This window comes from Helicobacter pylori (genome assembly GCF_017594925.1).
Lineage (GTDB): Bacteria > Campylobacterota > Campylobacteria > Campylobacterales > Helicobacteraceae > Helicobacter > Helicobacter pylori_DP.
In genome coordinates, this window is record NZ_JAALNT010000001.1 from 1 (window position 1) to 185697 (window position 185697).

Here is a 185697-nt window from a genome sequence, read left to right on the forward strand (position 1 = left end):
CCAATACTTATAGCTTTTAGCCCCCGGGCTATAGTATCGTTTAGCCTTATCCATTTGGCGCTCAAAAGAAAACAGCACGTCTTTAGCGCTAAACTCTACTTTTTTATTCCAATATTTCGTCTGGTGGAAATAAACCCCTTTGCGTAAATGAAAGGTATATACAAGACCATCTGGGGATATTTCCCAACTCGTCGCTAAGGCTGGTTCAATTTCTGTGGTGCCGTATTTGAATTGCACGAGCGTGTCATAAATATTGCCCGTCGCCACATAGCTTTCGCCATCAGTCACTAAGGCCGGATCCATGCTCGAGCCATCAGCGCCTCTTGCAAAAACCAAAACGCCTCCAAAACGCTTTTGTTCTTCAACAGAAATATTGGACGGATTAAGAGTGGCGTTTGGGCTTTCTGAAGCTTTCAAAAAAGACCCAAACAATAAAAGAAAAAAAAACAAACCCTTAACAAAAACATTATTCATAAGCCAATCTCCACAACAAATTCTATAAAAGGATAGAGATCTAAATTATAAATATTTTATGGTGTTTATAGGCGTTTAACAAACACCCAAAGGTTTAATTAACCTTTAAAGGTTACCCTACTCCCCAAAATTTTGACTAACCACAGAAACCTTTTTGCGGCTTCTGTCTTTATGCTCAAACTTCACAACGCCATCTATGAGCGCGTATAAGGTATGGTCTTTCCCCATGCCTACATTATTACCGGGATGGATTTTAGTGCCTCTTTGGCGCACGATAATATTCCCTGCTCTCACAAATTCTGAGCCAAATTTTTTCACGCCTAAGCGTCTTCCTGCAGAATCTCTGTTATTCTGCGTACTCCCTTGACCTTTCTTGTGTGCCATTGTTTAATACTCCTTTATGCTACAATTTTAGTGATTCTCACACGAGTGAAATCTCTTCTAAAACCACGCTTGGTTTTGCTGTCTTTTCGGCGGCGTTTTTTGAAAGTGATGACTTTTTTGCCACGCCCTTCATTGATCACTTCCGCTTCAATTTTAGCCCCATTCACAAAGGGTTTCCCAAAAGAGAGTTTGCCCTCTTTGGATACGGCTAACACTTCCACTAATTCCACTAAAGCCTTAGGCTCTTTATTCATTTTATCCAGTAAAACAATATCGCCTTCAACGACTTTATATTGCTTACCGCCATGCTTGAATATTGCGTATGACATTTCTATTCCTTAAAAATTGAACGCTCTTTTTAAAATAAACGCTTATTATAGTGAGTATTTGCTAAAATTTAACTTTAAATTTAGTTTAAATTCACATTAAAAGAATTTTTTTACTCAAAAACACCCCATTTAACCCGCCATTATTCCTCCGCATTGCCCCACTCAAACCACTCATGAATTGTTATTGACTTGTTTTGGAATACTTTTAGCTTGTTTATTAAAAAACCAATAAGGATTTGATCATGCGCGTTACCTTTGGCTCTAAATACAACCAAATGAATCACTACCAAAACGCTTTACAAAATAAAATCAATGACGCTAACACGCAGATCGCTTCAGGGCTAAAAATCCGTTATGGTTATCAAAACAGCGACATTAACAACCAGAATTTAAAATTCCAATACGAAGAAAACACCTTGGATCAAGGCATTGATGTGGCTCAAAACGCTTACACTTCAACGCTCAATACCGACAAAGCTTTGCAAGAATTTTCTAAAACGATGGAGGCGTTTAAAACCAAACTCATCCAATCCGCTAACGATGTGCATTCAGAAACTTCTCGCGCCGCTATCGCTAACGATTTAGAACGCTTGAGGGAGCATATGATAAATGTTGCTAACACTTCTATAGGGGGGGAATTTTTATTTGGGGGCAGTAAGGTGGATAGACCTCCCATTGATAGCGAGGGGAAATACCATGGCAATGGCGAAGATTTAAACGCGCTTATTAGCTCTGATAACCTTGTGCCTTATAATATCAGCGGGCAAGATTTGTTTTTAGGCGCGGATAAAGACAAACACAAACTCATCACCACCAACATTAAATTACTCAATCAAAACAAGCTCCACCCTGATGTGATGGACGCTTTAGAGCATTCTTCATTGCCTGAAGAAGTTTTTATTAAACCCAGCGATACCTTGCGAGAACTCATCGGCGATAACGATAAAGATCCCACCAACGACCCTAAAGAGTTTTTTTATTTGCAGGGCGTTAGGCCTGATGGTTCTAGTTTTAAAGAAAAATTCGTGCTCTCTAAAGCCTACCAAAACAAAGAAAGCGCGACTAAAGTGAGCGATTTGTTGGATAAAATCGCTCACGCTTATGGGAACACTTCGCAAAATAAAGTCGTGGATGTGAGTTTGAATAATTGGGGGCAAATTGAGATCAAAAACCTAACGCCTGGCAGTGAAAATTTGGATTTTCATTTGATTTCTAGCGATGGGGATTTTGATGATTTAGACGCTTTGCGTTCGAGCGGCAAAAGGGTTACTGAATATGTCAAAAGCGCGTTTGTAACGGATAGGAGTTTGAGCCAAGTTAAAGCGGTGCCTAACATGTATAATCCTAAAACGCTTGAAATCCCTAGCGTGTTTGTAACTAAAGACAATGTTTTAGCCAACAAAAACACTAAATTGAGTGAGATTTTTGGCGATAGCGTGAAAACTTTAAAAATCAACGCCAGCCGTTTGGACGATGAAAGCCTTATTAAAATCCCAAACCTCCCTGTTTATTTGGACATTCCCATTCTTTTAGACGTGAAAAATTCTACGATTAAAGATTTGAAAGATGCGATTAAAGAACGCTTTAATAATGAAGTGGATGTGGAAATTGAAACAAACGGGCGTTTGAGGATTATTGACAATTCTTCTAAAGAATCGCCTATTTCTTTGGCTTTAAGCACCCTAGATCAAAAAGGGCTGGAAGTGGCCGGCATTCCTACCAATAACGCGAGCGAATACCAAAAAACCTATTTCAATAAAGAAGGGGCAAAATTAGAAAGTAATGTCGCTCAAATCGCTCAAAATGGTGCGGCTAATGGCTCTACTAAACTGAGTGAGGTCGCTAAGGGGAGTTTAGAAAATAGCGTTTTTAACATGAAATTAAACGATGTGAATGGTTCGTTTTTAGAAGCGCAAATGATCTTGGATAATAATGGGGCTTTTTTGAGTTTGCCTAATGGCATTAAAATCCCGCTTTATGACCCCACAAGCGCTGATATTCAAGCTTCTAAACCCAATGAAGTAACTTACAGGCAGCTTATGGATGCGATGAGTATCGCGCTCAATTACAGCAATACTGACCCTGCAATCTACCAACAAATCAGCGATAACCCCACTTCCAAAGAAAGCAAGGAGTGCTTTATTGGATTGTTAAAACAAGCTAAAGACAACCTTTCTATTAATTTGAATGAAGAGGGAAAAGTCATTATCCAAGACAACATGCATTCAAACACCAAAATGCAGTTCATGCTTTTTGATAAAGACGCGAATGATTTTTCTCAAAACGCCTTGCACAGCGACAAACCAAGCCTTAAATTAAACGCTAATAACGCTCTCATTATTGACAAGCCCAGCGTGAATTTTTTTAATCAATTAGAAAATACCATCGCTTCTGTAAGAAAAGGGATTTATCGCCCGGACGCTTTAGGGGATACTTACTCTAGCGATATGCGTAATTTAGGCATTCAAAACGGCATCACCCTTATAGATCACTTGAGCGATCACATAGAAAAAATGATCGCTAAAAACGGCTCTCATGGTAAAGCGTTTGAAAACATTATCAGGCGTAATGAAGTTTTAAAAACGCAAGTTCAAAGCATTCGTGGGGAAACGACCGGCACAGATATGGCAGAAACTTACAACAAATTTTCCAATCTCACTAACAATTATAACGCTGTTCTGGCTTCCACGAACAAAATCAATAATTTGTCTTTAACGAAATATTTGTAACCTTTTGGTGGTTTTTAAGCGTTTTATTGAAGAGAAAAATAAATTAAAGGCTTTGTTCTATTAAGCATAAACAAGCCTTATAATGGGATTTTGGTTATTTTGCTTTAAGCTCATTTTCTTAAGGGGATAGGGGGTATTTTGAATACCTCCTCTACAGCTCCCAACTAAAGCTCCTAGCTCCAAAAGAACGCATTACAAGAAAATACCGCCCAACTAGCGTCAAGCTTTTTTATATTTATATTGTAATAAAATATATTGTAAAAAACGCCTTTTAGTATTTTTTAAATTTTTACCCTCTTATCGCTTTAAGGCATCTGCAAAAACCCCCCTCCTTTTGCCCTTCATTTCGTGGGCAAATCGCCTACAGGACAAGCGGCCACGCCCACGCTTGGGCGAGTGAATTTTTCTACATTTTCTTGAGCTTTTTTGGGGTCATTAACCCAAGTTTTATAGAACTCAAAAGGGCATTCCGCCACACCCTTATCCCCATCGCCACTAGCAAAAACCCCACTATAACCTCTGTGTAAGAGTTTGAAGAGTTGGTTTTGGCTTTGGTCGTATTTTCTCGCATCACGGATTTGTTGCACGGAAAGTTGAGCGTATTGAAGACCATTTTCTTCTTCCCCGCATTCGCCCAAAGTATGCCCGTCAAAACCAATAATGCTAGAATGCCCGAAATAGGAATACACCCCATCAAAGCCGGTCGCATTCGCTACCGCTACATAACATTGATTAGCCCACGCCATAGCTTTCACTATCGCAATTTGTTGCTCCTTAGCCGGATACATGTAACCTTGACAGCGTACAATGAGTTCTGCCCCACGCATCGCGCAATCGCGCCAAATTTCAGGGTAGTTCCCATCATCGCAAATAATCAAAGAAACTTTCAAGCCCTTAGGCCCATCAACCACATAAGTTTTATCCCCAGGATACCAGCATTCAATAGGGCACCAAGGCAAGATTTTGCGGTATTTTTGCACGATCTCACCCTTATCATTGACAAGAATCAAAGTATTATAGGGATTCTTTTTAGCCTGCTCGTGTTTTTCCCCAGTTAAAGAGAACACTCCCCAAACCTTGTTTTTCTTACAAGCCTCAGCAAAGATCGCAGTTTCTTCTCCAGGAACGCTTGCGGCTGTGTCAAACATTTCTTGTCTGTCATACATGATCCCATGCGTGCTGTATTCGGGGAAGATAATCAGATCCAATCCGGGCAAACCTTGTTTGACCCCACCGATCACCTTAGCGATATTGCGACAATTTTCCAACACTTGTTCTTTAGTGTGGAGTCTAGGCATCTTATAATTAACTACCGCTACACCCACAGTATCGGGGCTGCTACTAATATCTCCATGTCTCATATTATGTTCCTTGTTTTTTGATGAGAGTTCCTACAAACCCTCTACTTGAATTTATAAAATAATTGTGTAAATGGATCTATAATGAATATAAAAACTTTAATCATTATGATTATTGTGGGCGAGTTTTAACTTTTTTGCTCCATTGGGTAACCTATTATTCCCACCTCCACTAAGCCGTATAAAGCATTAATGCAATAGATTTTAGCCGCTCTTTGCAAGTCTTGCAATTTTAAAGGGGCATGCTCAACAAGACCCTTTTTTAACAATCCCATAACACCCGTCCCGTTTAACGCGCCCGCGCTAAAATAAGGGGTTAAAAGCCTGTTATGGATTTCTAAAACAAGATTGCTCCTAGCGCCCTCAGTGAGTTCCAAATCCTGGTTATAAAAGATTTCATCAAACATAACGCCTTTTTTAATGAGCGCTCGAGCCTTTTGATAAAAAGGGGCGTAAGTGGTCTTATGGTATAAAAAATCATTGTGTTTATCAATGGGGGCTTCACTCAAACGGATTTCTAGGCTTTTTAAAGGCTCTAAGGTTCTGTATTCTTTAATGAGCTTGCCTTTTTTGTTGAGTAAAACCCTTAAAACCCCTTCTTTTTCCAATTCAAAGTCTAAAAGATTGTCATCGTATTTAAAGTTAAAATATTGAGCGCTACTAATAAGGCGTTCTTTATGGGCGTTTTTATTGTTAATCTCTAATTTTTGATCCCTTTTGATAATTTTCATCGTCTCTATAATCTCAAATTCTATTTTAGGCATCACAAAAAAGCTTTTTAAAAAGCTCTCTTCATATTCTTTTAGCGCTTTACTTTGATAAGTTACCCCACTCCCTACCCCCAAATGCAAAAAATCTTCGCATGCTCTTTTTTCTAAAGTGCGGATAGGCACGCTAAAAAGGGCTTTTTTTCCTTCAACCATGCCTATCGCCCCGCAATACACCCCCCTAGGGCGTTTCTCTAAATATTCAATGATTTGCATGGTTTTGATTTTAGGGCATCCGGTCACCGATCCGCAAGGGAACAACGCCTTAAAAATCTCAAACAAGCTTGTTTTTAGGGGCAATTGAGCTTCAATCTCGCTTATCATTTGATACACGCTCGGCAAGCTGATGATTTCAAACAATTGATTGACTTTCACGCTATTTTTTAAGGCCAAGCGGCTCAAATCGTTACGCAATAAATCCACGATCATCACATTTTCGCTTCTGTTTTTGTCATCATTTTGCAAAAACAATCGGTTTTTTTCATCTATTAAGGGGTTGTTTGAGCGAATGATCGTGCCTTTCATGGGTTTTGTAATAATCTTAATCGCTGTGTCCAAAAACTCTAATTCAAAAAACAATTCCGGCGAAAAGCTTAAAACACTCCCAAACTCATTTTCTATCAAAGCCTTAAAAGGCGTGTTTTGGTTGTGTATCACTTCCTTAAAAACGCGCTTTGGTTTGGCTTTAGTGTCTAAAAATAAATCCATCGTGAGATTCACTTGATAGGTATCGCCGTTTTTTAAATGTTCTTTAACGGCCTTAAACTGCTTGAAATAAGTTTCTTGATCTAAAGAGCTGTGGATTTTAGGGTAAAACGCATGCTCTTTTAAAGGCTCTAAAGAGTATTTTTTTCTTTCTAAAAATTGTTCAAAATACAAAAAAGGGGTTTGGCTTTGAAAATTTTCATCTAAAAACGCTAAACGCGCTTCATACAAAAGATACCCCACAAAATACCCCTTCCCCCTATTTTGAGAGATGAAATCCAGGGCGTTTTTAAGCTCGTTAAGATTGGTAGCTGTGAGTTTTTTAACGCTTTTTTGATATTTAAAATCCCCAAAAATCATTTAATTTCTAGCGACGGCTTCGTATTTGTCTATCAAAAACACCGGGTTATAGCTCATTTTAGACCTTCTTAAGCCCTCTAATCCCAGATCTTCTTCTCTGTTAGCGTAAGTTAGATGGCTAAATTCATTCAAAAGCAATTGCTGGTTGATGATTTGATACGCGCCTGCAATATCTGTGCGGGCTTTTTCAATGTGGATGAGCGCGCTCTCTTCGTTTAAAACTTCTCCAAAACTAAACGAGACTATTTCTCCATTAACCCTAACAAGCCCCCCTTTCACATCCAAGCTTTCATAATTTTCTAACACGCTTTGAATGCCCTTATTTTCATTGATTAGCCCTATATCATCGGTTTGGCTTTCTAAAAACCACGCTTGAGAAGCTTCTAAAACTTCCTTTTTATTTTGAGAAGAAATTTTTTCATAAACAAAATTTGTGCAATTAGTTAAAAACTGGTTTAGGTGGTTTTTTTTCTTATGGTATTTTTTCCCTTTGAGCGCGATTAGTTCTTCAATAGAATAAACATAATCGCTCCTGTCTCGGTTGTAAGTGAAATCAAACACCCCTACAAAATTGTCTTTCAAATCGTCTTTTTGCTCTAAAGTCAAAGAGTGGAATCTTAAATTTTTTTCTAATTTCAAAAGCTCTTTCACGCATTCATGCGGCCTCTTACCGATAGGATAGAAATAAAAGGGTTTTTGATTTTCATAAGTGGTTTGAATCACCAAACAATCCCTAATCACCGCCACTTGAATGAGCCTTGCGTGCTGCCATAAGAAGCAATTGGTAAAACTCACATCCGATAAAACGATTTTTTGAGTTTGTAAAAACCTTGAAAACAAGTCCTTATGCGCTAGGGTAATTTTTTCAAACATGGCAACTCTCTTTTATTTCTTTAACTCTTTTAGGGCGTTTTCTTGAAATTTTCTAGAAATCTTAAAAACCTCTGCATAAAAACCCGTAAGAATTTCTCCATTCAAATGCTTGAAATCCCTTTGGCTGAGTCGTTTTAAAATTTCTTGTTCTCTTTTAGGGCAATAAATGGGGCTTTCTTGTTTGATAAGCGCGATTTTTAAAGCGATTTCTAAGCGTTTGTCTAAAAGATCGCTTAATTCATTATCCAACGCATCAATTTCAGCCCTTAAATTTTCTAAAAGACTATCCAAATTCTTTTGCATCTGATCAAACCCCTTTTAAGCCTTCTTCTTCTAACCGCCATAAATCTTCTAAAGCCTCTCTTTTTCTTATCACTCTGATTTTGTGATCTTCTAGGGCTAATTCTAGGAGTTTGGGGCGCGAATTGTATTGACTGGCCATGCTAGAGCCATAAGCCCCAACCTTCTCAATCGCTATTTTATCGCCTGGCTCTAATTCTGGCAAATGGACATCTTTTAAAAAAGTGTCGCTGCTCTCACACACAGGCCCTACCACATCGCAAGGCGAGATCTTACGCCCATTAGAGGGCGTTATGACCCTTATGGCATGCTTAGCATGATACAAACTGGGGCGTAAAAAATCATTCATACCCGCATCTACGATTACAAAGCGCTTGTTTTGAGCCTTTTTTTCATACAAAACCTGCGTGATCAATTCCCCACTCTCAGCCACGATGGATCGGCCCGGCTCACAAATAATGGTCAAATCCAAGCCTTGAAGCGCGTTTAAAATCCCTTGCACGTAATCATAAAGCTTAATCGTTTCTTCATTTTCATAGCTCACGCCAATGCCTCCGCCCACATCAAAAAAACGCAAATCTATCCCTAGCGCGATCAAAGATTTAGCGATTTTGGCCACCTTTTGGCTCGCTTCTATAATCGGCTCTAAATCTAAGAGCTGTGAGCCGATATGAAAATGCACGCTAACAGGCTCTAAAAACGCGCTTTTTTTAGCCCAAAGAAACATTTCTAAAGCTTCTTTTTCTCCCACGCCAAACTTATTTTCTTTCAAACCGGTAGAAATATAGGGGTGCGTTTTAGCGTCAATATTAGGGTTGATTCGAATGGAAATCCTGGCCTTTATCCCTAAAGATTGAGCGATTGTTTCAATCGTTGTTAATTCCATAAAACTTTCTACATTTAAAAATAAAATGTTGAGTTTTAGGGCTTGTTCTATTTCAAATCCGCTCTTACCCACCCCGCTAAACACGATCCTATAAGGCTTGATCCCGGCTTTTAAAGCCCTATGTATCTCACCTATGGAAACGCAATCCGCTCCACTCCCTAAATGCGCCAATAAAGAGAGGATACTCAAATTGGAATTCGCCTTTAAAGCGTAGCAAATCAAAGATTTACGCCCCTTAAACGCTTCTTTATAATTCAAAAAAGCCTGTTTGATCTTGTCAAAATCATAGAGGTAAAAAGGGGTTTTATAAGTTTGAAACAGCTCTTCATAATTAAACATGGAAAAACCTAACCATAAAATTTGAACGAAGCATTATAGCAAAAAAGCTAAAACGCCACTCGCATGCCCACATTCCCGGTTATATTAATATCCTGGTATTGCAAGCCCATCTTAAGCCCCACCCCCGCATTCACATACATCAAACGCCACAAATGCATTTCGCCCCCTGTAACCACGCTCGCAAAAGTGTTAAAAATTTCCCCCTTGCGATACAATAAAGTGTTTTCGCCCACAAAACGCACCATATTATCGCCTTTAGATTTGATCAAAAGATCCCTACCTAGTCTCGCCGTTACAAAATAATAGGAATTTTGACCAAAATATTTACGGCTCTCCAACCCCATGTTGAGCGTTAAAACCGATTCGTTAGAGGGGTTTGAATGCATGAGAAATTGTTTGTAAGCGGCATCATTCATTTTGCCTTTCATCCCGCTCAAGCCTATAAAATGATAGCTCAAGCCCACTTGAGGTTTTAGCACCACGCTTTTTTGTTTGAACATGAAATCATAGCCGTAATTCCCATTCACGCTCGTTGTCCAGGTGTTGTAGTTGTAGCGTTGGTTCAACACAGAGAGCAAAGAATTAGAAGAATTGATACTAGTTGCATTGCCTCCATAAGTTTCATTCGCGCTCAAAGTGAATTCGTTTCTTTTTAAAAAAGCCCTCGCATACATCCCCACATCCACATTATTACCCAAAGAACGCATGATGTTCCCATTAAAGCCGCTATAGCCATAAGCCACATAACCCCCAAGGATCACGTTTTTAACCAACCGATCATAGCCCACATTCAAGCCATAAAGCGTGCCATTGCCCCCAGAAATAAAGCTCGCTCCCCCAATCCCTTGAACCCAAAGGTTATTTTGGTGTTTGCTAAGTTGAGAGTGTTTGATAAAAACCTCTCCAGGGTTAGGATCGCTAAAACGCTTGTTTTTAAGCTCTAACAAAGAAAAATCAGACTCTCCCTCTCTAGTCCTAAAATCAGAGAGTTTTGTCAAACGGCTGGTTTGTTGGGTGTAACTCGCCAATTCTAAAAGATTGGTAGCGTTATCCCTAAAATTAGGGTTAGAAATCAAGCTTGCGGTGTTTTGAAGATCTTTTGTTGCACCTAAGATTTCATTCAAAGAGTGGTTTTCTAAATAAATCGGCGCAAAAAGTGGGTTTTCTTTCGTGTCCATCATCAATGTTGAAAGCCACTTGATAGCGTTATTCCCCCCTATCGCTTCAATTTGATTCAATGCGCTTTGCCCTTGAATGCCCGCAATGTAATCCTGTAAGGTGGGGGAGGTAAAATCCATGATCTTGTTGCCATAAGACATTTTAATCTGGTCATGAAGAACAGAAAGGCTTAAAATGTTGTTTGGAGAAGCGTTGTTTGAGTTAGGCAACGCTACGCTTAATAATAACCCCTTATCTTGTAATAAAACCCGTTGGCCCAAATAAGTCAATACGCCGTTTTTTTCCTCTATGTGGTTTCCGTTGATATTGATTAAGGTATAGAGCTTCAAATACGATTGCAAGCTGTTAGGGTTGATATTGTAATCAATGTAACGGCTGCTTTTTAATAAAGTGTAAGCCGTGTTATTCGCCATGCTGTTATTGACATTGATAAAAGGCGTTTGGGTGGTGTTGAGGTTAATGATCCCCTCTGCTTGAATGAGCGGATTTACAGGCGTTTGAGAATTTTCTAAATTGAAATTAATCGTTCCCAAATGATTCAAAGCCCCCCCTACTTCTAACCCATAAATCCCGGTGCTTAAGGAAGCGTTTGAAGCGATCACTAAATTTTGAAGCACCTCTATTTTTTGCGTGGCGTTGTTGTTAAACGCCCCTTGAATGTTTAAATTATTCGTTACAAAGCTAGCGTTGTTCTCTAACACCGCTTGATTAGAAATCGTGAGGTTGTTGGCTTGGAATTGAGCGTTATTGTAAAGATACAGGTTTTTAATGTTTGCAGAGCCTTTAATCTTTGAAAAATCAACCACCCCGTTAGCGTAAATACTGCCTGAGAAATTGAAATCATTCGCCGTAACCATCAAGCTCTCATCGTTATTGTTCAAGGCGATTGGCGCGTTATTTGACGCGTTATTAGAAGAAGCGTTATTTGCGCTTTGGGCGCTAAGCGCACAAGGGTTTGTAGCGTTAACTGCAGTTGGATCGCTTTGTTGCGCGCAACTAGCGTTGATAAAAAGATCGCCTTGAGACACAGAAACATTGTTACTACCGGCGTTAATCTTAAGGCCGTTGCTGGCATCAAGCGTGGTAATATTAATGTTAGAAACTTGATTAGACAATAATTGAAGCGTTCCAAAATGGTTAGTGAAAGCGATATGATTGTTTCCGGCAAAAATGAGCGAATTTCCTGCGTTAAAACTAAGCGTGCCTCCATTAGCGTTAGAGAAAGTGGAATTTTGCACAAAAACATTGCCTTGCGCGTTGAAACTAAAATCCCCTTTTTGCCACACTTGACTCAAGCCATAGGGAGCGAAAAGCCCCTTTTTACCAAGATTAGGGATCAAATCCCCCAAACCTTGTTCATAAATAGGCCCTAAGCCTTTAGCCGCTAGGACTTTGTCTAAAACGCTTTTAATCTGCTGGTTTTGCAGCAAGCTTTCTAAAGAATTGAGCGTGTCTTGGCCTAAAAATTCGCCAATCATTTGTTTGCCCAAAGCCACTACATCGTTTTTTAAAGCGTCGCTCGGTTTGACAATATCTTGCAGCATCACGCTGATGACTTGCCCTATATCGTTAGCGGAAATAAAGCCAGTGATCTGATTGAATAACCCTTTTTTACTCAATAAATCATTGATGGACATGCTCCCTATAAGCTTTTCAGGGTTTTGCAAATCAATGCCCCCTAGTCCGGCTAATCCCCCCACTAGCCCGGTCCAAAAGCCTAATTTTTGTCTGATCAAATCCTTAATCGCCGTGTTCAAACCGCTATCGTTCATGAGGTTATCAAAATTATTCTGCCCCAAAAGCTGGCTTAGGGTTTGATTTTTTTGTTCAGGCGTTAAATACCCCCCAATCACGCTATTACTCCCTAGCGTATTTACTATCAAATTCCCTAATCCCCCGGCTTTATTGATGGATTGCATTGCCACTTCGCCCAAAATATTAGCGAGCCCAGCTTGATTGAAAACCTTATTGATGCCCTCTTGGCCTAGCATGCTAAAAATCCCATCGGTTTGCGAGCTTACGATATTAGCTTGGTTGAGAATGAGCGAAGTTTGGCTGTTAAAAGTTACGCTAGCGCTCCCCCCAGTCCCCCATGCGTTCCCACTCCCTAAAGTGCCGGTAAGATAAATTTCTTTAGCGTTAAAAGTCGTGTCAATATAGCCCAAATCAGCCGAGCTAGACTCCAAAAGCTGCCCTAAATAAGTGCCTCTAAATTTTTGGCACACAATATCGGTGTAATCGCAAGGCTTTTGATAGCCCAAGCCCCCAAAAACCACCGCGCTATTGGTGTCTGTTTGCCCTATTTTAGTCGCTCCTATAATCAAAGTGCTGTTATTGAAATTTTGCACGACCGAATTGTTTGCGTTATCAATAAACTCGTTAATGTTTTTCCAGTCGTCAGGCGTGATGAGTTTGGTAAGCTGGTTTAGCGCATCGCCTTTTAAATCGCTCAAACCTGAAAGCGAAAAATCATTCCCTAATATCTTTTTGATTTCAGGGTAGAGTTTGAGCGCCATTTGGCCTAACGCTTTGATATTATTGAAATTATAGCCTTTGTTATAGATGTGTAACGCGCTAATAGGGTTGCCTTGCGCGTCATAGGTTTGCGAAATAATAGAAGATTCAGAGCTTAAATTATTGTTTTTTGTGGTGTTATTACTACCACTGGCTTGATAGGATTGGTTGGGGTTGTAATAGCCTTTCACATTGCTAGTGAGGTAAAACACGCCTTGTGCATCATCGCTATAAGAATACACGCCATTAGCGTTGTTATAAACTTTTTGGTAGTTAAAGATTTCAGAGCTAATGTTATAGAGCGTGTTTTTAATGCCCGGGATTTGAGAGAGCGTAACGCTCAGTTGGTTGTCTTTAAAGCTCTCGGTGATTTTTAGGGCGTTATTAAGGGGGTTAGTGAAACTATAAGTTTGGTTTTTAGCATCATAAATCCCGTCATTGATGCGCATGCCAAAGAAGCTGATACGCTCATACCAATTACTATTCATGTCCGCTTGAATGATGTTATACACACGATTTTTATTATCGTTTAGATCGCTTAGTAAATCAATGTTAGCGATATTCAAACTCCCTTGATCGCCAAAAACAAGCTGGCTGTTTTTCAAATCCAGCACGCTGCTGTTGTTAGGGGTTAAGAGGTTGCCTCCCAAACTCAAGGGCGCTTTAACATCAAGGGCTTGATGGAAAGTGATGGGGCTTTGAGAAAAAGCGTTATCATAGAAATTAAACGCCGTGTTAGAGGTGATAGCGCTAGAGCCTTGAAAATCTAAAGAAGAGTTATTGCTTAAATTAAACTGCCCTCCTAAAGAGACCGCTCCTTTAAACACGATAGAGGAATTACTCAAACTCGTAGTAATATTCGCTGAATTGAAATTGGTTGTCCCATTAAAATTGATATGAGCGTTATTACTCGCAATCAAGCTCGCATAATCGTTGATCGTGGCGTTATTGGAAACATTAATCGTGCTTTGGTTGAGGTTGAGCGAGCTAGTGTCGTTCACATTCAAATCGCCTTGAAGCTCCAAGGTTGAATGGTTGCTCGTATTGATAGAGGCGTTTTGAGAAAGATTGATCGCACTAGCTTTAATGCTGCTTGTCCCCACTGAAACGCTTAAATTGGAATTGTCAAACGACACGCTATTAGCTGAAATTTGATACAAACCAGAGCTTAAATTAGAGCTGTTGGTGAAACTGATCGCATTAGTGGCATTGAATTTAAAAACAGATTGCGTTTGCCCCACATAGCCCCTAAAAGAGCTGTTAGAAAAATCCAGATTCAAAGCGTTGAAACTAAAATTAGGGTTGCCTTTATTTTGCGCGGTATCGTCTATAAAATAGGAGTTTTGAGCTTGAATGTTCGCGCTGTTAGAGGTAAAATTCATAGACGAGCTTTGCGTGCCAGCGGTGCGGTTATACAAAGTCGCGTTCGTTAAAAGAATGCCTTGAAGCCCGTTAAAATTAAGGTTCGCGCCCCCACCGCTAGAAATGCGATTCCCGCTTTCAATACTGCCGGTGATGTAAATCTTTTGCGCTTCATAATGCCCTGTGATAAAGCCTATGCATTGCAAATTCCAGCAATGCCCGCTCGCATCATTACTCCCTGCTCCCTTATTGTCCCCAAAGCGAATGATTGCATTAGACTGCGGCGCATCGCTTAAGCTCGTCCATATGCTTTTAGCCCCAAAAACGATCGCGCTGTTTTGCCCGGTGAACGTTTGAGAAAATTCCGCCTTAGTTAATAAAGTTTTCCCGCTCGCATAAAAATCAATGCTGTTGTCGTAATAGTAAATGGTGTTGTTTGCATTCCCTAAATTATTGTTATAGCTATTAGGCATGTAGGTCATAAAACCGAGAGCGTTTTGATAATATAAGTGATCCGATTTTTCCATATCCACATAATCAAACACCATGTTAACGCCCAAACGCCGGATAGAAATGCTGTTTTGTGAAAAAACCTCTTGGAAATTGTAGGTTTGGTTATTGAAAGAATACACCACATCATAAACGCCATTACCCACGCTAGAGACGAGCTTTTCACTGCTTGCCCCATGCCCTTGGTAGTTGATGAGCTGCCATAGATTTTTACTGAAAGCGTTGTTGTAATCAATCTCTTTAGAAGAGCTTACAAGGGTGATAGGGTTGCCATTTGTGATAGCCTGATCAATATTGATAACCGAATGAGCGCTAAAAGTAATTGTCCCATCGCCAAAAGACAAAGGAGCGTTTAAATTTTTTAAAGTGATGTTATTGAGAGTAACCTGCCCTTTCACGCTCGTGTTTGTGGGGCTATTAAAAACCACATTATCAAAGGTTGCATTCCCTGCAACATTAACAGAGCCGGTATTATTAAAATTAGCGGTATTTTGAGAGCCATTAGTAGAGTTCCCAAAAACAGCGTTCCCGGCGATTTGCAGGTTTGAATTAGCGTTAGTGAAATCCCCCACAAACGAAGTGGTCGCGCTAGAATTATTGAAATTAAAAGAAGCGCTGTTGTTAAAGTTAGCGTTATTGAACGAAGCGTTTTTTGCGCCAATCTCAAACGAACCGCTATTGAACTGGTTGTTATTTAAAAAATTCAAGCTATCGCCGCTGAATTGGTAACTCCCTCCATTAAAGTTGGTGTTTTCAAAAACCGCTTGCCCTGCATTGAAAATGAATTTCCCGTCTTTGGCTTGGTTAGTGAAAGTTGCGCCATACACTGAAAGTTTGCCATTAGCGTTTAATCCATTCAAATTCTGCGAATTGTCCATGCTTTGCGTGGAAAAAGTCATAGAGCTTGAATAGATTCCGGCGTTATGTTGCGTGATGGTAGCGTTAGCGATATTGATGCTATCTACCCCATTAAAGACCAGATTAGCTGTCCCACCCGTGCCTATACGATTGCCAGAACGCAGATTCGCTGTGATATACACATGATAAGCGCTATAAGTGCCGTTAGTCGTGCCTGTGCATTGGTAATAGGGCCAAGGCCCGCAATGCCCATTAAGAGCGCTCCCTGAAGTGTCCCCAAAAGACACCGTGTCACTAGAAGAAACGCTATTTCCAGTCCATGTTGAGTTATACCCGATCACCAGATTACTACCACTAGCGCTAAAGGTTTGTTTAAACGAGTTAGTATAGCTCCCCCATATTTGAACGCTCGGCAAGTAATAAGTCCCGCTCTCTGTAAAATTTTGGGATTTGGGGATGTAATATTTATGATCATACCAAGGCATGTCAGCATTAATATAATTTGAAGCGGATAAGTCAAATTTGGAGCCGTTAATGACAGGGGGTGGCGTGTAAGTCCCGCTCTCTAAAGCCTGGATAATGATGGAATTAGGGCCAAAAGTTTCTTGCAGTTTGTAGATAGTATCCCCTATTTTGTAGCCCACTTGATAGACTTGCGTAGAGTTTGTAGAGGATTTAGAGGGCGAAGAGTCAGCGGGTTTAGAGGTTGTAGCGTTTTCATTCAAAAGCTGTCCGGTAACCCCATTGTAAGTGATCATATCCCACAAACCTTGAGCGAAACTTTGCGGCCTTGAAGAGCTTTCGTTCGTTTTTAAGGCGCTTGTCAAGCTGTTGAGTGCATGGTTTAAAAGATGATTATAAGTGATCCCACCGCTAGAATTTAAAATCGTTACGCTCTTCTCACTGCCTAAACTTGTGAGGTTGAAAATCGTCCCTTGAGCGAGAGTGATTTTAGAACTCCCAAAATCAAGGGTTGTGCCATTTTTCAAGTCATTCTTACCGCTTAAAGTAACGCCACCACTAATGGTCATGTTGTTTGTATCAACAGGAGTGTTGAATGTCGTGTTATTAAAACTCGCACCCTCATTAATGGTGATTTTACCGGTATTGTTAAAAGTGGCGTTATCAAACGAAGCGTTTTGCATCGTCAATTGCTGGTTTGAATTGTTAAAGGCTTGCTCAAAAGTCGCAGAACCCTTAAGAGTGGTAGCGTTACCGCTAAAAGAGCTGTTTTCAAACAGAATTTGGGGGTGCTGAGCGCTGTTAGCTGGATTAGTTTGGTTGTTAAAAGTAAAAGTCCCCCCATTAAAGGAGCTGTTTTGGAAAGTGGCTTGATTCTCAAAAGTGTATGTGGCGTTACTAAACGAAGCGCCATTAAAAGAGCTTGTGCCTTTAAAATTAAAACTACCGCTATTAAAAGCGGTATTATTGGTAGTGCTAAATCCTTTATTGAAAGTGAATGCCCCCCCATTCCATTTCGCCCCGCTAAAAGTGGCGTTCTCTTCAAAAGTGAAACTGCCGCTTGCGTTACTAAAGGTCGTGTTAGTAGCGTTAGTCGTGCCTTTAAAAGAATAGCTAGGCCCAGAAGTGGAGCAATTAGCCCCTATCCCAACACTAACTGAAGAACTGCAAGTATCCCCACTTAAAGAAACCGAATTAATGGTAATGGCGCTGTTAGCATTGCCTATATTCACTTGCGAAGTTTTATACGCGTTGATATTGGAATTGACATTGACTTTATTAGCGTTCAAGTTTAAAGTGGCTGTGCCGGTGTGCGTGCCCGCTCCCGATCCCACACGATTGCCCACTTCCACGCTGTTATTCACATTGATAGTCCCAGCGCTAAAAGTAACATTAGTATGCCCATTAGGATACCAAGAAGTGAAACTATTCCCACTATTCGCACCTAGATTAAAAGTAGCGTTACTGCCTAATTCAATGTCTAAATTCCCCCCATTATTTTCCCCTCCGGTGTAGTTATACAGACCGCTTAAAAAATAAGTGCCGTTATCATTTTTTAAATTGGCTGTGATGTCTTGGTTGTTTTGAGAGTGGTAGTAGTTAGCCGCATTACCCCCTGCCCAAGTTTTTGTGATGAGTTGGTTTCCTGTGAATTGTTGGGTTTTTTCCTCCCATTTATCACAACGCCATAAAGCATACCATGGATGATGCACGCATACCTTTTGGCTTTTTTCCCCCCAACTAAGCCCCAAAATATCCGTTCCATCCGCATACGCCCCACTAGCAAACCCACTGATGAGTAAAGGCATAAGCCATAAAGGACGCTTCAAGATGATTTTTTGCGATCGTTTTATACTTTTTAATTTCTTTTTAAACTTTTTCATTAAAACGCTACCTTCTCATTTCCTAGATGGTAGCCAAAAACTCTCTCATTTGATTAAATCAAAGGGACTAAAGCGCATTTTTCCCAAACAAGCGCAAGAAAAACAAAGCGCACACCAGCACAAACAATTCCTTAAACAGCCATTCGCTTTGAGCGTGCGAGCGGGCAAATTCAGCGCTTTGAAGCACAACTTCGCCCACTTTTTGAGCGTTTAAAATATAAGGCGTGTAATAAAAAACAAAGAGCAAACACAACGCCCCTATCGCTACGCCAAGGATCAAATACACTAACGATCTTTTAGAGTAGATAAATGAAATGATTTCATAAAGTAACACCACAAAACCGATTGCGCCCAAAAGATAGTTGAAACGCACAAAGATTTGCGCCATGAGTTTCCCGCTCTCAAACAAAGTCAAATTAAACTCAGGCAAAATGCTTGGGGCTTTGAAAACAATGGGTGCGACCATCATCCCTAAAGTGATCAAAGAGCCGCCCAAAATGCCTAAAAGAAGCAAATACACCCCCAAACCAAATTTTTTCATCTTCCACCTTTTTTAAGATTTTTTTTAAGATTTTTGCAACAAATGGTTACAATCCTTAAACTGCCACACTTGAACTAAGGGAATAAAAAATTCCAAGAGAGCTTGAACGTCTGTGATTTTATCTTTTAAACCGATAAACACTTCAATCTTCACGCCCTTTTCCAATAAAAATCTAATTATAGAATCACTATACTTGTAATCCAATAAAAATTCCAATTCTTCTAAAGAACCCTCTTTCTTAAAACGCTCCAATTGGGCGTTCAAGCCCACGGCTTGATAAAAGTTGTCCATGTAGCTTTGCGGATCTTTTTGAAACGAAGAAAGTTGCAATCGTTTGAACGCCAAGCTCTTATGCGCTAGCATGCAAGGCGAAAACAACAATAAGGAATGGATGCGCCGTTGTTGCAAGACTTCATTATAGGCGTATTCTATCGCCTTAATCGCTCCCATAGAAAAGCCTGACACATCATAAACCCCTTTTAAAAGCCACTCTTCAAACAAAACGCTTTCATTGATGAACCCAAAACCACTAAAAAAACGCATTTTCACCCGTTCAACAAATCATAGAAGTTTGCATGCTCTAAACATTCTTGCTCTAATAATAAAACGCTCAACCGCTTACAAGCCGCAATTTGCGGTTTTAAAAACTCCAGTTGCTCTTCATAAAGAACGCTTAAAGACTCTTTTGTAGGGGTTAAAAGAAGCTCGCTAGCCATAAATTCATTCAAAAACTTCGCTTTTTGCAAGTCTTGTTTAGACAGACTATAACGCTCCTTATAAAGCAGCTCTAAAATAATCGTCCCGCTCAAATACACTTTAATGTAATTTTTTATCTCGCTCTCGCTATGGATTTTATTCTCATTAAAAGCGATAAATTCCCCCAATAAAGGCGCTTTATCAAATTCAATTTCTAGCCAATACGCGCTTAAGGCTTTCGCGCTTTGATACAAAGCGACTAATTCCTTTTGGTTTTCGTCTAAGGTTTGGGGCTTTTTCTTGCCATAAGCGATCTTGTCTTTCACTTCTAAAATGTCGCTCTCAGTGATTTCGTTTCGTTCGTGTTTGAGGGCGTTTAAAGCGCTTTCATTGATCAAAGTCGCCAACATCGCCCCGCTAAAACCCACGCAAATTTTAGCGATCTTAAGGTAATCCAGCGCGTGTTTTTTGTTTTCTAAAAGCTTTTCTAAAATGCTCTGCCTTTCTAATAAATCCGGTAAAGAAATGAAAATACGCCGATCAAATCGTTTGCTCCTTAATAGCGCTTCATCCATCACCTCCATTTGGTTGGTCGCTCCTATCACCACCACCTCATCGTTTTGCAAAAACCCGTCCATTTCGGTTAAAAGCTGATTGAGCGTGGCCTCTCTTTCATCGCTCCTATGCCCTCCCCTAGCCTTACCCAAGGCGTCAATTTCATCAATGAAAATAATAGAGGGGGCATGCCTTTTAGCGTGCATGAAAAGTTCATGCACTTTTTTAGCCCCAGCCCCTACATAAATTTGAGAAAACGCGCTCCCGCTTTCATAAAAAAACGGCACTTTAGCTTCACTCGCTAAGGCTTTAGCGATCATGGTTTTGCCCACTCCAGGAGGCCCCACTAATAAAACGCCTTTAGGGAGGAAAATCCCTAAATCCTGGTATTTTTTAGGGTTTTTTAAATAATCTATCACTTCTAATAATTCTTCTTTGACTTCATCCACCCCTGCAATGTCTTCAAAACGCACCCCTAGCGCATCGTATCGCTGGAATGCATTTTCTAATTCGTTTTTGTGCGCGCTTTCTAAACTCATTTTAGTGTCCAATCGTTTGGGCAAACGCCAAAAGATCCCAAAAAGCATGCTAGAAATAAAAAAAAGCAACGCTAAAAAGATTTTAGAAACCTTGTTTAAACTTTCTCGTTTTTCTATGGGCATGCTCTCTGGGATTTTATAAACCCTCAAAAAGGCTTCTTTGTTGGTTTTATAAAGACCCTTGTTAGCATAAAAATAATTTTCATCTTCTGTTAGAGTTTGTTTAGGGTGAGACTGGATCACATAAAAAAAGTCCTTACCCGATATGAGCCTAGAAACATCGCTTAAGATTAAAAAAAGCAACAAGCAAAAAGTAAGGATCAAAAACCCTAACGCCAAAACAAGCGAGCGGTTTTTGATGCGTTTAAAGGGAGCGGTGAGGTTTTCTAAAAATTTAGAAAACGGCATGGTTTTCCCTCTCCTTAATTTCATACTCTTTGATTTCTAAAAAACTAGCCCTTAAAGGCTTATCGCTTTTGATTTTAATGGGGTTAAAAAATTGATCTAAGGCTTTAAATTCGCCATCTTTTTGCGCTTCCACTAAGGCTTTTAAGGGCGTGTTGAGCTTGAGTTGCAATTGCCTGAACGCCTTATTTTTATGAAAAATCAAATCTTTAATCGCATTCAAACGCTTTTTAGAATCTTCCAAACTCACGCTATCAGTCATCAAACTAGAGGGGGTGTCTTTTCGTTTGCTGTAAATAAAAGGGTGGATATGCGTTAAAGGCAAGCTTTCTAAATTTTTAAACGCTTTTTCAAAAACGCTTTCGCTCTCGCCCGGATGCCCCACAATAAAATCCGTGCCGATTGCAAAATTCTTGGAAGCGATTACCTCTAATAATTCCCTATCGCTTTTGGTGCGGTTTCTTCTATTCATCCTCTCTAGCATGAAATCATGGCTGTGCTGTAAAGCAATATGCAAATGTTTTTCTAAAAAATCTTCTTCTAAAAGCTCTAAAAATTCATCGTTGATTTGATTAGGTTCTAAGCTCCCAATCCTTATGCGTTTTAATCCAGCAATCTGGCTTAATTTTTTAATCAATCGCGCGATATTGCTTCCTTTATCCTTCCCATAGCTCCCCACATTGGTACCGGTTAAAACCACTTCTTGAACCCCTTTAGAGCATAAAAGACCCACTTGCTCTAAAATTTTCCTCTCTTCAAAGCTCCTAGCCCTCCCTCTCACGCTTGGGATAATGCAATAATTGCAATCAAAATCACAGCCTTCTTGAATCTTGATGAACGCCCTGGTTTTTCCCACAAACTCGCTCACCATCGTGGTGTCTAAGTGCTTGTTTTCTAAATTGTCATCTATGAAAAAACGCTTTTTTTCTTGTAAAAACGCGTTAATCTTTTCTTTATTGTCATGCCCAAAAACGCCCTTTAAAAACCCTTTTTCAAAAAGCTCTTTGCCTTGGGTTTTCACCCCGCAACCAGTAAATAGCACTTCTTTATCCAATCGCGCCATTTTTTTAGCGTAGCTTCTTACCGCGCTATCGGCCCCATTGGTTACGGTGCAAGAATTGATCACAATAATATCGGCTTCTTGTTCTTCTAAGGTCGCGCTAAAATCCTTTAAATTTTCGCCCATCACTTGCGTGTCAAAAAGATTCGTCCTGCACCCAAAAGTTTTGAAATAGACTTTTTTCATTTTTGTTCCCTTTTATTCCCAAAGCCATCGCCTAAAAAATCAGCATCCACTTTAAGCAGTTTGCTAGTGGTATAAGCGATATGGATATTTTCTTCTTTCAAAAAAGCTTCAACGATTTCAGCCACAATCTTGCTCCTTAAAGACATGGTGGCATACGAATTGGTTTGATACCACACCGAGATTTTTATCCCGTTACTTTCAGGCATCAAAAAGCATCGAGGCTTGACGCTCAAACTCCTTAAAGAATACCGGTCGCGCATTTTATTGAGCTGTTTGTAGGTAATATCCGTGTATTCTTTAGACAATTCTGTAGCGATGTTGAGCGCAATTTTAGAAGCTTTTTTAAAATCAGAATCAAATGTAACGCAAAAATCCACGCCATCCCAAACCGTTTTCATCCCAAAATGGCTGTAATTAGCGAACATGGTGGTGAAAATATAATTATTAGGCACAAAAATAATCCGGCCCGCTCTCCTGTTATTCGTGTAAGTGGTAAAGGTTACGTCTTCTAAAATCGTAATGTGCAACATAGAAATATCCAACACATCGCCAATAAAAATATCCGTCCCCTTAGCGATACGCACCCTATCGCCCACATGCACGCTCCCCCCAATCAAAATGATAAACCACCCAAGCAAGCTCATGAACAAATCTTTCATCGCAATCGCTAAGCCCGCGCTCGCAAAGCCTAAAACCGTTACCAAGTAAGTAACGTTTTCCAAATAAGAAAAAAGAAAGATTAAAACGATCACGCTCACATTCACGAAATTAATGGCTTTATTCACGGTATAGACGCGCTCATTATTTTCAATGTATTTACTGGAAATGATTTTTAAAATCCACGCAAACACCACGCTCAAAAGGGCCGCTAAAAACACATAAACCAATTTAAAAAGCTGGTTTTTAACTTGAGATTTGACAATGCTTATGGCTTCATCGCTGTCTTTTTGGAAAATCCCGATCGTGGTTTTTAGAATGTTTTGAGCCCCTTGTAATTCCAGGCGTTTGGCTTGAGTTTGATAAATCTCATCGCTTAGTTTCGCGCTTTTATCCAAAGCATGCCACTGACTTAAAAGTTGGTATTTTTGATCTAAAAGCTTTAAAACTTCTTCTAAAGCGGCCTGGTTGCTTTTGAGACTTTCATGCTTTAAACGCATGCTCTTAATGAAAGAAATGCCATCAATGATCGCAATAGGGTTAGCGATATTAGGGATATTGGGGATATTAGGGCGCTCTATCAAGTCCTTAAAAGGATTGACCCCATACCTTTCAAACATTTTTTGCTGGGACTCTAAAGCCTTTAAGGTATGCTCTAAGGTGCTAATCTTTAATAAATCCTTGCTTTTTTTGTTTTTTAAACGCCTTAATTCCTGCCTCACGCTCTCTTTTTCGGTATAAATTTGATTGTAGATCTTATAGTTTTCAAATTTTTTCAACCACACGTTATCGTCTTTGGCGAGTTTTTTATCCACCAAAGCCATTTGTTTTTGTATGGACAATAGCTCCTGGCTTTTATCTTCTGCTTGCAAAAACAAAAAACAAAAGAATAATAATACCCTTAATGCCATTTTTCTAACACCTTTAAAATCGTTTCTTTAGGGATATGAGAGGCAACCTCAAACGCTCCAATGCCTTTGGGCAGAATGAATTTTAGGGTTTGGTTCTCGCTTTTTTTGTCTAAAAACAAGCGTTCGTAAAATTTTTGAAGATCAAGGATTTGGTAATTAAATATCAGATCAAATTTTTTCAATAAATTTTCTATGCGTTCGTATTCTTTTAGAGTGAGCATGCCTAAAGAAAGGGCTAAATCATTAGCCATGCGCATGCCAATAGCGATCGCTTCGCCATGCAAAAATCGCTCATAATCAGTCTCTTTTTCTATCGCATGCCCAAAGGTATGCCCGTAATTCAACCCAGCCCTGATATTTTGCTCTTTTTCATCTTGCATAACAACTTGAGCTTTGATACTGACGCTTTGAAAGATTACTTCTTCTAAACAATCTTTTAAATCCTTTGTTTCCAATCTTTCTACCAAGTTTTTACCAAAACACACCGCCATTTTAATGATTTCAGCCACCCCTGCTTGAAATTCCCTTTTTTCAAGGGTTTTTAAAAAAGCTAAATCAATATAAACCGCTTTAGGTTGGTGGAATGATCCGATTAAATTCTTGCCATAAGGCGTATTGATCCCTGTTTTCCCCCCCACGCTCGCATCCACTTGAGCGAGTAAAGTCGTAGGGATATTAATAAAATCAATCCCCCTAAAATAAATACTGCTCGCAAACCCCACCATATCGCTTATCACTCCCCCACCAAGGGCTATCATTAAAGAATGGCGGTTTAATTGCATTTCAAAGGCGTTGTTTAAAATCCGCTCTAATGAATGAAAATTCTTGTATTTTTCCCCGGACTCTATCACGCACACTCTGACTTCTAAGGCGTTCAAGCGCTCTAATAAATAGGGCAAATGCAACCCGGCCACGATGCTATCGCTAACGATGAGCGCTTTTTGTTTCAATTTTATTTCAGGCAGTTCCCCCAAAAACACTTTATAGCTTTTTTCTTTTAAAGGGATTAAAATTTCTTGCATTCTTTCACTCCGCTACAGGGATAAAAATTTGAGGGTTATCGTCGTTTAAAAACGCTAATTTTTCCACTTTAGTGGATAAAAACCACCAAAAGCGCGTGTGCGTGATGCACTCTTCAAAAGGCATGAAATGCAAAATGGGATTTCTTAAAGAATTGAGATACATGATAGGATTTCTAATATCGGTTTGAAAAATCTCAATCTTGCGGTTGAGCGCGTTGGCTAAATTTTCATAATGATTGACAATCTCGTTTTTATAGCGCCTGTTAGGGTCAAAATCATAGAGCAACAAGCCCAAATCCATCTGCATAGACACATCAAAGATCACTGAAGACATGTCCTCATTAATATCCAAGCTTTCATTCAAAACCACCACGCTTTGAGAGGTTTTAGACAAGCCGGAAGCGTTGGTTTTATAAACCGGGGTGGCTGTTTTATACAAGGCTTTTCGGTGTTTTTTAGATAAAAAAAGCTCTCTGCCCACCACAATCAAACCCATTTTTTTCTGGTGGTCTTCATGGAGTTTTTGGATAAAACTTTTCCCATAAAAATCAAAATTCACTTCAATGCTTTCGGTTTCTAGCGATAAAAATTTATGATAAAACTTAGGGCTAGTGGGGTGTAAAACCTGAATATAGAGCTTGTAGCTCTTTAAATGTTTGTGCAAGAACAAGGCTTGATACACATCGCGCATCATCGCTTTTCTGTTCTGCAAACGCATATCAATGTATAAATAAATGCTCTTACCAAAGGGGGCTGGGAACTGCCCCACATTGCTTTTGACTTGATGATACACCGCGTTTAAAATTTCCGGATTGCCCACCACTAAAAGAATGTCTCGTGGCTGGATGACTAAAGATTTAGTGGAGAGCAACAAAACATCGTTGCGATAAAGCCCTACAATCCTGTATTCTTTTTGCCTGATAGAGCCAATGTGTCTGTAAGCAAAAATGCTCCCAAAAGGCACATCAATCTCCATGATCTCGCCCTTGCCTAACCCAAACTCTCTAGGGGTGCTAGGGATATTAGGCAAACGAGAAATGAATTTATTGGCTAAAACTTCAAACTCATCAATCAAAATAAGCTTTTCATCTTTATTTTCTTCATTATTCTCTAAAGTTTTTTCACCATCTTTTTTCACGCTCAAAACCACGCGCATGCGTTTGAAATGGGTCTGAATGATTTTATGAATGATGCGCTGTTCTTTAAAATCTTGTATGATTAAAAACGCATCGCTCACCTCATCGTTTAACACTTGCAAAAGCCTAAAACTAGAAGTCGCATCAAAACAATAAAAAGCGAAAGTGCTCGGGTAGTTTTTAGGGATAAGGCTCTCATTTTTGACAACCACTATATAAAAATTATGATTAGAATAATGCCTTAGCACCAAGTCTAAAAAATTTTTTGCTACAATGCCATCTAAAATAAGGGCGATTTTTTTCAATTCCAAACTTCCTAAAAAATGATTACGCCATTATATCCAAGATTAAGGCTTAAACGATGGATTTTCAACTCCAAGCTATTGACAAACACGCGCGAGCTGGTCTTTTAAATTTAGCCCATTCTCAAGTGGCAACGCCTGTTTTTATGCCCGTAGGCACGCAAGGCTGTATCAAATCTTTAGACGCTATGGATATGCAAGAAATTTTAGGCGCTAAACTCATTCTAGCCAACACCTATCACATGTATTTACGACCGGGCGAGAAAGTGGTTGAACAATTAGGGGGCTTGCATCGTTTCGCTCAATTTCATGGGAGTTTTTTAACCGATAGCGGGGGGTTTCAAGCCTTTAGTTTGAGCGATAATGTCAAATTGCAAGAAGACGGGATCGTTTTTAAATCCCATATTGATGGGAGCAAGCATCTATTCACGCCCTCTAAAGTTTTGGACATTCAATACGCCTTAAATAGCGATATTATGATGGTTTTAGACGATTTAGTGGGCTTGCCCGCTCCCTTAAAACGCCTTGAAGAATCCATTAAAAGAAGCGCTAAATGGGCGAATCTCAGCCTAGAATACCACAAGCAAAAAAACCGCCCCAACAACAACCTTTTTGCCATTATCCAAGGCGGGACGCATTTGAAAATGCGCAGTCTTAGCGTGGAATTAACGCATAAAGGTTTTGATGGCTACGCTATAGGCGGTTTAGCGGTGGGGGAAAGCGCTGATGAAATGCTAGAAACGATCGCGCACACCGCCCCCTTGCTCCCCAAAGACAAGCCTCGCTACTTAATGGGCGTAGGCACGCCTGAAAATATCCTAGACGCTATCAGTTTAGGGGTGGATATGTTTGATTGCGTGATGCCCACCAGAAACGCCAGAAACGCCACCCTTTTCACGCATTCTGGCAAGATTTCTATCAAAAACGCACCCTATAAATTGGATGATACCCCTATTGAAGAAAATTGCGCTTGTTATGCTTGCAAACGCTACTCTAAAGCCTATTTGCACCATCTCTTTAGGGCTAAAGAACTCACTTACGCTCGTTTAGCCAGCTTGCACAATTTGCATTTTTATTTAGAGCTGGTTAAAAACGCCAGAAACGCCATTTTAGAAAAGCGGTTTTTGAGTTTTAAAAAAGAATTTTTAGAAAAATACCACTCTTGTTCGCATTGAGTGGTATAACTAAAACTTTTTAACTTTTTTAAAAAATGGGATTTTTAACTTTATTTTTATAGTAAAACTCATTTTCTTAAGGGGATAGGGGGGTATTTTGAAATAATTCTCCCCCTTAAAATCCCCCTAACCCAAGAAGACCGCCTTAAGAAATTATCGCTTGATTAAAATCAAGCTCTTTACTATTTATTTTTAAAAAATGCCTTTTAGCATTTTTTAATTTTTATCATTCCACTCAAAACCCTATCTTTGATAAATCTCAGGATGGGTGCTTTTAAAACGCCTGTGGAACCAAAAATAACTTTCCGGATGCTTTCTAATCACCTCTTCGCACAAACTCGCTTGGGCTTGCGTGCATTCTAAAATATCGTTTTGCGCGTTATCAGTGATTTGAGAGCGGATACTCGGATAATAGGTCGCTGTGTAATGCGAATAATCATCATTAAAATCAATGAATACCGGCTGGATGTCTATATTGTAACGGCGCGATAGAATAGAAGCGATCGTGGTGTGCGTAGCGTCTTTATCAAAGAATTTCACCACCACCCCATCTTTAGGCACGACATTTTGATCCACTAAAATCCCCACCAGGCCATTGCCTTGATTATACATTTTAATGAGTTCTTTCATCGCTCCTATTTTATTGACAAAACGCACCCCAAACGCCTCTCGCCTGCTCATGATCATGTGGTTGATGGGAGCGAATTTAGTCAAACGCCCCAAACACCCCCTACCATAATTCTCATAATATTGTGCTAAAGTCGTGCCTACCGCTTCCCAATAGCCAAAATGCATGCATAAAGTGATCGCTTGGCCTTCCTTGTTTAAAGACTTCCACACGTTTTCTTCATTGATGAGCGTGAAACGAGCGTCGTATTCATCTTTAGGGATAAAGATCACTCTAATGGTTTCTAAAATAATGAAAGCAAAATTTTCATAACCCTTTTTAATAATCCTTTTTTTCTCTTCTTCGCTTTTAGAATCCCCAAACACAAAATCCAAATTGGCTTTAGCGTCAAAATAACGGCGCCTATCAAAGGTTCTCATCAGCCACGCTAAAGCTTTAATGCACCTTAAAAACCACAAATGAGGCATTTTAGCCAAAATAAACCCCAAAATATTCACTAAAGATTCCACGATAAAAATGCTCAAAATGCGCAGTTCTGTTTTCAAACCCTTATCGTTTTGGTTCAATATTTTTTCGTGTATGAGTCGTTCTTTATAAGTCATTCTTTTTCCTTTAAAATGTTTAAAACGCATTCTTTAATTTTTTTAGGCTCTATATTTTGGATAGAAAAATCCTTTTTATGGTAGTTGGCGTTTGAATTACCGGTGAGCGAAACATTGATCGGGCTTTCTAATTTAAAACGCTCCATGGGCGTGTTGCCATAAAGGGTGATGCTAGCTTTTTGCAACGCCCATGCTAAATGCGTAATACCCGTATCGCCCCCAATAATCACATCCATTTTAAAAAGCAACGCCTTAACCTCGTTTAAAGTGAGTTTAGGGAGCAATAATATATCGCGCTGGTATTTTAAAGCGTGATAAAGCGTAGTGGCTTTATGTTCATCAGCATGCCATAACAAGCAAATTTGAAAATTTTCTAGCATCAAAGCCAGATCTTTAAAACGCTCTATAGGGTAAGTTTTATTGATTTTAGAAGTTTCTAAAACAAAAAGGATTTTTGGTTTATTTTGATTCAAATTTAACGCATTGATTTTTGGAGAATCTTGGTAAGAAAACACTTTAAATCTAGAGTTTAAACCCTCTGAAATTTCTTTTTTAGGCAAGTTTAGGGCTTGAGAAAGGAGCGTGAAATTGCGTTTTAAAATAGGCTCATCATAAGCGATAGAAACTTTTTGCGAGTAAAAAAACGCGCTCAAACCCTCTCTAGCCGAAGCGTAATCAAAGCCGACTTTTTTAGGGGCTTTCAACATTTGCGTAATGAGGGCGGATTTGACTAGGCCTTGCATGTCAATGATTATATCGTATTCATAAGCCCTTAAAGATTTAAAAAGTTTAAAAATCTTCAAAGGGTTCAAGGTTGTAAGCGCGCTTTTTAAAGCGATGGGGTGTAATTTATCAATATAAGGGGAATGCTCTAAAATCGCGCCAAATCTTTCATCCACGAACCATTCTATTTGGGCGTTAGGCAGACACTCTTTGATAGTCGCCAAAAACACTGCGCCAACGATAATATCCCCAAGCGCAGAAAGCCTGACAATCGCTATTTTCAAGCAAACTCTATCGTCAAAGGAATGGGCTTAACGAGTTTAGGGAGCATCTCTTTAGCCAAGTAAAGCGCATCATTAGAATGGATCACAAGCTTGTTTTTTTCTAGCGTGTATTTTAAATGGTGGCTGTCTGTCAGGCACAAATTTTCGGCTAAAGAAAGGATAAAACTCAGCCATTGTAAGGTTAAAAGGCTTGGCATCATCGCGCTCATGTGGGCGATAGCGTTGTCTTTAGGGATTTTTTTATGGCTGAATTGGGCCAATAAGCAAATGATCGCTCTATCCTGGTGGCTAAAGCCATAACTCAAAGCGTTTAAAATAAAATACGCACTGTGCTTGTGGGCTAAATAGACGCTTAAAATCTTACCCATGCTCGCTAATTCCCCCGCAATCTTTAAATGGAAGAGGTATTTTTCATCCATTTTATGCAAAGGCGATAAGGCTTCAAACAATTTCACGCATTCTTTTTTGACCTTTTGGCTGTGCTTTTCATGGGGCAAAAAGCGATCTTTTAAAGAGATAAGAGAGGGGTTGATATTGGGGGGGAATTTATGGTAATGGTGGCGCAATAAATCGCTCAAAAACACGCCTTCTCTCACCCCCACCCCACTAGTGATCATTAAAGAAGTTTTTAAATGCTCCAAAACGACTGATAGAATCAACGCCCCGCTCCTAATACTATCCAAACGCTCTTCATTCACCCCCAAAAGCCGTAATTGATCTTCTTTAAGCATGACAATCTTTTCAATAAACGCTAAATTTTTATGCGCATCTATTTCATAGCCATGCAAAGAATCAATAGGGTAATCAAAGCGTTTCATGAGTATCTTACTCAACGCTCTGATCGTCCCCCCCACCCCAAAGGCGTTTTTGTGCTTAAAGGGCAGTTTGGAAACTTCTTTTTGGATAAAGGCTTTAGCCAGTTTGACCTCTAAGTCTTTGTCTAAAAACATTTCTTTAATGCGAATCGTCCCAACATCAAGCGAGATTAAGTCCTTAATCTTGCCTTTTTCAATCAACGCGCACTCGGTGCTACCCCCTCCAATATCTATCGTGATCCCTGAATTTTTATGCAACAAATTCGCGCACGCAATCCCGCCATAGAGCGCTTCTTTTTGCCCATCAATGATTTTGATTTGCAAACCGCAAGCCTTTTTCACCCTCGCTACAAACTCTAACCGATTAGGGGCATCGCGCACCGCTGAGGTCGCCACGCACAAGATTTTTTTGCTTTTGTATTTGAGGGCAATTTCTTTAAATTCGCTCAAGGCTTTAACGGCTCTTTGCATGGGGATTTCTTGCAAGATTCCATTAAACGCATAACAGCCCTCTGAAATCCTAACCTTAGACTTAGTCTCAAAAAGCAAGTAAAACCCAAACTGGCTCGTCTTTTTAAAGACAGCCAAACGCACTGAATTAGAGCCTATATCAATCACGGTTGTGATTTTAGCCATTGCTAGCCTTTAATCTTGCTCTTTTAAGCTTTCGTATTTGTATTTCAATTCCTCTTTGCTCTCAGCATTGTTAGGATCCGGTAAAATCGCATCTACAGGGCATACGCTCACGCAACGAGGCTCATCATCATCATACCCGTAACACTCTGTGCATCTGTCTGGATCAATATTATAAATGGGATCGCCCTCTTCAATCGCCTCACTAGGGCATTCTTCTCTGCAAGCATCGCACGCAATGCATTCATCATTCACTAATAATGACATAACTAACTCCTTTTAAAAAGTTTGAATACGATTTTTACTCTAAATTAGCTTAAAATTCAATCTAAAAAGACTATTTTTTTTTGATTATAAGAATGGGGGACTTTTTCTAGCACGCCTAAAACCCCTAAATCTTTTAAATGAGTGTAATCTTGTTTGTGGGTTTCTACAAACACGCTCAAGCCCAAACGCCAAGAAAATTCTACCATGCCCTTTAAATCTTCTTTCAAAAGCTCTTCATCTAAAATGACCCCATCAGAGCCTTGAACAAGCGATTCTAAAAGCTGGTAATGGCTGATAAAAAAATCCTCATGGACTATCAAAGAGCTCGCATGGCGGCGCAATAACCCTAAGATTTCTAAATCAAACACGCTTGGCACACCTATTTCGTATAATCCTTTGAAATTGACAATGACGCAATCGGTGTGGGTGTTTTCTTTCAAAAGCTTTTCTAAAACCTCATCAGGGGTTACAAAAACACAATCTTTGGTTTGAGGAATGACTCTAGGCAAGTAAGGGTTATACGACAGGCTTTTACCTAGCATTTCATAAGAAAGCATGCCCTCTTTTAAGGCTAAGCTTTTTTGTAAATTTTCTAAAATCCCTATTTCTTGCATTCTTGAATGATTTTATTGTGTTCTTTCAATTCAGGTTCGGCTTGGATAGACTCTTTAGCGATGCTAGAAAAGATTTTTTTAGCCTCCAAGCAATTCCCCAATTTGTAATAACCCCATGCTAAAGAATCCAAATAAAGCACTGATCCAGAATCCAACGCTAAGGCTTTCCTCACAAAATCCATGCCCCTTTTAATATCCATGTCATAATCTATTAAGGAATACCCTAAAAAATTATAAAAGAAAGCGTCTTGCGCGTCTTCTTTATCTTTAGTTTTAGCAAGCCATGCTTGGCGCTCTTTGGTGGCTTGCTCTAATTTTTGAATAATGGGCAGCATCTCTTCTTTGGTGAGCTTTTTCTTATTCGCGCTCAAGCTTTCATAATGATAAATCGCCTCTAAGCCTAAGAATTTAGGGTCTTTTCTTTCTTGATAGATTAAAGAAGCCTGTTTGGAAGCTTGATCGAATTTTTTTTGCGCGGTGTATAAATCCAACAACAAACGCCTATCAAAAGGGAATAATTCTGTGATTTTCTGGGCCTTATCAAACTCTTTTAACAAGATTAATACCCCTATGTAAAATTGGGCGTTTTGAACAATAGGGTTTTTTTCATACAGACGAGCAAAAGTCGTTTTAGCCAAATCAAGCTCGTTAAATTGCGTGAAGGTGTTGAGCGCTTTTTGGCACAATTGCTCTGAGCAACCATACCTGTCTATATGAGATTGCAACAAATCCAAGCCTTCTTTTTTGCGGTTTTGCAAAAAATAGATTGTAATGAGTTTTTCTAAGCTGTCTTCATCATGCACTTGGTTATAAAACTTATTCAACAACGGGAAAGCCTTATCCAAACGCTTTTGAGTCAGATACAAAGTCCCTAACACATTGTCTGTGGCTATGGTTTTTTCTTCTTTGCGGATTTTGTGTAATAGTTCAATCGCCTTATCAATCTGCCCCATTTGCGCATAGCCATCCACTAAAATCTTATTGATAGAAACATCGTTACGATTATTGGTGATTTTTTGATAGAGCATGGCTAAATGCATAGCGGTTTTAATGTCCCCTAAACTCGCCGCTGAAATGGCCGCTTCTTTAGCATACACCACTTTATTGGTTTGCTTGTAAAGATTCATATAGCCTTTTTGAGCGGCTGCAAAATCCCCTCTATGGAAAGCGTCTGAACTCAACAGGATTTGATGATCTTCTGAAAGGGTTTCAGCCTTAAGGCAAGAAAACAGACTAAAAAGCAATATATTTGCTAAAAACCTTTTCTTTATTGGAATATCCATTATTTTATTTCCTTTTTTGTGTAACTAAAGTGAATTTTAGCACACTTTAGTTTCTTTGGTTTTTTGTGTGATGCCCGGACAGCTTTGACAAAAAGCTTCTTTTTGCTCTTTAGAGAAAGTTTTCACGCTCTCCCAAAAAGGAAAAGTTTGGCATTGCTTAGGGCGCACGCTATAAATCTGGCATTTTTTGGTTTCTAAATCCAAAAACACGCACGCCAAACCCAACTTTTTAGCGTCTTTTTCTAATAAAGAGAACTTATACCCTACCTTTTTAACGTATTTTTGACTGAATTCTTCTAATTCTAATTTTAAAAAAGCGCTAATTTGTTGCATTTCTTGGATATTCAAAAAAATATACCCGCTTTCCCCTACGCAACACTTTGCCCCACAGCCCTCGCATGCCTTAGGGTTAAAACTGAAATCAAAATCTCGCATTAAACTACCCTTAATCCTATTGGAGATCAATACTCACGCTAAATTGCACCAACAGCCCGTCGCTATCTTTAGAAATCTTTAAGGGCAATTGGCTTTGAGCGCTCGGTAAATATTTGTTGATTAAGGTGAAAAAAAGATAGGTCTTTTCTAATTCGCTCGCTCTGGCCATGATAAAAAACTGGGTTTTTTGAAGGGGGTTTTGAGAGAGCAAGGGTTTGATTTTATAGGCATCAAAACATTTTTTTAAAATCTTTTCTAAAATCCGCCTGGACTCTTCATCATTAAAAATCTTTAACAAAGATTCGCTGGTTTCTTTTTGATTGCGATAGTTTGCTAGAGCTGTTTCAAAATGCCTTTGCGCGTATTCTAAAACGCTTTTTTTACGATTTTCTTCTAAAAGGATTTTTTTTAATTCCAGCATGCTAGGCCATAGAAAATACTCGGTATTGAGCCAACCCAATAAGGAAAAAACCCCTAAAAAAACAAGGTTTTTGATGATAAACCCTACATCGCCTGATTGTTCTCTGTCCAGGTGTGAAAAATGCAATGGCTTCATTTAATAGACTCCGGGTTTTTTATCAGTAAGAAATTAGAAAAGTTGGTGGAAACAAAATTAAACCACCCATCGCTTAAAGGGAAAAATTCCGCCCTAGAATAATCAAACATGGGGTTTAGTTTGTTTTGAAACAAAAAGTAAAAGGCTTCTTTAGAAGGGGTTTTACCACTAACCACCACGCTTTGCTGGTCTATTTCAATGCTATTAATAGTGATGGAATCCGGCACAATATTCAAAAGCCCTTGCAAAACATCTCGTATATCATCGTTATAATTCAAACGCTTTTTGGCTTCTTTAATGAGTTTTAAGGTTTCATCAGTCTTAACCTGTAAGCGGCTGATTTCATGGCGGTAGAGCCTTTCTTGGATCGTCAAACTGGACGCGTTGTCTTGAGTGCTTTTAATAGCGTTATGCATAAACCACACTAACCCCCCTATCACCACAAAAGATAAAAAAATGTAAAAAACCCAAATTTTAGAAAGCTTGCTGATAAGGTATTTCGCTCTTGGCTCAATGTAACTAAAACGCATGCTTTTCATTCTCCATGCGCGCTAAAATGTTCAAGCGCTCCACTAAAGAAAAATCAAGCCTATCCACTTCTATCATCAAAGTTTCTTGCAAATGCATTAACACTTTGTGGTGGATTTGACAGCTGTCTAAAACAACCACTTTTTCTACAAAGTCTATCTCTCTAGAATGATAGACGCCACGCAACCCCTCTTGCAAAACATTTGCAATTAAGGGGATATTCGTCATGCCTTCAATCAAACTATAAGCGTCCTCATTTTTTTCTTTACTATCCTTACTGCTATCTAGCCCCATCGCTTCTTCAAGGCTGTCAATATCTTCTTGGATTTCGCTCAAAAACAAATTCACAGCTTCACTACTCATTCCCATAGAATCTTCTTCTTTGCCCTCTATAAACTCTTCAGGTTGCTCTTCTAAAAACACGGATTTGGCTAAAAAAATCTCTTTTTTATCCGCAATCAAAAAATAAAACCTTGAACGCTCTAAAAGCAGATACAACAACGGCTTGTTTTCTAAATTATCGCGCACAAAATCATAAATAAGGCTAAAAGGCGAAAACAAAAAATCCACATCCTGGATTTTAAAACGCTTGAAATCCTTTAAAAAATCCTTAGATTCCACATAAACGCAATACTTTTGATTGACTTCACAAGCCTGATAATCTTGATTTTCTTGTTTGATTTGTTCAAACGCCTGCTTTTCGCATAAAACCTCTTTAGCCTTACTCATCGCGCTAAAATAAGTGTAGGGGTATTTTTGGCTATAACTTCTGGCGATTTTTAAGGCTTGAATGGGGACTTCGCCGTTTTTTGTTTCCACTTTAGTCTCAAAAGTTTTAAAAAATTTCTCTTTAATGCGGTGGTTTTTAACCCTTAAAATTTGAGCGGATAAAAGATTGTGATCCACATTAAAAGAGATATACACTTGAGAGCAAAACCTCTCTTTAAACGCTTTTTTTAACCCTTTAAGCACCCAAACCCCTTTGAGGTTCTTCAAACCCAACAGAATCCATGCGCGTCTTTAAATATTCTTTAGCCTTTGAAAGCTCCCATTCTTTAGGGATGATTACCGATTCTAGCATGTAATAATACACTTCGCTAAAAGGCTTAGGGATTTCAAATTGATCCCAAGTGTTCAACCGCCATGCGTTTTTACAAACCACCCGACAAGCGCTAATCCCCACGCCTGATTTTTGAGCTAAAGCGATCACCCCATCCGCTATGCTGTGTCGTGGGCCTTTAGGGCCATCAGGAGTGATAGCGACATCGCAACCTTCTTTCAATCGTTTAAGCCCCTCTATCAAAACCTTAACCCCCCCTTTTTTGCTAGAGCCTCTAATGTTTTTAAAACCAAAGCTTTCAAACAAACCCGCCGCAATAGAGCCGTCAAAATGCTGGCTTGCGATCACATAAACAGAAGGTTTTTCAAGCCTTAAATACGCAAACCCAATCATGCCAAGCTCCCCATGCCAACAGCTTACAATAAAGGGTTTTTCTTTTAAATTTTGAGCTAAAAAATAGCGGTTTTTACAAGTTTTATGCAACAACCAAAGGACTCCAAACGCCAAACGAGGGACAACCTTTAAAACGATACTTTTCCTGAAAAATTTTAAGCTCAATTCTTGCCTTTAAACCCGCTCTTCATTGGTTATTTTGATTAGTTGCCTTTAATGGCCGCTATCAAGCGCCCTTTGGAATGAGAAACAATCTCCACTTTTACAAGCTCGCCCGGATTTCTTTTTTCTTTACAAGTTACTTCAATGAATTTCCCCGTATCGCTACGCCCTTCAAAACCCACGATTTGATTATCCATTTCACGCCTATTTTCCACCAACACCACATGCGTTTTACCCACTTCTAGCTTGGCTTTTTCCTCTAAAATTTCTTTGTGCCTGTTTTGCAACCTCTCTAACCTTGAAGATGAAACCTCTAATGGCACTCTTTCTTTCCAAGATCCCGCTTCAGTGAAAGGGCGTGGGGAATAAATGAAACTATAGAGCGTGTCAAAGCGCACTTTTTCTAGCACCTCCATCGTGTCTTCAAAATCCTTATCGCTCTCATTAGGAAAGCCCACGATAATATCCGTGCTGATGCCCACTTCAGGCACTAAAGCTTTTAACCTCTCCACCCGATTTAAAAACCACTCTTTACTATAACCTCTTCGCATCATCTTTAACACCGCGCTAGATCCACTCTGTAAGGGCATGTGGATACTCTTACACACTTTAGGGTTTTTGGCAAAGCGTTCTAAAAATACATCATTCATGTGCAAGGGGTGAGGCGAAGTGAATCGTATCCTTTCAATGCCTGGAATTTCGCTCAATTTATCCAACAAATCGCTAAAATCCACTTTCGCATGCTCGCTACTGAAACGAACGCCGTAATTATTCACATTCTGCCCTAAAAGCATGAGCTCTTTAGTGCCATTACTCGCCAATTTCTCAGCTTCTTTTAAAATCAAATCCATAGGGATAGAAATTTCTTTTCCCCTAGTGTGCGGGACGATGCAATAAGCGCATTTCTTATCGCAACCTATAGAGATGTTTAGTAACGATCGGATTTGAGCCTTTTTTTCAAAAAATTCAAACGCATACGCGCTTTCATCATAATCAATCGCCACTTCAACCGCTTTTTCTTTATGGATCACCTGAGAGATTTTAGACACATTCCTAGCCCCTAACACAAAGCTCACGCTTGGGGCTTTTTTCAAAATATCCGCTCCCATGTGGCTTGCAGTGCACCCGCAAACCCCGATTTTGGCGTTGGGTTTTTTGATTTTAGCGAATTGACCGATTTCTGAAAACAATTTCCTTTCAGGTTTTTCGCGTACGCTGCAAGTGTTGATTAAAATCAAATCCGCTATTTTAGGGTCATTGGTCTCTTTATAGTCTAGTTTGGATAGTTCGCTTAGTAGATGCTCGCTATCCCTAGAATTCATGGCACAACCCATGGTTTCAATATAAACTTTCAATACAAGCCTTTAAATAATGTGCAATTCATAAAGAAAATCTTTTTCATCAGTGCTGACCCTCACCTCATCTAAATAAGCCGTATGGCCTTTTTCTTTGAAAAAATCCACCGCTTTGAGCATGTCTTTGTGGGCGTTTGTGGGGGCAAAATAAAAAATAGAACGCTTGTCTTCATTGAATTTTTTATACAAATCCTCCAATTCCACGCTCTTAGCGTCTGATTTTCTCGTATTCTTGGCTAAAACTAATTTCATTGACTCTTTCCTTAATTGATTTGGATTGCTCATTTTAACGCATTCTGTCTTTAAAACAAATTAGATCACCCTTTTCCCCCCTAAAAACAAGCGCTCCACTTCTTTAGCATGCAATAAAAATTGCAAAACCGCCTGCTCTTTAGTGAATTTTTCATTAAAACCAAACACGCTCAAATCCGCCCTCTTGTTGGCTTCTATCTCGCCATTATTTAAAGCTAAAGCTTTAGCCCCATGCCTAGTCGCCCCTAAAAGGGCTATTTTAGCTAATTCTAATAACGGCATGTTATGGGTGAGCAAAAACGCTCTTAATTCGTCTAAAAGGCTCAGCGAAATGTTAGAACTCAAGCCATCAGTGGCCACGCTCACGCTCAAACCAGCCTCTTTAGTTCTTTCTAAATCCAACGCTTTCCCGCTCAATAGGCGGTTAGAAAAGGGGCATGTGATTAAAAAAGCGTTTTTGACTTGAGATTTAATCCTTTTTAACGCTTCTAAAGAAGCGAACTGGTTATGCACAAATAAAGTGTGCGTGTCTTTAAACATGTCAATGTAATCGTTCGCACCCTTATAGAGCGATTTAAAATGAGACTCTTTTAAAAAATGCTGGTAAAAATTTTCAAACCACCCTTTAGAATTTTCTACCCATTCTAATTCTTCACGCGATTCTAAAAAATGCGTAGAAAGTAAGCTTTGTGAATCTTTGGCTAATTGGATGACGCTCAAAGCCATGTCTTTTTGCACCGAATAAGGGGCATGCACAGCCAGAGCCGCTTTAAGTTTTGCATCTTCCAAATCTTTTAACTCTTTAAATTTGGCCTCAAACGCTTTTAATTTTTCTAAAGAATAACTGCTCCCTAAAAACTCTAAAAACACGACAGCATTCAAGGGGCTTTCTTTCAATAAATTAACTTCTATCAGGTGGTTAGAAATCGCTCCCACGCTCCCCACCCCGCTTTTTAATTGCGTGCTGATAGCGTTTTGAATAGCCCCTTGGCAATTTTCTAAAATCGCTCCCCCATTGTTCAACACGCTCCCTAACCAGCCAGAAAAACTCCCGTAATCAAAACTCGCCTTGTTGTTGGAAAATTCAAAATGGGTGTGCGCGTTGATAAAAGCGGGCAACAGAACGGAATTTTCAAAAAACTGCGCCTTTAAGTGGGGGTATTTAAGCGTTAAACTTTGATAATCGCCTATTTCAACAATCTTTTCATCAAAGACCACGCCATAATCTTCTAACACTTCGCATTTTTCATTACACAAAAAAACTAAAGACGCTCCTATGATTTGCATGCATTCTCCTTAATAAATGTGGTTTGCCCTTTTAAGATCATTCTTTGCACTTCGCCATACAATTCCAAACCATAAAAGGGCGAATTTTGATTACTCACTCTTGTTTGAGCGTTTAAATCTACAATCATGAGATTGGCTAATTGGCTTTCTTTAACCTCGCCTGCATTGAGTTTTAAAAACTTCGCTTGGTTAATCGCCATGACTTTAATGAGCTGTTGGAAACTGATAACCTCCTTTTGAACTAAAAAAGTGTAAGCCACGCTGAAAGCGTCCTCTATGCTCTCACACCCAAACGCGCTTTCTTCAAAAAGCTCTGCGTTAGAATTTTTAAAAGCATGAAGGCTTGTGAGCATGGCGATTTCGTTATTTTTTAGGGCTTCTTTTAGGGCGTTTTGACCTTCTTTATCCCTTAAAGGAGGAGCGATTTTAAATCGGGGTTCATAATCTTCATACACGCTCTCATCTAAGATCAAATGGCTTAAGGGCGTTTGGGCTTGTAATTTCGCTCCTAAATTGTTAAAGGCTTTGATGAGTTTGAGCGTGGTGATGCTATTCACTTTATCTAAAAGCACAGGGATTTGTAACGCTCTAGAAACTTCCATGAAACGCACCAAGCGCGTGTTTTCAAACGCATTGTCCACAAAATTCTGCCCCAATTCATAGGCTAATGCCCCACTATTTAGGGCTTCAAAAGAATTTTCTAAAGAAATTAAAAGAGGCAAGTTGTAGGATTTGGCGTAGTGGCTGATGAGTTCTAAAAAAGCGTCAGATGGCGCAATTAAAATTTCCCCCCCCCTATTTTTAAGCGTGGCGATGTCGGCTAGTTGGTTGTTTTTGAGTGCCATGATGTTTTTAATGCCGCTTTGATCGCAATCAAAAACGTTGAGTAACCCCACCCCCCCTTTAAAAGCCTTTTGTTTTAAATTTTCATAACCCTCCAAACCAGTAACGCTCAAATCAATGAAGCTTGGCAGCACGAATAAATCCCTGCACTCAATCACTTCTTCATTTTTGGTAGGGCTTAAGTTTTCTTTAATCTCTATAATGAGAGAATCTTTTAAGCGGATATCCGCTCTTTTTAAATTCTCATCATCATAAAACGAAGCGTTTTTTAACAGCATCAAACCCTCCTATTCTTGTAAAAAGTTAGTCAGGCTTTCTAAAGAATTTGTCATGATCAGTATTCCCATTAAAATAAGCACCAACCCTGAAACAATTTCAATCGCGCGGTTGTATTTCTTTAAGGATTTTAAAAATAAAAGCGCTCTTTCTAGCATTAAAGCCACTAATAAAAAAGGGATCGCCAAGCCCATTACAAACACCACCATAAGCATTAAGCCATAAGCGTCCTTACTCGCGCTCATGATCACAATAGAAGTGAATATCGGCCCGATGCATGGCGTCCAGCCCAAAGCGAAACTCATGCCCAAAAGAAAGGGGTAAAAGCGTTGCATGCTATTAGATTTGCTCGCCAAACGAACGCTTTGGGTTTTATACAAAAATGAAAAACGAAACACGCCTAAAAAATGCAAACCAAAAAGGATCACAATCCCCCCGGCGATATAATTCACCCAGGAAAACGAAAAGCTATGGATAAGCTTGGCCATAGACATGCCCACGCCCAAAAACACGAGCGAAAACCCCACCACAAACATCAAGGATTTTAAAAAAACCGAAACCCTTTTAGCCTTACCATCTTTAATATCCTCTAAAGAAATTTGAGAAATATAAGACATATACGCCGGGATCAAAGGCAACACGCAAGGGCTTAAAAAAGTTAAAATCCCAGCTAAAAGCGAAGTTAAAAGAGGCGCTGTGTCAAAGAGATTAACAAGCGTGTTATCAAACATCATTCAATCCTTTTTTAAAAATAACCATTTCTTGTCTTTTTTAGGATAACAAAAGCTCACTTAATCTTAGGCACAATCTCGTTATTTTCTACCACAAACGCCACGCTGTCATTCTCTTTAATTTTATCTTCTAAAATGAGTTCAGCGAGCTTGTCTTCTACCATTTCATAGAGCGCGCGCTTTAGGGGTCTAGCACCATAAAATCTGTCAAATCCCGCTTCGGCGATCAATTCTTTTGCCTTTTCGTCTAGGGTTATATTAATGCCCCTTTCAAGAGCTTTTTTTTGAATGTTTTCAAAGAGTATCCCCACGATATTAATGATAGCATGACTATCTAGAGCGTTAAAGGAGATGATTTCATCTAAGCGGTTTAAAAATTCCGGCTTGAAAAATTGCCTCAAGCTCTCTTTAACCGCCTTTTGTTTGTCGGCTTCACTCAAATCCTCTTCTAAAAGTGCACCGCTAGCCACATTGCTGGTTAAAATCAAAATCGTGTTTTTGAAATCCACCCTCACGCCCTTACTATCGGTTAAATGCCCCTCATCTAAAACCTGCAACAAGAGGTTAAACACATCCGGATGGGCTTTTTCCACTTCATCTAACAGCACCACGCTATAAGGCTTTCTACGCACCGCTTCGGTCAATTGCCCGCCTTCTTCATAGCCCACATACCCAGGAGAGGCCCCAATAAGACGGCTTATAGAGTGCTTTTCCAAATATTCGCTCATGTCAATTCGTATAAGATTTTTATCGCTATCAAACAAGAATTGCGCCAAGGCTTTAGCGCTCTCGGTTTTACCCACGCCTGTTGGCCCTAAAAAGAGGAAACTCCCTATAGGTTTATTGCTATCGCTAAGCCCAGCCTTATTCCTTTTAATCGCTTTAGCGATCGCTTTAATTGCTTTTTCTTGCCCCACCACTCTTTTTTGCAATTCGCTTTCAATGTTTAAAACCCTATTTTTTTCGCTTTGGAGCATTTTTTGGACTGGGATGTGCGTCCATTGGCTCACGATCTCAGCGATGTTGTTTTCGGTTAAAGCGTTTTGCAACAACGCCCCGTTTTGTTGCATCGCTTCCCATTTGTGCTGCAATTCTTTTTCTTTCTTTTCCTTTTCAGGGATTTTAGAGTATTCAATTTCAGCCGCTTGCTGGTAATCCCCATTGCGTTTAAACCTTTCAGCCTCTTTTTTCAAGCCCTCCATTTCCATTTTCAAGCGTGAAATTTCTTTGAACACTTCTTTTTCGTTTTCAAATTGCGCTTCTAATTGGATTTTTTTCTCTTTCAAATCGCTCAATTCTTTAAGGATTTCTTGCATGCGTTTGGCATTGCTCTCTTTTTTTTCCATTTCAAGGGCTTGTTTTTCCATTTCTAGTCTTTGAATGGAGCGCTTCACGCTAGAGAGTTTTGCCGGCTCTGATTCCATTTGCATTTTTAATTGGGCCGCCCCCTCATCAATCAAATCAATCGCTTTATCGGGTAAAAACCTATCGGTGATATAACGGCTAGAGAGTTTAGCGCTCGCTATGAGTGCGGAGTCGTTGATGGTGATATTATGGTGCGTTTCTAAAGTTTCTTTCAACCCCCTTAAAATCTGTAAAGCTTCATTGATGCTAGGCTCATTGAGTAAAATGGGTTGGAAACGCCTTTGTAACGCCATGTCTTTTTCAAAATACTTGCGGTATTCTTTTAGAGTGGTCGCTCCAATCGTGTGCAATTCCCCCCTAGCGAGTGCAGGCTTTAAAATATTAGCCGCATCCATGCCCCCCTCACTAGCCCCAGCCCCCACAATCGTGTGGATTTCATCAATGAATAAAATCACATTCGCGCTTTTTTTAACTTCTTCAATCACCTTCTTCAAACGCTCTTCAAACTCGCCTCTGTATTTCGCCCCAGCCACCAATAAGCTTAAATCTAAAGCGATAACCCGTTTGTTTAAAAGCGTTTTAGGCACTTCCTTATTCACAATGCGTTGGGCTAACCCTTCCACAACCGCTGTTTTCCCCACTCCAGGCTCGCCCAGTAAAATAGGGTTATTTTTTGTTTTTCTGATCAAAATTTGCATCATGCGAATGATTTCTTCATCTCTCCCGATCACGGGATCCAGCTTATTTTCTAGGGCTTTTTGCGTCAAATCAATGCCAAATTTTTCTAAACTTTCTAAATTGGAATCATCGTTTTTATCCTGGATAATCTTGCCTTTTCTTAAAGATTCTAAAGTTTTTTGCAATTCTTTAGTGTCTAAATAAGGCTTTAGAACGCTTTCAAAAAGGCTCATATTCGCCAAAAGATACACATCGGTAGCGATGAAAGAATCGCCCGTTTTAGCCATCAAGCCTTGAGCGTTTTCTAAACTTTGGATTAGAGCTTGGTTTAATTGGATATTTTGCTTGCTGATTTGTGAAACTTTAGCGAACTTGTTTAACTCGCTTTGAACGCTAAGTTTTAAAGCTTCAATATCCACAGGCATTTTTTGTAAGGCTTGAATAAGAATGCCTTGGGAGTTATTGAGCATGGCAAAAAGCATGTGCATGGGCGTTACTTCAGCGTTTTTATGGTGTAAGGCTAAAGCGAGTGCACTGTCTAAAGTCTCATGCAATTGGTCAGTCATTTTTTCAAATAAATTCATTATCAATCCTTTTTGGGTTTTAAAATTTTTACTATTTTACACTATTTTAACCCTCAAAGGTTTTTAAAACGATCACACTAACGACAAACTCTCTAAAATACGCTTTTTAGACAATTCGCAATATTCTTTTTCAATCTCTAAACCCACGCTAAAACGCCCTAAAGCATTAGCCTCTAAAATAGTCGTGCCAGATCCGCTAAAAGGATCAAAAATCGTGTCTTCTAAAAAAAACAATTTAATGCAACGCCTGGGTAATTCCCTTGGGAATGGGGCTGGGTGCTTTAAGCGCTTTTTGGATTCACCGCTAAAACTCCATAACCCATTCGTATAGAGCAAAAATTCCTCTTTACTCATCGTAGAAGTTTGTTTTTTTCGTTTGTATTCGTTTTTATAAAAAACAACGATCAACTCCACAGGAGCGATCGCATAAGGCGCACTAGCTTGCAACCAACTCCCCCAAGCGGTGCGTCTTGAAATATTGCTTTCATTCCAAATGATCGTATTTTGGTATTTCCAACCGCATTCTTTAGCCACTATAGTAATATCAGCCCCTAAACTTTGCTTGCCATGTTTATTCGTGTCTAAAGGGATATTCAAGCACAATCTCGCCTGTTCCTTACCCCAAAAATAACAATTTTTAAGCCAATTTTTACACCGATTCAAATAATCATCATAAGCCCTAAAATCATCACTCCCTTGATATTCAATACTCAAATTATAGGGCAGTGAAGTGATGCATAAATCATAAAAACCTTTTTCAAAAGTCTCTAAAACGCTCGCATCGCCATGGTATAAATCCAATTTTTCCAAACTGAAATAAGGTTTCATAAAAGCCTTTTTAAATCTTCTAACAAATTTTCTATGCCCTTAATCTTAGAGCTTTGATCAAAATGGCTTTTGGCTAAATAAAGGCCATCTCATTCATGCTCCATGACGATCCTAGCCTTTAGGCTTGTCTTTAAAACTGATCTCATCATCGTTATCTGGTGTTATCATGAAAACTTTAATGTGAGAAGTTATGGGCGATTGTAAAAGTTTTAATTTCCAATAAGGCGTTTCTGTGAAACGCTCTCTAAACGAATTTTTTACCGATAAAATCGCTAGAATTTTGATAGTATCCTTGTTGGTTTGATAAAGAATAATATCTGGCAAAACGCTATACTCTCCAAAATGCACCAATAAAGCCCGTTTGACCTTATCCAGCTCGCCATTGATGCGCTTAGCCCTTAAGATTTTATCGTTCGTCATTTTGACATTGTTTTTAATACAGAAATCTTTTAATAAAAGTTCTATGATTTTTTCTAACACCCTTCCAATTACGCTGACAAAGCCTTGTCTGGCTAAAATACTAGCCTCTTCCTTGCTTTTATTTCGCTTGATATAATCGTTCATTTTATCATTTAAAAAGCGTTCTTTTTCTTGTGCGTAAAAAACCTGTAAAAACTTGTAAGGCTCAGGCTGTTCTCTCATAAAATCTTTAAAACGCTCTAAAATAACATCGGCTAAACCCAATCCAAACACCTTAATCAACAGGAATCCATCAAATTATAATACAAAACTTTTTGATAATGGCTCGCATTTAAAACAAACTTATGATAAATAATGAAATGCAAATTTTAGATATTCTGCCTAAAAGTATTGCTAATGAATCATATATTTTCACTAAAATAATATTGACAGAGTTTAATCAAAGGGCTAGATATGCGATTTTTAAATCAATCTTTGGGATTTTTTAATAAGGGGTGCTTTGAACCCATTGACAGAAACTTCATTACAGAAAGCTATCAAGCACTAAAGCCGATTGAAGAAATTCAAAATAAATACAATAAACATGACAACGATTCATTTTTGAATGAATTGAGAGACAGTATGGTGGCTTTATATTTAGATTATGAGCTCATCAATACCCAAAAGCATGGCCTTGGTGCTAAAAGAAGTTCAAGCGATGAATTTTTAGAAATCAAACAAGTATCCTTTCAAAGTAAAACTTGGAGCGCGACTTTTAATGACACCACTTTAGAAAAAGCCAAAGTTTTTTGCGATATTAAAACGACTTTAGCCGTGGGCGTGTGGAATAATATTTCTAATCTTTTATTTATTGTTTATGGGAAGCACCCTGAAATGGGATTGTATTTAGAACAAAAAGTGAAAGAGTGTCATAACGAAAGGAGGCGTTCAACTCAAACGATAGGAATTAGTAAATTAATCAAAGAATTTGGTTTTAAAATAAAACCCATTGATTTAAAAGAACAAGAGCTTATCAATCTTTTTAATCTTAAATTTGGTCATTTTTCTTGGGAAAATTATCTTGCATAAAGTTTTTATCATGGAAGCTTTGGAGTGTTTGAAAAGAATAGAAAAAGAAAGCATCCAAACGATCTATATAGACCCCCCTTATAACACTAAGAGTTCTAACTTTGAATATGAAGACGCTCATGCTGACTATGAAAAATGGATTGAAGAACATTTGGTTTCAGCAAAAGCTGTGTTAAAACAAAGCGGTTGTATTTTTATTTCTATGGACGATAACAAAATGGCTGAAGTTAAAATCATTGCCAATGAAATTTTTGGAACGCGCAATTTTTTAGGCACTTTTATCACTAAACAAGCCACAAGGTCTAACGCTAAACACATCAATATTACCCATGAGTATGTTTTAAGCTATGCTAAAAATAAAGCGTTCGCTCCTGGTTTTAAAATCTTACGAACGCTTTTGCCCATTTATGCTAAACCTTTGAAAGATTTAATGCGAACGATTAAGAACGTTTTCAAACAAAAAGGACAAGCTCAAGCCCAACTTGTCTTAAAAGAACAAATCAAAGAATTATCTCAAAAAGAACATTTTAATTTTTTAAAAAATTATAATTTGGTGGATGAAAAAGGTGAAATTTATTTCGCTAAAGATTTATCCACGCCTTCAAACCCACGCGGTGTAGCGATACAAGAAATCAATCTTTTTTTAGAACCCTTAAAAAGCAGAGGGTGGAGCAGCGATGAAAAGCTTAAGGAGTTATATTATCAAAACAGGCTTATTTTTAAGAACAATCGCCCTTATGAAAAATACTACCTAAAAGAATCGCAAGATAATTGTTTGAGCGTGTTGGATTTTTATAGCCGACAAGGCACAAAAGATCTAGAAAAATTAGGCTTAAAGGGGCTTTTTAAGACGCCAAAACCTGTAGCATTGATTAAATATTTATTGCTATGCTCCACCCCTAAAGATTCTATTATTTTAGATTTTTTTGCAGGCAGTGGGACAACAGCGCAAGCGGTTATAGAAGTTAATAGGGATTATGATTTGAATTGGTCTTTTTATTTGTGCCAAAAAGAAGAAAAAATTAAAAATAACCCGCAAGCTGCTAGCATTTTAAAGAACAAGGGGTATCAAAACACGATTTCAAACATCATGCTATTGCGTTTAGAAAAGATCATCAAAAGAAGTGAATACGAAATTTTAAAAACAAAATCTATTGTATTTTAAATATTATTTTTCAAACCCCTACACCCTATCCACGCTCAAAATAGTAGCGCTCGCTCTGGCTTTTTCATTGTTTAATTCAATTTTATCGCCCGCTTTTAATGTCTCTAATTCTACCGCTTGATGGTTTTTACTCACAAACGCCCCGAATTGGGGCAATTTCAAATTTGCATGAGCGAGTTTGAGGGCGTTTTCTAGCCTGTTTAAGCACTCTGTTTTGGTTTGTAAAAAAGGGCTTGTTAATGTTTGAGTAGAGATTTTTTCTAAAAGCGTTTTTTTAAGGTGCAAAAATTCTAAGGTTTTATTTTCTAAAGCGATTGTTAGTTTCTCTAGTTTTAAGGTGTTTAAATGGTGCTTGTTTTCAAAACTCAATCGTTTTAAAGAAGCCGCTAAATGCTCTAAATGCGCCTTTTTTTGATGGAGCAAAATTTTAAAAGAGCGGTGCAATTTCACATTAAACCCATCAAGTTTTTGCAACCATTCATCGCTATTAGGGAGTAAAATTTCCATCGCATTTGAAGGCGTAGAAGCCCTTAAATCCGCTACTAAATCGCTCAATAAAAAATCGCTCTCATGCCCAATAGCTGACATGCTGAAAGTTTTAGCCAAATACAGAGCGTCAGCGATTTTTTCATCATTGAAAGAATACAAATCCTCCATGCTCCCCCCACCCCTAGCCATTACAATCGCATCAAAAGCGTTTTTTGTGTCATGAAAACTATCCGCATAAGCGATGCTCTCCACCACGCTTTGAACACACCCTTCCCCTTGCATTAAAGTATTGATACAGACTAATTCGCATATCGGCCATCGTTTGGAAGCGATCTTTTTCATGTCCGCCCAAGCGGCTGAATTTTGAGAAGTGATGACTGCCACTCGTTTAGGAAAATGCGGTTTGGGTAATTTATTCGCTTCATCAAAATAGCCTTTAAGGCGTAATTTTTCTTTCAATTGCTCTAAAGCTAGGGTTAATGAACCTATCTCTTTAGGCTCTATTTCAAAGCAATTGATTTGATAATCCCCCCTTGGGACATACACGCTAATACCCCCAAAAACAACCACTTCCTGCCCTCCTTTTAAAGCGAATTTGAGCCTGTTAGCGTTCCCTTTAAACAGCACGCATTTAATAACCGACTGGCTGTCTTTGAGCGAAAAATACGCATGGCCACTCACCTTATGGATAGTCAAATTACTCACTTCCCCTTGAACCCTAACTTGCAAAAAAGTCGCTTCTAAAAGGGCTTTGATTTGTGCGTTGATTTCGCTCACGCTCAATACATGCATAAACTCCCCCTTTTATAGCAAACGAGTGATGTCATTGAAAAGCCCTAAAAACATGACAAAAACCAAAAACCCCACCCCCGCTAGCCACAACGCATTTTGTATGGGTGTTGGCAAAGTGATATGAAAAATATTTTTAAAAACAACCCCTAGCATTTGCGCCCCATCTAAGGCGGGGATGGGTAATAAATTTAAAATCCCTAGATTGATAGACAAAAACGCCCCAAACAACAAAAGCATGCTCAAACTATTGGCATGGCTTAACGCTCCCACAATGCCTACCACCCCACTCAATTCCTTAACTGAAGCGCTCCCCATAATCAAACGCCTTAAAGAATCCACGATCAAAACAACGCCCTCTTTAAATCGACTCAAGGCCTGCTTGAACGCCTGAATTAAGGAATAAGAAACAACGCCCATTTTTTGCATGTCCGGTTTGATGCCTATCGCTTTATACCGGATCATTTCATTAGGATCATTAGATTCGCTTATTACCGCCACGATTTTGGGGGTCAGTCGTTTTTCTAAAATCTGATGGTTGCGCTCTATTTCTAAAACCAACTCGCCTTGAGAACGCGCCACTACGCTTCTAATCTCTCTAAAACTCGCTATTTTTTTGTGGTTGATAGAAAGGATTTTATCCCCCTTTAACAGCCCGGCTTCTAACGCGTTACTCTCTAAATCGCCAATGACGGGCAGTAAGACTTTTTCCCCGCTCAATGCCAGAAAAAAATACACTAAAATCGCAAAAAGAAAATTGAAAAACGCCCCCCCAAACAATATCCATAGCTTTTGGAAAGGGCTTTTTTGCGCATAGCTATCATTTGCTTGATGGGTTTTATTTTCTTCATTTTCTTCTTTATCCATGCCCTTTAATTTCACATAGCCCCCAAGCGGGATCAAAGACAAAGCGAATTGCGTGCCAAAAAGCTTAAAAAACCAGAGTTTTTTACCAAAACCAATGCTAAACACTTCCACTTTCACCCCACAAATCCTAGCAATAACAAAATGCCCTAATTCATGGACAAAGATTAAAAACGCCAGCATCAAAACCGCTACAATGAACATCATACCCCTGCAGGCTTTGTGTTAGGATCTTTTATCATCGGCTCTTTTAAAGGCGTGGGTGGTGTGGGGGGCGCGGATGCTGGTGTAGGCTCTGTGGTTTTTTGGTTTTCTTTATTTTCTTTTGGGGGTTTTTGCCACAACTCTGTCAAAGCCGCCGCTTTTTTAGGATCCATTTTGGCTAAAATTTTACCTAATTCTTGGGGTTTTAGCGCCATTAAAATTTCTAAGGCGTTTTGAGTGGGTAGATTTTCTAAAATCAGAGCCGATTTAGAATCTTTCATTTTAGAATAAGTCTCGCCAATCTTGCTATCTTTAGCCTGCTTGATTTCTCTTAAAATTTCTTCATTTTCTTCTATCAAATTTTTAAGGCGTTTTTTTTCTTCCGTTTGTAAGGTTTTAAAGGCTTCTTCTTTAGCGGCTAAATTTTTCAGTTTTTCTTCCACTTCTTTTTCTTTTTGGTTTAACAGATCGGTTTTTTCATCTAAAAGGCGGGCGTTTTCGGTTTGCAAGATCCTTAAAGACTGCTCTTTTTCGCTCAATCGGCGCAAATCGTCTTTCAATTCGGCTTTTTTAGATTCAAAAATCGCAGAGCATTGCAACAATTCTTGCGCGGCTTCTTCACTAAAGAGCGCTTGTAAAATCAAGCCCATTAACAAGATTTTACGCATGCAAGCCCCCTTTTTGCCAGTGTAAAATCATGGCGTTTTCATCTAAAAGAGCCTGCTCTTTTTTTTCCAGAATTTCCTTTTCTTTTTGCTTTTCATTTTCTAAAATGATTTTAGCTTTTTCTAACTCTTGGTTAGCCAAAAGGTAATCTTTTTCTAAAATCTTTAAATCCTTGTTTAAATTCTCGCCCTCTTGTTGGTAATACTCTATCTCCAATCTTAAAGCGCTTTTTAATTGCTGGGTTTGTAAAAAAAGGCTCATTCCCCCCAACTCAGGGTTTTTAAACGCGCTCAATTGGGCTTGTTTGTCCAAAATTTCTCGCTCATTTTGTTGCAATTTTAAGCGCTTGCTTTCAAGCTTTCGCTCTATTTTTTCTAACGCAAGGGTTTTTAATTGCACCAATACAGAAGCGAATTTTTTCATAGAAAAATCGTGTCTTCTCTTTCAGGGCTTGTAGAAATAAGGCGGATTTTTACCCCCACTTCTTTTTCAATAAAACGGATATACTCTCTAGCGTTTGGCTCTAAATCGTCTAATTTTCTCACGCCCGCGCTTTTTTCCCAGCCCTTAAAAGTTTGATAGACAGGCGTGCAATCTTTCAGATCGCTAGGGAAAGCCTCTAATCTTTCGCCCTTTCTTTCATAAGCCACGCACACTTTAATCGCATCAATCCCGTCTAAAACGTCTAATTTCATTAAAGCCAATTGCGTGCAACCATTCAAAGCGCAAGCGTATTTTAAAGCCACCAAATCCAGCCACCCGCAACGCCTTGGGCGCTTGGTTGTCGTGCCAAACTCCGCGCCTTTAGTCCTTAAATGATCGCCCATGGGTGTAGAATCTTCGCTAGGGAAAGGCCCATTACCCACACGAGTGGAGTAGGCTTTCGTGATGCCTATCACTTCATTGATCGCTTTAGGGTTTAAGCCGGTGCTCACGCATGCGCTAGCGCTCGTGGTGTTAGAGCTTGTTACAAAAGGGTAAGTCCCTAAATCAATGTCTAAAAGCGTGCCTTGCGCCCCTTCTAATAGGATTTTTTCACCCTTTTGGTTCGCTTCTATCAGCATGCTTGTGGTGTCTTTGATAAAGGGGCGGATTTTTGGGGTGTATTGTTTAAAATACTCCCTCAAATCTTTTTCGTAATCCTCACCCAAATCATACGCTTCTTTAAAAGGCTCAATGGCTTTGAAATGAGCGTTTAGCCTTTCTTCTAAGATTTTATCGTCTAATAAATCCCCCATTCTTATCCCGCTCCTGGCCATTTTATCCTCATAGCAAGGGCCTATGCCTTTTTTAGTCGTGCCGATGTTTTGAGATTTTTCTTTAAAAGCGTCTTTTTTGGCATGATAGGGCAAGATCACATGGGCTCTGTCGCTGATAAACAAACGATTTTCTAAATCCTCAAACGCGCTGATTTCTTCGCACAAATCCTTAACACTCACGACCACCGCGCTAGAAATGATGTTCTTGCATTTGGGGTATAAAACCCCTGAAGGCATTAAATGCAAAGAATGCTTAACCCCCTTATGCACAATGGTATGCCCGGCATTATGCCCGCCTTGATAGCGCACCACAAAGTCATAATCCCTAGCGATCCTATCAACAATTTTTCCTTTCCCCTCATCTCCCCACTGGATCCCCACAACGACATCTGCCATAAAATATTATCCTTAAAACAAAGTAGATTGGATGGTTTAAAAGCTTGTTAGAATACCAAAAAAAAGTAAAGAGCCTCTTTATAAGCCCTAAAAAGAGCTTAAAAACCTATCGTGTAATTGATATAGAACGCATACAAACGCCTGTAATCCACATCAGCCCCATTCGCTTTCAAATACCTTTGATTGATAGCCGGGATTTTCACGCCAAATTCCATACCATGCTGAATGCTTTGAGACGCGCTCAAAAACCGGCGGTGCATGGTGCTGGCAAAATGAGCCCTTAAGCCCAAATTAAATAAAAATTGGAAATTCGTGGGAGTGGGGTATTCTTTAAACGAGTTTTCAATTTGACCTCTTAAAGAGCTATCCCAAGTGTTACCCGCTATTTGAATGCCCCCAAACACCCCCACATTCAAGGACTGATCGCTAAAAACCCTCCTAAAGATATTCCACAAAAAGTCCGTGCCAGCGCCATAAGTAAAGATGTTCGCTTTAACAGCGCTGCTAAGACTGCCCAATTGCGTAAAGCCGTAATCAAAGAAAGCGTAATACCGTAAGCCTATATTCCTCTTATTCCCAAAAAATTGCTTATAGCCCACTTGAATGCCAAAGCCATTAATAACCCCATGCTGAGAGCTTTTGCCTGGCCCAAATTGGGGCAAGTAGGGCTCATCGTAATTCTTTAGCATTCCTCCTAGCTGTTTTAAATTCTCTTGATAAGTAGCGATTCGATCCGAAATGGTTTTCACATCCTTTTGGAGCATGGCCCCTGCACCACCGCTCTTATTCAAGCTTTCTGCGATCTGGCTTAGCTTTGCTGCAGAAGTGTCATTAAAAAGCTGCATTTGGGCTAATAGCCCTTTTAAAAACACCGAATTGCTATCTAAATTCACTCTTGTGAGCGCGTTTAAAAGCGCCACGCTTTCCGTGGCCAAGAGACTGAATTCACTTTGAGAACCATAGAGAACTTTTATAATCCCTACATATCCAGGAACGACTCCATTATTACTGCCATTATTACTATTATTAACCAAGTTATACAGCACATTACTCAAATACACTTGCAAGGCTTGAACGCTATAAGCGTTTTTATTCGCTTCAAAGCGTTGCTCAATTTGGGGGAGTATTTTTTTAAACTGGGTTAATTCTGCGTTATTGTTGCCAACAGTTGTATTAGTATTGATAATTTGATTGCCTATCCCTAAAAGAGCGTCCATGGTCGTGTTTGTCGCTAAAGCTAAAAGCCCATTACCCCCTGCCATACCCACGCCCACTTGGCGGAAATCATCAATGACATTATTCCTTAGAGTGCTGCCTTTATTATTGATATTTTGTTGCGCGCCACCGATTTGATAGCCCACTCCCATGTAAAAGCCATCGTCTTCAGCTAACGCCACGCTTAAAGGAAGGCTAAAAAGCAGAGCGGTTTTTAAAAGCCCCTTTTTGAGCGCGTGGTATTGACCTTTTTCCATTCTTGTATTCTTTATCTCTTTTGTATTGGTATTTTTCATCAAGAGCCTTCCTTAAAAACCGACTGAATAGCCCACATAGAAGCTAAAATTCCTCATATAGCTCGCGCTTGAGCCTTGGGTTGCAAAATATTTATGAGCGATAACAGGGATTTTCACCCCAAATTCTATCCCTTGGTCTAGCCTGTGCTTATTGAAATTGGTTTTTGCAAAGTTGGTGCGCACGCCCAAATCAAACAAGAATTGGAACGAACTAGACTTGACATCAGGCCTTTGCCCGCTCAACAAGTTCGTTACATTCGTGCTCCAAGTTTGCCCTGCAATTTGAGCGCCAAAGAAAAGACCGATTGTAGTCCTTTCCCTCCTTCTAGAGCGTTCATACACATTGTATAAAAAATCCGTTCCTACCCCATAAGTAACAAGATTCGCTCCCACTTTTAAATTCGTATCGCCAAAATTCGCATAGCCATAATCCAAAAACCCGTAATACCTTAAGCCAATATTTTTCTTATGGGTGAAAAATTGCTTATAGCCCATCTTAGCCCCAAAGCCGTTCATGCTCGCCGACTGATAATCTCTGAGCGAAAAGAGGTTAGGGATATAAGAAATCTTATAAAGAGAACTAGCCGAAGATTCAAACTGACCCAAACTCGCGTTAATAATGTTTATGACTCTATCTAGCCCTTTCTTATAGATAAGCTGACTCCCGCTAAAACAAGACGATGCACTGCTACAAATATTTTTTTCAATAAAACTCCCTAACCTCAAAGTCTCACGATCCAAAGAAATCCCGCTCTTAATCAAAGCGTTGAGTTCGCTAACCGTAGAATTAGCCCCTATCAAGCCCGTTTGCGAAGAAAAATTTTGCATGCCTGTGGCAATATCGCCCACACTCACGCCGTTATACGCTCCATTAGTCCCGCCCGCGCCTAAAAGCATGACTTTCATGATATTTTGGTATAGCTGTTCGTTATTGTTTTGTTGGATTTTGCTCAAATCCACTTGCCCTAAAGCTAAAACGATGTTTTGAGCCACTAAGAGCATGCTATCAGTGATACCGATTTGTTCTTTCCCCACATCCACCACCAAAGGCTTAATGACACCCTGATTAGCGTATTGTTGGGATAGATCTAATAGTTTTCCTAAAATCCCTAGAGATTGCTCTAAATTGACTAAGGCTTGGTTGGGTTGTCCGTTTGGTTGCGATGGTTGCACTTGTGAGCTGTTTTTCAGGCTTTCACTCAAAAGAGTTTTTGTTTTATTCCCTAAAATATCCAAGTAGTAGGATAAGGGAATGGCAGAAGTTTGCAACCTCACAGCCCCATCTCTGATTAACTGCTTTAATTCTTGCGCTTGAGTGAAGCCTGGATTTTTCAATTCCTGTCTGGCCAAACTCGTTTGGTAATCTATGACAAAAAACGCCCCATCTTCTTCAGCCCTGCACAAAGACATGCTCGCTAGCAAGGAAAGAGCGATCGTTTTTTTAAAGGAGTGGTTTTTCAAAAATATCCTTTTTGCTTTGATAAGTGATTTTACTTAATCCATAAAAGAAACTTTCTAATTTTAAAACAATCATTCTTAATTTGCTATTAAGCGTTTCAAAAAAGCATCAAATTGACATCTTTTGAGCAAAATGTTATAATGTTCTCTTAATTTTATTTGGGGTGTTAGCTCAGTTGGGAGAGCACAACGCTGGCAGCGTTGAGGTCAGGGGTTCGAACCCCCTACACTCCACCATTATTACGCTTATCCTCTTTCTTTTTTATGGATCAAACCCATTTTCTTGCTAGTATTACCCATAATTAATTATAATCTTAAGAATTGTTTTTCATCAAGGGAGTTTGAGCGTGAGCAGTTTGTTTAAAATGCGTATTCTTAGTTTTAAAAAGAATAAGCGGGCGGTGTTTTCACTCTATCTTTTTATCGCTTTATTAGCGCTTTCTCTTTTAGCCCCCTTGTGGGTCAATGATCGCCCCTTATTCATCTATAAAGACAATAAGGCGTATTTCCCCATGTTCAAAAATTATGCGGAAGTGGAGTTTGGAGGCGATTTTTTCACCCCTACGGACTATAACGATCCTTATGTGAAAAACACGCTTCTAAAAGACGCTTTCATCATCCATGCGCTCATCCCCTATAGCTACGATACGATCATTATGGATTTAGACTCGCCTGCCCCTAATCCTCCAAGCTTCAAACACCTTTTAGGCACAGACGATCAAGCCAGAGATGTGTTAGCCAGGCTGGTTTATGGCTATCGGGTTTCGTTAGTGTTTGGGATTTTACTCACCCTTTTTAGCGTTCTTATTGGCGTGAGTTTGGGAGCGTTTCAGGGGTATTATGGAGGGTTAATAGATTTATTGGGGCAAAGGTTGAGCGAGATTTGGAGTGCGATTCCTATGCTTTTTTTACTCATTGTGATTTCTAGCGCATTTAATTCTAATTTTTGGATCATCTTGTTTTTAGTCTTGCTCTTTAGCTGGATGGGGCTTTCTCAAGTCGTGCGCACGGAGTTTTTAAAAGCAAGGAATATGGACTACACCAAAGCCGCTAGAGCGCTTGGGGTGAATGATTTAAAAATCATTTTCTACCATGTTTTACCCAACGCTTTAGTAGCGACGATCACTTATGTGCCGTTTTTAATGGCGGCCAGTATTTCTACTTTAGTGTCTTTGGATTTCTTGGGTTTTGGCATGCCCATAGGGAGCGCGAGTTTGGGCGAATTGGTCAATCAAGGCAAGGATAATCTCACTACGCCCCATTTAGCCATCGTTGCGTTTGTAGCCATTAGCTTGTTGCTTTCTGTTTTGGTGTTCATTGGCGAAGGGGTGCGCGATGCTTTCAACGCTAACATGCTCAAATAAAGGGGTTACATGCTAGAAATCAAAAACTTGAACTGCGTTTTAAACGCGCATTTTTCGCTCCAAAACATCAATATTTCTTTAAGTTATGGCGAAAGGGTGGCGATCGTGGGCGAGAGCGGGAGCGGGAAAAGCTCTATCGCTAATATCATTATGCGTTTAAACCCTAGATTCAAGCCTCATAATGGCGAAGTGCTGTTTGAAACAACCAACCTTTTAAAAGAAAGCGAAGAATTTATGCAGCATTTAAGGGGGAATATTATCGCTTACATCGCCCAAGACCCCCTATCCAGCCTAAACCCCTTGCATAAAATCGGCAAGCAACTGAGTGAAGCCTATTTCTTACACCATAAAAACGCTTCTCAAACGCTCCTTAAAGAACAAGTTTTAAACGCCATGAAACAAGTCCAATTAGATGAAAAATTTTTGGATCGTTACCCTTATGAATTGAGCGGAGGGCAACGCCAAAGGGTGTGTATCGCTATGGGGATCATTAATGCGCCCAAACTGCTCATTTGCGATGAGCCTACCACCGCGCTAGATGCGCAAATCCAAAACCAGATTTTAGACTTGCTCAAGCAATTGAGCGTGGAAAAAAACATCGCCCTTTTATTCATTAGCCATGATTTAAAGGCGGTTAAACGATTGGCTGATAGGGTTTATGTGTTAAAAAAAGGCGAGATAGTAGAAACCAATTTGACTAAAGAGCTTTTTAATGACCCTAAGCACGAATATTCAAAACTCTTGATTCAAGCTTCAAACTTGCCCGCTAAAAACTTAAAAGCGCTAGATGAGACGCTTTTAGAGGTGAAAGATTTTAGCGTTTATTACTTGCAAAAACGCTTCTTTAGGCCTTCTTTAAAAAACCCCTTATCGCATCAGTCAATTTCTCCCTCAAAGCTAAAGAAAACATCGGCATCATTGGCGAAAGCGGGAGCGGGAAAAGCTCTCTAGCGTTAGGGCTTTTAAAACTCGCTTTAAATAGCGGAGAAGAAAAGATTTTAGGCCAAAGCGTGGGATCTTTAAATTCTAAGGCGTTCAAACCCTACCGCAAGATTTTGCAAATGGTGTTTCAAGACCCCTACGCTTCATTAAACCCTCGCTTAAGCATTCAAAGCATTTTAATAGAAGCTTTGCGCTTTGCTTACCCTAAAGCTTCCAAAGAAGAATGGCACCATTTAGCTGAACTTTGTTTAGAAGAAGTGTGTTTAAACCCTGAATTGCTTAACTTTTACGCTTATGAGCTCAGCGGAGGGGAACGCCAAAGAGTGGCGATCGCTAGAGCGATTGCCTTAAAACCTAAAATCATTCTTTTAGATGAGCCTACCTCTGCTTTAGACAAAAGCATTCAAAAAAGCGTGTTGGAATTATTGTTGAATTTACAAGAAAAGCAGGATTTGAGCTATTTGTTTATCAGCCATGATTTAGATGTGATCAAAGCTTTTTGCGATAGGGTGTTGGTGGTGAGTGAGGGGAAAATCGTAGAAATGGGTGCTATTGAAGAGGTGTTTGATAACCCCAAACACGCTTATACGAAGCGTTTGTTAGAATCCAGGCTTTAAAAGCTTTATTTTAAAATTTATGCCTTTAGCGTTTTTAATCGCTTTTTTCTACAAACAAAACAAAGAAACTTGATAAGGGGCTGTTTTTGAATAAGGGTAGTTGTCAATAAAGAATGAAAAAACCTTAGATCCTTTGGGCAAAATCTTTTCTTTAAAAATTTTTTCATAGCTTTTTTTGACAAACCATTTAAAAGCTCGCTCTTCTACAAAATTGTGAGGGTTTTTAAGGACTTCTAGGCGTAAAACGCATTTGTTTAGACTGAATTTGGAATGGTTTTTGACTCCCACTTGCAAAGAAAAGGCGTTGCTATAACTTAAAGGGTTAGCGTGCAAGATGCGCGTTTCTATGGGGTAAATCGCTTGAGTGAGTAAAATATTCAAAACAAAAGGCATGCTTAAAAACGTGCCAAAAAAAGCTGCTGTTGCTATATAACTAGCCCAACGGTTTCTCAAAAGCAGAGCCAAAAGGAGCAAAATCGCGCAAAAAAGGATTAAAACGCTCGCTGTTAAAACGCTAATTAAAGTCGCTTGGCTTAAAAATCCCTTAAAAGACTCTAAAAAAGCTTGAACAAAGGCAAGAGACGCCATGCGTTTTTAAGGCTCTTTACTCTCGGCAATGCTAGATTTAACCTTACTTTTAGTGTCAATCCAAATGTTAGGCACAGCCCCACCTGGAGTGAGCATGATTTGAGCGTTGTTGTTCGTTTTTAACGCTTCATTAAACTGGCCTTGAACTTCAATCTGTCGTAATCTTAAAAGCTTGTCGCTCAAGCTTTGTGAAATGCTCAAATTAGCTTGAGATTTCGCCTTAGCCTCAATCACGATCGCATCCGCCACGCCTTGAGCCTTAATCCTGTTAGCGTCCGCTTCCCCTTTAGCCAGAGCGGCTTGTTTTTGAGCTTCTTGCTTGGAGCGCTCCACCTCGTATTTCACCCTTTCTGATTCTTGGCGCGCGATTTGGACTTTTTCAATCTGCTCTTTGATCTTAGCGGGCAAGACGATTTCTCTCAATTGGATAGAGCTTAATTCCACAGGGGTGTTGGGGAGCTTAGAAACTTCTTTATTGATACCGCTATTGATAAGAGCGGCGATTTCATTGCGCTTAATAGGTAAATCTTCAGCCGGATAGCGCCCCACGACAGAGCGCACCACATCGCGCACCACAGGGTTGATGATCTTTTGCTCCCAAGACAAGCCATAAGTAGCGATCGTTTGGGGGGTGGTTTGGGGGTTTAGGCGGTATTGCACGGTGAGCTCAATAGAAACGGTCAAACCCCTACTATCCATCACGTTAATGGCGTCGTTTCTAAAAATCCCTTGGTTTTTACCCGCCACGCCCATGTCCTCGGTGCGTGAAAAATTGATATTCCTGATCCTTGTATCTACAATGAGAATGTCTTGAATGATAGGCACAAAAAAGTGGATTCCTGGCTGTAAGGGGGTGGGTTCGTATTTCCCGGCGGTGATTTTAATGCCAATTTCTCCTGAGCTAATCACTTCAAAAGGCTTGGCTAAAAAAGCGATAACGCCCAAAAGGACAATGACAATTAAAACCGATAGTTTTTTAGAATTAAAAGAGTTAGACGGCGGGATGAAGCGCCCCCCATTATTAGGCGTGTTGGGCGTTGGGTTCTCTCTTTGAGAATTTTTCTTTTTTAAATGTTCGTTCAAATCAATGGGCATGAATTTCCTTTTTAAATATTTTAACGGCGTTTGGGTTTTTTAGAATGGTGGTTCGTTTTAGAGCCTTTTTCTCTGTAATGGCCCTTTTTGAAAGAACGCGCTGGCTCATGCGGGTGCGTTTTTTTGTTAGGGGTTTTTGGCGTTTTTTCTTTAGGGTTTTGAATCGCATCAATTTCTTGCTGGTTCAAGCCGATTTTGCTGGTTTCAAACTGCAAACTCAAAAGTTTTAAAACCAATTGAGACGGCTCAAAAATTTCGGTAAGCTGTTCATAAAGGCTGATGATCCCTTCAGACACTTTAGCGTCATGCAAGGTTTTGATGATCTGATTTTCGTTAATGGTGGGGATTTCAAAAAGTTCAATCTCTGAATCAATTTCTTTTTGCATGCGTAAAAGCTCTTTGTATTCTAAAGGGGTTACTAAAGTGATCGCCATGCCTTTTTTGCCCGCTCGCCCGGTTCTTCCAATGCGGTGGATATAGCTCTCGGTGTTTAGGGGCAAATGGTAATTAAACACATGACTTACACCGCTAATATCTAGCCCACGGCTCGCCACATCCGTAGCCACCAACACATCAGCGTCATTTTTTTTAAACGCCATGATAGAAGAGCGGCGATCCCTTTGATCCATATCCCCATGCAAGGCGGTGCTTTTGTAATTTTTAGAAGCAAGGAATTGGTGCAATTCATCGGATTCTTTTTTGGTGCGCGTGAAAACAATGCTTTTTTTGGGCGCTTGGGTGTCTAAAAGGCGCATGATCGCTTCAGCCCTCTCATGCTCATTGATCACATAAAAGCGTTGGGTGATGTCGGTGTTAGTGATATTAGAAGGAGCGATATGGATTTTAATAGGGTTTTCTAAAATTTTATCCGCTAGTCTTTTAATCGGCTCTGGCATCGTGGCTGAAAAAAGTAAAATCTGCGCTTTGCTAGGAAGGTAGTCAAAAATCTCTTCAATATCGTCTAAAAACCCCATATCCAGCATTTCATCGCTTTCATCTAAAACGACCACTTTAGGCACAAATTTATGGATGCGCTCGTTCTTTAAATGATCCAACAACCTTCCTGGTGTAGCGATCATCACTTGGGGGTTTTTCTTAATGAATTCGCATTGTTTTTTAACGCTCTGGCCTCCATACACGCACACGGTTTTAGTCCTGGTGTGTTTGCCCAATTTAAAAATCTCGTCGCTAATTTGCATGGCTAATTCTCTGGTGGGCGTGATCACTAAGGCCTCTATGGTGTGGTTGTTTTTAAGGTTGTTGATAATGGGCAGAGCGAAAGCGGCGGTTTTTCCTGTGCCTGTTTGGGCTTGCGCGATGACATCTCGGCCTTGCAAAACAGCCGGAATGGCCTTTTCTTGAATGGGGCTTGGGGAAGTGAAGCCGGCTTCATAAACGGATTTTAAAACCGATTCTTTTAAGCCCAAATCATTAAAACTCGACTTATGATAAGCGTCATCATCAATTTCTGTAGAGAGTGGTGGTTGATTCAATTCCATGGGAGATTCATACCTCAATTTAATTTGAAACTTTATAAAAAGCTAATAAAAGGCTAAAATTAAAATCTTTGATTTAAAGTTTATAAGATTTTTGAGTATAGCATAAAAATGCGCTCAATTAAGTTTAAAGTTTTTATAAAAGGCTTATGCTAAAATAATTAGAATTTAAGGAATAAAGAAAGGGTTTGATTGAAACGGGTGTTTTTGTGGCTTATTTTTGTATTAGCTTTCCACAAGCTTTTGGCCGAAAAAATAGGCGATATAGCGAGCGTGGTGGGCGTAAGGGATAACCAGCTGATTGGCTATGGGCTTGTGATTGGCTTAAATGGCACAGGGGATAAATCCGGCTCAAAATTCACCATGCAATCCATTTCTAACATGCTAGAGAGCGTGAATGTCAAGATCTCTGCAGATGATATTAAATCTAAAAATGTCGCTGCCGTGATGATTACAGCCTCCTTGCCCCCCTTTGCAAGACAGGGCGATAAGATTGATATTCACATTTCTTCTATTGGCGATGCGAAATCCATTCAAGGAGGGACTTTGGTGATGACCCCTTTAAATGCGGTAGATGGGAATATTTACGCCCTCGCTCAAGGGGCTATCGTTTCGGGTAATTCTAGTAATTTGCTCTCAGCCAATATCATCAACGGGGCGACTATTGAAAGGGAAGTTTCGTATGATTTGTTCCATAAAAACGCCATGACTTTAAGCCTAAAAAACCCTAATTTTAAAAACGCTATCCAAGTGCAAAACACTTTAAATAAAGTATTTGGCAATAAAGTAGCCATAGCGCTAGATCCAAAAACCATTCAAATCACTCGCCCAGAGCGTCTTTCTATGGTGGAGTTTTTAGCTTTAGTGCAAGAAATCCCCATTAACTACAGCGCGAAAAATAAGATCATTGTAGATGAAAAATCAGGCACGATCGTTTCGGGAGTGGATATAATCGTGCATCCTATAGTGGTTACAAGCCAAGACATCACGCTCAAAATCACTAAAGAGCCTTTAAATGATTCCAAAAACGCGCAGGATTTAGACAATAACATGTCCTTAGACACCGCTCACAACACGCTGAGCTCTAACGGGAAAAGCATCACCATTGCCGGGGTGGTAAAAGCCTTACAAAAAATTGGCGTGAGCGCTAAGGGGATGGTTTCAATCTTGCAGGCCCTAAAAAAAAGCGGCGCGATTAGCGCTGAAATGGAGATACTATGATAAACAACAATAAAGCCATGCTAGAGCAATACAACGTTTCTAAATTAGCGAGCGAAGAGAAATTAAAAGTGCTAGCTCAAAATAAAAACGACAAGCTCCTCAAAGAACAAACCGATTCTTTTGAAGCGTTGCTTTTAAAATTCATGCTGGATAGTGCTATGAAAATGGATAACCCCTTGTATCCTAAAGCCCCAGGCGATGAGATTTACACATCCATGTATAAGGACACCCTTTCTAAAGAATTGAGCGGGAATTTTGGTTATAGCGAAATGCTGTTTAATTTCTTAAAAGAGCAAGAAAAACAAAAACCATGAAAAAATCCAAGCGCTTAAAACGCCCTTATTTAAAGCGTTCCCATTTGAAACACTCTGATAAGGCTTCTTCTTTCAAGGGGTTGTTAGAAAACGAAAATAATGTGATTTCATTAGAAAATTTTAAACCCAAAGAGAGCGAAGATTTATTAGAAAATTTTTCCAACAAAAAAGACATGCAAGAATTGCTAGGGCTTTTAAACCAATTCATTTTACAAAGCTACAAGGTGGAAAAGGAATTTAAGGATTATAAAGCCCTTTATGAATGGGTCATAGAGATTTTACCGCAAGCCATTTGGGTGGTGAATGAAAACGGGAGCTTTTTTTATAAAAATTCTTTAGCCAATCAAAGCCATGAGGTGTTCAATAAGGCTAAATTAGAAAATTTTAACACTGAAATTGAACATGAAAATAAAAGCTATTTAGTCCAGCAAAACAGCATTCAAGGCAAGCAAATCATCACCGCAACCGATATTAGCGCTCAAAAACGCCAAGAGCGGCTCGCTTCTATGGGGAAAATTTCAGCGCATTTAGCCCATGAGATCAGAAACCCTGTAGGCTCTATCTCTCTTTTAGCTTCGGTGTTATTAAAGCATGCGAACGAAAAGACTAAGCCCATTGTTGTGGAATTGCAAAAAGCTTTATGGCGCGTGGAAAGAATCATTAAAGCCACCTTGCTTTTTTCTAAAGGCATTCAAGCCAACCGCACCAAGCAGAGTTTAAAAACGCTAGAGAGCGATCTCAAAGAAGCCCTAAATTGCTACACTTACTCTAAAGACATTGATTTTCTTTTTAATTTTAGCGACGAAGAAGGGTTTTTTGACTTTGATTTAATGGGGATTGTGTTGCAAAATTTCTTGTATAACGCCATTGATGCGATTGAAGCCTTAGAAGAGAGCGAACAGGGGCAGGTGAAGATTGAAGCGTTCATTCAAAATGAATTTATCGTCTTCACCATTATTGATAATGGTAAGGAAGTGGAAAACAAAAGCGCTTTATTTGAGCCTTTTGAAACCACCAAATTAAAGGGTAATGGCCTAGGGTTAGCCCTGTCTTTACAAGTCGTTAAGGCCCATGAAGGGAGCATTGCACTATTAGAAAATCAAGAAAAAACCTTTGAAATTAAAATTCTTAACGCTTCTTAATTTGGATAATTATCCCCCCTTAAAAAATGAGTTTTACGATAAAACAAAATTTTAAAAAGATTAAAGAATATTAAATTGAATAGAGTTTATCAATATTTGACAAAAATAAGATCAAAAAAATTTTTCATTAACTCTTTTGGTGTAGGATAGCGATCAAGGTTTTTATGAAAATAAAAGCCTAAAACAATTTTAAAAAAAAGGACTTTTGATGAAAACATTTGAAATTTTAAAACATTTGCAAGCGGATGCGATCGTGTTGTTTATGAAAGTGCATAACTTCCATTGGAATGTGAAAGGCACCGATTTTTTCAATGTGCATAAAGCCACTGAAGAAATTTATGAAGAATTTGCGGACATGTTTGATGATCTCGCTGAAAGGATTGTTCAATTAGGACACCACCCCTTAGTCACTTTATCTGAAGCGCTCAAGCTCACTCGTGTTAAAGAAGAAACTAAAACAAGCTTCCACTCTAAAGACATCTTTAAAGAAATTCTAGGCGATTACAAACACCTAGAAAAAGAATTTAAAGAGCTTTCTAACACCGCTGAAAAAGAAGGCGATAAAGTCACCGTAACTTATGCGGACGATCAATTGGCCAAGTTGCAAAAATCCATTTGGATGCTAGAAGCCCATTTGGCTTAAGCTATCAAAAAGAAGCCCAGCATGAGAGATTACAGCGAGCTTGAAATTTTTGAGGGAAACCCCTTAGACAAGTGGAATGACATTATTTTTCATGCGAGCAGAAAGCTTTCTAAAAAAGAGCTAGAAAGGCTTTTAGAGCTTTTGGCTCTTTTGGAAACTTTTATAGAAAAAGAAGACTTGGAAGAAAAGTTTGAATCTTTCGCTAAAGCTTTAAGAATGGATGAAGAGTTGCAACAAAAAATAGAGAGTAGAAAAACAGACATTGTGATCCAATCCATGGCGAATATTCTTAGCGAGAATGAATGAGCTTATCCGCTATGGCTTGATATTCCTCTTTTTTTTAGAAGCGTTTGGGCTTGATTATGGGATAGATAAAACGCTAGAATTAAAAAAAGATGAAGTCTTTAAAGCGATCATCAAAGACACTTCAAATGAACAAACCAAAGAAATCACGCTCTATTGGACGCTATATGCAAATAAAGGTTTAGTCATCAACATGCGTTTTAACCATTTCCCTTACCAGTTTATTTTATACACCGATCATGCGAGAAACACCTATAACCTTAAAGTTTTTGAAGAAAAATTTTCTTCTAACAGCACTCTGTCGCTTGTGTTTAAAGATTTTAAAGAAGATAAAGCCACTTTAAAGCTTTTAGCCCTTATGCCCCTTGTTTTTTCCCCTAAAGAGCCTTGAGGAATTTGCATGCAAGAAAAACAACTTCAAGCCATTCAAAACAAAATCGCTTCTTGGATCAAAGAAATAGAAAGCGGCTTTATAGATGCATTGTTTTCTAAGATCGGTCCTTCAAAAATGCTGCGCTCCAAACTCATGCTCGCTTTATTAGACGAAAAAACAGACGCTATTTTATTGGATAAAGCATTCAATTTGTGCGCGATTGTGGAAATGATACAGACCGCTTCTTTATTGCATGATGATGTGATTGATAAGGCGACCATGCGCCGAAAGCTCCCCAGCATTAACGCTCTTTTTGGCAATTTTAACGCCGTGATGCTTGGGGATGTGTTTTATTCTAAAGCTTTTTTTGAATTGTCTAAAATGGGCGAATCCATCGCTCAAATCCTCTCTAATGCGGTTTTAAGGCTCTCTAGGGGCGAGATTGAAGACGTGTTTGTGGGGGAATGTTTTAATAGTGACAAACAAAAATACTGGCGTATTTTAGAAGACAAGACCGCCCATTTCATAGAAGCGAGCTTAAAAAGCATGGCGATTCTTTTAAATAAAGACGCCAAAATGTATGCGGATTTTGGGTTGCATTTTGGCATGGCGTTTCAAATCATTGATGATTTGTTAGACATCACTCAAGACGCCAAAACTCTAGGCAAGCCCAATTTTAGCGATTTTAAAGAGGGCAAGACCACTTTACCCTACTTGCTTTTATATGAAAAATTAAATCAGCATGAACAAGGGCTTTTAATTTCCTATTTCAAACAAGATAGCCATGAAATCATAGAATGGACTAAGGAAAAATTCAAGCAACATGGTATCATAGAAGAAACCCTTAAGATCGCTCAAGTTTATTCTAAAAAGGCCCTTGAAGCCATTAAAGGGGAAAACAATTTGATTTTAGAAAAACTAGCGCAAGATGTCATTTATAGGACTTTTTAATGGAGTTAGAAACTCATTTGTCAAAATATTTCACCCTAGCCTTTACGCATAAAAGCATGAGCTTAGAAATGCGAGAAAAACTCGCTATCAATTCGAGCGCAACGCTTAAAGAATTTTTACAAACCATTAAAACCCACTGCCCTAACATCAAAGAGTGCATGGTGTTATCCACATGCAATCGCTTTGAAATCTATGCGAGCCTGAAACACGGCGCTAATACTCATGAGCAAAAAAGCGCGTTATTAAAAATCCTGGCTCAAAATAAAAAAATGAGCGTGTCTGATTTAGAAAAATGCGTTTTAATCAATACTGATGAAAGCGCGGTCCATCATGTCTTTAGCGTGTGCAGCAGTTTGGATAGCCTAGTGGTGGGGGAAACTCAAATCACAGGGCAGATGAAAAACGCCTATAAATTCGCCTTTGAAGAGAAATTTTGCTCCAAAGATTTAACCCGATTGCTCCATTTTGCTTTCAAATGCGCTGCTAAAGTGCGCAATTTAACCGGCATTTCCAAGCAAGGGGTCTCCATCTCTTCAGTGGCGGTCAAAGAAGCGCTTAATATTTTTGAAAAAGAAAGGATTAAGGATAAAAAAGCCCTTGTGATAGGGCTTGGCGAGATAGCTCAATTAGTCATCAAGCACCTTTTAAACAAGCAATTTAAAGCGCTTATTTTAGGGCGTAATGTGGCTAAATTTGAAGATTTTGTCAAAGGATTAGAAGAGCCTAAAAAAGTGAGCTTTCAAAATATAGAAAATTTAAACGCTTATATCAATGAATACGAACTGCTTTTTTGCGCCACTTCTTCGCCGCATTTTATCGTGCAAAATCGCATGTTAAAAGAAACGATTTTCAGGCGTTTTTGGTTTGATTTAGCCGTGCCACGAAATATTGAAAAGCCCGTATTGGATAATATTTTCTTATACAGCGTGGATGATTTAGAGCCTATGGTGAGGGAAAATGTGGGAAACAGGCAAGAAAGCCGGACGAAAGCTTATGAGATTGTAGGGCTTGCCACAATGGAGTTTTACCAATGGATCCAAAGTTTAGAAGTAGAGCCTTTGATTAAGGATTTAAGGGAATTGGCTAGGATTTCAGCCCAAAAGGAATTGCAAAAGGCGCTCAAAAAACGCTATGTGCCTAAAGAATACGAAAGCAATATTGAAAAGATCTTGCACAACGCTTTCAACACTTTTTTACACCACCCCACCATCGCCTTAAAAAAGAACGCTCAAAAAGAAGAATCCGATGTGCTTGTGGGCGCGATTAAAAACCTGTTTAATTTAGACAAATCTAGTGCTAATCATGTCCAGAATTTGAATCTCTATAAATGCGAATATTACGAGGAATAATGCATGCTATTTTCAAAACTTTTTGCCCCCACTCTCAAAGAACCCCCAAAAGATGCCGTGTTAAAAAGCCATAAGCACTTAGCTCAAGCAGGATACATTTATCAAGTAGGCAGCGGGATTTATAATTTTTTGCCCTTAGCTAAAAAAGTGCTAGACAAGATAGAAAACATCACGCACAAACGCATGCAAGAGCATGGGGCGCAAAATATTTTAATGAGTTTTGTGGTTTTGGCGAGTTTGTGGGAAAAATCAGGCCGTTTGGATAAATACGGCAAGGAATTATTGGTTTTTAAAGACCGCAAAGACAATGATTTTGTTTTAAGCCCCACTTTAGAAGAAAATATCACCGAAATTGCCGCTAATTTCATTAAAAGTTACAAGCAATTGCCCGTCCATCTCTATCAAATCCACACGAAATTCCGTGATGAAATCCGCCCGAGATTTGGGCTAGTGAGAGCGAGGGAATTTATCATGAAAGATGGTTATAGCTTTCATGAAGACGCTGAGAGCTTGGATAAGGAATTTTTAAACACGCAAAGCGCTTATAAAGAGATTTTAAGCGATTTGGGTTTGGATTTTCGCATTGTGGAAGCGGATAGCGGGGCGATCGGGGGGAGTAAAAGCAGGGAATTTGTCGTTTTAACCGAATGCGGGGAAGACACGATCGTGGTGTGTCAAAATTGCGATTATGCCGCCAACATTGAAATCGCTAAACGCTCTAAAAGACCTGAGCCTTTAAATGTCCCAAAAGCGCAATTAGCGAAATTCCCTACCCCTAATACCACCAGCGCTCAAAGCGTGGCGGAATTTTTCAAAACAGAGCCTTATTTTGTTTTAAAAGCGCTTGTTAAAAAAGTGATCCATAAAGATAAAGAAACCCTAGCGTGCTTTTTTGTTAGGGGCGATGACAATTTAGAAGAGACTAAAGCCCTAAACGCCTTGAACATTATAGGGGCGAACGCTTTGGAATTAAGAGAAGCCAATGAAGAAGATTTAAACCACGCAGGGCTAATAGCGGGCTTTATAGGGCCTTATGGCTTGAAAAAGCATGTTTCTTATATTATTTTTGATGAAGATTTAAAAGATAGCGATTGCTTGATCGTTGGGGCTAATGAAAAGGATTTTCATGCGGTGGGCGTGGATTTAAAAGGGTTTGAAAACCTTGTTTATGCGGATATTGTCCAGGTTAAAGAAAGTGATCGTTGCCCTAATTGTCAAGGAGCGTTGAAATACCATAAGAGTTTGGAAGTGGGGCATATTTTCAAACTCGGGCAAGGCTATGCTAAAAGCTTGAAGGCGAGTTTCTTGGATAAAAATGGCAAAGAGCGGTTTTTTGAAATGGGGTGCTATGGGATAGGCATTAGCCGATTGCTCAGCGCGATTTTAGAGCAAAAAAGCGATGATCTAGGCTGTGTGTGGACGAAAAATACCGCCCCTTTTGATGTGGTGATCGTGGTTTCTAACCTGAAAGATGAAGCGCAAAAAAAACTCGCTTTTGAAGTGTATGAAAGGCTGTTCCAAAAGGGCGTTGATGTGCTGTTAGATGACAGAGACGCTCGTTTTGGGGCGAAGATGAGGGATTTTGAATTGATTGGGGAACGATTAGCCTTGATTGTTGGGAAGCAAACTTTAGAGAGCAAGGAATTTGAATGCGTCAAACGGGCTAATTTAGAAAAACAAACGATCAAAGACACCGAATTAGAAGAAAAAATTTTAGAAATGTTAGAGAGCGAATAAGGGGGAGGGAATGGGAAAATTAGTGATTGGCTCTAGGGGGAGCGAACTGGCCTTATGGCAAGCGAATCACATTAAAGAACGCCTGAAAAAAGAATGCTCTATGGAAAGCGAGATTCAAATCGTTAAAACCACTGGCGATAAGATTTTAGACGCGCCTTTAAATAAGATTGGCGGTAAGGGGCTATTCACTAAGGAATTGGAAGAACTGCTTTTAAAAGGCGAAATTGATTTGGCGGTGCATTCTTTAAAAGATGTGCCGGTCGTGTTTGAAGAGGGGTTAGACTTGGCATGCATCACCAAAAGGGCTGATGTGAGGGACACTTTTTTGAGCGTGAAATTCCCTGATTTGATGAGTTTGCCTAAAGGAGCCAAGGTTGGCACAACTTCTTTAAGGCGCTCCATGCAAATCAAACTGAAGCGTCAGGATCTAGACACAGAAAGCTTAAGGGGGAATGTCCAAACCCGTTTGAAAAAGCTTGAATGCGGAGAATTTGACGCTATCATTTTGGCTGAAGCGGGGTTAGGGCGTTTAAACGTTCAAGGGGCGAAATACCGCAAGGCTTTTAGCGTAAAAGAAATGATTCCCAGCATGGGTCAAGGGGCTTTAGGGGTAGAAATGCTCAAAAACCACAAGCATTTTATTACGCTTCAAAAACTCAACGATGAAGAAAGCGCATTTTGCTGCCATTTAGAAAGGGAGTTTATTAAGGGGCTTAATGGAGGGTGTCAAATCCCTGTGGGCGTGCATGCGAGTTTAATGGGTGATAGGGTTAAAATCCAGGCGGTTTTAGGCTTGCCTAACGGGAAAGAAGTCATCACTAAAGAAAAGCGAGGGGATAAGACTAAGGCGTTTGATTTAGTGCAAGAGCTTTTAGAAGAATTTTTGCAAAGCGGGGCCAAAGAGATTTTAGAAAAGGCGCAGTTGTTTTAATGCGTTTGTTTATCGCGCTAATTATCAGTTTATTGAATTTAGGCGCTAAAGAAGCGGATTTCATCTCTGATTTTGAATACGGGATGGCTCTTTATAAAAACCCTAGGGGTGTTGCGTGCGCGAAATGCCATGGCATTAAAGGCGAACAACAAGAAATCACTTTTTATTATGAAAAAGGCGAAAAAAAAATCCTCTACGCCCCTAAAATCAACCATTTAGATTTTAAAACCTTTAAAGACGCCTTGAGTTTGGGCAAAGGCATGATGCCTAAATACAATCTCAATTTAGAAGAAATCCAAGCGATTTACCTTTATATCACCTCTTTAGAGCATAAAGAAGAGCATAAGGAACCTTTTAAGCCTTAATCAAAGCGCTTGATTTATGCTAAAATGGAGCGTTGCATTTTTTGTTTTGATTAAAGAAGGGTTCTAAAAATCAGAATTTAAAAGAAGGTAAAAATGAGTGTCAAAATTTTAAAAATATTAGTTTGTGGGTTATTTTTTTTGAATGCCCATTTATGGGGGAAACAAGACAATAGTTTTTTGGGGATTGCTGAAAGAGCCTATAAAAGCGGGAATTATTCTAAAGCCACATCTTATTTTAAAAAAGCATGCAACGATGGGGTGAGTGAAGGTTGCACGCAATTAGGAATCATTTATGAAAACGGGCAAGGCACTAGAATAGATTATAAAAAAGCCCTAGAATATTATAAAACCGCATGCCAGGCTGATGATAGGGAAGGGTGTTTTGGTTTAGGGGGGCTTTATGATGAGGGGTTAGGCACAACTCAAAATTATCAAGAAGCCATTGACGCTTACGCTAAAGCGTGCGTTTTAAAACACCCTGAGAGTTGCTACAATTTAGGCATTATTTATGATAGAAAAATCAAAGGCAATGCCGATCAAGCGGTTACCTACTACCAAAAAAGCTGTAATTTTGATATGGCTAAGGGGTGTTATGTTTTAGGCGTGGCTTATGAAAAAGGCTTTTTAGAAGTCAAACAAAGCAACCATAAAGCCGTCATCTATTATTTGAAAGCATGCCGATTGGATGATGGGCAGGCTTGCCGTGCGTTAGGGAGTTTGTTTGAAAATGGCGATGCAGGGCTTGATGAAGATTTTGAAGTGGCGTTTGATTATTTGCAAAAAGCTTGCGGGTTAAACAATTCTGGTGGTTGCGCGAGTTTAGGCTCTATGTATATGTTAGGCAGGTATGTCAAAAAAGATCCCCAAAAGGCTTTTGATTATTTCAAACAAGCATGCGATATGGGGAGCGCGGTGAGTTGCTCTAGGATGGGCTTTATGTATTCGCAAGGGGACACTGTTCCAAAAGACTTGAGGAAAGCCCTTGATAATTATGAAAGGGGTTGCGATATGGGCGATGAAGTGGGTTGCTTCGCTCTAGCGGGCATGTATTACAACATGAAAGATAAAGAAAACGCCATAATGATTTATGACAAGGGCTGTAAGCTAGGCATGAAACAAGCATGCGAAAACCTCACCAAACTTAGGGGGTATTGAAAATTTAACCAATCCCCTAAATTATGTTTAACTCAAAACTTTTCAAAGATTTGGCTCTGTTTTAAGAGCTAAAGCAGAAAGCCCCCCTATTAATTTTTAATCTTTAGTGTTTTTAGGGTTTTGTCTATTTTCAAAAAGAAAACTTTTTGAATGTTTTTTGCGGTTGTTTGGTTGTGTTTGTTAGCGTGTTTTTATAGTATAAATTTTTGTTAGGTTAGCTTGAAGTGGGTTTTAGGTTTAAAAGTCCTATAAAAATGTTTTAGCGTGTTTTTGCGCTATGGGATAGATATGCGTTTGGTTGTGTTTTTCAATGGCTTTAATTTATGGCTTTGCGTGTTGCTATTATAAGCACGCTACAAACACGAATCACACGATAATAGAGTGGTATGCATGTGCTATAAAAAGACTTGATAAAAATAACGAAAAATAGTTAAATTTCAAGCGTTCTTTTAAAAATTGTTGTTAGGTGAGACAGATAAAAACGCTTTTAGTTTAAAGATAGGTGCGAGTTTTAAGGGTTTTTTGTGTTGGTTTAGTTATTCTTTAATTTTTTAAAAAATAGGGTTTTTAAAACTCATAAAAGGATAAGGGGTATTTTGAAATCATTCCCCTACAACCCCCTTTTTTAAAATCCCCCTAATCCCCTAAGAACGCCTTATGAGAAATTATCGCTTACGCAAGCTTTTTTATTTTGGTTGTCAAAACACCCAAAGGCCTTTTTTAGATTTCATAACCAATATCCAAAACAAAGCTGATATTTTAAAACCTACAAAGACCAGTAGATCGCTCCAAAGAAAACGATACTCCCTATCAAAACGCTTATAAACATGCGTTTAGTGTCCTTAAAAGCCACCATTAAAAACGCGCTCAAGTAAAACAGCAATAAAAACACACAGAAAATCCCCAAAAGTGCTTGAAACACGATACCCACCTTAGCCTTATGCAGCATGATGAGCGCGCCTAAAAAGCCCCTTTCAATGGTTTTGATTTTTGTTTGAGCGCCTTTAGTTTCAAGGTTGATTTCATACAAAGGCGTGCCAATGATTAACGCTCCTCTATGCTCTCTAGGCTCTATCTTTTTAGGCATAGCGATATGGTTTTCTTTTATAAAGTCTTTTAAAAAATCCAATCGTTCTTCTTTTTTTAAGGATTTTTCTAAAACCCACTCTTTGATAGTAGCGCCAGTGTCTTGGCGCACCCCAAAGAGCAATGCAAGCCCGCTAACCGCAAAAAGAAGCGCCAAAGGGAAGAAAAAAGTGGTCGCATAAATGTGAAAATAACGCATCATTGCAGTCATTACTGCAACCTGTGGCTCACGAATTTAGAAAAATTATCCAAAATTAACCCCCCTTTTCTAAACCCTAGCGCGCAAGATTCATAAGCAAAAAACACATTAGGCTGATAATACAACCCGTTATGCGAATTAAGCTCGTAAAACTCTTGATAAACGGGTTTGTGGTTAGAATAAACGCCATCCGTTTTTAAAAGCGATTGCATGGAAGCTTCAAAGATTTCACTATTCGCCCCTTCCCTACCAAAAGCCACTTTTTTGATTTGCTTTTTATGGGTTAAAGGCTCATAACTCGTTTCTAGCAATAAGGGGTGGTTGGGGTATCTGTCCCATAAAAGTTTTAAAAAACGCTTGGATTGGAAAAGGATCGTATAAGCCGGGTTTAAAAAAATCGTGTTTTTATTTTCCATCATGCCTTGCATCAAAAGGGCTAATTCTGGCTCATCAATAGCGATATTTTCCCATGGGATCAGTTTGAATAAAAACTCATAATTCAAGCCGTTTTTAAACACGCCCTCTTCTATATTAAACTCTACTTCATCAATGTAAGAAAAATCCGTTTCAAACCCCACGCTCTGAGCAGCGTCTTGCAAAAAACGCATGGTGCGCTCTTCTTCAATATTCCCCCTAACGCTTGAAAAAAGGATTTTCCACCCCTCATACATTTCCTCAAAACGGCTCGTGTCTTCGCCTAAAGTTACCATGCGTTTAAAATTCTCGCCAAGCGCTTCATAAAGGTTATTGAATTGCTTGTTTTCATCATAGCCATTGGCTTTGAGTAACGCCCATTGGATCACCGCAGTTTCATAGAGCATGGTGGGGGTATCAGCGTTAAATTCCAATAATTTAATGGGCTTGCCATCAAGCCCCCCAGCTAAATCAAAACGCCCGTAAATATGCCAATGCACTTCTTCTTCAAAACTCTGTTTGATCATAGGAATGAGCGCGTTAGGAATATCCAATTCAAAAAAGCGATCGTTTTTAATGGCCTCTTCAGCCGTTTCTACAAACATGTCATAAAGCTCATTACAAGCGTCATAATAAGCGTCCGCTTCTTTTTGAGAAACAACCACCATTTCATCAGCGATATAAGATGACATGTCGTCATTCGTGTGCCAATCTAAGCCGATTTCTTCTAAGGTCTTATTGTCTAAAGGTTTTAAAGGAATCACTTGCATTTTTTAGCCTTAAATAGATTAAATTATGAGTTAAAGCCCCTTGTCCCAGAGCTTACCGCCGGCGAGCTAGTAGGCCTACTAGAGCCAAAAAACCCGCTCTGTCCCCTACTCGCTCCGCCCATGCTTGAAGCGCTAGGTGCGCTTTTAGAAAAAGAATTTTGAGAGCGTTGGTAAGCTTGTGGGGATTTGTAGGTCCGTTGGGCGTTTTGCTGATAATTAGGGTTATTGAAAAGCTTATTGCCAATATAACTCCCTAAAATCGCCCCCGCTGCGCTCCCTAAAATCGCGCTCCCCAAGCCAAAGCCTGAGCTTTCATTACTCCCTCCATTATTAGGCTGGATAAGCTTGCTCGTGCCGTTGTCAATTTTGGCTTCTTCTTCTTTGATGAGCTTTTGAATCTCTTCATTACTAAGCACTCGTTCATTGCCTTGCAAATCGCGCACTATAATGTGGGTTCTTGAGCTAGGGTATTCTTCAACAACCTTGTAAGATTTATCCTTTTGCTCTTCTAAAATCACAAATGCACCTTTTTGAACGCTTTGACTTAGAGAGCTTTGCTCTTTTTGTTTGTCATCGGCATTGCTCTTACACCCCACAATGCTCACCATCACTAACGCACTCAAACCACCCACGATCGCATAATCAGAAATTTTTCTGTAGGGTTTTTTCATGAGAGTAACCTTATATCATGCCTTATAATGATACAAGAAAGGCACACCCTTAATCACGCCAGATTCAAAAATCTTTTTAGTGGTATTTTCCACTTTAGTGCGTAAATCTTCAGGCTCTTTTTGAGCGTTAATATCGTATTGGGTGGAATAAATCTTTTCAAGAATAGAGATTTTATCTTCCACGCTCGCTCCCCTAGCCCTAGCTTTCGCCATTTCTTCTTGGATCAAAGCCGCCTTTTTAGCCGAATTGACCCCAAGCCACCCCACTACAACCATCCTCACGGTGTTTTCTTTCAAGTGATCCCTGAGTTTAGTGAGCTCTTTTTGGCAATGCGGGCACATGGGATCGGAAACAATATAAAGGATTTTATCCTTATTTGCAGCGTTAGTAGAGGGCAACTCTATCGCATAATCAGCCGGTATTTCATTAAAAATAGCGTTCAATTTCGCACTATTTTGTTGGGTGGCGTTAAGGGCTTGGATTTTTTGATTGGTTTCTGCGACTAATTGCACATCATCGCTTTTATTGCTAAAGAATATGTTGCTAAGCCCTATGACTAAATTACCATCCTTACTCACTACAAGCGGGATATTGTATTTAGTGTCCGGATCTTCTATTACGACCATTTTTAAATCCTGGCTGGATTTTAAAGGTTTGATTTCTAAAATACGCACCTTTTTATTGGTTTGTTTTTCAATCACGCTCACTAAATTATCCTGCATCCGTTTGTCATTAGCTGAAACTGAATGTTTAGGGGCTGCCCCTAAGCCTACAAGAAGTAACGCGCTCAACACACTCGCTCTTAATATCATTAAAACTCCTAAAATTCAATAGCCTAAATCCTTACAACAAAAGGAATAAGCTTTTAATGGGTATAATACCATAAAATCCCCTATTTTGGCTTAAAAAGGTTTAAAGATGATTATCATTCCTGCTAGGTTAAAATCCAGTCGTTTTGAAAATAAAGTGCTAGAAGATATTTTTGGCTTGCCTATGGTAGTCCGTTGCGCTAAAAATGCAAATCTTGTAGATGAATGCGTAGTCGCTTGCGATGATGAAGGCATCATGCAAACATGCCAAAAATTCCACATTAAAGCGGTGCTAACCTCCAAACACCATAATAGCGGCACAGAACGCTGTTTGGAAGCGGCGCGAATTTTAGGGTTAAAAAACGATGAAAGGGTTTTAAACTTGCAAGGCGATGAGCCTTTTTTAGAAAAAGAAGTCATTTTAGACTTATTAGAAGCCACCCAAAACGCCCCTTTCATGGCGACTTGCGCTAAAGTCATTGATGAAGAGCAAGCCAAAAGCCCTAATTTAGTCAAGGTGGTTTTAGATCATCAAAATAACGCCTTGTATTTTTCGCGCTCCCTTATCCCCTTTTTACGAGATTTTGATATGAAACGCCAAACCCCCCTTTTAGGGCATATCGGTATTTATGGCTTCCACAATAAAGAAAGATTAGAAGAATTATGCGCTTTAAAACCTTGCGCTTTAGAGGAAATAGAAAAATTAGAGCAATTAAGGGCTTTGTATTACCAAAAAAAGATTGCAGTAAAAATCGTTCAAAGTAAAAGCATAGGCATTGACACCCAAGAAGATTTGCAAAACGCTTTAAAGATTTTTAGCCCCAATCTCCTTGAGAGATAAATTTAAAAAAGCACTCAAAACATTTTTCACCATTAAAAAACCTCTTTTTAAATCCAAAAAAAAAGCAAAATTTCTTAATTTTTGCTCAATTTTATTAAAAATTCAATAAATTTATGGCATACTTCAAACGAATTGTAAATAAAGTTTCAATTTGATACGATTTTACAAATAAAACATTACTTTAAGGAACATTTTATGAAAAAAACGATTTTACTTTCTCTTATGGTTTCATCGCTCCTTGCTGAAAATGACGGCGTTTTTATGAGCGTGGGCTACCAAATCGGCGAAGCGGTTCAACAAGTGAAAAACACCGGCGAAATCCAAAAAGTCTCCAACGCTTACGAAAATTTAAACAATCTTTTAACCCGCTATAACGAACTCAAACAAACGGCCTCTAACACCAATTCAAGCACTACTCAAGCGATTAATAATCTAAAAGAGAGCGCCAGCAGATTAAAAACAACCCCTAATAGCGCTAAAGAAGCCGTGTCCTCAGCGCTCAGCTCTGCGGTGGGCATGTGGCAAGTGGTAGCCTCTAATTTAGCCAATAACTCGCTATCTACTAGCGAATACGACAAAATCAATGCGATTTCTCAATTGCTCCAAAATACCCTAGAAAATAAAAACAATAATCTCAATATTAAAAATGACTATGAACATCTTTTAACTCAAGCTGGCACCATTATTAATACCCTTCAAAGCCAATGCCCAAGCGTAGATGGGGGCAATGGCAAACCATGGGGCATTAATGCAAGCGGGAACGCATGCGCTATTTTTGGCAACACCTTTAGTGCCATCAATAGCATGATTGATAGCGCTAAAAAAGCCGCTGCAGAAGCCCGAAGAACTAGCCCAGAAAGTCCAAACCAACAAAGCGCGTTTAACAACGCTGATTTCAATAAAAACCTCAATCAAGTCTCAAGCGTTATCAATGACACCATCTCTTACCTCAAAGGGGATAATTTAGAAACCATCTACAACACCCTTCAAAAAACGCCTAATTCTAAAGGGTTTCACAGTTTGGTGAGCCGATCTAGCTATAGTTATTCTCTCAACGAAACCCAATATTCTCAATTCCAAACCACCACCAAAGAGTTTGGCCATAACCCTTTTAGAAGCGTGGGATTGATTAATTCTCAAAGCAATAACGGGGCGATGAATGGCGTGGGCGTGCAATTAGGCTATAAGCAATTCTTTGGGAAAAATAAATTTTTTGGGATCCGGTATTATGGCTTTTTTGATTACAACTATGCGTATATCAAATCCAACTTTTTTAACTCCGCTTCCAATGTTTTCACTTATGGCGCGGGCAGTGATCTTTTATTGAACTTCATCAATGGCGGATCCGATCGAAACCGCAAAGTCTCTTTTGGTATTTTTGGGGGCATCGCATTAGCAGGAACGACATGGCTTAATAACCAATCTGCGAATTTAAAAATCACCAATAGCGCCTACAGCGCTAAGATCAACAACACCAATTTCCAATTCTTATTCAACACCGGTTTAAGGCTTCAAGGGATCCATCATGGCATTGAATTAGGCGTGAAAATCCCCACGATCAACACCAATTACTATTCTTTCATGGGCGCTAAATTAACCTACCGAAGACTTTATAGCGTGTATCTCAATTATGTTTTGGCTTATTGATATTAAATCGGTTCTCATTACTAATGAGAACAAAGCCAACTTTTTGGCTCTCAAGTGAATAATGGCATCATTTTACTTGACTTTTTACAAAAAACACACTAAAATTTCTTTTTGTTTTTGAGCGAAATTCCAGATTAGCTCAGCGGTAGAGTAGGCGGCTGTTAACCGCTTGGTCGTAGGTTCGAATCCTACATCTGGAGCCATATCTCTAGCTATCCAACTTTTTAAAATAAAACTTCACGCAATCCCTTTGGATTTGATCCATAACGCATTGACTAACACCCCCACCACAACCCCTATCGCTAAATTATGCGTGTATAAAACCACCGCCACGACTAAGAGCATGTTCAGCGTGTCATAGAGCTTGATTTTTTTAATGTTAATAACGGATTGGAAATTAAAAGTGGTGAAAGAAATCATCACCATCACCGCCACAACCGCCACAATAGGGATCTTAACCACGTATTCATTAAACACTAATATCAGCACCATTAAAGAAAAGCCGGCAAAAAAAGTAGAAAGCCTTGTTTTGGCCCCGGATTTTGCGTTGATGATAGACTGCCCCACTAAAGCGCACCCTGTCATTCCCCCTAAAAGCCCTGAGATGATATTCCCCAAGCCTTGCGCTTTAGTTTCTTTATTCTTATCGCTCACGCCATCTTTTAAAATCACGTCTAAAGTTTTAGCGGTCAATAAGCTTTCTATCGTTCCCACTAGCGCTAAAGAAAGAGCGTAAGGCAACAACTCTATCATTATTTTAAAATCCAAATTTTTGGGGATAATGATGAAATGAAAGCCTGAAACCCCTTGCTCAATGCTCCCCAAATTCGGCGCATGCATATCAAAAATTAAAGCGATCGCGCTCACTGCAAGGATACAAATCAGATTAGAGGGGATTTTTTTAGTGATTAAAGGGAAGAGGTAAATAATCAATATTCCAATAGCGAGCAAGATAAACACCCCCAAATTTTGGTTTTGAAGGAATTTGAATTGCTCTGTTAAAAGCAAAATGCCTAGCGCGTTCACAAAGCCATACATCACTGATTGGGGGATAAATCTTAAAAGATTCCCTATTTTCAAATAGCCTAAAAGAATTTGCAATATTCCTGCCATAAGAGTCGCCACGCCCGCGTATTCAAGCCCATAATTTTTAACCACACCCACTAAAATGAGCGCCACTGAGCCAGCCGCTGCGCTAATCATCGCCTTTCTAGCCCCAAAAAAAGACAAAACAAAAGCCATGTAAAAGGTCGTATAAAACGCTACGCCCACATCTAAACCCACCATGATCGCAAAGCCAGCGGTCTCTGGGATCACAGAAAGCCCCACCACAAAACCAGACAGCAAATCTTTTTGAATGTTGCTCAGCCATTCTTTTTGTATCTTTTCAAACATGCCACTCTTTTCAATTCAAATCGCTTTCATTATAACCAAAGGTTTAAAAACCAATTTCAAACCGGATAAAATCCCTTTTCTGTAAATCAAGCTATATGATATTTTATTGTAAAAAATACTTAAAATTGTTTTTTTTTTTTTTCAAAATATAAATTTTAAGTTAAGAATAAGCATTTTATGGTAAAATGGCGAAATTTCATAAACATGACTATCATGGGAATGCGAAACCAACAAAAATCTAATAAAAGGAAAAACATGAAAATCAAAAAATCCCTCTTACTCTCTCTTTCTCTCATGGCTTCATTATCAAGGGCTGAAGATGACGGATTTTACATGAGCGTGGGCTATCAGATCGGCGAAGCGGTTCAACAAGTGAAAAACACAGGAGCGTTGCAAAATCTTGCGGACAAATACGATAATTTGAGCAACCTTTTAAACCAATACAATTACTTAAATTCCTTAGTCAATCTAGCCAGCACGCCTAGCGCTATCACGGGTGCGATTGACAATCTAAGCTCAAGCGCGATCAACCTCACTAGCGCTACCACCACTTCCCCCGCCTATCAAGCTGTGGCTTTAGCGCTCAATGCGGCTGTTGGCATGTGGCAAGTCATAGCCTTTGGTATCAGCTGTGGTCCTGGTCCCAATCTTGGCACAGATCATTTAGAAAATGGGGGCGTTCGATCGTTTAGTAACACGCCAAACTACAGCTACAGCACTAATAGCGGAACGACCACCACCACTTGCAATGGAGCTAGCAATGTAGGGCCAAATGGTATCCTATCTAGTAGTGAATACCAGACTCTCAATACCGCTTATCAAACTATCCAAACCGCTTTAAACCAAAGTCAAGGGGGTGGAATGCCTGCCTTGAATGGCTCTAAAAATATGGTAGTCAATATCAATCAAACTTTCACAAGAAACCCTACCACAGAATACACTTACCCTGATGGGAATGGCAATTATTATTCAGGCGGATCATCAATTCCAATCCAGCTAAAAATTAGCAGCGTCAATGACGCTGAAAACCTTTTGCAACAAGCCGCTACTATCATCAATGTCCTTACCACCCAAAACCCGCATGTGAATGGTGGCGGTGGGGCATGGGGGTTTAGCGGCAAGACCGGGACTGTGATGGATATTTTTGGCCCTTCTTTTAACGCTATTAACGAAATGATTAAAAACGCTCAAACAGCCCTAGCAAAAACCAAACAGCTTAACGCTAACGAAAACACCCGAATCACGCAGCCAGACAATTTCAACCCCTACACTTCTAAAAATAAGCAATTCGCTCAAGAAATGCTCAATAGAGCTGAAGCTCAAGCAGAGATTTTAGGTTTAGCTAAGCAAGTTGCGGACAATTTCCACAGCATTCAAGGGCCTATCCAACAAGATCTAGAAGAATGCACCGCAGGATCGGCTGGTGTGATTAACGACAACACTTATGGTTCAGGCTGCGCGTTTGTGAAGGAAACTTTAAACTCTTTGGTGCAACACACCGCTTATTATGGCAATCAGGTCAATCAAGAGAAAGCTTTGGCTCAAACCATTTTGAATTTTAAAGAAGCCCTTAACACCCTGAATAAAGACTCTACAGCGATTAATAATGGTATCTCCAACTTGCCTAACGCTAAGTCTCTTCAAAACATGACGCATTCCACTCAAAACCCTAATTCCCCAGAAGGTTTGCTCACTTATTCTTTAAATGCAGACAAATACAACCAGCTCCAAACCACCACGCAAGAACTAGGCAAAAACCCTTTCAGGCGCTTTGGCATGATCAGTTCTCAAACCAATAACGGGGCGATGAACGGCATCGGCGTGCAAGTGGGCTATAAGCAATTCTTTGGCAAAAAAAGAAGGTGCGGGTTAAGGTATTATGGCTTTTTTGATTACAACCATGCATTCATTAAATCCAACTTTTTCAACTCCGCTTCTGATGTGTGGACTTATGGGGTGGGTATGGATGCGCTTTATAACTTCATCAACGATAAAAACACCAACTTTTTAGGCAAGAATAACAAGCTTTCTGTGGGGCTTTTTGGTGGCTTTGCGCTAGCCGGGACTTCATGGCTTAATTCCCAACAAGTGAATTTGACCATGATGAATGGCATTTATAACGCTAAGGTCAGCACTTCTAACTTCCAATTTTTGTTTGATTTAGGCTTGAGAATGAATCTCGCTAGGCCCAAGAAAAAAGACAGCGATCATGCCGCTCAGCATGGCATTGAACTAGGTTTTAAAATCCCTACGATCAACACAAGCTACTATTCTTTCATGGGCGCTAAACTAGAATACCGAAGGATGTATAGCCTTTTCCTCAATTATGTGTTTGCTTACTAAAAACCCTCTTTAAAAAAAGGGGTTTGTTTAAAAACGCTTGAAAGCCTTTTTAAAATTAAGCAGTAAAGAGCCTAGATAATCTCTTGCAACCGCTCCCAAGCGATAAAATTAAAGTAATCAAAACCCTATTTTTGTAATCATTGAAAGAAAATTTTTTAAAGATTATCACTCTTTTTTGATAAAGTAATAATTTAAAATTTAGGGAGTTTTTTATGGAAGAATCAACAGCGTTTATTTTGGCTCTTGTGGGGCTATTCACTGGCATTACCGCCGGGTTTTTTGGTATTGGTGGGGGGGAGATTGTCGTCCCTAGCGCGATTTTTGCCCATTTTAGCTATAGCCATGCGGTGGGTATTTCGCTCATGCAAATGCTTTTTTCTTCAGTGGTCGGCTCTATCATCAATTACAAAAAGGGCTTGTTGGATTTGAGAGAAGGCTCATTTGCCGCGCTTGGAGGGCTAATGGGGGCGATTTTAGGGAGCTTTATCTTAAAAATCATTAACGATAAGATTTTAATGGCTGTGTTTGTGGTGGTGGTGTGCTACACCTTTATCAAATACGCTTTTTCTAGCAACAAGAAACCAGAGCATTTTGAAGAAATGCATTTTGATTTGCATGCGAATAACAAAACGCCAGAAAAAAAGCGCCCAATCCCCTTTGTGTCTATGGATAGAACGCATGGGGTTTTGATGCTCGCCGGTTTTGTTACCGGCATCTTTTCTATCCCACTAGGCATGGGCGGGGGGATTTTAATGGTGCCGTTTTTGGGCTATTTTTTGAAATACGATTCTAAAAAAATCGTGCCTTTGGGGCTATTTTTTGTGGTGTTCGCTTCTTTATCTGGGGTCATCTCTCTTTATAACGGGAAGGTTCTTGATGATATAAGCGTTCAAGCGGGGGTGATTACCGGTATTGGAGCGTTTTTAGGGGTGGGCATTGGCATTAAGCTCATTGCTTTGGCTAATGAAAAGGTACATAAAATCCTCTTGCTCCTCATTTATGCCTTAAGCATTTTAGCGACCTTACACAAGCTCATTATGGGTTAAAAATTTAAAAATAAATCAAGGGCATTTTTTAAAAGAGCTTGATTTTTAACAAGCGATAATCTCTAAAAAAGCGCTTCTTTAGGGTTAGGGGGGTTTAGTTTGGGGGTTGTAATGGGATAACCCCCTACCCCCTTAAAAAATGAGTTTGAAACAAAAAATAAAATTAAAAACCCTATTTTTAAAAAAGTAAAAAGTTTTAGTTATCTTTATTTGATGAGAACAGAGCCAAAAAATACATTTTTTAAATGACTTCTTTTAAGAGATAAAATATTTTATAGGGGTTTTTTTTGAATAAGAATAGTTAAAAAACAATCAGTTAAGGTGATTTTTAGCGTTTTTTAAAATAACCCATAAGACAACCCAAACGCTTAAACCCCCCATTTTAACCCCCTTAGGGGGCTTAGTCATACCCCCTTAATGCGACTTTTTATCATTGATGTATTTTTTCAATTCACCCCTTTTGATATAAGGGATAAACTCGCCATAGCCCTCTTTTTCCATGTCTTTTAAGGGGATAAACCTCAAAGCCGCACTGTTGATGCAATACCTTAAGCCCCCTAATTCTTTAGGCCCATCGTTAAACACATGCCCTAAATGCGCCTTACCAATACGGCTTAATACTTCAATACGTTTCCTGTTAAGGCTCTCATCGTCTTCGTATTTCACCACATCTTTATTGATGGGCTTAGAAAAGCTTGGCCACCCGCAACCGGAGTCGTATTTATCCGCTGAAGAAAATAACGGCTCGCCTGTGGTAATATCCACATAAATGCCCTCTTCTTCTTTGTTGTAATACTCATTTTCAAAAGGTTTCTCAGTGTGTTTGTTTTGAGTCACCTCATACTGGAGTTTGGTGAGTTTTTTCTTTAAAACTTCATCGCTGGGTTTGGTGTATTTATCGTCATCTACAATCACTTCATCCGCCTTTTTCAAATCAATATGGCAATAGCCACCAGGGTGTTTTTTCAAATAATCTTGGTGGTATTCTTCAGCCCTCACATAATTTTTTAACGGCTCTACCTCAATAGCGATCTTGCCTTTCACTTCTTTCTGTAACGCTTTTAAGGCGTTGTCTATCACTTCTTTATCCGCGCTATTGACATAGTAAATCCCTGTGCGATACTGCTTGCCCACATCATTACCCTGCTTGTTCACGCTCACCGGATCAATCACCTTAAAATAATAGCGTAGCAACTTGTCCAAACTGATTTTTTTAGGATCATAGATCACTTTCACGCTTTCAGCATGATCGCTCTCATGCAATTTTTCATAATTCGTGCTTGAAGTCTTGCCGTTAGCGTAACCAGAGCTTGCGTCTATAACGCCATAAATCCTCTCCATATACGCCTCTAGCCCCCAAAAGCACCCCCCAGCCAAGTAAATCACTCTTTCATCGGTTTTGGGAAGTTTAGATCCCATGTTTTCATTCGCTTGCATAATTGCTCCTATCGCTAGAAAAAGATAAAAATTTTTCAAGTAAGATAATACTTTCATTGACAACCTTTGTTTTAATTTTAATGGTGTCCGCCATTATAACTAAAAAAAATGGTAGTTGCTCTTTAAATTGAGTTTAAATTTTAATAGGGCTCTGTTCTATTAGGTAACAAAAGTTCATCACATCCACTCAACAATCTTACCCACCACATTGGCCTCATAGCATTTGATAGAGGTTTTTTGACTGGGTTTTTTGGGCAAAATGGCTTTTAAAAAGCCGTAATTTTCCATTTCTTTCAACCTAGCGTTCAAATTAGGGGCTTCTAAAATCCTGCCATTCAAACTCACTTCGCCCAAAAACGCCGTTTTATTGTCAATTTTTCTGTTTTTAAAGCTTGAAAGGATACTGGCAATGACCGCCAAATCGCAAGCCGGCTCGCTAATCTTAATGCCTCCGCTCACATTGATAAACACATCATGGCGGTTTAAAGGGATTTCTAGCTTTTTTTCTAACAAAGCAATAAGCATGTTAAGGCGGTTGGTGTCAAACCCGTTCGCTAATCGTTTGGGCGCTCCAAAACTGCACTCGCTCACCAACGCCTGAATCTCTAAAATCAACGCCCTTGATCCTTCTAAAGTGATGGTAATGGCACTCCCCTCCATAGGCTCTTCTTTGGAAAAAAACAAGCTTGAAGCTTCTTTAGCGCTCACCAAACCCTGCTCTTTCATTTCAAACAAGCCGATTTCACTCGTAGGGCCAAAGCGGTTTTTAAAACTCCTCAAAATCCTTAATTCCCTACTGGGATCGCCCTCAAAATACAGCACGCTATCTACCATATGCTCTAGCACTCTAGGCCCTGCGATGCTCCCTTCTTTAGTGATATGACCAATGATAAAAATAGCAACATCTCTTGTTTTTGCCAAACGCATGAGCTCAAAAGTGATCTCTCGCACTTGCGAAATAGAGCCGGGGGCTGAAGAAATCTCTGGCGAATAAAGCGTTTGGATAGAATCAATCACGCAAGCAAAATAATTTTCGCTTTCTATATTAGCCTTAATCACAGGCCAATTGATTTCATTGAGCAGATACAATTCTTTTTCTATGCAATCCAACCTAATGGCGCGCATTTTAATCTGGCTCAAGCTCTCTTCCCCGCTCACATACAAAACCTTTTGCTGGTTTTTGGCTAAGCCAGAAGCCACTTTTAAAAGCAGAGTGGATTTCCCCACCCCAGGACTCCCCCCCACTAAATACAGCCCTCCTTTAGCGATCCCCCCACCTAAAACAATATCCAACTCGCTTTGAGTGGAAGAAAACTTGATGACTTCTTCATGTTCAATTTCAGCGATAGAAACGCTTTTTTGCGCTTGTGGGAGCGGTTTTTTAAGTGCATTTAAAACTTCCTTTTGAGCTTGGTTCAATTCTATAAAACTCTCCCATGCGTTGCACTGAACGCACTTTCCCAGCCATTTAGGGCTTGTAAAACCGCAATGCTGACACTCAAATAAAGAAGTTTTTTTAGCCAAAATACCACTCTTTTTTAAAATCACACAGCTAAAGACCAGATAAAAACAAGGTTTTGGTTTTGTTTTCTAGCAAAACTCATAAAGCTAAACTAAGACCAAGTTAAAAAGTTATCAAGCGCCATTTTGCTCTATTTTTCTTAAAGCCTTCAAAATATAGCGTTTGATATAAGATCCCACGCTTTCTTCTTCTTCGTTAGCCATTTTCTCTAGTTTTTGGTATTGCTCATCAGAAAAATACAAGCTTACAGCGCGAGTTTTTTTATTAGCGTCTGCTTTTGGTTTGCGTCCTAGTTTATTTTTAGTTCCCCTCAAGCGAGTTTCATCTGTGTTTTCTGTCGTTTTCATCAAGTTCCTTCAATCATCATCGCAAATCGCTTCAAAATAGCATATTAGCATAAAAGTAGCGTATAATGAATAATGTTGCAAGCGCTAATCATTCCTCAGAGTTTATTAGCGCTTCGCTTGAAAAAAGGCCTCCACCCCCTAAAAAGTTCAAATCAAATCGGTAACACCCTGATACTGCGATCCAATAATTCCTGTAAGGCGTTTTCAATGGCAAATAAAGTCCCGGTAGTTGCGCTCATGCACCCATCGCATGCCCCCATGTAGCGGATATACACATCAATGTAATCATCGCTTTCTTTAATGTCTAAAATTTCTAAATCCCCTCCATCCATCATAAGCATCGCGCGGATATTTTCATCAATGACTTTATCCACCGCTTTAATCTTTTGAACCATAGTCATTTCCCTGAAAGCCAATTCCCCATTTTGGGATTTATTCGCGGCGGCTTTAAGTTTTTCAGCTTCCATTTCTTCGCGCACTTCTTTAAGAATATCCACTAGGTAATAATCCCTTTTTTCATGCCCACCCGGTCTCACACAGCTTTTACAAAAGGCACCGGCTTTGGTGTAATTAGTGATTTCTTCAACGCTTTTTAAATCATTGAGCCTAATCACTTCCTTAATCGTGCCTAAACTCACCCTAGCGCACTCGCACACGATGATTTCTTCTTCAAAATCTTCGGCGTTTTTCCCCAAATACATGCCGGCAGCTTTTTTGATCACATCATACGCCATCACCGAGCAGTGCATTTTTTGCCCAGGGACAGCCGGCGTGTCCGGATCGTCTCTTAAGCCTCTTTCCACATCTAAATTCGTGATTTTTACCGCATCTTGAACTCTTTTATTCAAACACAACTCTACCATCATGTCTGAGCTTGCGATCGCTGTTCCGCAACCAAAGCTTTTAAACTTCGCATCAACAATCGTATCCGTGCTTTCATCTACAAGCCAATACAACCTCACCGCATCACCGCATGCTTCTGCGCCGTAATCCGCCACAATGAGCTTAGCGTTTTTGGCTTTAGCCTGCTCTTCTGTGATGACCCCTAAATGCGTAGGGTTATCCATGCGCCTTTGAACTTCTTTAGAATACGCGTCCCAGAGAACCGAACCCACTAAATCATGTTTTGCCATTTTGATTCCTTTATGTTCTTTTTAATAAGAGCTTGAAATGTTTCTCAATCTTACAGCCGCTTGAGAGAAAACTTCAATCGTTTTATCAATCTCAGCTTCCGTGTTAAAACGGCTCAATGAAAGCCTGATAGCGGTATGAGCCAATTCCTTGCTCGCCCCAATCGCCACCATGACAGGATTAGCCTCTAAATCCTCACTCGCGCACGCGCTCCCTGTGGAAGCGGCGATATTAGAGCGGTTTAAATCCCACAGCATGGCCTCTCCTTCAATCCCTCTCACGCTGACTAAAGTCGTGTTAGGCACACGATGGACTCGATCCCCTACTACCATCACATCAGGGATTTTCAAAAGCGCTTCTTCTAATTTGTCGCGCAATTTCCCTACCACTTCTTTTTCATAGTCTAAATGCTCTACGGCTAATTTCATCGCTTCACCCATGCCCACAATATAAGGCACATTCAAAGTCCCGCTGCGCCTGCCATTCATATGCTCCCCGCCATGAAAAAGAGGGGTCAATCCCACCCCACTTCTAATATACAACCCCCCAATGCCTTTAGGCCCATGAAACTTGTGCGCGCTAAAAGAAAGGAAATCCGCATTCGCTTTCAACACATCTACAGGGATTTTACCAATCGCTTGCACCGCATCGGTATGGAACAACACGCCCTTTTCTTTACAGATAGCCCCAATTTCTTCAATGGGGAAAATAAGACCGGTTTCATTATTCGCCCACATCACGCTCACTAGAGCGGTTTTTTCTGTGATCGCTTCTTTGACTTGCTCTGCGGTGATACTCCCATGCTCATTAATGGGCAAGTAAGTAACCTCCACCCCCAAGCTTTCTAAAAAATTACAAGTGGATCGCACCGCCGGATGCTCTGCAACCGTGGTTACAATATGGTTTTTGCCCTTTTTCAAGCATTCATCAAAATACACGCCCTTTAAAACCCAATTATTGCTTTCTGTCGCACAAGAAGTGATGATCACATCATCTATATCCCTAGCGTTAATACCCTTATAAAGCTTATCTAGCGCTTCTGCAATGGCTGGGTGGGTTTCTGTGCCAAATTGGTGTAACGAGCTAGGGTTCCCGTAATGATCTCTTAAAAAAGGATCCATGATCTCCTTGACTTTAGGGTCAATCCTAGTTGTAGCGTTATTGTCTAAATAAATTCGTTGTAACAAGGCTAATATTCTCCTCAAAAATTTTACATAGATTTTCTTATCTAAGTCTAAATTATGATTAAATACAAGATATTTTCTTAATTTTAACTTAAAATAAGATGAATTTTAAAAAACATTTTGAGAAACACGAATACCTCCATTAAAAACCAACATAGCCATTATCAACCCGCTTAGGGTTTTTTAAGGGGTCTCCCGCGCCTGTCTTTCAAAGCGTCTATCCCCCCTTGTTGGTAACGCCTCTCCCACACATAGAGTTTTTGCAATTGTTTCGCCACTTCTTTTTTAGTGGGCTTAATGCCTTTAAGGTTATAAAGAGCGGTAACGATAATGGGCTTTGGGATATTAAACCTTTGGATAAATTCCAAACAATCTTTTTTGATCTGGGAGTCTTGCTTGTTTTTGGTAATATCCACATGGCTTAAATATTGCAACACATAAAGGCGTTTTTCTTCATCTTCTTGCGCGATTTCTGGGGCCAACTCCATGCCTTGACTAATGCCCTTAAAAAGCTTATTTGAAGCCTCTTGTGGTGTGGAATAAACGCTCAAATAAGTTTCTAACAACGAAATCACTTTTTTTTGCTGTTCCAATAGTGCGTCTATCTTGGCGCTCAAACGATTTATTCTACTTTCCATGCGTTCAATGGTAACCACCAAAAATAAATAGCTATACAATCATTAAAAATAATTATTCTAATATCATGCTCCAAAGTAAGATGTGTTTTTATGATCATGCTACAATAAGGAAACGCAAAACGATTTCAAAGAAAAAGGGCTTAAAATGAAAACTTTTGAAGTAATGATTCAAACCGATTCAAAAGGGTATTTGGACGCTAAATTTGGCGGTAACGCTCCTAGAGGGTTTCTCAATCCAAACGGCTTACCCACTTATTCGCCTAAAATCTCATGGCAAAAAGTGGAAGGCGCTCAAAGCTATGCGTTAGAACTTATCGATCATGACGCTCAAAAAGTGTGCGGCATGCCGTTTGTCCATTGGGTCGTGGGCAATATTTCTTATAATGTTTTAGAAGAAAACGCTTCCATGATGGATAAAAGGATTATTCAAGGGGTCAATTCGCTCACTCAAGGCTTTATGCGTTCACCGCTCAATGAAAGCGAAAAACAACGCTCCAATCTCAATAACAGCGTCTATATCGGCCCCATGCCCCCTAATGGCGATCACCATTACTTAATTCAAGTGTATGCCCTAGACATTCCTAAACTTGCCTTAAAAACCCCTTTTTTCTTAGGCGATTTGCATGACAAAATGCGCAACCATATCATCGCCATAGGGAGAAAGGAATTTCTATACAAGCAGTTTGTAAGGAAATAAACTGCGTGTTTATAGCTATCTTTCCGCTAAATTGAATTTTTGATACATTTCTAAAATTCTCTTTTCATCTAGCATGCTTTCTTCAATCCTTGTGCCTATTAAATCGGCATGGTGTTTTTTAAATTCTTTTAAAGGGATCAAATCGTCATAAACGATAGCGTTTCGCCTCTTTTTAGCTAAAGGGAAGTGCCATTGCACCATTTCCTTATCTTTAATGTGGTGTTTATCTTTAAGCTTTAAAATTTCATAAATATCATCATTGTGTTGCCAAATTTCAAAAGGCTCGCAATCGTTATACAATAACCAATGATCCCCCCATGCGTCTAAAAACCCAAAATCCCCATCATTACGAACAAACACTTCAAAATCCTGCACCACAAAATTAATGCGCGAATACATCACAACCTCTTTAATGCTCTTAGGGATATAAAAACTTTCATAAAGCTTTTTAGCGTCATAGATATGATCGCAATCAATTTTAATAACCCACTCATTTTTAGGGATAAAAGAAAGCGTATAATTACAGTAATGATAAAATTGGTGCCACAAACTCGGGCAATCCTTTAGCATGACTTCATAAGGATAGCTGATAGGGATAAACGAGGGGAACTTTTTACAAAACTCTAAAATCACTTCTTTAGAGCCATCATCGCAATCATTAAAACCAATGACCCCCCTTTGAACGGCAGGAAGCATAGAAAACAAACTCTCTTCTAAAGTAACGATTTCATTTTTGACTCTAATAAAAGCCCATGGGTTTAGAGGGCTTTTAGGGTTTTGACTTTTTTTATCGTAGTCAAAATAACCTGAATGCGTGGGATTGGGTAGAGTTAAAGTGGGATGGATAACCCTATCTTCTAAATGCCCCCCCCCCATAATTATAATTAAGAGAACTACTTTTATAAATAATCCTATTGCGTTCCATGAAACTTTCATTATTTAAAGAAGCGATAGCTAAAAACACGCTTTCTTGATAATCATGGTTGAATAAAGCTTCTTCTTGAAGAGAACGAAGTTTTTTAGCCTCTAACATTTCCTTAATTTCATGATTGATTTCATCATAAATGTTTTTGGCCCCTTTTAAACTACGAACATATCTCACCACAAAAGGCATTCTCTCTTTAACAAAACCCTTGATTTTATTTTTTAACCCCATAAAACTCCTAATTGAAATAAAAACGCTATTAAAAACGAAATCTTATTATACTACACTCCCGCTACATTTTAAAACGCTCCCTAACTTCCTTATCTAATTCTAGCACTTCATCTAAATTAGAAAGCTTGAAAGGCGTTTTAGCGTATGATTCTAAGGCTTGAGAGATGATTTGGATAAAGCTACCAAAAGCGATTTCTTGATTTAAAAACTTCTCCATCGCCACTTCATTGCTCGCGTTAAGCACCACGCCAAGCTTGGGGTTTTCTAACAACAAGTCTTTATAACGCCACAAAGTGTAGCGCTCCATGCTAATGGGTTCAAATTTGATCGCACTTAAAGCGTATAAATCTAAGGGCTTGATAGATGCGCTCAAAGAGGCCAACTTCGGATCGATCGCATAGCTTATGGGTAATTGCATGTCCGCGCTCGCTAAATGCGCGATGACAGAGTTGTCTTCAAACTCCACCAAAGCATGCACGATAGAACTCCTTTCAATCAGTGCATCAATCTTTAAAGACGCGCCAAAAAGCCAGTAAGTTTCTAAAATTTCAAAAAGCTTATTGACCATGCTCGCTGAATCAATGGTGATTTTAGATCCCATGCTCCAATTAGGGTGCTTGAGCGCATTTTGCGCGTTTTGAATAGGAATAAATTCTAAAGGCGTGTCCCTAAAAGCCCCCCCACTCGCGCTAATGATTAAAGATTTAGGCTTTAAAGTCTTGTTTTGCAACAACGCCCACAAACCAAAATGCTCGCTATCAACGGGCGTGATTTGTGAAATGTCTAATAAATGCCCCGCGCTCACCAAACTTTCTTTATTCGCTAGGGCCAGTTTTTTATTAGTTTGTAAGCTTTTAAAGCTCGCTTTCAATCCTGCCACGCCCACAATGGCGTTAATGACTAAATTGGAAGTGCACTCTTCTATCATCGCATCAATGCCCTCTAACCCTACAAACACTTTCGCTCCCAAAGGCTCTAAATTATTCAAATCGTTAGGATCTAAAATCGCTACTTTTTTGGGTTTGAAAATTTGGATTTGCTCATTGATTAAAGCGATATTTTTCCCACAGCTTAAGGCTTCTATTTCTACCTTGAATTTTTTTGCGATTTTAAGGGCGTTTTTCCCGATAGAGCCGGTGCTTCCTAAAACAACCATTCAGTCCCCTAAAAACACCGCCGTCTCTTTCCAAACTTCTAAAAAATACAACAACACATGCAAACTCAAAGCCCCAAACAGCATGGAATCCAATCGGTCTAAAACGCCCCCATGCCCGGGTAAAATCTTACCGCTATCCTTGATCCCGACTTTTCTTTTCAAATAGCTTTCATACAAATCCCCAAACACCGCCATAAGCGCGATTAAGAAACTGAATAAAAGCGCCATAAAAAAGCCTCCGCTCAATTTCCCCATGCCCACAAACGATCCTAAAACGCTCGCCAAAACAACGCCAATCAACGCGCCCTCTAAGGTTTTATTCGGTGAAGTGGGCGTGAAAGGGATTTTGCCTAAAAGCTTGCCTCCAAAAAATGCCCCCACATCGCTTGCAACCACCACCACTAAAAGCCAGATGATCGCCACTGCACCAAAATCCTTATAAATCCCAAAAAGCGCAAAAAACCCAACGCCCGGATACAAAAAGGGTAAAATGGCTTCGCTATGGTGCGCTTTTTGATAAGCGATAACACTAGCCATGACCATGGCACTAATAAGAGCGCATTCTATAGGGTGCCCGTTAAAATACGCCGCTACCCATGACAACACTAAAATGAAATACAGGCTAAAGCTCGCTTTAACCTGGAACAACCTTAACGCTTCAGAAAACCCTACCGCATAAATCCCCCCTAAAACCGCCCAAAACAACAACAAATTGTCCGCATACAAAATCAAGCCTGCTACAATGATTAAAACAAACCCTGTAATATAACGAGACTTTTCTTTAAATAACTCTTCTTTCACTTTTTTCCTTAATCAATTAAATATTAACGAAACCAAAAAATAGCTAAACATGCTAATCAAAACAACGCCCACCAAATTAAGCCACAAACCAGCTTTAATCATATCCGTTATTTTAACATACCCAGAGCCATAAGCTATTGCATTGGGTGGGGTGGCTACAGGGAGCATGAACGCGCAAGTCGCGCTCAAGGCTACAGGAATGGTCAATAACAAGCTCTGATGGTTTTCATAACCCATGCCCATCGCCACTCCCCCAATCACCGGTAAAAACGCGGCAGCGGTGGCGGTGTTAGAAGTGATTTCGGTTAAGAAAATGACCATTAAAGTTACCATGACAATGATGAATAAAATCGGTAAATGCGAAAAGCCAGAAACTAAATGCCCGATCCACAAACTCAACCCGGTTTTAGAAAATTGCACGCTCAAGGCTAACCCACCGCCAAATAAAAGCAACACATCCCAAGGGAGTTTTTTGGCAACACCCCAATCAATGAGCCTATCGCCCTGATGGTTAGCGGGCAAAATGAATAAAAGTGCAGAAACCCCCATAGCGATCACGGAATCAATTTTATCTATCTTAATGCCCCAAGATTTTAAAATCGTGTCTAAGAAAATCCACCCTAAAGACGCTAGGATAAAAATAATCCCCACAGAGATTTCCGCCTGACTCAAACGACCTAGTTTTTTTAACTCCGATTTAACGACTTCCTTACCCCCTGGGATTTCTTTAATCTTTAAAGGGAAAATCACATAAGTGAGCAAGAGCCACGCTAAAATGAGCATGATGAAGGCTAATGGTGTTCCAAACACCATCCACTGAGCGAAATCAATTTCAATATTGAAAGCGGTTTTCATATAGCCGGCCAATAAAGCGTTAGGCGGCGTGCCAATCAAAGTGCCTAAAGAGCCAATAGAAGCCGCATAAGCGATGCCAAGCATCAAGCAAATGCTGAAATTCGTGCGATAGATAGTAGTCTTTTCTTGAATGACTTGGGTAATGTCTTTGCCCTTATGCACGATATTACTCATAATACCCCCATGCGCTTTGGTGATTTCTTCTTTTTGATACCATGAATTAGAGGCGTTTTCTTTGCCCACCAGTTTAGCGACTAATTGCAAAACGCTCATGCCAACAGGAAACATCATCACTGCCGTTGCGGTATTGCTCACCCACATAGACAGAAAGCCTGTAGCTATCATGAAACCTAAAATCAACCTCCTAGGGCTTGTGCCTACCAATAAAATAATGCTTAAAGCGATGCGCGTGTGCAAATTCCATTTTTGCATGCTTAAAGCTAAAATAAACCCTCCCATAAAAAGAAAGATAATCGGCGATGCGTAAGAAGAGCTGACGCTAGAGAATTGATCCACGCTAAAGACGCTAAAAAGCACCAAAGGTAAAAGCGCGGTTGCGGGCAAGTCAATGGCTTCAGTCATCCACCATATCCCCATTAAAACAGCCACCCCCGCCACAACAGGCATCGCCTTATAATTCAAAGAACTGAGCTTGGGGATTTCTTCTACAATATGAGGCATTTGAACATTAAGCGCATAGTAGATAACAAGCGCGATTAACACCCCTCCTATAAGACCCAACAAACGCACGATCTTAGTGCTTTTATCATCGGTGTGCGTATCGGTATGCGTATTGGCATGCGAATGATTTTCCATTTTATTTTACCCTTTAAAATTACTAACCTACATGCTACAATAAAACTTTTTCAAAACTAAGATTTTAGAAAAATCATATCAAAATAGGAAAAAGAGTGGTAAAAGAAAGTGATATTTTAGTGGTTGGTGGGGGGCATGCAGGCATTGAAGCGAGCTTGATTGCGGCCAAAATGGGGGCTAGGGTGCATTTAATCACCATGCTCATAGACACGATCGGTTTGGCGAGCTGTAACCCGGCGATTGGGGGCTTGGGCAAAGGGCATTTGACTAAAGAAGTGGATGTTTTAGGAGGGGCTATGGGGATTATTACGGATCATAGCGGTTTGCAATATCGTGTGCTAAATGCTTCTAAAGGGCCGGCGGTTAGGGGGACTAGAGCGCAAATTGATATGGATACTTACCGCATTTTTGCAAGAAATCTCGTTTTAAACACCCCTAATTTGAGCGTCTCTCAAGAAATGACCGAAAGTTTAATCCTTGAAAATGATGAGGTAGTGGGCGTAACCACGAACATTAACAACACTTATAGAGCTAAAAAAGTGATCATCACCACAGGCACTTTTTTAAAAGGGGTGGTTCATATTGGCGAGCACCAAAACCAAAACGGGCGCTTTGGGGAAAACGCCTCTAATTCTTTAGCCTTAAATTTAAGGGAGCTTGGCTTTAAGGTGGAGAGGTTAAAAACCGGCACTTGCCCAAGAGTGGCCGGCAATAGCATTGATTTTGAAGGATTAGAAGAGCATTTTGGGGACACAAACCCTCCCTATTTCAGCTATAAAACCAAAGATTTTAACCCCACCCAGCTCTCATGTTTTATCACTTACACTAACCCTATTACCCACCAAATCATCAGGGATAATTTCCACCGAGCCCCCCTATTTAGCGGTCAAATTGAAGGCATAGGCCCAAGGTATTGCCCTAGCATTGAAGATAAAATCAACCGCTTCAGCGAAAAAGAACGCCACCAGCTGTTTTTAGAGCCTCAAACCATCCATAAAAGCGAATATTATATCAACGGCTTAAGCACCTCTTTGCCCCTAGATGTGCAAGAAAAGGTCATTCACTCTATCAAAGGCTTAGAAAACGCCCTCATCACGCGTTATGGCTATGCGATAGAATATGATTTTATCCAGCCTACAGAATTGACTCACACTTTAGAAACCAAAAAAATCAAAGGGCTTTATTTGGCCGGGCAAATCAACGGGACTACCGGCTATGAAGAAGCGGCGGCTCAAGGGCTTATGGCTGGGATTAATGCGGCATTAGCCTTAAAGAATCAAACCCCCTTTATTTTAAAGCGCAATGAAGCTTATATCGGCGTTTTGATTGATGATTTGGTTACTAAAGGCACGAATGAGCCTTACAGAATGTTTACTAGCCGGGCCGAATACCGCTTGCTTTTAAGAGAAGACAACACGCTTTTCAGGTTAGGCGAACATGCCTATCGTTTGGGGCTTATGGAACAGGATTTCTATAAGGAATTAAAAAAAGACAAACAAGCAATACAAAACAATCTCAAACGCCTTAAAGAATGCGTCCTTACCCCTAGCAAAGAAGTATTAAAACGCTTGAGTGAATTAGATGAAAACCCTATCAATGACAAGGTTGATGGCGTCAGTCTTTTAGCGCGCGATAGTTTTAATTTAGAAAAAATGCGCTCCTTTTTTAGCTTTTTAGCCCCTTTGAATGATCGGGTTTTAGAGCAGATTAAAATTGAATGCAAGTATAATATTTATATTGAAAAGCAACACGAAAATATCGCTAAAATGGATAGCATGCTCAAAGTGTCTATCCCTAAACATTTTGTGTTTAAAGGCATTCCAGGCCTTAGCTTAGAAGCGGTAGAAAAGTTAGAAAAATTCCGCCCCAAAAGCCTTTTTGAAGCTTCAGAAATCAGCGGGATCACCCCGGCGAATTTAGATGTTTTGCATTTATATATCCATTTGCGAAAAAACTCTTAAAGGATTTTTAATGGACGCTTTAGAAATCACCCAAAAGCTCATCAGCTACCCCACCATTACGCCTAAAGAATGCGGTATTTTTGAATACATTAAATCGCTTTTTCCTACTTTTAAAACCCTAGAATGTGGGGAAAATGGCGTGAAAAACCTTTTTTTATACCGCATTTTTAACCCCCCCAAAGATCATACAAAAGAAAAGCATGCAAAAGAAAATGTTAAGCCCTTGCATTTTTGCTTTGCAGGGCATATTGATGTCGTGCCTCCTGGAGATAATTGGCAAAGCGATCCCTTTAAACCCATTATTAAAGAGGGGTTTTTATACGGCCGTGGGGCGCAAGACATGAAGGGGGGCGTGGGGGCGTTTTTGAGCGCGAGTTTAAATTTTAACCCTAAAACCCCTTTTTTGCTTTCTATTTTACTCACGAGCGATGAAGAAGGGTCAGGGATTTTTGGCACAAAACTCATGTTAGAAAAACTCAAAGAAAAAGATTTACTCCCTCACATGGCGATTGTGGCTGAACCCACTTGCGAAAAAGTCCTAGGCGATAGCATCAAAATTGGCCGAAGAGGTTCCATTAATGGCAAACTCATTTTAAAAGGCGTTCAAGGGCATGTGGCTTACCCGCAAAAATGCCAAAACCCTATTGATACGCTCGCTTCGGTTTTGCCTTTGATTTCAGGAGTTCATTTAGACAATGGCGATGAGTGTTTTGACCCTTCAAAATTAGTCATCACCAACTTGCACGCAGGGTTAGGGGCTAATAACGTTACCCCAGCAAGCGTAGAAATTACCTTTAATGCGCGCCATTCTTTAAAAACCACCCAAGAGAGTTTGAAAGAATATTTAGAAAAGGTTTTGAAAGATTTGCCTCACACTTTAGAATTAGAGTCAAGCAGTTCGCCTTTCATCACGGCTTCTCATTCAAAGCTTACCAGCGTTTTAAAAGAAAATATTTTAAAAACATGCCGCACCACCCCCCTTTTAAACACCAAAGGAGGCACGAGCGATGCGCGATTTTTTAGCGCTCACGGCATAGAAGTGGTGGAATTTGGCGCCATTAATGACAGGATCCATGCCATTGATGAAAGGGTGAGCTTAAAAGAATTAGAGCTTTTAGAAAAGGTGTTTTTGGGGGTTTTAGAGGATTTAAGCGAGAAATGAATGGGGAATGGTTTTGGCGTAAGGGTTTTATTTTTAATACCAACGCTTTTTTCGCTGGCAAAAACCACCAAACCAACTCAAGCTTTACATGCCAATATCCATTTATCCATAGCCTATAAGAGTGGGGTCATGCTTGACAAAGTAACCAAAGCTTGCTATAACCCTTTTGCCCTTTTTGTTCCATTTGTAATAAAGAAACCTTTCCAAAAATTAAAATTCTTAAGGGCTTTTACCAAGCCACTCTTAAAGGGGTGGCTCAATCAACTTTTTAAAACAAACTCTTTTAATACAGCTTCTCACTAGTATTCCCTATCGCATGGCAATCCAGCTCAAGCGTTGGAACGCGCTTAAAAGAGAAGCAATTCTCAATTATTTTTTTATTTCACCAATAAAATGGCATTCAATAAGGCTTTAATCATCAATATTTGATTATAATTATAAAGGATTACATTTTTTTAATAAGAGATATATCATGCTAGGGAGTGTTAAAAAAACCCTTTTTGGGGTCTTGTGTTTGGGTGCGTTGTGTTTGAGAGGGTTAATGGCAGAGCCAGACGCTAAAGAGCTTGTTAGTTTAGGTATAGAGAGCGTGAAGAAACAAGATTTCACTCAAGCTAAAGTGCATTTTGAAAAAGCGTGTGAGTTAAAAGAAGGTTTTGGGTGTGTTTTTTTAGGGGCGTTTTATGAAGAAGGGAAAGGAGTGGGAAAAGACTTGAAAAAAGCCATTCAATTTTACACTAAAGGTTGTGAATTAAATGATGGTTATGGGTGCCGCCTACTAGGAAATTTATACTATAACGGACAAGGCGTTTCTAAAGACGCCAAAAAAGCCTCACAATATTACTCTAAATCTTGTGAATTGAACCATGCTGAAGGGTGTACGGTATTGGGAAGCCTACACCATTATGGCGTAGGCACGCCTAAGGATTTAAGAAAGGCTCTTGATTTGTATGAAAAAGCTTGCGATTTAAAAGACAGCCCAGGGTGTATTAATGCAGGATACATGTATGGTGTGGCAAAGAATTTTAAGGAGGCTATCGTTCGTTATTCTAAAGCATGCGAATTAAAAGATGGTAGGGGGTGTTATAATTTAGGGGTTATGCAATACAACGCTCAAGGTACAGCAAAGGACGAAAAGCAAGCGGTAGAAAACTTTAAAAAAGGCTGCAAATCAAGCGTTAAAGAAGCATGCGACGCTCTCAAGGAATTAAAAATAGAGCTTTAGTTTCAATAAAGTTAAGCTAAACATGGCATTTAGCTGGCTTTTACGCTTTTTAATATTTTAAGGAAAACATAAACCCTACGAACTAATCTTTTTAATTATGAAGAAGCTTTTATCGAACCCGTTCATTCCAAGTATTCCAAGTGCCGTTTTGAGATTGGTGTTTGAAGGGTTTAAAGCAGTTTTATTCAAACCCTTAAAAAGGGTTTTACCCCTACAACGCCTTTAATAACACGCTATTCAAACGCTCATTAAAGCTTTTAGCGTCTTTTAAAGCCCCTTTTTCTAAAAGCTTCGCCCCATCATAAAGCAACCAGATAAAAGCGCTCAACTGCTCTTTATCTTCGCATTTTAAGAGTTTTTGCAAAATCGCATGGTTAGGGTTTAATTCTAAAGTTTTCTTGCTTTCAGGCACGCTTTGCCCCATTTGACGCATCCAATTAGCCATCATCGCATTTGGTTCATCGCCTATTAAAGCCACCGCTGAAGTGAGATGACCAGAAAGCTCTACGCCCTTGATCTCATCTTTAAGATTTTCTTCAAACGCTTTGATTAAATCTTTAAACTGATCTTTTACCTCATCATGGATTTCTGCCAAACCAAGCTCTTTCAAACTCTCGCTATGGCTAGCGTCTCTAAAGGGCGTTTTATCGTATTCATTCACGCCTGGCATCACAAACGCATCAATTTCATCGCTCAATAACAAAACATCATAGCCTTTTTGAGCGTATTTTTCCAAAAGCGGGGACGCTTTTAGTAAGTCTAAATTTTCGCCTAAAAGGTAGTAAATGCTTTTTTGATTTTCTTTTAAATTTTCTTTGTATTCTTTTAAAGAAATCCATTTTCCTTGGTCTTTAGAATAGAATCTCAACAATTCTAAAAGCTTTTCTTTGTTTTCAAAATCCCCATACAAGCCTTCTTTTAACACTTTCCCAAAAGGCTCATAGAATTTATGGTAATTCTTGTTATCCTTGCTCAGCCTTTCAATCTCGCTTAAAATCTTTTTCACTGAAGCCGAACGGATATTGGCTAAAATCTTATTCTGCTGTAAGATTTCACGACTCACGTTCAAGGGCAAATCTTCGCTGTCAATCACGCCTTTAACAAACCTCAAATAAGACGGCAACAATTCTTTGTCATCATCAGTGATAAACACCCTTTTAACATAAAGTTTGACCCCGCTTTTATAATCCACCCTAAACAAATCAAAGGGCGCTTTGCTAGGGATATAAAAAAGCGTCGTGTATTCTAAAGAGCCTTCCACTTTATTGTGGATATAGCTTAAAGGCTCGCTGTTATCATGCGCAAACAATTGGTAAAAGTCTTTGTAATCCTTTTCTTTTAACTCGCTCTTATTCATTTTCCATAAAGCGCTCGCTTGATTGATTTGCTCGCATTTTTCTTCTTTAACTTCTTTTTGATTATCCCCTTCGCCTTCAAATTTCGTATCGGTGTAAGTTAAAAAAATAGGGAAAGGGATATGCTCAGAATACTTTTTAACAATGCTATCAATCTCCCAACGGCTCGCAAAATGAGAATCTTCATCTTTTAAAAAGAGGGTGATTTCTGTGCCTTGCTCCTCTTTGACGCATTCGCTGATTTCAAACTTGCCCTTACCATCGCTCACCCATGCATAAGCTTGATGACTGGTAACTTTCTTGGTTTGAACGACAATCTTACTCGCTACCATGAACGCCGAATAAAAGCCCACGCCAAATTGGCCAATTAAGGCACTATCTTTTTTCTTATCCCCACTCAAAGCGCTTAAAAAACTCTTCGTGCCTGATTTGGCGATCGTGCCTAAATGCTCGATGAGATCGTTTTTATCCATGCCTATACCATTATCTTTAATCGTTAAGGTCTTTTTCTGGCTATCAAAACTCAAATGAATGCTGGGCGTGGTATTCAGCCCTTTTAATTTCTCATCGGTTAGCATCAAATAATTCAGCTTGTCCAAAGCGTCGCTCGCGTTAGAAACCAACTCTCTTAAAAAAATCTCTTTATTAGAATACAAAGAGTGGATCATCAAATCCAAAAGCTGGTTGATTTCAGTTTGGAAGGTGTATTCTTGATTAGACATTGAACTTTTTCCTTTAAATAAAATTTTTAAGATTATACAATAAAAGCGCGCTTAAAAGGGGGATACTATGGCTTAAAAAATAACATGAAAGAATGTTTAATTTCTTAAAAACGATAACTCATAGAACTCATCAAATAGCTTCTGTTTTGAATGGTTTGAGCGAAATCAGGGTTGTAACCGCTTGTAAAAAACCCTACCTTATAACCCTTATGCATCGTGATCTGATAGCCATTAAGCGTTAACATTAAATAGATATGTTTTTTAATATTATATTTGAGAGTAACCCCTAAGCTTTGCGAATCAGCCCTTGGGGAATAAGTCAATTTCCCATACAATTGCACCAAAAGATTCTTAATGCTCTTCCCTACAAAAGCGTTAATCGTTATGGAATTAGCGTTGTAAAAATTGGAATAAGCGTCTTCATAAGGGGTGTCATCTTTCGTGTCATAAAAAGGATCAATGGGTGAGCCATTCCAGCCTAATTGAACGCTCGCGTTCCCAAAATTCTTATACACGCTCCAGCCAAAACGATAAGAGCGGAAATTGATTCTTTGAAACACAAACAAAGCCGCGCTTTTTTTACCCACTAAAGCGGCTCTGTAATAATCTTTAGACAAATAATCGCTATAGAGAGGAAACCATGCGTAAAAAGTCGTTTGGATACGCCAAAGAGATTTCCAATAAGACTTTGTGTCATGGGTGATTTCAAATCCAGGAGCGTTAAAATTTTTAGGGTAAAACCAAATAAAAGGCGCAACTCTAATGTATTTATTTTCATAAATGAGATTGAAATTATGCATGCCGTAGTTGATTTTTTGCTTGTAATTGACAGGAGCGTAAAAATCCCTAATGTATTGCTCATTGGCTAAAGCCCTTCCAAAGGTGCTAAACCACACTATCTTAAACTTTTTCCACCGGTAAAAAAGCTCAAACCCTTGATTAAACCCGCTCAAAAACAAAGCTTTAGAGGGGTAACGCCCTAGTTTAATCCCAAAAATGTCCTTATATTGATAATCTAAATACAAATTGTATAACACATAAGGCCTAGCGTTTTGAGCCTTTTGCTCTCTGGTCCAATTTTGGCTGTGCTGCATCAAATAGCCCTCCCATCGCCCCATGTAATACCAGTTCGCCGGCTGAAACCCTGCCTTAGGGTTGGCTTCATCAATCAAAAACTTCGTGGAATCATAAGCTAACGCTCCTATTTCGCCCCCCACCCCAAAACCTAGTTTGTGGTTTTCAATCCCTTTAGGGAGCAAACTAGAATCAACTTGTAAGGCCCCGGTAGTGGTTACATAACTCCCTGTAGGGTAAATCCCTTTTTTGGAATTGATGATTGATTGATTCAAAGCGATGCGCGAAAACGATCCCACTCTAGCGCTCACTTGATACTCAAAAGCGCTGAGAAAAAACCCATGCAAAGCCAAAAACCCTAGCCAAACTTTTTGATTAAGCACCATTTTACCAAACGCCTTTTTATTGAAGTTTAATATTATGCCATAAAACAAACTCTCAAAGCCGCTCGCTCATTGTAGAAAAAAAAAAAAACGATAAGATTACAAATCACCCCCTTTTTTTAGCGGGTTCAATTTAAAGATTTAAGGACTGTGCATGCAAGAGATTATCCCTATTGTCGTGACTTTTGATAATAATTATTGTATCCCTGCTGGCGTGAGCTTATTTTCCATGCTGGCAAACGCCAAACGAGAGAGAGAGAGAGAGTAAAACTCTTTTATCAAATCCATTGTTTGGTGGAGGATTTAAGCCTAGAAAATATAGCCAAATTAGAAGAAACGATCGCTCCTTTTAGCGCTTTTTCCAGTATAGAGTTTTTGGATATTTCTAATGAAGAATTAGAACCACGCCATAATTACCGCAAACTTGATCCTTTAATAGCGAGTGAAATTAAAAAATTGTATTTAAAACTCAATGCTTTTTCGCAAAAACGCTTTTCTAAAATGATCATGTGCCGTTTATTTTTAGCCTCCCTTTTCCCCCAATACGATAAGATGATCATGTTTGATGTGGACACTTTGTTTGTGAATGATATGAGCGAGAGCTTTTTTATCCCCCTTGAAACGCATTATTTTGGGGCTGTGAGAGAAAAAGATTTGATCGCTATGAACAGGAATTCGGCTAAGGATTTATACGAATTACGCCAAATGCACGCAAAAACTATCGGCGTTGCTGACTCTTTCCCTAATTTAAAAGAAGCTCAAATCCTTTTTGACAACTACTTTAACGCCGGGTTTTTAGCCTTAAATTTAAAATCATGGCGTAAAGAAAATCTTGAAAAACAATTGATTGGATTTTTCCTTTTGAAAAATGAAAAACTTTTATTTAGCGATCAAGATGCTCTGTGTTTTGTGTGCCGTGGTAGGATTTTAGAATTACCTTACTCCTACAATGCCCACCCTAGTTTCCTTGATACGCCATCATTCCCTAGCATCAAAGAAGCGCGCATGTTGCATTTTTGGGGTGATAAACCCTGGAAGCTCTTCAGCGTCATTGGCGCGAAAAAATGGCATGAAGTTTTGATCCAAACGCCTTTTAAAGACGCCTATTTTAACGCTCCCTTTTTAGATCACCTCTTTGAATCCCTTCAAAACAGGGATAAAGAAACCCAAGAAATCCACGCTTTTAATAAAATCCTGTCTTTTTCAGACAAGCGGCATTCTTTTGAATTTCTTCTGCCCAGGCTTTCTTCTAAACTCCTTATAGAATTTTTGCTTTTTAAAATCAAACAAAAAGTGAAACGATTGATTAAAAGGGTTTTTTAAAACCCTTTCAAAACTAATGCGAGCAAGCATGCGTTTGTGTGGGCTGAATGTCCTTATTATCGGCTAATTTTTCCCTTTCCACCTTGTCTAAAAAAACGCTCAAATCCTTTGCCATTTTTTCAAAAATCTTAGCGCTCACGCTATCAGGGTGAGAGATCACAATCGGTTCGCCCTTATCCCCCCCTAAACGCACTTTAGGCTCTAAAGGGAGCTTGGCTAAAATCTGCGTGTTATAAGCCTCTAATAATTCACTCATGGAATTTGAGCCAAAAATCTCGCTCTCTTGCTTGCAATGCTCGCACACAAAACTCCCCATATTTTCCACAATCCCTGCAATAGGAATGTGTAGTTTCTTAAACATGTCCAAACTCCGTTTAGCGTCATCTAAACTCACTATTTGAGGAGTCGTAACGGTGATTCCTGCACTCAAAGGCACGGCTTGGGCTAGCGTGAGCTGTGCATCGCCTGTTCCTGGGGGCATATCCACCACTAGCACATCTAAATCCCCCCAAATAATATCGCTTAGCATCTGCTCAATCGCTCGCATGAGCATGGGCCCTCTCCAAATGAGACTCTGCCCCTCATCATACAAAAGCCCCATGCTCATCACAGAAACGCCAAAAGCCTTTAAAGGAATGAGTTTTTTACCGCTAGGATCCATGATCACATCAGCGTTTTGCAAGCCCATCATTCTAGGGATATTAGGGCCATACACATCAGCGTCTAATAACCCCACTTTTTGGTTTAAATTCGCTAAAGCGATGCTTAAATTCACGCTGGTGGTGCTTTTACCCACACCGCCCTTGCCTGAGCTTATCATGACCACATGCTTGATGTTTTTAGCCAGATTTTTAGTGGTGGGCTTTGGGGCTTGCGGTTTAGGTGGGGTTTTAATATCCAAATTTAAAGCTTTCACGCCTATTTCTTGCATCGCTTTGGAGATATTTTCCCTTAAAATCGCGCTCGTTTCTTCAGAGCTTGAGGGGATTTCTATTAAAAGCCCTAACTGGTTGTCATGCAAGGTGATGTTTTTAACAAAACCAAAGCTGACAATATCCTTTTCAAAATTAGGGTAAATGATCGTTTTTAACGCGTTTAAGACATCTTCTTGGGTGAGCATTTTAATCCTTAAAATGATAGTATTTGAATTTTCTTTATAGCATGTTTTGTTTAATTTTGCATTATAAATTAAATTTGCGTTTTTAAAGGATAAGGCATGGAATTTTATAAGCGTGTTTTGAAATTGCACCATTTTGGGAATTTGGGTAGAAAATCGCCCACAGAATTGCTTTTAAATTCAAGTTTTGAAAACAAACATGGGGGATTGGTGGTTTTAGTGGGGGAAAATAATGTCGGCAAAAGCAATGTTTTAGAAGCTTTAAAAATCTTTAATGATGCGGATATTAAACTTTGTAATGAAGAAGATTATTTCAAACCCCATGAAAAAGATTCCCTTTTAAGTTTAGAAGAAGAAGCAATCCTTGATCACAAAATCACAGGTTTTTCTTGCGTGGATTTGAGGATCCGAACTTAAAGGAATTATCAAAAACGCTGATTGTCTATCCTTTTAGTGCTTTTATTGGAGGGTTTATAAAGCTCGTCATGTCTTATGGCATATTAGATTCGTTTTTGAAATTCTACAAAGAAAAATTAAAATTGAGCGAGCTTGTAACCGAATATGCCAACGCAACCAACAATCTGTTTTTCAAAGAATTAATCAAACATGTAAGCGGTAATAGCGAAGGGATTAAAAATTTTTGTCAGTGTGTCAAAGAAATCAAAAAGTGCAATACGCCTGATAAAAAATACAACACAGATGAATTTTTTGTCATGGGGCAACACAAACAAAATCAATTAGCAAAAATTTATTCTTATTTTAAAAAACTTAGTGAAGGTGAAATCAAACCACAAAATGAAGACATCTTAAAAAAAGCTAAAAAGTTTAGATGAAATTTTTAAAGACTCTAATACAAAATTCACACCAAAAATTGAAGTTTTACAAAATAAACAATCTCAAGAAAGACCATCAGAGTTGATTAAGGATACTATTAAAGAAATAGATGAAAAATACCCCATCAATGAAAAATTTAAACAGCAATTTAGAACATTCCGGTTAAATATAGGCAACCTAAAAAGAAAATTAAAAATTCTTTAAAATACCTTGAAAAAACAAGAGAGGATTTTGAGCGAAAAAAAGAGTCGCTGATCCGAGAGATTGAATATTACTGCAAAAATCAAAAAACGCTAGAGTTTAATTATGATGTTTTGCTGGATAATATCCAACAAATATGCAAAAAATATATAGCAAGCCATGTTGTTAATGATGCGTCTAAAGATGTGAAATACATGATGTGTCAGTTTTATTTGAAACAGATAGATTTATTAGTCAATTCAGAAATTGTGCGACACAGATACAGTAATTTTTTTGAATCAGCAAGAATATCTCTGTGGGAGAGTATAAAAATTTTAGACAATGAGAGTGGCACTCCTTTATTCCCTAAAAATATTGATGAAATCAAGGACAAATTTGAAATAAATAAGAAAAAACTCAAACAAAGCAAAAATGTTTCTGAATTCGCAGAATATTGCCGAGAGTGTAACCCTTATACAGCGTTTCAGGGTTTAAGAAACAGAGTTAATTTCCCCTTGAAGGATTATTCATTGGATGAATTTGTGCCAAATATGAGAGAATGTAAAGACTTAAAAATTACAGATAGTGATCTTAAGATCAAACCACTTGAGGATTTTCATTCTCAATTTTTTGCGCATTGCTTCTCTCAATCATTATTTAATAAAATAGATTTTAATCCTACTACAATTTGGCATAGTTTAGAAACTAAGCGAACATTACAAATAAAATTTGATAAAAATAATGATTTAGAAGTTTATTTTGGTTTTGATAAATCGTTTGTTATCCCTAAAAAATACTTGCAAGAAATAGACCAAGAATTGTTAAAAGAGATCAGGCGATCAGATTATCCTTTTCCAAAGTGTGAGTATCATAACGATAAGGATATGGTGCAACTCACATTTTCTAAAGATGATGCATCTCCTTTGATGGTTGAAGTAAGTCTTGCAGAAATTTTAGAATACAACATGCAATTAAAAATAGATTCTTTAATTGCAAAAGAATTTAATGAGCTTTTAGCGATCGATCAAGATAGTCCTCAAGATAGCCCTCAAGATAGTTACCAATTAAAAATTCATGTCCGACACAATAACAAATTTTATGATTATTCAAAGAAATCTACGGCATATGAAATAAAACTTGAAATTCATGATTGCAGAAAATCTGATAATCAAAATGAGCCAATCATCTTAAGCCAGCAAAGCACCGGCTTCCAATGGGCGTTTAATTTCATGTTTGGCTTTCTTTATAATTGGGGATCACATTTTAGCCCTAACGAGAATATTATCTATGTCATGGACGAGCCAGCCACTCATTTGAGCGTGCCAGCCAGAAAGGAATTCAGGAAGTTTTTAAAAGAATACGCTCATAAAAATCATGTTACTTTTGTTTTAGCCACCCATGACCCCTTTTTAGTGGATACGGATCATTTAGATGAAATAAGGATTGTAGAAAAAGAAACAGAAGACTCTGTAATTAAGAATCACTTTAACTACCCCCTAAATAATGCGAGCAAAGACTCCGATGCCTTGTATCAAATCAAGCGTTCTTTAGGGGTGGGTCAGCATGTTTTTCATAACCCCCAAAAACACCGAATCATCTTTGTGGAAGGCATCACCGATTATTGCTATTTGAGCGCTTTTAAATTGTATTTCAATAAGCATAATCCACAATTCAAAGACAACCCCATTCCTTTCACTTTCTTACCCATTTCAGGGCTTAAAAACAATCCAAACAAGATGAAAGAAACCATTCAAAAACTTTGCGAGTTAGACAATCACCCTATTGTTTTGACAGATGATGACAGAAAATGCGATTCTGACCAAAACGCAACGAGCGAACGATTTAAAAGGGCTAATGAAGAAATGCATGATCCCATCACCATCCTACAACTCTCAGACTGCGATAGGCATTTCAAACAAATTGAAGATTGTTTCAGCGCAAACGATAGAAACAAATACGCTAAAAATAAGCGAATGGGATTGGCCATGGCGTTCAAAACAAGGCTTTTGTATGGCGGAGAAGATGCGGTAGAAAAACAAACAAAAAGAAATTTTTTAAAATTATTCAAATGGGTTGCATGGGCTACAAACTTGATCAAAAACTAAACGCAACAAACGATTAAAAAAGAATATATCAAATTTGATTATAATACCCCACAAATATTATTGGTGAAAGGATTTTGATGTTTAAAAAAATGTGTTTGAGCTTGCTAATGATAAGCGGTGTTTGTGTGGGGGCAAAGGATTTGGATTTCAAGCTGGGTTACCGTGCGACTGGGGGGAAACTCATGGGGAAAATGACCGACTCCAGTCTTTTAAGCATCACTTCCATGAACGATGAACCGGTGGTGATTAAAAACCTTATTGTCAATAGGGGAAATTCATGCGAAGCGACTAAAAAAGTGGAACCCAAATTGGGCGATAAGTTTAAAAAAGAAAAACTCTTTGATCATGAGTTAAAATACTCGCAACAGATATTTTACCGCCTGAATTGCAAGCCTAACCAATTGTTAGAAGTTAAAATCATCACGGACAAGGGCGAGTATTACCACAAGTTTTCTCAATAAAACCGCCCCTTCCTCAAACAAGAGGCTTTCTAGCTAGATCACTTCGTGAGAGCATCTCTTTCTAAAGAAAGGAGCTTCCTAACTAAAGCATTCCATTGAATGCTAACACGAAAGGCTTTGTTCTTTAAAGTCTGCATGGATATTTCCTACCCTAAAAAGACTAGTGGTATTTTAACCTCTTTTAGCCTAACAGCTATGCGCTTACATCTTGTGCCCTAAAGGACAGAGTTTTTCGCACTAGTGGGATAAAATTTAAAAAAAGAGTTTTGCCACAAAGCGACCAAAACCTCTCATGGAGTCTTTTGTTGGGACTGCTCTAAAGCCATTTGCGCATGCTTGCAATCCTTTTTAAAAGACTTCGTAATAAAATTAACCTTAAGAGTCGAATCAAAGGCTTCATGGCATTTTTTAAGCTTGTGATCGCGCTCTTGCGGATCTTGCAAGTAATATTTCACTGAATGCACAAAACTGAAATGAAACCCCATAGGAGGGATACGGCTATCTGGCGTGCCTTCGCAAAAATCGCTGCAATAACTGCTTTGCGACTTTAACCCCCCCAACACCACTAAAAATAAAAAAACCATCTTTTTCATCAATACTCCTTAATCCTTTTTATCCTCCAAAATACACCAACGCTGAACCCCAAGTCAATCCCCCACCAAAAGCGTCTAAAAGCATTAAATCGCCCTTTTTCAAACGCCCCTCTTCATAAGCTTCACACATGGCCATAGGGATACTGGCTGCTGAAGTGTTGCCGTATTTATGCACGGTTAAAACCACTTGCTCATCTTTAAAATCCAAATGCTCTCGCACCGCTTGAATGATCCTAAAATTAGCTTGATGCGGGATAAACAAACGCACATCTTCAGGTTTGAGAGCGTTTTTTTCTAAAATCATTTCCACATCTTTTAAAAGCGTTTTTACCGCTAGTTTAAACACTTCATTGCCCTTCATGCACAAAAAAGGCTCTGAAGCTTCTTCTTTAGCATTAAAGGGCGTGGGTTTTAGAGTCCTTGGCGTATAAAGATAATTAGAAAAATTCCCGTTCGCTGAAATCTGCACGTCTAAAATGCTTTCTTTTAAATGTTTGGTTCTGCCTATCACGCACGCCCCAGCCCCATCGCCAAATAAAATACAAGTCCCCCTATCTTTAAAATCTAACACGCTGCTCGTTTTTTCTGCCCCCACAATCAGCACATTTTCGCACATCCCGCTCTCAATATAAGCCTTAGCCACCGATAATAAATAAATAAAACCCGTGCAAGCGGCTGAAATATCAAACGCCGGCTTGTTTTCAATGCCTAATTTCGCGCTCAACACGCAAGCGGTTGAAGGCATGGCCAAAAAATCAGGGCTTAAGGTCGCTACAACCACCAAATCAATGTCTTTTGGGGTTAAATGCGCTCTCTCTATGGCTTGTTTAGCCGCTATTACTCCTAAATCGCTGCTTTTTTCTTCATCGTTAGCGAAACGGCGTTCTTTGATACCGGTCCTTTTTTCTATCCATTCATCGCTGGTATCCAAAAATTGCTGGAACTCTGCATTTTTCACACGCTCGCTTGGAACATGCATCGCAATGGATTTAAGAGAGGCGTAAAATTCCATTCAATCCCCTTAACATAGTCATCTTTAAGCGTCTTGCTGATCACTTTGATGCGCAGAAACGCTAGGCTTTAAGCTCTCAAACGCTTGGGTAATCCTCAAACAGACCTGACTTTCAACAGCGCTAATAGCCTGATAAATCGCGCATTCAATCGCTCTAGCGTTGCTCTTGCCATGGCTAATGATCACGCTTTTATTCACGCCCAAAAGCGGCGCTCCTCCATATTCAGCGTAATCGGTTTTTTGTTTTAAAATGCCAAACGCGTTCTTAAGCATCAAAGCCCCCATTTTAGATTTAAAAGAGCTTTTAATTTCATCTTTAAAAATAGAGCCTATCGCGCTAGCGACCCCTTCTGTTGTCTTTAAGACCACATTCCCCATAAAGCCATCGCAAACCACCACATCCACAACCCCTTTGAAAATATCGCTCCCCTCCACATTGCCATAAAAGAAGTCATAAGCTTTCAGCATTTTATGCGTTTCTTTAACGAGCATGTTCCCTTTAATATCTTCTTCGCCATTACTCAAAAGACCCACCTTAGGGCTATCATAATGCAACACGCTTTTAGCGTATTCATACCCCATAAGAGCAAAATCAATCAAATATTCAGGCTTGCAATCGGTGTTCGCTCCTGCGTCTAATAGCACGCTAGGGCGTTTGCCAACGCTAGGCATTAAAGTGCAAATAGCAGGCCTTTCAACCCCCTTGATACGCCCTAAACGCAAGGTGGCTAAACCCATAGTCGCTCCGCTATGCCCCGCTGAAATCAAAGCGTCAGCCCCATTTTTCAAAATATCCATACCCAAGTAAATGGAAGATTCCTTACGCTTAATCGCCTCAGTGGCGGCTTCTTCCATTTTAATATAATCTTGCGTGTGGATCATTTCCACTTTGCTGGCTAACTCTTTAGAAATAAAAGGGGTCGCTTTGTCTTTATCCCCCACTAAAACCGCACTAAAACTCTTATTCTCTAAAGCCCTTGAGACTCCCTCAATAATGGGTAAAACCCCATGGTCAGCCCCCATTAAGTCTATTACAATTTTCATCATGCGTCCTTAAAAGGCTTGTTGCAATCCTTTAAAATACTTTCTATCACTAAAGATAGCTTTTATATTAGTATTCTTTAGTAAATTTGTTAATATGGTGGGGGAGCTTCCAAGTGCCATCTTTGGCTTTCACAGGTTTAGCCAACTTGACGCTATAATGCGTACGCCTTTTTGCCGCTCTTGTCTTACTCACTCTTCTATCAGGTACTGCCATAAATTCTCCTTCATTTCAATCTGCATAATGGTAGTCTAATTTAATAGACTCCACTTCAGAGCGTAAAATTTCGCTCAAATCAATAAAACCATTGAAAGATTCAATAATGTCTAAATTATCAAAATCCAAACTTTGGCTTTGCGTATCCCACAACCCGTCTGAAATATGCAAAACCAACGACTCATCAAGATTTTTTTTAAACTCTTTACCGCTTGTATCGCAAATAAGCATCAATTCACCCTTAAGGCGCGCTTCCAAACGAAACAATTTCGCCCCCACTCGTATAACTTCGCCCTCTAAAACCACTCCCTCATGCTCTAAAGAAAACGCTTTAGGCGCATTAAAAGCGATTTTACGCATTTCAAATTGCATGCTTACTTAAAAACGCCCTTAAACCTTAAAGATCTCTAGCGGCAAAAAAGAAAGCGATTTCATTGTGCGCGTTTTCCAAGCTATCGCTCCCATGCACCGCATTAGCGTCAATGCTTTCAGCAAAATCCGCTCTGATAGTGCCTTTTTGGGCGAGTTTGGGATCAGTCGCTCCCATAAGATCTCTGTTTTTAGCCACGGCATCCTTGCCCTCTAAAACCATAACCACCACCGGACCACTGACCATAAATTCTATCAAATCTTTAAAAAAAGGTCTCTCTCTGTGGATCGCATAAAAGCTTTCAGCGTCTTTAACGCTCAAATGCAAGCGTTTCATAGCAATGACTTCCAAGCCGTTACTCTCAAAGCGATCAATGATTTTACCTACCACTTTTTTCTTAAGTGCATCCGGTTTAATAATAGACAGCGTTCTTTGTTTCAATTTAAACTCCTTGTGAATTGTTGATTATACAAAAATTTTTTAAAATATTACCCTTAAAATATTTTTTTAACGCTTAAAGAACGCTTTAATCTCCTCAGCTTTGTTGGTTTTTTCCCAAGTGAATTCCTCTAATTCGCGCCCAAAATGCCCATAAGCTGAAGTGAGCGAATAAATGGGTCTTAATAAATCCAAGCTTTCAATAATGCCTTTTGGCGTGAGTTTGAAAACCGCTTTCACGCATTTTTCTAGCTCTGTGCTTGAATACTTGCTCGTGTTATGCGTGTTCACATAGATAGACACTGGCTCTATCACCCCAATCGCATAAGCAAGCTGCACGGTCGCTTTATCGCAAACCCCACTCGCTACCAAATTTTTAGCCACATAGCGGGCTGCATAAGCCGCACTCCTATCCACTTTGCTAGGGTCTTTCCCGCTAAACGCTCCCCCGCCATGCGGGCAACTCCCCCCATAAGTATCCACGATGATTTTTCTGCCCGTTAAGCCCGCATCGCCTTGCGGCCCACCGATAACGAATTTTCCTGTGGGATTGACAAAAAACTTGATATTGTCATGCAAATATTCTTTAGGTAAAACCTTATACACGATCTCTTCAATCACGGCCTCTTTTAAATGTTTTTGTGAAACTTCTGGGGAATGCTGGGTGGAAATGACAATCGTATCAATGCTTACAGGCTTGTTGTTTTCATAACGCACGCTCACTTGAGACTTGCCATCAGGCCTTAAAAAAGGCAAGGTGTTGTCTTTTCTTTTTTGAGCCAAAGCGAAAGTGAGCTGGTGCGCTAAATGAATGGGTAAGGGCATGAGCGTTTCAGTCTCCTTGCACGCATAACCAAACATAAGCCCTTGATCCCCTGCCCCAATCTCGCCATCTTCTCTATCCACGCCTTGATTAATATCAGGGCTTTGCTCGCCAACGCCATTCAAAACCGCCGCACTTCTATAGTCAAAGCCATAAAGAGCGTCTGTATAGCCAATCTTTTTAACCACTTCTCTTGCAATCTCTTGCATAGGGGCATAAACAGAAGTTTTTAATTCGCCAGTGATCATGCAAAACCCGTTAGAAACTAAAGTCTCGCATGCGACTTTGGCTTTTTGATCCCGCTCAATAATGTAATCTAAAACCGCATCGCTGATTTGATCAGCCATTTTGTCAGGATGCCCCTCGGTTACTGATTCAGAAGTGAAAAGAAAACTATCTTTCATCGTATTGTCCTTATTAAAATAATCGTTGGTGTTCAAAATGGGCTTATTATAGCTTATTTCATTCTTTAAGACTTAAAAAACCCTTTAGCTTTTTGCAACAAACTCGTTTTTTGCTGTTTCCTGAAATTCGTTCGTAAATGAGCCAGGAAATGGTGCCATTCATGGATTTCCATAGCAGGGATCGCTCCGGCAAAATTAGTGTTAGGGGGCAAGTCTTTACCCACCGCGCTTTTACCCCCAATTTGAGTGAATTCGCCCACATGCAAATGCCCTCCAATGCCCACTTGACCGCCAAAAACCACATTACGGCCAGTGGTTGTAGAACCGCTCAAGCCCACTTGAGAAACGACGATGCTGTGTTCGCCTAAAACGCAATTATGCCCGATTTGAACCAGGTTATCAATCTTAACGCCCTCTTTAATCAAAGTCTCGCCAAACACCGCCCTATCAATCGCCGTGTTAGCGCCAATTTCTACATTTTTTTGGATCCTAACAATCCCCACATGCTCAATTTTGACATGCTCTCCTAAAGCGGTGTGCGCATAACCAAAGCCATCGCCTCCGATCACACTGCCTGCATGGATGATGACATTGTCCTCTAAAATCGTGTTTTGATACAAAATAACACGAGGATACAAAACGCAATTTTTACCAATTTTGACCCCATCAGCGATCACCACGCCCGGATAAATCAAAGAGTTTTCGCCAATTTCTACGCCCTCTCCAATCACAACATTAGGCATGATCGTTACTTTTTCAAAATGTTTAGGCTCATTCACGCTTTCTGGGTTTTTAAAAAAAGGGATTTTAAAGGCATGCGAAGCTTTGGCAAAGGCTAAATGCGGGTTATCTACGATTAAAGCTTGCATGTGTTTTGGCACTTTAGAAGATTCTTTTTTACGGATAAACACCGCCCCGGCTTTGGAATCTTTTAAAAGTTTAAGGTAACGCGCTTGGTCAATATAGCTAATATCATTAGGCGTGGCCTTATCTAATTCCGCTAAGGCATGCACTTCAAAATCGTTTGAAAATTCCGTTTCAATAGAATAGGCGCTCAACAATTCGCTTAATTTCATCAATACCCCTTATTGTTCTGCAAATCCCACAACAGCGTAGCTTTATTATCTTTTTCTTCCACAGCCCCCATGCCCATGACATGATAGCCGGCATCTACAAAATGCACTTCCCCACTCACGCCACTAGACAAGCTAGAAAGCAAATACATCCCAGCATTGCCCACTTCTTCTAAACTCACATTTTTCCTTAAAGGAGCGTTGATTTCATTCCATTTTAAAATCATCCTAAAATCAGCGATCCCACTAGAAGCGAGCGTCCTAATGGGCCCAGCCGATAGGGCATTCACTCTAATATTATGTTTGCCTAAATCCACCGCTAAATAACGCACTGCACTCTCTAGGGCCGCTTTAGCCAACCCCATCACGTTGTAATGCGCCATGTATTTGGTGCTACCCAAATAGCTTAAAGTCAAAACAGACGCTCCGTTATTCAATAAAGGTTTTAGAGTGTTTGTCAGCTCTATTAAAGAATAAACAGAAATTTCCATAGCGGTATTAAACGCGCTTTTAGAAGTTTCTAACAAGCTCCCTTCTAAAGCCTCTTTAGGGGCAAAGGCCACGCTATGAACGATAAAATCCAATGAGCCTAAATCCTTTTTAACGTTATTGTATAGCGACTTGAAATGCTCTTCTTTGCTCACATCCAATTCATACACATAGGGGCTATTCAATTCCTGCGCGATAGGCCTCACGCGCTTTTCTAAGCTCTCATTCAAATAAGTGAAAGCCAAAGTAGCTCCTTGATTGAAGCAAGATTGAGCGATCCCATAAGCGATGGATTTATTATTCGCAACCCCCACAATAAGCCCTTTTTTACCTTTTAAAAATCCCATGATTTTCCTTTATAAAAATGAAATGATTGTTTTAAAATTTTCTAATTCCAAAGACGTGCTCCCAATCAATAAGCCATCCACGCTATCAATCCCTAAAATTTCTTTAGCGTTTTGTGTATTCACGCTCCCCCCATACAACAAGGGCGTTTTTTGATTTAAAATTTGCTTTAAAAAACCATGCGTGAGGTAAATATCTTCTAAAGAGGCGCTTTTTTTGGTGCCAATCGCCCAAATAGGCTCATAAGCCACAATTAAATTGGAATAATTGAGATCGATAGTTTCTAATTGCTCGCTTAAAAATTCCTTTACAGCCTTAAAGCCCTTTTCTCTGGTCGTTAAATCTTCGCCAATGCAATAGACAATTTTAAAATTTTTACCTTTAAAAAAATCAAACTTTTCTTTCAAAAAGCTAGGGCTTTCCTTTAAAAGCGTTCGCCTCTCGCTATGCCCTATTAAAAGCGTGTGGATTTTCAATTCTTCTAAATGTTTGGAAGTGATTTCACCGGTAAAAGCCCCCAAATCCTTAGGGTAAGCGTTTTGCGCTCCTAGAGTGAAATGCAAAAACGAATTAGGCAATAACCCCAAAAAATCAGGGAATACAAACACCCTGTCAAAATGCTGCGGTTTTAAAGTCTTTTCTAATTCTTTTAAATACGCATGGCTTTTAAAAATAGGCATAGCGGATTTAAAATTAGCCATGGCAATTTTTGTCATTGAATGATCCTTATTTTATGGGTGGTCTATCCCTTATTATATCTAATAGCGTTTAAAAAATGTAAATTTTAAACAATGGCCCCCTTGAATTGAATTTTTTCTCAATTTAGGTTTTGTTTATAAGAAAAATTATTTCAAATGTAGTAAAATTAAGGCAGTGTTTTTGCGTCAAGCGATTTTAGGTTAATTTTGAGTTTTTAGGAGCAGTTTTTATGCAACAAGAAGAGATTATAGAGGGTTATTATGGCACTAGCAAAGGGCTTAAAAAGAGCGGTATTTATGCTAAGCTGGATTTTTTACAGAGCGCTACGGGCTTGATTTTAGCGCTCTTTATGATAGCGCACATGTTTTTGGTTTCAAGTATCTTGATTAGCGATGAAGCCATGTATAAAGTGGCGAAATTTTTTGAAGGGAGCTTGTTTTTAAAAGCAGGCGAGCCGGCTATTGTGAGCGTGGTTGCAGCAGGGATTATTCTTATTTTAGTCACGCATGCTTTTTTAGCGCTAAGGAAATTCCCTATCAATTACAGGCAATACAAGGTTTTTAAAACCCATAAGCATTTGATGAAACATGGCGATACGAGCTTGTGGTTTATTCAAGCCTTCACCGGGTTTGCGATGTTTTTCTTAGCGAGTATCCACTTATTTGTCATGCTCACAGAGCCTGAAAGTATCGGGCCTCATGGCTCAAGCTATCGTTTTGTCACGCAAAACTTTTGGCTTTTGTATATTTTCTTATTGTTTGCCGTAGAATTGCATGGCTCTATCGGGCTGTATCGCTTAGCGATTAAATGGGGGTGGTTTAAGAATGTGAGCATTCAAGGCTTGAGAAAAGTCAAATGGGCGATGAGCGTGTTTTTTATTGTTTTAGGGCTTTGCACCTATGGGGCTTACATTAAAAAAGGTTTAGAAAATAAGGACAATGGCATTAAAACCATGCAAGAAGCCATAGAAGCTGATGGGAAATTCCACAAAGAATAAAGGTAGAAAATGAAAATAACATATTGTGATGCGCTAATTATTGGAGGCGGACTGGCCGGGTTAAGGGCTAGTATCGCATGCAAACAAAAGGGTTTAAACACCATCGTTTTAAGCCTAGTACCTGTCAGGCGTTCGCACTCGGCGGCCGCTCAAGGGGGCATGCAAGCGAGCCTTGCGAACGCTAAAAAAAGCGAGGGCGATAATGAAGATTTACACTTTTTAGACACGGTTAAGGGGAGCGATTGGGGGTGCGATCAGCAAGTGGCTAGGATGTTTGTAACCACTGCTCCTAAAGCCATTAGGGAATTGGCCAGTTGGGGGGTGCCTTGGACTAGGATTAAAAAGGGCGATAGGCCTGCGGTCGTCAATGGTGAGCATGTTACGATTACCGAAAGAGACGATAGGCATGGTTATATTCTAAGCCGTGATTTTGGTGGCACTAAAAAATGGCGCACATGCTTTACGGCTGACGCCACAGGGCATACCATGCTTTATGCGGTCGCTAATGAAGCCTTACACCACAAGGTGGATATTCAAGACAGAAAGGATATGCTCGCTTTCATCCATCATGATAATAAATGCTATGGGGCGGTGGTAAGGGATTTGATCACCGGCGAAATTTCAGCGTATGTTTCTAAAGGTACGCTTTTAGCTACCGGAGGTTATGGACGCGTGTATAAACACACCACTAACGCCGTGATTTGCGATGGAGCCGGGGCGGCGAGCGCGTTAGAAACCGGCGTGGCTAAATTAGGCAACATGGAAGCGGTGCAATTCCACCCTACCGCTTTAGTGCCAAGCGGGATTTTAATGACTGAAGGTTGTAGGGGCGATGGCGGCGTTTTAAGAGACAAATTTGGCAGACGCTTCATGCCCGCTTATGAACCGGAGAAAAAAGAACTTGCAAGTAGGGATGTGGTCTCAAGGCGGATTTTAGAGCATATCCAAAAAGGCTATGGAGCCAAATCGCCCTATGGGGATCATGTGTGGCTGGATATTGCTATTTTAGGGCGTAACCATGTGGAAAAAAACTTAAGGGATGTGCGCGATATTGCCATGACTTTTGCGGGCATTGATCCGGCTGATAGCGAAGAGCAAACCAAAGACAACATGCAAGGAATGCCCACAAATGAGCCTGAATACGGGCAAGCGATGGCTAAACAAAAAGGCTGGATCCCCATAAAACCCATGCAACACTATTCTATGGGCGGGGTTAGGACAAACCCTAAAGGCGAAACCCATTTAAAAGGCTTGTTTTGTGCGGGTGAAGCGGCATGCTGGGATTTGCATGGGTTTAACCGCTTGGGGGGTAATTCCGTGAGTGAAGCGGTGGTCGCTGGCATGATCATAGGGGATTATTTCGCCTCACATTGTTTGGAAGCGCAAATTGAAATCAACACGCAAAAGGTTGAAGCTTTCATTAAAGAAAGCCAGGATTACATGCATTTCTTGTTGCATAATGAAGGCAAAGAAGACGTGTATGAAATTAGAGAACGCATGAAAGAAGTCATGGATGAAAAAGTGGGCGTTTTTAGAGAAGGCAAAAAATTAGAAGAAGCCCTTAAAGAATTGCAAGAACTTTATGCACGCTCCAAAAACATTTGCGTGAAAAACAAGGTTTTACACAATAACCCTGAATTAGAAGACGCTTACCGCATCAAAAAAATGCTCAAACTCGCGCTTTGTATCACTCAAGGGGCGTTACTGCGCACCGAAAGCAGAGGGGCTCACACAAGGATTGATTACCCCAAAAGAGACGATGAAAAATGGCTTAATCGGACTTTAGCGAGCTGGCCTAGCGCTGAGCAAGACATGCCCACGATTGAATACGAAGAATTAGACGTGATGAAAATGGAAATCAGCCCTGATTTTAGGGGCTATGGCAAAAAGGGTAATTTCATCCCCCACCCCAAAAAAGAAGAGCGCGACGCTGAGATTTTAAAAACGATTTTAGAATTAGAAAAGCTTGGAAAAGACAGGATAGAAGTCCAGCATGCGCTCATGCCTTTTGAACTGCAAGAAAAATACAAAGCCAGGAACATGCGTTTAGAAGATGAGGAAGTCAGGGCTAGGGGGGAACATTTGTATTCTTTCAATGTCCATGATTTATTAGACCAACACAACGCTAACCTAAAAGGAGAACACCATGAGTGATAATGAACGAACGATTGTAGTTAGAGTGTTAAAATTTGACCCTCAAAGCGCGGTGAGTAAGCCGCATTTTAAAGAGTATCAATTGAAAGAAACGCCATCCATGACGCTCTTTATCGCTTTAAATCTCATTAGAGAGCATCAAGATCCGGATTTGAGCTTTGATTTTGTGTGCCGTGCTGGGATTTGCGGCTCTTGCGCGATGATGGTTAATGGGAGACCGAGATTGGCTTGCAAAACCCTAACTTCTAGCTTTGAAAGCGGGGTGATTACGCTCATGCCCATGCCCAGTTTTACGCTCATTAAAGATTTGAGCGTGAATACCGGCGATTGGTTTTTGGATATGACTAAAAGGGTGGAGAGTTGGGCGCATTCTAAAGAAGAGGTGGATATTACTAAGCCGGAAAAAAGGGTTGAGCCTGATGAAGCTCAAGAAGTCTTTGAACTAGACAGGTGTATTGAATGCGGGTGCTGTATCGCTTCTTGTGGGACTAAACTCATGCGCCCTAATTTCATTGGGGCTGCTGGCATGAACAGAGCCATGCGCTTTATGATTGACAGCCACGATGAAAGAAGCGATGATGATTTTTATGAGTTAGTGGGCGATGATGATGGTGTTTTTGGGTGCATGAGCTTGATTGCTTGCCATGACACTTGCCCTAAAGAATTACCCTTGCAAAGCAGTATCGCCACTTTGCGCAACCGAATGTTGAAAGTGGGTAAAAGCCGCTAATTTCTTTTTAGTGGGTCGTTTTTGAAAATCTTTTTAGTCCTTTTAAGCGTCTTTTTTTTTAATGGGTGTTTTGGGTTAGTCTATAAGACTCCCATTTCAAGCCCCCCTATCTCTTATGATCCCTACACTACCACCATTGGGAGCTTATACGCTAAAAATTTGAAAGAAAACCCTAACCATAGTGCGGCCATTCTTTTAGAAGACGGCTTTGACGCTTTATTGCACAGAGTGGGTCTTATTAGAATGAGCCAAAAAAGCATTGACATGCAAACTTATATTTATAAGAACGATCTTTCCTCTCAAGTGATCGCTAAAGAACTTTTAAATGCGGCCAATCGTGGGGTAAAAGTGCGCATCCTTTTAGATGATAACGGGGTGTATTCGGATTTTTCAGATATTATGCTCTTAAATTTCCATAAAAACATTGAAGTGAAAATTTTTAACCCCTACTATATCCGCAATAAAGGCTTGCGCTATTTTGAAATGCTTGCGGATTATGAGCGCATTAAAAAACGCATGCACAACAAGCTTTTCATCGTGGATAATTTCGCTGTCATTATAGGAGGGCGCAATATTGGGGACAATTATTTTGATAACGATTTAGACACGAATTTTTTAGATTTAGACGCTTTGTTTTTTGGGGGGGTTGCTTCAAAAGCCAAAGAAAGCTTTGAACGCTATTGGAGGTTCCACCGCTCTATCCCTGTTTCATTACTAAGAACCCATAAAAGACTCAAAAACAACGCTAAAGAAATCGCTAAACTCCATGAAAAAATCCCTATCAGCGCTGAAGACAAAAACCAGTTTGAAAAAAAAGTCAATGATTTTATAGATCGTTTCCAAAAATACCAATACCCCATTTATTATGGGAATGCCATTTTTTTAGCCGATTCACCCAAAAAAATTGACACGCCCTTGTATTCGCCTATCAAAATCGCTTTTGAGAAAGCCCTTAAAAACGCTAAGGACTCCGTTTTTATCGCTTCATCGTATTTTATTCCAGGCAAAAAGATGATGAAAATCTTTAAAAATCAAATTTCTAAGGGGATTGAATTGAATATTCTTACCAATTCCCTTTCATCAACGGATGCTATCGTGGTCTATGGGGCGTGGGAAAGGTATCGCAACCAATTAGTGCGAATGGGTGCGAATGTCTATGAAATACGAAACGATTTTTTCAACCGCCAGATTAAAGGGCGCTTTAGCACCAAACATTCCTTGCACGGCAAGACGATTGTTTTTGATGACAATTTAACGCTTCTAGGGAGTTTTAATATTGATCCGCGCTCTGCATACATCAACACTGAAAGCGCGGTTTTGTTTGACAACCCGTCTTTTGCTAAAAGGGTGCGTTTGTCGCTTAAAGATCATGCCCAACAATCATGGCATTTGGTTTTGTATCGGCATAGAGTGATTTGGGAAGCTACAGAAGAAGGGATTTTAATCCATGAAAAAACTTCGCCTGACACTTCCTTCTTTTTGCGCTTGATTAAAGAATGGTCTAAAGTCCTTCCTGAAAGAGAGCTTTAAAACTTTTAATGCCCTTTATTTTGCGAAAAAGCGATGTTATTGGTAACGGCGGCTAACAGCGCTGAACACACAAACACCAAATGGATCACCACTTGCCAAAAAATGGGGTTATGCGATAGGGGCGTGTCCTTAGGGATACTGGATAACACATCTTCCAAACTCATGTAGCGTTTGAGCAAAAAGATCGCCGAAATGGCTACAATGGAGAGTGAAACCTTTAATTTTAAAGCGTTAAAATCCGTGTGCTTTAGCCAGGTGATTTCACTGGCATCCACCTTGTCTAATTTAGAAACAAAGCTTTCATAACTGGCGAGCAGCACCATCAAAACAAGCCCTGCCATAAACAACAAATCCACTAAACCTAAGGCTGATAAAACCAAATCCGTTTCGCTGATCGTGTTTAAATGGCTTAGCATGTGCCACAACTCTTTCATGAACACATAGCCTAAAACCACCAGCACTAACGACATGGCAATGCATAAAGGGGCTAGCAACCAACGAGTGGCAAACAACACTCTTTCAATCAATTTTTCTAACATCTCAACTCTTTTAATTATGGCTTTTTGAAGCCTTGATTATAGCTAATAAAACGCCCCGAGTGGCTAACAGAACGCCTTTGATGGAGTGAAATCTCAAGCCATTCTTATGGTATTTATGGTATAAATTTGACTGCTGCATGCAACAAAGGAAAACTGAGTGAAAACCACTATAAAAGAGATCTTTCAAGAGGAAGGATACAGCATCCCCAACTATCAGAGGGATTACGCCTGGAAGGACAAGAATTTTAGGGATCTGTAAGAAGATCTAGAAGAAGCGATAGGATACAACAAAAAGGGTTATGGGCATTTTATAGGCACCATGGTTGTCGCTAAGAATGAAGACAACAAAAAATTGTATGACATCATTGACGGCCAGCAGCGAACGACTACCATCTTCATACTCTTGCATGTCTTGGCGAACAAACAAAATGAGAAAGACAAGCAAGAAACAAGAAAATATCTATACCAAAAGGGGGAATTAAAATTAGAAGTCGCCCCTCAAAACCAAAGCTTCTTCAAAACGCTCTTGGAAGCGGCAGAAAAGGGGAATATCAGCCATTGCGAAAAAGATGCAGACACCGAGGGCAAGCAAAATCTTTTTGAAGTTTTGAAGGCCATCTTGGACAAAGTCAGCAAATTGAGTGAAGAAGGAGTGAATGAGCGTTTGGAGACGCTGTTGAAAATGGTTTTGATGCGGCTTGAAGAGCCCGATCCTGGAAGAGCCATCAGAACCTTTCAAAGCGTGAATGACAGAGGCGTGCCTCTCCTCTTGCTGGACAAACTAAAATCCCTTCTCATCTATTACTCCAACACTTTTTGCGATGGGAAAATGGGGCTAGACCAATTTATCAACGATCATTTTGGGGAGATCTTTAAGATCTTTGCCAAGATCAAAAAGAGCGACCATATCTCCAGCGTTGGAGGCTTTGATGAAGGCGATATCTTCCGCTACCACGCAGGGAGCCAAAGATTTGATGGAATCGAGTTTTTAGGGCACTACAGAACAAGCACAGAAGACACCTATGAGAAACTCAAAGCTGAACTAAAAAAATCAAAAGCACCAAAAGCACATTGGAAAGTTTCATCCAATCCTATGTCAGCGATTTGAAAAATTTCTATCAGGCCTTCCTTGATCTATTGAGCGAGATTGACACCAACCCAACCACCCTTAAGGTCATGCTCATCAACAGAATCAACCCGCTTTTTTTTAATTCGCTCATCCGCCTGAAAATCAACAACAAACTAGACGATGAAACGCTGAAAATCTTTGCCAAAACCGATATTGTGCTTTTCAAATCTACTAGAAATTTAGAATCAAAGGCCTACAACCTGATTAATGCGTATCTTAAAAAGGGCAAAGAGGGATTGAAGAGCGAGATGATTGCTCAATGCAGAAATGATATAGAGGATATAGAGCTGGCTTCTTTGAAGCTTGTAAAGGACGCGTTCAACTCATCATGCTTCCACTATGTCTTCTTTGAAAAGAACTGCCAGGAGATGGGTCTTGCCGATCTCAAAAAATTGATCCCTGAGAAGCAATTCTCCCAAGAAAAAGAGCACATCATCCCCATCAATTTATTAAAATTGGATAATGAAATTAAGATCCAAGAACTTGGTTTTGAAGACAAGAAAGATCTTGAAAACTACATTGACACATACGGCAATCTCATCTCCTTAGAAAGTTCGCTCAATCGTGAGGCAAGCGATAAGGATCTGTATGAAAAAGATGAAATCTACAAACGTAGTGAGATTCCTTTCAACAGACGCTTTAATGTAAAAGATTTCAAAAAAGAGGTTTTGATAGAAAGGAATAATAAAATGGAAAAATGGCTGATCAACACCTTCTTTAAGGATTTCGCCGCCCACTAAAGAGCGTGAAGCTTAAAAGAGCGTGAGTGCACTTACTCTCTTGGCTTCTAGCCCCACAACCACACCCATAAAGCTAGTTTCAAACCGCTCTCTTCTTTGGAGAGTTATGGGTTATCAAACAGCAAGCAATAATTTTACAAAATTTAAACGCTCCGTAGTTTTCAAACAATAAACAAATGCCTTTAACGAATGAATGCTCTTTAAGGCTGAATTCAAACACAAAAATTATCTGAATTCCTCAAAGACCAAATAGGTATATTGATCAAAAAAATCTGTTTATCTTCATTGTCTGTTAAAATTATCCGAGCCGATGGAGCAAGCTACCCCATCGTTTTAGCGCTTGGGTGATCTGCTAAAAACACCCAAGAAAAAAATAAGAATTTTTAGCCCAAACCCCTAGCGTGCTTCTATGACAACCGGTTTAGTCATCTTTTTGCTGACTTCATCGGCATGCATTAAGGCTTCTTGCTTGCTCTTATAAGGGCCTATGAGATAGCGCTTCGTCGCTCCCCTATCTTCAATCTTATGGGGGAATTGGTTAAACGCTTGTAAAAACGCTTTATTGGGTGTGTGTGCAAAAACCCCCACTTGCAAATAATGCCCTTTAGTAAGATTGGTTTTAGAATTGGCTTTTTTAGGAACTTCTTTATGGGCTTCTTTTTTGGCTTTTGGCTCTTTAGCCGCATGCTTAGCTTTATCTTTATGAGCTTGCTTATCTTTAGGGGTTACTTCAGGCTTTTTATGGGGGGTTTCTTTTTTAGCCACAGCTTGAGATTCTTTTTGAGCACTCATGGGAGTGTGTTCAACAGCTTTTAATTCTTTTTGAGATTCTTGCGTTTCTTCTGTTGTTTTCATCTCCATTTGAGCTTGATCGGTTTGAATGGGCATGTTAAACGCATCGCTTTCTTGCTTTTTAACATTATCCGCCACTTTGTCCAAATCGCTTTCTTGTTTGGAAGGATCCAAATTCAAGTTTTCAAACGCATCGTCTTTTTTCTCGTCTTTAGTGTTGCCTATTTTTTGCATGCCACTATCGGTTTGTAAAAAAGTCTCTTTAGGAGCGACTCTCGTGCTTTTCCAAAACACCATTAAAAGCACCGCTAAAATGATAATGGCTATAGCCACGATCAAAAACACCTTTTTAGTGCCGCCCCCATTATTTTCTTCTTCTAAGATCACTTCACTCAGTCTTTCTTTTTCTGACATCAAAAATCCTTTCAAAAATGGTTATAAATGCTTCGCCCAAGAACTCCCTCGCTCTTTTGCAAACACCTCATAAGGTAAAGCTAAAATATTAAATTCCTTAGGCCATTCGTTGCTAGGGAATATCCTCCATTCTTTAGGCAACCCTTGCGCTAATTTCATGGACAAAGTTTTAATCAACCTCTCGCCCTCGCCCAATTCCGTATGCCCCTTATGCACATACAAATGCAAATGCCCTGGCGTCTTCGTGTTATAAGCGGTAAAATTCATAAAACCTTCCTCACGAAGCAATAACTGCGCCTTATGGTAAAAACGCTCCGGGTTCCTCCCGTTATAATCAAACACGATGTTTTCCACCTTATCATTACGCAAGATAAGGTTGTGCGCGATTTCTATCTCCCTTTTCAAATGCTTTTGAATGAGCGAACTTGTGAGCATGGCATTCACTCTTTGGAATTTATTATAATAGCAACGCCCCGCATAATCCATTCTCTCCCCCAAGCCTGGTTTTTTTTCAAAATAATGGCTTGTATCTATCTTAATGAGCTTTAATTCCATTTCTGTCATCTTGACTCCCTTAAAAAATGGGTTGGTGGTACACAGGGAATTGACTAGCCATGGCCTTCAATTCTTCTTTCACATGCAATTGCAAACTAACATTATTAATATCATTCAAAATATCTGATATTTTATTCCCTATGATTTCAAATTCTTTAGCTCCCATGCCCCTTGCGCTCAATGCCGCTGAGCCAATCCTTATCCCGCTCGTTACAAAAGGGCTGCGCGTTTCACCAGGAATGGTGTTTTTATTCACGGTGATTCCGGCATTCCCTAAGGCAATATCAGCGTCTTTCCCGCTATAAGGCTTATCCAAGAAATCCATTAAAAGCAAATGGTTAGAAGTGCCACCGCTCACTAACTTGTGGTTTTTTTCTTTTAACGATTTAGCGAGAACTTGCATGTTAGATTTCACTAACTTTGCATAAGCTTTAAATTCTGGTTTTAGATTCTCTTTAAACCCCACCGCTTTAGCAGCAATCACATGCATCAAAGGCCCGCCTTGAGTCCCTGGAAAAATCGCTTTATCAATCTTAGCCGCTATCTCTTCGTCATTAGTTAGAATAAGCCCCCCTCTAGGCCCTCTTAAGGTCTTATGAGTGGTGCTTGAAACCACATGGCAATGCGGGAAAGGATGGGCATGCTCATCAGCGACTACAAGCCCTGCCACATGGGCTATATCGCCTAGTAGTAACGCCCCCACTTCATCAGCGATTTCCCTAAATTTCTTAAAATCAATCTCCCTTGGATAGGCTGAAAACCCGCACACAATGATTTCTGGCTTAACGCTTTGAGCGATTTTTAGCGCCTCTTCATAATCAATATAGCCATCCAAATTCACGCCATAAGAAAAGCTCTGATAATGCTTGCCGGTTAAACTCACCTTAGCGCCATGCGTTAAATGCCCTCCACAGCTTAAATCCATGCCTAAAATCTTGTCATAAGGCTTTAAAAGGGCGTGATAGACAGCGTTATTAGCTTGTGAGCCTGAATGCGCTTGCACATTAGCGAACTGGCAATTAAAAAGCTTTTTAGCCCTTTCTATGGCTAGGCTTTCTATTTTATCCACCACTTCACAGCCTCCATAATAGCGCTTGTTAGGATAGCCCTCAGCGTATTTATTCGTTAAAATGCTCCCCATAGCTTCCATAACACTAGGAAAAGTGTAATTCTCGCTCGCTATCATTTCTAAATGCTCATTTTGCCGCTTGTATTCTTCAAAGATAAGTTCAAAAATTTCACTATCCGTTTGTTCTAAAAAATACGCCATTATTCTCCACTCTCAATATTAAAATCGTTTTTAACAGGACGCATCGCTGGGAATAAAATCACATCTTTAATGCTTTTAGCTCCAGTGAGTAACATCACTAATCGGTCAATACCTATGCCTTGCCCTGCAGTGGGGGGCATCCCATGGGCTAGGGCCCACACGTAATCTTCATCCATGTATTGGGCTTCTTCATCGCCTTTTTCTTTCTCAGCCACTTGATTTTTAAAGCGTTCTAATTGATCTAAAGGGTCGTTCAACTCGCTAAAGCCATTAGCGATTTCTTTTCCTGCAATGAACAATTCAAACCTGTCAGCAATATTAGGGTTACTATCGTTGCGTCTGGCTAAGGGGCTAATCTCAATAGGGTATTGGGTTACAAAAGTGGGGTTAATGAGTTGGTGCTCTACAAAATGATCAAACGCTTCAGCGAGCAATTTGCCATAAGTGAGATTGGTCTCTACTTTAATGCCCTGCTCTAACAAATAAGCCAAAAGCCTGTCTTCTTTTTCCAAAATACCCCTACTAATGCCCCCTATTGTTTCTAAAGCGTCCAAATAGGAAATCACGCTCGTTTGGTTGAAATCCACTTCCATATCGTTATAAATGATTTTTGAATCTAAATTTAAAGTCTTTAGCAAGTAGTCAAATAGCCTCTTACTGAGTTCAATCAAATCTTCATAAGTGTGATACGCCCAATAAAACTCAATCATCGTAAATTCGGGATTATGGCTGTGATCCATGCCCTCATTTCTGAAATTACGATTGATTTCAAACACCGCTTCAAACCCCCCCACAATCAAGCGTTTGAGGTATAATTCTGGAGCGATTCTTAAATACCTCTCCACCTCCAAAGCGTTATGGTAAGTGATAAAAGGCCTTGCGTTCGCCCCGCCAGGAATGGGGTGCATCATGGGGGTTTCCACTTCTAAAAACCCTTCCATTTCAAAAAATTTCCGCACGCTAGAAACAATCAAACTGCGTTTTTTAAACACATCTTTAACGCTAGGATTGACGATCAAATCCAAATAGCGCTGGCGGTAACGCAATTCTATATCGCTTAATCCATGAAATTTTTCAGGCAAAGGCACAATGGTTTTGCTTAAAATGTGAAATTCTAGGGCATGAACGCTCAATTCACCGGTTTTGGTAGCAAAAGGGAAACCTTTCACCAACACAATATCGCCCACTTCTAAATGCTTTTTCAGGCTTTTAAATTCATCGTTCAATTCATTTTGCGAAACATAAGCTTGCAAAATCGCGCTTTCATCTTCAATTTTAATAAAGCATGCCTTACCCATTAAACGCAAAAGCTTGACCCTCCCTACAATACTTTCGCATTTTTCTTTGTCTTTAGGCTCTTCTAAACCCTTAACATAAGCGTATTTTTCTAAAAAAGCGGCGTTGGTGAGGCTTCGTTTCAAGCCATTTTGATAAGGGTTTTTCCCTTCTTCTCTCAAGCTATTGGCTTTATGGATGCGTTGTTGGATGTATTGGTTAGAAAACATGTGATGCCTTTTATAGGGGTTCTTTATTAGATGGGGTGGGGTTTGGTGGGGTTTGGTTAGCTTTTGGATCCAGCATGTCTTTAGGCAAATCTTTAGCCTTTTCTTTTAAAGATTCCACGCCCTTATCCATCGCTTTATCAAAAGATTGTTTATTTTTATTAAAAGATTCTTTATTTTTGACTTCATCGCTCATTTCTTCAAGGTTGTCTTTAAGGTTTTGCTCCACATGTTTGACGCCATCAAGGCGCATGATCTTACTAGCAACGCTTTTCATGGTAGAAAAAAAAGCGCTTTTTTCTTGCAAGTAGGCGTTAGCGTCTTTCATCACTTCCATTTTAGAGAGCACATAAAGGATGAAAGAAAGCACTAAAAAAGTCTTCAAGCATGAAAAAATAAACCCTAACGCTTTGTCTATAATGCCTAACCCGCTAAAGACCAACACCTTGCCTAGCAACACTCCAAAAGCTAAAAAAAACACCCAAATAGACGCTAACACCAACAAAAAACCGATGAGATTCGTCATGGTTTCATTTCTCAAATCATACAAATGCTGTGAGAATAAATGCCCAACAGCCACAGAGTAGCGAGACGCTAAATACACGCCAAGCACAATCCCTAAAATCCCCGCCACTTCACTCACGAAACCATGATAAAATCCCCTAATCCCAAAAGCTACCACCACCACAAGTAACGCCAAATCAATATAGTTCAAACCCTAAACCCAAACCTTTCTCTCATATATCTCGCATAAAGATAGTGAGCACTCAAAAACGCCCCAAAAAACGCTCATGATTTTTTAACGCTATCAATCCACGCTCACTTGAAATTTGAAAATAATAACACAACTTAAAAAAAACTACCCTTAAAAAAATCAATCTAAAATTCTTAAATTAAAATATAGCTATAATACACTAAAACAATCTCAAGGTTTCAAAATCTAGCCATGCGTCTTATTCTATTCAATCAAAACGCCTTTTTATTAGCATGCATGTTTGTTTCAAGCGTGTATGTGAACGCTGTTTTAGACGCTTATGCAATTGAAAACCCCTATATCACTATCACACTCACAAGCCTATTAGCCCCTTTAAGCATGCTAGCGTTTTTAAAAACCCCCAGAAACAGCGCTTTTGCTTTGGGGTTTTTCGTGGGGGCGTTATTGTTCTACTGGTGCGCTTTAAGCTTTCGCTACTCGGATTTCACTTATTTATTACCCTTAATCATTGTTTTAGTAGCGTTAGTTTATGGGGTTTTATTTTATTTGTTGCTCTATTTTGAGAACCCCTATTTCAGGCTTTTGAGTTTTTTAGGCTCTAGTTTTATCCACCCTTTTGGATTTGATTGGTTAGTCCCGGATAGCTTTTTTTCTTATAGCGTGTTTAGGGTGGATAAATTATCGCTAGGGCTTGTTTTTTTGGCTTGCATTTTTTTGAGCGCTCAAAATCTTAAAAAATACAGAATAATAGGGGTTTTATTGCTGCTTGGCGCGTTGGATTTTAATGGTTTTAAAACAAGCGATTTAAAAAAGGTTGGAAATATTGAATTAGTCTCTACAAAAACGCCCCAAGATTTGAAATTTGACTCAAACTACCTTAATAATATTGAAAACAACATCCTTAAAGAAATCAAGCTCGCTCAAAGCAAGCAAAAAACCTTGATTGTTTTTCCAGAAACCGCTTACCCCATCGCTTTAGAAAATTCCCCCTTTAAAGCGAAGCTAGAAGATTTAAGCGATAATATTGCTATTTTAATAGGGACATTACGCACCCAAGGCTATAGCCTTTATAACAGCTCGTTTTTATTTTCTAAAGAGGGCGTTCAGATCGCTGATAAAGTGATCTTAGCCCCCTTTGGCGAGACCATGCCTTTACCGGAATTTCTTCAAAAACCCCTTGAAAAGCTCTTTTTTGGCGAGAGCGCTTATTTATACCGCAACGCTTCTAGTTTCAGCGATTTTACATTAGACGATTTTACTTTTCGCCCCCTGATTTGCTATGAAGGCACTTCCAAACCCGCTTATTCAAACAGCCCTTCAAAAATTTTTATCGTGATGAGCAATAACGCATGGTTTAGCCCAAGCATTGAACCCACCTTACAAAGAACGCTTTTAAAATACTATGCAAGGCGTTATGATAAGATCATCTTGCACAGCGCGAATTTTTCAACTTCTTACATTTTAAGCCCTAGCTTATTGGGCGATATTCTTTTTAGGAAACGATCATGATTAAAGCAACTGGTATTTCTCATGCTTTTGAAAAACCTCTTTATAATGGCGTGGATTTACACATTAAACCCAAAGAAAGCCTAGCGATTTTAGGCGTGAGCGGGAGCGGTAAAAGCACGCTTTTAAGCCATCTAGCCACCATGCTAAAACCCAATAGTGGGACGATTAGTTTGTTAGAACACCAGGATATTTATGCCTTAAATTCCAAAAAGCTTTTGGAACTACGGCGCTTAAAGGTGGGCATAATCTTCCAATCGCATTACCTTTTTAAGGGTTTTAGCGCTTTAGAAAACTTGCAAGTCGCTTCCATCCTAGCCAAGCAAGAAATAAATCATTCCCTTTTAGAACAATTAGGCATAGCCCACACCCTAAAACAAGGCGTGGGTGAATTGAGCGGCGGCCAGCAACAACGCTTAAGCATCGCCAGAGTGCTTTCTAAAAAACCTAAAATCATTATCGCTGATGAACCCACCGGGAATTTAGACACCATTAGCGCTAATCAGGTCATCAGCATGCTGCAAAATTATATTATAGAAGAGAAGGGGGCGTTAGTTTTGGCCACGCATGATGAGCATTTGGCTTTCACTTGCTCTCAAGTCTATCGCTTAGAAAAAGAAGTTTTGATTAAGGAGAAATAAGAAATGTTACAACGCCCTAAAATTGTCGCTGAATTGAGCGCTAATCATAACCAAGATTTAAACCTAGCTAAAGAAAGCCTTCATGCCATTAAGGAAAGCGGCGCGGATTTTGCCAAGCTCCAAACCTACACGCCAAGCTGCATGACTTTAAACTCTAAAGAAGATCCTTTCATCATTCAAGGCACTTTATGGGATAAAGAAAATTTGTATGGATTGTATCAAAAGGCTTCTACTCCCCTAGAGTGGCATGCTGAATTGTTTGAGTTGGCTAAAAAACTTGATTTAGGCATTTTTAGCTCGCCTTTTAGTTCAAAAGCTTTAGAACTTTTAGAGAGCCTAAATTGCCCCATGTATAAGATCGCTAGTTTTGAAATCGTTGATTTAGACTTGATTGAAAAGGCCGCTCGCACACAAAAGCCCATTATCCTTTCTAGCGGTATCGCTACAAGCATTGAATTGCAAGACGCTATTTCTTTGTGCAAAGGCGTGAATAATTTTGACATCACCCTTTTAAAATGCGTGAGCGCTTATCCCAGTAAAATAGAAGACGCTAACTTATTGAGCATGGTTAAATTAGGCGAAACCTTTGGCGTTAAATTTGGCTTAAGCGATCACACGATTGGCTCTCTTTGCCCCATTTTAGCCACCACTTTAGGAGCGAGCATGATAGAAAAGCATTTCATTTTAAACAAATCCTTACAAACCCCAGACAGCACTTTTAGCATGGATTTTAACGAATTTAAAAGCATGGTTGAAGCGATCAAACAAAGCGTTTTAGCCTTAGGCGAAGAAGAGCCTAAAATAAATCCAAAGACTTTAGAGGAGCGAAGATTCTTTATGCGCTCTTTATTTGTCATTAAGGATATTCAAAAAGGCGAAGCATTGACTGAAAACAATATCAGAGCCTTACGCCCCAACCTTGGCTTACACCCTAAATTTTATAAAGAAATTTTAGGCCAAAAGGCATCAAAATTTTTAAAAGCCAACACCCCTTTAAGCGTTGATGATATAGAACGCTCATTGTATGTTTGATTAAAAAATGGGGGTTTTAATTTTGTTTTGTGGTTTTAGATTTGATTTTAAACTCATTTTCTTAAGCTTTATTTAAAATTTTTAAGGGGTTAGGGGCATCGCTCTCATTAAATATTGCAACTAGAGCCTTATTTCAATTCCAATTAACTTCAATTTTTTAATAAAAACAAGATTACTTTGTTGTTATCGTTTTAAACCTTATAATAAATCCCATTTTTTAGGGAAATATTTTGTGCTTAATACCCCATAACCCCCAATCAAATTCCATAACCCCCAAAGACAGCTTTTTAAGAGATTATTTGCTTGGTTAAATCAATCTCTTTTTAGATTGTAAAAAATACTAAAACATTTTTTATAATTTTATAATAATCAATTCCAAACGAAAACAGAGAAAAGAAATTCTAAATAATTTTTAACCACAGATTTCACACGTATTTTAGAAAAAGCTCAAATAAGGGGGCTAATAACACCCCTTATGACAAAAAGGCTGTGTCTAAAGCACTAGATCAATAAAAAATAATCTCACTTCACCTTTTCAAGATACTCTTCTGTTTCCGTATTGACTTTAATCACCTCACCCTCTAAAACATGGAAAGGCACTTGCACGACCGCACCGGTTTCTAAAGTCGCTGGTTTTTTGCTCGCGCTTGAAGTATCGCCCTTAAAATTAGGAGCCGTTTCCACAATCTTTAAAGCCACAACTTGCGGCACATCCACTGAAATCGCCTTGTCATTATGCAATAAAACCTGCACTTGCATGCCGTCTAGCATCCATTTAGAAGCCTCACCCACTTGAGAGTCGTTCAAAGCGATTTGCTCATAGCTCTCTATATCCATGAATTGGTATGTATCGCCATCGTGATAAAGGTATTGCATCGTTTTTTCAACTAGATTAGGTTCTTCGCACTTATCCCCCGCATGGAAAGTCTTTTCAATCACCTTGCCATCTAAAAACGACTTGATTTTCGCGCGCACGAAAGCCGCACCCTTACCGGGCTTGACATGCTGGTATTCCACAATCCTATAAGGCACACCACCCAATTCAATTTTCAAGCCCTTTTTGAGCTCGCTCATCCCAATTGCCATGTTACACTCTTCCCTTGTTGATTAAATTTTATTAGCACTACCCAAAAGTTTCATGCGCTCTTTGACCACATTTTTAAGCGCTAATTGGGCCGGAGAAAAAAACTTCCTCAAATCAAATTGACTCTTATCTTCATTAGCCACCTTGCGCACTTCTGCGATGAAAGCGATCCTTAAATCCGTATCGGTATTGACCTTATTGATTCCCCCTTTTATAGATTCTTGTAAAAATTCAAAAGGCACGCCCTTAGAACCTTTCAAATCGCCTCCAGCGTCCAAATAAGATTTCCTCACATCATCTGGTATCGCGCTCGCTCCATGCAAAACTAAAGGGATATTAGTGAGCCTTTTGACTTCTTGCAAGCGTTCAAAGTCCAATTTTGGCTCGCCCTTAAACTTAAACGCTCCATGGCTTGTCCCAATGGCTGGGGCCAAGTAATCCACTTGAGATTCTTTGACAAACTGCTCCGCTTCTTTAGGATTCACTAACACCGCGTCCTTTTCATCTACTGAAATATTGTCTTCAATCCCCATTAAACGCCCTAGCTCCGCTTCCACGCTCACTCCAGCGTTATGCGCCATTTTGACCACTTTAGAAGTCAATTCCAAATTCTCTTCAAACGCATGATGAGACGCATCAATCATCACAGAAGTGAAACCCGCTCTCACGGCTTTTTCACAGCTTTCAAAAGTCGTTCCATGATCTAGGTGTAAGGCTACAGGAATGTGCGGGTAGCGTTCGCACATGATTTTCACCATGCCCACCGCCATATCAATCCCCATGTATTTGATCGCTCCTTCACTCGCTTGAATGAAAAGCGGAGAATTTTCCTCGTTTCCTGCTTCAAAAATAGCGTTTAGCATTTCAAAATTCACGAAATTAAACGCCCCCACCCCATAACCTTCTTTATGGGCTTTCAATAAGATTTCATTGCCTTTAACTAACATGATAACACCTCATCAATTACTTGTTGATAACAATTTTAGCGTGCTTCCTTAATTCCTCGATTCGTTGATTCATGCGTTCTTGGAAAAGCTTTTCTTGTAACATCCCCTTAATGGTGGGTTTGGCTTGCTCATAAGTATAAGTTACAGGGCTATCTTTTGAAATCAAATAAATAATATGATAACCAAACTCTGTTTTAACAGGGGTTTTAGTGTAATCCCCAGGAGTTAAAGCGAAAGCGGCTTTAGAAAAATCCGGAGCCATTTGGTTCTTTTGGAATTTCCCTAAATCACCGCCATTTTGCGCGTTCTTGCTGTTAGGATCAATCGTATCCCGATTGGCTAACTCAATGAATTTGGCTTCTTTTTTAGCCTTTGGCTGTTTGTCAATCTCAGAAATAATCCGTTTAGCCTCATCTTCGGTTTTCACTAAAATATGCCTAGCATGGGCTTCTTGCTTGACAAAAAGCTGATCTTTATTAGCGTTGTAAAAATCTTGCATTTCTTTTTCTGGGATTTGGACTTTTTTCACTTCTTCAGCCTGTTTTTTAGCCCAAAATTCCACTAAAGCCTGTTTTTTAACCGCTTCCATCATCGCTTTAAATTCTGGAGTCTGATTAAGCTTTTCTGCTTTAGCTTCATTTTCTACAAGCACGGTGCGAATAGCTTGCTCAATCAAGGCTTCTTTTTCTTTCTCTTTAAGCTTGTCAAAATCAAAATTAGGATTTCGTTGCTTAATCATATCAAAATCGCTTTTGGTGATAGGCCTGCCATCCACTGTCGCTAACACGCCTGCTGAAGAATCAGTCGTTTTTTTCGTGTTATGTGCAGCGTTATTCGCGTTATGAGCCGGCTTAGCCACCAAAAACGACGCGCTCAACGCACCCACTAACGCTAAATTTAAGATATTTTTTTTCATTGTGTGTTCTCCACTCTAAACTAATTTTCATAATTAAATCTACATTATAGCAAATTTAAAACAAAATCAGCTATCATGATTACAGAAAACTCACATTGAGGGGTAAGAAATGCTTAAAGCTATTCATTCCGTTCAAAATGGGTAAAAATGTTCGCCTCAGATGTTGTAATAATATTTATTATCTTTTTTGGTGTTAGTTTTATTCTTTTTGGAAAGGAAAAGAATGTTAAAAAGGATTCAAAAATCCTCGATGCAATTATGAATATTATATTCGTAATTATTGTTGTATGCATTCTCTTTCCTTGGTTACCAATGCTGTTATTCTATGTATTTGGTTTTCTAGCATTACATGTTATTCCATATTAAATAACTTCTACACTCCTTTAGTCAATCTCATGTTGATAAGCTTACTATATAAGATTAAGGGACTTTGCGCTTAAATACCCCTTAAAAAGTGAGTTTAAAAAAGGCTTATGGTTTTGTTTCTATCCATTTTTAAAAAAAGTTTTAATGATTTTTTAAGCGCTAGAATGATTTTAATCAATCTTGGCCCTATCCTTTTGAGTTTGGCGTTTTTTGGAGCTATCTTTTATTACAATGGCGGGAGTATTGTGGGTTATTGCCAAACTTTATTACCGCAATCTTTGAATGATTATTCCCATTCTCAAGGCTTTTTTGCTGGTGTGTTCACATGGGTTTTTAAAGCGTTAGTGTATTTTCTTATTTTTTGGATCGTGATTCTTTTGAGTTTAGTCATCAATATTTTTGCGTCTATTTTTTACACCCCTTTAGTGGTCTCTTATTTGCACCAAAAATATTATTCTCATGTCGTTTTGGAAGAATTTGGCTCTATTCTTTTTTCTGTTAAATATTTTTTAAAATCGCTCCTTTTTATGCTTTTATTCTTAGCGGTTTTAACGCCCTTTTATTTCATTCCCTTTATAGGGGTCTTTGGGGTCTTTTTTTCTATAATTCCGCATTTCCTTTTTTTCAAAAACACCATGAGTTTGGATATAGCTAGCATGATTTTTAATCATCAAAGCTATCAAAACCTACTCAAACAACACCGGTTAAAGCATTATCGTTTCTCGTTTTTTTGCTATCTTTTTTCCTTAATCCCTTTTTTTAATTTTTTTGCCACCTTATTGCAAACCCTAATGCTAGCGCACTACTTTTTTATCCTTAAAGAAAAAGAATGCTAGATTTTATTCAAGAGCTTAGCACCCCCCATGTTAGGGATTTTTTCTTGTTGTTTTTAAGGGTTAGCGGCGTGCTGTCTTTCTTCCCTTTTTTTGAAAACCATTTAGTGCCTTTGTCAGTGCGTGGGGCTTTGAGTTTGTATGTGAGCGCGATTTTTTACCCCACTTTAGAATTTTCAAACGCCGCTTACACGCCAGAAGGTTTTATTATTGCTTGTTTATGCGAGCTGTTTTTAGGGGTGTGTGCGTCTGTCTTTTTACAAATCGTTTTTGCAAGCTTAGTGTTTGCCACTGACAGCATTAGCTTTTCTATGGGACTTACCATGGCGAGCGCGTATGATCCCATTTCAGGATCGCAAAAACCCATCGTGGGGCAAGCCCTTTTATTGTTAGCGATTTTAATCTTATTGGATTTATCGTTCCATCATCAAATCATTTTGTTTGTGGATCACAGCTTAAGAGCCGTCCCTTTAGGGCAATTTGTCTTTGAGCCAGCGTTAGCTAAAAACATTATCAAAGCCTTTTCGCATCTCTTTGTCATAGGGTTTTCTATGGCGTTCCCTATTTTATGCTTGGTGTTATTGAGCGATATTATTTTTGGCATGATCATGAAAACCCATCCTCAATTCAACCTGCTCGCTATCGGGTTTCCGGTTAAAATTGCGATCGGGTTTGTGGGCATTATTTTAATCGCTTCGGCTATCATGGGGCGTTTTAAAGATGAAATCAGCCTGGCCTTTAGCGTTATTAGTAAAATCTTTTAAAGGATAAACATGATTAGTTTTAAAGAAGCTCTAAAAATCCATTCTAACATTCCCCTAAAACCCTTAGAAGTAGAAGTTGTCTCTTTGTTTGAAAGCGCAGGGCGCATTTTAGCAGAGGATATTATTTGCGCTCACGCCTTGCCTAAATTCAATCAAAGCGCAATGGATGGCTATGGGTTTAAAATGCAAGATTTGGGCCAAAAAACTCAAATCGTTCAACACATCTTTGCCGGAGATGATGTGAGCGCTTTAGAAGTCAAAGAAAATGAATGCGTTAAAATCATGACTGGAGCGATGGTGCCAAAGGGAATAGAAACGATCGTTCCCATAGAATGCATGCTAGAAAGCCATAAAAATTTCGCCCTAGCTCCTAAAGATTTTAAAATTCACGCCAATATCCGTCAAAAGGGCGAGAACGCTTCTTTAAACAGCGTTTTAGTCCCTAAAAATACCCGTTTGAATTATGGGCATATCGCGCTCATTGCCTCTCAAGGGTTAAAAGAAATCAAAGCGTTTAGAAAATTAAAAATCGCTCTCTTTAGCAGCGGCGATGAATTAGTGCCTTTAGGGCAGAACGCCCCAGAATGCCAAGTTTATGATGTTAATTCAGTGGGTATTTTCAACATGCTTAAAAACTACAACACGCATTTTCTAGGGGTTTTAAAAGACGATAAAGATTTACAACTTAAAATACTTGAATTACAAGATTATGATGTCATCCTTTCAAGCGCAGGGGTGAGCGTGGGGGATAAAGACTTTTTTAAAGACGCTTTGAAAGAAAAAAACGCCCTTTTTTATTACGAAAAAGTCAATCTCAAACCGGGAAAACCGGTAACTTTAGCCCAACTCAATCAAAGTATCATTATAGGCTTACCGGGCAATCCTTTAAGTTGCTTAGTCGTTTTACGGGTTTTGATTCTACCCTTATTGGAGCGCTTATCCTTAAATAAAGATTTTAAGCTAAAACCCTTTAAGGCTCAAATCAATGCCCCTTTAAAGCTTAAAGGCGAACGCACGCATTTAATTTTAGGCAACTATTCAAACCACCAATTCATTCTTTACAACAACAACCGCTATGAATCAGGAGCGATTCAAGCCCTTGCGCAAGTGGATTCTATCGCCTTGATTGATGAAGGAGTGGGATTGGTTCAGGGCGAAATTGAAATTTTAAGGTTTGAGAATTAAAATGGCCTCTAACAATGCTATAATGGCAAGTTCAAAACCCCACTCATAAAGGTTCTGTTTGTGGATAACTACACCTATAGCGAATTGTTAAAAAGCTTGCAAAACAAATGCGATAATATCGCTTTAATCATCAAGCCTGAAAAGATTAAGCAAGAATTAGAACGCATTGAAAAAGAGCAAGAAGACCCTAATTTTTGGCAAGATGTCTTAAAGGCTAGAGATACTAATAAAGAAAAAGTGCGTTTGAACCGCTTGCTAGAAACCTATCAAAAAACCAAAAATTCTTTAGATGAAAGCGTGGAATTGTTTGAACTCGCTCAAAACGATAACGATGAGGTTACTTTATCCTTGCTCTATGAAGAGGCTCCCATTTTAGAACACAGCGTCCAAAAAGTGGAAATTGAAATCATGTTAAGCGGTGAAAACGACGCCTCAAACGCTATTATCACCATTCAGCCTGGAGCGGGGGGGACTGAAAGCCAGGATTGGGCGAGTATTTTGTATCGCATGTATTTGAGGTGGGCGGAAAGAAGGGGCTTTAAAAGCGAGATTTTAGATTATCAAGATGGCGAAGAAGCGGGCATTAAAGGAGTCGCCTTTATCATTAAGGGCGAAAACGCTTATGGCTATTTGAAAAATGAAAGCGGGGTGCATAGGCTTGTAAGGATTTCGCCCTTTGATGCGAACGCCAAACGGCACACGAGTTTTGCGAGCGTGCAAATTAGCCCTGAATTGGACGATGATATTGATATAGAAATTGATGAAAAAGATGTCCGTTATGATTATTACAGAGCCAGTGGGGCAGGCGGTCAGCATGTCAATAAAACAGAAAGCGCGGTCAGGATCACGCATTTTCCTACCGGTATTGTGGTGCAATGCCAGAACGACAGGAGCCAGCATAAAAACAAAGCGAGCGCGTTAAAAATGCTTAAATCCAAGCTTTATGAATTGGAATTAGAAAAGCAGCAAAGCAGCACCAAAAATGAAGAAAAAAGCGAGATCGGCTGGGGGCATCAAATAAGAAGCTATGTCCTAGCCCCCTACCAGCAAGTCAAAGACGCGCGCTCCAATATTGCTTATAGCAATGTGGAAGCGATTTTAGACGGCGATATTGATGCGATTTTAGAGGGCGTTTTGATTGCTAAAGCTTAAGTGCGCTAAAATGATAGCCGATAAATTATGGTTACTATAAAACGCTTTTTAAAACCAATTGGCAAGGAACAACAATGACACAAGAAGAATTAGACGCTTTGATGAATGGTGGCGATTTGGAAAACTTGGAAGCCCTAGAGGCTAAAGAAAAGGTCAAAGAGGAGACTAAAGAAGAAACTAAAGAAGAGCCTAAAGAGGGTAAAGAGAATTCCGGTTCTAGTGAAAAAATGACCGTCAAAAAAGAGGACGCTGAAAAATACGGCAAGATTAGCCCTAACGAATGGCCGCCCCCTCCCCCCACTGAAGAGCATAAGGTCGTGCATCAATTAGACGATGTTACAAGAGATTCTGAAGTGAAAGCCACGCAGATTTTTGATCAATTGGATTTGATCGGGGCTAGCGCTGAAAAAATCGCTAAAATGGTTAAAAAAATCCAAGAACCTTTGCAAAAACACCAAGAAATTTTTGACAATTTGCATGGCCATTTCCCCCATGTTGAATCTTTTAAAACCGCGCTCAATGAGCAACAAGAAATCCTAAACGCCCTTAAAAGCATTGAAGAAGAAGCCACCAATTGTTCTGATAGCTCCATGCAAGCGATGGATATTATGCAATTTCAAGATATTCACCGCCAAAAAATTGAACGAGTGGTCAATGTCATGCGAGCGCTCAGCCAATACATGAATTCGCTTTTTGAAGGCAAAATTGATGATTCTAAGCGCGTGAGTTCAGCGACTTTTATCACCGGCGATGACGATAAAGATTTAGCCAGTGCGGATGATATTGAAGCCTTGATCGCTTCTTTTGGAGCCAAGTAGTTTTGAACCAAGTTGAATTACTCTCTCCAGCCGGTAATTTAAAAAAACTTAAAATCGCTCTCAACTATGGGGCTGATGCGGTTTATGGGGGAGTGAGCCATTTTTCTTTACGCAATCGCGCTAGCAAGGAATTCACTTTAGAGACCTTTAAAGAAGGGATTGACTACGCCCATGCGTTGGATAAAAAAGTCTATGCCACGATCAATGGTTTCCCTTTCAATTCACAGCTCAAACTTTTAGAAGAGCATCTTTTTAAAATGGCAGAGCTAGAGCCAGACGCTTTCATTATCGCTGCGCCTGGTGTCATCAAGCTCGCTTCAAAAATCGCCCCGCATATTCCCATCCATTTATCCACGCAAGCGAATGTCTTAAATTTGTTAGATGCGCAAGTGTTTTATGATTTAGGGGTTAAACGCATCGTGTGCGCTAGGGAATTGAGCCTGAATGATGCGATTGAAATTAAAAAAGCCCTACCCGATTTGGAATTAGAAATCTTTGTGCATGGGAGCATGTGCTTTGCCTTTTCAGGGCGTTGCTTGATTTCGGCTTTACAAAAGGGGCGCGTGCCTAATAGAGGGAGTTGCGCGAACGATTGCCGGTTTGATTATGAATATTATGTGAAAAACCCTGATAACGGCGTGATGATGAGGTTGGTTGAAGAAGAGGGCGTAGGCACGCATATTTTTAACGCTAAAGATTTGAACCTCTCTGGCCATATCGCTGAAATTTTAAGTTCCAACGCCATTAGCGCGCTTAAAATTGAAGGGCGTACCAAGTCCAGTTACTACGCCGCGCAAACCACGCGCATCTATCGTTTAGCGGTTGATGATTTTTACCATAACACCTTAAAGCCGAGTTTTTATGCTAGCGAATTGAACACGCTTAAAAACAGGGGTTTTACGGACGGCTATTTGATGCGAAGACCTTTTGAAAGGTTGGATACTCAAAACCACCAAACAGCCATTAGCGAAGGGGATTTTCAAGTCAATGGCGAAATAACAGAAGACGGGCGTTTTTTTGCATGCAAATTCACCACCACCACTAACATGGCTTATGAAATCATCGCCCCCAAAAATGCCGCTATCACGCCCATAGTCAATGAAATTGGCAAGATTTATACCTTTGACAAACGCTACTATCTAGTGCTGTATAAAATCCTTTTAGAAAATAACACCGAGTTAGAAACTATCCATAGCGGAAACATGAATTTAGTGCGATTGCCTGCACCCTTACCGGCTTTTAGTTTTTTACGCACCCAAGTAGAGTCTAAAAATGGCGTTTAGAGATTAGGTATTAAAAACGATTAAGAGAAACGCATGCCCTTAGAAACTATCACGCTCGCTCATATTTACGAAGAACAAGGATTTTTTGAAGAAGCGTTGCAAATTTATACTAATATTTTAAAAAAAAACCCCAACCATGCAGAGGCGTTAAAGCAAATGAAGCGTTTGGAAAAAATCCAAAAAAATTGCACTCCTTTCAAACACGACGCGCTATTAGAGCGACACTATTTGAATTTTATCAAAGGGGATTTTTTGAGCGTTGAGAATTTAGAACAATGGCTGGTAGAATGGAATTGAAAAACATTATTTCAGAAACCCTTAATGAAATTGAAAAAATGGCTAAAACCATTGATAATAACTTTGATGCGGTGCAAAAAACGCCCTCTTTTTTCAAAACGCCTCCCTATTTGCAAAACGCCAAAAACACTGAAACGCCACCAATGAGTAACACGGAACCAAAAAACGCTACTAAAATAGAAACCCAAGAAAAAATCACAGAAGAAAATACAGAAGAAAAAGAAGAAGCAAAAGGAATCATTACAGAAGAAATCACGCTAGAAACCCCCACGCAAGTGTTAATTTCAAGCGAGCGGGTTTTTTTAAAAAACTTACTAGAAAGAACTTTAGTGTTATTGAAAGGCATGCAAGCTTTAGAAGAAAAAGAAGCGCTGAAGCGTTTGGATTTAGTAGCACGTTTCTTGCAATACCAATTGAGCGTGCTTGAAAAACGATTGGAATCTTTGGAGCGAGAAAACACGAAGTAGCATGCAAAAATAAAGTTTTGTTTTAATTAAATACTGACGCTGAAATTTTATTTTAATTTTAAAAAATGGGGTTTTAGTTACTTTATTTTAAACTCATTTCCTTAAGGGGATAGAGGTATTTTGAAATCATTCTCCCCCTTTTAACCCCCCTAAAATAAGAAATTATCGCTTACTTATGCAGGCTCTTTTGAGGGTAAAAAACACTCAAAGCATTTTTTAATTTTCAATATTCCCTGAAAACAAAGCCTTAAATTTCTATTAATAACTATGATAATGTTTTGAATTTTTATTTTTAAGACATCTTTAAGGTATCTTTAGTAATAAAATGCTAAAATCAAGCCCTTAAAACATTAACAGAGTTAATCGTTTTTAAAGTTGTAAAAATCATTGAAGGAGTTAATTGAAGTATGATAGAAGTTTTAATGATAGAAGATGATATAGAATTAGCCGAGTTTTTGAGCGAGTTTTTGCTCCAACATGGCATTCATGTAACCAATTACGATGAGCCATACACCGGCATTAGTGCGGCCAACACACAAAATTATGATTTGTTGTTATTGGATTTGACTTTGCCTAATTTAGACGGGCTTGAAGTGTGTAGGCGCATTTCCAAACAAAAACATATCCCTATTATTATTTCTTCAGCGAGAAGTGATGTGGAAGATAAGATTAAAGCGCTGGATTATGGGGCTGATGACTACCTCCCTAAACCCTATGATCCTAAGGAATTATTGGCTCGTATCCAATCCTTACTCAGGCGTTCTCATAAAAAAGAAGAAGTGAATGAGCCAGGCGATGCGAATATCTTTAGGGTAGATAAGGATAGCCGAGAAGTGTATATGCATGAAAAAAAGCTAGACTTAACTAGGGCTGAATATGAAATCCTTTCGCTTCTCATTAGCAAAAAAGGTTATGTGTTTAGCCGTGAAAGCATTGCGATTGAGAGCGAGAGCATCAACCCTGAAAGCTCTAATAAAAGCATTGATGTGATCATTGGCCGTTTGCGATCCAAGATTGAAAAAAATCCTAAGCAACCGCAATACATCATCTCTGTTAGAGGGATTGGTTATAAATTAGAATACTGATTCTAATGAGGAGTTAAGGGATTTTGCGTTTCTCTATCTTTTTTAAGGTTGTCGCTTTGTTTATGATAACGCTCTTTAGTTTTGGAGCGTTCGCTTATTATTTCGTGTCTTCTCAAATCAGCCATGAAAACTATCAAAACGAAATGCGCCATTACCAGTTTGTTACCACTATCAATGAAATTTTAAATAACTACTCTGATTATACAGCCATAGAAGATTATCTCTATAAAATTGGTTTTAGAGAAACCACAATAGAAAATTTAGAAAAGGTTTTAGCCAAAAGACGCCACCAGTTGCACCATAGGAATATTGGGTATGCGGAAGTGTTCAAATTCAGCGACATGGTTTTCATCCTTTTAAAAAAGGATGAGCATTTTGTGCTTTATAAAGATTTGCATTCGGTTTCTTATAGGAATTATTTCTTAGCGATTACGGTAGGTTCATTATTGATTCTATTCCTCTTTTTATTTGTTTTACAGAGTTTATTGCCCTTAAGAGAGTTGAGATCTCAAGTGAAGCGATTCGCTCAAGGGGATAAAAATGTGAGTTGTAAAAGCAAGCAAAAAGATGAAATAGGGGATCTGGCTAACGAATTTGACAATTGTATTCTAAAAATCAATGCGATGAATGAATCTCGGGTTTTATTTTTGCGCTCTATCATGCATGAATTGCGTACCCCTATCACTAAGGGCAAGATACTAAGCTCTATGCTCAAAGAAGAATTGCCACAAAAGCGCTTCATTTCCATTTTTGATCACCTAAACACGCTGATTGAGCAATTTGCCCGCATTGAGCAACTCGCTTCCAAAAATTATGGGAGCAATAAAGAAAAATTTTTAATGAGCGATTTGATCGATAAAATTGAAAAAATGCTTTTAATTGACGAAGATAAAAAAAGCCCTATCCATGTGTCCTCTTCCAATTACATTATTGAAGCGGATTTTGAATTATTTGCCATAGCGTTAAAAAACATGGTAGATAATGCGATCAAATACAGCGATGATAAACAGGTGTTTTTGGATTTCATCGGCAATGATTTGGTGGTGTCTAATAAAAGCAAACCTTTAAAAGAAGATTTTGAAAAGTATTTGCAACCTTATTTTAAATCTTCTAACCCCAGCCAAGCCCATGGGTTTGGGTTAGGCATGTATATCATTAAAAACGCTTTAGAGGCTATGGGATTGAATTTGAGCTATCATTATGGCAATGGAAGAATTTGTTTCACTATCCATGATTGCGTTTTTAATAGTTTTTACGATTTAGAAGAGGGTAATGAAGAGCTACCCCCCCCCCCCCGAAAATTTGAGAGAGGTGAGCGGAGTGAAGGGGATAGAAAAAGCCAATTGTGGGGTTAAAGAAAAACAATAAAGAGAGAACATGTTCAAACGATTGAGAAGATTACGAAGCAGCGAAAACTTAAGAGCGATGCTAAGAGAAACGCACCTAAATATTGATGATTTCATCGCTCCCTTATTTGTCATAGAAAGCGGTAGTTATATTAAAAATGAAATCAGTTCCATGCCTGGCGTGTATCAAATGAGTATAAAGCCTCTTTTAAAAGAATGCGAAGAATTAGTGGAGCTTGGTACAAAAGCCGTTTTATTGTTTGGCATTCCTAAACATAAGGACGCTACAGGAAGCCATGCACTAAATAAGGATCACATTGTCGCAAAAGCTACGAGAGAAATTAAAAAACGATTTAAGGATTTGATCGTTATAGCGGATTTGTGTTTTTGCGAATACACCGACCATGGGCATTGCGGGATTTTAGAAAACGATTCTGTGTCTAACGATAAAACGCTAGAGATTTTAAATCTTCAAGGGCTTATTTTAGCCGAAAGCGGCGTGGATATTCTAGCCCCAAGCAACATGATGGATGGCAATGTTTTAAGCTTGAGGAAAGCACTGGATAAGGCCGGGTATACCCACACGCCCATCATGAGCTATTCCACTAAATTTGCGAGCAGTTACTATGGGCCTTTTAGAGATGTGGCCAATTCTGCGCCGAGTTTTGGCGATCGCAAAAGCTATCAAATGGATTACGCTAATCAAAAAGAAGCGCTTTTAGAAAGCTTGGAAGATGAAAAGCAGGGCGCGGATATTTTAATGGTGAAACCGGCTTTAGCGTATTTGGATATTGTTAAAGAGATTAGAGATCACACTTTGCTCCCTTTAGCGCTCTATAACGTGAGTGGGGAATACGCCATGCTCAAACTCGCGCAAAAACACAACCTGATCAATTATGAAAGCGTTTTGTTAGAAACGATGACTTGTTTTAAAAGGGCGGGAGCGGATATGATTATCAGCTATCATGCTAAAGAAGTGGCTAACTTATTGCAAAGGAATTGAATGGGACGAGCGTTTGAATACAGAAGAGCGGCTAAAGAAAAACGATGGGATAAGATGAGTAAGGTTTTCCCCAAGCTGGCTAAAGCGATCACTCTAGCGGCAAAAGATGGCGGGAGCGAGCCGGACACGAACGCCAAACTGCGAACAGCGATTTTAAACGCTAAAGCGCAAAACATGCCTAAAGACAATATTGACGCGGCGATTAAAAGGGCGAGCAGTAAAGAGGGGAATTTGAGTGAAATCACTTATGAGGGTAAGGCGAATTTTGGCGTGTTAATCATCATGGAATGCATGACTGATAACCCCACCAGAACGATCGCCAACCTTAAAAGCTATTTCAATAAAACGCAAGGAGCGAGCATCGTGCCTAATGGCTCTTTAGAGTTTATGTTTAATAGAAAAAGCGTGTTTGAATGCTTGAAAAATGAAGTGGAAAATTTAAAACTCAGCCTAGAAGATTTAGAGTTCGCTCTCATTGATTATGGTTTGGAAGAATTAGAAGAAGTGGGAGATAGAATCATTATTAGGGGGGATTATAACAGCTTCAAGCTCTTAAATGAGGGGTTTGAAAGCTTGAGATTGCCCATTTTAAAAGCGGGTTTGCAACGCATCGCCACAACGCCCATTGAATTGAATGATGAACAAATGGAGTTTACCGAAAAATTATTGGATAGGATTGAAGACGATGATGATGTGGTCGCGCTTTATACGAATATTGAGTGAAAGGCTCAAAGGCTCAAAGGATTTTTAACAAAACCAACAAAAAGTTTTGTCGCTATAAGCTTGTAAAATCCTATATAGAGTTATAAAACTCCTTTTTTATTGGATTTTAACCTTATTTTTATTGAATAAAGGTTTTTGTTTTTATCAAACATGAAAGCTTTATTCAATATTCTTTTTTAAAAAACTTGTTTTTAAGCTTTTTTTATGGTTAATTTTTTTGTGGTAAAGTTATTTCTTAAAGCGGATAGGGGGGTTTTGAAACAACCCCCCCTTTTTTTAACCCCATTAAATCCCCTAAAGAAGTGCTTTAAAAAATTATCGCTTGTGTCTTATGTGAGTTCTTTTATATTTATTTTAGAAGGCCTTTGAGTATTTTATTACCAATATGAGAACAAATCCAAACCCTAGATTTGCAGATTTGTGTCTCAATATCCATCAATAGAGAAGATTAACCCCTATTTGAATAACAAGAGAGATGAAAGATTTCTATAAGACGAATCTTAATGATTAGCCCCTAAACTCTGGCTTATTGCGTATCATCTTGCGTGTCGTTTTGCACGTCATCTTGCAAATTATCAGACTTCTTGCCAATCACTTCTTCTAACACTTTACAGCTACCACTAAAGCCTAGAGTGCACCCTTTCTTATAATATGAAGTGGCTTTCTCCAAATCTTTTGGAGCACCCTTACCCGTGTAATACATCACCGCCACATTATGACAACCGCTCCCCCTTTTTAAATAACAACCCTTTTTATAAAGATTCAAGGCCTGCTCTCCATTTTGTTTGACATCCATACCGACTTCATACATGTATCCCAAACTCACACAGCTCGCTCCGTCTTTTAAATGGCACCCTCTTTTAAAATTCGCAAAGGCTTTTTTCAAATCCTTCTGTACGCCTTTGGCGCTCCTATACATATACCCTACAAAGTTACAACTAATGCCATAATTCAAACTGCAAGCGTATTTAGAAAGAGAAAGGGCTTTGGCATAATTTTGCTTCACGCCCGTGCCATTAAAATACATAAAACCTAAACTCCCGCAGCTCACCCCACCCTTTAAGTGGCACCCTCTCCTATAATAATAGATAGCCTTTGGAAGGTCCTTTTGAACGCCATCGCCATCTTCATACATAGAGCCTAAACTCGCGCAAGCCAAATAATTCCTTAAATTGCACCCTCTTCTGTAATAAAAAACGGCTTTTGGAATATTCTGATCCACGCCATCGCCATCTTCATACATAGAGCCTAAACTCGCGCAACCAACCCCCACCCTTAAATTACAGCTCCTCTTATAAAAAGCCACCGCTTTATGGTAATCCCCTCTCTTAAGGGCTTGATTAGCCATCTTAAAATATTTCTCACCGGTTGTAGCCACCAAATAATTGAAACAGCTTGCCATTAAAAACAAAATCAAAAACCACTTTTTAGTCCAACTCTTTATCATCTCATTCCTTACAAAACTAAGCCAAAGCTTGCACAAAGAAAAATCAGTAAAACCCCAATCTAATTGGTTATTATAGTATAATATTCAAAAAAATAAATTCAACTTTTGGATTAAATTGATTTAAAAAACCTGTTTTAGGGAAACCACTTAAAATGAGTATTACTATTCCTATTGTTATCGCTTTTGACAATCATTACGCTATTCCGGCTAGCGTGAGTTTGTATTCCATGCTAGCTTGCGCTAAAACAGAAAATCATAACAAAAAGTTATTTTATAAAATCCACTGCTTGGTGGATAACTTAAGCCTTGAAAACCAACGCAAATTAAAAGAAACTCTAGCCCCCTTTAACGCTTTTGCGAGCGTGGATTTTTTAGACATTTCAGATCCTAATAACCCTACTACTACCCTAGCAGAACCTTCTGTCATTGATAAAATCTATGAAGCTTTTTTGCAACTCAATATTTACGCTAAGACTCGCTTTTCTAAAATGGTCATGTGCCGCTTGTTTTTGGCTTCTTTATTCCCGAAATACGAAAAAATCATCATGTTTGATGCGGACACTTTGTTTTTAAACGATGTGAGCGAGAGTTTTTTTATCCCGCTAGATGGCTATTATTTTGGAGCGGCTAAAGATTTTTCTTCCGATAAAAGCCCTAAACATTTTCAAATAGCGCGAGAAAAAGACCCTCGTCAAGCCTTTTCCCTTTATGAGCATTACCTTAATGAAAGCGATATGCAAATCATCTATGAAAGCAATTATAACGCCGGGTTTTTAGTCGTGAATTTAAAGCTGTGGCGTGCTGATCATTTAGAAGAGCACTTATTGAATTTAACCCATCAAAAAGGCCAGTGCGTGTTTTACCCTGAACAGGATCTTTTAACGCTCGCATGCTATCAAAAAGTTTTAATCTTACCTTATATTTATAACACCCACCCTTTCATGGCCAATCAAAAACGCTTCATCCCTGACAAAAAAGAAATCGTCATGCTGCATTTTTATTTTACAGGAAAACCTTGGATTTTACCTACTTTTTCGTATTCTAAAGAATGGCATGAGACTCTTTTAAAAACCCCTTTTTATGCTGAATATTCCGTGAAATTCCTTAAACAAATGACAGAATGTTTAAGCCTTAAAGACAAACAAAAAACCTTTGAATTTCTTGCCCCCCTACTCAATCCAAAAACCCTTTTAGAATACGTCTTTTTTAGATTGAATAGGATTTTCAAACGCTTAAAAGAAAAATTTTTTAACTCTTAGCGTTCTCGTTTGGGCAACACGCTATAGGCGAATTTAACATAAATCGCCAAACTGATCAAAAGCACTGCCACGCCGATAGCCAAATACACCGCATAAGTGATTTTATCCGGTTCGCTCACGCTGAATTTAAACACTAACATTAACGCTTCAATGGCTAATGCGATAATGATAGAGCCTAAAAACCTAATCATCGTGCGGTGGATCGCATGGTGGTTGTCCCCGCTATTTTTACCCAAAACTTCCTCCTCAAAAATCGCCTTGACTAGATCAAAGGTGGCTAAGGCTAGGGTTAAAAGCACAATGGGGTGGAACACTTCTTTAATGTCAAAACTGCTAAAATTGACAATCGCTGTCCAAAAGCTAGAGATGCATTTCACAAATAAAAGCAACGACACTAAAGTGAGCATGATAGAAATCATAAAATACATGACCATGCTCCCTTCGCTAAAGGTCCTGAAATACTTTGAAGGCGAGCTGATTTCAATCGCCACCCTCAAAGGGATTTGCAAGCACACCACAAACGCTAGATCATTATTTTGATCATACACCGGGTAAGACGCGCTCACTACCAAATGGTTTCCTTTTTTAGAAGGATAGGGGTCTGTTAAAATGCAACGCTTTTCACTCACGGCTTGATAAAAATAATATTTATCGCTAAAGCTGGCATGCGATTCTAATTCAATCCCTTCTGTTAAATCATGCTCTAATATCCCCTCCTTATGCCCCTGCTCTTTAAGTTGGCTTGGCTTAAGAATTAGCATGCCCTTAGCGTCTAACACAAAAAAACTTTTTGCCATTTTGATTTCAGCATGCATTTTTCTGATCTGTTTGTTTAAATAATCCAAAGTGATTTCAGGGAGGTGGTTGCGGATATTGTGCGAAAACAAATAGGTAAGATAAGCGTATAACTCGGTGCGGATCTTGGAATATTGGACAATGTCTCTACTTAACATCAAAAGGCCTTTAAAAAAAATTTATGCGATGAATTGTAGCACTTGTTTTAAAGAATTATTTAAACCACCCCTTGCATCAATGATAAAGGAGGCGTTTTTTTCATAGAGGGCTTGGCGTTTTTCAAAAAGCTCTTTGGCTTGAATGAGGTTATTCAAAAGGGGGCGTTTCTCCCTTTCTTTTTGATTCAAACGCTTAATCAAGGTCTCAAAATCCATTTTGAGGTAAAAAGTTATACCTAAACCCTTAAGGTTATCATGCATCACAATGCCCCCACCGGTAGAAATAACATGGGGGGTTTTGAGCGTTTTTAATTCATCAATCAAATTTTTTTCAAACATCCTGAAATTGTCTTCGCCAAGCTCTTCAAAAATTTCCCTCACGCTCAAGCCCACCCTCTCGCTAATGAGCATATCCGTATCCAACACTTCTAATTTCAAAGCCAGCCCCAATTCTTGCGCTAAAGAGCTTTTACCGCTCCCCATAAAACCGATTAAGACTAAATGCTGCATGCTTTTATTTCAATTTTAATTCATACGCCCCGTTTTTTTCTTCCAAAAGATAGCGGTATTTCCCGTCTAAAATGAGCGTGATGCGGTAATAATCTTTGTGCGTGCCGACTTTAATTTGAGAAAAAAACTTCTGGTTTAAATCCATGTTTTGATAAATATCCAAAGGGCCTTTTTGCGTGTCCAACACGATTCTATAAGGATTGACTAGCACAAAAGAGCGCAAAATTTTATAAGGAGAACGCAAAATCATCGTGTTGTTTGCCATTAAAAAATCAAAATCTTGGATCTGATAGCGTTTTTCAAAGGGGGTTTGATTAAGGGTGTGTTGGGAAAGTTTTAAGGGGTAGTGCCAATCAATGCTTTTATCAATACCCACGACTTTAGAATGGATAGAGCCATCAATATCCTGGTAAGTGAGCGTGATTTTTTTTAAGATCCTAGCGCTCGTGGGCAAATCCACATGGATTTCTTTGAGGTAGTCATCATAGATCCCGCTAAAGCCCCCTTGCAAATTCTTGGAATTGATTTCAGGCTCAAAAGGGTTGTCTCTGGCTAATAAAACGCTTAAAACCGCCACCAAACCTATCATCTTTTTTAACACTACCATTTCCTTAAATCTAATCTCTAGGCCGTAATTCTCTCAATTCAAACAAACGCTTTTGCAAACGCACATTCTTGCTTTGCAATTCGGTAATTTCTTGCTGCAATCGTTCATGCTTGTCTCTTAAATCCAAATAAACCTCTAAAGAAGAACCCCCAAAAAGCAACTTCCCTAAATAATACCCAAACCCAAGCAGTAAAAGGAAAAAGACAATAAGGGAGCTATGACTATAAAAAAAATCTCGCGCTTTGTTGTCTTTGATTCCATCGTTTTCAAAAAGGCCACTAGCCATGCTTGAACAACTCTTTACCGATATAAATCCCCCCTTTTAATTCATGCTCAATCTCCAAAAGGCGGTTGTATTTAGCGATCCTTTCACTCCTTGCGGTGGATCCGGTTTTAATCTCTCCCGTATTCAATGCGACCGCAAAATCGGCGATAAAGCTGTCTTCACTCTCCCCGCTTCTATGGCTCATCACGCATTGATAGGCATGGTGTTTGGCCAATCTTATGGTCTCTAAAGTTTCACTAATGGTGCCGATTTGATTGGGTTTGATCAAAATGGCGTTCGCAACGTTTTTTTCAATGCCTTTTTGCAAGATGCTCGCGTTCGTTACAAACAAATCATCGCCCACTAATTGGATTTGACGCCCTAATTCCTTGCTCAAAAACGCCCACCCCTCCCAATCGTCTTCGCTCAAACCATCTTCAATGGACACGATCGGGTATTTTGCCACCAACTCTTTGTAATAAGCCACTAATTCATGCGAATCTAAAATCTTATTTTCACCCTTTAAATGGTAATTGAAATTTCCATCCACTAACTCACTGCTCGCCACATCTAAAGCGAGCGCTATTTCTTCGCCTAATTTATAGCCGGCTTTTTCAATGGCTTGAGAAATGGCTTCAAGGGGTTCTACATTGTTGTTAAAATTAGGCGCAAAGCCCCCCTCATCGCCCACGCTTGTGAGCTGATTCTTTTCATCTAAAAGTTTTTTAAGCGTGTGATAGACTTCCGCACTCGCTCTTAAAGCTTCTTTAAAACTCTCAAACCCTAAGGGCATGATCATGTATTCTTGAAAGTCTATGGAATTGTTCGCATGCGTTCCGCCGTTAATAATATTGAGCATCGGCACCGGCAAAGTCAGAGCGTTAGCCCCCCCTAAATAGCGGTATAATGGCAGATTTAAAGCCTTCGCACTAGCCCTTGCTAACGCCATAGAAACGCCCAAAACAGCGTTCGCCCCTAAATTAGCGTAATTAGGCGTGCCGTCTAAAGCCCTTAACCTCTCATCCACAAAGGCTTGATTAGTCGCTTCAAGCCCTATTAAATGGTGTTTGATCACGCTATTGACATGTTCGCATGCCCTTAAAACCCCTTTACCCAAAAAACGGGTTTTATCGTTATCCCTTAATTCTAACGCTTCTCTTTTACCGGTGCTCGCCCCGCTAGGCACAATCGCGCTCGCCTTAGTGTTATCGCTTAAAATCACGCTGGCTTGAATGGTAGGATTGCCCCTACTATCCATCACTTCTAAAGCATGAATATCTTTAATGGTTAGCATCAAAATCCTTTTCATTCCATTTCTTCTAAAGGCTCATCGGGTAAGGGCATGATCTCTTCATTAGAGCCAATACTCTCTTTAATCTTAAGAGTGATTTCATTCGCTAGGGCTTTATCTTCTTTCAATAAGGCTTTAGCGTTTTCTCGGCCTTGCCCTAGCTTTTTATCCTGGTAACTAAGCCATGCCCCACTCTTATCCACGATGTCTAATTTCACGCCATAATCAATGATTTCGCCCTCTTTAGAAATCCCTTCCCCAAACATGATATCAAATTCCGCTTCTCTAAAGGGCGGAGCGACTTTATTTTTAACCACTTTAGCTTTAGCCCTGTTGCCGATATGCTGTTCGTTTTGTTTTAAAGCGGCGATTCTTCTAATATCAATCCTAACGCTCGCATAGAATTTTAAGGCATTGCCTCCGGTTGTGGTCTCTGGACTCCCATAACCTGTCATGCCAATCTTCATCCTGATTTGATTAATAAAAACGAGAGTAGTGTTCATTTTGTGCAAGACACCGGTGATTTTTCTTAACGCATGGCTCATAAGCCTTGCTTGCAAGCCCACATGCTGATCGCCCATATCCCCATCAATCTCCGCTTTAGGCGTAAGAGCCGCCACCGAATCCACCACCACTAAATCAATCCCTCCGCTTCTGGTGATCGTTTCTAAAATCTCTAAGGCTTCTTCGCCCGTGCTTGGTTGGGAAACGAGTAGATTTTCCGTATCCACGCCCAGCCTCTTGGCATAATACACATCTAGGGCATGCTCAGCGTCAATGAACGCGCACACGCCGCCATTTTTTTGGCATTCTGCAATAATATGCAAGCTTAAAGTGGTCTTCCCGCTTGACTCTGGCCCATAAATTTCAATGATCCTACCCTTTGGAACGCCCCCAATCCCTAAAGCTAAATCCAATCCTAACGAGCCTGTAGAAATAGCGTCAATCTTTTCTACTTGCTTATCCCCAAGGCGCACCAACGCCCCCTTACCAAAAACCTTATCAATTTGTTTGATCGCTAAAGAAATCGCTTTTTGTTTGTCTTCATCTATTGCCATTAAATCACCTTATTGAATTTGATTTGTTTATTCTATCAAATCCTAGCCTAAAATCTATTATAATAAAAGGACTTACCCTATCACAAAAGGATTTTACTTTGATTAGTGTCGCTCATAGCCCTGATGCTGATGATATTTTCATGTATTATGCGATTAAGTTTGGCTGGATAGATTGCCCCATTAAAAACAAAACATTCCACAACATTGCCCTGGATATTGAAACCCTAAACCAAGAAGCCCTAAAAAACACTTATGATGTGAGCGCGATTAGTTTCGGGCTATACCCTAAAATTGCGAACGATTACGCCTTACTCCCCACAGCAACGAGCTTTGGGAATGGCTATGGGCCTAAATTAGTGAAAAAAAAGGGCGTGAAATTGAAAAAAGATTTTAAAGTCGCGCTCAGCGGGGAACACACCACAAACGCCTTATTGTTTAAAATCTATTACAAACACGCGCGCATCGCTTACATGAATTTTTTAGACATTGAAAAAGCGGTTTTGGAAGAAAAGGTGCATGCAGGCGTGCTAATCCATGAAAGCATCTTGGATGTCCATAATGAATTAGAAGTGGAAAAAGAATTGTGGGATGTTTGGAAAGAACTCATTGAAGTGGATTTGCCCCTGCCTTTAGGGGGCATGGCGATTAGGCGATCCATCCCTTTGTATCGCGCGATTTTGATTAAAAAGGCTTTGATTAAAGCGGTTGAAGCCGCTTTAAAACACCAAAATTTGCTCTCTGGCATGCTGTTAGAGCGCTCGCTCATTCGTGTGAATAAAGAGCAATTACAAACTTATTTAAGCTTGTATGCGAATGAGACTTCAACGTGCTTAAGCGAGGTTCAAATTCTCGCCATAGACAAGCTTTTTGAGTTAGGCTATCAGCATGGGTTTTACGCTAACTTGTTAAAGACTAAAGATTGCTTGCTCACTGATGAATATTTAAAATACCGCTTTTCTTAATCTAATTCTAGTTTATGCGTGAGCAAGTAACGGATCACCCCATACAATAAAAGGATTTTTAAAAAATCCACCCCCCATAAAAGGTAGTATTTATTTTCTTGCAATTCTTGTTGTTGCAAGAAATAATAAAACCCCTCATTGATGCTCAAACTAGAACTCATTAAGGGCAGTAACGAATTGAAAGCCAATTCCAAAACAACCCCCACCAGAATGAACAACAACCCCCCGAGTAAAAAACGCGCTTTTTTGATCCTAGCAGCGTTTAAAACGCTCAAAACAAATAAGAATTTCATTAAAACAAGCCCTAAAAACAGCGCAACGCCTATAGTTTTAGTGGGTTTTAACGCAAAGGTTTTTAAAGCGGTGTGCAAGATAAACAACACGCTGGATTGCGCGTTAAAAAGGTAATAGCCCAAACGCACGCTCGCCACAAACCAGAACAAACTGAAGATAAAAAACACCATAGGGAGCAAGATTTTAGGGAGCAATAAAGACTCTAAACTAATGGGTAAGGAAAAGCTTAAAACCCCCCTTTTAGAAAAAAGCGCGTTGAGGTTTTTGATCGCTCCCACACTGATTGCAATCAGTAAAAACGCCCCCAAGACAAAAAAAAGCGTGTAGCTTAGGGTGAGCATGGTCGTTTCTTCAGCGCCTTGAGAGGAAAAACAAACCGCTAAAATAGTGAGCGTTATTAAGAAATTCCCTATAACAACATTCCCTACTTGCCCTAAAGCGTCATGTTTCAAAACTTTTAAAAAACCCATGCGATTATTATACCCATTTGGATAGAAAATTCAGGCTTTTTAATGATTGAGTGTTAATAAAAAACGCTAAAGGCATTTTTTAAACGCGCTACTTTAAAAAAGCCAGTTGCTCCAAAATCAATTCTTCTTTATTTTTAAAGATGAATTTAAAAAGGATCTTATAACGCCCCATTTTGTCGCTCTCTAACAAATCAAATTTTAAAGGTTCGCATGTGCTTCTACAATCAAGCGTCCCTAATAATCTGGGCTGTGATGGGCTGGGGTAAAACGCTAAATACACTTGAATATTTGGCGAATCTAAAGCGGGTTTGAGCGGTTGCAATTGCGCATAAAGCGTGTTGGATTTTTCCAAAATCAAAGCGTTTTTTAAAAGGTTTTCTTGGAGTTTTTTATCCCCATGCGTGCCTTTAGAAAAATAGGGCAAAATGGGGGTTTTAGGGCTTTCTGTAAGGGGCTTTAAACCCACTAAAAAACGATAATTAGCTTTAAAATATTCATAGGTTTTAAGCATGGCGTTAAAGTTTAAATCCACTTCGTTATGACCCTTGAAATACACTAAATCGTTTTTAGGCGAATTTTTTAAGGCAAACACCACCAAAAACACCACGATCCCAAGCCCAAAAATAAGCACGCTCATGATCCCTAAAGGCCAAAAGTTTTTTTCTTTCATTGATTTTCCCTCTTAAGATTTTTTAAAAAAATAAAGCCCTAAAAACGCCCCTAAAAGCGTCAATAATAAAATATAGATGATGACTTTTACAAAAGTTGCTCCCTTAGGGGCGTTAAAATTTTGCACGATATTCACACGATATTTTTCCGCTAAAGCGTCTACTGCGACCGAATAGCCGTTAATGAGCATGGCTGAAATCCTTTGAGGCGTGTATTCTTTAGCGTTTGTGGGGAGTAAGGGAGCGATTTTTTCAAAAAAGATTTTATCAGTGTCTAGCAAATCTTTAGGGTTAGCCACTAATTCTATTTTTTGAGCGTCATGGTAAAAAAAGAATACCACAAAAGGGGGTTTAAGCTGCTTTAAAAAGCCCTCTTGATAGCTTTGGCGCTCTTTTTTAGTCGCTAGAGCGATAGGATTTTTTTCAAAATCCGTCATGTCAATCGCAAAACGCACGCCGGTTTTAAGATAAAGCTCTTTAGAAACGCTCTCTATAAACCAAACGCTTTTTTCTGTTAAACGCCCCTTAGAATTGTTAAAAACATAAGATTCATTAGCCCACAAAAAACCAACAAAAGCTAAAGAGATTATAAGCCATAAGCCTTTCATGTGCTAAACAAAAACAAGTTAGGCACAAAAGAAATAACAATGGTCATTAAAATGGTCACTACTACCATTAAGGCTAAGATTTTTTCTAAAGTGGTGAATTTCATTTTTTGCTCCCTTGATTGATCAATTCATAATTAGCCCGATTTTGGGTGTTTTTTGCCTCTAAAGCGTTAATATCCTTATAGCGGTAATAATTGGTGGCTTGCTCTTTTTGGATATGGATCGCTTTGAGCGCGAAAAAAACGACCACACACAATAAGATAACCACAATCAGTAAATTCCCTGCTAATCCGTTTAAAAATTTCATCTCTTTTCCTTTAATCTTCTAAGGGTTTTAGCGATTGGATAAATTCGGCCAACGCTTTAACTTGCAAGTCGCTAAAGTTTTTATACTTGAATGATGGCATATGCCCTATATTGCCCTTTTTGCCATGCGTTAAGATGTTTCTTAAAAAATTCTCTGTGCCGTAAGTGGTCAAATCGGCCGCAAACACTTGATTTTCTTGCAAGCCCTTACCATCATTGCCATGACAACCTGTGCAACCCATGCTTTCAAACAGCTCCTTACCTTTATCAATGAGTTGAGGGTTTTTCGTCTTTTTAACGCTAGAAAGTTCTGCCATCACATAGCTTGCAATCGCTTTAGCGTCTTTTTCGTCCAATTCCATAGCGGGCATTTCCCCAGCGAGATAATCCATACCCTTAGAGCCATGCTTAATGGTATCCATAATGCCCTCTTCTTTACCCCAACGCACCAGATTTTGAGCGCTCCCATGCAAGCCCTCAGCGGTGATGCCATGGCATTGCGAACAATGGACTAAAAAGATGCCTTGACCCATATCCACCAATTCCTTTTGACCCAAATGCTTCCATTTGGCTTCAAATTTTTGGTTGTGCACTTTAACCTCTTCATTGTATTGCCCGATTTGAGAAAAGCTATTCAGCGGATACCCAAAGAAAAAATACCAAAAAGCCCACACAATCGTGCACATAAAGCTTGCGATCCAGCCTACTGGCACATTATTGGCAAACTCCCCTATCCCATCAATCAAATGCCCATTTTCTACAAGCTCACCTTGAGATTTGCTGTCGCGCATTTCTTTAATGAGCGAACTGGATTCATAGATGGTTAAAACTAAAATCACAAGCGCTGCAATCAAGCCAAAAACATTTATATGGTCGTTTAAAAAATCCATTTCAACTTTCCTTTATGCCCTTATCATGAACTTTTTTATGGCGTGGTTCAATCAACTCATCTTCTAAAGCATCATTTAACGCTAAATACCCGTATCGCTCATAATCCACGACGCCCTTTTTTTGCTTTCTATACATGCTAAAAATATAAGCGTACAAAAAGAGCGTAAAAAGAATAGTGAAAAACGCATACGCAAAACCTCTCAAACTTTCTAAATCCATCATTCACCCCTTATTTAGCATTTTGATTAGCGTTGATCCTGGAATTACCCAAGCTATTCAAATAAGCGATCAAAGCCACAATTTCTAACACTTCGCCTCTCTCAATCGCTTCTAGCACCCTCTTGTCTTTCATATCGGCTGTGATTTTTTTAGCTTCTTCTAAATAGGCTTTTTTCGCTTCTTCTACATTCCCTAATTTCACGCCGTTTTCGGTGTCATAAGGCACGCCAAAAACCTTTTTTTGCGTCAAAGCTTCTGCATAAGCGGTGTCAAAGTCGCTCTTTTTGATGAATAAATGCTTATAGGCTGGCATGATGCTGTGAGGCACAACGCTCTTAGGATCAAACATGTGTTTTTCATGCCAATCGGTTGTGCGATAATCCCCCACCCTGTGTAAATCAGGGCCAATCCTTTTAGAACCCCACAAAAATGGCCTGTCATACGCGTATTCCCCGCTCAAACTATACGCGCCATATCGATCCACCTCAGCTTGGAAAGGGCGAATGAGTTGGGAATGGCAATGATAACAACCTTCTTGGATATAAATTTGCCTCCCTGCTGTTTCTAAAACCGTGTAAGGTCTTAAGCCTTCAATCGGGCGAGCGGATTTGAAGAAGTTGGGCAAAATCTCCACCAAGCCCGCGATCGCAAACACAAAAATAAACGCAAGAGTGAAAAAGAACGGGTTTTTTTCTAAAAAACTAAACATCTTAAACCCCCTTATCGAGACATAGGCGTGGCGTAATTGGGCTCACGCTCTAATTTTTTGCCTGCCGTGATGGTCATAAAAATATTGTAAGCAAAAATAATAAATCCAATAAAATACATAAGACCCCCAACGCCTCTAATATTGTAATAAGGGATTAGCACCTTAACCGTGTCAATGAACTGGTAAGTGAGATTCCCATACTGATCCACATCTCTCCACATCATCCCTTGCGTGATCCCTGCAATCCACATGGACGAAAAGTAAAGAACAATCCCTAAAGTCATGATCCAAAATTGGAAATCCACAAGCCTGCCTGAATAAATCTCTCTTTTGAAAAGCCTAGGCGTCATGTGATACATGCTCGCAATCAAAGTGAAGCCTACCCACCCAAGCACGCCGTCATGCACATGCCCTATAATCCAATCGGTAAAGTGCGCTAAAGCGTTCACGCTCTTAATGGCTTGAATAGAGCCTTCTAAAGTGGAAAGCATGTAGAAAGTTGAAGCTAAAACTAAGAATTTAATCAAAGGGCTTTCTTTGAGCTGGTGCCATTGTCCCCTCATCGTTAAAAGCATGTTAATCGCTGTCCCCCACGAAGGCAAGATCAACACCACTGAAAACACGCTAGAAAGGGTTTGCACCCAATCAGGCACGGTGGAATAAATCAAATGGTGCCCGCCCGCCCAAATATAAACAAACATCAAGCTCCAGAAAGAAAACAAAGTGAGTTTGTAAGAAAAAATAGGCTGACCGCTCTCTTTAGGCAAGAAATAATATATCGTGCCAATCACCCCACTCGTAAAGACAAAAGCGACCGCATTATGCCCCCACCACCATTGAATGAGCGCATCATTACTGCCTGAATACATAGAAATAGAATGCCAAACGCTCCCCATATCAGCGACAAAATAGGTGGGGACAGAAAGGTTATTGAAGATATACATCACCGCTATACCCACATAAGTAGCGATATAATACCATAAAGACACGTAAATGGTATTCTCCCTCCTAACGCTCATGCTCCCAAACATATTAACCCCCCATAGCACCCATGCCACAACCACAATAATATCTAAAGGCCACATCAATTCAGCGTATTCTTTAGATTGAGTAAGACCAGCAAACAAGCTAATAACCCCTAGAATTAAAAGAAGAATCCAAAGCCAAAAATGCAATAACCCTACAATTTTCAAAAAGGGGTGTTGGTAATAAGTGATTTTAAGCACCCTTTGACCGATATAATACCAACTCGCCCAAATCCCCCCAAGAGTGAAACCGTAAATCACTGCATTGGTGTGTAAGGGGCGCAAGCGGCCAAAAATGCCATACTCCCCTGCAATGTAATTCAAGTTAGGGAAAGACAATTCAAAGGCTAGCACAATCCCTATCAACATACCTATTATCCCAAAGCCAACCATCGCATAAAGAAACAATTTGCTAATGGAATAATCATAACTCAAAGGCACATTTTCTTGCATGCAATACTCCTATTTGTAGTAAATTCAACAAAGATAAACATAATTATAAAATTTTATCTTTTTCAAAAAGCTTAATTTTTAATCTTTTTCTGTAACATTGTAATAACTCAATCCCATTTGAATGATATTTTTAAGCCAAATTATTACTATCTTTGGCTAAAGGCTACATATGATTAAACAAATCCTCATCATTCTTACCCCTTTTTTTGTCGCAACGCTGTTGTATTTTTTAGGTGCACCGGATGGGCTAAACCCTAACGCATGGCTTTATTTTTGTATTTTCATGGGCATGATTATAGGGCTAATTTTAGAGCCGGTGCCATCAGGTTTGATAGCGTTGAGCGCGTTAGTGTTGTGTATAGCGTTAAAAATTGGGGCGAGCAGTGAAGTAGCGAGCGCTAATAAGGCCATTTCGTGGGGTTTGAGCGGGTATGCGAATAAAACGGTGTGGCTTGTGTTTGTCGCTTTCATTTTGGGTTTAGGGTATGAAAAAAGCTTGTTAGGGAAACGGATCGCTCTTTTACTGATTAGGTTTTTAGGGCAAACCCCTTTAGGTTTAGGCTATGCGATTGGTTTGAGCGAATTGTGTCTAGCCCCCTTTATCCCTAGCAACTCCGCTAGAAGTGGGGGCATACTCTATCCAATCGTTTCTTCTATCCCGCCTTTAATGGGTTCTACCCCAAACAATAACCCTAACAAAATCGGCGCGTATTTGATGTGGGTCGCTTTGGCTTCAACTTGCATCACTTCGTCCATGTTTTTAACCGCGCTCGCTCCTAACCCCCTAGCAATGGAAATCGCTACCAAAATGGGGGTGAATGAAATCTCATGGTTTTCGTGGTTTTTAGCGTTCTTGCCTTGTGGGGTGGTTTTAATCTTACTTGTGCCTTTATTGGCGTATAAAACCTGCAAACCCACCTTAAAAGGCTCAAAAGAAGTGAGTTTGTGGGCCAAAAAGGAATTAGAGAGCATGGGGAGGTTTTCTTTAAAAGAAATTTTAATGCTCAGCCTCACTTTATTGGCTTTACTAGGTTGGATTTTTGGCAAACCTTTAGGCTTGCATGCGAGCGCGACGGCTTTGATTGTCATGGTTTTAATGGCGTTTTGTAAGATTGTAAGCTATGAAGACATCATTAAAAACAAGAGCGCGTTTAACATTTTTTTATTGCTGGGATCGCTGCTCACGATGGCTGGCGGGCTTAAAAATGTGGGTTTTTTAAATTTTATCGGCAATGCGGCTCAAAATTTTTTAGAGCATGCTAACTTAGATCCGTTAATAGCGGTATTGTTTATTGTAGCCTTATTCTATCTGTCGCACTATTTTTTCGCTAGCATCACCGCCCATGTGAGCGCGTTATTCGCGCTTTTTGTAGGGATTGGTTCACACCTTCAAGGGGTCAATTTGCAAGAATTGAGCTTGTTTTTAATGCTTTCTTTAGGGATTATGGGGATTTTAACCCCCTATGGCACAGGCCCATCCACCATTTATTACGGGAGCGGGTATATTCAAAGCAAAGATTTTTGGAAATGGGGGTTTATTTTTGGCTTTTTGTATTTAATCGTGTTTTTAAGCGTGTGTGCACCTTGGGTCAAATTCATCGCTTATAGGTGGTTGTAGCTGGAAACTTTACACAACGCCCTTTTAAAATGGTATGAAAAATGTGGGCGAAAGGATTTACCTTTTAGGAATTTAAAGGGCATTAACGCTCCTTATGAAGTCTATATCAGTGAAGTGATGAGCCAACAAACCCAAATCAACACGGTGGTTGAGCGTTTTTATTCCCCTTTTTTAGAAGTTTTCCCCACTTTAAAAGACTTAGCGAACGCTCAATTAGAAGAGGTTTTATTGCTTTGGCGAGGGCTTGGCTATTATTCAAGGGCTAAAAATTTAAAAAAAAGCGCTGAAATTTGCGTGAAAGAACATAACTCACAATTACCTAATGACTATCAAAGCCTGTTAAAACTCCCTGGGATTGGCACATACACGGCTAATGCGATCTTGTGTTTTGGCTTTAGAGAAAAAACTGCATGCGTGGATGCTAATATCAAGCGCGTGCTTTTAAGGCTTTTTGGTTTGGATCCTAATATCACGGCTAAAGATCTGCAAATTAAAGCGAATGACTTTCTCAATCCTAATGAAAGCTTTAATCACAACCAAGCCCTAATTGATCTAGGGGCTTTAATCTGCTCCCCTAAACCCAAATGCGCGATTTGCCCTTTCAATCCTTATTGTTTGGGTAAAAACCACCTAGAAAGACACACGCTTAAGAAAAAACAAGAGATCATTCAAGAAGAGCGTTATTTAGGCGTTGTGATCCAAAATAACCAAATCGCTTTAGAAAAAATAGAGCAAAAACTCTATTTGGGGATGCACCATTTCCCTAATCTCAAAGAAAATTTAGAGCACAAGCTCCCCTTTTTAGGCGCGATCAAACACAGCCACACTAAATTCAAGCTCAATTTAAATCTCTATCTCGCTGCGATAAAAGATTTAAAAAACCCTATTCGTTTTTATAGCCTTAAAGACTTAGAAACCTTACCCATAAGCTCTATGACGCTTAAAATCTTGAATTTTTTAAAACAAAAAAATTTATTTGGGGGTTAAACCCTACCAAATCTAAAATGGCTCTACTTTATCGCAGGCACCACTTCAGGGATTAAATACGCAATCGCGCTGATCACGACTCCCATGATCGCTACAAAAATAAGGGAGTATTTAACCGTGAATTTGAACAAATCGCTCTCTTTCCCGGCTAACCCCACCGCTGCGCAAGCGATAGCGATGCTTTGAGGGCTTATCATCTTGCCTAAAGTGCCACCCACGGTGTTAGCCGTTAGGGTTAAAACCTCAGGGAGGTGCAATCGTTGGGCGGTGAGTTGCTGTAAAGAGCCAAATAAAAGATTAGAGCTTGTATCGCTCCCGGTTAAAAACACGCCTACCCACCCGATCAAGGGCGAGAAAAAGGTGAAAGCCAGACCGGTATGCGTGAGCGCTAAGGCTAGAGTGGAAGAAATCCCGCTGTAATTAGACACATAGGCAAAGCTTAAGACTAAACCAATGGTAAGAATGGGATAGCGCATTTCTTTTAAAGTCTCGCCAAAGACGCTCAGCGCATCGCTCACTCGCACCCTTAAAACGAGCATGCTAACAAGAGCGGCTAAAAAAATGGAAGTGCCAACCGTGTTGATTAAGAGAAATTTAAACACCACCGGAAAACTCACGCTTTGATTGGCTTCTACAAAGGGCGGGCTTTTAAAGATGTGGTTGCTGATGTTATTGAACTCAAAATAAAAATTAGAAAAAGCTAACAAGCCGTCTTTTTCAAATAAAGCTTTAAAAAAAGGCTGTATCCATAGCACAATCACTAAAACCAAAATCACAAAAGGAGACCAAGCGACATAAACCTTACAAATATGATGGTTACTCTTAGTGAATGAGGCCGCTTTGCCGTCGCTTCTAAAAATCGCTTTAGGCTGCCAAAATTTCAAAAAGAGCGCTGTTGCAACGAGTGAAACAAGGGCTGAAATAATACCAGGCAATTCTGGCCCTAAATAATTAGAGCTTAAAAATTGCGCGCCAGCGAAAGAAAAAGCCGCGATAAAAACGGCCGGAAAAGTTTCTTTAATCCCCTTAAAGCCATCCATTAAAAACACAATGAAAAACGGCACTAACAAGCTCACAAAAAAGAGGATTTTGCCCGTCATGGCTGAAATTAAAATCGCTGGCACCCCTACCGCGCTCGCCATCGCACTTATAGGGATACCCACCGCGCCAAAGGCCACAGGAGCGGTGTTAGCGATCAAACATAACCCAGCAGCGTATAAAGGGCTTAACCCTAAGCCCACTAAAATCGCTGCGGTAATGGCAATAGGCCCTCCAAAGCCGATCGCACCTTCTAAAAACGAGCCAAAACAAAAGCCAATCAAAATCACTAAAATCCTGTGATCTAAAGTGATGGACTGGACGCTTTCTTTTAAGATTTCAAAATAGCCGGATTTAACGCTGAGTTTGTATAAAAAAATCGCCGCAATGATGATCCAAGCGATCGGCCATAAGCCATAGAGGAAGCCATAAAGGAAGCTTGATCCCACCATGCTAACAGGCATTTTATACACTAAAACCGCAATAATGGCTGATAAGGCCACGCTCAAAAAGGCCGCTGTATAACCTTTGAGCTTAAAAACCATTAAAGATAAGAAAAATAATAAAATCGGCAATAAGGCCACAAGAGCGCTCAGCCAAATGTTACCCAAAGGGTCATAAACTTGATGAAATTCTAGCACTAAAAAATCCCTTTTTAAAAATATTCTCTTAGCGCTAGTTCTCTTTAAAAACCCCCTTATTTAGGAATGATGGGGATAATAAAGGGGAAGACATAAGCAATAAGAGTGAAGACAATCCCCATGATGATTGCCAAAACGATAGAGTATTTTACTGTAAATCTGAACAATTCGCTCTCTTTCCCCACTAACCCCACCGCTGCGCAAGCGATAGCAATACTTTGAGGGCTTATCATTTTGCCCACAACGCCCCCGGAAGTGTTGGCCGCTAAGAAAAGCACTTCAGGCAAGCCAAGCTGTGTGGCGATGAGCATTTGCAAAGAGCCAAATAAAAGATTAGAGCTCGTATCGCTTCCGGTTAAAAACACCCCAAGCCAGCCTACAATAGGCGAAAAGAAAGTGAAAACATGCCCGGTATCTGCTAACGCTAAAGCGAGCGTAGCGCTCATGCCGCTATAATTAGCCACATACGCAAACGCTAAAACCACGCCAATGGTTAAAATCGGCAAACGCATTTCTTTTAAAGTGGCCCCAAACACCCCTATCGCATCGCTGATTTTCACGCGCAACAAAAACACGCTCAAAATGGCGGCTAAAAAAATGGAAGTGCCTGTCGTTAGAATCAAGGGGAATTTGAACACGACAGGAAAGCTTTTTGCTTCAGTAACAATGGGAGCGGTTTTAAAAATCTTTTGACTGATAGAATCAAATTCAAACGCAAAGCTAGAAAACGCCAAAGCCCCGCCTTCTTTAAAGAGCGCTTTAAACCAGGGTTGCGTCCATATGATAATCGTAATCGTGAGCAACACAAAAGGCATCCACGCCACGATCACCTTACAAATATGGTGTTTTTCTGTGCCAATCGTAGGCTCTTTGCCATTGCTGGTGAAAATGCGTTTGGGTTGCCAGAATTTTAAAAACAAAGTGGTAGAAATCAATGACACTAAAGCTGAAATAATATCCGGGAGCTGTGGCCCTAGATAATTAGAGCTTAAAAATTGCGCGATAGCGAAGCTAAAGCCCGTAACAGCCACTGCAGGAAAGGTTTCTCTAATCCCTCTAAAACCATCCATTAAAAACACGATGAAAAAAGGAATGCCAATGGAAAAAATGGGTAACACTCTGCCCACCATTTGAGAAATCTCTAACTCAGGGATACCCACCACGCTAGCCATTGCCGTGATAGGGATACCCACCGCGCCAAAAGCTACAGGAGCGGTGTTAGCGATTAAGCACAATCCGGCAGCGTATAAGGGGTTTAGCCCAAGGCCGACTAAAATCGCCGCTGTGATCGCTACCGGGCCTCCAAAACCGATCGCGCCTTCTAAAAACGAGCCAAAACAAAAGCCAATCAAAATCACCAAAATGCGGTGATCTGGCGTTAGGGTTAAAATGCTTTCTTTTAAAATCTCAAAATACCCGGATTTCACTGAAAGGTTGTAAAGAAAAATCGCGGCGATCACAATCCATGCGATCGGCCACAAACCATAAAGAAAGCCATAGAAAAAACTTGCGCTCACCATTTGAACAGGCATTTTATACACAAATAACGCAATAAGGATTGAAAGCGCTAAGCTTAAAAACCCAGCGCTATACCCTTTAAGTTTAAAAACAATAAGAGAGATAAAAAAGAGTGCAATAGGCGAGAGTGCGACTAAAGCGCTCAACCAAATATGGCCTAATGGGTCATAGACTTGATAAAATTCCATCAATTTTCCTTGAATAATTAAAAGTATTTTTTTATCTTACTTAAAAGAAAAAACTAATTTTGAGTAGCATTTAATATTAAGTCAAATTTAATGGGTTTGTGGTTTATTTTAGTAACAATGTTTGAGCGAGTGGGTTTATCAACTTGTGGTTACAATCTTACTAATTTTGAGTATTATATTGTGTTTGAAACTCTTAATTTGGAATTTTAAGGAGCCTTCTTTGAAAGTCAATTTCTTTGCTACTTGTCTAGGAGCAGCCATATACAGCAACGCATCGCTTAACGCTATCAAATTACTCCGTAAGGAAAATTTGGAAGTGGTTTTTAAAAAAGACCAGACATGTTGCGGCCAGCCAAGCTACAACTCAGGGTATTATGAAGAAACAAAAAAAGTCGTTTTATACAATATCAAACTTTATTCCAATAACGACTACCCTATTATCTTGCCTAGCGGTTCATGCACAGGAATGATGCGGCATGATTATTTGGAATTGTTTGAAGGGCATGCGGAATTTAACATGGTTAAAGATTTTTGCTCTAGGGTGTATGAATTGAGCGAGTTTTTGGATAAAAAATTGCAAGTCAAGTATGAAGATAAGGGCGAACCCCTTAAAATCACATGGCATTCTAATTGCCATGCCTTAAGGGTGGCTAAAGTGATTGACTCGGCGAAAAACCTCATCAGACAGCTTAAAAATGTGGAACTCATTGAATTGGAAAAAGAAGAAGAATGCTGCGGATTTGGGGGGACTTTTTCGGTTAAAGAGCCTGAAATTTCAGCGGTTATGGTTAAAGAAAAGATTAAAGACATAGAAAGCCGTCATGTGGATGTGATTGTTTCAGCGGATGCGGGGTGTTTGATGAATATCAGCACCGCTATGCAAAAAATGGGCTCTTTAACAAAACCCATGCATTTTTATGACTTTTTAGCCTCAAGGCTTGGGCTTTAACATTAAAGAATTATTTTAAGGAATAATCAATGGAAAAATATCATAGCGACCAAGAATACGAAGAAATCATCACCGACCAATTAGGCGATATGCAATTAAGGGAAAATTTGCGTTCTGCAATGGATACCTTAAGGGCTAATCGTAAGAATCTCCTTAAAAATCGTTACAGCGAATGGGAAAATTTAAGGGAATTAGGCAAAGAAGTCAAGCTTAAGATTTTATCCAGGCTTGATGAGTATTTGGAATTGTTTGAAAAAAACGCCACCAAAAACGGCTTTAAAATCCACTACGCTAAAGACGGCGATGAAGCCAATGAAATCATTTACAACCTCGCCAAAGAAAAGAATATCAATCGCATTTTAAAACAAAAATCCATGGCGAGCGAAGAAATTGGCTTGAACCATTACTTGAAAGAAAAGGGCATTCAAGCGCAAGAAACGGATTTGGGCGAATTGATTATCCAGCTCATTAATGAACACCCTGTGCATATTGTCGTGCCAGCTATCCATAAAAACCGCAAGCAAATCGGTAAGATTTTTGAAGAAAAACTCAACGCCGCTTATGAAGAAGAGCCTGAAAAGCTTAATGCGATCGCCAGAAAACACATGCGCAAAGAATTTGAAAGCTTTAAAATGGGGATCAGTGGGGTGAATTTCGCTATCGCTAACGAAGGAGCGATCTGGTTAGTGGAAAATGAAGGCAATGGCAGAATGAGCACCACCGCATGCGATGTGCATGTCGCTATTTGCGGGATTGAAAAATTAGTAGAAAGCTTTGATGATGCGGCGATTTTAAACAATTTGCTCGCTCCAAGTGCGGTGGGCGTGCCTATCACTTGTTATCAAAACATTATCACAGGCCCCAGAAAAAACGATGATTTAGACGGCCCTAAAGAAGCCCATATCATTTTATTAGACAACAACCGCTCTAATATTTTGGCTGATGAAAAGTATTACCGTGCTCTTTCATGCATTCGTTGCGGAACTTGTTTGAACCACTGCCCTGTGTATGATAAAATCGGTGGGCATGCCTATCTTTCTACTTATCCTGGCCCTATAGGCGTGGTGGTATCCCCCCAACTCTTTGGCTTGAATAATTACGGGCATATCCCTAATTTGTGCAGTCTTTGCGGGCGTTGCACTGAAGTATGCCCCGTAGAAATCCCTTTAGCAGAACTCATTAGAGATTTACGAGCCGATAAAGTGGGCGAGGGCAGGGGTGTAATTAAGGGGGCTAAAAGCACCCAACACAGTGGGATGGAAAAATTCTCTATGAAAATGTTTGCCAAAATGGCAAGCGATGGGGCTAAGTGGCGTTTCCAATTGAAAATAGCTCAATTTTTCTCGCCTTTAGGCAAGCTTTTAGCGCCTATACTGCCTTTAGTCAAAGAGTGGGCGAGTGTTAGGACCTTACCCAATATGGACACGAGCTTGCATGCCAAAGTCCAGCACTTAGAAGGGGTGATTTATGAGTAAAGAGCTTATTTTAAAGTGCATTAAAGAAGCCAGAGCCAAGCACGCTATTCAGGGAGCAAACCCTATTTATAGGAATATCATTAAAGTGGAGTTTGAAGACTTGGTGGAAGAATACAAGCATTTCCAAGTGTTGAATAAAGCTGAAGTCATTGAAAGCGCTAAAGAAAATTTAGAGCAAGCCATTTTAAAGGCTTTAGAAAATTTTCAAAGCAAAAAAGTCTTACACTCTACGGATTTAAATTTGAATTTTGAAGCGTTTAAGGATTTCACTTTACAGCCCTATGATAAAGAAATTGAAACGATGCGTGAAGAGTTGTTTGAGATTGATACGGCTTTATTGCATGGGGTTTGTGGGATTTCAAGCTTGGGCATGATTGGGGCGGTTTCTTCGCATGCAAGTCCGCGATTGCTTTCACTCATCACCCTTAATTGCATTATCTTATTGAAAAAAGAATCCATTGTGCGCAATTTAAGCGAAGGCGTGCAAGCTTTAAAAAATCAAGGCCAAAACGGCGTATTGCCCACAAACATGCTCCTTATTGGCGGGCCTAGCCGGACAGCTGACATTGAATTAAAAACCGTTTTTGGGGTACATGGGCCTCAAAAAGTCGCTATCATTCTCTATTAAAGGATAAGAATGGAAAAATTAGAAGTGGGGCAATTAGCCCCTGATTTTAGGTTGAAAAACAGCGATGGCGTGGAAATTTCTTTAAAAGATTTGCTCCATAAAAAAGTGGTGCTGTATTTCTACCCTAAAGACAACACCCCCGGATGCACTCTAGAAGCCAAAGACTTTAGCGCTCTGTTTAGCGAGTTTGAAAAGAAAAACGCTGTTGTCGTAGGCGTAAGCCCTGATAACGCTCAATCGCATCAAAAATTTATCAGCCAATGCTCTTTGAATGTGATTTTGCTCTGCGATGAAGATAAAAAAGCCGCCAATCTTTACAAAGCTTATGGCAAACGCATGCTTTATGGGAAGGAGCATTTGGGGATTATCCGCTCCACTTTCATTATCAACACGCAAGGCGTTTTAGAAAAATGCTTCTACAATGTCAAAGCGAAAGGCCATGCTCAAAAGGTTTTAGAGAGTTTGTAGTGTTAGCTCTCTAGATTTCGCCCATTTTAATTTGAGATTTTTTAATTTTAGGCTTTTTAGCTATTCTCTTGCTTTTAAAAACTTGTTTTTTAAACTCCGTTTTAGTTTTATAATAAAACTCATAAGGGATAGGGGGTGTTTTGAAATCATTCCCCCTACAACCCTAAGATCGCTTTACAAAAAACTATCACCCACTAGCTTTTTGATTGTATTTATTTTAAAAACGCTTTTGAGGATTTTTACAATTTTTATTTTTGTTCAGGTTGCCAAATGGTTTTTTCTGAAGGGGTACTATCGGCTTCGTTTTGTAAGATTTGTTTTTTAGTTTCGTGGCAAGCCACAAACAATAACGCTAAAATTACAGCTAAAAGAGAAATTCTCATTTCAAGCTCCTTTGAATATTAAAATGCTTACGATAATTATAAAGTAAAAGAGTTAAAGATAGATTAATATTTGGGCTCTGTTTTCATCAAATGTCGGCACTCAAAACCTTATTTAACCTTATTATCCTTTAATTTTTAAAACTTTATTTTATACAAAACTCATTCTCTTAAGGGGATAACTGAGATATTTTGAAATAACTCCCCCCCTACAACCCCCAACTAAATCCCCCTATAGAACGCATTACAAGAAACGATCGCTTGACTAAAGTCTCTTATTATTTTGATTTCAATCAAGATCGTTGTTTTTTAAGCATGTCAGCGATTAAGAAAGCGAGTTCTAGGGCTTGGGTGGCGTTTAGTCTTGGATCGCATTGCGTATAGTAATGGCAGCTCAAACCCTCTTCGGTGATCGCTTGCGAGCCACCGATACATTCTGTAACATTCTCACCTGTCATTTCCAAATGAACTCCTGAAGCCAAACTCCCTTCAGCCCTATGGATTTCAAAAAAGCTTTTCACTTCATCTAACACGCTATCAAAAGCCCTTGTTTTAACCCCCAAGCTGGTTTTAACCGTGTTGCCATGCATGGGATCAATGCTCCATAAAATATGGCGTTTTTCTTTCAACACCCCTTGTAAAAGCTTAGGCAAGCGCTCTTTAATCATCTTAGAACCCATGCGCACGATCAAATTCAAACGCCCCTTAATGTTGCACGGGTTTAAAACATCGCACAATTCTAACACTTCGCTCACGCTCGCATTAGGCCCGATTTTCACGCCAATAGGGTTACAAACCCCCCTTAAAAACTCCACATGCGCGCCCTTAGGATCTCTTGTCCTTTCGCCAATCCACAGCATGTGCGCGGAGCAATCATAAAACTGGTTAGTCAAACTATCCTTACGCACCAAAGGCTCTTCATAATGGAGCAGTAACGCTTCGTGGCTGGTGTAAAATTCCACTTCCCTAAGGATAGGCGTTCGCTCTATCTCCACCCCGCATGCTCGCATAAACCCTAAAGCTTGCGTGATCCGGTCAGCGATTTGCTGGTATTTTTGCCCAAAGTCGTTGTTTTTGACAAAATCCAAATTGAAACGATGCACTTGCTCTAAATTGGCTAACCCGCCTTGGGCAAAGGCTCTGATAAGGTTTAAAGTCGCTACGCTTTGATGGTAGGCTTTAAGCATTCTTTCAGGCTTTGGCTCTCTTTCTTTTTTGGAGATCCCATTGATAATATCCCCCCTATAGCTTAGCACTTCTTCATTATCTAGTATTTCAGTCGCGTTAGAGCGAGGCTTGGCAAATTGCCCGGCAATGCGCCCCACTTTCACGATCGGTATAGAGCCAGCAAAAGTTAAGACAATCGCCATTTGCATCACCACTTTAAACATGTCTTTAATCCTGTTAGCGCTAAATTGAGAAAACGACTCCGCGCAATCGCCCCCTTGCAACAAAAACGCCTTATTGTCAATGACTTGGGCTAAGCGCTCTTGCAAGTTCCTCGCTTCGCCAGCAAACACTAAGGGAGGGTAGGAGCGTAATTCTTTTTTGACCCTTTCTAATTCTTGCTTGTCTTTGTAAGTGGGGTGTTGCTCTATCTTAAAAGAATGCCATGAAGTGGGCGACCAAGTTGTGTTTGACATTTCTATAATCCTTTATTAATCTTTTTTTAAGCATTATTATAGCTTGTGTGGGTTAAATCGTGGATTTTAGGGAATAAATGCACGCCCAAAACCACCCCTTAATCTCAAAAAACCCCAATCATAAAAAGCTTTATGCTACAATGAGAGCTCTTTAACACGATACAAGGGCGGTTTAATAGCATGGCACAAGAAAAAGCGGTCATAAGAGATCCTAAAAAACTCAACGCATTTGATTTGCGTTGGATGGCGTCTTTATTTGGCACGGCGGTGGGGGCTGGGATTTTATTTTTGCCTATTAGAGCCGGTGGGCATGGGGTATGGGCTATTGTGGTAATGAGCGCGATCATTTTCCCTTTAACTTATCTAGGGCATAGAGCTTTAGCTTATTTCATAGGATCTAAAGACAAAGAAGACATTACCATGGTCGTTCACTCTCATTTTGGCACTCAATGGGGTTTTCTTATCACTTTGCTTTATTTCTTGGCGATTTATCCTATTTGCTTGGCTTATGGGGTGGGTATCACTAACGTGTTTGATCATTTTTTCACTAACCAGTTGCATTTAGCGCCTTTTCATCGGGGCTTACTGGCTGTGGTATTAGTTTCTTTAATGATGTTGGTGATGGTTTTTAACGCTACGATTGTTACACGTATTTGTAACGCTTTAGTGTATCCTTTATGCTTGATTTTATTGCTTTTTTCTTTGTATCTTATCCCTTATTGGCAAGGCGCTAATCTTTTTGTGGTGCCGAGTTTTAAAGAATTTGTGTTAGCGATTTGGCTAACCTTGCCGGTGCTTGTGTTTTCATTCAACCATAGCCCCATTATTTCAACCTTCACTCAAAATGTGGGAAAAGAATACGGCACTTTCAAAGAATATAAACTCAATCAAATTGAATTAGGGACATCGCTGATGCTTTTAGGGTTTGTGATGTTTTTTGTGTTTTCGTGCGTCATGTGTTTGAATGCTGATGATTTTGTGAAAGCAAGGGAACAAAATATCCCTATTTTAAGCTATTTTGCTAACACCCTAAACAATCCCTTAATCAACTATGCGGGGCCTGTGGTGGCTTTTTTAGCGATTTTTTCATCTTTTTTTGGGCATTATTATGGGGCTAAGGAGGGTTTAGAAGGCATTATTATTCAAAGTTTAAAATTGAAAAAAGCTTCTAAAACCTTGAGTGTGAGCGTAACGATTTTTTTATGGCTGACTATCACGCTTGTGGCTTATATTAACCCTAATATCTTGGATTTTATTGAAAATTTAGGCGGTCCCATTATCGCGCTCATTCTGTTTGTGATGCCTATGATAGCTTTTTATAGCGTTTCTAGTTTGAAGCGTTTTAGAAATTTCAAAGTGGATATTTTTGTGTTTGTCTTTGGGAGCTTGACGGCTTTGAGCGTGTTTTTAGGACTATTTTAATGGCTAGTTTTTCTATTTTATCCATTTTTAAAATCGGCGTGGGGCCTAGCTCTTCACACACCATAGGGCCTATGGAAGCTGGGGCGAGATTTTGCGGGTTGTTAAAAGGCGTTTTAGAGCAGGTTGAACGCGTTCAAATCACCTTGCATGGCTCATTAGCTTTAACCGGTAAAGGGCATTTGAGCGATGAGGCGGTTTTAATTGGCTTGCATGGTATTTATGCTAACGAATTAGATATAACAACCAAAAAAGCCTTATTGCATGAAGTGCTTGAGAATAAAGTTTTAAAACTCGCTAACCAACGCAACATTCAATTTGATTATTCTAAAGATTTGATTTTTGACAACAAACCTTTAGCCAGACACCAAAACGCCCTCATTCTAAAAGCTTTTAACGCTAAAAATGAGGTTTTAAAAGAAGAGACTTATTATTCTGTCGGTGGAGGGTTTGTTTATACTGAAAAAGAATTAGACAACTTGTCTGAAGAGGGCGGGAATGAAAGCATTGCCTATGATTTTTCAAGCGCTAAAGAATTGCTAGAATTATGCCAAAAACACCAAAAAAACATCGCTGAAATCGTGCGTTTGAGAGAAAATGCCCTGAAAAACCGCCCTGATGCAACGATGACTAAAATCTATCATGCGATGCTTGAGTGTTATGATAATGGGGCTAATTCTAAAGAAAGGTATCTGCCTGGTTCTTTGAGAGTAACACGATTGGCCCCAAGCATTAAAACGCGCCTAGAAAAACACCCCACAAGCGGGAAAGACCCCTTAGCGTTGATTGATTACATTTCGCTTTACGCTCGCGCCATTGCTGAAGAAAACGCTAGTGGAGGAAAGGTGGTAACCGCCCCCACTAACGGGGCGTGTGCAGTGGTGCCAAGCGTGCTTTTATACGCTAAAAACCATTTGTTTGAAAATTTATCGCAAAAGGCTATCAATGATTTTTTACTCACCAGCGCGGCGATTGGCTATCTTTACAAAAAAAACGCTTCCTTGAGCGGCGCAGAAGCCGGGTGTCAGGCTGAAATTGGCGTGGCAAGCTCTATGGCTGCAGGGGGGTTAGCTTATTTGTGCCAAGCGACCACACAACAGGTTTTGATCGCTAGTGAAATCGCTATGGAGCACCATTTAGGATTGACATGCGATCCGGTGGGGGGCTTGGTGCAAATCCCTTGCATTGAACGCAATGTTTTAGGAGCGATTAAAGCGATCAGCGCTTCTAAACTGGCTTTAGAAGATGAATACAAGCCTAAAGTGAGCCTAGATGAAGTGATCGCTACGATGTATGCGACCGGAAAAGACATGAATGAAAAATACAAAGAGACCTCGTTAGGGGGGTTAGCCAAAACCTTAAAATGCTAAGGGATAGCCCTCAACTTTAGGGGCTTTAAGTTCAAAATAAAAGGCTTTGTTTTTAACCAAAACAAATAAGCCCTACCCAACTTTAATATCCTTCAAAAATTTTTAAACATAGGGTCTAAAGCGTTCTTTCATTGTTTTGGATTTCATTTTATAGTAAAAAAGTTTATTTAAAACTCATAAAAAGATAGGAGGCATTTTGAAATCATTCCCCTACAACCCCTTTTAAAAATCCCCCTAACTCCATAAGAGCATGTTATGAGAAACTATCACTCGCTTTTTGCAAACTTTTTTTGATTGTGAAAAACACTCAAAGGCATCAATGCCAATACTCCAGTGAAGTGCCCAACCGCTAAAGACGATTGGGCTTCCTAGGCTGATGTTGCCCATAGGGAAAGTTTGGTTCTCACTCTGTGTCCCTATAGTAGGGATTTTACAGAGTTTGAGCTCCAACGCATTCCCTACAGGTCTCACACATCATATCTCCAAAGGCGTAACTTTGCACACTTCCTACGCTAGATACGAATGTATGGGGATATTATACCACGAATTGGTAGCATTCATCCCAAACGCTAAAGATATTTGGGATTTCTGCTAAGGAGTATTAAAAACTTTTTACACGCTCTATAAAATGCGTTAGAATGTCTTGAGGTTATGTTTAACTCTGTCAATCGCCATATTTCAAAGATTTTTACTCAACAAAACCTTAAGCTTACCAATCGTTACCACAAAAGAAAGCCAAAAAGCTTGAAGTCTAAAGATTTTAAAAAAGCGGTGGTTTTTCAAGAGATAGCCTTAACATAAGACAGAGTGATAGAAAGCTAAAAGCCCAAATATAAAGCCTAAAAAGGAGTGCTTAAGAAACTTATTTAAAGCCCCCTACTCAAAAGTAAGCTAGGGCTGTTTTGCTATTTTTCAGACTTACTAGAGTCGCTAATTTGTTTTTCAAACTCTTGTTGCAAGGCTTGTTGTTGCCTTTCTTTCTTTGAAAGGCGGCGTTTTTTCTTGGGCTTTTTCTCTTTTTTTGAAGAAGTCTCTGGCTCTTTTGAAGCTGTTTCTTTGAGCGTGTTAGCATTAGTCATAGAATCTAGATCCGAATTAGAAGCGTTCTGTGTCCTCTTAGAAGAGCTTATAAATTCAGGGCTATCAGTATAGTTTTGAAGCTCCCCACTGCTCCTCTTTTGAAACGCTGCCTTAGTGTCTTTCTCAGCTTGTTCTTCCATTTTCTTAAAAGTGGCTGCATCCAGTTTTCTAGCCTTTTCTTTTTGGCTCACCCTAACCATGCTGATCAAGTATTTGATATACCCATCATACATATCCCCAAACTGCTCATGCAAAGCCCCAAAATCCGAGCCTTTGTAAAGCCAGTTGAACAAAGGGAGTGAAAGCTCTGTCCCTAAATCTTTAAGCACATGCTTATAAAACTTTTCTCTGTCATTCACCACAAAAGAAACCTTACCATTCCTATGCTCATAATAACAAATCTTTTGCTCCACGCAATCTTCCAAGCTCCCCTTAAAGAAAGCTCCAAAAGCGGATAAATCGCCCTTACTCATCTTGGTTTCAGAATACTGGTTAAAATTCTTCACGCGCTCTTTTTCCAAATCAACCATGCTCTTTAAAACCCTCTTGCGGTCTTTTTTCACATTCCCTGTGGAGTTTTCAGAAAACATAACATTGGGATCAACTGTAGTGTTGATAGTGGCAGAATCCGTTTCTGCTCTCAACAAAAAAGTCGTAGCTACTAAAAAAAATAAAATCCGTTTCACACCAAACTCCTAACTAAAATATACAACTGCAACAAAAATAGATACTGTTCTTCATAAAAGCTCTCTTTTGAAATTTTCTTCTATTGATAAAAAACCACCTAGAATTCAAGCTGTTTTAGCCGTCTTAAAATACAGACTTTCAAAGGGTCTTTACTATTGGGTATGATACTATAAATATCCAAAAAATACAAACACTCCAAAAACTTTAACCCTAAAAATTTGAGACACTCTTTACAGCTAAGGGATTTTAAGAGTAGCAAGACCCACCCACCAAATAGATAGCCTCTATTTTAAGAGTCAACGTCCAAACGCTATGACAGAATTATAACAAAAAAAACGCCTTACACCCCCATAGCCAAAAGCTAGGGAGCTACGGCGTATTTTCACAAAAATCAAAAAAAGTTAGCACACCCTAAGCACTAATGCTTATGATGGCTTGGTTTTTTCCCTTTTTTTCCCTTTTTTTCCCTTTTTTTCATGATCATGAAAAGGGCCTTCGCATGTGCAATCATGCAAATCTAACCCCTCTTCACGATATTCTTTCATGGTCATTGTTTTCTTTTTGTTAGCAATCACTTCAAGAATTTCTTTTTTACGCTTGTTGCGATCTTCTTGGCTTAAAGAAGCCAAATTTTTATCCATCGCTTTCTTAAAATCCGCTTTATAATTTTTACGATCTTCTTCTTTCATCACTGCTAATCGCTTATTGATTTCTGCACGAAACTCTGGAACTTCGCTAGGAGCGACTTTCCCTGCTTGCTCCAATAGTTGCTTATCATCCATGCTCTTAAAATCACTCGCATTCAAAAAAAGCCCCAAAAAAGTCCCTGTAAATAATAAAGAAAACGCCAATTTTTTCATCAAATGCTCCCAATTCAAAAATAAAATGAAATCGCAAGGATTTTACCACCTACTCCATTAAAAATAACTTATATTCCTTATTCTCATCAAATATTGATAAACCTTATTTATTAACACTCTTTCATTTTTTTAAAAAATGGGATTTTGGTTACTTTGTTTTAATGCAAAACTAAGGGGATAGGGGTATTTTGAAATAGTTCCCCTACAACCCCAACTAAATCCCCCTAACCCAAGAAGATCGCTTTTTTAAGAGAATATCGGTTGCCTGACGCAAGCTCTTTCATTGCTTAATCTTTTAAAAAATGCCTTTGAACATTTTTACAATCAAAAACCTGTGCTGTTTTTTGATTAGATAGGCTGCTTGCGATGACTAGCACCACGCTATTGTTTAGTGAGTTTATGATAACGCTTTATAACGGCTTTAGCATAAGAAAAGAAAGTCATAAAAGGCCATAAAGAGCAAAAGCCCTTTTCTATGCCCCCCATAAGATTAACCCTAAAACACCTTAAAAGCTTACAATGTAACGCCAATAAAAGGCATAGGGGCGGTGGAAAGTGAATCTATAAGTAGTCCCTTCAGGAACATTATCCGCACTAGCGGTATAATAATTGTTGCGAATGGTTTGGATTTTCAAGCCAATTTCAAAACCTTGGTGTTTAGTGCCTAAGCGGATCCCGCCATTCACTAAGACCTGGAAATTTGATGGGTGAAAACTCCCTCTATATTCTTCAGCTAAGTCCTTAAAATAATAGTTTGTTGGACCCCAAGAGGTGCCACCAATCGCAACGCCCAAGAAAAACCCAAAATGCAAGTTCTCACGATTGAAAATAGCCGGGTTAAACAACACATCTGTGCCAGCCCCATAGCCAAACATGAAACTTTGAGAACCCTTGCGAGCGTCTCTCATGCCATAATCGTTATAAGTGTAATACTTATAATAAGAGCTTGCAAAATCAAAGAACCCGTAATAACGCATTCCAAATTGCGGGGATTTCTTGAAAAAATGCTTATACCCTACAACAAACCCAAAACCATTGATAGCGTATTGTTGGTTGCTCAAGCCCTTATACCCACGAGTCCCTAGAGCACCATGGGTAAGCCCTCCTGTGGGGTTTGACGCTGTGGGCATGTTGGGCGTGTTAGAGCCATAAGCCCCACTTTGATTACCATTACAATTGCTATTGGAACAATTTTGAGCGGTAGTGCTAAGCATACCTAACTGGTAATCAATCCCTATAAAAGCAGCATTTCTTTCACCTTTTTTCGTAGGGCTAGTCTTAATAGCTTTTTCTTGCTTGGAGGTCTCTGCTGACAACAAGCTCGTCATTGCTAGAGAGATAGCACCTACTATAACAGATTTCTTCATGTATTCCTTCCTTCTACATTTTCTCTATTTGAGTTCTAAATGCTACATTCTACTATAAAATTACTTTCTTTTTGATTAAATATAGCGATTGAATGAAAATAAATTGAAACAAAAATCAATTTTAGGAACTTTTTAGTAAAAATTCCTAAATCCTCTCACCTTTTTAGGCTAAAACTAAAACCTAACAGCCAATAGAGATCAAAGATGCTCTTTCACGCTCTCTAACACGCTCTTAAAGGCTTGCATGTCGTTCATCGCCATGTCTGCTAAAACCTTGCGGTCTAACTCAATGTTAGCCACTTTTAAAGCATGCATGAAGCGCGAATAACTTGTATCGTGCATCCTGCAAGCCGCATTGATCCTTACCACCCACAAACTCCTGAACTCTCTTTTCTTTTGTTTGCGATCCCTAAAGGCGTAATACATGCTCCTTTCAAGCTGTTCTTTAGCCTTTCTAAAATGCTTTCTTCTGCCACTATAAAACCCTCTAGCGAGTTTTAAGACTTTTTTATGGCGTCTTCTGCGCACAACGCCTGTTTTAACTCTCATTTCTTTACCTTTCTTTTTAAAATATTTTTAGGTGCGTTTTTCAAACGACTTTCCCTTAAATAAGGGGATTAACTCCACTTTCTAATCAGCATTCCTAAGCCCTGCAAAGCAACGACATGACAGAATGCGCGTTAGTGTGATGCACATGTTTTGGCGCGTTTAAATTGGCTTTACGCTTAGGGCTTTTTTTAGTCAAAATATGGCTTTTAAAAGCGCTACCACGCTTGATCAAGTTTTTTTTGACTTTGAAACGCTTAGATGCGCCGCGATTAGTCTTCATTTTTGGCATGATTTTCTCCTTTCATAAGGTTAATACGATTAAAAGGTGGGTTATTTTCTTTGGTTTTCTTTTCGTTTTTGGGGGCTTCTTTAGCCTTAGGCACAAACATCCACGAAACGAAACGCCCCTCGGTTTTTGGCTCTTTTTCAGGGTTGGCTAAATCCTCCATCATTGTTTGCACTCTCAAAAGCACATCAAGCCCGGCTTTTGAATTTTGACTCTCCCTACCCTTTAAAACCACTTTGAATTTGACATGCTTATTGGCTTCAATAAATTCTCTCGCATGCTTGACTTTATAGTTAATATCGTTTTGTGCGATTTGAGTGGAAAGCTTGATCTCTTTGATTTCAATTTGCTTTTGCTTTTTCTTGGCTTCCTTGATTTTCTTTTCATTTTGGTAGCGGAATTTATTATAATCCATCACCTTACACACGGGAGGTTTCGCGCTCGCTGAAATCAAAACCAAATCCAAGCCTAAATTTTGAGCGATTTTTAGCGCTTCTTTGGAAGAAATAATCCCATACACTTCACCATCATCGCCCACGCAACGCACTTCTTTAAAATTAATGTCTCCGTTTAACAACACTTCGCTTCTACTCAAAAACTAACCTCTTGCATCTTAGATTCAACCATGTTTAAAAACTCCTTTAAGGGCATTTTATATTGAGCTTGTTTTTCTCTGTCTCTAATGGATAAAATTTCGGTCTCCATTTCCTCATTCCCTAACACTAAAATCATAGGGATTTTTTGCTTTTCGGCTAAGCGCACCTTTTTATTCAAGCTGTCGTTTTTATCCAGCGCTTCTACAAAAATATCGCGCTTTTTTAATTCCTCTTTTAATTTCAAAGCAAAAACATGATGCTCTTCGTTAATAGGGATGAGAGCGATTTGAGTGGGCGCGACAAAGAAAGGGAAATTCCCCCCAAAATGTTCGCTCAAAATCGCAATAAACCTTTCAAACGAGCCTAAAATCGCTCTGTGGATCATCACCGGCTGTTCAGCGTGATTGTGTTCATTGGTGAAAGCGAGCTTGAAGCGTTCAGGCAAATTCATATCCACTTGAATCGTGCCGCACTGCCATTTACGCTTTAAAGCGTCAGTGATCTTAATGTCAATCTTAGGCCCATAGAAAGCCCCTCCCCCTTCATCAATCTTATAATCAATGCGGTGTTCTTTTAGGGCTTCTTTTAAAGCGTTAGTGGCCTTTTCCCAAACTTCATCATCGCCTATGGATTTAGCCGGCCTTGTGGATAATTCCATTTCATAGCTAAAATCAAACGCTTTCATGATTTTATGCGTGAAATCTAAAATCGCGCTCACTTCGCTTTGGATCTGTTCAAAAGAGCAAAAAATATGCGCATCGTCTTGGGTAAATTCCCTAACCCTTAAAAGCCCATGCAACACGCCGCTTTTTTCATGCCGATGCACCACGCCGTATTCATAAAATCTTAAGGGCAAATCTCTGTAACTGTGTAAAGCGCTTTGATAGACTTTAATATGCCCCACGCAATTCATAGGCTTTATGCCGTATTCTTGCTCATCAATCGTGGTGAAATACATGTTTTCTTTATAGTTGTCATAATGCCCGCTGATTTTCCACACATCGCTCTTTAAAATCTCAGGGCCTTTAACCGGCTCATAGCCTCTTAAAAGTAACGCCTTGCTCAATAAATCTTCAATGCGTTTCCTGAGCCTTGCCCCTTTAGGCAGCCATATCGGCAAGCCTGCCCCTATTTCATCATCAAAGCTAAAAAGCCCTAGCTCCACGCCCAGCTTTCTGTGATCTCGTTTTTTCGCTTCTTCTATTTGGAAAAGATAGTCTTTTAAGCCCTCTTTAGTGGCAAAAGCGATGCCATAGATTCTAATGAGCATTTCATTGTTTTCATCGCCACCCAAATAAGCCCCAGCCAATTTAGTGAGCTTGAAATGGTTTAAAAAACGGGTGTTTGGGAGGTGAGGCCCCTTACACAAATCTTCAAACTCGCCCTGTTGGTACACGCCAAACGCATCGCCACTGATTTTACTCATCACCGCATGCTTTAATTCATCGCCCTTAAAACGCTCCAAGGCTTGCTCTCTGGTTAAAGTCTCTTTAGTGATAGCGAGTTTCAACTTCGCAAACTCTTTCATTTTCGCTTCAATTTTAGGCAAATCCTCTTCGCTGATTTTTGAAGAAGTCTTGAAATCGTAATAAAACCCCTCTTCTACCACAGGGCCTACAAAAAATTTCGCGTCCGGATAAAGGGCTTTCAAGCTTTGTGCGAGCAAATGCGCGCATGAATGCCTGATCACTTCTAAAGCCAAAGGCGAATCATCAAAAAATATCGGCTCGCTCCCTTTTAACGCCTTGATCCCATCGCTCAGCCCTAAGACTTTCGCGCTCTCTAAATCTATTATTTGCTCGTCTTTATAAACGGCAATCAGTTCCGCACTCATTCTTTAAAACTTATATTTCCTTTCTTTAAACCTTAAAATTCAGCAATCTTTTGATCCAAACCCGCATTGCACTTGCGAATCCACTTTCTCAGCTTTAGGGTCGCTCATAGGCTTTAAACACGCTTGTAAAAATACCATACAAAACAAATTCAATAACAACCGCCTATACAAAACCACCCTTTCTATATTCAAAAATACCTAACTAATCGCCTATTATACAATAAAATCATAAACCAAAAAGAATACACCCCTATTAGAAAGCTTAGAATACAAACTAGCTCAAACTAAAGCTCTATCATGCTATCATTATTATATTTTATGTTTTAAGAGACTTAATGATAATTTTAAGGGAGTTTTGTGCGATATATCAAGTTTTTCAAAGAGTTGAACAATAAGAACGTGAATCTGGTTGGGGGCAAGAACGCTAGCATTGGCGAGATGTTTCAAGAATTAGTGCCAATTGGGATTAAAGTGCCTGATGGCTTTGCGATCACGAGCGAAGCGTATTGGTATCTTTTGGAGCAAGGGGGGGCTAAACAAAAGATCATAGAGCTTTTAGAAAATGTTGATGCCACCGAAATTGATGTGTTAAAAATCCGCTCCAAACAAATCAGAGAGCTTATTTTTGGCACGCCTTTTCCTAGCGATTTGAGAGATGAGATTTTTCAAGCTTATGAAATTTTAAGCCGACAATACGACATGAAAGAAGCCGATGTGGCGGTAAGGAGTTCCGCTACTGCAGAAGACTTGCCGGACGCTTCTTTTGCCGGGCAACAAGACACTTATTTAAACATTAAGGGCAAAACAGAATTGATCCACTATATCAAATCCTGTTTGGCGTCGCTTTTTACCGACAGAGCGATTAGCTATAGAGCGAGTCGTGGGTTTGATCATCTAAAAGTCGCGCTGAGCGTGGGGGTGCAAAAAATGGTGCGAGCGGATAAAGGCAGCGCGGGCGTGATGTTTTCTATTGACACTGAAACCGGTTTTAAAGACGCGGTGTTTATCACTTCAGCGTGGGGGTTGGGCGAAAATGTGGTGGGCGGCACGATAAACCCTGATGAATTTTATGTGTTTAAGCCCACTTTAGAGCAAAACAAACGCCCCATTATCAAACGCCAACTCGGCAATAAAACGCAAAAAATGGTCTATGCCCCAAGGGGTAGCGAACACCCCACCAGAAACATTAAAACCACCAAAAAAGAATGGCAATCCTTTTCATTGAGCGATGAAGACGTGCTGATTTTAGCCAAATACGCCATTGAAATTGAAAAACATTACTCTAAAGAAGCCAAACAATACCGCCCTATGGATATAGAATGGGCTAAAGATGGCGATAGCGGGGAAATCTTTATCGTTCAAGCGCGCCCTGAAACCGTTCAAAGCCAAAAAAGTAAAGAAGAAAATCAAGTCTTTGAAAAATTCAAATTCAAAAACCCTAACGAAAAAAAAGAAATTATCTTGCAAGGCAGAGCGATTGGGAGTAAAATCGGATCAGGGAAAGTGCGCATCATCAATGATTTGGAGCATATGAATTCTTTTAAAGAGGGCGAAATTTTAGTTACCGATAACACCGACCCAGACTGGGAGCCTTGCATGAAAAAAGCGAGTGCGGTTATCACCAATCGTGGGGGGCGCACTTGCCATGCCGCTATTGTGGCTAGAGAAATTGGCGTGCCGGCCATTGTTGGGGTGAGCGGGGCGACTGATAGCCTTTATACCGGCATGGAAATCACGGTTTCTTGCGCTGAGGGCGAAGAGGGCTATGTGTATGCAGGCATTTATGAGCATGAAATTGAAAGGGTGGAGCTTTCTAACATGCAAGAAACTCAAACAAAAATTTACATCAATATTGGAAACCCTGAAAAAGCCTTTAGCTTTTCTCAACTCCCTAATCACGGCGTAGGGCTGGCCAGAATGGAAATGATTATTTTAAATCAAATCAAAGCCCACCCCTTAGCTTTAGTGGATTTGCACCACAAAAAAAGCATGAAAGAAAAAAATGAAATTGAAAACCTCATGGCAGGCTATGCTAACCCTAAGGATTTTTTTGTGAAAAAAATCGCTGAAGGCATTGGCATGATCAGCGCGGCGTTTTACCCTAAACCTGTCATTGTAAGGACTAGCGATTTCAAATCCAACGAATACATGCGCATGCTTGGCGGCTCTAGCTATGAACCTAATGAAGAAAACCCCATGCTTGGTTATAGGGGGGCTAGTCGGTATTATTCAGAAAGTTATAATGAAGCGTTTTCATGGGAATGTGAAGCCTTAGCGCTAGTAAGGGAAGAAATGGGCTTAACGAACATGAAAGTGATGATCCCCTTTTTGCGAACCATTGAAGAGGGTAAAAAAGTCCTAGAAATCTTAAGAAAAAACAATTTAGAATCCGGTAAAAACGGGCTTGAAATTTATATCATGTGTGAATTGCCGGTGAATGTCATTTTGGCTGATGATTTCTTGAGCTTGTTTGATGGCTTTTCTATTGGATCAAACGATTTAACCCAGCTCACTTTAGGCGTGGATAGAGACAGCGAGTTAGTCAGCCATGTCTTTGATGAAAGGAATGAAGCGATGCTAAAAATGTTTAAAAAAGCGATTGAAGCTTGTAAAAGGCACAACAAATATTGCGGGATTTGCGGGCAAGCCCCAAGCGATTACCCTGAAGTAACAGAGTTTTTAGTCAAAGAGGGCATCACTTCCATTTCTTTAAACCCTGATAGCGTGATCCCCACTTGGAACGCTGTAGCCAAGTTAGAAAAAGAGTTGAAAGAACATGGCTTAACTTGATAATAAATGGGTTAATTTAACTTGAGTGGGTTTTTTCGTATTAGTTTCCATGATATAATTTTGAAAGGTGAGATTGTTTTTTGAAAAAAGGTTGGTAATGGAATCAGTAAAAACAGGAAAAACAAATAAGGTTGGCAAGAACACAGAGACAGCTAACGCAAAGGCAAATAAAGAGACTCATTTTAAACAAGCGAGCGCCATTACAAATATGATCAGATCAATTGGTGGGTTTTTTACAAAGATCGCAAAGAAAGTTAGAGGACTTGTAAAAAAACACCCCAAGAAAAGCAGGGCGGCATTAGTAGTATTGACCCATGTTGCGTGCAGGAAAGCAAAAAAATTAGACGATAAAGTCCAGGATAAATCCAAACAAGCTGAAAAAGAGAATCAAATCAATTGGTGGAAATATTCAGGATTAACAATAGCGGCAAGTTTATTATTAGCCGCTTGTAGCGCTGGTGATACTGATAAACAGATAGAGTTAGAACAAGAAAAACAGAAGGCAAATAAGAGTGGGATAGAGTTAGAACAAGAAAGACAGAAAACAAATAAGAGTGAAATAGAGTTAGAACAAGAAAGACAGAAAACAAACAAGAGTGGGATAGAACTCGCTAATAGTCAAATAAAAGCAGAACAAGAAAGACAAAAGACAGAACAAGAAAAACAAAAAGCAAATAAGAGTGAGATAGAGTTAGAACAGCAAAAACAAAAGACAATTAATACACAAAGAGATTTGATTAAAGAACAGAAAGATTTCATTAAAGAAACAGAACAAAATTGCCAAGAAAAACATGGCCAATTGTTTATTAAAAAAGCAAGAATTAAGACCGGTATTACTACTGGTATTGCTATAGAAATAGAAGCTGAATGCAAAACCCCTAAACCCACAAAAACCAATCAAACCCCTATCCAGCCAAAACACCTCCCAAACTCT

At 39.5% G+C, this 185697-nt stretch carries 170 protein-coding genes, 2 tRNA genes and 6 pseudogenes; 67 read left to right on the plus strand and 111 right to left on the minus strand.

The window, feature by feature from the left end:
* The 4 genes and pseudogenes from G6069_RS00005 to G6069_RS07885 all read right to left on the minus strand — a co-directional run.
* On the minus strand, positions 1 to 474 hold a 474-nt coding region (locus G6069_RS00005), incomplete at its 3' end, for an ABC transporter substrate-binding protein (RefSeq protein WP_231627779.1).
* Positions 475 to 591: 117 nt separating this feature from the next.
* Positions 592 to 858 carry a 50S ribosomal protein L27 gene (gene rpmA / locus G6069_RS00010; RefSeq protein ID WP_000940607.1) on the minus strand — a complete coding sequence of 89 codons (267 nt, stop codon included), beginning with the start codon at positions 856 to 858 and terminating at the stop codon, positions 592 to 594.
* A gap of 14 nt (positions 859 to 872) precedes the next feature.
* Positions 873 to 1187, minus strand: coding sequence for a 50S ribosomal protein L21 (gene rplU / locus G6069_RS00015; protein ID WP_000119333.1), 315 nt, complete (start codon positions 1185 to 1187; stop codon positions 873 to 875).
* Positions 1188 to 1278: 91 nt separating this feature from the next.
* Positions 1279 to 1471: pseudogene (locus G6069_RS07885) on the minus strand (hypothetical protein).
* On the opposite strand from G6069_RS07885, the gene flgL reads away from it, so the two are divergent.
* Positions 1430 to 3916, plus strand: coding sequence for a flagellar hook-associated protein FlgL (gene flgL / locus G6069_RS00020; RefSeq protein ID WP_197292981.1), 2487 nt, complete (start codon positions 1430 to 1432; stop codon positions 3914 to 3916). The pseudogene G6069_RS07885 and the gene flgL sit on opposite strands and share 42 nt — an antisense overlap.
* Positions 3917 to 4257: 341 nt before the next feature.
* On the opposite strand, the gene G6069_RS00025 is transcribed toward flgL, so the two are convergent.
* The 13 genes from G6069_RS00025 to G6069_RS00085 form a co-directional block, all read right to left on the minus strand.
* On the minus strand, positions 4258 to 5277 hold the full coding sequence (locus G6069_RS00025; protein WP_001215709.1) for an aliphatic amidase: 1020 nt from the start codon (positions 5275 to 5277) through the stop codon (positions 4258 to 4260).
* A 125-nt stretch (positions 5278 to 5402) separates the two neighbouring features.
* On the minus strand, positions 5403 to 7106 hold the full coding sequence (locus tag G6069_RS00030) for a bifunctional chorismate-binding protein/class IV aminotransferase (RefSeq protein ID WP_197292982.1): 1704 nt from the start codon (positions 7104 to 7106) through the stop codon (positions 5403 to 5405).
* Positions 7107 to 7979: a DUF2156 domain-containing protein gene (locus G6069_RS00035; protein WP_197292983.1), complete on the minus strand. Its 873-nt coding sequence runs from the start codon at positions 7977 to 7979 to the stop codon at positions 7107 to 7109.
* 12 nt (positions 7980 to 7991) lie between these two features.
* The gene (locus G6069_RS00040; protein WP_001171375.1) at positions 7992 to 8282 is read right to left on the minus strand and encodes a chorismate mutase; all 291 of its coding nucleotides are present in this window, start codon (positions 8280 to 8282) and stop codon (positions 7992 to 7994) included.
* A 4-nt stretch (positions 8283 to 8286) separates the two neighbouring features.
* Complete coding sequence (gene lysA, locus G6069_RS00045; protein WP_197292984.1) at positions 8287 to 9504, minus strand: diaminopimelate decarboxylase; 1218 nt, start codon at positions 9502 to 9504, stop codon at positions 8287 to 8289.
* Positions 9505 to 9551: 47 nt separating this feature from the next.
* The gene (gene imaA / locus G6069_RS00050; RefSeq protein WP_197292985.1) at positions 9552 to 18272 is read right to left on the minus strand and encodes an immunomodulatory autotransporter protein ImaA; all 8721 of its coding nucleotides are present in this window, start codon (positions 18270 to 18272) and stop codon (positions 9552 to 9554) included.
* Positions 18273 to 18339: 67 nt separating this feature from the next.
* Positions 18340 to 18813 (minus strand): DUF4149 domain-containing protein, encoded by a 474-nt coding sequence (locus tag G6069_RS00055; protein ID WP_197292986.1) that lies wholly within the window; start codon positions 18811 to 18813, stop codon positions 18340 to 18342.
* Positions 18814 to 18837: 24 nt separating this feature from the next.
* Positions 18838 to 19356: a pimelyl-ACP methyl ester esterase BioV gene (gene bioV, locus G6069_RS00060; RefSeq protein ID WP_197292987.1), complete on the minus strand. Its 519-nt coding sequence runs from the start codon at positions 19354 to 19356 to the stop codon at positions 18838 to 18840.
* A gap of 2 nt (positions 19357 to 19358) precedes the next feature.
* Positions 19359 to 21011 (minus strand): AAA family ATPase, encoded by a 1653-nt coding sequence (locus tag G6069_RS00065; protein WP_197292988.1) that lies wholly within the window; start codon positions 21009 to 21011, stop codon positions 19359 to 19361.
* Entirely contained in the window at positions 20998 to 22254 is a 1257-nt protein-coding gene (gene mtaB / locus G6069_RS00070; RefSeq protein ID WP_197292989.1) for a tRNA (N(6)-L-threonylcarbamoyladenosine(37)-C(2))-methylthiotransferase MtaB, read from the minus strand. Before mtaB ends, G6069_RS00065 begins: the two co-directional genes overlap by 14 nt.
* The gene (locus G6069_RS00075; protein ID WP_197292990.1) at positions 22251 to 23822 is read right to left on the minus strand and encodes a mechanosensitive ion channel family protein; all 1572 of its coding nucleotides are present in this window, start codon (positions 23820 to 23822) and stop codon (positions 22251 to 22253) included. The genes mtaB and G6069_RS00075 overlap by 4 nt, the downstream gene beginning before the upstream one ends.
* Complete coding sequence (gene aroB / locus G6069_RS00080) at positions 23813 to 24844, minus strand: 3-dehydroquinate synthase (RefSeq protein WP_197292991.1); 1032 nt, start codon at positions 24842 to 24844, stop codon at positions 23813 to 23815. Before aroB ends, G6069_RS00075 begins: the two co-directional genes overlap by 10 nt.
* A gap of 4 nt (positions 24845 to 24848) precedes the next feature.
* The gene (locus G6069_RS00085; RefSeq protein ID WP_197292992.1) at positions 24849 to 26285 is read right to left on the minus strand and encodes a COG3400 family protein; all 1437 of its coding nucleotides are present in this window, start codon (positions 26283 to 26285) and stop codon (positions 24849 to 24851) included.
* A 56-nt stretch (positions 26286 to 26341) separates the two neighbouring features.
* Between G6069_RS00085 and tgt the strand changes: the two genes are divergently transcribed.
* Entirely contained in the window at positions 26342 to 27457 is a 1116-nt protein-coding gene (tgt, locus tag G6069_RS00090; RefSeq protein ID WP_197292993.1) for a tRNA guanosine(34) transglycosylase Tgt, read from the plus strand.
* A 243-nt stretch (positions 27458 to 27700) separates the two neighbouring features.
* Here tgt and G6069_RS00095 read toward each other — a convergent pair whose 3' ends face one another.
* The 19 genes and pseudogenes from G6069_RS00095 to G6069_RS00185 form a co-directional block, all read right to left on the minus strand.
* Positions 27701 to 28687, minus strand: a complete 987-nt coding sequence (locus G6069_RS00095; protein WP_197292994.1) for a lipid A biosynthesis lauroyl acyltransferase — start codon at positions 28685 to 28687, stop codon at positions 27701 to 27703.
* Positions 28684 to 29694, minus strand: coding sequence for a lipopolysaccharide heptosyltransferase I (waaC, locus tag G6069_RS00100; RefSeq protein ID WP_197292995.1), 1011 nt, complete (start codon positions 29692 to 29694; stop codon positions 28684 to 28686). Before waaC ends, G6069_RS00095 begins: the two co-directional genes overlap by 4 nt.
* Positions 29691 to 31145 carry a Ppx/GppA family phosphatase gene (locus G6069_RS00105; RefSeq protein WP_197292996.1) on the minus strand — a complete coding sequence of 485 codons (1455 nt, stop codon included), beginning with the start codon at positions 31143 to 31145 and terminating at the stop codon, positions 29691 to 29693. The genes waaC and G6069_RS00105 overlap by 4 nt, the downstream gene beginning before the upstream one ends.
* Positions 31146 to 31154: 9 nt before the next feature.
* A complete protein-coding gene (locus G6069_RS00110) occupies positions 31155 to 31409 on the minus strand; it encodes a YfhL family 4Fe-4S dicluster ferredoxin (protein WP_000055463.1) in 255 nt (84 codons plus the stop codon).
* 56 nt (positions 31410 to 31465) lie between these two features.
* Positions 31466 to 32023, minus strand: coding sequence for a beta/alpha barrel domain-containing protein (locus G6069_RS00115; protein ID WP_197292997.1), 558 nt, complete (start codon positions 32021 to 32023; stop codon positions 31466 to 31468).
* A complete protein-coding gene (locus tag G6069_RS00120) occupies positions 32011 to 33306 on the minus strand; it encodes a tetratricopeptide repeat protein (RefSeq protein ID WP_197292998.1) in 1296 nt (431 codons plus the stop codon). The genes G6069_RS00115 and G6069_RS00120 overlap by 13 nt, the downstream gene beginning before the upstream one ends.
* A gap of 36 nt (positions 33307 to 33342) precedes the next feature.
* Positions 33343 to 33741: a YkgJ family cysteine cluster protein gene (locus G6069_RS00125; protein ID WP_197292999.1), complete on the minus strand. Its 399-nt coding sequence runs from the start codon at positions 33739 to 33741 to the stop codon at positions 33343 to 33345.
* Between the two features lie 16 nt (positions 33742 to 33757).
* Positions 33758 to 34297 carry a PilO family protein gene (pilO, locus tag G6069_RS00130; RefSeq protein WP_120807453.1) on the minus strand — a complete coding sequence of 180 codons (540 nt, stop codon included), beginning with the start codon at positions 34295 to 34297 and terminating at the stop codon, positions 33758 to 33760.
* On the minus strand, positions 34294 to 34827 hold the full coding sequence (locus G6069_RS00135; protein ID WP_126443316.1) for a PilN family protein: 534 nt from the start codon (positions 34825 to 34827) through the stop codon (positions 34294 to 34296). The genes pilO and G6069_RS00135 overlap by 4 nt, the downstream gene beginning before the upstream one ends.
* Complete coding sequence (pilM, locus tag G6069_RS00140; RefSeq protein WP_197293000.1) at positions 34817 to 35797, minus strand: PilM family protein; 981 nt, start codon at positions 35795 to 35797, stop codon at positions 34817 to 34819. The genes G6069_RS00135 and pilM overlap by 11 nt, the downstream gene beginning before the upstream one ends.
* Positions 35790 to 36443: a lysophospholipid acyltransferase family protein gene (locus tag G6069_RS00145; RefSeq protein ID WP_150180835.1), complete on the minus strand. Its 654-nt coding sequence runs from the start codon at positions 36441 to 36443 to the stop codon at positions 35790 to 35792. The genes pilM and G6069_RS00145 overlap by 8 nt, the downstream gene beginning before the upstream one ends.
* A 38-nt stretch (positions 36444 to 36481) precedes the next feature.
* A complete protein-coding gene (gene miaB, locus G6069_RS00150; protein WP_197293001.1) occupies positions 36482 to 37795 on the minus strand; it encodes a tRNA (N6-isopentenyl adenosine(37)-C2)-methylthiotransferase MiaB in 1314 nt (437 codons plus the stop codon).
* 9 nt (positions 37796 to 37804) lie between these two features.
* Positions 37805 to 38047: a nuclease gene (locus G6069_RS00155; RefSeq protein ID WP_000780053.1), complete on the minus strand. Its 243-nt coding sequence runs from the start codon at positions 38045 to 38047 to the stop codon at positions 37805 to 37807.
* A 60-nt stretch (positions 38048 to 38107) separates the two neighbouring features.
* Positions 38108 to 39334, minus strand: a complete 1227-nt coding sequence (locus G6069_RS00160; protein WP_197293002.1) for an adenosine deaminase — start codon at positions 39332 to 39334, stop codon at positions 38108 to 38110.
* Positions 39322 to 40455, minus strand: coding sequence for an amidohydrolase family protein (locus tag G6069_RS00165; RefSeq protein WP_197293003.1), 1134 nt, complete (start codon positions 40453 to 40455; stop codon positions 39322 to 39324). Before G6069_RS00165 ends, G6069_RS00160 begins: the two co-directional genes overlap by 13 nt.
* A 9-nt stretch (positions 40456 to 40464) precedes the next feature.
* Complete coding sequence (locus G6069_RS00170) at positions 40465 to 41184, minus strand: cytochrome c biogenesis protein CcdA (protein WP_197293081.1); 720 nt, start codon at positions 41182 to 41184, stop codon at positions 40465 to 40467.
* A 56-nt stretch (positions 41185 to 41240) separates the two neighbouring features.
* Entirely contained in the window at positions 41241 to 43811 is a 2571-nt protein-coding gene (locus tag G6069_RS00175; protein ID WP_197293004.1) for an ATP-dependent Clp protease ATP-binding subunit, read from the minus strand.
* Between the two features lie 72 nt (positions 43812 to 43883).
* Entirely contained in the window at positions 43884 to 44639 is a 756-nt protein-coding gene (locus tag G6069_RS00180) for a DNA-methyltransferase (protein WP_197293005.1), read from the minus strand.
* Positions 44636 to 45323: pseudogene (locus tag G6069_RS00185) on the minus strand (BsaWI family type II restriction enzyme). Before G6069_RS00185 ends, G6069_RS00180 begins: the two are co-directional and overlap by 4 nt.
* A 189-nt stretch (positions 45324 to 45512) precedes the next feature.
* Here G6069_RS00185 and G6069_RS00190 point away from each other — a divergent pair.
* Both G6069_RS00190 and G6069_RS00195 read left to right on the plus strand, forming a co-directional pair.
* Positions 45513 to 46127 carry a hypothetical protein gene (locus tag G6069_RS00190; RefSeq protein WP_197293006.1) on the plus strand — a complete coding sequence of 205 codons (615 nt, stop codon included), beginning with the start codon at positions 45513 to 45515 and terminating at the stop codon, positions 46125 to 46127.
* 10 nt (positions 46128 to 46137) lie between these two features.
* The gene (locus G6069_RS00195; protein ID WP_197293082.1) at positions 46138 to 47292 is read left to right on the plus strand and encodes a DNA methyltransferase; all 1155 of its coding nucleotides are present in this window, start codon (positions 46138 to 46140) and stop codon (positions 47290 to 47292) included.
* An 18-nt stretch (positions 47293 to 47310) separates the two neighbouring features.
* On the opposite strand, the gene xseA is transcribed toward G6069_RS00195, so the two are convergent.
* The 7 genes from xseA to hopF form a co-directional block, all read right to left on the minus strand.
* The gene (gene xseA / locus G6069_RS00200) at positions 47311 to 48573 is read right to left on the minus strand and encodes an exodeoxyribonuclease VII large subunit (RefSeq protein WP_197293007.1); all 1263 of its coding nucleotides are present in this window, start codon (positions 48571 to 48573) and stop codon (positions 47311 to 47313) included.
* 12 nt (positions 48574 to 48585) lie between these two features.
* Positions 48586 to 49641 (minus strand): RIP metalloprotease RseP, encoded by a 1056-nt coding sequence (rseP, locus tag G6069_RS00205; RefSeq protein ID WP_197293008.1) that lies wholly within the window; start codon positions 49639 to 49641, stop codon positions 48586 to 48588.
* The gene (locus G6069_RS00210) at positions 49638 to 50306 is read right to left on the minus strand and encodes a MotE family protein (protein ID WP_197293009.1); all 669 of its coding nucleotides are present in this window, start codon (positions 50304 to 50306) and stop codon (positions 49638 to 49640) included. Before G6069_RS00210 ends, rseP begins: the two co-directional genes overlap by 4 nt.
* On the minus strand, positions 50299 to 50727 hold the full coding sequence (locus tag G6069_RS00215) for a flagellar export protein FliJ (protein ID WP_079354161.1): 429 nt from the start codon (positions 50725 to 50727) through the stop codon (positions 50299 to 50301). Before G6069_RS00215 ends, G6069_RS00210 begins: the two co-directional genes overlap by 8 nt.
* Positions 50724 to 51959 carry an adenylosuccinate synthase gene (gene purA, locus G6069_RS00220; protein WP_197293010.1) on the minus strand — a complete coding sequence of 412 codons (1236 nt, stop codon included), beginning with the start codon at positions 51957 to 51959 and terminating at the stop codon, positions 50724 to 50726. Before purA ends, G6069_RS00215 begins: the two co-directional genes overlap by 4 nt.
* A gap of 98 nt (positions 51960 to 52057) precedes the next feature.
* A complete protein-coding gene (gene hopG / locus G6069_RS00225) occupies positions 52058 to 53470 on the minus strand; it encodes a Hop family outer membrane protein HopG (protein WP_197293011.1) in 1413 nt (470 codons plus the stop codon).
* Between the two features lie 12 nt (positions 53471 to 53482).
* The gene (gene hopF / locus G6069_RS00230; protein WP_197293012.1) at positions 53483 to 54931 is read right to left on the minus strand and encodes a Hop family outer membrane protein HopF; all 1449 of its coding nucleotides are present in this window, start codon (positions 54929 to 54931) and stop codon (positions 53483 to 53485) included.
* Between the two features lie 158 nt (positions 54932 to 55089).
* Here hopF and G6069_RS00235 point away from each other — a divergent pair.
* From G6069_RS00235 to G6069_RS00245, 3 genes and pseudogenes are all read left to right on the plus strand, one after another.
* Positions 55090 to 55165, plus strand: a tRNA-Ala gene (locus tag G6069_RS00235).
* Between the two features lie 104 nt (positions 55166 to 55269).
* Positions 55270 to 56292 (plus strand): ABC transporter permease, encoded by a 1023-nt coding sequence (locus G6069_RS00240; protein ID WP_197293013.1) that lies wholly within the window; start codon positions 55270 to 55272, stop codon positions 56290 to 56292.
* Positions 56293 to 56301: 9 nt separating this feature from the next.
* A pseudogene (locus G6069_RS00245) lies at positions 56302 to 57851 on the plus strand (dipeptide ABC transporter ATP-binding protein).
* Between the two features lie 48 nt (positions 57852 to 57899).
* On the opposite strand, the gene G6069_RS00250 reads toward G6069_RS00245, so the two are convergent.
* From G6069_RS00250 to G6069_RS00260, 3 genes are read right to left on the minus strand one after another with little or no spacing between them, the layout of a single operon-like run.
* Positions 57900 to 58439: a DUF2393 domain-containing protein gene (locus G6069_RS00250; RefSeq protein WP_197293014.1), complete on the minus strand. Its 540-nt coding sequence runs from the start codon at positions 58437 to 58439 to the stop codon at positions 57900 to 57902.
* A 6-nt stretch (positions 58440 to 58445) separates the two neighbouring features.
* Positions 58446 to 59534 (minus strand): prohibitin family protein, encoded by a 1089-nt coding sequence (locus tag G6069_RS00255; protein ID WP_001121063.1) that lies wholly within the window; start codon positions 59532 to 59534, stop codon positions 58446 to 58448.
* 20 nt (positions 59535 to 59554) lie between these two features.
* The gene (locus tag G6069_RS00260) at positions 59555 to 61033 is read right to left on the minus strand and encodes a DEAD/DEAH box helicase (RefSeq protein ID WP_197293015.1); all 1479 of its coding nucleotides are present in this window, start codon (positions 61031 to 61033) and stop codon (positions 59555 to 59557) included.
* A gap of 189 nt (positions 61034 to 61222) precedes the next feature.
* Between G6069_RS00260 and G6069_RS00265 the strand changes: the two genes are divergently transcribed.
* From G6069_RS00265 to hcpE, 12 genes are all read left to right on the plus strand, one after another.
* Entirely contained in the window at positions 61223 to 62251 is a 1029-nt protein-coding gene (locus tag G6069_RS00265) for a flagellar basal body P-ring protein FlgI (protein WP_197293016.1), read from the plus strand.
* Complete coding sequence (locus G6069_RS00270) at positions 62248 to 62565, plus strand: hypothetical protein (RefSeq protein WP_058060392.1); 318 nt, start codon at positions 62248 to 62250, stop codon at positions 62563 to 62565. The genes G6069_RS00265 and G6069_RS00270 overlap by 4 nt, the downstream gene beginning before the upstream one ends.
* Positions 62562 to 63707: an acid survival sensor histidine kinase gene (flgS, locus tag G6069_RS00275; RefSeq protein WP_197293017.1), complete on the plus strand. Its 1146-nt coding sequence runs from the start codon at positions 62562 to 62564 to the stop codon at positions 63705 to 63707. The genes G6069_RS00270 and flgS overlap by 4 nt, the downstream gene beginning before the upstream one ends.
* A 208-nt stretch (positions 63708 to 63915) precedes the next feature.
* Positions 63916 to 64350, plus strand: coding sequence for a DNA starvation/stationary phase protection protein (gene dps, locus G6069_RS00280; protein WP_000846467.1), 435 nt, complete (start codon positions 63916 to 63918; stop codon positions 64348 to 64350).
* A gap of 21 nt (positions 64351 to 64371) precedes the next feature.
* Positions 64372 to 64656 (plus strand): DUF2018 family protein, encoded by a 285-nt coding sequence (locus tag G6069_RS00285; RefSeq protein ID WP_033746512.1) that lies wholly within the window; start codon positions 64372 to 64374, stop codon positions 64654 to 64656.
* A complete protein-coding gene (locus G6069_RS00290) occupies positions 64649 to 65044 on the plus strand; it encodes a hypothetical protein (protein WP_127982324.1) in 396 nt (131 codons plus the stop codon). The genes G6069_RS00285 and G6069_RS00290 overlap by 8 nt, the downstream gene beginning before the upstream one ends.
* Positions 65045 to 65053: 9 nt before the next feature.
* Positions 65054 to 65977 (plus strand): polyprenyl synthetase family protein, encoded by a 924-nt coding sequence (locus G6069_RS00295; RefSeq protein ID WP_097696396.1) that lies wholly within the window; start codon positions 65054 to 65056, stop codon positions 65975 to 65977.
* Complete coding sequence (gene hemA / locus G6069_RS00300; protein ID WP_197293018.1) at positions 65977 to 67326, plus strand: glutamyl-tRNA reductase; 1350 nt, start codon at positions 65977 to 65979, stop codon at positions 67324 to 67326. Before G6069_RS00295 ends, hemA begins: the two co-directional genes overlap by 1 nt.
* Before the next feature lie 3 nt (positions 67327 to 67329).
* On the plus strand, positions 67330 to 69063 hold the full coding sequence (gene proS, locus G6069_RS00305) for a proline--tRNA ligase (protein WP_197293019.1): 1734 nt from the start codon (positions 67330 to 67332) through the stop codon (positions 69061 to 69063).
* 10 nt (positions 69064 to 69073) lie between these two features.
* A complete protein-coding gene (gene hemC / locus G6069_RS00310; RefSeq protein ID WP_197293020.1) occupies positions 69074 to 69994 on the plus strand; it encodes a hydroxymethylbilane synthase in 921 nt (306 codons plus the stop codon).
* Positions 69994 to 70359, plus strand: a complete 366-nt coding sequence (locus G6069_RS00315) for a c-type cytochrome (protein ID WP_197293021.1) — start codon at positions 69994 to 69996, stop codon at positions 70357 to 70359. The genes hemC and G6069_RS00315 overlap by 1 nt, the downstream gene beginning before the upstream one ends.
* A gap of 93 nt (positions 70360 to 70452) precedes the next feature.
* A complete protein-coding gene (gene hcpE, locus G6069_RS00320) occupies positions 70453 to 71514 on the plus strand; it encodes a Sel1-like repeat protein HcpE (protein ID WP_197293022.1) in 1062 nt (353 codons plus the stop codon).
* Positions 71515 to 72280: 766 nt separating this feature from the next.
* On the opposite strand, the gene G6069_RS00325 is transcribed toward hcpE, so the two are convergent.
* From G6069_RS00325 to dsbK, 4 genes are read right to left on the minus strand one after another with little or no spacing between them, the layout of a single operon-like run.
* Entirely contained in the window at positions 72281 to 72811 is a 531-nt protein-coding gene (locus G6069_RS00325; protein WP_197293023.1) for a hypothetical protein, read from the minus strand.
* On the minus strand, positions 72811 to 73983 hold the full coding sequence (locus tag G6069_RS00330) for a glutathionylspermidine synthase family protein (protein ID WP_001197154.1): 1173 nt from the start codon (positions 73981 to 73983) through the stop codon (positions 72811 to 72813). The genes G6069_RS00325 and G6069_RS00330 overlap by 1 nt, the downstream gene beginning before the upstream one ends.
* A gap of 23 nt (positions 73984 to 74006) precedes the next feature.
* Entirely contained in the window at positions 74007 to 74654 is a 648-nt protein-coding gene (locus G6069_RS00335) for a UPF0323 family lipoprotein (RefSeq protein WP_197293024.1), read from the minus strand.
* Positions 74655 to 74669: 15 nt separating this feature from the next.
* Positions 74670 to 75467 carry a protein disulfide-isomerase DsbK gene (gene dsbK, locus G6069_RS00340; RefSeq protein WP_022576982.1) on the minus strand — a complete coding sequence of 266 codons (798 nt, stop codon included), beginning with the start codon at positions 75465 to 75467 and terminating at the stop codon, positions 74670 to 74672.
* Between the two features lie 106 nt (positions 75468 to 75573).
* On the opposite strand from dsbK, the gene kdsB reads away from it, so the two are divergent.
* The 3 genes from kdsB to G6069_RS00355 all read left to right on the plus strand — a co-directional run bounded on the left by kdsB (position 75574) and on the right by G6069_RS00355 (position 78155).
* Positions 75574 to 76305, plus strand: a complete 732-nt coding sequence (gene kdsB / locus G6069_RS00345) for a 3-deoxy-manno-octulosonate cytidylyltransferase (RefSeq protein ID WP_197293025.1) — start codon at positions 75574 to 75576, stop codon at positions 76303 to 76305.
* Between the two features lie 195 nt (positions 76306 to 76500).
* Entirely contained in the window at positions 76501 to 77952 is a 1452-nt protein-coding gene (hopA, locus tag G6069_RS00350; protein WP_197293026.1) for a porin HopA, read from the plus strand.
* A gap of 128 nt (positions 77953 to 78080) precedes the next feature.
* A tRNA-Asn gene (locus tag G6069_RS00355) sits at positions 78081 to 78155 on the plus strand.
* Positions 78156 to 78189: 34 nt separating this feature from the next.
* Here the strand turns inward: G6069_RS00355 and G6069_RS00360 are convergent.
* Complete coding sequence (locus tag G6069_RS00360; RefSeq protein ID WP_197293027.1) at positions 78190 to 79347, minus strand: SulP family inorganic anion transporter; 1158 nt, start codon at positions 79345 to 79347, stop codon at positions 78190 to 78192.
* A gap of 255 nt (positions 79348 to 79602) precedes the next feature.
* On the opposite strand from G6069_RS00360, the gene sabA reads away from it, so the two are divergent.
* Positions 79603 to 81690 (plus strand): Hop family adhesin SabA/HopD, encoded by a 2088-nt coding sequence (gene sabA / locus G6069_RS00365; protein ID WP_231627780.1) that lies wholly within the window; start codon positions 79603 to 79605, stop codon positions 81688 to 81690.
* 212 nt (positions 81691 to 81902) lie between these two features.
* On the plus strand, positions 81903 to 82736 hold the full coding sequence (locus G6069_RS00370; protein WP_100977117.1) for a sulfite exporter TauE/SafE family protein: 834 nt from the start codon (positions 81903 to 81905) through the stop codon (positions 82734 to 82736).
* Between the two features lie 414 nt (positions 82737 to 83150).
* On the opposite strand, the gene msrB is transcribed toward G6069_RS00370, so the two are convergent.
* The 6 genes from msrB to G6069_RS00400 form a co-directional block, all read right to left on the minus strand.
* Entirely contained in the window at positions 83151 to 84230 is a 1080-nt protein-coding gene (gene msrB / locus G6069_RS00375) for a peptide-methionine (R)-S-oxide reductase MsrB (RefSeq protein ID WP_197293028.1), read from the minus strand.
* Between the two features lie 120 nt (positions 84231 to 84350).
* Positions 84351 to 85697: a DNA repair protein RadA gene (radA, locus tag G6069_RS00380; RefSeq protein ID WP_197293029.1), complete on the minus strand. Its 1347-nt coding sequence runs from the start codon at positions 85695 to 85697 to the stop codon at positions 84351 to 84353.
* Between the two features lie 111 nt (positions 85698 to 85808).
* The gene (locus G6069_RS00385; RefSeq protein WP_000858682.1) at positions 85809 to 86042 is read right to left on the minus strand and encodes a ribbon-helix-helix domain-containing protein; all 234 of its coding nucleotides are present in this window, start codon (positions 86040 to 86042) and stop codon (positions 85809 to 85811) included.
* A 152-nt stretch (positions 86043 to 86194) separates the two neighbouring features.
* Positions 86195 to 87175 carry an iron-sulfur cluster assembly scaffold protein NifU gene (locus G6069_RS00390; RefSeq protein WP_001052010.1) on the minus strand — a complete coding sequence of 327 codons (981 nt, stop codon included), beginning with the start codon at positions 87173 to 87175 and terminating at the stop codon, positions 86195 to 86197.
* Between the two features lie 21 nt (positions 87176 to 87196).
* Positions 87197 to 88360 (minus strand): NifS family cysteine desulfurase, encoded by a 1164-nt coding sequence (locus G6069_RS00395; RefSeq protein WP_000941692.1) that lies wholly within the window; start codon positions 88358 to 88360, stop codon positions 87197 to 87199.
* 170 nt (positions 88361 to 88530) lie between these two features.
* Complete coding sequence (locus G6069_RS00400; protein ID WP_197293030.1) at positions 88531 to 88995, minus strand: helix-turn-helix domain-containing protein; 465 nt, start codon at positions 88993 to 88995, stop codon at positions 88531 to 88533.
* A gap of 145 nt (positions 88996 to 89140) precedes the next feature.
* On the opposite strand from G6069_RS00400, the gene G6069_RS00405 reads away from it, so the two are divergent.
* A complete protein-coding gene (locus G6069_RS00405; RefSeq protein ID WP_197293031.1) occupies positions 89141 to 89692 on the plus strand; it encodes a YbhB/YbcL family Raf kinase inhibitor-like protein in 552 nt (183 codons plus the stop codon).
* 15 nt (positions 89693 to 89707) lie between these two features.
* Here G6069_RS00405 and G6069_RS00410 read toward each other — a convergent pair whose 3' ends face one another.
* From G6069_RS00410 to G6069_RS00430, 5 genes are all read right to left on the minus strand, one after another.
* Positions 89708 to 90568 (minus strand): beta-1,4-N-acetylgalactosamyltransferase, encoded by an 861-nt coding sequence (locus tag G6069_RS00410; protein WP_197293032.1) that lies wholly within the window; start codon positions 90566 to 90568, stop codon positions 89708 to 89710.
* Positions 90543 to 90848, minus strand: coding sequence for a beta-1,4-N-acetylgalactosaminyltransferase (locus tag G6069_RS00415; protein ID WP_164858343.1), 306 nt, complete (start codon positions 90846 to 90848; stop codon positions 90543 to 90545). Before G6069_RS00415 ends, G6069_RS00410 begins: the two co-directional genes overlap by 26 nt.
* Positions 90849 to 90909: 61 nt before the next feature.
* Positions 90910 to 92004, minus strand: coding sequence for a 1-deoxy-D-xylulose-5-phosphate reductoisomerase (gene dxr / locus G6069_RS00420; RefSeq protein ID WP_197293033.1), 1095 nt, complete (start codon positions 92002 to 92004; stop codon positions 90910 to 90912).
* Positions 92005 to 92805 carry a phosphatidate cytidylyltransferase gene (locus G6069_RS00425; protein ID WP_197293034.1) on the minus strand — a complete coding sequence of 267 codons (801 nt, stop codon included), beginning with the start codon at positions 92803 to 92805 and terminating at the stop codon, positions 92005 to 92007.
* Positions 92806 to 92817: 12 nt separating this feature from the next.
* Positions 92818 to 94476 carry an SLC13 family permease gene (locus G6069_RS00430; RefSeq protein WP_197293035.1) on the minus strand — a complete coding sequence of 553 codons (1659 nt, stop codon included), beginning with the start codon at positions 94474 to 94476 and terminating at the stop codon, positions 92818 to 92820.
* 95 nt (positions 94477 to 94571) lie between these two features.
* Between G6069_RS00430 and mnmG the strand changes: the two genes are divergently transcribed.
* The 3 genes from mnmG (at position 94572) to hcpA (ending at position 98824) form a co-directional block, all read left to right on the plus strand.
* Positions 94572 to 96437, plus strand: a complete 1866-nt coding sequence (mnmG, locus tag G6069_RS00435) for a tRNA uridine-5-carboxymethylaminomethyl(34) synthesis enzyme MnmG (RefSeq protein WP_197293036.1) — start codon at positions 94572 to 94574, stop codon at positions 96435 to 96437.
* 10 nt (positions 96438 to 96447) lie between these two features.
* On the plus strand, positions 96448 to 97599 hold the full coding sequence (dapE, locus tag G6069_RS00440) for a succinyl-diaminopimelate desuccinylase (RefSeq protein ID WP_079353456.1): 1152 nt from the start codon (positions 96448 to 96450) through the stop codon (positions 97597 to 97599).
* A gap of 472 nt (positions 97600 to 98071) precedes the next feature.
* The gene (hcpA, locus tag G6069_RS00445; RefSeq protein WP_197293037.1) at positions 98072 to 98824 is read left to right on the plus strand and encodes a Sel1-like repeat protein HcpA; all 753 of its coding nucleotides are present in this window, start codon (positions 98072 to 98074) and stop codon (positions 98822 to 98824) included.
* 211 nt (positions 98825 to 99035) lie between these two features.
* Here hcpA and htpG read toward each other — a convergent pair whose 3' ends face one another.
* Entirely contained in the window at positions 99036 to 100901 is a 1866-nt protein-coding gene (htpG, locus tag G6069_RS00450; RefSeq protein WP_197293038.1) for a molecular chaperone HtpG, read from the minus strand.
* A gap of 104 nt (positions 100902 to 101005) precedes the next feature.
* Positions 101006 to 102358: an outer membrane family protein gene (locus G6069_RS00455; protein ID WP_197293084.1), complete on the minus strand. Its 1353-nt coding sequence runs from the start codon at positions 102356 to 102358 to the stop codon at positions 101006 to 101008.
* A gap of 154 nt (positions 102359 to 102512) precedes the next feature.
* Between G6069_RS00455 and G6069_RS07890 the strand changes: the two genes are divergently transcribed.
* Positions 102513 to 102626: a glycosyltransferase family 8 protein gene (locus G6069_RS07890; RefSeq protein ID WP_231627782.1), complete on the plus strand. Its 114-nt coding sequence runs from the start codon at positions 102513 to 102515 to the stop codon at positions 102624 to 102626.
* A gap of 26 nt (positions 102627 to 102652) precedes the next feature.
* The gene (locus G6069_RS00460) at positions 102653 to 103681 is read left to right on the plus strand and encodes a glycosyltransferase family 8 protein (RefSeq protein WP_331459010.1); all 1029 of its coding nucleotides are present in this window, start codon (positions 102653 to 102655) and stop codon (positions 103679 to 103681) included.
* Positions 103682 to 103694: 13 nt separating this feature from the next.
* Here G6069_RS00460 and G6069_RS00465 read toward each other — a convergent pair whose 3' ends face one another.
* Positions 103695 to 104933 (minus strand): Mrp/NBP35 family ATP-binding protein, encoded by a 1239-nt coding sequence (locus G6069_RS00465; protein ID WP_197293039.1) that lies wholly within the window; start codon positions 104931 to 104933, stop codon positions 103695 to 103697.
* Between G6069_RS00465 and G6069_RS00470 the strand changes: the two are divergent.
* A pseudogene (locus G6069_RS00470) lies at positions 104898 to 107917 on the plus strand (AAA family ATPase). The gene G6069_RS00465 and the pseudogene G6069_RS00470 overlap by 36 nt on opposite strands.
* A 77-nt stretch (positions 107918 to 107994) precedes the next feature.
* Positions 107995 to 108378, plus strand: coding sequence for a hypothetical protein (locus tag G6069_RS07895; protein WP_231627784.1), 384 nt, complete (start codon positions 107995 to 107997; stop codon positions 108376 to 108378).
* A gap of 290 nt (positions 108379 to 108668) precedes the next feature.
* On the opposite strand, the gene G6069_RS00475 is transcribed toward G6069_RS07895, so the two are convergent.
* The 10 genes from G6069_RS00475 to G6069_RS00520 all read right to left on the minus strand — a co-directional run bounded on the left by G6069_RS00475 (position 108669) and on the right by G6069_RS00520 (position 115899).
* Positions 108669 to 108971: a hypothetical protein gene (locus G6069_RS00475; RefSeq protein WP_097699221.1), complete on the minus strand. Its 303-nt coding sequence runs from the start codon at positions 108969 to 108971 to the stop codon at positions 108669 to 108671.
* 19 nt (positions 108972 to 108990) lie between these two features.
* Positions 108991 to 109983 (minus strand): ketoacyl-ACP synthase III, encoded by a 993-nt coding sequence (locus G6069_RS00480; protein ID WP_197293040.1) that lies wholly within the window; start codon positions 109981 to 109983, stop codon positions 108991 to 108993.
* A gap of 24 nt (positions 109984 to 110007) precedes the next feature.
* Positions 110008 to 111027, minus strand: a complete 1020-nt coding sequence (gene plsX, locus G6069_RS00485) for a phosphate acyltransferase PlsX (RefSeq protein ID WP_001915205.1) — start codon at positions 111025 to 111027, stop codon at positions 110008 to 110010.
* Positions 111028 to 111094: 67 nt separating this feature from the next.
* Complete coding sequence (gene rpmF / locus G6069_RS00490) at positions 111095 to 111241, minus strand: 50S ribosomal protein L32 (RefSeq protein ID WP_000290431.1); 147 nt, start codon at positions 111239 to 111241, stop codon at positions 111095 to 111097.
* 15 nt (positions 111242 to 111256) lie between these two features.
* A complete protein-coding gene (locus tag G6069_RS00495; RefSeq protein WP_197293041.1) occupies positions 111257 to 111613 on the minus strand; it encodes a hypothetical protein in 357 nt (118 codons plus the stop codon).
* Between the two features lie 25 nt (positions 111614 to 111638).
* Positions 111639 to 112052 carry a nucleoside-diphosphate kinase gene (gene ndk, locus G6069_RS00500; protein WP_000813738.1) on the minus strand — a complete coding sequence of 138 codons (414 nt, stop codon included), beginning with the start codon at positions 112050 to 112052 and terminating at the stop codon, positions 111639 to 111641.
* Between the two features lie 66 nt (positions 112053 to 112118).
* Positions 112119 to 113276, minus strand: coding sequence for a methionine adenosyltransferase (gene metK, locus G6069_RS00505; RefSeq protein WP_000655161.1), 1158 nt, complete (start codon positions 113274 to 113276; stop codon positions 112119 to 112121).
* A gap of 65 nt (positions 113277 to 113341) precedes the next feature.
* Positions 113342 to 114352, minus strand: coding sequence for a UDP-3-O-(3-hydroxymyristoyl)glucosamine N-acyltransferase (lpxD, locus tag G6069_RS00510; protein WP_000777053.1), 1011 nt, complete (start codon positions 114350 to 114352; stop codon positions 113342 to 113344).
* A complete protein-coding gene (gene fabI / locus G6069_RS00515) occupies positions 114352 to 115185 on the minus strand; it encodes an enoyl-ACP reductase FabI (RefSeq protein WP_197293042.1) in 834 nt (277 codons plus the stop codon). The genes lpxD and fabI overlap by 1 nt, the downstream gene beginning before the upstream one ends.
* A gap of 9 nt (positions 115186 to 115194) precedes the next feature.
* Positions 115195 to 115899 (minus strand): triose-phosphate isomerase, encoded by a 705-nt coding sequence (locus G6069_RS00520; protein WP_197293043.1) that lies wholly within the window; start codon positions 115897 to 115899, stop codon positions 115195 to 115197.
* Between the two features lie 212 nt (positions 115900 to 116111).
* Here G6069_RS00520 and G6069_RS00525 point away from each other — a divergent pair, with 212 nt between their 5' ends.
* Genes G6069_RS00525 through clsC form a run of 4 tightly spaced genes read left to right on the plus strand, consistent with a single transcriptional unit; the run spans position 116112 to position 121293 of the window.
* Positions 116112 to 116879 (plus strand): fumarate reductase cytochrome b subunit, encoded by a 768-nt coding sequence (locus G6069_RS00525; protein ID WP_197293044.1) that lies wholly within the window; start codon positions 116112 to 116114, stop codon positions 116877 to 116879.
* Between the two features lie 9 nt (positions 116880 to 116888).
* Entirely contained in the window at positions 116889 to 119033 is a 2145-nt protein-coding gene (locus G6069_RS00530) for a fumarate reductase flavoprotein subunit (RefSeq protein ID WP_197293045.1), read from the plus strand.
* A complete protein-coding gene (locus G6069_RS00535) occupies positions 119026 to 119763 on the plus strand; it encodes a fumarate reductase iron-sulfur subunit (protein WP_001282433.1) in 738 nt (245 codons plus the stop codon). Before G6069_RS00530 ends, G6069_RS00535 begins: the two co-directional genes overlap by 8 nt.
* A gap of 21 nt (positions 119764 to 119784) precedes the next feature.
* Positions 119785 to 121293 carry a cardiolipin synthase ClsC gene (gene clsC, locus G6069_RS00540; protein WP_079358629.1) on the plus strand — a complete coding sequence of 503 codons (1509 nt, stop codon included), beginning with the start codon at positions 119785 to 119787 and terminating at the stop codon, positions 121291 to 121293.
* Between the two features lie 5 nt (positions 121294 to 121298).
* Here clsC and G6069_RS00545 read toward each other — a convergent pair whose 3' ends face one another.
* The gene (locus G6069_RS00545) at positions 121299 to 121832 is read right to left on the minus strand and encodes a TIGR00645 family protein (protein ID WP_000890459.1); all 534 of its coding nucleotides are present in this window, start codon (positions 121830 to 121832) and stop codon (positions 121299 to 121301) included.
* Between the two features lie 319 nt (positions 121833 to 122151).
* Here G6069_RS00545 and G6069_RS00550 point away from each other — a divergent pair.
* Positions 122152 to 123701 (plus strand): annotated as a pseudogene (locus tag G6069_RS00550) (DUF262 domain-containing protein).
* Between the two features lie 396 nt (positions 123702 to 124097).
* On the opposite strand, the gene G6069_RS00555 reads toward G6069_RS00550, so the two are convergent.
* From G6069_RS00555 to G6069_RS00575, 5 genes are read right to left on the minus strand one after another with little or no spacing between them, the layout of a single operon-like run.
* On the minus strand, positions 124098 to 124907 hold the full coding sequence (locus G6069_RS00555) for an SPOR domain-containing protein (protein WP_197293046.1): 810 nt from the start codon (positions 124905 to 124907) through the stop codon (positions 124098 to 124100).
* Between the two features lie 21 nt (positions 124908 to 124928).
* On the minus strand, positions 124929 to 125471 hold the full coding sequence (locus G6069_RS00560; RefSeq protein ID WP_000138069.1) for a DUF1882 domain-containing protein: 543 nt from the start codon (positions 125469 to 125471) through the stop codon (positions 124929 to 124931).
* Between the two features lie 10 nt (positions 125472 to 125481).
* Positions 125482 to 126732 carry a serine hydroxymethyltransferase gene (locus G6069_RS00565; protein WP_187936556.1) on the minus strand — a complete coding sequence of 417 codons (1251 nt, stop codon included), beginning with the start codon at positions 126730 to 126732 and terminating at the stop codon, positions 125482 to 125484.
* A complete protein-coding gene (gene lysS / locus G6069_RS00570) occupies positions 126732 to 128237 on the minus strand; it encodes a lysine--tRNA ligase (RefSeq protein WP_197293047.1) in 1506 nt (501 codons plus the stop codon). Before lysS ends, G6069_RS00565 begins: the two co-directional genes overlap by 1 nt.
* Before the next feature lie 10 nt (positions 128238 to 128247).
* Positions 128248 to 128949, minus strand: a complete 702-nt coding sequence (locus G6069_RS00575) for a CvpA family protein (RefSeq protein WP_197293048.1) — start codon at positions 128947 to 128949, stop codon at positions 128248 to 128250.
* Between the two features lie 231 nt (positions 128950 to 129180).
* On the opposite strand from G6069_RS00575, the gene G6069_RS00580 reads away from it, so the two are divergent.
* The 3 genes from G6069_RS00580 to pseI are packed head-to-tail and all read left to right on the plus strand — an operon-like array spanning position 129181 to position 132128.
* Positions 129181 to 130458 carry an apolipoprotein N-acyltransferase gene (locus G6069_RS00580; protein WP_197293049.1) on the plus strand — a complete coding sequence of 426 codons (1278 nt, stop codon included), beginning with the start codon at positions 129181 to 129183 and terminating at the stop codon, positions 130456 to 130458.
* A complete protein-coding gene (locus G6069_RS00585) occupies positions 130455 to 131096 on the plus strand; it encodes an ABC transporter ATP-binding protein (protein ID WP_197293050.1) in 642 nt (213 codons plus the stop codon). The genes G6069_RS00580 and G6069_RS00585 overlap by 4 nt, the downstream gene beginning before the upstream one ends.
* 3 nt (positions 131097 to 131099) lie before the next feature.
* The gene (gene pseI / locus G6069_RS00590; RefSeq protein ID WP_197293051.1) at positions 131100 to 132128 is read left to right on the plus strand and encodes a pseudaminic acid synthase; all 1029 of its coding nucleotides are present in this window, start codon (positions 131100 to 131102) and stop codon (positions 132126 to 132128) included.
* Positions 132129 to 132650: 522 nt separating this feature from the next.
* On the opposite strand, the gene efp is transcribed toward pseI, so the two are convergent.
* The 3 genes from efp to cbf2 are packed head-to-tail and all read right to left on the minus strand — an operon-like array spanning position 132651 to position 135075.
* Positions 132651 to 133214: an elongation factor P gene (efp, locus tag G6069_RS00595; protein WP_000974267.1), complete on the minus strand. Its 564-nt coding sequence runs from the start codon at positions 133212 to 133214 to the stop codon at positions 132651 to 132653.
* Between the two features lie 21 nt (positions 133215 to 133235).
* Positions 133236 to 134159: a class II fructose-bisphosphate aldolase gene (locus G6069_RS00600; protein ID WP_000960461.1), complete on the minus strand. Its 924-nt coding sequence runs from the start codon at positions 134157 to 134159 to the stop codon at positions 133236 to 133238.
* A 16-nt stretch (positions 134160 to 134175) separates the two neighbouring features.
* A complete protein-coding gene (gene cbf2 / locus G6069_RS00605) occupies positions 134176 to 135075 on the minus strand; it encodes a peptidylprolyl isomerase CBF2 (protein WP_197293052.1) in 900 nt (299 codons plus the stop codon).
* Positions 135076 to 135222: 147 nt separating this feature from the next.
* Between cbf2 and G6069_RS07900 the strand changes: the two genes are divergently transcribed.
* The 13 genes from G6069_RS07900 to G6069_RS00665 all read left to right on the plus strand — a co-directional run bounded on the left by G6069_RS07900 (position 135223) and on the right by G6069_RS00665 (position 146397).
* Positions 135223 to 135441 (plus strand): hypothetical protein, encoded by a 219-nt coding sequence (locus tag G6069_RS07900; RefSeq protein WP_120972845.1) that lies wholly within the window; start codon positions 135223 to 135225, stop codon positions 135439 to 135441.
* A gap of 107 nt (positions 135442 to 135548) precedes the next feature.
* Complete coding sequence (locus G6069_RS00610) at positions 135549 to 136277, plus strand: EI24 domain-containing protein (protein WP_197293053.1); 729 nt, start codon at positions 135549 to 135551, stop codon at positions 136275 to 136277.
* Positions 136271 to 137038, plus strand: a complete 768-nt coding sequence (gene fliR / locus G6069_RS00615) for a flagellar biosynthetic protein FliR (protein WP_187898665.1) — start codon at positions 136271 to 136273, stop codon at positions 137036 to 137038. Before G6069_RS00610 ends, fliR begins: the two co-directional genes overlap by 7 nt.
* Positions 137039 to 137047: 9 nt before the next feature.
* Positions 137048 to 138223: a molybdopterin molybdotransferase MoeA gene (locus G6069_RS00620; RefSeq protein ID WP_197293054.1), complete on the plus strand. Its 1176-nt coding sequence runs from the start codon at positions 137048 to 137050 to the stop codon at positions 138221 to 138223.
* Between the two features lie 60 nt (positions 138224 to 138283).
* Positions 138284 to 139375, plus strand: a complete 1092-nt coding sequence (gene prfB / locus G6069_RS00625) for a peptide chain release factor 2 (protein WP_108342202.1) — start codon at positions 138284 to 138286, stop codon at positions 139373 to 139375.
* 74 nt (positions 139376 to 139449) lie between these two features.
* Positions 139450 to 140193 carry a protein phosphatase CheZ gene (gene cheZ, locus G6069_RS00630; RefSeq protein ID WP_197293055.1) on the plus strand — a complete coding sequence of 248 codons (744 nt, stop codon included), beginning with the start codon at positions 139450 to 139452 and terminating at the stop codon, positions 140191 to 140193.
* Positions 140194 to 140195: 2 nt separating this feature from the next.
* Positions 140196 to 141476 (plus strand): peptidase U32 family protein, encoded by a 1281-nt coding sequence (locus G6069_RS00635; protein ID WP_197293056.1) that lies wholly within the window; start codon positions 140196 to 140198, stop codon positions 141474 to 141476.
* A gap of 33 nt (positions 141477 to 141509) precedes the next feature.
* Entirely contained in the window at positions 141510 to 141773 is a 264-nt protein-coding gene (locus G6069_RS00640; RefSeq protein WP_197293057.1) for a tetratricopeptide repeat protein, read from the plus strand.
* Positions 141764 to 142240 carry a CiaD-like domain-containing protein gene (locus G6069_RS00645; RefSeq protein ID WP_197293058.1) on the plus strand — a complete coding sequence of 159 codons (477 nt, stop codon included), beginning with the start codon at positions 141764 to 141766 and terminating at the stop codon, positions 142238 to 142240. The genes G6069_RS00640 and G6069_RS00645 overlap by 10 nt, the downstream gene beginning before the upstream one ends.
* Before the next feature lie 407 nt (positions 142241 to 142647).
* Positions 142648 to 143325, plus strand: coding sequence for an acid response regulator transcription factor ArsR (gene arsR / locus G6069_RS00650; protein WP_025222433.1), 678 nt, complete (start codon positions 142648 to 142650; stop codon positions 143323 to 143325).
* A gap of 23 nt (positions 143326 to 143348) precedes the next feature.
* A complete protein-coding gene (gene arsS / locus G6069_RS00655; protein ID WP_197293059.1) occupies positions 143349 to 144680 on the plus strand; it encodes an acid-sensing histidine kinase ArsS in 1332 nt (443 codons plus the stop codon).
* A gap of 22 nt (positions 144681 to 144702) precedes the next feature.
* Positions 144703 to 145674, plus strand: a complete 972-nt coding sequence (hemB, locus tag G6069_RS00660; protein WP_197293060.1) for a porphobilinogen synthase — start codon at positions 144703 to 144705, stop codon at positions 145672 to 145674.
* Entirely contained in the window at positions 145675 to 146397 is a 723-nt protein-coding gene (locus G6069_RS00665; RefSeq protein WP_197293061.1) for a YebC/PmpR family DNA-binding transcriptional regulator, read from the plus strand.
* A gap of 526 nt (positions 146398 to 146923) precedes the next feature.
* Here G6069_RS00665 and hcpD read toward each other — a convergent pair.
* Positions 146924 to 147844, minus strand: coding sequence for a Sel1-like repeat protein HcpD (gene hcpD / locus G6069_RS00670; RefSeq protein ID WP_197293062.1), 921 nt, complete (start codon positions 147842 to 147844; stop codon positions 146924 to 146926).
* 152 nt (positions 147845 to 147996) lie between these two features.
* Between hcpD and rfaJ the strand changes: the two genes are divergently transcribed.
* Positions 147997 to 149103: an HP0159 family lipopolysaccharide 1,6-glucosyltransferase gene (rfaJ, locus tag G6069_RS00675; RefSeq protein ID WP_197293063.1), complete on the plus strand. Its 1107-nt coding sequence runs from the start codon at positions 147997 to 147999 to the stop codon at positions 149101 to 149103.
* Here rfaJ and G6069_RS00680 read toward each other — a convergent pair.
* From G6069_RS00680 to recA, 6 genes are read right to left on the minus strand one after another with little or no spacing between them, the layout of a single operon-like run.
* Complete coding sequence (locus G6069_RS00680) at positions 149100 to 150056, minus strand: PDC sensor domain-containing protein (protein ID WP_000952282.1); 957 nt, start codon at positions 150054 to 150056, stop codon at positions 149100 to 149102. The genes rfaJ and G6069_RS00680 overlap by 4 nt on opposite strands.
* Before the next feature lie 21 nt (positions 150057 to 150077).
* Complete coding sequence (locus G6069_RS00685) at positions 150078 to 150566, minus strand: shikimate kinase (RefSeq protein WP_197293064.1); 489 nt, start codon at positions 150564 to 150566, stop codon at positions 150078 to 150080.
* A gap of 4 nt (positions 150567 to 150570) precedes the next feature.
* Positions 150571 to 151167, minus strand: a complete 597-nt coding sequence (locus G6069_RS00690; RefSeq protein ID WP_000914516.1) for an AMIN domain-containing protein — start codon at positions 151165 to 151167, stop codon at positions 150571 to 150573.
* Positions 151168 to 151183: 16 nt separating this feature from the next.
* Complete coding sequence (locus G6069_RS00695) at positions 151184 to 151459, minus strand: hypothetical protein (protein ID WP_000146224.1); 276 nt, start codon at positions 151457 to 151459, stop codon at positions 151184 to 151186.
* Positions 151452 to 152732 (minus strand): phosphopyruvate hydratase, encoded by a 1281-nt coding sequence (eno, locus tag G6069_RS00700; protein WP_197293065.1) that lies wholly within the window; start codon positions 152730 to 152732, stop codon positions 151452 to 151454. Before eno ends, G6069_RS00695 begins: the two co-directional genes overlap by 8 nt.
* 11 nt (positions 152733 to 152743) lie before the next feature.
* On the minus strand, positions 152744 to 153787 hold the full coding sequence (gene recA / locus G6069_RS00705) for a recombinase RecA (protein WP_000963121.1): 1044 nt from the start codon (positions 153785 to 153787) through the stop codon (positions 152744 to 152746).
* Positions 153788 to 153885: 98 nt separating this feature from the next.
* Between recA and G6069_RS00710 the strand changes: the two genes are divergently transcribed.
* Entirely contained in the window at positions 153886 to 154749 is an 864-nt protein-coding gene (locus tag G6069_RS00710) for a menaquinone biosynthesis family protein (RefSeq protein WP_197293066.1), read from the plus strand.
* On the opposite strand, the gene G6069_RS00715 is transcribed toward G6069_RS00710, so the two are convergent.
* The 8 genes from G6069_RS00715 to ccoN form a co-directional block, all read right to left on the minus strand.
* Positions 154746 to 155513, minus strand: coding sequence for a hypothetical protein (locus G6069_RS00715; protein WP_197293067.1), 768 nt, complete (start codon positions 155511 to 155513; stop codon positions 154746 to 154748). The two genes, G6069_RS00710 and G6069_RS00715, sit on opposite strands and share 4 nt — an antisense overlap.
* A gap of 88 nt (positions 155514 to 155601) precedes the next feature.
* Positions 155602 to 156183 (minus strand): hypothetical protein, encoded by a 582-nt coding sequence (locus tag G6069_RS00720; protein WP_197293068.1) that lies wholly within the window; start codon positions 156181 to 156183, stop codon positions 155602 to 155604.
* Positions 156184 to 156195: 12 nt separating this feature from the next.
* Complete coding sequence (locus tag G6069_RS00725) at positions 156196 to 156789, minus strand: hypothetical protein (RefSeq protein ID WP_079359679.1); 594 nt, start codon at positions 156787 to 156789, stop codon at positions 156196 to 156198.
* Positions 156790 to 156889: 100 nt separating this feature from the next.
* Positions 156890 to 157096, minus strand: coding sequence for a DUF4006 family protein (locus G6069_RS00730; RefSeq protein WP_000670514.1), 207 nt, complete (start codon positions 157094 to 157096; stop codon positions 156890 to 156892).
* 10 nt (positions 157097 to 157106) lie between these two features.
* Positions 157107 to 157985 (minus strand): cytochrome-c oxidase, cbb3-type subunit III, encoded by an 879-nt coding sequence (ccoP, locus tag G6069_RS00735; protein ID WP_077653977.1) that lies wholly within the window; start codon positions 157983 to 157985, stop codon positions 157107 to 157109.
* A 1-nt stretch (position 157986) separates the two neighbouring features.
* A complete protein-coding gene (locus G6069_RS00740; protein ID WP_001879413.1) occupies positions 157987 to 158205 on the minus strand; it encodes a cytochrome c oxidase, cbb3-type, CcoQ subunit in 219 nt (72 codons plus the stop codon).
* A gap of 10 nt (positions 158206 to 158215) precedes the next feature.
* A complete protein-coding gene (gene ccoO / locus G6069_RS00745; protein ID WP_021187531.1) occupies positions 158216 to 158914 on the minus strand; it encodes a cytochrome-c oxidase, cbb3-type subunit II in 699 nt (232 codons plus the stop codon).
* A gap of 11 nt (positions 158915 to 158925) precedes the next feature.
* On the minus strand, positions 158926 to 160392 hold the full coding sequence (ccoN, locus tag G6069_RS00750) for a cytochrome-c oxidase, cbb3-type subunit I (RefSeq protein ID WP_001157654.1): 1467 nt from the start codon (positions 160390 to 160392) through the stop codon (positions 158926 to 158928).
* A gap of 169 nt (positions 160393 to 160561) precedes the next feature.
* Here ccoN and G6069_RS00755 point away from each other — a divergent pair, with 169 nt between their 5' ends.
* Both G6069_RS00755 and G6069_RS00760 read left to right on the plus strand, forming a co-directional pair.
* Positions 160562 to 162010, plus strand: coding sequence for a DASS family sodium-coupled anion symporter (locus tag G6069_RS00755; protein WP_197293069.1), 1449 nt, complete (start codon positions 160562 to 160564; stop codon positions 162008 to 162010).
* The gene (locus G6069_RS00760; protein ID WP_078303849.1) at positions 162011 to 162997 is read left to right on the plus strand and encodes an adenine-specific DNA glycosylase; all 987 of its coding nucleotides are present in this window, start codon (positions 162011 to 162013) and stop codon (positions 162995 to 162997) included.
* A 23-nt stretch (positions 162998 to 163020) separates the two neighbouring features.
* Here G6069_RS00760 and G6069_RS00765 read toward each other — a convergent pair whose 3' ends face one another.
* Positions 163021 to 164676 (minus strand): L-lactate permease, encoded by a 1656-nt coding sequence (locus tag G6069_RS00765; protein ID WP_197293070.1) that lies wholly within the window; start codon positions 164674 to 164676, stop codon positions 163021 to 163023.
* A 56-nt stretch (positions 164677 to 164732) separates the two neighbouring features.
* On the minus strand, positions 164733 to 166382 hold the full coding sequence (locus tag G6069_RS00770; RefSeq protein WP_197293071.1) for an L-lactate permease: 1650 nt from the start codon (positions 166380 to 166382) through the stop codon (positions 164733 to 164735).
* Positions 166383 to 166602: 220 nt separating this feature from the next.
* Between G6069_RS00770 and G6069_RS00775 the strand changes: the two genes are divergently transcribed.
* Genes G6069_RS00775 through G6069_RS00790 form a run of 4 tightly spaced genes read left to right on the plus strand, consistent with a single transcriptional unit; the run spans position 166603 to position 169902 of the window.
* On the plus strand, positions 166603 to 167331 hold the full coding sequence (locus G6069_RS00775) for a (Fe-S)-binding protein (RefSeq protein WP_000867254.1): 729 nt from the start codon (positions 166603 to 166605) through the stop codon (positions 167329 to 167331).
* Between the two features lie 29 nt (positions 167332 to 167360).
* A complete protein-coding gene (locus G6069_RS00780) occupies positions 167361 to 168806 on the plus strand; it encodes a LutB/LldF family L-lactate oxidation iron-sulfur protein (RefSeq protein ID WP_197293072.1) in 1446 nt (481 codons plus the stop codon).
* Positions 168799 to 169434 carry a LutC/YkgG family protein gene (locus G6069_RS00785; protein WP_197293073.1) on the plus strand — a complete coding sequence of 212 codons (636 nt, stop codon included), beginning with the start codon at positions 168799 to 168801 and terminating at the stop codon, positions 169432 to 169434. Before G6069_RS00780 ends, G6069_RS00785 begins: the two co-directional genes overlap by 8 nt.
* 9 nt (positions 169435 to 169443) lie before the next feature.
* The gene (locus G6069_RS00790) at positions 169444 to 169902 is read left to right on the plus strand and encodes a peroxiredoxin (protein WP_000412952.1); all 459 of its coding nucleotides are present in this window, start codon (positions 169444 to 169446) and stop codon (positions 169900 to 169902) included.
* Positions 169903 to 170150: 248 nt separating this feature from the next.
* Here G6069_RS00790 and G6069_RS08045 read toward each other — a convergent pair whose 3' ends face one another.
* Both G6069_RS08045 and G6069_RS00795 read right to left on the minus strand, forming a co-directional pair.
* A complete protein-coding gene (locus G6069_RS08045; protein WP_001222899.1) occupies positions 170151 to 170285 on the minus strand; it encodes an HP0135 family lipoprotein in 135 nt (44 codons plus the stop codon).
* A gap of 290 nt (positions 170286 to 170575) precedes the next feature.
* Positions 170576 to 171925 carry a class II 3-deoxy-7-phosphoheptulonate synthase gene (locus tag G6069_RS00795; RefSeq protein WP_197293074.1) on the minus strand — a complete coding sequence of 450 codons (1350 nt, stop codon included), beginning with the start codon at positions 171923 to 171925 and terminating at the stop codon, positions 170576 to 170578.
* A 180-nt stretch (positions 171926 to 172105) separates the two neighbouring features.
* Between G6069_RS00795 and G6069_RS00800 the strand changes: the two genes are divergently transcribed.
* The 3 genes from G6069_RS00800 to G6069_RS00810 all read left to right on the plus strand — a co-directional run bounded on the left by G6069_RS00800 (position 172106) and on the right by G6069_RS00810 (position 175309).
* Positions 172106 to 173347: a serine/threonine transporter gene (locus G6069_RS00800; RefSeq protein ID WP_197293075.1), complete on the plus strand. Its 1242-nt coding sequence runs from the start codon at positions 172106 to 172108 to the stop codon at positions 173345 to 173347.
* A complete protein-coding gene (locus tag G6069_RS00805) occupies positions 173347 to 174714 on the plus strand; it encodes an L-serine ammonia-lyase (protein WP_197293076.1) in 1368 nt (455 codons plus the stop codon). The genes G6069_RS00800 and G6069_RS00805 overlap by 1 nt, the downstream gene beginning before the upstream one ends.
* 376 nt (positions 174715 to 175090) lie before the next feature.
* Positions 175091 to 175309: a hypothetical protein gene (locus G6069_RS00810; RefSeq protein ID WP_197293085.1), complete on the plus strand. Its 219-nt coding sequence runs from the start codon at positions 175091 to 175093 to the stop codon at positions 175307 to 175309.
* 310 nt (positions 175310 to 175619) lie between these two features.
* Here the strand turns inward: G6069_RS00810 and G6069_RS00815 are convergent, their stop codons facing one another.
* On the minus strand, positions 175620 to 176480 hold the full coding sequence (locus tag G6069_RS00815) for a hypothetical protein (protein ID WP_197293077.1): 861 nt from the start codon (positions 176478 to 176480) through the stop codon (positions 175620 to 175622).
* Here G6069_RS00815 and G6069_RS08170 point away from each other — a divergent pair.
* Positions 176404 to 176599: pseudogene (locus G6069_RS08170) on the plus strand (hypothetical protein). The gene G6069_RS00815 and the pseudogene G6069_RS08170 sit on opposite strands and share 77 nt — an antisense overlap.
* 307 nt (positions 176600 to 176906) lie before the next feature.
* On the opposite strand, the gene G6069_RS00820 reads toward G6069_RS08170, so the two are convergent.
* From G6069_RS00820 to G6069_RS00850, 7 genes are all read right to left on the minus strand, one after another.
* Entirely contained in the window at positions 176907 to 177341 is a 435-nt protein-coding gene (locus G6069_RS00820; protein ID WP_108507245.1) for a DUF1104 domain-containing protein, read from the minus strand.
* 506 nt (positions 177342 to 177847) lie between these two features.
* The gene (locus G6069_RS00825) at positions 177848 to 178708 is read right to left on the minus strand and encodes an outer membrane protein (protein ID WP_197293078.1); all 861 of its coding nucleotides are present in this window, start codon (positions 178706 to 178708) and stop codon (positions 177848 to 177850) included.
* Between the two features lie 198 nt (positions 178709 to 178906).
* On the minus strand, positions 178907 to 179257 hold the full coding sequence (gene rplT / locus G6069_RS00830) for a 50S ribosomal protein L20 (protein WP_001264156.1): 351 nt from the start codon (positions 179255 to 179257) through the stop codon (positions 178907 to 178909).
* Positions 179258 to 179351: 94 nt separating this feature from the next.
* Positions 179352 to 179546, minus strand: coding sequence for a 50S ribosomal protein L35 (gene rpmI / locus G6069_RS00835; RefSeq protein ID WP_001125542.1), 195 nt, complete (start codon positions 179544 to 179546; stop codon positions 179352 to 179354).
* Positions 179527 to 180138, minus strand: coding sequence for a translation initiation factor IF-3 (gene infC / locus G6069_RS00840; RefSeq protein WP_000091337.1), 612 nt, complete (start codon positions 180136 to 180138; stop codon positions 179527 to 179529). Before infC ends, rpmI begins: the two co-directional genes overlap by 20 nt.
* Positions 180135 to 181973: a threonine--tRNA ligase gene (thrS, locus tag G6069_RS00845; protein WP_079369622.1), complete on the minus strand. Its 1839-nt coding sequence runs from the start codon at positions 181971 to 181973 to the stop codon at positions 180135 to 180137. The genes infC and thrS overlap by 4 nt, the downstream gene beginning before the upstream one ends.
* A gap of 39 nt (positions 181974 to 182012) precedes the next feature.
* Entirely contained in the window at positions 182013 to 182165 is a 153-nt protein-coding gene (locus G6069_RS00850) for a hypothetical protein (RefSeq protein ID WP_001872558.1), read from the minus strand.
* 165 nt (positions 182166 to 182330) lie between these two features.
* On the opposite strand from G6069_RS00850, the gene ppsA reads away from it, so the two are divergent.
* Both ppsA and G6069_RS00860 read left to right on the plus strand, forming a co-directional pair.
* The gene (ppsA, locus tag G6069_RS00855; protein ID WP_197293079.1) at positions 182331 to 184763 is read left to right on the plus strand and encodes a pyruvate, water dikinase; all 2433 of its coding nucleotides are present in this window, start codon (positions 182331 to 182333) and stop codon (positions 184761 to 184763) included.
* Positions 184764 to 184860: 97 nt separating this feature from the next.
* The coding region (locus tag G6069_RS00860; RefSeq protein WP_197293080.1) for a DUF874 family protein at positions 184861 to 185697 on the plus strand (837 nt) is incomplete at its 3' end.

Excerpts from the sequence above, each read along its gene's own strand:
- rpmA (WP_000940607.1), bottom strand. The coding sequence starts at position 858 with ATGGCACACAAGAAAGGTCAAGGGAGTACGCAGAATAACAGAGATTCT.
- rplU (WP_000119333.1), bottom strand. The coding sequence starts at position 1,187 with ATGTCATACGCAATATTCAAGCATGGCGGTAAGCAATATAAAGTCGTT.
- flgL (WP_197292981.1), top strand. The coding sequence starts at position 1,430 with ATGCGCGTTACCTTTGGCTCTAAATACAACCAAATGAATCACTACCAA.
- G6069_RS00025 (WP_001215709.1), bottom strand. The coding sequence starts at position 5,277 with ATGAGACATGGAGATATTAGTAGCAGCCCCGATACTGTGGGTGTAGCG.
- G6069_RS00030 (WP_197292982.1), bottom strand. The coding sequence starts at position 7,106 with ATGATTTTTGGGGATTTTAAATATCAAAAAAGCGTTAAAAAACTCACA.
- G6069_RS00035 (WP_197292983.1), bottom strand. The coding sequence starts at position 7,979 with ATGTTTGAAAAAATTACCCTAGCGCATAAGGACTTGTTTTCAAGGTTT.
- G6069_RS00040 (WP_001171375.1), bottom strand. The coding sequence starts at position 8,282 with ATGCAAAAGAATTTGGATAGTCTTTTAGAAAATTTAAGGGCTGAAATT.
- lysA (WP_197292984.1), bottom strand. The coding sequence starts at position 9,504 with ATGTTTAATTATGAAGAGCTGTTTCAAACTTATAAAACCCCTTTTTAC.
- imaA (WP_197292985.1), bottom strand. The coding sequence starts at position 18,272 with ATGAAAAAGTTTAAAAAGAAATTAAAAAGTATAAAACGATCGCAAAAA.
- G6069_RS00055 (WP_197292986.1), bottom strand. The coding sequence starts at position 18,813 with ATGAAAAAATTTGGTTTGGGGGTGTATTTGCTTCTTTTAGGCATTTTG.
- bioV (WP_197292987.1), bottom strand. The coding sequence starts at position 19,356 with ATGCGTTTTTTTAGTGGTTTTGGGTTCATCAATGAAAGCGTTTTGTTT.
- G6069_RS00065 (WP_197292988.1), bottom strand. The coding sequence starts at position 21,011 with ATGCCGTTTTCTAAATTTTTAGAAAACCTCACCGCTCCCTTTAAACGC.
- mtaB (WP_197292989.1), bottom strand. The coding sequence starts at position 22,254 with ATGAAAAAAGTCTATTTCAAAACTTTTGGGTGCAGGACGAATCTTTTT.
- G6069_RS00075 (WP_197292990.1), bottom strand. The coding sequence starts at position 23,822 with ATGGCATTAAGGGTATTATTATTCTTTTGTTTTTTGTTTTTGCAAGCA.
- aroB (WP_197292991.1), bottom strand. The coding sequence starts at position 24,844 with ATGCAAGAAATTTTAATCCCTTTAAAAGAAAAAAGCTATAAAGTGTTT.
- tgt (WP_197292993.1), top strand. The coding sequence starts at position 26,342 with ATGGATTTTCAACTCCAAGCTATTGACAAACACGCGCGAGCTGGTCTT.
- G6069_RS00095 (WP_197292994.1), bottom strand. The coding sequence starts at position 28,687 with ATGACTTATAAAGAACGACTCATACACGAAAAAATATTGAACCAAAAC.
- G6069_RS00105 (WP_197292996.1), bottom strand. The coding sequence starts at position 31,145 with ATGGCTAAAATCACAACCGTGATTGATATAGGCTCTAATTCAGTGCGT.
- G6069_RS00110 (WP_000055463.1), bottom strand. The coding sequence starts at position 31,409 with ATGTCATTATTAGTGAATGATGAATGCATTGCGTGCGATGCTTGCAGA.
- G6069_RS00115 (WP_197292997.1), bottom strand. The coding sequence starts at position 32,023 with ATGCAAGAAATAGGGATTTTAGAAAATTTACAAAAAAGCTTAGCCTTA.
- G6069_RS00120 (WP_197292998.1), bottom strand. The coding sequence starts at position 33,306 with ATGGATATTCCAATAAAGAAAAGGTTTTTAGCAAATATATTGCTTTTT.
- G6069_RS00125 (WP_197292999.1), bottom strand. The coding sequence starts at position 33,741 with ATGCGAGATTTTGATTTCAGTTTTAACCCTAAGGCATGCGAGGGCTGT.
- pilO (WP_120807453.1), bottom strand. The coding sequence starts at position 34,297 with ATGAAGCCATTGCATTTTTCACACCTGGACAGAGAACAATCAGGCGAT.
- G6069_RS00135 (WP_126443316.1), bottom strand. The coding sequence starts at position 34,827 with ATGCGTTTTAGTTACATTGAGCCAAGAGCGAAATACCTTATCAGCAAG.
- G6069_RS00155 (WP_000780053.1), bottom strand. The coding sequence starts at position 38,047 with ATGAAATTAGTTTTAGCCAAGAATACGAGAAAATCAGACGCTAAGAGC.
- G6069_RS00160 (WP_197293002.1), bottom strand. The coding sequence starts at position 39,334 with ATGCAAATCATAGGAGCGTCTTTAGTTTTTTTGTGTAATGAAAAATGC.
- G6069_RS00165 (WP_197293003.1), bottom strand. The coding sequence starts at position 40,455 with ATGCTGTTAAAAAACGCTTCGTTTTATGATGATGAGAATTTAAAAAGA.
- G6069_RS00170 (WP_197293081.1), bottom strand. The coding sequence starts at position 41,184 with ATGTTTGATAACACGCTTGTTAATCTCTTTGACACAGCGCCTCTTTTA.
- G6069_RS00175 (WP_197293004.1), bottom strand. The coding sequence starts at position 43,811 with ATGAATTTATTTGAAAAAATGACTGACCAATTGCATGAGACTTTAGAC.
- G6069_RS00180 (WP_197293005.1), bottom strand. The coding sequence starts at position 44,639 with ATGAAACCTTATTTCAGTTTGGAAAAATTGGATTTATACCATGGCGAT.
- G6069_RS00190 (WP_197293006.1), top strand. The coding sequence starts at position 45,513 with ATGCGATTTTTAAATCAATCTTTGGGATTTTTTAATAAGGGGTGCTTT.
- G6069_RS00195 (WP_197293082.1), top strand. The coding sequence starts at position 46,138 with ATGGAAGCTTTGGAGTGTTTGAAAAGAATAGAAAAAGAAAGCATCCAA.
- xseA (WP_197293007.1), bottom strand. The coding sequence starts at position 48,573 with ATGCATGTATTGAGCGTGAGCGAAATCAACGCACAAATCAAAGCCCTT.
- rseP (WP_197293008.1), bottom strand. The coding sequence starts at position 49,641 with ATGATGTTCATTGTAGCGGTTTTGATGCTGGCGTTTTTAATCTTTGTC.
- G6069_RS00210 (WP_197293009.1), bottom strand. The coding sequence starts at position 50,306 with ATGCGTAAAATCTTGTTAATGGGCTTGATTTTACAAGCGCTCTTTAGT.
- G6069_RS00215 (WP_079354161.1), bottom strand. The coding sequence starts at position 50,727 with ATGAAAAAATTCGCTTCTGTATTGGTGCAATTAAAAACCCTTGCGTTA.
- purA (WP_197293010.1), bottom strand. The coding sequence starts at position 51,959 with ATGGCAGATGTCGTTGTGGGGATCCAGTGGGGAGATGAGGGGAAAGGA.
- hopG (WP_197293011.1), bottom strand. The coding sequence starts at position 53,470 with ATGAAAAATACCAATACAAAAGAGATAAAGAATACAAGAATGGAAAAA.
- G6069_RS00250 (WP_197293014.1), bottom strand. The coding sequence starts at position 58,439 with ATGGCGTCTCTTGCCTTTGTTCAAGCTTTTTTAGAGTCTTTTAAGGGA.
- G6069_RS00255 (WP_001121063.1), bottom strand. The coding sequence starts at position 59,534 with ATGCCCATTGATTTGAACGAACATTTAAAAAAGAAAAATTCTCAAAGA.
- G6069_RS00260 (WP_197293015.1), bottom strand. The coding sequence starts at position 61,033 with ATGGAATTGAATCAACCACCACTCTCTACAGAAATTGATGATGACGCT.
- G6069_RS00270 (WP_058060392.1), top strand. The coding sequence starts at position 62,248 with ATGATAAACAACAATAAAGCCATGCTAGAGCAATACAACGTTTCTAAA.
- flgS (WP_197293017.1), top strand. The coding sequence starts at position 62,562 with ATGAAAAAATCCAAGCGCTTAAAACGCCCTTATTTAAAGCGTTCCCAT.
- dps (WP_000846467.1), top strand. The coding sequence starts at position 63,916 with ATGAAAACATTTGAAATTTTAAAACATTTGCAAGCGGATGCGATCGTG.
- G6069_RS00285 (WP_033746512.1), top strand. The coding sequence starts at position 64,372 with ATGAGAGATTACAGCGAGCTTGAAATTTTTGAGGGAAACCCCTTAGAC.
- G6069_RS00290 (WP_127982324.1), top strand. The coding sequence starts at position 64,649 with ATGAATGAGCTTATCCGCTATGGCTTGATATTCCTCTTTTTTTTAGAA.
- G6069_RS00295 (WP_097696396.1), top strand. The coding sequence starts at position 65,054 with ATGCAAGAAAAACAACTTCAAGCCATTCAAAACAAAATCGCTTCTTGG.
- hemA (WP_197293018.1), top strand. The coding sequence starts at position 65,977 with ATGGAGTTAGAAACTCATTTGTCAAAATATTTCACCCTAGCCTTTACG.
- proS (WP_197293019.1), top strand. The coding sequence starts at position 67,330 with ATGCTATTTTCAAAACTTTTTGCCCCCACTCTCAAAGAACCCCCAAAA.
- hemC (WP_197293020.1), top strand. The coding sequence starts at position 69,074 with ATGGGAAAATTAGTGATTGGCTCTAGGGGGAGCGAACTGGCCTTATGG.
- G6069_RS00315 (WP_197293021.1), top strand. The coding sequence starts at position 69,994 with ATGCGTTTGTTTATCGCGCTAATTATCAGTTTATTGAATTTAGGCGCT.
- hcpE (WP_197293022.1), top strand. The coding sequence starts at position 70,453 with ATGAGTGTCAAAATTTTAAAAATATTAGTTTGTGGGTTATTTTTTTTG.
- G6069_RS00325 (WP_197293023.1), bottom strand. The coding sequence starts at position 72,811 with ATGACTGCAATGATGCGTTATTTTCACATTTATGCGACCACTTTTTTC.
- G6069_RS00330 (WP_001197154.1), bottom strand. The coding sequence starts at position 73,983 with ATGCAAGTGATTCCTTTAAAACCTTTAGACAATAAGACCTTAGAAGAA.
- G6069_RS00335 (WP_197293024.1), bottom strand. The coding sequence starts at position 74,654 with ATGAAAAAACCCTACAGAAAAATTTCTGATTATGCGATCGTGGGTGGT.
- dsbK (WP_022576982.1), bottom strand. The coding sequence starts at position 75,467 with ATGATATTAAGAGCGAGTGTGTTGAGCGCGTTACTTCTTGTAGGCTTA.
- kdsB (WP_197293025.1), top strand. The coding sequence starts at position 75,574 with ATGATTATCATTCCTGCTAGGTTAAAATCCAGTCGTTTTGAAAATAAA.
- hopA (WP_197293026.1), top strand. The coding sequence starts at position 76,501 with ATGAAAAAAACGATTTTACTTTCTCTTATGGTTTCATCGCTCCTTGCT.
- G6069_RS00360 (WP_197293027.1), bottom strand. The coding sequence starts at position 79,347 with ATGTTTGAAAAGATACAAAAAGAATGGCTGAGCAACATTCAAAAAGAT.
- sabA (WP_231627780.1), top strand. The coding sequence starts at position 79,603 with ATGAAAATCAAAAAATCCCTCTTACTCTCTCTTTCTCTCATGGCTTCA.
- G6069_RS00370 (WP_100977117.1), top strand. The coding sequence starts at position 81,903 with ATGGAAGAATCAACAGCGTTTATTTTGGCTCTTGTGGGGCTATTCACT.
- msrB (WP_197293028.1), bottom strand. The coding sequence starts at position 84,230 with ATGAAAGTATTATCTTACTTGAAAAATTTTTATCTTTTTCTAGCGATA.
- G6069_RS00385 (WP_000858682.1), bottom strand. The coding sequence starts at position 86,042 with ATGAAAACGACAGAAAACACAGATGAAACTCGCTTGAGGGGAACTAAA.
- G6069_RS00390 (WP_001052010.1), bottom strand. The coding sequence starts at position 87,175 with ATGGCAAAACATGATTTAGTGGGTTCGGTTCTCTGGGACGCGTATTCT.
- G6069_RS00400 (WP_197293030.1), bottom strand. The coding sequence starts at position 88,995 with ATGGAAAGTAGAATAAATCGTTTGAGCGCCAAGATAGACGCACTATTG.
- G6069_RS00405 (WP_197293031.1), top strand. The coding sequence starts at position 89,141 with ATGAAAACTTTTGAAGTAATGATTCAAACCGATTCAAAAGGGTATTTG.
- G6069_RS00410 (WP_197293032.1), bottom strand. The coding sequence starts at position 90,568 with ATGGGGGGGGGGCATTTAGAAGATAGGGTTATCCATCCCACTTTAACT.
- G6069_RS00415 (WP_164858343.1), bottom strand. The coding sequence starts at position 90,848 with ATGGGGTTAAAAAATAAAATCAAGGGTTTTGTTAAAGAGAGAATGCCT.
- dxr (WP_197293033.1), bottom strand. The coding sequence starts at position 92,004 with ATGGTTGTTTTAGGAAGCACCGGCTCTATCGGGAAAAACGCCCTTAAA.
- G6069_RS00430 (WP_197293035.1), bottom strand. The coding sequence starts at position 94,476 with ATGGAAAATCATTCGCATGCCAATACGCATACCGATACGCACACCGAT.
- dapE (WP_079353456.1), top strand. The coding sequence starts at position 96,448 with ATGGACGCTTTAGAAATCACCCAAAAGCTCATCAGCTACCCCACCATT.
- hcpA (WP_197293037.1), top strand. The coding sequence starts at position 98,072 with ATGCTAGGGAGTGTTAAAAAAACCCTTTTTGGGGTCTTGTGTTTGGGT.
- htpG (WP_197293038.1), bottom strand. The coding sequence starts at position 100,901 with ATGTCTAATCAAGAATACACCTTCCAAACTGAAATCAACCAGCTTTTG.
- G6069_RS07890 (WP_231627782.1), top strand. The coding sequence starts at position 102,513 with ATGCAAGAGATTATCCCTATTGTCGTGACTTTTGATAATAATTATTGT.
- G6069_RS00465 (WP_197293039.1), bottom strand. The coding sequence starts at position 104,933 with ATGGTGCAATTTCAAAACACGCTTATAAAATTCCATGCCTTATCCTTT.
- G6069_RS07895 (WP_231627784.1), top strand. The coding sequence starts at position 107,995 with ATGTTTAAAAAAATGTGTTTGAGCTTGCTAATGATAAGCGGTGTTTGT.
- G6069_RS00475 (WP_097699221.1), bottom strand. The coding sequence starts at position 108,971 with ATGAAAAAGATGGTTTTTTTATTTTTAGTGGTGTTGGGGGGGTTAAAG.
- G6069_RS00480 (WP_197293040.1), bottom strand. The coding sequence starts at position 109,983 with ATGGAATTTTACGCCTCTCTTAAATCCATTGCGATGCATGTTCCAAGC.
- plsX (WP_001915205.1), bottom strand. The coding sequence starts at position 111,027 with ATGAAAATTGTAATAGACTTAATGGGGGCTGACCATGGGGTTTTACCC.
- rpmF (WP_000290431.1), bottom strand. The coding sequence starts at position 111,241 with ATGGCAGTACCTGATAGAAGAGTGAGTAAGACAAGAGCGGCAAAAAGG.
- G6069_RS00495 (WP_197293041.1), bottom strand. The coding sequence starts at position 111,613 with ATGCAATTTGAAATGCGTAAAATCGCTTTTAATGCGCCTAAAGCGTTT.
- metK (WP_000655161.1), bottom strand. The coding sequence starts at position 113,276 with ATGAAAGATAGTTTTCTTTTCACTTCTGAATCAGTAACCGAGGGGCAT.
- lpxD (WP_000777053.1), bottom strand. The coding sequence starts at position 114,352 with ATGAAATTAAGCGAATTGTTGAGCGCCTATTCTATTGAAACGGAATTT.
- fabI (WP_197293042.1), bottom strand. The coding sequence starts at position 115,185 with ATGGGATTTTTAAAAGGTAAAAAAGGGCTTATTGTGGGGGTTGCGAAT.
- G6069_RS00520 (WP_197293043.1), bottom strand. The coding sequence starts at position 115,899 with ATGACAAAAATTGCCATGGCTAATTTTAAATCCGCTATGCCTATTTTT.
- G6069_RS00525 (WP_197293044.1), top strand. The coding sequence starts at position 116,112 with ATGCAACAAGAAGAGATTATAGAGGGTTATTATGGCACTAGCAAAGGG.
- G6069_RS00530 (WP_197293045.1), top strand. The coding sequence starts at position 116,889 with ATGAAAATAACATATTGTGATGCGCTAATTATTGGAGGCGGACTGGCC.
- G6069_RS00535 (WP_001282433.1), top strand. The coding sequence starts at position 119,026 with ATGAGTGATAATGAACGAACGATTGTAGTTAGAGTGTTAAAATTTGAC.
- G6069_RS00545 (WP_000890459.1), bottom strand. The coding sequence starts at position 121,832 with ATGTTAGAAAAATTGATTGAAAGAGTGTTGTTTGCCACTCGTTGGTTG.
- G6069_RS00555 (WP_197293046.1), bottom strand. The coding sequence starts at position 124,907 with ATGTCAGAAAAAGAAAGACTGAGTGAAGTGATCTTAGAAGAAGAAAAT.
- G6069_RS00560 (WP_000138069.1), bottom strand. The coding sequence starts at position 125,471 with ATGACAGAAATGGAATTAAAGCTCATTAAGATAGATACAAGCCATTAT.
- G6069_RS00565 (WP_187936556.1), bottom strand. The coding sequence starts at position 126,732 with ATGGCGTATTTTTTAGAACAAACGGATAGTGAAATTTTTGAACTTATC.
- lysS (WP_197293047.1), bottom strand. The coding sequence starts at position 128,237 with ATGTTTTCTAACCAATACATCCAACAACGCATCCATAAAGCCAATAGC.
- G6069_RS00580 (WP_197293049.1), top strand. The coding sequence starts at position 129,181 with ATGCGTCTTATTCTATTCAATCAAAACGCCTTTTTATTAGCATGCATG.
- G6069_RS00585 (WP_197293050.1), top strand. The coding sequence starts at position 130,455 with ATGATTAAAGCAACTGGTATTTCTCATGCTTTTGAAAAACCTCTTTAT.
- pseI (WP_197293051.1), top strand. The coding sequence starts at position 131,100 with ATGTTACAACGCCCTAAAATTGTCGCTGAATTGAGCGCTAATCATAAC.
- efp (WP_000974267.1), bottom strand. The coding sequence starts at position 133,214 with ATGGCAATTGGGATGAGCGAGCTCAAAAAGGGCTTGAAAATTGAATTG.
- G6069_RS00600 (WP_000960461.1), bottom strand. The coding sequence starts at position 134,159 with ATGTTAGTTAAAGGCAATGAAATCTTATTGAAAGCCCATAAAGAAGGT.
- cbf2 (WP_197293052.1), bottom strand. The coding sequence starts at position 135,075 with ATGAAAAAAAATATCTTAAATTTAGCGTTAGTGGGTGCGTTGAGCGCG.
- G6069_RS07900 (WP_120972845.1), top strand. The coding sequence starts at position 135,223 with ATGTTCGCCTCAGATGTTGTAATAATATTTATTATCTTTTTTGGTGTT.
- G6069_RS00610 (WP_197293053.1), top strand. The coding sequence starts at position 135,549 with ATGGTTTTGTTTCTATCCATTTTTAAAAAAAGTTTTAATGATTTTTTA.
- fliR (WP_187898665.1), top strand. The coding sequence starts at position 136,271 with ATGCTAGATTTTATTCAAGAGCTTAGCACCCCCCATGTTAGGGATTTT.
- G6069_RS00620 (WP_197293054.1), top strand. The coding sequence starts at position 137,048 with ATGATTAGTTTTAAAGAAGCTCTAAAAATCCATTCTAACATTCCCCTA.
- cheZ (WP_197293055.1), top strand. The coding sequence starts at position 139,450 with ATGACACAAGAAGAATTAGACGCTTTGATGAATGGTGGCGATTTGGAA.
- G6069_RS00640 (WP_197293057.1), top strand. The coding sequence starts at position 141,510 with ATGCCCTTAGAAACTATCACGCTCGCTCATATTTACGAAGAACAAGGA.
- G6069_RS00645 (WP_197293058.1), top strand. The coding sequence starts at position 141,764 with ATGGAATTGAAAAACATTATTTCAGAAACCCTTAATGAAATTGAAAAA.
- arsR (WP_025222433.1), top strand. The coding sequence starts at position 142,648 with ATGATAGAAGTTTTAATGATAGAAGATGATATAGAATTAGCCGAGTTT.
- hemB (WP_197293060.1), top strand. The coding sequence starts at position 144,703 with ATGTTCAAACGATTGAGAAGATTACGAAGCAGCGAAAACTTAAGAGCG.
- G6069_RS00665 (WP_197293061.1), top strand. The coding sequence starts at position 145,675 with ATGGGACGAGCGTTTGAATACAGAAGAGCGGCTAAAGAAAAACGATGG.
- hcpD (WP_197293062.1), bottom strand. The coding sequence starts at position 147,844 with ATGATAAAGAGTTGGACTAAAAAGTGGTTTTTGATTTTGTTTTTAATG.
- rfaJ (WP_197293063.1), top strand. The coding sequence starts at position 147,997 with ATGAGTATTACTATTCCTATTGTTATCGCTTTTGACAATCATTACGCT.
- G6069_RS00680 (WP_000952282.1), bottom strand. The coding sequence starts at position 150,056 with ATGTTAAGTAGAGACATTGTCCAATATTCCAAGATCCGCACCGAGTTA.
- G6069_RS00685 (WP_197293064.1), bottom strand. The coding sequence starts at position 150,566 with ATGCAGCATTTAGTCTTAATCGGTTTTATGGGGAGCGGTAAAAGCTCT.
- G6069_RS00695 (WP_000146224.1), bottom strand. The coding sequence starts at position 151,459 with ATGGCTAGTGGCCTTTTTGAAAACGATGGAATCAAAGACAACAAAGCG.
- eno (WP_197293065.1), bottom strand. The coding sequence starts at position 152,732 with ATGCTAACCATTAAAGATATTCATGCTTTAGAAGTGATGGATAGTAGG.
- recA (WP_000963121.1), bottom strand. The coding sequence starts at position 153,787 with ATGGCAATAGATGAAGACAAACAAAAAGCGATTTCTTTAGCGATCAAA.
- G6069_RS00715 (WP_197293067.1), bottom strand. The coding sequence starts at position 155,513 with ATGGGTTTTTTAAAAGTTTTGAAACATGACGCTTTAGGGCAAGTAGGG.
- G6069_RS00720 (WP_197293068.1), bottom strand. The coding sequence starts at position 156,183 with ATGAAAGAAAAAAACTTTTGGCCTTTAGGGATCATGAGCGTGCTTATT.
- G6069_RS00725 (WP_079359679.1), bottom strand. The coding sequence starts at position 156,789 with ATGAAAGGCTTATGGCTTATAATCTCTTTAGCTTTTGTTGGTTTTTTG.
- G6069_RS00730 (WP_000670514.1), bottom strand. The coding sequence starts at position 157,096 with ATGAAATTTTTAAACGGATTAGCAGGGAATTTACTGATTGTGGTTATC.
- ccoP (WP_077653977.1), bottom strand. The coding sequence starts at position 157,985 with ATGGATTTTTTAAACGACCATATAAATGTTTTTGGCTTGATTGCAGCG.
- G6069_RS00740 (WP_001879413.1), bottom strand. The coding sequence starts at position 158,205 with ATGGATTTAGAAAGTTTGAGAGGTTTTGCGTATGCGTTTTTCACTATT.
- ccoO (WP_021187531.1), bottom strand. The coding sequence starts at position 158,914 with ATGTTTAGTTTTTTAGAAAAAAACCCGTTCTTTTTCACTCTTGCGTTT.
- ccoN (WP_001157654.1), bottom strand. The coding sequence starts at position 160,392 with ATGCAAGAAAATGTGCCTTTGAGTTATGATTATTCCATTAGCAAATTG.
- G6069_RS00755 (WP_197293069.1), top strand. The coding sequence starts at position 160,562 with ATGATTAAACAAATCCTCATCATTCTTACCCCTTTTTTTGTCGCAACG.
- G6069_RS00770 (WP_197293071.1), bottom strand. The coding sequence starts at position 166,382 with ATGGAATTTTATCAAGTCTATGACCCATTAGGCCATATTTGGTTGAGC.
- G6069_RS00780 (WP_197293072.1), top strand. The coding sequence starts at position 167,361 with ATGGAAAAATATCATAGCGACCAAGAATACGAAGAAATCATCACCGAC.
- G6069_RS00785 (WP_197293073.1), top strand. The coding sequence starts at position 168,799 with ATGAGTAAAGAGCTTATTTTAAAGTGCATTAAAGAAGCCAGAGCCAAG.
- G6069_RS00790 (WP_000412952.1), top strand. The coding sequence starts at position 169,444 with ATGGAAAAATTAGAAGTGGGGCAATTAGCCCCTGATTTTAGGTTGAAA.
- G6069_RS08045 (WP_001222899.1), bottom strand. The coding sequence starts at position 170,285 with ATGAGAATTTCTCTTTTAGCTGTAATTTTAGCGTTATTGTTTGTGGCT.
- G6069_RS00795 (WP_197293074.1), bottom strand. The coding sequence starts at position 171,925 with ATGTCAAACACAACTTGGTCGCCCACTTCATGGCATTCTTTTAAGATA.
- G6069_RS00800 (WP_197293075.1), top strand. The coding sequence starts at position 172,106 with ATGGCACAAGAAAAAGCGGTCATAAGAGATCCTAAAAAACTCAACGCA.
- G6069_RS00805 (WP_197293076.1), top strand. The coding sequence starts at position 173,347 with ATGGCTAGTTTTTCTATTTTATCCATTTTTAAAATCGGCGTGGGGCCT.
- G6069_RS00810 (WP_197293085.1), top strand. The coding sequence starts at position 175,091 with ATGTTGCCCATAGGGAAAGTTTGGTTCTCACTCTGTGTCCCTATAGTA.
- G6069_RS00820 (WP_108507245.1), bottom strand. The coding sequence starts at position 177,341 with ATGAAAAAATTGGCGTTTTCTTTATTATTTACAGGGACTTTTTTGGGG.
- G6069_RS00825 (WP_197293078.1), bottom strand. The coding sequence starts at position 178,708 with ATGAAGAAATCTGTTATAGTAGGTGCTATCTCTCTAGCAATGACGAGC.
- rplT (WP_001264156.1), bottom strand. The coding sequence starts at position 179,257 with ATGAGAGTTAAAACAGGCGTTGTGCGCAGAAGACGCCATAAAAAAGTC.
- rpmI (WP_001125542.1), bottom strand. The coding sequence starts at position 179,546 with ATGCCAAAAATGAAGACTAATCGCGGCGCATCTAAGCGTTTCAAAGTC.
- thrS (WP_079369622.1), bottom strand. The coding sequence starts at position 181,973 with ATGAGTGCGGAACTGATTGCCGTTTATAAAGACGAGCAAATAATAGAT.